The organism is Demequina sp. B12 (assembly GCF_028823635.1).
Taxonomy (GTDB): domain Bacteria; phylum Actinomycetota; class Actinomycetes; order Actinomycetales; family Demequinaceae; genus Demequina.
Map to the genome: position 1 here is coordinate 282,494 of NZ_JAPEHU010000001.1, position 230,686 is coordinate 513,179.

At 64.0% G+C, this 230,686-nt stretch carries 219 protein-coding genes, 7 tRNA genes, 1 other RNA gene and 1 riboswitch (2 of these 228 cut by a window edge); of the genes, 114 read left to right on the top strand and 113 right to left on the bottom strand.

What is annotated here, in order from left to right:
* On the bottom strand, positions 1–847 hold the beginning of the coding sequence (locus tag ON058_RS01400) for a 5'-nucleotidase C-terminal domain-containing protein (RefSeq protein WP_274667241.1). Its footprint begins 1,454 nt before the window's first position; the window shows 847 of its 2,301 coding nt (coding positions 1–847); the start codon lies at positions 845–847; its stop codon lies beyond the left edge, outside the window.
* 175 nt (positions 848–1,022) lie between these two features.
* Between ON058_RS01400 and ON058_RS01405 the strand changes: the two genes are divergently transcribed.
* The 11 genes from ON058_RS01405 to ON058_RS01455 all read left to right on the top strand — a co-directional run bounded on the left by ON058_RS01405 (position 1,023) and on the right by ON058_RS01455 (position 12,846).
* On the top strand, positions 1,023–1,331 hold the full coding sequence (locus ON058_RS01405; protein WP_274667242.1) for a hypothetical protein: 309 nt from the start codon (positions 1,023–1,025) through the stop codon (positions 1,329–1,331).
* Between the two features lie 59 nt (positions 1,332–1,390).
* On the top strand, positions 1,391–2,401 hold the full coding sequence (locus ON058_RS01410; RefSeq protein WP_274667243.1) for a glycosyltransferase family 2 protein: 1,011 nt from the start codon (positions 1,391–1,393) through the stop codon (positions 2,399–2,401).
* Positions 2,402–2,404: 3 nt separating this feature from the next.
* Complete coding sequence (locus tag ON058_RS01415; protein ID WP_274667244.1) at positions 2,405–3,493, top strand: nitroreductase family protein; 1,089 nt, start codon at positions 2,405–2,407, stop codon at positions 3,491–3,493.
* Positions 3,477–4,463 carry a lysylphosphatidylglycerol synthase domain-containing protein gene (locus tag ON058_RS01420; protein WP_274667245.1) on the top strand — a complete coding sequence of 329 codons (987 nt, stop codon included), beginning with the start codon at positions 3,477–3,479 and terminating at the stop codon, positions 4,461–4,463. The genes ON058_RS01415 and ON058_RS01420 overlap by 17 nt, the downstream gene beginning before the upstream one ends.
* Positions 4,464–4,478: 15 nt before the next feature.
* Positions 4,479–5,726: a polysaccharide pyruvyl transferase family protein gene (locus tag ON058_RS01425; protein WP_274667246.1), complete on the top strand. Its 1,248-nt coding sequence runs from the start codon at positions 4,479–4,481 to the stop codon at positions 5,724–5,726.
* A gap of 135 nt (positions 5,727–5,861) precedes the next feature.
* On the top strand, positions 5,862–6,965 hold the full coding sequence (locus ON058_RS01430; RefSeq protein ID WP_274667247.1) for a 2,3-butanediol dehydrogenase: 1,104 nt from the start codon (positions 5,862–5,864) through the stop codon (positions 6,963–6,965).
* Between the two features lie 190 nt (positions 6,966–7,155).
* Positions 7,156–9,618: a glycogen/starch/alpha-glucan phosphorylase gene (locus ON058_RS01435; protein WP_274667248.1), complete on the top strand. Its 2,463-nt coding sequence runs from the start codon at positions 7,156–7,158 to the stop codon at positions 9,616–9,618.
* A 30-nt stretch (positions 9,619–9,648) separates the two neighbouring features.
* Positions 9,649–9,762: riboswitch (TPP riboswitch) on the top strand.
* 150 nt (positions 9,763–9,912) lie between these two features.
* On the top strand, positions 9,913–10,206 hold the full coding sequence (locus tag ON058_RS01440) for a thiamine-binding protein (protein ID WP_274667249.1): 294 nt from the start codon (positions 9,913–9,915) through the stop codon (positions 10,204–10,206).
* Positions 10,203–10,970 carry an ABC transporter permease gene (locus tag ON058_RS01445; RefSeq protein ID WP_274667250.1) on the top strand — a complete coding sequence of 256 codons (768 nt, stop codon included), beginning with the start codon at positions 10,203–10,205 and terminating at the stop codon, positions 10,968–10,970. The genes ON058_RS01440 and ON058_RS01445 overlap by 4 nt, the downstream gene beginning before the upstream one ends.
* A gap of 32 nt (positions 10,971–11,002) precedes the next feature.
* Positions 11,003–12,034, top strand: coding sequence for an ABC transporter substrate-binding protein (locus ON058_RS01450; protein ID WP_274667251.1), 1,032 nt, complete (start codon positions 11,003–11,005; stop codon positions 12,032–12,034).
* Positions 12,031–12,846 carry an ABC transporter ATP-binding protein gene (locus ON058_RS01455; protein ID WP_274667252.1) on the top strand — a complete coding sequence of 272 codons (816 nt, stop codon included), beginning with the start codon at positions 12,031–12,033 and terminating at the stop codon, positions 12,844–12,846. Before ON058_RS01450 ends, ON058_RS01455 begins: the two co-directional genes overlap by 4 nt.
* A 10-nt stretch (positions 12,847–12,856) precedes the next feature.
* Here the strand turns inward: ON058_RS01455 and ON058_RS01460 are convergent, their stop codons facing one another.
* Entirely contained in the window at positions 12,857–13,261 is a 405-nt protein-coding gene (locus ON058_RS01460; protein WP_274667253.1) for an RNA-binding S4 domain-containing protein, read from the bottom strand.
* Between the two features lie 59 nt (positions 13,262–13,320).
* Here ON058_RS01460 and ON058_RS01465 point away from each other — a divergent pair, with 59 nt between their 5' ends.
* The 4 genes from ON058_RS01465 to ON058_RS01480 all read left to right on the top strand — a co-directional run bounded on the left by ON058_RS01465 (position 13,321) and on the right by ON058_RS01480 (position 16,015).
* Positions 13,321–13,953, top strand: a complete 633-nt coding sequence (locus tag ON058_RS01465) for a hypothetical protein (protein ID WP_274667254.1) — start codon at positions 13,321–13,323, stop codon at positions 13,951–13,953.
* A complete protein-coding gene (locus ON058_RS01470; protein ID WP_274667255.1) occupies positions 13,950–14,348 on the top strand; it encodes a YchJ family protein in 399 nt (132 codons plus the stop codon). Before ON058_RS01465 ends, ON058_RS01470 begins: the two co-directional genes overlap by 4 nt.
* A 65-nt stretch (positions 14,349–14,413) precedes the next feature.
* Positions 14,414–15,775, top strand: a complete 1,362-nt coding sequence (locus ON058_RS01475) for an inorganic phosphate transporter (RefSeq protein ID WP_274667256.1) — start codon at positions 14,414–14,416, stop codon at positions 15,773–15,775.
* A gap of 3 nt (positions 15,776–15,778) precedes the next feature.
* The gene (locus ON058_RS01480) at positions 15,779–16,015 is read left to right on the top strand and encodes a hypothetical protein (RefSeq protein WP_274667257.1); all 237 of its coding nucleotides are present in this window, start codon (positions 15,779–15,781) and stop codon (positions 16,013–16,015) included.
* A gap of 315 nt (positions 16,016–16,330) precedes the next feature.
* Here ON058_RS01480 and ON058_RS01485 read toward each other — a convergent pair.
* A tRNA-Leu gene (locus ON058_RS01485) sits at positions 16,331–16,414 on the bottom strand.
* A gap of 48 nt (positions 16,415–16,462) precedes the next feature.
* On the opposite strand from ON058_RS01485, the gene ON058_RS01490 reads away from it, so the two are divergent.
* The 7 genes from ON058_RS01490 (at position 16,463) to pknB (ending at position 25,053) form a co-directional block, all read left to right on the top strand.
* Positions 16,463–17,170, top strand: coding sequence for a DUF3662 and FHA domain-containing protein (locus ON058_RS01490; protein ID WP_274667258.1), 708 nt, complete (start codon positions 16,463–16,465; stop codon positions 17,168–17,170).
* A gap of 3 nt (positions 17,171–17,173) precedes the next feature.
* Complete coding sequence (locus tag ON058_RS01495) at positions 17,174–17,692, top strand: FHA domain-containing protein (RefSeq protein WP_274667259.1); 519 nt, start codon at positions 17,174–17,176, stop codon at positions 17,690–17,692.
* Between the two features lies 1 nt (position 17,693).
* Positions 17,694–19,034: a PP2C family serine/threonine-protein phosphatase gene (locus ON058_RS01500; protein ID WP_274667260.1), complete on the top strand. Its 1,341-nt coding sequence runs from the start codon at positions 17,694–17,696 to the stop codon at positions 19,032–19,034.
* The gene (locus ON058_RS01505) at positions 19,035–20,363 is read left to right on the top strand and encodes an FtsW/RodA/SpoVE family cell cycle protein (protein ID WP_274667261.1); all 1,329 of its coding nucleotides are present in this window, start codon (positions 19,035–19,037) and stop codon (positions 20,361–20,363) included.
* A complete protein-coding gene (locus ON058_RS01510; RefSeq protein ID WP_274667262.1) occupies positions 20,364–21,833 on the top strand; it encodes a penicillin-binding protein 2 in 1,470 nt (489 codons plus the stop codon).
* Positions 21,830–22,771, top strand: a complete 942-nt coding sequence (locus tag ON058_RS01515; protein WP_274667263.1) for a serine/threonine-protein kinase — start codon at positions 21,830–21,832, stop codon at positions 22,769–22,771. The genes ON058_RS01510 and ON058_RS01515 overlap by 4 nt, the downstream gene beginning before the upstream one ends.
* Positions 22,772–22,860: 89 nt before the next feature.
* The gene (gene pknB, locus ON058_RS01520; protein ID WP_274667264.1) at positions 22,861–25,053 is read left to right on the top strand and encodes a Stk1 family PASTA domain-containing Ser/Thr kinase; all 2,193 of its coding nucleotides are present in this window, start codon (positions 22,861–22,863) and stop codon (positions 25,051–25,053) included.
* A 129-nt stretch (positions 25,054–25,182) separates the two neighbouring features.
* Here pknB and ON058_RS01525 read toward each other — a convergent pair whose 3' ends face one another.
* The 11 genes from ON058_RS01525 to ON058_RS01575 form a co-directional block, all read right to left on the bottom strand.
* Positions 25,183–25,878: a hypothetical protein gene (locus ON058_RS01525; RefSeq protein WP_274667265.1), complete on the bottom strand. Its 696-nt coding sequence runs from the start codon at positions 25,876–25,878 to the stop codon at positions 25,183–25,185.
* Positions 25,875–26,558 (bottom strand): hypothetical protein, encoded by a 684-nt coding sequence (locus tag ON058_RS01530; RefSeq protein ID WP_274667266.1) that lies wholly within the window; start codon positions 26,556–26,558, stop codon positions 25,875–25,877. Before ON058_RS01530 ends, ON058_RS01525 begins: the two co-directional genes overlap by 4 nt.
* A gap of 106 nt (positions 26,559–26,664) precedes the next feature.
* Complete coding sequence (locus ON058_RS01535) at positions 26,665–27,567, bottom strand: prenyltransferase (RefSeq protein WP_274667267.1); 903 nt, start codon at positions 27,565–27,567, stop codon at positions 26,665–26,667.
* On the bottom strand, positions 27,564–27,899 hold the full coding sequence (locus tag ON058_RS01540) for a lycopene cyclase domain-containing protein (RefSeq protein ID WP_274667268.1): 336 nt from the start codon (positions 27,897–27,899) through the stop codon (positions 27,564–27,566). The genes ON058_RS01535 and ON058_RS01540 overlap by 4 nt, the downstream gene beginning before the upstream one ends.
* Positions 27,896–28,210, bottom strand: a complete 315-nt coding sequence (locus ON058_RS01545) for a lycopene cyclase domain-containing protein (RefSeq protein WP_274667269.1) — start codon at positions 28,208–28,210, stop codon at positions 27,896–27,898. Before ON058_RS01545 ends, ON058_RS01540 begins: the two co-directional genes overlap by 4 nt.
* 16 nt (positions 28,211–28,226) lie before the next feature.
* A complete protein-coding gene (gene crtI / locus ON058_RS01550; protein WP_274667270.1) occupies positions 28,227–29,837 on the bottom strand; it encodes a phytoene desaturase family protein in 1,611 nt (536 codons plus the stop codon).
* A complete protein-coding gene (locus ON058_RS01555; RefSeq protein ID WP_274667271.1) occupies positions 29,834–30,775 on the bottom strand; it encodes a squalene/phytoene synthase family protein in 942 nt (313 codons plus the stop codon). The genes crtI and ON058_RS01555 overlap by 4 nt, the downstream gene beginning before the upstream one ends.
* Positions 30,772–31,854 (bottom strand): polyprenyl synthetase family protein, encoded by a 1,083-nt coding sequence (locus ON058_RS01560; RefSeq protein ID WP_274667272.1) that lies wholly within the window; start codon positions 31,852–31,854, stop codon positions 30,772–30,774. Before ON058_RS01560 ends, ON058_RS01555 begins: the two co-directional genes overlap by 4 nt.
* A gap of 119 nt (positions 31,855–31,973) precedes the next feature.
* Positions 31,974–32,600 carry an aminodeoxychorismate/anthranilate synthase component II gene (locus ON058_RS01565; protein WP_274667273.1) on the bottom strand — a complete coding sequence of 209 codons (627 nt, stop codon included), beginning with the start codon at positions 32,598–32,600 and terminating at the stop codon, positions 31,974–31,976.
* Positions 32,597–32,764 (bottom strand): hypothetical protein, encoded by a 168-nt coding sequence (locus tag ON058_RS01570; RefSeq protein WP_274667274.1) that lies wholly within the window; start codon positions 32,762–32,764, stop codon positions 32,597–32,599. The genes ON058_RS01565 and ON058_RS01570 overlap by 4 nt, the downstream gene beginning before the upstream one ends.
* Positions 32,761–33,546 carry a class E sortase gene (locus tag ON058_RS01575; protein ID WP_274667275.1) on the bottom strand — a complete coding sequence of 262 codons (786 nt, stop codon included), beginning with the start codon at positions 33,544–33,546 and terminating at the stop codon, positions 32,761–32,763. The genes ON058_RS01570 and ON058_RS01575 overlap by 4 nt, the downstream gene beginning before the upstream one ends.
* 159 nt (positions 33,547–33,705) lie before the next feature.
* Between ON058_RS01575 and ON058_RS01580 the strand changes: the two genes are divergently transcribed.
* Complete coding sequence (locus ON058_RS01580) at positions 33,706–33,951, top strand: cell division protein CrgA (RefSeq protein WP_274667276.1); 246 nt, start codon at positions 33,706–33,708, stop codon at positions 33,949–33,951.
* Between the two features lie 258 nt (positions 33,952–34,209).
* Here the strand turns inward: ON058_RS01580 and ON058_RS01585 are convergent, their stop codons facing one another.
* Together ON058_RS01585 and ON058_RS01590 are read right to left on the bottom strand one after the other, a co-directional pair.
* On the bottom strand, positions 34,210–34,869 hold the full coding sequence (locus tag ON058_RS01585) for a rhomboid family intramembrane serine protease (protein ID WP_274667277.1): 660 nt from the start codon (positions 34,867–34,869) through the stop codon (positions 34,210–34,212).
* A gap of 142 nt (positions 34,870–35,011) precedes the next feature.
* Entirely contained in the window at positions 35,012–35,548 is a 537-nt protein-coding gene (locus tag ON058_RS01590) for a peptidylprolyl isomerase (protein WP_274667278.1), read from the bottom strand.
* 91 nt (positions 35,549–35,639) lie between these two features.
* Here ON058_RS01590 and ON058_RS01595 point away from each other — a divergent pair, with 91 nt between their 5' ends.
* Together ON058_RS01595 and glpK are read left to right on the top strand one after the other, a co-directional pair.
* Positions 35,640–36,482, top strand: a complete 843-nt coding sequence (locus tag ON058_RS01595; protein WP_274667279.1) for a hypothetical protein — start codon at positions 35,640–35,642, stop codon at positions 36,480–36,482.
* A 157-nt stretch (positions 36,483–36,639) separates the two neighbouring features.
* Positions 36,640–38,139, top strand: coding sequence for a glycerol kinase GlpK (gene glpK, locus ON058_RS01600; protein WP_274667280.1), 1,500 nt, complete (start codon positions 36,640–36,642; stop codon positions 38,137–38,139).
* Between the two features lie 178 nt (positions 38,140–38,317).
* Here the strand turns inward: glpK and ON058_RS01605 are convergent, their stop codons facing one another.
* Entirely contained in the window at positions 38,318–38,911 is a 594-nt protein-coding gene (locus ON058_RS01605) for a thymidine kinase (protein WP_274667281.1), read from the bottom strand.
* A 111-nt stretch (positions 38,912–39,022) separates the two neighbouring features.
* Between ON058_RS01605 and ON058_RS01610 the strand changes: the two genes are divergently transcribed.
* Complete coding sequence (locus tag ON058_RS01610; protein WP_274667282.1) at positions 39,023–39,700, top strand: hypothetical protein; 678 nt, start codon at positions 39,023–39,025, stop codon at positions 39,698–39,700.
* A 33-nt stretch (positions 39,701–39,733) separates the two neighbouring features.
* Here the strand turns inward: ON058_RS01610 and ON058_RS01615 are convergent, their stop codons facing one another.
* From ON058_RS01615 to ON058_RS01630, 4 genes are all read right to left on the bottom strand, one after another.
* Positions 39,734–41,785, bottom strand: coding sequence for a choice-of-anchor A family protein (locus ON058_RS01615; RefSeq protein ID WP_274667283.1), 2,052 nt, complete (start codon positions 41,783–41,785; stop codon positions 39,734–39,736).
* 438 nt (positions 41,786–42,223) lie between these two features.
* Positions 42,224–42,296: transfer RNA gene (locus tag ON058_RS01620), tRNA-Ala, on the bottom strand.
* 142 nt (positions 42,297–42,438) lie between these two features.
* Positions 42,439–42,512 (bottom strand) — tRNA-Ile (locus ON058_RS01625).
* Positions 42,513–42,600: 88 nt separating this feature from the next.
* Entirely contained in the window at positions 42,601–43,521 is a 921-nt protein-coding gene (locus tag ON058_RS01630) for a DUF3566 domain-containing protein (RefSeq protein ID WP_274667284.1), read from the bottom strand.
* A gap of 121 nt (positions 43,522–43,642) precedes the next feature.
* Between ON058_RS01630 and ON058_RS01635 the strand changes: the two genes are divergently transcribed.
* Complete coding sequence (locus ON058_RS01635) at positions 43,643–45,991, top strand: phosphatidylglycerol lysyltransferase domain-containing protein (RefSeq protein ID WP_274667285.1); 2,349 nt, start codon at positions 43,643–43,645, stop codon at positions 45,989–45,991.
* Between the two features lie 118 nt (positions 45,992–46,109).
* Here ON058_RS01635 and ON058_RS01640 read toward each other — a convergent pair whose 3' ends face one another.
* Positions 46,110–47,624, bottom strand: coding sequence for a catalase (locus ON058_RS01640; RefSeq protein WP_274667286.1), 1,515 nt, complete (start codon positions 47,622–47,624; stop codon positions 46,110–46,112).
* Positions 47,617–48,099 (bottom strand): Fur family transcriptional regulator, encoded by a 483-nt coding sequence (locus ON058_RS01645; RefSeq protein ID WP_274667287.1) that lies wholly within the window; start codon positions 48,097–48,099, stop codon positions 47,617–47,619. Before ON058_RS01645 ends, ON058_RS01640 begins: the two co-directional genes overlap by 8 nt.
* Positions 48,100–48,280: 181 nt before the next feature.
* On the opposite strand from ON058_RS01645, the gene ON058_RS01650 reads away from it, so the two are divergent.
* Positions 48,281–50,782: an FAD-dependent oxidoreductase gene (locus ON058_RS01650; protein WP_274667288.1), complete on the top strand. Its 2,502-nt coding sequence runs from the start codon at positions 48,281–48,283 to the stop codon at positions 50,780–50,782.
* Positions 50,783–50,817: 35 nt separating this feature from the next.
* On the opposite strand, the gene ON058_RS01655 is transcribed toward ON058_RS01650, so the two are convergent.
* Positions 50,818–51,582 (bottom strand): glycerophosphodiester phosphodiesterase family protein, encoded by a 765-nt coding sequence (locus tag ON058_RS01655; RefSeq protein ID WP_274667289.1) that lies wholly within the window; start codon positions 51,580–51,582, stop codon positions 50,818–50,820.
* A complete protein-coding gene (locus ON058_RS01660; protein ID WP_274667290.1) occupies positions 51,579–52,553 on the bottom strand; it encodes an alpha/beta hydrolase in 975 nt (324 codons plus the stop codon). Before ON058_RS01660 ends, ON058_RS01655 begins: the two co-directional genes overlap by 4 nt.
* Before the next feature lie 93 nt (positions 52,554–52,646).
* Here ON058_RS01660 and ON058_RS01665 point away from each other — a divergent pair, with 93 nt between their 5' ends.
* Positions 52,647–54,026, top strand: coding sequence for an MFS transporter (locus ON058_RS01665; protein WP_274667291.1), 1,380 nt, complete (start codon positions 52,647–52,649; stop codon positions 54,024–54,026).
* Between the two features lie 227 nt (positions 54,027–54,253).
* On the opposite strand, the gene gyrA is transcribed toward ON058_RS01665, so the two are convergent.
* From gyrA to dnaA, 7 genes are all read right to left on the bottom strand, one after another.
* A complete protein-coding gene (gene gyrA, locus ON058_RS01670; protein WP_274667292.1) occupies positions 54,254–56,896 on the bottom strand; it encodes a DNA gyrase subunit A in 2,643 nt (880 codons plus the stop codon).
* Positions 56,886–58,898 (bottom strand): DNA topoisomerase (ATP-hydrolyzing) subunit B, encoded by a 2,013-nt coding sequence (gyrB, locus tag ON058_RS01675; protein WP_274667293.1) that lies wholly within the window; start codon positions 58,896–58,898, stop codon positions 56,886–56,888. The genes gyrA and gyrB overlap by 11 nt, the downstream gene beginning before the upstream one ends.
* Positions 58,899–59,114: 216 nt before the next feature.
* Positions 59,115–60,023, bottom strand: a complete 909-nt coding sequence (locus ON058_RS01680; protein ID WP_274667294.1) for a DUF4190 domain-containing protein — start codon at positions 60,021–60,023, stop codon at positions 59,115–59,117.
* Between the two features lie 236 nt (positions 60,024–60,259).
* The gene (locus ON058_RS01685; protein WP_274667295.1) at positions 60,260–60,826 is read right to left on the bottom strand and encodes a DciA family protein; all 567 of its coding nucleotides are present in this window, start codon (positions 60,824–60,826) and stop codon (positions 60,260–60,262) included.
* Positions 60,819–61,961: a DNA replication/repair protein RecF gene (gene recF, locus ON058_RS01690; protein ID WP_274667296.1), complete on the bottom strand. Its 1,143-nt coding sequence runs from the start codon at positions 61,959–61,961 to the stop codon at positions 60,819–60,821. The genes ON058_RS01685 and recF overlap by 8 nt, the downstream gene beginning before the upstream one ends.
* Positions 61,962–61,965: 4 nt before the next feature.
* Positions 61,966–63,093 carry a DNA polymerase III subunit beta gene (dnaN, locus tag ON058_RS01695; RefSeq protein ID WP_274667297.1) on the bottom strand — a complete coding sequence of 376 codons (1,128 nt, stop codon included), beginning with the start codon at positions 63,091–63,093 and terminating at the stop codon, positions 61,966–61,968.
* Positions 63,094–63,662: 569 nt separating this feature from the next.
* On the bottom strand, positions 63,663–65,063 hold the full coding sequence (gene dnaA, locus ON058_RS01700; RefSeq protein ID WP_274667298.1) for a chromosomal replication initiator protein DnaA: 1,401 nt from the start codon (positions 65,061–65,063) through the stop codon (positions 63,663–63,665).
* A gap of 237 nt (positions 65,064–65,300) precedes the next feature.
* On the opposite strand from dnaA, the gene rpmH reads away from it, so the two are divergent.
* The 9 genes from rpmH (at position 65,301) to ON058_RS01745 (ending at position 71,889) form a co-directional block, all read left to right on the top strand.
* Positions 65,301–65,438, top strand: coding sequence for a 50S ribosomal protein L34 (gene rpmH / locus ON058_RS01705; RefSeq protein WP_061961283.1), 138 nt, complete (start codon positions 65,301–65,303; stop codon positions 65,436–65,438).
* A gap of 1 nt (position 65,439) precedes the next feature.
* Positions 65,440–65,787: a ribonuclease P protein component gene (gene rnpA / locus ON058_RS01710; RefSeq protein WP_274667299.1), complete on the top strand. Its 348-nt coding sequence runs from the start codon at positions 65,440–65,442 to the stop codon at positions 65,785–65,787.
* 32 nt (positions 65,788–65,819) lie between these two features.
* On the top strand, positions 65,820–66,128 hold the full coding sequence (yidD, locus tag ON058_RS01715; protein WP_274667827.1) for a membrane protein insertion efficiency factor YidD: 309 nt from the start codon (positions 65,820–65,822) through the stop codon (positions 66,126–66,128).
* Positions 66,121–67,170 carry a membrane protein insertase YidC gene (yidC, locus tag ON058_RS01720; protein WP_274667300.1) on the top strand — a complete coding sequence of 350 codons (1,050 nt, stop codon included), beginning with the start codon at positions 66,121–66,123 and terminating at the stop codon, positions 67,168–67,170. Before yidD ends, yidC begins: the two co-directional genes overlap by 8 nt.
* Positions 67,163–67,645, top strand: a complete 483-nt coding sequence (locus tag ON058_RS01725) for a R3H domain-containing nucleic acid-binding protein (protein ID WP_274667301.1) — start codon at positions 67,163–67,165, stop codon at positions 67,643–67,645. Before yidC ends, ON058_RS01725 begins: the two co-directional genes overlap by 8 nt.
* Positions 67,646–67,720: 75 nt before the next feature.
* Positions 67,721–68,389 carry a 16S rRNA (guanine(527)-N(7))-methyltransferase RsmG gene (gene rsmG, locus ON058_RS01730; RefSeq protein ID WP_274667302.1) on the top strand — a complete coding sequence of 223 codons (669 nt, stop codon included), beginning with the start codon at positions 67,721–67,723 and terminating at the stop codon, positions 68,387–68,389.
* Between the two features lie 397 nt (positions 68,390–68,786).
* Positions 68,787–68,996, top strand: coding sequence for a hypothetical protein (locus ON058_RS01735; RefSeq protein WP_274667303.1), 210 nt, complete (start codon positions 68,787–68,789; stop codon positions 68,994–68,996).
* Positions 68,997–69,934: 938 nt separating this feature from the next.
* A complete protein-coding gene (locus ON058_RS01740) occupies positions 69,935–70,888 on the top strand; it encodes a ParA family protein (RefSeq protein ID WP_274667304.1) in 954 nt (317 codons plus the stop codon).
* On the top strand, positions 70,885–71,889 hold the full coding sequence (locus ON058_RS01745) for a ParB/RepB/Spo0J family partition protein (protein WP_274667305.1): 1,005 nt from the start codon (positions 70,885–70,887) through the stop codon (positions 71,887–71,889). The genes ON058_RS01740 and ON058_RS01745 overlap by 4 nt, the downstream gene beginning before the upstream one ends.
* A gap of 216 nt (positions 71,890–72,105) precedes the next feature.
* Here ON058_RS01745 and ON058_RS01750 read toward each other — a convergent pair whose 3' ends face one another.
* From ON058_RS01750 to ON058_RS01785, 8 genes are all read right to left on the bottom strand, one after another.
* The gene (locus ON058_RS01750; RefSeq protein ID WP_274667306.1) at positions 72,106–73,038 is read right to left on the bottom strand and encodes a D-alanine--D-alanine ligase; all 933 of its coding nucleotides are present in this window, start codon (positions 73,036–73,038) and stop codon (positions 72,106–72,108) included.
* A gap of 16 nt (positions 73,039–73,054) precedes the next feature.
* A complete protein-coding gene (locus ON058_RS01755) occupies positions 73,055–74,356 on the bottom strand; it encodes a PLP-dependent aminotransferase family protein (RefSeq protein ID WP_274667307.1) in 1,302 nt (433 codons plus the stop codon).
* Between the two features lie 88 nt (positions 74,357–74,444).
* Positions 74,445–74,786, bottom strand: coding sequence for a thioredoxin (gene trxA / locus ON058_RS01760; protein ID WP_274667308.1), 342 nt, complete (start codon positions 74,784–74,786; stop codon positions 74,445–74,447).
* Entirely contained in the window at positions 74,783–75,742 is a 960-nt protein-coding gene (trxB, locus tag ON058_RS01765) for a thioredoxin-disulfide reductase (RefSeq protein ID WP_274667309.1), read from the bottom strand. Before trxB ends, trxA begins: the two co-directional genes overlap by 4 nt.
* 103 nt (positions 75,743–75,845) lie before the next feature.
* A complete protein-coding gene (locus tag ON058_RS01770; protein WP_274667310.1) occupies positions 75,846–77,219 on the bottom strand; it encodes a hypothetical protein in 1,374 nt (457 codons plus the stop codon).
* Between the two features lie 61 nt (positions 77,220–77,280).
* Entirely contained in the window at positions 77,281–78,942 is a 1,662-nt protein-coding gene (murJ, locus tag ON058_RS01775; RefSeq protein ID WP_274667311.1) for a murein biosynthesis integral membrane protein MurJ, read from the bottom strand.
* Positions 78,935–80,914 carry a DUF6049 family protein gene (locus ON058_RS01780; protein WP_274667312.1) on the bottom strand — a complete coding sequence of 660 codons (1,980 nt, stop codon included), beginning with the start codon at positions 80,912–80,914 and terminating at the stop codon, positions 78,935–78,937. The genes murJ and ON058_RS01780 overlap by 8 nt, the downstream gene beginning before the upstream one ends.
* A gap of 26 nt (positions 80,915–80,940) precedes the next feature.
* Entirely contained in the window at positions 80,941–81,426 is a 486-nt protein-coding gene (locus ON058_RS01785) for an NUDIX hydrolase (protein WP_274667828.1), read from the bottom strand.
* 148 nt (positions 81,427–81,574) lie between these two features.
* On the opposite strand from ON058_RS01785, the gene ON058_RS01790 reads away from it, so the two are divergent.
* The 3 genes from ON058_RS01790 (at position 81,575) to ON058_RS01800 (ending at position 84,074) form a co-directional block, all read left to right on the top strand.
* Entirely contained in the window at positions 81,575–83,026 is a 1,452-nt protein-coding gene (locus ON058_RS01790) for a CCA tRNA nucleotidyltransferase (RefSeq protein WP_274667313.1), read from the top strand.
* 58 nt (positions 83,027–83,084) lie between these two features.
* Positions 83,085–83,564 carry a DUF805 domain-containing protein gene (locus ON058_RS01795; protein ID WP_274667314.1) on the top strand — a complete coding sequence of 160 codons (480 nt, stop codon included), beginning with the start codon at positions 83,085–83,087 and terminating at the stop codon, positions 83,562–83,564.
* A gap of 81 nt (positions 83,565–83,645) precedes the next feature.
* A complete protein-coding gene (locus tag ON058_RS01800) occupies positions 83,646–84,074 on the top strand; it encodes a DUF805 domain-containing protein (RefSeq protein ID WP_274667315.1) in 429 nt (142 codons plus the stop codon).
* A 28-nt stretch (positions 84,075–84,102) separates the two neighbouring features.
* Here the strand turns inward: ON058_RS01800 and ON058_RS01805 are convergent, their stop codons facing one another.
* Positions 84,103–85,413 carry an MFS transporter gene (locus tag ON058_RS01805; RefSeq protein WP_274667316.1) on the bottom strand — a complete coding sequence of 437 codons (1,311 nt, stop codon included), beginning with the start codon at positions 85,411–85,413 and terminating at the stop codon, positions 84,103–84,105.
* A 103-nt stretch (positions 85,414–85,516) separates the two neighbouring features.
* Between ON058_RS01805 and ON058_RS01810 the strand changes: the two genes are divergently transcribed.
* Together ON058_RS01810 and ON058_RS01815 are read left to right on the top strand one after the other, a co-directional pair.
* Positions 85,517–85,960, top strand: a complete 444-nt coding sequence (locus ON058_RS01810) for a DUF805 domain-containing protein (RefSeq protein WP_274667317.1) — start codon at positions 85,517–85,519, stop codon at positions 85,958–85,960.
* A gap of 216 nt (positions 85,961–86,176) precedes the next feature.
* Positions 86,177–86,851: an SDR family oxidoreductase gene (locus ON058_RS01815; RefSeq protein WP_274667318.1), complete on the top strand. Its 675-nt coding sequence runs from the start codon at positions 86,177–86,179 to the stop codon at positions 86,849–86,851.
* 268 nt (positions 86,852–87,119) lie between these two features.
* Here ON058_RS01815 and ON058_RS01820 read toward each other — a convergent pair whose 3' ends face one another.
* Positions 87,120–88,211, bottom strand: coding sequence for an inositol-3-phosphate synthase (locus ON058_RS01820; protein ID WP_274667319.1), 1,092 nt, complete (start codon positions 88,209–88,211; stop codon positions 87,120–87,122).
* A gap of 9 nt (positions 88,212–88,220) precedes the next feature.
* The gene (locus ON058_RS01825; RefSeq protein ID WP_274667320.1) at positions 88,221–88,817 is read right to left on the bottom strand and encodes a PadR family transcriptional regulator; all 597 of its coding nucleotides are present in this window, start codon (positions 88,815–88,817) and stop codon (positions 88,221–88,223) included.
* A 227-nt stretch (positions 88,818–89,044) separates the two neighbouring features.
* Here ON058_RS01825 and ON058_RS01830 point away from each other — a divergent pair, with 227 nt between their 5' ends.
* Both ON058_RS01830 and ON058_RS01835 read left to right on the top strand, forming a co-directional pair.
* Positions 89,045–91,447: a transglycosylase domain-containing protein gene (locus ON058_RS01830; protein WP_274667321.1), complete on the top strand. Its 2,403-nt coding sequence runs from the start codon at positions 89,045–89,047 to the stop codon at positions 91,445–91,447.
* A 9-nt stretch (positions 91,448–91,456) separates the two neighbouring features.
* Entirely contained in the window at positions 91,457–91,951 is a 495-nt protein-coding gene (locus tag ON058_RS01835; RefSeq protein ID WP_274667322.1) for a hypothetical protein, read from the top strand.
* Between the two features lie 54 nt (positions 91,952–92,005).
* Here the strand turns inward: ON058_RS01835 and ON058_RS01840 are convergent, their stop codons facing one another.
* A complete protein-coding gene (locus ON058_RS01840) occupies positions 92,006–93,043 on the bottom strand; it encodes a peptidoglycan bridge formation glycyltransferase FemA/FemB family protein (protein ID WP_274667323.1) in 1,038 nt (345 codons plus the stop codon).
* Between the two features lie 89 nt (positions 93,044–93,132).
* Positions 93,133–94,404, bottom strand: a complete 1,272-nt coding sequence (locus ON058_RS01845) for a carboxylate--amine ligase (protein ID WP_274667324.1) — start codon at positions 94,402–94,404, stop codon at positions 93,133–93,135.
* A gap of 229 nt (positions 94,405–94,633) precedes the next feature.
* Here ON058_RS01845 and rpsF point away from each other — a divergent pair, with 229 nt between their 5' ends.
* The 6 genes from rpsF to ON058_RS01875 all read left to right on the top strand — a co-directional run bounded on the left by rpsF (position 94,634) and on the right by ON058_RS01875 (position 99,025).
* Positions 94,634–94,924 carry a 30S ribosomal protein S6 gene (rpsF, locus tag ON058_RS01850; protein WP_274667829.1) on the top strand — a complete coding sequence of 97 codons (291 nt, stop codon included), beginning with the start codon at positions 94,634–94,636 and terminating at the stop codon, positions 94,922–94,924.
* 51 nt (positions 94,925–94,975) lie between these two features.
* Positions 94,976–95,446, top strand: coding sequence for a single-stranded DNA-binding protein (locus tag ON058_RS01855; protein ID WP_274667325.1), 471 nt, complete (start codon positions 94,976–94,978; stop codon positions 95,444–95,446).
* Positions 95,447–95,474: 28 nt separating this feature from the next.
* A complete protein-coding gene (gene rpsR, locus ON058_RS01860; RefSeq protein ID WP_274667326.1) occupies positions 95,475–95,711 on the top strand; it encodes a 30S ribosomal protein S18 in 237 nt (78 codons plus the stop codon).
* A 13-nt stretch (positions 95,712–95,724) separates the two neighbouring features.
* Complete coding sequence (gene rplI, locus ON058_RS01865; protein ID WP_274667327.1) at positions 95,725–96,171, top strand: 50S ribosomal protein L9; 447 nt, start codon at positions 95,725–95,727, stop codon at positions 96,169–96,171.
* 676 nt (positions 96,172–96,847) lie between these two features.
* A complete protein-coding gene (gene dnaB, locus ON058_RS01870; protein WP_274667328.1) occupies positions 96,848–98,215 on the top strand; it encodes a replicative DNA helicase in 1,368 nt (455 codons plus the stop codon).
* A 177-nt stretch (positions 98,216–98,392) separates the two neighbouring features.
* The gene (locus tag ON058_RS01875) at positions 98,393–99,025 is read left to right on the top strand and encodes a redoxin domain-containing protein (RefSeq protein ID WP_274667329.1); all 633 of its coding nucleotides are present in this window, start codon (positions 98,393–98,395) and stop codon (positions 99,023–99,025) included.
* Positions 99,026–99,155: 130 nt separating this feature from the next.
* On the opposite strand, the gene ON058_RS01880 is transcribed toward ON058_RS01875, so the two are convergent.
* The gene (locus tag ON058_RS01880; protein ID WP_274667330.1) at positions 99,156–100,094 is read right to left on the bottom strand and encodes a cytochrome c biogenesis CcdA family protein; all 939 of its coding nucleotides are present in this window, start codon (positions 100,092–100,094) and stop codon (positions 99,156–99,158) included.
* A 341-nt stretch (positions 100,095–100,435) separates the two neighbouring features.
* On the opposite strand from ON058_RS01880, the gene ON058_RS01885 reads away from it, so the two are divergent.
* Positions 100,436–101,746 (top strand): hypothetical protein, encoded by a 1,311-nt coding sequence (locus tag ON058_RS01885; protein WP_274667331.1) that lies wholly within the window; start codon positions 100,436–100,438, stop codon positions 101,744–101,746.
* 81 nt (positions 101,747–101,827) lie between these two features.
* On the opposite strand, the gene dcm is transcribed toward ON058_RS01885, so the two are convergent.
* A complete protein-coding gene (dcm, locus tag ON058_RS01890; protein WP_274667332.1) occupies positions 101,828–103,258 on the bottom strand; it encodes a DNA (cytosine-5-)-methyltransferase in 1,431 nt (476 codons plus the stop codon).
* A gap of 150 nt (positions 103,259–103,408) precedes the next feature.
* On the opposite strand from dcm, the gene ON058_RS01895 reads away from it, so the two are divergent.
* Positions 103,409–104,608 (top strand): hypothetical protein, encoded by a 1,200-nt coding sequence (locus ON058_RS01895; protein WP_274667333.1) that lies wholly within the window; start codon positions 103,409–103,411, stop codon positions 104,606–104,608.
* Between the two features lie 271 nt (positions 104,609–104,879).
* Here ON058_RS01895 and ON058_RS01900 read toward each other — a convergent pair whose 3' ends face one another.
* From ON058_RS01900 to ON058_RS01915, 5 genes are all read right to left on the bottom strand, one after another.
* Positions 104,880–105,068 (bottom strand): YjzC family protein, encoded by a 189-nt coding sequence (locus ON058_RS01900; protein ID WP_274667334.1) that lies wholly within the window; start codon positions 105,066–105,068, stop codon positions 104,880–104,882.
* A gap of 771 nt (positions 105,069–105,839) precedes the next feature.
* Positions 105,840–107,792: a DUF3732 domain-containing protein gene (locus ON058_RS01905; protein ID WP_274667335.1), complete on the bottom strand. Its 1,953-nt coding sequence runs from the start codon at positions 107,790–107,792 to the stop codon at positions 105,840–105,842.
* Positions 107,792–108,283 (bottom strand): three component ABC system middle component, encoded by a 492-nt coding sequence (locus ON058_RS11130; RefSeq protein ID WP_369334895.1) that lies wholly within the window; start codon positions 108,281–108,283, stop codon positions 107,792–107,794. Before ON058_RS11130 ends, ON058_RS01905 begins: the two co-directional genes overlap by 1 nt.
* On the bottom strand, positions 108,280–109,467 hold the full coding sequence (locus tag ON058_RS01910; protein ID WP_274667336.1) for an ABC-three component system protein: 1,188 nt from the start codon (positions 109,465–109,467) through the stop codon (positions 108,280–108,282). The genes ON058_RS11130 and ON058_RS01910 overlap by 4 nt, the downstream gene beginning before the upstream one ends.
* Positions 109,468–109,958: 491 nt before the next feature.
* Positions 109,959–111,806, bottom strand: coding sequence for a zinc-ribbon domain-containing protein (locus ON058_RS01915; RefSeq protein ID WP_274667337.1), 1,848 nt, complete (start codon positions 111,804–111,806; stop codon positions 109,959–109,961).
* A 152-nt stretch (positions 111,807–111,958) separates the two neighbouring features.
* On the opposite strand from ON058_RS01915, the gene ON058_RS01920 reads away from it, so the two are divergent.
* Both ON058_RS01920 and ON058_RS01925 read left to right on the top strand, forming a co-directional pair.
* On the top strand, positions 111,959–112,366 hold the full coding sequence (locus ON058_RS01920; RefSeq protein ID WP_274667338.1) for a hypothetical protein: 408 nt from the start codon (positions 111,959–111,961) through the stop codon (positions 112,364–112,366).
* Positions 112,367–112,463: 97 nt separating this feature from the next.
* Positions 112,464–112,727: a hypothetical protein gene (locus ON058_RS01925; protein WP_274667339.1), complete on the top strand. Its 264-nt coding sequence runs from the start codon at positions 112,464–112,466 to the stop codon at positions 112,725–112,727.
* Positions 112,728–112,834: 107 nt separating this feature from the next.
* On the opposite strand, the gene ON058_RS01930 is transcribed toward ON058_RS01925, so the two are convergent.
* Both ON058_RS01930 and ON058_RS01935 read right to left on the bottom strand, forming a co-directional pair.
* Positions 112,835–115,324 carry a lysylphosphatidylglycerol synthase transmembrane domain-containing protein gene (locus ON058_RS01930; protein ID WP_274667340.1) on the bottom strand — a complete coding sequence of 830 codons (2,490 nt, stop codon included), beginning with the start codon at positions 115,322–115,324 and terminating at the stop codon, positions 112,835–112,837.
* Between the two features lie 30 nt (positions 115,325–115,354).
* Positions 115,355–116,134 (bottom strand): CPBP family intramembrane glutamic endopeptidase, encoded by a 780-nt coding sequence (locus ON058_RS01935; RefSeq protein WP_274667341.1) that lies wholly within the window; start codon positions 116,132–116,134, stop codon positions 115,355–115,357.
* Between the two features lie 788 nt (positions 116,135–116,922).
* Here ON058_RS01935 and ON058_RS01940 point away from each other — a divergent pair.
* Together ON058_RS01940 and ON058_RS01945 are read left to right on the top strand one after the other, a co-directional pair.
* Positions 116,923–117,771, top strand: a complete 849-nt coding sequence (locus tag ON058_RS01940; RefSeq protein ID WP_274667342.1) for a hypothetical protein — start codon at positions 116,923–116,925, stop codon at positions 117,769–117,771.
* A 163-nt stretch (positions 117,772–117,934) separates the two neighbouring features.
* Complete coding sequence (locus ON058_RS01945) at positions 117,935–118,327, top strand: hypothetical protein (protein WP_274667343.1); 393 nt, start codon at positions 117,935–117,937, stop codon at positions 118,325–118,327.
* A 363-nt stretch (positions 118,328–118,690) separates the two neighbouring features.
* On the opposite strand, the gene ON058_RS01950 is transcribed toward ON058_RS01945, so the two are convergent.
* Positions 118,691–118,858, bottom strand: coding sequence for a hypothetical protein (locus ON058_RS01950; RefSeq protein ID WP_274667344.1), 168 nt, complete (start codon positions 118,856–118,858; stop codon positions 118,691–118,693).
* A gap of 582 nt (positions 118,859–119,440) precedes the next feature.
* Between ON058_RS01950 and ON058_RS01955 the strand changes: the two genes are divergently transcribed.
* Positions 119,441–120,001, top strand: coding sequence for an RNA polymerase sigma factor (locus ON058_RS01955; protein WP_274667345.1), 561 nt, complete (start codon positions 119,441–119,443; stop codon positions 119,999–120,001).
* Positions 119,998–120,702, top strand: a complete 705-nt coding sequence (locus ON058_RS01960; protein ID WP_274667346.1) for a hypothetical protein — start codon at positions 119,998–120,000, stop codon at positions 120,700–120,702. The genes ON058_RS01955 and ON058_RS01960 overlap by 4 nt, the downstream gene beginning before the upstream one ends.
* A gap of 92 nt (positions 120,703–120,794) precedes the next feature.
* Here ON058_RS01960 and purB read toward each other — a convergent pair whose 3' ends face one another.
* Positions 120,795–122,222: an adenylosuccinate lyase gene (gene purB, locus ON058_RS01965; protein ID WP_274667347.1), complete on the bottom strand. Its 1,428-nt coding sequence runs from the start codon at positions 122,220–122,222 to the stop codon at positions 120,795–120,797.
* Between the two features lie 103 nt (positions 122,223–122,325).
* Here purB and ON058_RS01970 point away from each other — a divergent pair, with 103 nt between their 5' ends.
* Positions 122,326–122,595, top strand: a complete 270-nt coding sequence (locus ON058_RS01970) for a hypothetical protein (protein ID WP_274667348.1) — start codon at positions 122,326–122,328, stop codon at positions 122,593–122,595.
* Positions 122,592–124,058, top strand: coding sequence for a hypothetical protein (locus tag ON058_RS01975; protein ID WP_274667349.1), 1,467 nt, complete (start codon positions 122,592–122,594; stop codon positions 124,056–124,058). Before ON058_RS01970 ends, ON058_RS01975 begins: the two co-directional genes overlap by 4 nt.
* A 1-nt stretch (position 124,059) precedes the next feature.
* On the opposite strand, the gene ON058_RS01980 is transcribed toward ON058_RS01975, so the two are convergent.
* Positions 124,060–124,443: a phage holin family protein gene (locus ON058_RS01980; protein ID WP_274667350.1), complete on the bottom strand. Its 384-nt coding sequence runs from the start codon at positions 124,441–124,443 to the stop codon at positions 124,060–124,062.
* A 36-nt stretch (positions 124,444–124,479) separates the two neighbouring features.
* Between ON058_RS01980 and hisC the strand changes: the two genes are divergently transcribed.
* The 6 genes from hisC (at position 124,480) to ON058_RS02010 (ending at position 131,074) form a co-directional block, all read left to right on the top strand.
* Positions 124,480–125,556, top strand: coding sequence for a histidinol-phosphate transaminase (gene hisC / locus ON058_RS01985; RefSeq protein ID WP_274667351.1), 1,077 nt, complete (start codon positions 124,480–124,482; stop codon positions 125,554–125,556).
* Between the two features lie 160 nt (positions 125,557–125,716).
* The gene (locus tag ON058_RS01990) at positions 125,717–126,571 is read left to right on the top strand and encodes an ABC transporter permease (protein WP_274667352.1); all 855 of its coding nucleotides are present in this window, start codon (positions 125,717–125,719) and stop codon (positions 126,569–126,571) included.
* Positions 126,558–127,304: an ABC transporter ATP-binding protein gene (locus tag ON058_RS01995; protein ID WP_274667353.1), complete on the top strand. Its 747-nt coding sequence runs from the start codon at positions 126,558–126,560 to the stop codon at positions 127,302–127,304. The genes ON058_RS01990 and ON058_RS01995 overlap by 14 nt, the downstream gene beginning before the upstream one ends.
* A gap of 207 nt (positions 127,305–127,511) precedes the next feature.
* Positions 127,512–128,642 (top strand): pyruvate dehydrogenase (acetyl-transferring) E1 component subunit alpha, encoded by a 1,131-nt coding sequence (gene pdhA, locus ON058_RS02000; RefSeq protein WP_274667354.1) that lies wholly within the window; start codon positions 127,512–127,514, stop codon positions 128,640–128,642.
* A gap of 5 nt (positions 128,643–128,647) precedes the next feature.
* A complete protein-coding gene (locus tag ON058_RS02005) occupies positions 128,648–129,652 on the top strand; it encodes an alpha-ketoacid dehydrogenase subunit beta (RefSeq protein ID WP_274667830.1) in 1,005 nt (334 codons plus the stop codon).
* Between the two features lie 9 nt (positions 129,653–129,661).
* Complete coding sequence (locus tag ON058_RS02010; protein ID WP_274667355.1) at positions 129,662–131,074, top strand: dihydrolipoamide acetyltransferase family protein; 1,413 nt, start codon at positions 129,662–129,664, stop codon at positions 131,072–131,074.
* Between the two features lie 6 nt (positions 131,075–131,080).
* Here ON058_RS02010 and ON058_RS02015 read toward each other — a convergent pair whose 3' ends face one another.
* Positions 131,081–132,199 (bottom strand): winged helix DNA-binding domain-containing protein, encoded by a 1,119-nt coding sequence (locus ON058_RS02015; protein ID WP_274667356.1) that lies wholly within the window; start codon positions 132,197–132,199, stop codon positions 131,081–131,083.
* An 83-nt stretch (positions 132,200–132,282) separates the two neighbouring features.
* Here ON058_RS02015 and ON058_RS02020 point away from each other — a divergent pair, with 83 nt between their 5' ends.
* Both ON058_RS02020 and ON058_RS02025 read left to right on the top strand, forming a co-directional pair.
* Positions 132,283–134,133, top strand: a complete 1,851-nt coding sequence (locus ON058_RS02020) for a cytochrome c oxidase assembly protein (RefSeq protein ID WP_274667357.1) — start codon at positions 132,283–132,285, stop codon at positions 134,131–134,133.
* A 756-nt stretch (positions 134,134–134,889) separates the two neighbouring features.
* A complete protein-coding gene (locus ON058_RS02025) occupies positions 134,890–135,840 on the top strand; it encodes a DUF4190 domain-containing protein (RefSeq protein WP_274667358.1) in 951 nt (316 codons plus the stop codon).
* Here the strand turns inward: ON058_RS02025 and ON058_RS02030 are convergent.
* A complete protein-coding gene (locus tag ON058_RS02030; protein ID WP_274667359.1) occupies positions 135,837–136,721 on the bottom strand; it encodes an NmrA family NAD(P)-binding protein in 885 nt (294 codons plus the stop codon). The two genes, ON058_RS02025 and ON058_RS02030, sit on opposite strands and share 4 nt — an antisense overlap.
* Before the next feature lie 57 nt (positions 136,722–136,778).
* On the opposite strand from ON058_RS02030, the gene ON058_RS02035 reads away from it, so the two are divergent.
* Together ON058_RS02035 and ON058_RS02040 are read left to right on the top strand one after the other, a co-directional pair.
* Positions 136,779–137,315 carry a MarR family winged helix-turn-helix transcriptional regulator gene (locus tag ON058_RS02035; RefSeq protein ID WP_274667360.1) on the top strand — a complete coding sequence of 179 codons (537 nt, stop codon included), beginning with the start codon at positions 136,779–136,781 and terminating at the stop codon, positions 137,313–137,315.
* Complete coding sequence (locus tag ON058_RS02040; RefSeq protein WP_274667361.1) at positions 137,312–137,689, top strand: DoxX family protein; 378 nt, start codon at positions 137,312–137,314, stop codon at positions 137,687–137,689. Before ON058_RS02035 ends, ON058_RS02040 begins: the two co-directional genes overlap by 4 nt.
* 17 nt (positions 137,690–137,706) lie before the next feature.
* On the opposite strand, the gene ON058_RS02045 is transcribed toward ON058_RS02040, so the two are convergent.
* The 4 genes from ON058_RS02045 to ON058_RS02060 form a co-directional block, all read right to left on the bottom strand.
* Positions 137,707–139,077, bottom strand: a complete 1,371-nt coding sequence (locus ON058_RS02045) for a UTP--glucose-1-phosphate uridylyltransferase (protein WP_274667362.1) — start codon at positions 139,075–139,077, stop codon at positions 137,707–137,709.
* Between the two features lie 336 nt (positions 139,078–139,413).
* Positions 139,414–139,487 (bottom strand) — tRNA-Gly (locus ON058_RS02050).
* A 57-nt stretch (positions 139,488–139,544) separates the two neighbouring features.
* Positions 139,545–140,456, bottom strand: a complete 912-nt coding sequence (locus tag ON058_RS02055) for an aldose 1-epimerase (protein ID WP_274667363.1) — start codon at positions 140,454–140,456, stop codon at positions 139,545–139,547.
* A 132-nt stretch (positions 140,457–140,588) separates the two neighbouring features.
* Positions 140,589–141,149 (bottom strand): hypothetical protein, encoded by a 561-nt coding sequence (locus ON058_RS02060; RefSeq protein ID WP_274667364.1) that lies wholly within the window; start codon positions 141,147–141,149, stop codon positions 140,589–140,591.
* A gap of 168 nt (positions 141,150–141,317) precedes the next feature.
* Between ON058_RS02060 and ON058_RS02065 the strand changes: the two genes are divergently transcribed.
* Entirely contained in the window at positions 141,318–141,569 is a 252-nt protein-coding gene (locus ON058_RS02065; protein WP_274667365.1) for a DUF6458 family protein, read from the top strand.
* Positions 141,570–141,654: 85 nt separating this feature from the next.
* On the opposite strand, the gene ON058_RS02070 is transcribed toward ON058_RS02065, so the two are convergent.
* On the bottom strand, positions 141,655–142,983 hold the full coding sequence (locus ON058_RS02070) for an MFS transporter (RefSeq protein WP_274667366.1): 1,329 nt from the start codon (positions 142,981–142,983) through the stop codon (positions 141,655–141,657).
* 94 nt (positions 142,984–143,077) lie between these two features.
* On the opposite strand from ON058_RS02070, the gene ON058_RS02075 reads away from it, so the two are divergent.
* Positions 143,078–143,905, top strand: coding sequence for a hypothetical protein (locus ON058_RS02075; RefSeq protein WP_274667367.1), 828 nt, complete (start codon positions 143,078–143,080; stop codon positions 143,903–143,905).
* 107 nt (positions 143,906–144,012) lie between these two features.
* Entirely contained in the window at positions 144,013–144,324 is a 312-nt protein-coding gene (locus tag ON058_RS02080; protein ID WP_274667368.1) for a DUF4333 domain-containing protein, read from the top strand.
* 10 nt (positions 144,325–144,334) lie between these two features.
* Here ON058_RS02080 and ON058_RS02085 read toward each other — a convergent pair whose 3' ends face one another.
* The 6 genes from ON058_RS02085 to ON058_RS02110 all read right to left on the bottom strand — a co-directional run bounded on the left by ON058_RS02085 (position 144,335) and on the right by ON058_RS02110 (position 148,380).
* Entirely contained in the window at positions 144,335–145,321 is a 987-nt protein-coding gene (locus ON058_RS02085; protein ID WP_274667369.1) for an NAD(P)-dependent alcohol dehydrogenase, read from the bottom strand.
* Positions 145,318–146,337, bottom strand: coding sequence for an NAD(P)-dependent alcohol dehydrogenase (locus ON058_RS02090; protein ID WP_274667370.1), 1,020 nt, complete (start codon positions 146,335–146,337; stop codon positions 145,318–145,320). Before ON058_RS02090 ends, ON058_RS02085 begins: the two co-directional genes overlap by 4 nt.
* Positions 146,334–147,083 carry a DUF4386 domain-containing protein gene (locus ON058_RS02095; RefSeq protein WP_274667371.1) on the bottom strand — a complete coding sequence of 250 codons (750 nt, stop codon included), beginning with the start codon at positions 147,081–147,083 and terminating at the stop codon, positions 146,334–146,336. The genes ON058_RS02090 and ON058_RS02095 overlap by 4 nt, the downstream gene beginning before the upstream one ends.
* Before the next feature lie 111 nt (positions 147,084–147,194).
* Positions 147,195–147,422 carry a helix-turn-helix transcriptional regulator gene (locus tag ON058_RS02100; protein ID WP_274667372.1) on the bottom strand — a complete coding sequence of 76 codons (228 nt, stop codon included), beginning with the start codon at positions 147,420–147,422 and terminating at the stop codon, positions 147,195–147,197.
* Positions 147,422–147,934 (bottom strand): hypothetical protein, encoded by a 513-nt coding sequence (locus tag ON058_RS02105; RefSeq protein ID WP_274667373.1) that lies wholly within the window; start codon positions 147,932–147,934, stop codon positions 147,422–147,424. The genes ON058_RS02100 and ON058_RS02105 overlap by 1 nt, the downstream gene beginning before the upstream one ends.
* Positions 147,931–148,380 (bottom strand): hypothetical protein, encoded by a 450-nt coding sequence (locus ON058_RS02110; protein ID WP_274667374.1) that lies wholly within the window; start codon positions 148,378–148,380, stop codon positions 147,931–147,933. The genes ON058_RS02105 and ON058_RS02110 overlap by 4 nt, the downstream gene beginning before the upstream one ends.
* Positions 148,381–148,695: 315 nt before the next feature.
* On the opposite strand from ON058_RS02110, the gene ON058_RS02115 reads away from it, so the two are divergent.
* Both ON058_RS02115 and ON058_RS02120 read left to right on the top strand, forming a co-directional pair.
* On the top strand, positions 148,696–150,687 hold the full coding sequence (locus tag ON058_RS02115) for a GMC oxidoreductase (RefSeq protein ID WP_274667375.1): 1,992 nt from the start codon (positions 148,696–148,698) through the stop codon (positions 150,685–150,687).
* Positions 150,688–150,753: 66 nt separating this feature from the next.
* Complete coding sequence (locus ON058_RS02120; RefSeq protein WP_274667376.1) at positions 150,754–151,419, top strand: DsbA family protein; 666 nt, start codon at positions 150,754–150,756, stop codon at positions 151,417–151,419.
* 26 nt (positions 151,420–151,445) lie between these two features.
* Here the strand turns inward: ON058_RS02120 and ON058_RS02125 are convergent, their stop codons facing one another.
* On the bottom strand, positions 151,446–152,114 hold the full coding sequence (locus tag ON058_RS02125; RefSeq protein WP_274667377.1) for an ABC transporter ATP-binding protein: 669 nt from the start codon (positions 152,112–152,114) through the stop codon (positions 151,446–151,448).
* Positions 152,111–153,229, bottom strand: a complete 1,119-nt coding sequence (locus ON058_RS02130) for an ABC transporter permease (protein WP_274667378.1) — start codon at positions 153,227–153,229, stop codon at positions 152,111–152,113. The genes ON058_RS02125 and ON058_RS02130 overlap by 4 nt, the downstream gene beginning before the upstream one ends.
* An 80-nt stretch (positions 153,230–153,309) precedes the next feature.
* Here ON058_RS02130 and ON058_RS02135 point away from each other — a divergent pair, with 80 nt between their 5' ends.
* Together ON058_RS02135 and ON058_RS02140 are read left to right on the top strand one after the other, a co-directional pair.
* Positions 153,310–154,461 (top strand): sensor histidine kinase, encoded by a 1,152-nt coding sequence (locus ON058_RS02135; protein ID WP_274667379.1) that lies wholly within the window; start codon positions 153,310–153,312, stop codon positions 154,459–154,461.
* Complete coding sequence (locus ON058_RS02140) at positions 154,458–155,078, top strand: response regulator transcription factor (RefSeq protein WP_274667380.1); 621 nt, start codon at positions 154,458–154,460, stop codon at positions 155,076–155,078. Before ON058_RS02135 ends, ON058_RS02140 begins: the two co-directional genes overlap by 4 nt.
* 14 nt (positions 155,079–155,092) lie before the next feature.
* Here the strand turns inward: ON058_RS02140 and ON058_RS02145 are convergent, their stop codons facing one another.
* From ON058_RS02145 to ON058_RS02155, 3 genes are all read right to left on the bottom strand, one after another.
* Positions 155,093–155,734: a response regulator transcription factor gene (locus ON058_RS02145; RefSeq protein WP_274667381.1), complete on the bottom strand. Its 642-nt coding sequence runs from the start codon at positions 155,732–155,734 to the stop codon at positions 155,093–155,095.
* Positions 155,725–157,023 (bottom strand): sensor histidine kinase, encoded by a 1,299-nt coding sequence (locus tag ON058_RS02150; RefSeq protein WP_274667382.1) that lies wholly within the window; start codon positions 157,021–157,023, stop codon positions 155,725–155,727. Before ON058_RS02150 ends, ON058_RS02145 begins: the two co-directional genes overlap by 10 nt.
* Before the next feature lie 76 nt (positions 157,024–157,099).
* Complete coding sequence (locus tag ON058_RS02155) at positions 157,100–158,878, bottom strand: beta-N-acetylhexosaminidase (protein ID WP_274667383.1); 1,779 nt, start codon at positions 158,876–158,878, stop codon at positions 157,100–157,102.
* 353 nt (positions 158,879–159,231) lie between these two features.
* Between ON058_RS02155 and ON058_RS02160 the strand changes: the two genes are divergently transcribed.
* Both ON058_RS02160 and ON058_RS02165 read left to right on the top strand, forming a co-directional pair.
* Positions 159,232–159,579 (top strand): helix-turn-helix transcriptional regulator, encoded by a 348-nt coding sequence (locus ON058_RS02160; RefSeq protein WP_274667384.1) that lies wholly within the window; start codon positions 159,232–159,234, stop codon positions 159,577–159,579.
* A gap of 49 nt (positions 159,580–159,628) precedes the next feature.
* Positions 159,629–160,639: an SRPBCC family protein gene (locus ON058_RS02165; RefSeq protein WP_274667385.1), complete on the top strand. Its 1,011-nt coding sequence runs from the start codon at positions 159,629–159,631 to the stop codon at positions 160,637–160,639.
* Positions 160,640–160,779: 140 nt separating this feature from the next.
* Here ON058_RS02165 and ON058_RS02170 read toward each other — a convergent pair whose 3' ends face one another.
* Positions 160,780–161,526, bottom strand: coding sequence for a carbonic anhydrase family protein (locus ON058_RS02170; protein WP_274667386.1), 747 nt, complete (start codon positions 161,524–161,526; stop codon positions 160,780–160,782).
* 357 nt (positions 161,527–161,883) lie between these two features.
* On the opposite strand from ON058_RS02170, the gene ON058_RS02175 reads away from it, so the two are divergent.
* The 3 genes from ON058_RS02175 to ON058_RS02185 all read left to right on the top strand — a co-directional run bounded on the left by ON058_RS02175 (position 161,884) and on the right by ON058_RS02185 (position 164,389).
* The gene (locus ON058_RS02175; RefSeq protein WP_274667387.1) at positions 161,884–163,413 is read left to right on the top strand and encodes an ABC-F family ATP-binding cassette domain-containing protein; all 1,530 of its coding nucleotides are present in this window, start codon (positions 161,884–161,886) and stop codon (positions 163,411–163,413) included.
* Between the two features lie 101 nt (positions 163,414–163,514).
* On the top strand, positions 163,515–163,859 hold the full coding sequence (locus ON058_RS02180; RefSeq protein ID WP_274667388.1) for a YciI family protein: 345 nt from the start codon (positions 163,515–163,517) through the stop codon (positions 163,857–163,859).
* Between the two features lie 53 nt (positions 163,860–163,912).
* The gene (locus tag ON058_RS02185) at positions 163,913–164,389 is read left to right on the top strand and encodes a DUF2087 domain-containing protein (RefSeq protein WP_274667389.1); all 477 of its coding nucleotides are present in this window, start codon (positions 163,913–163,915) and stop codon (positions 164,387–164,389) included.
* On the opposite strand, the gene ON058_RS02190 is transcribed toward ON058_RS02185, so the two are convergent.
* Complete coding sequence (locus ON058_RS02190) at positions 164,386–165,822, bottom strand: HAMP domain-containing sensor histidine kinase (RefSeq protein WP_274667390.1); 1,437 nt, start codon at positions 165,820–165,822, stop codon at positions 164,386–164,388. The genes ON058_RS02185 and ON058_RS02190 overlap by 4 nt on opposite strands.
* Complete coding sequence (locus tag ON058_RS02195) at positions 165,819–166,502, bottom strand: response regulator transcription factor (RefSeq protein ID WP_274667391.1); 684 nt, start codon at positions 166,500–166,502, stop codon at positions 165,819–165,821. Before ON058_RS02195 ends, ON058_RS02190 begins: the two co-directional genes overlap by 4 nt.
* Positions 166,503–166,687: 185 nt before the next feature.
* Between ON058_RS02195 and ON058_RS02200 the strand changes: the two genes are divergently transcribed.
* From ON058_RS02200 to ON058_RS02210, 3 genes are read left to right on the top strand one after another with little or no spacing between them, the layout of a single operon-like run.
* Positions 166,688–167,305: a DUF4956 domain-containing protein gene (locus tag ON058_RS02200; protein WP_274667392.1), complete on the top strand. Its 618-nt coding sequence runs from the start codon at positions 166,688–166,690 to the stop codon at positions 167,303–167,305.
* The gene (locus tag ON058_RS02205) at positions 167,302–168,120 is read left to right on the top strand and encodes a polyphosphate polymerase domain-containing protein (RefSeq protein ID WP_274667393.1); all 819 of its coding nucleotides are present in this window, start codon (positions 167,302–167,304) and stop codon (positions 168,118–168,120) included. Before ON058_RS02200 ends, ON058_RS02205 begins: the two co-directional genes overlap by 4 nt.
* Before the next feature lie 15 nt (positions 168,121–168,135).
* Positions 168,136–169,986 (top strand): carbohydrate-binding domain-containing protein, encoded by a 1,851-nt coding sequence (locus ON058_RS02210; RefSeq protein ID WP_274667394.1) that lies wholly within the window; start codon positions 168,136–168,138, stop codon positions 169,984–169,986.
* Positions 169,987–170,079: 93 nt separating this feature from the next.
* On the opposite strand, the gene ON058_RS02215 is transcribed toward ON058_RS02210, so the two are convergent.
* Positions 170,080–170,952: a LysR family transcriptional regulator gene (locus ON058_RS02215; RefSeq protein WP_274667395.1), complete on the bottom strand. Its 873-nt coding sequence runs from the start codon at positions 170,950–170,952 to the stop codon at positions 170,080–170,082.
* 44 nt (positions 170,953–170,996) lie between these two features.
* Here ON058_RS02215 and ON058_RS02220 point away from each other — a divergent pair, with 44 nt between their 5' ends.
* The 5 genes from ON058_RS02220 to ON058_RS02240 all read left to right on the top strand — a co-directional run bounded on the left by ON058_RS02220 (position 170,997) and on the right by ON058_RS02240 (position 175,911).
* The gene (locus tag ON058_RS02220; RefSeq protein WP_274667396.1) at positions 170,997–171,575 is read left to right on the top strand and encodes a dienelactone hydrolase family protein; all 579 of its coding nucleotides are present in this window, start codon (positions 170,997–170,999) and stop codon (positions 171,573–171,575) included.
* An 87-nt stretch (positions 171,576–171,662) separates the two neighbouring features.
* Entirely contained in the window at positions 171,663–172,703 is a 1,041-nt protein-coding gene (locus tag ON058_RS02225) for an aminotransferase class V-fold PLP-dependent enzyme (protein ID WP_274667397.1), read from the top strand.
* Between the two features lie 99 nt (positions 172,704–172,802).
* Positions 172,803–173,489, top strand: coding sequence for a 2-C-methyl-D-erythritol 4-phosphate cytidylyltransferase (locus ON058_RS02230; RefSeq protein ID WP_274667398.1), 687 nt, complete (start codon positions 172,803–172,805; stop codon positions 173,487–173,489).
* The gene (locus ON058_RS02235) at positions 173,482–174,189 is read left to right on the top strand and encodes an SDR family oxidoreductase (protein WP_274667399.1); all 708 of its coding nucleotides are present in this window, start codon (positions 173,482–173,484) and stop codon (positions 174,187–174,189) included. Before ON058_RS02230 ends, ON058_RS02235 begins: the two co-directional genes overlap by 8 nt.
* Positions 174,190–175,911, top strand: coding sequence for a CDP-glycerol glycerophosphotransferase family protein (locus tag ON058_RS02240; RefSeq protein ID WP_274667400.1), 1,722 nt, complete (start codon positions 174,190–174,192; stop codon positions 175,909–175,911).
* Between the two features lie 75 nt (positions 175,912–175,986).
* On the opposite strand, the gene ON058_RS02245 is transcribed toward ON058_RS02240, so the two are convergent.
* Positions 175,987–177,435, bottom strand: a complete 1,449-nt coding sequence (locus ON058_RS02245) for an MFS transporter (RefSeq protein WP_274667401.1) — start codon at positions 177,433–177,435, stop codon at positions 175,987–175,989.
* Between the two features lie 75 nt (positions 177,436–177,510).
* On the opposite strand from ON058_RS02245, the gene ON058_RS02250 reads away from it, so the two are divergent.
* The gene (locus tag ON058_RS02250; RefSeq protein ID WP_274667402.1) at positions 177,511–178,137 is read left to right on the top strand and encodes a TetR/AcrR family transcriptional regulator; all 627 of its coding nucleotides are present in this window, start codon (positions 177,511–177,513) and stop codon (positions 178,135–178,137) included.
* A 30-nt stretch (positions 178,138–178,167) separates the two neighbouring features.
* Here the strand turns inward: ON058_RS02250 and ON058_RS02255 are convergent, their stop codons facing one another.
* The gene (locus tag ON058_RS02255; RefSeq protein ID WP_274667403.1) at positions 178,168–179,619 is read right to left on the bottom strand and encodes a glycosyltransferase family 4 protein; all 1,452 of its coding nucleotides are present in this window, start codon (positions 179,617–179,619) and stop codon (positions 178,168–178,170) included.
* 168 nt (positions 179,620–179,787) lie between these two features.
* Here ON058_RS02255 and ON058_RS02260 point away from each other — a divergent pair, with 168 nt between their 5' ends.
* Genes ON058_RS02260 through ON058_RS02275 form a run of 4 tightly spaced genes read left to right on the top strand, consistent with a single transcriptional unit; the run spans position 179,788 to position 183,854 of the window.
* The gene (locus ON058_RS02260) at positions 179,788–180,396 is read left to right on the top strand and encodes an acyltransferase (RefSeq protein ID WP_274667404.1); all 609 of its coding nucleotides are present in this window, start codon (positions 179,788–179,790) and stop codon (positions 180,394–180,396) included.
* Between the two features lie 32 nt (positions 180,397–180,428).
* Complete coding sequence (locus tag ON058_RS02265) at positions 180,429–181,520, top strand: DegT/DnrJ/EryC1/StrS aminotransferase family protein (RefSeq protein WP_274667405.1); 1,092 nt, start codon at positions 180,429–180,431, stop codon at positions 181,518–181,520.
* The gene (locus tag ON058_RS02270) at positions 181,520–182,506 is read left to right on the top strand and encodes a Gfo/Idh/MocA family protein (RefSeq protein WP_274667406.1); all 987 of its coding nucleotides are present in this window, start codon (positions 181,520–181,522) and stop codon (positions 182,504–182,506) included. Before ON058_RS02265 ends, ON058_RS02270 begins: the two co-directional genes overlap by 1 nt.
* A gap of 55 nt (positions 182,507–182,561) precedes the next feature.
* A complete protein-coding gene (locus ON058_RS02275; RefSeq protein ID WP_274667407.1) occupies positions 182,562–183,854 on the top strand; it encodes a nucleotide sugar dehydrogenase in 1,293 nt (430 codons plus the stop codon).
* A 108-nt stretch (positions 183,855–183,962) separates the two neighbouring features.
* Here ON058_RS02275 and ON058_RS02280 read toward each other — a convergent pair whose 3' ends face one another.
* Together ON058_RS02280 and ON058_RS02285 are read right to left on the bottom strand one after the other, a co-directional pair.
* Positions 183,963–185,003, bottom strand: coding sequence for a lytic polysaccharide monooxygenase (locus tag ON058_RS02280; RefSeq protein WP_274667408.1), 1,041 nt, complete (start codon positions 185,001–185,003; stop codon positions 183,963–183,965).
* Between the two features lie 158 nt (positions 185,004–185,161).
* Positions 185,162–186,529: a hypothetical protein gene (locus ON058_RS02285; RefSeq protein ID WP_274667409.1), complete on the bottom strand. Its 1,368-nt coding sequence runs from the start codon at positions 186,527–186,529 to the stop codon at positions 185,162–185,164.
* 121 nt (positions 186,530–186,650) lie between these two features.
* Between ON058_RS02285 and radA the strand changes: the two genes are divergently transcribed.
* Positions 186,651–188,024, top strand: coding sequence for a DNA repair protein RadA (radA, locus tag ON058_RS02290; RefSeq protein ID WP_274667410.1), 1,374 nt, complete (start codon positions 186,651–186,653; stop codon positions 188,022–188,024).
* Between the two features lie 84 nt (positions 188,025–188,108).
* On the opposite strand, the gene ON058_RS02295 is transcribed toward radA, so the two are convergent.
* Positions 188,109–188,729, bottom strand: a complete 621-nt coding sequence (locus tag ON058_RS02295; protein WP_274667411.1) for a hypothetical protein — start codon at positions 188,727–188,729, stop codon at positions 188,109–188,111.
* A gap of 62 nt (positions 188,730–188,791) precedes the next feature.
* On the opposite strand from ON058_RS02295, the gene ON058_RS02300 reads away from it, so the two are divergent.
* Positions 188,792–189,694: an A/G-specific adenine glycosylase gene (locus ON058_RS02300; protein WP_274667412.1), complete on the top strand. Its 903-nt coding sequence runs from the start codon at positions 188,792–188,794 to the stop codon at positions 189,692–189,694.
* 134 nt (positions 189,695–189,828) lie between these two features.
* On the opposite strand, the gene ON058_RS02305 is transcribed toward ON058_RS02300, so the two are convergent.
* Positions 189,829–190,842, bottom strand: coding sequence for an aldo/keto reductase (locus ON058_RS02305; RefSeq protein WP_274667413.1), 1,014 nt, complete (start codon positions 190,840–190,842; stop codon positions 189,829–189,831).
* A 145-nt stretch (positions 190,843–190,987) separates the two neighbouring features.
* On the opposite strand from ON058_RS02305, the gene ON058_RS02310 reads away from it, so the two are divergent.
* Entirely contained in the window at positions 190,988–191,374 is a 387-nt protein-coding gene (locus ON058_RS02310) for a DoxX family protein (protein ID WP_274667414.1), read from the top strand.
* 253 nt (positions 191,375–191,627) lie between these two features.
* Here the strand turns inward: ON058_RS02310 and ON058_RS02315 are convergent, their stop codons facing one another.
* The 3 genes from ON058_RS02315 to ON058_RS02325 form a co-directional block, all read right to left on the bottom strand.
* Positions 191,628–194,225, bottom strand: a complete 2,598-nt coding sequence (locus ON058_RS02315) for an ATP-dependent Clp protease ATP-binding subunit (protein ID WP_274667415.1) — start codon at positions 194,223–194,225, stop codon at positions 191,628–191,630.
* Positions 194,226–194,400: 175 nt separating this feature from the next.
* The gene (locus ON058_RS02320) at positions 194,401–195,087 is read right to left on the bottom strand and encodes a response regulator transcription factor (protein WP_274667416.1); all 687 of its coding nucleotides are present in this window, start codon (positions 195,085–195,087) and stop codon (positions 194,401–194,403) included.
* Positions 195,084–196,328 carry a sensor histidine kinase gene (locus ON058_RS02325; protein ID WP_274667417.1) on the bottom strand — a complete coding sequence of 415 codons (1,245 nt, stop codon included), beginning with the start codon at positions 196,326–196,328 and terminating at the stop codon, positions 195,084–195,086. Before ON058_RS02325 ends, ON058_RS02320 begins: the two co-directional genes overlap by 4 nt.
* A gap of 187 nt (positions 196,329–196,515) precedes the next feature.
* Between ON058_RS02325 and ON058_RS02330 the strand changes: the two genes are divergently transcribed.
* Positions 196,516–197,463, top strand: coding sequence for a DUF4190 domain-containing protein (locus ON058_RS02330; protein ID WP_274667418.1), 948 nt, complete (start codon positions 196,516–196,518; stop codon positions 197,461–197,463).
* A gap of 54 nt (positions 197,464–197,517) precedes the next feature.
* Here ON058_RS02330 and dtd read toward each other — a convergent pair whose 3' ends face one another.
* The 9 genes from dtd to ON058_RS02375 form a co-directional block, all read right to left on the bottom strand.
* Positions 197,518–197,943, bottom strand: a complete 426-nt coding sequence (gene dtd / locus ON058_RS02335; RefSeq protein ID WP_274667419.1) for a D-aminoacyl-tRNA deacylase — start codon at positions 197,941–197,943, stop codon at positions 197,518–197,520.
* Between the two features lie 5 nt (positions 197,944–197,948).
* Positions 197,949–198,293, bottom strand: coding sequence for a DUF2516 family protein (locus ON058_RS02340; protein WP_274667420.1), 345 nt, complete (start codon positions 198,291–198,293; stop codon positions 197,949–197,951).
* Positions 198,294–198,326: 33 nt separating this feature from the next.
* Positions 198,327–198,758, bottom strand: a complete 432-nt coding sequence (locus ON058_RS02345; RefSeq protein ID WP_274667421.1) for a type II toxin-antitoxin system VapC family toxin — start codon at positions 198,756–198,758, stop codon at positions 198,327–198,329.
* A 3-nt stretch (positions 198,759–198,761) separates the two neighbouring features.
* Positions 198,762–199,022, bottom strand: coding sequence for a type II toxin-antitoxin system Phd/YefM family antitoxin (locus ON058_RS02350; RefSeq protein WP_274667422.1), 261 nt, complete (start codon positions 199,020–199,022; stop codon positions 198,762–198,764).
* A gap of 61 nt (positions 199,023–199,083) precedes the next feature.
* Entirely contained in the window at positions 199,084–200,226 is a 1,143-nt protein-coding gene (locus ON058_RS02355; RefSeq protein ID WP_274667423.1) for a folate-binding protein YgfZ, read from the bottom strand.
* 89 nt (positions 200,227–200,315) lie between these two features.
* Entirely contained in the window at positions 200,316–200,849 is a 534-nt protein-coding gene (locus ON058_RS02360) for an FABP family protein (RefSeq protein WP_274667424.1), read from the bottom strand.
* Between the two features lie 173 nt (positions 200,850–201,022).
* Complete coding sequence (locus tag ON058_RS02365) at positions 201,023–201,484, bottom strand: DUF4395 domain-containing protein (RefSeq protein WP_274667425.1); 462 nt, start codon at positions 201,482–201,484, stop codon at positions 201,023–201,025.
* Between the two features lie 21 nt (positions 201,485–201,505).
* Positions 201,506–201,940: a thioredoxin family protein gene (locus tag ON058_RS02370; protein ID WP_274667426.1), complete on the bottom strand. Its 435-nt coding sequence runs from the start codon at positions 201,938–201,940 to the stop codon at positions 201,506–201,508.
* A gap of 33 nt (positions 201,941–201,973) precedes the next feature.
* The gene (locus ON058_RS02375) at positions 201,974–202,711 is read right to left on the bottom strand and encodes a hypothetical protein (RefSeq protein WP_274667427.1); all 738 of its coding nucleotides are present in this window, start codon (positions 202,709–202,711) and stop codon (positions 201,974–201,976) included.
* 57 nt (positions 202,712–202,768) lie between these two features.
* On the opposite strand from ON058_RS02375, the gene ON058_RS02380 reads away from it, so the two are divergent.
* Positions 202,769–203,491 (top strand): response regulator transcription factor, encoded by a 723-nt coding sequence (locus ON058_RS02380; protein WP_274667428.1) that lies wholly within the window; start codon positions 202,769–202,771, stop codon positions 203,489–203,491.
* A gap of 43 nt (positions 203,492–203,534) precedes the next feature.
* On the top strand, positions 203,535–204,959 hold the full coding sequence (gene nhaA / locus ON058_RS02385; protein ID WP_274667429.1) for a Na+/H+ antiporter NhaA: 1,425 nt from the start codon (positions 203,535–203,537) through the stop codon (positions 204,957–204,959).
* A 14-nt stretch (positions 204,960–204,973) separates the two neighbouring features.
* Here the strand turns inward: nhaA and nth are convergent, their stop codons facing one another.
* Positions 204,974–205,678, bottom strand: a complete 705-nt coding sequence (gene nth, locus ON058_RS02390; RefSeq protein WP_274667430.1) for an endonuclease III — start codon at positions 205,676–205,678, stop codon at positions 204,974–204,976.
* 98 nt (positions 205,679–205,776) lie between these two features.
* On the opposite strand from nth, the gene ON058_RS02395 reads away from it, so the two are divergent.
* Together ON058_RS02395 and ON058_RS02400 are read left to right on the top strand one after the other, a co-directional pair.
* Positions 205,777–206,193 (top strand): hypothetical protein, encoded by a 417-nt coding sequence (locus ON058_RS02395; RefSeq protein ID WP_274667431.1) that lies wholly within the window; start codon positions 205,777–205,779, stop codon positions 206,191–206,193.
* On the top strand, positions 206,186–206,878 hold the full coding sequence (locus tag ON058_RS02400; protein WP_274667432.1) for a Crp/Fnr family transcriptional regulator: 693 nt from the start codon (positions 206,186–206,188) through the stop codon (positions 206,876–206,878). The genes ON058_RS02395 and ON058_RS02400 overlap by 8 nt, the downstream gene beginning before the upstream one ends.
* Here ON058_RS02400 and ON058_RS02405 read toward each other — a convergent pair.
* Positions 206,875–207,348 carry a RidA family protein gene (locus ON058_RS02405; RefSeq protein ID WP_274667433.1) on the bottom strand — a complete coding sequence of 158 codons (474 nt, stop codon included), beginning with the start codon at positions 207,346–207,348 and terminating at the stop codon, positions 206,875–206,877. The genes ON058_RS02400 and ON058_RS02405 overlap by 4 nt on opposite strands.
* Positions 207,345–207,497, bottom strand: a complete 153-nt coding sequence (locus ON058_RS02410; RefSeq protein ID WP_274667434.1) for a DUF4177 domain-containing protein — start codon at positions 207,495–207,497, stop codon at positions 207,345–207,347. The genes ON058_RS02405 and ON058_RS02410 overlap by 4 nt, the downstream gene beginning before the upstream one ends.
* A 76-nt stretch (positions 207,498–207,573) precedes the next feature.
* Here ON058_RS02410 and ON058_RS02415 point away from each other — a divergent pair, with 76 nt between their 5' ends.
* From ON058_RS02415 to ON058_RS02425, 3 genes are all read left to right on the top strand, one after another.
* Positions 207,574–210,240 carry a transglycosylase domain-containing protein gene (locus ON058_RS02415; protein WP_274667435.1) on the top strand — a complete coding sequence of 889 codons (2,667 nt, stop codon included), beginning with the start codon at positions 207,574–207,576 and terminating at the stop codon, positions 210,238–210,240.
* 48 nt (positions 210,241–210,288) lie between these two features.
* Positions 210,289–211,191, top strand: coding sequence for a metallophosphoesterase (locus ON058_RS02420; RefSeq protein WP_274667436.1), 903 nt, complete (start codon positions 210,289–210,291; stop codon positions 211,189–211,191).
* 41 nt (positions 211,192–211,232) lie between these two features.
* Positions 211,233–211,309, top strand: a tRNA-Pro gene (locus ON058_RS02425).
* Between the two features lie 110 nt (positions 211,310–211,419).
* Here ON058_RS02425 and xylB read toward each other — a convergent pair.
* The gene (gene xylB / locus ON058_RS02430) at positions 211,420–212,838 is read right to left on the bottom strand and encodes a xylulokinase (protein ID WP_274667437.1); all 1,419 of its coding nucleotides are present in this window, start codon (positions 212,836–212,838) and stop codon (positions 211,420–211,422) included.
* 4 nt (positions 212,839–212,842) lie between these two features.
* Positions 212,843–214,036: a xylose isomerase gene (gene xylA, locus ON058_RS02435; RefSeq protein WP_274667438.1), complete on the bottom strand. Its 1,194-nt coding sequence runs from the start codon at positions 214,034–214,036 to the stop codon at positions 212,843–212,845.
* 132 nt (positions 214,037–214,168) lie between these two features.
* Between xylA and ON058_RS02440 the strand changes: the two genes are divergently transcribed.
* The 3 genes from ON058_RS02440 (at position 214,169) to ON058_RS02450 (ending at position 217,494) form a co-directional block, all read left to right on the top strand.
* A complete protein-coding gene (locus ON058_RS02440; RefSeq protein ID WP_274667439.1) occupies positions 214,169–215,362 on the top strand; it encodes an ROK family transcriptional regulator in 1,194 nt (397 codons plus the stop codon).
* 72 nt (positions 215,363–215,434) lie between these two features.
* Positions 215,435–215,983 (top strand): hypothetical protein, encoded by a 549-nt coding sequence (locus ON058_RS02445; protein ID WP_274667440.1) that lies wholly within the window; start codon positions 215,435–215,437, stop codon positions 215,981–215,983.
* On the top strand, positions 215,980–217,494 hold the full coding sequence (locus ON058_RS02450; RefSeq protein ID WP_274667441.1) for a hypothetical protein: 1,515 nt from the start codon (positions 215,980–215,982) through the stop codon (positions 217,492–217,494). Before ON058_RS02445 ends, ON058_RS02450 begins: the two co-directional genes overlap by 4 nt.
* Before the next feature lie 77 nt (positions 217,495–217,571).
* On the opposite strand, the gene ON058_RS02455 is transcribed toward ON058_RS02450, so the two are convergent.
* From ON058_RS02455 to ON058_RS02465, 3 genes are all read right to left on the bottom strand, one after another.
* Entirely contained in the window at positions 217,572–218,609 is a 1,038-nt protein-coding gene (locus ON058_RS02455) for an aspartate-semialdehyde dehydrogenase (RefSeq protein WP_274667442.1), read from the bottom strand.
* Positions 218,606–219,877: an aspartate kinase gene (locus tag ON058_RS02460; protein WP_274667443.1), complete on the bottom strand. Its 1,272-nt coding sequence runs from the start codon at positions 219,875–219,877 to the stop codon at positions 218,606–218,608. Before ON058_RS02460 ends, ON058_RS02455 begins: the two co-directional genes overlap by 4 nt.
* Before the next feature lie 117 nt (positions 219,878–219,994).
* Positions 219,995–220,540, bottom strand: a complete 546-nt coding sequence (locus tag ON058_RS02465) for a TetR/AcrR family transcriptional regulator (protein WP_274667444.1) — start codon at positions 220,538–220,540, stop codon at positions 219,995–219,997.
* 189 nt (positions 220,541–220,729) lie between these two features.
* On the opposite strand from ON058_RS02465, the gene ON058_RS02470 reads away from it, so the two are divergent.
* A complete protein-coding gene (locus ON058_RS02470; protein WP_274667445.1) occupies positions 220,730–221,671 on the top strand; it encodes an ABC transporter ATP-binding protein in 942 nt (313 codons plus the stop codon).
* Positions 221,668–222,945, top strand: coding sequence for an ABC transporter permease (locus ON058_RS02475; RefSeq protein WP_274667446.1), 1,278 nt, complete (start codon positions 221,668–221,670; stop codon positions 222,943–222,945). The genes ON058_RS02470 and ON058_RS02475 overlap by 4 nt, the downstream gene beginning before the upstream one ends.
* Before the next feature lie 203 nt (positions 222,946–223,148).
* Here ON058_RS02475 and recR read toward each other — a convergent pair whose 3' ends face one another.
* The 5 genes from recR to ffs all read right to left on the bottom strand — a co-directional run bounded on the left by recR (position 223,149) and on the right by ffs (position 228,371).
* Positions 223,149–223,745: a recombination mediator RecR gene (gene recR / locus ON058_RS02480; RefSeq protein WP_274667447.1), complete on the bottom strand. Its 597-nt coding sequence runs from the start codon at positions 223,743–223,745 to the stop codon at positions 223,149–223,151.
* Positions 223,746–223,839: 94 nt separating this feature from the next.
* On the bottom strand, positions 223,840–224,463 hold the full coding sequence (locus tag ON058_RS02485) for a TetR/AcrR family transcriptional regulator (RefSeq protein ID WP_274667448.1): 624 nt from the start codon (positions 224,461–224,463) through the stop codon (positions 223,840–223,842).
* Between the two features lie 35 nt (positions 224,464–224,498).
* Complete coding sequence (locus tag ON058_RS02490; RefSeq protein WP_274667449.1) at positions 224,499–226,673, bottom strand: DNA polymerase III subunit gamma and tau; 2,175 nt, start codon at positions 226,671–226,673, stop codon at positions 224,499–224,501.
* A 139-nt stretch (positions 226,674–226,812) separates the two neighbouring features.
* Complete coding sequence (gene adhP / locus ON058_RS02495; protein ID WP_274667450.1) at positions 226,813–227,844, bottom strand: alcohol dehydrogenase AdhP; 1,032 nt, start codon at positions 227,842–227,844, stop codon at positions 226,813–226,815.
* Between the two features lie 430 nt (positions 227,845–228,274).
* Positions 228,275–228,371: signal recognition particle sRNA small type (gene ffs, locus ON058_RS02500), an RNA gene on the bottom strand.
* Positions 228,372–228,453: 82 nt separating this feature from the next.
* Between ffs and ON058_RS02505 the strand changes: the two genes are divergently transcribed.
* Positions 228,454–228,543: transfer RNA gene (locus ON058_RS02505), tRNA-Ser, on the top strand.
* Positions 228,544–228,581: 38 nt separating this feature from the next.
* The gene (locus ON058_RS02510) at positions 228,582–229,283 is read left to right on the top strand and encodes a LytR C-terminal domain-containing protein (protein ID WP_274667451.1); all 702 of its coding nucleotides are present in this window, start codon (positions 228,582–228,584) and stop codon (positions 229,281–229,283) included.
* Between the two features lie 156 nt (positions 229,284–229,439).
* On the opposite strand, the gene ON058_RS02515 is transcribed toward ON058_RS02510, so the two are convergent.
* The 3 genes from ON058_RS02515 to ON058_RS02525 all read right to left on the bottom strand — a co-directional run.
* A tRNA-Ser gene (locus ON058_RS02515) sits at positions 229,440–229,527 on the bottom strand.
* Between the two features lie 33 nt (positions 229,528–229,560).
* Complete coding sequence (locus tag ON058_RS02520; protein ID WP_274667452.1) at positions 229,561–230,658, bottom strand: FUSC family protein; 1,098 nt, start codon at positions 230,656–230,658, stop codon at positions 229,561–229,563.
* A protein-coding gene (locus ON058_RS02525) for a nucleoside deaminase (RefSeq protein WP_274667453.1) crosses the window boundary here: on the bottom strand, positions 230,659–230,686 show its end. Its footprint extends 404 nt past the window's final position; 28 of the gene's 432 nt are visible here — the last part of the coding sequence; its start codon lies off the right edge, out of view; it ends in the stop codon at positions 230,659–230,661. It abuts the gene before it with no gap.

Genomic DNA, 230,686 nt, shown 5'->3' on the forward strand with positions numbered 1-230,686 from the left:
GGCGTTCGGTCACAGCGCGGCCCGCCCATTCCGGTACCGGCACTGCGTGGTCGTACGCCTGATGGGTGTGGCCTGAGATGACGGCGTCGATGCTGGGGTCTAGGTCCGCAAGCATCGCACCAAAGTCGTTGCTGGTGTCCACCGCGTCGGCATAGCTCGTGGTGGGAGCGCCCTCGTGAACCAGGAGCACGATCAGTTCGGCACCGCCAGCTTCGAGTTCCGCTGCGGACCGGTTGGCGGCAACGGCCTCGTTTTCGAAGGACAGCCCCTCAATCCCGGAAGGCGTGACAAGCGCGGGAGTTTCGTCGGTGACAGCACCGATGAAGCCGATGTCGACCGCTCCGGCACCGTCGCCGAAGGTCTGGATCCAGGTTTCGGGCAGCGCAGGGTCGCCGTTGAGGAAGCGCACGTTCGCGCCCAGGTACTCCCAGGTCGCCATGGGCATCACCCGGTCGCGCAAGTCCGCGAAGCCACGATCGAACTCGTGATTGCCTACCGCTGACACGTCGAGCCCGGCAGCGCTGAGCGCCGCGACCGTGGGGACGTCATCTGCGATGAACGACTCAAAGGTGGAGGCGCCGATGAGGTCACCGGCGGCCGCAAACACGGAGTTCGGGTATTCGGCTTCCAGAGCGTCGACCGCTCCAGCAAGAGACGCGGCACCGGCATAACCGCTGAACGCATCCGGCAGGATGCGGCCGTGGAAGTCATTGATCCCCAGAATCTGGACCGTGGTTCCGCCCTCTGGCTCCACCACATCGGCCTGTGCTGGCACTGCCACCGCAGTGACGGCCAGCGCGCCGAGTGCGGCAACGGTGCCCACCCCTGCGCGTGTCGATTTCGTCATGTTCTCTCCTTTACATGGGGGTTTGTCTACCCACAGCCGAACCTATGGCCTCCCAGCCGTTCTCGCATCCGGGAACGCTCAACGTTCACTGCCCCCTCATCCGCTGGACACCCAGGGCATATGCAACGATGGGGGTCTAGCCAAGCGGCGTTGTCGAGCAATCACGGAGGTGGGCGTGGAGGACCTGGTCCCCTGGGCAGTTGGACTGTTGACCGGAACCACGGCGGCACGAGTCCACCCCGTGGTGAACCCCGGCTGGGTCCTCGCCACGATCGCCGGTCTGCTTGGCGGCTGGATAGGCGCCCTGTGGTGGGGTCCCGCGTTCACCACCCTGCTCGGGGGCCATGCTCTCGCCGGCGATATTGCTGGCGCGGCCATCGGCGGCATGGTGGGCGCGGCATTGACTGGCCTAGCGCTGACCGTGTGGCGCGTGATGGATGCCCGTCAACGGCGACGCGACAGCGGACCGCTTTCCGTCAAGTAGCGCCAGCCTGACCGCACGTCAGTTCGTGCGGGGAGAACGCTCTCACTACTGTGGTCTCCATGAAGCTCGTCGTCCAAGTGCCCTGCCTCAATGAAGAAGCGACACTGCCCACAGTCCTGGCATCAATCCCGCGAGACATCGACGGGGTCGACGAGATCGAACTGTTGGTCATCGATGACGGCTCCACGGACCGCACCGGGGAAATCGCCCTCGAACACGGCGCCCATGTGCTCCGGCACGCCCGCCCGATGGGTTTGGCGCAATCGTTCAGGGACGGCGTTGACTACGCACTGAGCCGTGGTGCCGACATCGTGGTGAACACGGACGGAGACAACCAGTATCCGCAGGAACGGATCGGGGACCTGGTCGCCCCCATCGTGCGGGGGGAGGCGGAGATCGTGATTGGGGACCGCCAAACCCACAAGATTGAGCATTTCTCTGCGTTCAAGAAGTCGATGCAACGGTTCGGTTCGTGGGTGGTGAACAAGGCCGCTGGGACGGACTTACCTGATGCAGCGTCCGGGTTCCGTGCCTACTCCCGGTACTCGCTGTACAAACTGAACGTCATCACTAAGTTCAGCTACTGCATGGAAACCATCATTCAAGCCGGCAACAAGCGCCTGGCGATCGCTTCCGTCCCCGTGGACACCAACCCCAAGACCCGTGAGAGCCGCCTGTTCAAGAACAGTTTTGAGCACATGCTCAAGTCCGGGCAGGCGATCTTGCGGTCCTACGTGATGTTCCGTCCCTGGACACTGTTTGCGTGGCTCAGCGCTGTGTTCGGAGTCATCGGACTCATTCCGTTCGTGCGCTTCCTCATTTTGCGCCTCATGGGCAACGAGGGCGACCACTATCAGTCGTTGCTCCTGGGCACCATCCTGCTCGTGGGAGCGTTCTTGTCTGTAGCGCTGGGGGTGTTGTCGGACCTCCTGCGCACCAACCGCACGTTGCAGGAGCAAGCAATCGAGCAACTCAACACACAACGGTTCGGCCCCGCGAGCCCGGCCGCGATGCGCGACACTGTGACGGCGCCTCCGACCGTACGTACGTCACCTCAGGGACAGGAATAGCCGATGCTCGGAAAACTCAAGCGGGTAGCGAAGAACGCGCTGGCGAACCCCACGATTCGCAAGACGTACAACGGTGCCAACCGTGCCGTGTTGGAGGTTGCAGGGTCCAGCCGCGTGGGCGCAACGCTGTACTCGATTCCGGGGTTCTTCACGCACAACCGTGAGCAGTATGCAGTGCTGTCCGGACGGCGCGCCTACTACAAGAACTTGGGCCGCCACCGCGCCAACCATGTGGAGCTGCGCCGCAACGTTCACCGTCTCGAAAAGGGCATCTTGATGCAGCCCCGGCGGGACGTCTTCGCCTTGGACTACATCGAGGAAACGGTCGAGTTCTACGAGATCGCGACCCAACGCCCTGCCGGTTTCAGCAACCTGGACGCGGGGGAGATGCAGTGGGCGCATGACGTACTTGCGGAGTACTTCACCATCGTCGACTCCTCCGATGAAACCGTGGCCCACGCAAAGGCGCGGTTCTCCGCAATCCCCCCGTATGGCGCGCCCAGCGATGTTCACCCGTACGCCCAGAAGTCGCTCAAGCGCACCACCATCACCTACGACCAGATGCTCGAGCTAGCGCAGTCGCGTCGGTCGATCCGCTGGTTCGAAGACAAGCCCGTGCCACGCGAGCTGATCGACAAGGCACTGCTGGTGGCCCGGCAGTCGCCTTCCGCATGCAACCGCCTGCCGTACGAGTTCGAGGTCTTTGACAACCCCGAGCAGGTGCAGGAGATCGCAGGCATTCCGTTTGGTGCTGCGGGCTACTCGCACCAGATTCCTACGGTGATCGTCGTCAAGGGTGACTTGTCGAACTACTTCTCTCCCCGCGACCGGCACGTGCCGTACATTGACGCCTCGCTCGCCACCATGGGTTTCATCTACGCGCTAGAAACCCTGGGCCTGTCGAGCTCCGTCATCAACTGGCCGGACTTTGAGCCGCTGGAAGCAAAGATGGCCAAGGCGTTGGACTTGAAGCCTCACCAGCGCGTGATCATGTTGCTCGCGGTGGGATACCCGGACCCAGAAGCACTCGTCGCATACTCGCAGAAGAAAGACATCGCCAACCTGCGCACTTTCCATGGCCTCGAGCGATAGCGACAGTTCGGTCGCACCGCGCCGGCCGCTACGGGTGCGCGTTATCCGTGGCACGGTCGCTACGGCGATCATTGCGACGGTGGCGTGGTTCTTTGGGCGCACGCTCGCGGACAACTGGGAGTCCCTGCAGGCGCAGGACTTGTCCTTGGGGTGGTGGGCCGTCGGCGTCACTGTCACCTTTGTGGCTGCTGTCGCCGTGTCGGGACTGCTGTGGGCGGGGGTGCTTCATGCGCTCACTGGCACCCGCATCGGCCCTGCGGAAGCAGTTCAAGCGCATTATCGTGCTTGGTTGTTGAAGTACATTCCGGGCCAAGTGGGCTTTGTCATGTCCAAGGTGGTGTGGGGGCGGACACGCGGGCTTTCTCGCCTGAAGGTCCTGCTGTCCGTGGTGTACGAGAACGCCTTCTTGTTGTTGGGATCTACGATTCCGACGCTCGCGATTCTGGTGTTCGCCAGGGGTGGAGCCGATGCCGTGTCCACGACCGTGTGGATCGCTGCGGCGGCGATGATTCCACTCGCGGCGGCGATGCATCCCGCGGTGTTGAGCCGAGTCCTTACCGTGCTGGGCAAACGCACGGTGAAGCGCAGTGTGCCGGCCAGCGAACTGTTGTCGACAGGGACTGCGGTGAAGTTCCAACTGGCTTTTCTCACGCCCCGCATCATCAACGGCGTCGGCGTGGTGTGGATCGCGGTGGCGTTGGTGGAGGCGCCCGCAAGTTCCTGGATTCCGTTGGCCGCCGCCTACGCCCTTGCGGGGGCTGTGGGAATCATGGCGGTGTTTGTGCCGTCCGGCTTGGGTGTGCGCGAGTCTGTGTTTGTGCTGTTTGCGGCGCCGTACCTGGGTGCCGATGTCGCGATTGTGGTGGCACTCGTGGCCCGTGTGCTCGCGACGTTCGCGGATGTCATCATTGCTTGTATCTACGGAGTGCTTGCTGCGGGGGCGCGGCGTACCCGGTCAACGCCTGCTTAGGGTGAAGGAGTTCACATGAAGTCTGTTGCGATTATCGGTTCTGCTTTTGCGGGTAACAAGGGTGCTGCCGCCATGTTGGAAAGTGCCGTGACGCACCTGACGCAGCGGCATCCGGACATCTCGATCACGCATTTGAGCATGTACCCGCGTACGGATGACGAACTGAACCCCTACGCCAACGTGCACGTGATGGATGCCTCTCCCCTGCGTCTGGGCGTGCTGATTAACTCGGGAGCGCTGGCGTGGCGGCTGGCCCCGTTCTTGCGCGACACCATCCGCCGGGCCGTCCCGGAGGTGGGGGCCATCGCGGATGCCGACGTACTCCTGGACCAGGGCGGCATCACGTTTGTTGATGGGCGTGAGAAGTACCTGATCTACAACGTGGCTTCGATCCTTCCCGCGCTCAACACCAAGACTCCGGTGGTGAAGTGTGCGCAAGCGTTGGGGCCTTTTGAGAGCCCGGTGAACCGGTGGGCCGCCACCACGTTCTTGCCCAAGATGGCGGCGATCGTGTCGCGTGGCGCCAAGACCCAGGAACATCTGGATGGGTTGGGCTTGGCGAACACCACTGCGGGTGCGGATTTGGCGTTCACGCTGGAGGTCACGGCGGAAGACGTGGAATCAGCCGATGCTGTGGCCGGCACGTTCTTTGACGGCGGCGACGTGGTGGGGGTGTCCCCGTCGCAGGTGTTGCGTGCGGCGGCTGAGGCCCGTGGCGAGGATTACGTGGGGGATGTGGCCGCGCAGATTGACTTCGTCACCGAGGAGCTGGGGCGCCCGGTGTACCTGGTGGCGCATTCGACGCGTTCGCGCGACGACAAGTTGCACAACAACGACCTGCCGGTGTGTCGCGCGATTCTTGCGCGGGTGCGCTCGCCCCACCGTGTGTTCTTCCCTGATGGCGAACTGTCGAGCCAGGTGCTGCGGTCGCTGATTGGGCGCTGCGACCTGTTCGTGGCGTCACGCTTCCACGCGATGGTGTCATCACTGGCGATGGGTGTTCCCACGCTGGTGTTGGGCTGGTCGCATAAGTACCGCGAGGTGCTGGACATGTTCGGCCTGGCGGACTGGGCAACGTCGGCATCGGACCTGGATCAGACTGCCTTTGAGCAGCGTGTTCGCGACCTGGACGGCCAGGCTGACGGCGTACGTGAAGCTATCGCTGCAGCCCTTCCCGGCGTGAAGGCAAAGGCCTTGGGCCAGTTGGATGTCATCGAGTTGGCCGCAGCCTCGTCGCGCCGGAGCGATTATTCCCACAGGTGAGAATTATCACGTTTTACGCACACGCAGTCCTGTGACCGCGCTCAGCCATGCCTAAGGTCCTGGGGTCCCCACCCGTTCCCCAGTGGCTCGGTTCCACCCGAACCGCGCTGCGCGTGCTGAGCAAGGAGGCTCACCATGTCCATGAAGGCTGTTGTGCTGCACGGCAAAGAAGACCTGCGCATCGAGACTGTCGCCATCCCCACCCCCGGCCCCGGCCAGGTCCTCATCCGCAACGGCTATGCCGGTATTTGCGGCTCCGACCTGCACGCCATCTTCGCGCCTGAGGCCCTGGGCCTCAGCGCCACCGAACCGCATTCCGTCACCGGTTCCACCCTTCCCCAGATCCTCGGCCACGAGTTCGCCGGCACCATCGAAGCCGTCGGTGAAGGCGTTGACATCGAGGTCGGCGTGCGCGCCGCGATCTACCCCACCTACGCCTGCGGCGAATGCCCCGCCTGCCGTAAGGGCCGGGAGAACGCCTGTGCACGCATCGGCTTCCATGGCCTCAGCTCCGACGGCGGCGGCATGGCCGAGTTCACCGTGGTGGACGCCTACCGCATTCACCCGCTCCCCGATGGCGTCGACGTCAAGATGGGTGCCCTGGTAGAGCCCATGTCGGTCGCCTGGCACGCCACCACCCGCGGCGAGGTGACCGCAAACTCAACCGCGCTGATCGTGGGCGCCGGCCCCATTGGCATTGGCGTCTACTTCGCCCTCAAGGCGCAGGGCCTGACCCGTGTCCTCGTGTCCGAACCCAGCGCGGAACGCCGGGCACTCCTCACGAACCTGGGCGCCGCCGTCGTTGACCCCGTCAACGAGGACCTCCAGGCACGCGTGGCCGAACTCACCGGTGGCCACGGTGTGGATGTGGCCTTCGATGCCGCGGGCGCACCCGTAGCGTTCCAGTCCACGCTGCCCCTCCTGGCCCCCGCAGGACGCCTGGTCGTGGTCGCCCTCTACGAGCGCACCGTCGACCTTCAACCCAGCCTGCTGGCACTCGGCGAACGCGACATCGTGGGCACCATGGCCTACCTGCCAGAAGACTTCGACGCAGTGATTCAGGCCATGGCCAGTGGCGTCTACGACTTCACCGGCTGGGTCGAAACCATCGGGGTAGACGACATCCACTCGGCTGTCGAGCGCCTGCGCTCGGGAGCCGGCGCAAAGATCCTGGTGAGCGCAGAAGCCTCCCGCGACACCACCACCGCCGCACAGGAGAACCTCGCAACCGTCGGGTAAACACCTGGTAAATGTCAGCATCGGCCCTTCACGTGACACACGTGGGGGGCCGATGCGCGTTGTGGGATATGCGACACGCGCGGGCTTACGCACGTGGGACCCAAGGCCCTGCGGAAGTGGCGTGGCAACGCTAACTTTGTAGGGAACGGACTTGCACCTCAAGTCCCTGAAGTCAACGAGGTCGCCAGCTGTGAACCCCACGTCTGCCATTCCCGCCATTGCCGCCCGCGAACGCTCACCCGAGTCGTTCACTCGCGAGTTCCTCCGTGAACTCACCTTCACCCAAGGTGTGTCACTAGACCGCGCCTCAGCGAACGACAAATACCAGGCACTCGCCCGCACCGTACGGGCCTACTTGACGACCGACTGGCTCGAAACCATCGCGCACGACAAACTCAGCCAAGACAAAGGCGTTGCCTACCTGTCTGCCGAGTACCTCATGGGCCGCCAACTCGACAACAACCTGCTGAGCGCTGACCTCGAGGGGCTCGCCCGCCAGTCGCTCGAAAGCTTGGGGCTGAGTCTTGACGACCTCCGCGACGTCGAAGTGGAGCCCGGACTCGGCAACGGCGGCTTGGGCCGGCTTGCCGCCTGCTTCATTGACTCGATGGCAACCGAAGGCATCCCGTCCATCGGTTACGGCATTCGCTACGAGTACGGCATCTTCAAGCAGACGTTCGAAGACGGCCACCAAGTGGAACACGCCGACAACTGGCTCCGCCTGGGCTCCCCCTGGGAGATGGCGCACCCCGAACTTGAAGTCGAAGTGGGCTTTGGTGGCCACGTCGAGACCGTGACGGACGACGACGGCCGCGAGCGCCGCCGGTGGATTCCCGAATCAAAGGTCGTGGGCCTGCCGTACACCTACATGGTTCCCGGCTACCGCAATCAGCGCGTGAACACGCTCCGGCTCTGGAGCGCCCGCGCCACGCAAGCCTTTGACCTGAAGATCTTTAACTCGGGCGACTTCGAAGACGCCGTGCGGGCGCAGACTCGCGCGGAGACGATCTCCCAAGTCCTGTACCCCGAAGACTCCACCCCCCAGGGCAAGGAGCTACGCCTCCAACAGCAGTACTTCTTTGTGGCGTGCTCGCTGCGCGACTACATCGACAACATCCTTGGCCCCGAGGCTGACGTGTCGGAACTGCCCAACCGGGTCACCTTCCAGCTCAACGACACCCACCCCGTCATTGCGGTGCCAGAACTGATGCGCATCCTGGTCGACGAACGCGGCTGGGAATGGGCCGATGCGTGGGCCCTGACGCAGAAGACCTTCGCCTACACCTGCCACACCCTGCTGCCTGAAGCGCTGGAAGTGTGGCCGGTGGAACTTCTGGGCCGCCTGCTCCCCCGCCACCTCGAGATCATCTACCGGATCAACGACGAGTTCCTGGCGCAGGTCCGTGAACAGTACCCGCACGAACCGTTGCGGGTACGCCACATGTCGATCATTCAGGAAGAGCCCTTCCGTGCCGTCCGCATGGCGTACCTGGCCACCGTGGCCGGGTTCAAGGTCAACGGTGTTGCCGAACTGCATTCGCAGCTGCTTGCGGACAAGGTCCTCGCAGACTTTGCCGACATGTACCCGCAGAAGTTCACCAATGTCACCAACGGTGTGACGCCGCGACGCTTTGTGCGGCTTGCGAATCCGGCCTTGTCTGGCCTCATCACCGAGGCAATCGGTGACGGCTGGGTGGCGGACCTGGACCGGTTGCGTGCACTTGAGCCATTGGCAGACGACCCTGAGTTCCGCCGCCGCTATGCCGAGATTAAGCGCGCCAACCGCGGTCGTTTTGCTGACGTGCTCGCCGCGCGTGACGGCATCCAGATTTCGCCTGACGCGATGGTCGACGCCATGGTGAAGCGTCTGCACGAGTACAAGCGTCAGTCGCTCAAGCTGCTCCACATTGTGTCGCTGTACGAGCAGATCAAGTCTGGGAAGCGGCCGCTGGATTCCGTCACCCCGCGTACCTTTGTCTTTGGCGCAAAAGCGGCGCCCGGATATGTGCGAGCCAAGCAGACCATTGCACTCATCAACCACGTGGGCGCCACCATCAACAACGACCCGTCTCTCGAAGGCCGCCTGAAGATCGCGTTCCCCGCCAACTACAACGTGACCCTGGCAGAGAAACTGATCCCAGCATCGGACCTCTCCGAGCAGATCTCCCTGGCAGGTAAGGAAGCCTCCGGCACGGGCAACATGAAGTTCGCGCTCAACGGTGCCCTCACCATCGGAACCGACGACGGCGCCAACATCGAAATCCGCGAACTGGTGGGCGACGACAACTTCTTCCTGTTCGGCATGACCGAACCAGAAGTCGCCGCGCTACAAACCTCCGGATACGACCCGGAGAAGTACTACGCGGAAGACGACGACCTCCGTGCCGCGTTGGACCTGATCGCCTCCGGCCACTTCACGGACGGCCAGACCGACGGATTCGTGGGCGCCGTGGTCGCCAGCCTCATCGAACGCGACCGCTTCATGGCACTCGCTGACTACCGTTCCTACGTGGACGCTCAACAGCGCGTCGAGGACGCGTACGCAGACCAGGATGGCTGGACCCGCTCCGCGATCCTCAACACGGCCCGCACCGGATTCTTCAGCTCCGACCGCTCCATGCGGGACTACACCCAGCGCATCTGGAAGGCGTAACGCTCTCAGAGTTGTCGCGCTACAGTGGACAACGCCAACGCGGGGAGCTCGGGTCAGCCGAGCTGAGAGGACAGCCGTCATGCGCTGTCGACCCGAGAACTTGACCTGGGTAATGCCAGCGTAAGGACGTGTCATACGGGCACGGCGTTGGGTGAGGTCGCGTACCCGCGTGCCCCTGCCATGACGCCTACCCGCAGGCTGTGGCGTGCGCGGGACCCCTTGGGCAGCCACGTGCTCCACAGCAGTGTCTTCATGCTGTCTGGACCCCAGGTCCTTTGCTCCAAGGAGTCCAGCATGATCGCAGAAATCCAAGTACTACCGCGCCCCATCATCAAGACGGAACAGTGCTTCAAGCACGTGGACGCCGCCATCGCCGCCATCAGCGCCTCCGGCCTCAAGTACGAGGTGGGCGCCATGGGCACCACGATCGAAGGAACCCCGGACCAGATCTGGCCACTCCTGCGCACCGTGCATGAAGCAACCCTGCACTCCGGTGCTGAAGGCTGCATGTCCATCATGAAAGTCTCCGGCGCTGCCGACGACAACGGGCCCAGCGTTCACGACCTCGTGGACAAGCACCGCCCATGACTCGTGGACGCCTACGCGCCACCGCCATCGGCATGGTCACGATGGTGGCGCTGTTGGTGGTGTGGGAGTTCGCCGTCCAGGCCTCGGGCCTTCCCGAGTTTGTGCTGCCCGCCCCTTCCCAGGTGGCAGCAACAGCGGTCGACACTGCGCCACTCCTGGGCGAACACATCGCCACCACCGCTACGGAGGCGGTGTTGGGCCTTGCGGTGGGCGTGTTCGTGGGATGGGCAATGGCGGTGCTGATCGCCACGCTGCCCACGACTGGTCACATCGCGCAACCGATGGTGTTGCTCAGCCAAACCATTCCGACCGTGGTGCTTGCGCCGCTGATGATCCTGTGGACCGGGTATGGGCTCGCATCCAAGGTGATCTTGGTGGCGTTGACGGTGTTCTTCCCCGTGCTGATTTCCGCTGCGGCGGCGATCAGGGAGGTGGATGCCGATCATGCGGACATGGTGGCCGGGCTGGGAGGCACGCGCCGCCATCAGCTGTGGCTCGTACGCCTGCCTGCCTCCATCCCGGGCGCCCTGTCCGGGCTCCGCATTGCCGCCACGTACGCCGTGGGCGCGGCCGTGGTCTCCGAGTACCTAGCCGGAGAGTCCGGCCTGGGCGTCTTCATCCAACGGTCCCGCAAGGCGTACGCCGTCGACCAAATCTTCGTCGGGATCGTCCTCATTGCCGCACTGGCGGGCCTGTTCGTGCTCGTCATCGTGGCGCTACGCCGCGCTGTCACGCCTTGGCAAACCGCGCCCGCGCGCCTCTAACCCGCTTCTTTCAACTGTTTAAGGAACCCCTCATGACTTTCTCTCCCTCCACCCGTCACGCTGCCGTTGCCGTCACCGCGGCATCGGCCCTCACCTTGACGGCCTGCTCCGGGACGGCCGATGCCGACCCCACCTCCGCCGCCGCCCAGGCTTTGACGCCGGTGACAGTGGTGCTGGACTGGACTCCGAACACCAACCATTCCGGCGTGTATGTGGCGCTCGACAAGGGTTGGTATGAGGAGGCCGGCCTGGACGTCACCGTCATTGAGCCGGGCGAAACCGATGGCCTGCAACTCGTAGCGGCCGGGCAGGCTGACTTCGCGTTCTCCCACGCCCAGGGCCTGCTCCCCGCGCGTGCCGCAGGGGCCGATGTCGTGTCCGTCGCCGCCATCATTCACGACAACACCTCGTCATTCTTGTCGCTCGCAGAGGACGGCATCGAACGGCCCAAAGACCTGGAAGGCAAAGTCTTCGGCACCTGGGGCGATGAGCTGGGCATGACGATCATCAACGAACTGGTGGCCTGCGACGGCGGCGATCCGGAGCTGGTGGAGTTCACACCGCTGGCCAGCTCCGACTTCCGTTTGGGTCTCACCCAAGACCAGTACGACGCTGCCTGGGTGTTCGACGCCTGGGACACGATTCGTTTGGGCGAGGTCGACGGTCTGGACGTCAACACCCTGGCATTCCGTGACTGGATGGAGTGCATCCCCAACTGGTACACGCCCATGCTCGCCGCCAACGGTGCCAACATCGCGGACGACCCCGACACCGTCGCCTCGTTCATGGACGTGACGGCCCGTGGGTTCCGCCACTCCATGGAAACTCCGTCAGATGCCTCGGACGCACTGATGGAAGCGGCCCCCGAACTTGAGGAGCCGTTGGTGGTCGCGAGCGCCGAATGGCTCGCCAACCAGTACGCCCCCACGCCCGAACAGTGGGGCGTGCAGCACGGCGACGAGTGGGAGCGTTTCACGACCTGGATGGTGGACAAGGGCCTGTTGGAAGACGCCAGCATGCTCGACGGTGCTTGGACCAACGAGTTCGTGGCCGATGAATCATGACCGGCGAACCCGTTCTTGAGCAGGCACGGAGGGCCGATGCCGGGGAGACGTCCGTAGCGTTGGGCGCCGCTGTCAGTGTGCGGGAGTTCTCGGTGACTTTTGCGGGCACCCAGCGTGGCACCCACCCGGTTCACGTGTTGGATGACGTGACCCTTGAGGTGGCCGACCGCGAGTTCGTTGCGATCCTGGGCCCTTCCGGCTGCGGCAAATCCACGCTGCTGCGTGCCATGGGTTCACTGCTGGATGAGCGCGCCACCACTGAGGGCACTGCGCAGGCACGTGGTGCGACAGCGTGGATGCCTCAGCGTGACTGTCTGTTGCCGTGGCGTCGTGCCATGGCGAACGCCATGGTGGGTGCGATTGCCGCAGGAGTGCCACGCGAGCGGGCCGCCGCTCGCGCTGCAAGGTTGTTTGAGGACTTTGGGCTGGCCGGGTTCGAGACTGCGTGGCCGCATCAACTGTCCGGTGGGATGCGGCAGCGCCTCGCGTTGTTGCGGACCTGCCTGTCGGAACGGCCGGTGCTGCTGTTGGACGAGCCGTTTGGAGCGCTTGATCCCGTGACCAGGCGCCGCATGAACCAGTGGCTTGCCTCCATGGAGTTGACCGACTGGATTGGCGAGGACAGCGAAGAACCACGCGCCGTGGTGCTGGTCACCCACGACGTGGACGAGGCGATTGCCCTGGCAGACCGCATTGTGGTGCTGTCCGGACGCCCTGGGCGCATCGTGTGGGAAGTCACCGCGCAACACCGCGAGGACAAGCCTCACCAGCGCTTCGATCGAGACCAGCTCCTCGCAGCCCTCGATCACTAGCGCTCAGCACCTAGGAGCGGCGGCCGCGCAGCCGGTCCAGTTCGCGCCGTTCCTTCTTGGTGGGACGTCCGGTTCCGCGATCACGCACACCGATCGCAGCCGGGCGTTCCACCTTGGGCGGAGGCGGCGGACTGTGATCCACGTACGCTTGCGCCGCCACGGACGCCCCCACACGTTTCACCAACAACTGCCGTGCCTCAACGATCTTGAGGGCGGCAGGACCATTCGGATGAGGAACCGTCACCTCAACCCGGTCGCCCACCTTCACTGGGGTCGATGGCTTGGCCTTCTCCCCGTTGACGCGCACACGCCCACCCTTGCACGCCGCCGTGGCCTGAGACCGGGTCTTCGCTAACCGCACAGCCCACACCCACGCATCGGCTCTCACGGAGGAGCGTTCAGGAGCGGGTGTCATGGTCTTAGGCTACGCGCGCATCCCACGCAGTCGGCATCAGCAGACGTAGCCTGGAATGCATGCAAACCATCCTGGAAATCATCGGGTGGGTCGGATCACTGTTGATCGTCGCCTCACTCATGCAAGCCCGCGTGTTGCGGTTTAGGTGGATGAACTTCATCGGTGCAGTCATCGCCACCGCATACAACGCGGCCGTGGGGGTCTGGCCGTTCGCCTTCATGAACTTCGCGATCGCCGTGATCGACATCTACTGGCTGCGTCGCCTCTACGCCGAACGCCACGACGACGCCACCTACCAAGCCCTCGCCGTGAGCACAGATGACGCGTTCGTACGCCAACTCTTGGCCACCCACGAGCGCGACATCAGCGAGCATCGGCCCGACTTTGACGCCCTCCCCCTCGACGGCCACACCCGCCGCACCTTCCTGGTGGTCCGTGGCGACGAAGCCGTGGGCGTGGTCGCCATTGCGGATCGCGGTGACGGAGTAGGAGAAGTGGAACTTGACTGGGTGAAGGAACGCTTCCGCGACTTCACCCCAGGAGAGTTCGTCTACCGGGAATCCGGGGTACTGGCCGATGCTGGCTTCAGCCGTCTGGAACTGCCCGTCGCGGACGGTCAAGACGAGGCGTACCTGACGCGCGTGGGCTTCACCCGTGACGGCGGCCAGTGGGTGCGGGAACCCAGCGCATGACCTCTTCCCCCGGTTCCGGTCCCGCATGTCCGTGTGGCTCCGGCGAGACGTACAGCGCCTGCTGCCGCCCCTACCTCCGGCGCGAAGCCGAGGCCCCCACCGCGGAAGCGCTCATGCGGTCCCGGTACACCGCATATGTGCGCCGTGACGCCGCCTACCTCGAGCACACCTGGCACCCGCAGACCTATGTTCCTGTGGGAGACCTCAGATCACCGGTGTGGCGCGGGCTCTCCGTGGGGGCTGTCGAGGACGGAAAACCGGGCGATTCGCATGGAGTTGTGGAATTCACAGCACACTTTGAGGATGACGCCGGCCACGCCGGAAACATGCGGGAGACCAGCAGGTTTGTGTTCGAACAGGGCCGCTGGCTGTACCTCGACGGGGACGTCAGCTAGGCCTCACAGGCCAAATCTTTACCTGACGTGCATGAACCGTTCACTTTTCGGTAAGAATAGATGCCGTGACTGAACCCTTGCTCCTGGTTCTTGTCGTCGCGACTGCGTTGGCATTCGACTTCACCAACGGCTTCCATGACACCGGAAACGCCATGGCTACGTCGATCGCTACGCGGGCACTCAAACCTAAGCAGGCGGTGCTTCTTTCGGCCTCGCTGAACTTGGTGGGTGCCTTCCTGTCGCTGACGGTGGCTGCCACTATTGCTACCGGCATCATCGATGCCAACATCGTGACCCTTGAGGTGGTCCTTGCCGGCCTTGTAGGCGGCATTGTGTGGAACCTCATCACCTGGCTCTTTGGCATACCTTCAAGTAGCTCCCACGCCCTCATCGGTGGTGTGGTCGGTGCCGCCCTCGCGGCCGCGGGCTCTCAAGGTGTGCTGTGGACTGGCCTGACCGCGAAGGTCCTGATTCCCGCTCTGGTGGCGCCCATCGTGGCGATCCTGGTGGGCACCATCGGTACCTGGTTGGTGGCTCGTTTCACGCGCGACGTGGAACAGGAGCAGAACGACAAGATGTTCCGTTGGGGTCAGATCGGCTCCGCTTCGCTTGTGTCGCTCGCCCACGGAACCAACGACGCCCAGAAGTCCATGGGAATCATCCTGCTGGCCCTCATCGCCGCCGGTGCCGTTCCGCAAGACTCCGGAGTGCCGTTCTGGGTCATCCTGTCCTGTGCGCTTGCCATGGCCATCGGTACCTACACCGGTGGATGGCGCGTGATCCGCACGCTCGGTAAGGGCCTGGTGGAGCTGGAATCACGCCAGGGCATGGCCGCAGAGACCTCCTCCGCCGCAGTGATCCTGCTGTCCAGCCACTTCGGCTACTCGCTGTCCACCACCCACGTCGCCACCGGTTCGATCTTGGGTTCGGGTGTGGGCATGAAGGGCGCATCGGTCCGCTGGTCTGTTGCCGGCCGCATGTTCCTTGCCTGGATGATCACCGTGCCCGCCGCCGCACTCGTGGGTGCAGCGTGCCTGTGGCTTGACCTGCTCATCGGCGGCACCGCTGGTTCGTACGTGGTGTTCGGTCTGCTGCTGGTGGTCTCCGGCGGAATCTTCGCTTGGTCCCGCCGCAAGCCCGTCAACCACTCCAACGTGAACGACGACTGGGACCCCGCCGCAGAGTCCGAGTCCTTCGTCGCCGAGTCCGTGGCAAGCCACACCCCCCAGGCCATGACCGTCAAGAAGAAGCGCCTACGCAAGGCCAAGAAGGCGCTCCGCAAGCGCGAACAGGCTGAAGCTGCGGAACTCGCCGCCTATGAGGCGGAGTTGGCTCAGAGCGCCGATGCTGACACCAGTTCCGCTTCCGACGTGGACCCCGACTCGGTGGGGGCACCGGTGGTGTCCAAGCGCAAGGATGAGGAGTAGACCATGAACGAGTTCGTTGAATGGCAGTCCCTCGCCAACGTCGTCATCTTTGGCATCCTGGTGGGCGCTGGCCTGCCGGCCCTGTTCGCTCTGGGAGTCCGCATCATCGCTGGCCCCGGCGCCCGTGACGAGGCTGGCCGGGTCTCCACTGGTCGCCTCATCGCCGGATGGACGTGCTTTGGCGTCACCATCATCGCGATCCTGGGCGCGGTTGCCTACATCGCCGCTGGCGGTCACTAAACCTGCAGCCTGAACCTTCTCGAAGGCCCTGAGCGTCATACTCGGGGCCTTCGTGCTTTCCTGGCGCTGGGCGGCATGCGCTGTGCAAGCCGTCCCAAAGTGACTGACCCAACCGCGCTACGAGCGCGACACGCTGGCGAGCCACGCATCGGCCACCGAATCTCAGTCACTTTGGAACACGCGCGCCATTCAGTCGCAGGTGGGCCGGAGCGAGGCCACACCCAGCAACCAGCACCACGCACCACGCGGCGCCGGCACCCACAGCGCCCCAGAAACGCAGAAGGCCCCCGGTTTCCCGGGGGCCTTCTGATCACGTGCGCGAGGGGGGAGTTGAACCCCCACGCCCTTTCGGGCACACGGACCTGAACCGTGCGCGTCTGCCTATTCCGCCACTCGCGCGTGCCGGGCAACTTTAGCACGACTTGAGGGCACTATACGATTCTCACTATGGGAGTCCTAGATCGCTTCGAGAAAGGCGTGGAGAACGTCGTCCAAGGGGCGTTCGCGCGGACCTTCAAGTCTGGCGTGAAGCCTGTGGAGCTTGCGAGCGCTGTGCGCCGCGAGTGTGACGCACGCGCAGCCGCTGTGGACCGTAGCCGTACGGTCGCACCTAATGAGTACGCCATCTCTTTGTCCCCCACGGACTTCGACACGATCGAACAGTGGGGTGATGAGGCGCTTGCGCGTGAGATTGAGGATTCGGTCCGTGATCATGCGAGCCGTCAGCGTTACTCGTTTGTGGGTGCGGTGAAGGTGGAGTTCACGCAGGATGAGTCACTCAATACGGGCAGGCTTGCGGTGACGAGCCGGTCAACGCGGGGGCCGGTGGCTCCTGCGACGGAGCGGGATCACCGGTCGCGGTATCCGCTGCTGGACATTGATGGCATGCGCTATCACCTGACGGGGGACATGACGGTGATTGGTCGTGGTCAGGAAGCGGACATTGTGGTGGATGACACGGGGGTGTCTCGTCAACATTGTCGGTTCGAAGTGACGGACCACGGCACGATTCTGACTGACCTGGGCTCAACCAATGGCACGATGGTGGAGGACCAGCGCATCAACGAAGTCACGCTGCTTGATGGCAACGCGATTACGGTGGGGCGCACGACCATCATGTACTGGGACGGCGTACCAGCGGACGAGGATGACTAGCCCATGAGCGAACTCTCGATCACTCTCCTCCGTTTTGGCTTCCTGATTCTGTTGTGGGCATTGGTGCTTGCGGCGATTGGGGTGCTGCGCGCGGACCTGTATGGGACGCGGGTGACAACGCGAGGTCGTGGTCGGGAGCGGCGTAAGCCGGATAACCGTGCCAACAAGGTGGCGGCTCCTTCTAGGGCCGCCACTGGCATTCGTACGGGCTCGATTTCGACGTCGTCGGCTGCGGTGGGGCATTTGGCGGTGGTGTCGGGTCCGTTGAAGGGCACCACGATTCCGTTGGGGACGGCGCCGATTCTGATTGGGCGGAGTCCTACGTGCACGTTGGTCATTGATGACGACTACTGCTCCGCTAAGCATTGCCGGATCTTCCCTGAGGACGATGGCTGGAGGATTGAGGACTTGGGTTCCACGAATGGCACCTTCCTAGACAATCAGCGGGTGGGGGATCCGATGCCGTTTAAGCGGGGCGATCAGGTGCGGCTGGGTGCGACGACGCTGGAACTGAGGAGCTGACGTGTTCCTCTCTTTGCACTTTGCGGCCCGGTCTGATGTGGGTTTGGTGCGGTCCAACAACCAGGACAGTGCGTATGCGGGTCCGCATTTGTTGGTGGTGGCTGATGGCATGGGTGGTGCTGCGGGTGGCGATATTGCGTCGTCGATTGCGGTGGGCCGTCTGGCTGCTCTTGATGGTGAGTCGCATGGGCCGGATGAGGCGCTTGATGAGTTGAAGGAAGCGATCGCGGATGCGCATGCGCAGATTGTGCAGCGCGCGGCGAATGATCCGGAGTTGTCGGGGCTTGGCACCACGGTGACGGCGTTGTTGCGTGCGGGGTCGACGTTGTCGATGGCTCACATTGGTGACTCGCGCGGCTATTTGATGCGTGACGGGATTTTGGATCAGGTCACGGCGGATCACACGTTTGTGCAGCACCTCATTGATACGGGCCGGTTGAGTGCGGCCGATGCTGAGCATCACCCCAAGCGGTCCATGTTGCTGCGGGTGTTGGGTGATGTGGATGCTGATGTGCCGGTGGATATTTCGGTGCGGGAGACGCGTCCGGGGGATCGGTGGCTGTTGTGTTCTGATGGGTTGTCGGGTGTGGTGAGCCGCGACACGTTGGAGCACACGTTGGCGGAGGTGTCGGATCCGGGGGATTGCGCCGATGCTTTGGTGTCGTTGGCTTTGGCTGCGGGGGCTCCGGACAATGTGACGTGCATTGTGGCCGATGTGGTGGATATTGATGCGTCGGATGGTGTGGGTCCGTCGACGGCTTCACAGATTGTGGGTTCTGTGGCGCGGGATCGTCACCGTCCTACTGCGGGGGGTAACTCTGCGGCGGGGAAGGCTGCCCGGTTGTCGGCCCGTGAGGAAGTCGAAGAAGACGAGGAGCCTTCTCGAGGTTCGAGCACGTGGTTGAAGGTTCGGCCGTGGATGTTGCCGATCAGTGCGCTGCTGGTAGTGGTCGTGGGTGCGTGGGGTGCGTATCTGTGGACGCAGAAGCAGTATTACGTGGGTTCTGATGGCATTGATGTGGCGATCTATCAGGGCATCCCGCAGGATCTTCCGCTCGTGGATTTGCACACGATGCTGGAGAACACGAACGTGCCGGTCGCGAGTTTGGCGCCGTATCAGCAGCAGCGTGTGGAGAGCACGATTAGGGCGGCCAGCTTAGAGGAGGCTCGCGCCATCGTGGAGGCGCTGGACAGCAGTAACGCGGGGGAGCCCATCACCACTCCGGAGCCGTCGTCCTCTGCCTCCCCTGACGCGTCGGCTGATCCCGACGCATCCGCTGATCCCTCGACGAGCCCCACCACGGGTGCTGACGCTACCGACGCATCGGCTGGGGACGCGTAAGTGGCTACTGTTTCCGAGATCAGCGTGCGCGCTGGGCGCCGCTCTGAACTCGCGCTCATGGGTATGGCGTGGGTCATCATTGTGCTGGCACGCGCGCTGGTGGACTACAACGCGGCTTATCTTGAGCTAGACGCCATCGCGTTCTATGGCCTGGGTGCCGCCGTGTTGATGATTGCCGCGCATTTTGTGCTGGATCGCGTGGCGCCTAACGCTGATCCGGTGATGCTGCCTGCGGTGTTCACGTTGAACGGTGTGGGCATTGCGGAGATTCACCGGATCGACTTGGCGGAGGGCACGGGTTTCGCGACCGCTCAGATCACGTGGGCGGCGTTGGGTGTCGCCACGATGATCGCGGTGCTGCTGCTGTTGCGTGACCACCGCAAGCTTCGCCGGTACACGTACACCGCCGGTGTGGTGGGCCTCATTTTGTACATGCTGCCGTTGGTGCCTGGTTTGGGTATCACCATCAATGGCGCACGCATCTGGATTTCCGCGTTGGGTTATTCGATGCAGCCGGGCGAGTTCGCGAAGATCGCGCTGGTGGTGTTTTTTGCGGGCTACCTGGTGACGAACCGTGACACGTTGGCGTTGGCGGGTCCCAAGTTCTTAGGGCTGCGCTTCCCCCGTCCCCGAGACATGGGACCGCTGTTGCTGGTGTGGGCGGCCGCGATGTTGATCATGGTTTACGAGCGTGACCTGGGCGCATCGTTGCTGTTCTTTGGGATCTTCCTGGGCATGTTGTACGTCGCGACTCAGCGTCTCAGCTGGGTGTTGACCGGTATGGGTTTGTTTGCGGTGGGTGGCACCATGGCGGCGCTCACGATTCCTCACGTGCGGTCTAGGTTCGATGCCTGGTTGCATGCGTTGGATGCGGACACGTATTCGTCGGGCACGTCGGAGCAATTGGTGCGCGGCCTGTTCGGAATGGCATCTGGGGGGCTGTTTGGTACTGGTTTGGGTGAGGGCCGCCCGGATTTGGTGCCGTATGCGGAGTCTGACTTCATCATCGCGTCGTTGGGTGAGGAGTTGGGGCTCACCGGCTTGATGGCGATTTTGACGCTATACCTGATCATTGTGCAGCGTGCGTTCCGCGCCTCGATTGGGGTGCGGGATGGGTTCGGCAAGCTGCTTGCCTCGGGTCTGGGTTTCGCGATGGCGATTCAGGTCTTCATTGTGGTGGGTGGCGTGACGCGGGTGATTCCGTTGACAGGCCTCACAGCGCCGTTCCTCGCGTATGGAGGTTCGTCGTTGCTGGCGAACTGGATTGTGATCGCTTTGTTGTTGCGTGTGTCTGACATGGCCCGACGACCGTCCGAGGAGGTGGCGTAAATGAATGAACCGGTACGCCGCCTGAGCATTGTGGTGTTGACGCTGGTGTTGATGCTGATGATGTCCGCCTCATTCATTCAGGTCATCAATGCGTCTGACCTCAATCAGGATCCGCGTAACGTGCGTACGTTGTACCGCCAGTATGGGAACTTCCGTGGCCCGTTTGTGGTGGATGGTGAGTCGATTGTGTGGTCGGCTCCAGTGGATGATCCGTACAACTACCAGCGCACTTATGCTGACGGTGCTTTGTATGCGCCGGCGACGGGCTTCTACTCGATTGTGTATGGCCGGACTGCGTTGGAGCAGACGGAGAATGAGTTGTTGAACGGGACGGCGGATTCGCTGTTCTGGACGCGGTTGGGCAACTTGTTTGCTGGTGAGCAGCAGCAGGGCGCGTCGATTGAGTTGACGTTGAAGGCGTCGATGCAGCGGGTGGCGACGGAGCAGTTGGGTGATCAGCGTGGCGCCGTGGTGGCGTTGGACCCGCGCACGGGACAGATTTTGGCGATGGTGACGAGCCCGTCGTATGACCCGGCGTTGTTGGCGGGTCACGACACTGCCGAGGTGAACGCGAACTATCAGGAGTTGTTGAACCGCGAGGATGGGCCGCTGATTAACAGGGCCATTGCGGGTGACACCTATCCGCCTGGGTCCACGTTCAAGCTGATTGATGCGGCGGCAGCGTTGGAGGCCGGCTATGACGCGGACACTGAACTTTATGCGCCGCAGGAACTGGATTTGCCGGGCACGTCCAGGACTATCGGGAACTACGGGGGTGCGGCGTGTTCTTCGAATGACTCGATGACGTTGGCCGATGCTCTCCGGATTTCTTGCAACACGGCTTTTGCGGATCTGGGTATGGATTTGCAGTGGTCGGTGGTGCAGCGCAAGGCGGAGGACTTTGGGTGGACGGACGGCATCACGGTGCCGTTGACGGTGACGAAGTCTCGCCTGCCGGAGAACCCGAATGAGGCTCAAACGGCGATGAGCGCATTGGGTCAGTACGACGTTCGTGCGACTCCGTTGCAGATGGCGATGGTTGCTGCAGGCATCGCGAATGATGGCGTGCTGATGAAGCCCTATCTTGTGGACACGGTGCGTGCTTCTGATCTGACGGTGGTGGATGTCACGTCACCGGAGATTTACAAGGAAGCGATGACTCGTTCGGATGCGAACACTCTCACGGAGATGATGGTGGGCGTGGTCGACAACGGTACGGGTACTGCGGCTCGCATCAATGGCGTCGAGGTTGCCGGTAAGACGGGCACGGCTGAAACTGGTCAGGACACGTCCCCTCACGCGTGGTTTGTGTCGTTTGCGCCTGCTGACGATCCGGTGGTGGCCTTGGCGGTGATCGTCGAGAACGGCGGTTCGGTCGGTGACGAGGCCACGGGTGGAGCGGTAGCCGCTCCGATTGCGAAGGCCGTGATGGAGGAAGCGATCCGGCTGGAACGGGAGGGTGACCTGTGAGCATTCATTCGGGCACCACCTTGGGCGGACGCTATGTGTTGCGTTCCCTGCTTGCTGTGGGCGGCATGGGCGAGGTGTGGCGTGGCGAGGACTCGGACTTGGGCCGTCCTGTTGCGGTGAAGGTGTTGAAGCCCGATGCCGCGTCCAATGACACTTTCCTCAAGCGGTTCCGTAATGAGGCCCGCAATGCGGCTGGGCTGGTGCACGACAACATTGCGCAGGTTTTTGACTACGGCGATCAGGACCGCACCGCGTATCTGGTGATGGAACTGGTCGAGGGCGAACCGTTGTCCACAGTCATCGAACGCGAGAAGACTCTTCCCGAGCGCCGCATCGGCACGCTGCTCGCGCAAACCGCGCGCGGCCTGCAGGTGGCTCACGATGCTGGCATCATGCATCGAGATGTGAAGCCCGGGAACCTCATCGTGCGTGAAGGCGACAGGGTCAAGATCACTGACTTTGGGGTGTCCCGCAGCCACGACCAAACCACCCTCACCCAAACCGGAATGGTGATGGGGACCGCCCAGTACCTAGCGCCGGAGATGGCGTTGGGTAAGCCCGCAACCCCGGCATCGGACCTTTACGCGTTGGGAATCATTGCGTACGAATGTGTAGTGGGGAAGCGCCCGTTCACCGCCGCGACAGCGGTGGACATCGCGATTGCTCACGTCAATGAGGACGTGCCACCGCTGCCGGACACCGTCTCCCCCGCAATGGCGGAACTCATCATGGACCTGCTGGAGAAGAACCCCCGCAAGCGTCCCCGCTCGGCTAAGGGTCTCGCGGAACGCATCGAGGCGCTGGACCTGCCTGACGGTGCTGTTCCCATCGTGGTGCCAGCGGACCCCGAACCTACGCGCACCCCGGCGCGCAAGATGCCCCCGAGCATCGCCCCCAAATCGTTTCGACCCCGTCCCGATGTTCCACGAGGACGGTAGCTAGACCATGACCAAAGACAGCCAAATCTACGCAAGTGCAACAATGTCACCCGAGACACGCACATGTGACGTGGAAGACTGAAGGACATATGAACGACCAAGCGAAGATCCTGGGCGGCCGTTACGAGATCGGCGACCTCATCGGACGCGGCGGCATGGCCGAAGTGCACATCGGCTATGACACTCGCCTCGGCCGTACTGTCGCCATCAAGATTCTGCGCGCTGACCTTGCGCGCGACCCGTCCTTCCAGACGCGGTTCCGGCGTGAGGCGCAGGCGGCTGCGGGTCTGAACCACCCCGCGATCGTCGCCGTGTATGACACCGGTGAGGAACACACCACCGGCCCTGATGGGAACCCGCAGGCCGTGCCGTACATCGTCATGGAGTACGTCGAGGGTCACACCGTCCGTGACATCCTTAAGGGCGATGTAGCGGCGCCCATCGACGAGGCCGTGGAGATCGCGTCCGGCGTGCTGACGGCGCTCGACTATGCGCACCACGCTGGGCTGGTCCACCGGGATATCAAGCCTGCGAACGTGATGTTGACTCCCACGGGCGCCGTGAAGGTCATGGACTTTGGTATTGCGCGCGCATTGGCCGATGCTGGCAACACGGTGACGCAAACCCAGGCAGTCGTGGGAACAGCCCAGTACCTGTCGCCTGAGCAGGCGCGCGGCGAGACTGTGGATGCTCGCTCCGATCTGTACTCCACGGGCTGCTTGCTGTTTGAACTGTTGACGGGCCGTCCTCCGTTTATTGGTGACTCCCCCGTCTCAGTGGCTTACCAGCACGTGCGTGAAGAGCCGCCAGCACCGTCGCAGTTCGCGTCCGATGTGCCGCGCCAGCTGGACCAGGTGGTGCTGCGGTCGCTCGCGAAGAACCGTGATGCCCGCTACTCGACGGCGCAGGAGTTCCTGTCCGACTTGCGTGCCGTCTTGGGTGGCGGAACGGTCAGCCCGTCCACGGGTGCAGTTGCGGTCGGTGGCGTCGCTGCCGGAGCCGCAGCAGGCGCTGTTGCGGGAGCGGCTATGGCCGGCGGGATGACGCCGGAAGAGATCGCGGAGCAGCCTACTCAGGCAATGCCCGTGACCCCTGGCCCCGAAACAAACGCGACGGAAGTGATGTCTCCCAGCCAGCAACAGGCGTGGGGTGACGTCATGGGTGGCGGTGCCGCAGGTGGTTCCGTGCCACCACCGCAGACCTCCTCTGTGCCCGTCACGGGTGAGCATGACTTGGTCGATGAGGACGCCGAGCGTAAGCGCAAGATCATTTTGTGGTCGTCGCTTGGTGGCGCTGCACTGTTGGCCATCATCATTGTGCTGTGGATTTTGCTGTCCGGGGGCGAGGAGCCTGCGGAAAGCACCACGGTGTCCGTGCCTAACGTGGTGGGGCTGGAAGAGGCTGAGGCGGTAGCCCAGATCGAGGATCTGGGCTTGGTCGCTGAAGTGACCTACGCCGCGAGCACGGATGTCGAGGCAGGGTTTGTCGTCAGCACGGACCCGGAGCCGAACACTGAACTGGAAATCCCAGCCAGCGGCCAGGCCTTGGCACTTGCTGCGGGGCAGAACCTCGCTGCAACGGAAGCCCCTGCTGAGGCGCCCACGGTCACACTGACCGTGTCCTCCGGCCCCGATGCTCTTGAGGTTCCGTCCGTGCGCGGCAAGACTCAGGAAGCGGCGCGTCTCGCGATCGAGGAAGCTGGCCTGCGGGTCGGTGACGTTCAGACGGTGGACGATCCCGACATGGAGAAGGGCCGCGTTGTCGAGACCGACCCTGCGGAGGGCGAGAGTGTCGCACCCGACACTGCCATCACGCTCTATGTGGCGTCCGGTGAGGTTGAACTGCCGGACCTGGTGGGCATGGATGAGGACCGCGCGCGGGCCGAACTCCAAGGCCTGGGTCTGATCCCGTCGATTACTGACGTGGAGGATGACTCCGTGGATGAGGGCACTGTGCTGTCGCAGAGCCCGAACCCCGGCACGGTGGAGCAGGGCAGCACGGTGGAGCTTGACGTCGCGGTGAAGCCGTCGCTGGTGACGATCCCGGATGTCACGGGACGTAGCCAAGCTGAGGCTGAACGCGAACTGGGCACGCTGGGGTTGAGCTTCAACTACGGCACCCCGCAGTTCTCGAACAACATTCCTGCGGGTGCAGTGATCTCACAGAACCCGAACCCTGGAACACAGGTGGCGCCGGACACGGTTGTGACCTTGGTGTTGTCGCAGGGACCGGATACTGAGCCGGAGCCGGAGCCAGAACCTACGGTGACCGCAACGCCGTAATGGCGAAGTGAAACACACAGGGCCGGTGCCGCGAGCAATCTCGCAGCACCGGCCCTTTCGCTTGTCCCAGCGGTGTGTCACGGTTCGTGGCGGCTTTGTCTCACAGCACGTGAGCGGACGGCCTCAGTCTCATGGGAGGTGGTTCTGTCCAAAGTCACCAGGATGATGGCCGATGCGCTTGTTCGCCTTACGCCCCGTGGGAGCGGCCTGCCAAGAACGCGGCTTAGTCTCATACAACTCGTGACGCTGATTCACCCAACGGGTATACCAATTGTAAAGACGGTTCCGGTCTGGGGGCTTGTTGTTCAAGTTCAAAGCAGTGGGCTGGTACACCCCTTTGTACGCACTAATAATCCCAATGTTGCCCACCTGAAGTGGATCCAATGGCTCATACTGAAGGCCTTGGTCCAGCAAAAACCGCGCGTTCTTGATATCGATCCGACCATTGCTTCTCCAGCAGACCCACTGCAACGTAGGGTCATGCGCAAGATACATGTCAGCCAAATAGATGCCAGTCAACTCCCACAACCGATACAACCGGTCAGGCAACGGCGGATTATGCTTCAACGCCAACTCCTCAGGAGTCGGCCAATACAACCACAACGGACGCCAATCCATGCCGTCATCCTGATCCGACAGCCCAAACTCGATCGACCAGTCACTCAAGTCATTCAGGCTTTGCGCCGACCCATCCAGCTCCGGCCCCCCAGTTCTCGCCATCAGGTCACGCAACTGCTGACGACGCTCAGGAACCGTCGTCAGAAACTGCTCAAACGCAGCATCCGCCGCATCCCACGACTCGTGAAAATCAGGCCTCAACTTCATGGCAGGTGGTTCTGTCCAAAGTCACCAGGATGACGGCCGATGCGCTTGTTCGCACGTCTACCGGTGGGAGCGGCCTGCCAAGAACGTGACTTGGTCTCATACAACTCGTGACGCTGGTTCACCCAACGGCTAAACCAGTCATAGAGCTGGTTGGGATTGGGGTGGGCTAAATCCGGGCGCAACTCCCGTTGGCTGATGGTGCGAATAACTCCGACGTTTCCCAGTGTGAGGGGATCCAACGGCTCGTGCAGAAGGCCTTGGTCGAGGATGAACCGGGCGTTCTTGATATCAATGCGGTGACTGCCGCGCCAGCAGACCCATTGAAGGCTGGGGTCCTGTGCGAGGCACATGTCTGCGAAGTAGATCCCCGTGAGCTCCCAGAGTCGGTAAACCTTGTCTGGCACTGGGATCGTGCGCTTTTGGGCTTGTTCCTCTGGCGTCATGCGGTAAAGCCACAGTGGCCACCAATCCATGCCGTCGTCCTGATCAGACAGCCCAAACTCGATCGACCAGTCGTTGAGCAGTTGCAAACTAGCGGGGGTCCCGTCGAGCTCAGGACCGCCAGTACTAGCCATGAGTTCCCTCAACTGTTCGCGCCGTTCAGGGATAGACGCGATGAACTGATCGAACTTAGCGTCCACCGCATCCCACGACTCATGAAAATCAGGCCTCAACTTCATGGCAGATAGATTACTCAGTCGACTTTCTTCGCCTCTAGGGGACTCAAACAAAGCCTCACGGCGGTCGGACCCACCGACACCAAAGCACAGATGCAGTCTCAGTGCGCTACGCCCAGCCGTTCCAGATCACGATCAGCAGTACGGTGACAACGAATCCCACAGGTTGGTTGAGCCACAGGAATGTCTTCCAGCCGCGGTTTGCGGCCTCGCACGTGTCGTCGGTGACATTCCAGAAGCGTGCGGTGGACGCCACATACGCCAACGGAAGCGCGGCGGCGATGGCACCGGGCCAGGGGAGCGTCAGCAGCACTGCGGACGCGACTACATACAGCGCAACTGCGACCCTCACTGTGGCGCGAGCACCAATGACGGTCGCAACGGAGCCGATCCCTCCGGCACGATCCGCACGGACATCTTGCACGGCGCCAAAGGCGTGGCTCGCCATGCCCCACAGGATGAACGCCACCCACGCGGGCCATACGCTGGCCCCGTCGAGCGGCTGTCCCGTCAACACCAGGGCATACAGCAACGGTCCTGCAAAATGTAGCGCCGAGGTCAACGAGTCAAGGAACGGCTTCTCTTTGAACCGTAGGCCCGGCGCGGAGTAGGCCACCACGCCGAACACCACCAACACCAGGGTCACAGCGGCCCACGCGTCTCCGGCGAACAGCAGCCACACCATGAACGGCACCACGGTGATGACGCACGCGATGAGGATGGCGCGGTGAATGCGAGCCGCTGCAGTGCGGTCCCGCACCACATCGCCCTCGATGCCGCCCTTGCGGGGGTTGGCCAGGTCGGACTCGTAGTCGAACACGTCATTGATGCCGTACATCAGCAGGTTGTAGGGAATCAAGAAAAACAGGGTGCCCACGATGAGTGTCGCGTCCACGTCCCGAGTCACCATCAGGTAGCCCGCAGCAAACGGGTATGCGGTGTTGATCCAGCTCACGGGCCGGGAAGACCGCACTATGGCGGCCAGGGTCGCGGTGGTGCGGGTATCGCTCATGCGTCGGCTCGCTTGGGGTCAGGGCTCTGGTGCGACCGGCGCACGCCGGGGATTCGTGCGGCCAGAATCCACAGTGTGGGCACCACGATGACCGCGCCGATGGCGTAAGCCAGGTCTTCGACCGGGGCGATGGGCATGCGGACGCCCCAGATCAGGTCCTCGTCGTAGCCGACGATCCCGAGCCCCACAATCACGTTGTCGAACACCACGGTCAGGACCACCAGCACCACCAGAGTCCACACCAATGGCCCTAACGCGACCCGTCTCAACACTGGCAGGCACGCCACCACCAGCAACGCCAGCACCACGGCCGACAGGATCACATACGTCATGCGGTCTCCCTACGCCGTGCAAACGCCCGCCACAACAACAAGGTTTGATACGTCAACAACGTCAGGAAGAACACTTCCTCCACAGGAACCTCGGGCGCGATAGTCAGGCCGGACAAATACTCGGTGTCACCAATGAAGAAAATCCCCAACCCCACGCCAATGAAGTCCCACACCAGAAACACCACCACGGAAAGCGCGAGCGTCACCACGGTCCTCACTGGCTCAGCGAACAGCGCCACCCGGTAACGCCAGTCCAGAGTCCCCAATCCGGCCAGGCTCACCACCAGGCCCGCAAGGTACGCCCACTGCATCAGCGCACGCCCGCCATCACACGGTTTCCGTCTGTGCGGCAAGGTCACGTGCCAGCGCGCCCCATGCATCGGTCCTACGCGAACGGGCCAGGTACCCGTGCGGCAGCGGCGTGTTGAGCGGCGATGGCCCTGTGGCACCCAGCAGCCGCTTGGCCACCAACTCTGCAGAGATCAAACAAATCGGCACTCCAATGCCCGGCGCAGTCGACGCCCCCGCGTACAGCAGGTTCGACACCTTGCTTGACACGTTGGACGGGCGGAACATCGCGGACTGCCGCAGGCTGTGTTCCAGGCCCAACGCACCCCCACGCCACGCATTCAGCTCGGTCGCAAAATAATGCGGGTTCAACACCTTCTTGATGGACGTGCGTGCAGGCAGGTCCGGAATCTGCGCCCACTCGCCCACCTGAGTGAGATACCGGCCGATGCTCGCGTCCAGGTTGGCGCGGGAACGGGCCGTGGCACCCAACGACGGGTCGGAGGGGAACGGCACCAGCATCACCAGGTTTTCGTGGCCTGGGGGAGCGGTCGTGGGATCAGTGGCGGTGGTGCGTGACAGGTAGATGGACGCGGGATCAGGAACCGTGAGGTCATCCATGATGGCCGTGAAGTTGGACTCCCAGTCACGCGTAAACAGCAGCGTGTGATGAGCAAGTTCTGGCAGCTCACCTTCCACTCCCGCCATCACCAACAACGCACTCACACCAGGTCGCTTATGCCGCCACGTCCGCTCCGGCCGCGACTGGAACTGTGGCTCCAACAAGGCTGTCTCCGTGTGATGCATGTCTGCCCCAGAGACCACCGCGGCAGCATCCACCACAGTCCCGTCCGCCAGTTCCACACCCGTCGCACGGCCACGGTCCACCCGAATCCGCGTCACCGTTGCCCCGGTACGGATCTCGACGCCCTCATCCTGCGCCACCCGCGCAAGGGCCTCCACGACCGCATACAGGCCGCCCTTGGGATAGCTGACGCCCTCATCCAAATCCAGGTGACTCATGAGGGAGAACAACGCTGGCAACCGTTCCGGTGCGGACCCCAAGAACACCGCGTGGAAGCCCAAGACCTGACGCAAACGCGGATCCGCCACAGACTTCTCAATGGACCCCTGCAACGATTGGGTGAGAAGCCCCGCCAGTTCAGGCAGCCGGCGCACCGTCTGCGCATCCAGCGACCGCGTAGGCCGCTCGAACGTCGTATACAAGAACTTGTCCAATGCCAGCCGGTAACGATCCCCCGCACGCGCCGCATACGCCCGCATTGCCGCGCCATCACCAGGACTCAACGCATCAAACGCAGCCCAGTTGCGCTCCGCATCCACAGTGATGTCAAGAGGATCCCTGTGCCCTTCAAAGAACACCCGGTAACGCGTCTCCAAATCCACCAACTCGAGCTCCTGGGACACATCCCGGCCCAGCAACGCAAAGAAGTGCTCAAACGCCTCACGCATGAGATACCAGGACGGACCCGTATCAAACGTGAACCCGTCAACCTCCAGGCGGCCAGCCCGGCCACCCACCTCATCGTGCCGCTCCAGCAGCGTCACGTGCGCCCCACCGCGCGCCAACAGTGCAGCCGTCGCCAACCCGGCCACACCACCGCCCACGACCACCACGCGTTCAGTCATGACCGCGGCTCCGCTCCGGCCTCGGCCGTCCCAGCAGCGGCATTCCCCGTGCTGGCGTCCGCTGCCTTGGCTCGGGCCCGCTCGTTCCACCAACTCAGGGCCGCATGGCGGGCCTTCACCGGCAGTGGGACACGAACTCGAGTCGCCACCAACTCCTGGGCAGGCGTGGCCTCGATCCTGGCCAACAGGTCCTCAAAGATCGCCACCGTGGTCGCGACCGCGGCACGGGGCCGCTGCGGCAGCTCGGGAAGCGTGACCTTTGCCGCGGCGATGTCCGCCCGGCAGTCCGCAGTCAGCCGCGCCACATCAGCGTCCGTCATCGTGGGCACATCCACATCCGGGAAGTAGGTGCGTCCGCGCTCCTCATAGTCAGAGCCCAGATCGCGCAGGAAGTTCACCTTCTGATACGCCGCACCCAAGCGGCGCGCCCCCGACCGCACATGCTCAGGCACAGGCTGAGGCGCACGGCCAGTGTTCATGAACACCGCTAAGCACATCTCCCCCACCACTTCAGCGGACCCGTGCACGTACTGCGCAAACGATTCCGCGTCATGCTCGGTATCGGTCAGGTCCATACGCATTGACGCAAAGAACGGGTCCACCATGGAACGATCAATGCCCACTGCACGCGCCGTCACACCAAACGCATGCGCAATCACATCCGGGGAAAACCGCCCACTCATGGCCCGGTGCACTTGAGCCTCAAAGCCGGCAAGCACCTCGCCCGCATCCTCGCCGCGGTACGTGTCCACCACTTCATCAGCTACCCGCACCATCGCGTACACCGAGGCAATGTGAACGCGCATCGCTCGGGGCAACAGCTTGGCGCCCATCCCAAAACTGCTGGAATACCGCGCAATCACCTGTGCGGCGGCCGCTTGGGAGGCCTCATCAAACAGTTCAAGCGACGTCTCGTTGTCGTGATGCCTACCACTCATGAGACGCGGCCCTGGAGAGCCGCAATGAACCCCACCAGATATCCACTCAATGGGGCAGGAATGCGTTCCGCAGCAATCCGAGTCGCCTCACGCGCCCGCCGCCTCGACAACCGCAACGCCGCCTCTCGCGCCCCTGTCTGCACCAGCACGTCACGCACCTGGGCGGCACCCGCCTCATCCAACTCGGGGTCACCCAAGTGCCGCTCCAACACCGCGGTCTGTGCGGCATCGGCCCGCTCAAAGCCCAACCGAATCAGTTCGGTGCGCTTGCCTGCACGCAAATCCGTCAGGGTGGACTTGCCCGTCACCTCACTCGTGCCGAACACACCCAGGTCGTCATCAATCAGTTGGAACGACACCCCCAGGGCGAGCCCCAAACGTTCCAAATGCCCCAGCATGGTGGGGTCAGCGCCCGCAAGCGTGGCGCCAGCAAGCAACGGCACCACACACGAATACCAGGCAGTCTTCAACGCGGACACCAGCAGTGGATCCGCCTGCTCCACCGGCGTGAGGTCGCCATACACATCGAGCAGTTCACCAGCAATCGTGGAACGGATCGCCCGCGTGATGAGCTCCATGCACGCCACCCGGTGGTGCGCCGGAAGATTGGACCTCAAGATCAAGTCATATGAACTCGACAGCGCCAAGTCCCCACCCAGCAGCGCTGCCGCCAACACCTGATCGTCAACCTTGTCGGGGCTGTGTCCGGCCGCCCGCAACTCGGCACGGCGCAAGCCAGCGATGTTCGGCTTACCGCGGCGTACCTCGTCGTGGTCAAGGATGTCGTCATGCACCAGCATCGCCGTGTGCAACATCTCCATGGCAGCGGCCACGGGAATCACCGCATCCGGATCATCCCCACCCAAACCCAGGTAGGCCGCAAGAGTCAGCGTGGGACGCAGATTCTTTCCCCCATGAAACTGAGCGCCCAGGTAATCCCACAGTTGGGCGTAGTCGGGGGCGGCCACCGGCATCCCGGTACGAGCCTGATCCACGTGGGCAAGCAACGCCTCGTGCACTGCCGGGACGTGGGACTCGACAGTGGTTCTCAAGGACTCGGCGGTGAGAAGAGCAGACATGATGAACAGTCAAACCTCCGTAAAGTCGGAGATATTCCTCCAGGTCTGACCAGGATATCGGCTTTGCCCGGTCCCAGGCACACGACGCGCCGCACCAGCCGGGCAACTCCCGCCTAAAACTACTTCCGCAGCAGCGGCGACAGGCCCGCCGAACGCGCCTCAGCATCGGGCATTCCACACACCTCAAGCCAGTTCGCCAACAGCCGGTGACCACCCTCCGTGAGTACCGACTCCGGATGGAACTGCACGCCATGCAACGGCAAATCCTTGTGCTTCAACCCCATGATGATCCCGTTGTCCGTCCGAGCCGTGACTTCCAGCTCAGCCGGTACGGTGTCCTGCTCTACCGCAAGCGAGTGATACCTCGTCGCCGTAAACGGAGACGGCAAGCCCACCAGGACCGATGCCCCGTCATGCGTCACGTCAGAGGTTTTGCCATGCATCAGTTCGGGGGCGTGGCTCACCACGCCGCCATACACCTCAGCAAGCGCCTGGTGACCCAAGCAGATACCCAACATGGGGGTGCCGGTGCGTGCGCATTCACGGATCACGTCGTTGGACGCGCCAGCCTCCGCAGGAGTGCCAGGGCCGGGGGACACGAGCACGCCGTCGTAGTCGTCGAGCGGGCCGGCATCGGCCACCGCATCGTTGCGGACCACCGTGGTGTCCGCCCCCATGTGGCGCAAGTAGCCCACGATGGTGTAGACGAACGAGTCGTAGTTGTCGACCACCAAAATCCGCGTCATGTTTCCTCCACGAGCGTGGGGTCCTGGACGTTCAACGACTCCGAGACCCACGGAAAAACCCATTCAAACAGCATCAGCACTACAGCCGCCACCACCAGGAGCACCAGCAGGAGCTTGACCAGCCAAGGTCCAGGAAGTTTGGACCAGATCCATGTGGAGATCACTGCGGCACCTCCAGAAGTTCAGCGGGCACGCCATGGCCGGTGGGTGCCCAGTAGTCCAGTTCGCCGTACACAATCCACCGCTCGGCAACGGAGTACAACGGATGACACGTGGTCAGCGTGATGAAGCGATCCGTCACGCCTGCCTCAAGGTCCCTGGGGGTAGGGGCAATGACGTCGTACTCGTTGGGCTGCACAATCTCCCAGTCGGTCACGCTGTAGACCGCCCAAATGTCCGCGGTCTGAACGATGAGCTTGTCGCCCACCTCAAGGATGTCGACTTGGCGGAACGGCTTGCCGTATGTGGTGCGGTGACCGGCGAGCGCAAAGTTGCCGGCCTCACCTGGCATCGCGGCCTCGGGATAGTGGCCAATCCCGAGCGGATCCAGAACTTCAGGGCGCGACACACCTTCGGAGATGGGCTTCACGTAGTCCTGACCCCACCGCGGCACCATCATGGTCGCGAAGGTCTCCGTGTTCCCGGGGGAGGGCCGCGTGTCGGGGTCACGGTCCGTGACCTTGAGGTCGTCCGGGATGACCTGGATGTTCTCCGTGTCCACCTGCGCTGGGGGTTCTGCCCACTCCAGGCTTTCGACAATGGCTTTCTGCTCACGGTCGCCTTGGACATCCGTGTAGAACAACTGCCACACCACGAACAGGCCCAGCAGCAGGCCGGCCAGAATCAGCAGCTCGCCCAGGATGCCCGTCACTGACCATCGGTGCGCGCGCGTACGTGCGTGCGCGGGAGGGTGGCTGGCCTCGTCGATGTCAGGGGGCGCGGTCATGGTGCCTTAAGCGTACGCGAGGCCCGCCGCAGTGAGTAGGGCCGATGCCGTGGTGACGTAGGTGTACCTGCGCTCCTTCGTGCGGGAGCACCCCCTTGGGTACGCTAGGGGCCAGCAACGCCCGCAGTGCGCGGGCCCCAACGACATCGGAGTACCAGCGTGGCCGTTTCGAAGAAGCGCGACAAGGACGTCTACAAGGCGCCGCGGAACATCGGCAAGCCCGAATCAGAGAACCCCAAGTGGCTGATCCCCACCGCGCTGACTTTGCTCATCACCGGTGTGGTGTGGATTGTCATCTACTACATCACTCGTGGCAACTGGCCGCTGCCGATCAGCGACTGGAACCTCGTGGTGGGCTTCCTTGGCCTGGGTGGCGGCATGGCCATCCTGACGCGCTGGAAGTAGTCGCTTGGCACTGAGTTACACCCATGTAGTTATCCCCTGATGGGGATAACGGTGGGGATAACTACACCGGTGTCATTCACATTTCCCCAGAGTTATCCACATTGGGCCCCGTCTGTGCGGGAGTTGTCCACAGGTCGGGACCGTTCTCCACACCGCAACTGCGGATAAATGTGAAGTGTGGGGCCTGTGTGACAGATGTGACCAGTGTGACAAACACGGTGGTGGGGAACGGTGGATAACCCCTGTGGAAGGTCGGGCCTAGCGCCTGAGGGCAGCCTCGCGCTTGTCCACATTGCGGAACAGCAGCAGCATGATCGCCGCTCCCACCACAGCCCCGCCCAGGTGGCCCTCCCACGAGACTCCGGACAGCAACCCGATCATGGGGCCACCAATAAAGATCGCGGCAATCACCAGAATCTGTGTGACCGGAAGGTTGAGTCGTTTGAGGATGATGCCGTAGGCGGCAATCAGGCCAAAGATCGCGCCGGAGGCGCCACCGTGAACACCGGAGTCCGCCAGCAGCATCACACCTGCAGATGAGCCCAGCAACGAACCGAAGTACAAAAGCAGGAAGTTCATCCGCCCTAGGGCCGGCTCAAGTACCGTGCCCAGCTGCCACAAGGCAAGCATGTTGAAACCCAAGTGAATCCAGCTGAACTGCACGAACCCCGCAGTGATCCAGCGGTACCACTCGTTACCCACGTCCGCGTAAAGCGCACCGAACTCAGCGGTGTACCCCGGCCACAGGCCAAGGTAACCCTCCCAGGCAGGACCAATGAGCATCGGCCCCACAACAAAGAGGGCAATGTTCACTCCCATCAACACGTAGGTGGCGATGGGCGGGCCGGCGGTCATGGTGAAGCCCAGGCGCGACCGGATAGGCCGCGCCTGAGCCTGTGCCTCCTTGAGGCAATCCACACAGAGGACACCCACGGCTGCGGGGCGTTGGCATTCGGGGCACGCCGGCCGTTCGCACCGCTGACACCGCACATAGGCAACGCGGTCAGGGTGACGAGGGCATGTGGGCGCGGATCCTGCCGCGGGTGTCGTCATATGTCAGTTAGGAGATGGTGACGTTGGTGATCATGATGTCCTCGAGGGGACGGTCACGACCATCGGTCGCGGTCGTAGCGATCTTGTCGACAATGGCCTTCGACTCGTCGTCTGCCACCTTGCCGAAGATGGTGTGGCCCTGGTTCAGGTGCGGGGTGGAAGCAACGGTGATGAAGAACTGCGAACCGTTGGTGCCGGCAGGCTTTCCGGTGATGGGGTTGAGGCGCTTGCCTGCGTTTGCCATGGCAAGCAGGTAGGGCTCACCAAAGTTGTTGTTGGGGTGGATTTCGTCGTCAAAGGTGTAGCCGGGGCCGCCGGTGCCGGTGCCGAGCGGGCAGCCACCCTGAACCATGAAGCCTTCGATGACACGGTGGAATACCAGGCCGTTGTAGAAGGGCTCGGTGGACTTCTCGCCTGTGGTGGGGTTGGTCCATTCCTTTTCGCCGGTAGCGAGTCCCACGAAGTTGTTCACGGTTGCGGGGGCGTCGTTGGGCATCAGTTCGATGCGGATATCGCCTGCGGTGGTCTCAAAAGTTGCAATCATGCTCGACATTCTTTCATGGGTGTCGCGCTGTTTCCCAGTAGATGACAAGATGGACAACAGGGAAACCCCTGCAATCGGACGGAGGCTGCACATGGGACGCAAGAAGGAACTTCAGCAGATCAAGGACGTCGACAAGTACCGGGCGCAGGCTCAGGATGCCGCCGCAGCCGCGAAGGTCGCCGCTCAGGAGGCCGCGGTTCACGCCAAGGCCGCCGCCAAACGCGCCCAGGACTGGGCCGGACCTCAGGTGCAGCAGGCCAAAGATTGGGCTGCCCCCCGCGCACAGAAGGCGTATCACGAGGGTGCCCGCAAGGCGAGCCCCTACGTGCGCCGCGCAGGTGCCAAGGCTGGCGAGTGGGCCGATGTTGCTCACGCCGCCATCGTGGGTGCCGCCATTCCCGCAGTGATTAGTGCAGTGGAGAGTGCAGCAGAAGAGCCCAAGAAGTCGCGCGGCGGCGCAGGCAAGTTCATCATCGCGGGTGCGTTGGTGGCGGCCGGAACAGCCGCACTGGTGGTGTGGGCACGCCGCGACCCGGGCCGCGATGAGTGGGCCGGTCAGGATGACGAGTGGGAACTCGACTCCGACCCCGACTTCACACAGCAGTTGCGTGACAACGTCAACAAGGCCGTGGACCAGGTGACCGATGCCGCGAAGAAGGGTGCGGACAAGGCTCAGTCGCTGAGCAAGGACGCGCTCGACAAGGCTGGCCCCACGATCGACAAGGTCAAGGCTCAGGCTGACGAGGCGTTGGCGTCGATCAAGACCACGGCGACCACCGAAGCGGAGAAGGTGCGGTCCTCGGTGGATGACGCTCGCTCCCGTGCCACACACGCGGCAGTCGACGCGATCGATGACGCGGAAGACGTGTGGGAAGACGAAGGCGGCTCGGACGAGTCCGGCGAAACTCCCGCAGAGAAGAAGTCCGCAAAGTAGTGCTGAGGTGTGGTCGCCGGTCCCTGGCGACCACACCCGCATCAGGAGCCCCCGGCTGCTCAAGCAGCCGGGGGCTTTCTTGTCCCAGGTGTAGGTGGAATGAAGAGGCGCGGCACTGACGGCCGCGTCTGACGTAAGACACAGCAAGGAGGCTGCGTTGACCTGCATTGTTGCCGTCGATCAGGGCACCACGAGTACCCGCGCGCTCGTGGTGGGGCGTGATGGTGCGGTACTGGGGTCAGGTCAAGCCGAACACCATCAACACTTTCCCGCACCCGGATGGGTGGAACATGATGCGCTTGAGATCTGGGAGAAGACCCGCCAAGTGGTGGGGGTAGCTCTGGCGCAGGCAAACATCACACGAGACGATGTTGCGGCGGTAGGCATCACCAACCAGCGAGAGACCGTGGTGGCGTGGAATCCAGCAACAGGGGAGCCGTACGCGCGTGCACTGGTGTGGCAGGACACGCGAACACAGCCACTCATTGACGAACTCACAGCACGGTACGGACGTGACACATGGGTGCCGATCACCGGCCTCCCGTTGGACGCCTACTTCTCTGCCTCAAAGATGCGCTGGCTGTTGGACCATGTGGAAGACGGCCAGGGTAAAGCCGAACGCGGCGAACTTTTGTTGGGCACCATGGATTCGTGGCTGGTGTGGAACCTCACCGGCGGCGTCCAGGGCGGGGTGCACATTACCGATGTGACGAACGCTTCACGCACGTTGCTGATGGATCTGCGGTCACGCCAGTGGAGTCCTGAACTCCTGGAGGTTTTCACGATCCCGGAGCGGGCGTTGCCGCAGATTCGGCCGTCTTCCGATGCCTTTGGGGTGGCCGGGGAACACAGTCTGTTGGCCGGAGTGCCGATCGCCGGGGTGCTGGGCGACCAGCAGGCCGCTGCCTTTGGTCAAGCCGCATTCCATGCGGGGGACTCGAAAGCCACGTATGGCACTGGCTCGTTTGTGTTGGCGAACACCGGTCCAGTGCCGGTGAGGTCGAGCCATGGTCTGATCACCACCGTTGCCTACGAACTGGCGGGCCAGTCCCCCGTCTATGCGTTGGAGGGGTCCATCGCGGTGACGGGTGCGTTGATTCAGTGGCTGCGCGACTCGTTGGGAATGTTGACGTCCGCGCAGGAGTCTGGCGTCCTGGCCGCCCAGGTGCCCAACTCCGGTGGCGTCGTGATCGTCCCCGCATTCTCAGGACTTCTGGCTCCTCACTGGCGCGCCGATGCGCGGGGCACCATCACGGGACTCACCCGATTCACCGACCGCCGCCATGTGGCACGTGCTGCGTTGGAGGCCGTCGCGATGCAGACACGTGAGGTTCTGGACGCCATGGCGGCAGACACTGGACACCCGCTGGCATCGTTAAAGGTCGACGGCGGCATGGTCGCCAACGACGTGCTTATGCAGATTCAGGCCGACGCGTTGGGGATCCCCGTAGTACGCCCCCGCATCACGGAGACCACAGCCATGGGTGCGGCATTTGCTGCCGGGCTTGGCGTGGGAGTGTGGTCCGGGCTGGAAGATCTGCAGGGGATGTGGGCTCCCGACCGGTCGTGGCAGCCTGAATCCTCGGAGCAGGAGCGGGCCGATGCCTTGGCTCGGTGGCGTGCCGGTGTAGAGAGGTCGCTGGGTTGGGTGCCGTAACGAACCGTCCGCACTCCCGCGAGATGGCTCCACTCCCGTCAAATGGAGCCATCTTCCTGTTTTAGCTAGCTATAACAGCCAAATGGAGCCATTTGACGGGGAAGGGCGGGACCGGGGAAGGGCGGGGAATGGCGGGACCGAGGAGGGTGCTGGGGGCTAGGAGTTGTAGCGGTGGAGGCTAGGAGTCGTGACGGACCTGGCCCACCTTCGCGATGTAGCACGCGCCACACAGCGACTCATACTCCGCGGCCTGACCGTCGATCGCGACCTGCGCTCCGTGCGACACAAACTCGCCCCCCACAAGACGCGCATTCATCAACGCCTTAGAGCCACACCGGCAGATGGTTTTCAACTCTTCAATGGAGTGCGCCAGTTCCAACAAGCGGGCACTTCCCGGGAACGCTCGCGTCCGAAAATCACTACGCAGGCCATACGCCAACACCGGCACGCGCCGCGTCACGGCAAGCGTGAAAGCCTCATCAACCTGCGCAGGCTCTAAGAACTGGGCCTCATCAATGAAGATCGCATCGGTCTGATCGAGCGGCCGCACCTGTTCCACGAGTTCCTCAAGCGACTGCCCGGACGCGAGAATCGCGTCCACTTCACGTTCGATCCCGATCCGCGACGACACCGCCCGGCCGGCTTTGGTGTCCACGCCCGGCTTCACGATGACGGGAAACTGGCCCCGCTCCTCATAGTTGTAGGCCGCTTGCATGAGCATCGTGGACTTACCCGAGTTCATCGCTCCATAACGGAAGTACAACTTCGCCACCGGTCACTCCTCAACGTCGCCTGGCGTTCCGCACCATAGTTGCGTGCACGCAAGAGTAACCGGCCCACAGCCCCGTGGAACTCTCACCGTCCGGCATGGCACAGTTTGAGTATGAGAGTCGCACGATTCGGCGCCGCGGCAGCGGCCTTCACCGTTGTCCTCGCAGGGTGCGCAGGCACCACTGAGCAGACCGATGCGACCCCCACCCCCGTAGCAACCACGCCCACAGCGTCGCCTACGATTTCCAGCGCACCCGCAGCATCGGCCCTCCCCGACGCTCCCTTCACGGAGCCCGGCGCCACGGTGCCGTTGGGCGACACGATCGTGCTGCCCGTCAGTGCCTCGAACACGGACGGCGAGGCAACGGAACTCAAAGTTCAGATCGCGCTCGACGGGCTCGACACTGCTGCGCTGGACGACATTGCCGACTACCTGTCGCCCGCGGACGTCGAAGGAATGACCGGCTGGTACTACCCCGCATACGTGACGCTCACGCTGACGATGGTGGGGCAAACCGTCCCTGAAGGCTTCGAGATCTCTGACGCGCCGTCGTTCAACGGCGTCACTGCCACTGGGGGCCAAGTGTCGCCGCCGCTCCTGACGGGCACGCCCGAGTCTTGTGCCCCGCTCGACGCCACTGAGCTGACCCAGACCGGCACCACCACCGGATGCGTCACCCTCATGGTCAACGAAGGAACCGAGTTGACTGCGCTGCAGTACCGGGGGAACTTCCACGGCTCGGCCGCGAACTACACCGCGACCCCCGTGACCTGGGAGATCGCTGGCTAGCGTGCGGCGCTAGCCAGCGACCGTCAACCGGGCTTAGGCCTTGCGGCGGGCAAGCACCAACAGCAGAGCACCCAACGCCATCATGGCGGCGGCGATCAGCGCGGACTGCTTGACCTGCTCGTCCACACCGGTGGCAGGAAGGTCACTGTCGGTGCCGCTGAGCGCGCCAGAGTCAGTGCTGTCCCCGTCTGTGCCGCTCGACGACTCGGGGCTAGCCGATGCCTCAGGCGCCGCGCTCTCAGAGGTGTCAGGAGATGCGGACGTGTCAGGAGTCGTCGACGCGCTCGGGCTAGTCGACGGCGAGACGGACGCGGTTTCCGAGGGAGTCGGGGTTGCCGAGGACGAAGCCGATGCACTCGGCGACGATTCCGGGCTGGCGGAGGTCGACGGCGTGGTTGACGGGCTGGAGGAGGGTGAGGCGGAGGTGCTGGGGCTGGTCGATGTGCTGGGCGAAGTGCTCGGCGACGTTGACGTAGACGGGGTAGTCGACGGGGAAGCGGAAGCACTCGGGCTCGTCGATGCGGAAGGCGTGGTCGACGGAGACATCGACGTGCTGGGCGTCGTCGAAGGAGAGGCCGATGCACTGGGGCTGGTCGAGGTCGACGGCGTCGTGGAAGGCGTGGTCGACGGGGAAGCGCTCGTGCTGGGCGTTGTGGACGGAGACGCTGATGCGCTCGGGCTCGTCGAAGTACTGGGGGTGGTGCTTGGAGTGGTGCTGGGCGAAGCCGAGGTCGACGGGGAAGTCGACGGCGAGGCGGAAGCACTCGGCGACGTCGTGGGCTCCTCATCGTTCAACACGCATCCGAGGCGAGCGCTGAATGGATAGTTGTGGAACTCGGATCCTGTGCCGGTGGTGTCACCGGAGTTTCCGTGGACCAGGTGACCCGCGGTGTACATGCGGCCGTTGAATCCTGCGGCGGCCATGGTGAAGGTCGATGCCTCGTTTCCGACCAGCCACGATCCGGGGTACTGCGCACCGCCGGCGACGCTGATGGTGGTCGCGGTGGGGATGTTCCACACCACCTGACGCACCAGATCCGGGGCCGGCGTTGCTCCGCTGGGGTAGAAAACGGTGCCGTTCAACACGAATGAGCCGATGTTGAGGTCCACGGTGTCGCCGCGCAGGTTAATCAGGACCGCGACGTCGCTGGGGAAGCCACTCATGGTGATGCTGTTGACGCTCGCGAGGGCCGCGGTCTGGGACGGATCCACGTCAAAGGTGACGATCTTCGCGTCCGGGTATGCGGCTGGCATGCTCAATGTCGCATCGGATCCGGAGATGGTGAGATCACCGGGTGCAGCTTCGATCGGCAACTCGGAGGTGCCGCCGTCGTAGTACGCGGTGACTGCACCGGCCTGCGCAAGCTCGGAGTAGCACTGCTGGGTGTAGACCGGCAGGGCGTCGAACAGGGAGTCGTAGGCGGCTAGGCGCAGCGTGGCATCTTCGCGGCTGTACAGGTGGTTGGTGTACGCGTTGGCGCCGTTGTCAGCGTCGAGCTGTCCGAGCGCACCATAGGAACCCGCAGGCGGGGTACCCCATCCGGTGGGGTTGCGGAAGTTGTGGGCTCCCACCACGCCGATGTTGCCGAACCGGTCACCATCAGCAGCGATGCCGGCGGCGCCGGCACGCACGGTGGTGGCGGCTGCGGCAACGGTGGCGTCCCCACCGACGAGCAGAAAGTCCTCACCGTCCGCGGGAGTCACGCGCGAACCCACGCCCGCGACACCGATGTCGTATCCGTCGATGTCGCTAGTCCAAGTGGCGTCCCCGCGGACCACCATGAGGCCCTCGGACTCAGCCGCGGCACCTTGCGCGATGAAGGTCTGGCCTACGGCGACGCTCACCATGTTGTCCACACCGGCCCAAGCGCCGTTGTTGGGAACGTTCCAGGAGATGTCGTCGCAGTTTGCCGCCGACGTGCCAGGGTCACAGGCACCCCATCCGCCGGGGAGGAGGCCGTCAGCGCCGGGCAGCGCAGCGGATGCGTCAAGTGTGCCGGAGGCCGCGGTGGCGGCGACTGTCACGGCAGCGGCGGTAACGAAAACACCGGTGAAGACTCGCGGGGCACGTACGAGGGCAGGCATGGGTCAACCTTCAACATTCCAGGGAAAATGAGTGCGCCCGCCAGGATCACCAGCGAGCGCAACTTCCACCGTAAGGCCTGGAAGCATCGTTCTCAGACTCTAGAACGACGATCGTAACGTTTCGTGTGACCAACTGCACGCCACGTTCAGACATATGGGACAAGTTGCCGTGTTGTGCCTGGTACTGGACATGGCTGTCCGGTTGGAACTGGGCGGGTGCAGCCAAGAACGCGTCCACCACGCCCGCGCTGTTGCCGCGTCACCCACTCAGATCCAGAGATCCTCACGCCAGCTCCATCGCCCCGCACGCGCCGCCATTCAGATCCGTACCCCCTGTCGCACACCTGGGACCAGCGTGACGCACGTGGCTGCTGAGCATGCGCATCGGCCCATCCGGACAACAAAAAACCGCCCCCCCGTGAGGGAGGCGGTCAAGAGTGGAGCCTGTGGGAATCGAACCCACGACCTCCTGCTTGCAAAGCAGGCGCTCTACCAATTGAGCTAAGGCCCCGTGTGACTACTGGAGTCACATGCGGTGGTGAACATCATCCCAGATTTCTCGCTTGGTGTCACGCGCCAGCAATCCGTATCCGGCTGCTGCCACCGCCACTAGTGCGACAACTACGATGAATTTTTTCATTCGTTCACCTCTGTGGGCCCAGGAGGACTTGAACCTCCGACCTCTTCGTTATCAGCGAAGCGCTCTAACCGCCTGAGCTATGGGCCCTTTCGCGGCGACTGCCGCGGCGACCAACCATACCCCACCGGTGGCCCGGGTTCCAAACTGACGCTTGGACGGGGGTTGGCGCCTGGTCTTAGTCGTCCGTGAGGGTGACGTAGACGCCGCCCACGATCGAGGAGACGATGTTGTACAGGAACGCGAAGACAGCCGACAGTGCGGTCAGCAACACCACGTTGACAACGGAGATCAGCACGGCTGCGGACATCCACTTGTCGAGGCTGTAGAACTGTTCCAGGTTGAGTTCCTCATTGGACGTGAAGAGGTCCTGAATCCACTGGTCGGCCAACGCGAACGTGCCCATTCCGTTGAGCACGCTCCACAGCACATAGACCGCAATCACGGTCATGATGCCCAGCGCGATCGACAGCAGGAAACCAATCTTCAACGCCGACCACGGGTCCACGCGGGAAACCAACACGCGCGCCTTGCGGGGTCCACCTTCACGGCGGGTCGCGCTCATGTCGTCACCGGACAGCAGATCGTCCTTGGCCTTGACGGCATAGCCCTTCACCTTGCCGAAACCTGCACCGACGGTGGCGGAGAACCCCCCACTCTCGGCAGCGGAACGGACGGGTGCAGTGGGCTGCTCGTCAGTGACGGGCTCAACACCCGAGGGCCGGGTGAGTGGCTGGGTCGTGGGAGACCATGCGGGCGCAGCCTGCTGACCACCGAAACCCTGCTGTCCCCCACCGAAAGCCTGCTGCTGACCGCTCACGGGCTGCGCACCCGACAGTGGCTGCTGACCGCTGACCGGACGCTGCCCGCCGACCGGCTGCTGGCCAGTCGTGGGGCGGAAGGACGATCGTGCGGGAGTCGCGCCAGTCTGAGGCTGCACCGACTGCGCAGATGGCACCGACTGCGACACTGCGCGGGTGGGCGCGGTGGGAGGCGTGGCCGAATAGGGGTTCGGCTGCTCGCCGGTGGAAGCTGCCGGGGCCCCTTGCGGGGTGAAGGTCTGCCCGGTGCCGGGGGCGGTGCGGTCCTCCGCGGTCATGCAATCTCCTCGAGGTTTTTCACGCCCTTGCGCACGCGAATCAGCCCCCAGGGTACTTCAGGCAGCGCTCAGGCTAAAGTGCTTCCCGCTCAGAAGCACTGACCTTCGCTAGTTTGATGCTATGAGCACCACACGCGAAACCCCTCCCCACGAGTCTGCGCTTGCCCGGGTGTGGAGCGCCGCGCGAACGATTCCCGTCACGTTGGCGGTGTGCGTAGTGGTCCTTGTTGCGGGCGTGATCACTGGCGCTTTGTGGCAAACCGCAGAGCAGTCGGGGCTGGTAGATCAGTGGGGTTGGGGGGAGCAAGCGTTCGAGGAGGGACGCTGGTGGACGGTCCTCACAGGCATGTTGATTGCGCCCACGCCGTGGATGTACATCCTGATCATTGCGATTTTTGTGGCGGGTGGCGGCTACCTGGAGAAGCACTTTGGGCCGTGGCGGATGCTGGCGGTCACGGTGGGTACGCATGTGGCGGCAGTGTTGACGGTGGCGGGCTTGTTTTGGGTGTTGCGGGATGCCGGGTTGCCGTGGGTGGATGAACTCAGCGGAGTAGCCGATGTGGGGTTGTCGAACGCAGGTTTTGGTGCGTTGGGTGCAGTGTCCGCGGCGATGCCGTTGCTGTGGCGCCGGAGGGTGCGCTTGATCGGTTCGGTGTACTGCCTGGTGATGATCCTGTGGGCGGCGGAAGTGTGGGACTTCACCCATGCGGCGGCGTTCTTTATTGGCCTCGCGGTGGGCCCGTGGGTGGTGGGCCGCGCGTATGAGCGGTGGTCGATCCAGCTGGGTGCGCAAGAGGTGCGTGACATTGCCGCGGTGATCCTGACGGTCAGCGCGTTGCAGACGATCCTGGTTCATGTGTGGCCTGGTGAGGGCGGGATCTTGGAGTTTGGCCACCCGGAGGTTCCAGCGAGCACATTGCTGGGCGACCTGGGCGTAGCGGTCATCAATCTGACGTTTGCGTATGCCATTCATCGGGGCAGCAGGCTGGCGTGGTGGCTGGTCACGTTGACGTCCAGTGTGGGCTTGCTGGCCGGAGTGGCGGTGTCGATCCTTGAGCCTGGCCCGAATGTCATCTTCTTGACGCTGTTGGAGTTGGTGCTGGTGGTGACGCTCATTGGCGGGCGTCGTCACTTCCAGGTGCGTGGCGCTCGGGGGGTGCGGTCGCGGATCTGGGGTCGTGTCGGTATCGCCGCGGCCGCGACTTTACTGTTCACCACATCGGCCATCCTGACCCTGGATGACAGTTTTGATCGCGAACCCACCGTGGGCGACGCGCTTGCGACGTCATTGATGAGGCTGTTTGGCATCACCGATGAAGGTCTCCTCCCAGAAACCACGGCTTCCCGAGTGTTGCTGGGCGCGGTGAGCCTGTTGTGGTGGGCGGTGATTGCGGTCTCGGTGGCGGGGATTCTGTTGACGTCGCGGCGCCACGAGACCACTCCGGAGGCTCGGGAAGCGTTCATCGCGCTCCAGAATGAGGACGCCCGGATGACCTCCATTGGCTACATGGCACGGTGGCAAGGAATCGATCACTGGGTGAGTGATAGCGCCGATGCTGCCTGGGGTTTCAAGCTGGTAGGTGGCACGGCCGTGGTGCTGGGGGATCCTGCGGGAAGTCTGGACGCCGTGGTCGCCAACGCCGCTAGTTTCGAGGACTACTGCAGGTCTCGCGGCTGGCGAGTCACCTACTTTGCGGCGAGTCCGGAACTCACCGAGGCTCTGGCTGACAAGGGCTGGCGCAGCATCCAGGTCGCGGAAGACACGGTCATCGATCTGCCTGAACTGGAGTTCAAGGGCAAGTCTTGGCAGGACGTGCGGTCTGCGATCAACCGAGCCAAGCGTGAGGGGGTCACGATGCGGTCCTTGCATTGGGCCGATGCTCCCCGCGGGCTTCGTGACCAACTGACGGCCATCGAGGCCCAGTGGGTTGGCGACAAGTCACTTCCGGAGATGGGTTTCACCTTGGGCACGTTGGAGGAAGCCAACGACCCGAACGTGCTCATCAGCATCGCCGTGGACGAGGACGGCACTGTGCACGGCATGACCAGTTGGATGCCGGTCTACCGCGACGGTGCCGTGGCGGGCTGGACCATCGACATCATGAAGCGGCGCCTCGACGACGGTGTCATGAATGGCGTGATGGAGTTCCTGATCGCGGCGAACGCACTCGAGTTCAAGGACGCCGGCTATCAGTTCATTTCGCTGTCGTGCGCGCCGCTCGCCTACTCCGGTGAAGTGGACTCCGCGATTGAAAAGCTGTTGGACACTCTTGCGGAAAAGATGGAGCCCTACTACGGCTTTGCGTCGCTCGAACGTTTCAAGGCCAAGTTCAAGCCCCGTCACGTGCCCATGTCGCTGCTGTACCGCGACGAGGCACAGTTGCCCACCATCGCGCTCGCACTGGGCCGCGCCTATCTCCCGGACGCCACCGCTGCAGACTTCGCCAAGGCGGCGATCACGCGGGACTGATCCGCGCATCGGCCCGTCTGCAGGACCGTTCAACGCAAACGACGGGCCGAGTGATCACCATCGGATCACTCGGCCCGTCGTCGTTGTGGGCGCGGGTTACCGCTCCACGAGAGGTGTCTTAGACGTCTGCGGGAGTGGAGCCCGTGCCAGGCTCGCCGGCCTCGACCGGTGCTTCACCGGTGAGGTTGGCGCGCAGCTGGGCACCCAGGTTTGCGTCCACGTTGGTCCAGTACTGGATGGCGCGTTCGCGGATGTCGTCCGACTTCACAGCACCGACGTGGCCGGTGATCTGCTCCAGAATGTGAGCCTTCTGCTGGTCGTTGAAGACGTCGCGGTACAGCGTTCCCGCCTGACCGAAGTCGTCGTCTTCGGAGTGCAGCGTGGCTGCCGCACGAACCATCGAACCGTCCGACTCCCAGTTGCCTGCGTCCCCTGCACGGGCCGCGTCTGCGTGGGCGCCACCGTGCGAGTTCGGCGCGTACACCGGGGTGTCGGAGGATGCGAACGAGTAACGCATCGAGCCGTCCTTGGCGTACGAGTGGCCGTTGGAGTCCGCGGCGTGGGGGGAGTTGACGGGCAGGTCCGCGTGGTTGGTGCCCACGCGGTAGCGGTGCGCGTCAGCGTAGGAGAAGATGCGCGCCATCAGCATCTTGTCAGGCGACGGGCCGATGCCGGGCACGAAGTTCGACGGGGCGAACGTTGCCTGCTCGATCTGCGCGAAGTAGTTCTCGGGGTTCTTGTTGAGCTCCATGACACCCACATCGATCAGCGGGTAGTCGCCGTGCGGCCACACCTTGGTGAGGTCGAACGGGTTGAAGCGGTAGTCCTTGGCGTCCTCGTAGGGCATGATCTGCACCTTGAGGTCCCAACGCGGGAAGTCGCCCTCGTCGATGTGCTCGTAGAGGTCGCGGATGTGGTGGTCGGCGTCCGAGCCCGCGAGCTGTGCGGCCTCGTCGATCGACAGTCCGTGCACGCCCTGCTGAGACTTGAAGTGGTACTTCACCCAGAAGCGCTCGCCTTCAGCGTTGATCCACTGGTAGGTGTGCGAGCCGTAGCCCTGCATCTCGCGCCACGAGCGGGGCAGGCCACGCTCGCCCATGAGCCAGGTCACCTGGTGGGCGGATTCGGGCTGCAGGGTCCAGAAGTCCCACTGCATGTCGTTGTCGCGCAGGTGGGTGCCGGGCAGGCGCTTCTGCGAACGGATGAAGTCGGGGAACTTGATGCCGTCGCGGATGAAGAACACGGGGGTGTTGTTACCCACGAGGTCGTAGTTGCCCTCGGAGGTGTAGAACTTCAGCGCGAAGCCGCGGGGGTCGCGCCAGGTGTCAGGCGAGCCGTTCTCTCCGGCAACGGAGGAGAAGCGTGCAAGCATCTCGGTCTCAACGCCGGGCTGGAACAGTGCGGCGCGGGTGTAGTTCGCGATGTCGGGGTTCGTCACGGTGAACGTACCGAAGGCGCCGCCACCCTTGGCGTGGACTACACGCTCGGGGACGCGCTCACGGTTGAACTGCGCGAGCTTTTCGACCAGGTAGTGGTCAGTCAACGCAGTGACGCCGTCGTTGCCGACGGTCTGCGAGTGCTGGTCCGAGGCCACGGGGGCGCCGGAGTTGGTCGTGGTGAACTTCTCAGTCACGGGACTCTCCTTGTGGTGAAGCAGGGACGATGGGCGGGTGGGGCGGGGTGGCCGTTTTGCAGGTGGCGCACAGTCCCCAGAACGTGACTTCAGCCTCGGAGAGGTCAAAGCCGTTGGTTGTGCTCGGCGTCAGGCAGGGCGCATGCCCGGTGACGCAATCGACGTCGGAGATCGCACCACAGTGCCGACACACGATGTGGTGGTGGTTGTCGCCTACGCGAAGTTCGTAGAGGCCAGGCTGACCGGCGGGTTCGATACGGCGCGCGATGCCGGCCTGGGTGATGTCATTGAGGACGTTGTAGATGGCCTGTCGTGACGTGGTGGGGAGCGTTTCACTCACGCTGGAGAACACCACGTCTGCACCGGAGTGCGGGGCGTGGGCGAGGGCGGTGACGACCGCGACGCGTGGCTCGGTGACGCGCAGGCCGGCTCCGCGCAGCATGGCGCGCGGGTCGAGTTCCTGGGCTGTTTCCATACGCGTAAGCCTAGGCCCTTCTTTTGACACTGTCAAAACTAGCGGTGCGTGGCGCCCACGCGCAGCCACAACCTGACAACGAGCGGCACCTCGTCAAAAGTTGTGACCTAGGACCTAAGCCCGAACCGCGCTTCCTCACCTACGCTTGAAGCACCCAAATAAATACCCCCGGAGGTATATCGTGAAACTCGTAGTCGTAGGCGGAGTCGCCGCCGGAGCATCCACCGCCGCCCGCGCCCGTAGGCTCGACGAACAAGCCGAGATCGTTGTCTTCGAACGCGGCCACCACGTCTCCTTCGCCAACTGTGGACTGCCCTATCACGTGGGCGAAGTCATCACCGACCGCGACCGCCTCCTCCTCCAAACACCCGAAAGCCTGCGCGAGTCCCTCAACATCGACGTACGCATCGCCACCGAAGTGATCGCGATCGACCGCACCGCGCAAACCCTCACCGTCCGCGAGGTCGACTCAGGCCGGGAATACACCGAGCCCTACGACAAGCTCGCCCTGTGTATGGGTGCGGAGCCCGTCCGGCCACCCCTTCCCGGAATCGACCACCCCGCCGTCGACGTCCTCCGCCGCATCGGCGATATGGACCGCATCAAGTCACGACTCGACTCCGCGCTCGCCGCACAGAAGGCAGGAGCCCGCGGAAAGGTGCGCGCAGTCGTCGTCGGCGCTGGATACATCGGTCTGGAAATGGCAGAGAACCTGCACCACCGTGGCGTCCTCGTCGACGTCGTGGAGGCCGCACCGCAGATCCTTCCCCCCGTTGACTCCGACATCGCCGCCCCCGTCGAACAACACCTCCGCACCCGTGGCATCGGACTCCACCTCAGCACCAAAGCCGCAGCCTTCCACCACCTCAACGACGCCGATGGGGACGAGCGTGTCTCCGTGGAACTCGACTCTGGCGCAACGGTCCCCGCAGACCTCGTGATCCTGGCAGCCGGTGTGCGCCCGGCAGTCAGCCTCGCCCACGACGCCGGCCTGGAACTGGGGCCGCGCGGTGGCATCGCCGTCGACCTGGGGATGCGTACCTCCGACCCGAACATTTGGGCAGCAGGCGACGCCGTCGAAACCCCTCACCCAGTCCTGCCCGGCACGTACCTGGCGCCACTCGCAGGCCCCGCCAACCGGCAAGCACGAGTGGCCGCAGAAAACATCTGCGGACGCTCCACCCAGTACAAGTCCACGCAAGGCACCAGCATCGTCAAGGTGTTCGACATGGTGGCGGGAGGCACCGGCGCCACCACTCGTCAGCTTGAAGAAGCCGGCATCGACCACCGCGTGATCCACGTTCACCCGTCGGGTCACGCCGGCTACTACCCCGGCACCGCCATGATGCACATCAAGGTGCTGTTCAGCCCCACCGACGGCACCCTTCTGGGCGCTCAAGCATGCGGCTTCGACGGTGTGGACAAGCGTCTGGACCTGTTCGCTATGGCGATCCGCGCGGGACTCACGGTGTACGACCTCGAAGAGCAGGAACTCGCCTACGCGCCACCGTTTGGTTCCGCCAAGGACCCCGTCAACATGGCTGGGTTCGTCGCCTCGAACGTCCTGCGCGACGACCTTGCCCTCTGGTACGCGGAGGACTACCCCGCACGTACCGAAGGTGCCCGCATCATCGACGTTCGCACCGCAGATGAGTACGCGATCCACCACATCCCCGGGGCAGAGAACGTGCCGCTCGCTGAGTTCCGTGAAGCCTTCGGGGAGTGGGACAGGACACAACCCATCCGCCTGTACTGCGCTGTGGGCTTCCGGTCTTACCTGGCCCAACGCATCCTCGTCCAGAACGGCTTCACGGATGTCGCCACCCTGTCCGGAGGTTCCACCACCTTCGGTCACGTCCACGACCGTCCGGACAGCACCTACGAAGCGATCCCGCCCATGGAGAACTACGCGGAAAAGATCTCCGTCGCCAGCGCAGTCGCCGCAGCCACCGGCCAAACCACTGACCTGGACTGCACTGGCTTGGCGTGCCCCGGACCCATCATGAAGCTGTCCGGAGCAATGAAGGAAGCGCACCCAGGAGATGAGGTTCGCGTCACCGTTTCCGACCCCGGCTTCGCACTCGATGGTCCTGCGTGGGCCTCCAAGAACGGTCACACCTTGGTGTCGATGGACCCCAAGGGACCCGGATTCGTTGCCACGTTCCGCAAGGGCAACACCGCAGCCGCCCCTGCCGTGGCCACCACGCCTTCTCCGGAGAAGACCTCGATGGTGGTCTTCTCCGGAGACCTTGACAAGGTTCTCGCCTCATTCATCATCGCCAACGGCGCATTGGCCATGGGACAAGATGTCTCGATGTTCTTCACATTCTGGGGACTGAATGCGCTGCGCCGCACCGATCCGCCCAAGCGCGAAAAGAAGGCCATGGAGAAGATGTTCGGCGCGATGATGCCGCGTGGTGCGAACAAGCTGACGCTGTCGCAGATGCACATGGCCGGTGCCGGAACCGCGATGATCAAGCACGTCATGAAGCAGCACGACGTCCAATCACTGCCGGAGTTGATCACCGCAGCCCAAGCAGGCGGTGCCCGCCTGATTGGCTGCACCATGACGATGGACCTGCTGGGCATCGCGCAGTCGGATCTGCTGGATGGTGTGGAACTCGGTGGAGTGGCAACGTTCTTGGGTGAAGCTCAGGAGTCAGGCTCAACCCTGTTCATCTAGCCGATGCTCGCGACCGGTGGGTCTGACGGTTTAAGTCAGGCCCACTGGCCACGTTCAAGCAACACTTCTTTCAACACGTCGGAACGGTCGGACACGATTCCGTCGACACCCATGTCGAGCAGCTTCTCCATGTGGTCGCGCCTGTTGACGGTCCAGATGTAGACCTTCTTGCCCGCAGCGTGAGCCTTTTCGACGTGGTGGGTGAAAATGATCGGCAGGTTGTTTTGGCGCCAAGGAATCTGCAGGGCGTCCACGTCCCCCAAAGTCTTGGAAGCATCGGCCCCCAAGAAGGTTCCCAGCCACCAGGCGATCGCCTCACGTTGGGCAGCCGGCGTCCCCACAGGCTTGCTGAGGAGTTTCAAGGTCTCACGCCGGCGCGTGGCATCAAACGACCCCAAGCACACCCGATCATGAGACTTGGTGCGTTCAATCGCCTTCGCCACAGGGACGATGCCGGAGGTGCCTTTGACGTCGATGTTGACTTTGACATCGGGCCAGGTACCCAGGACGTCCTCGAGCGACGGCACCGGTTCAACTCCACCGATCTTCGCTCGCTTCACCACCGCCCACGGACGCTCCGCGACCGCGCCAGTGAGATCCGTGGTGCGATCCAGAGTGTCGTCATGCAGTGCCACCGCGACGCCATCCGACGTGCCATGGGCATCGGTCTCCACGTAGCGGAAACCCAAGTCCACGGCCGCTTGGAAGGCCTTCATCGAGTTCTCGAGACCCTCGAGGGAGAAGCCTCGATGCGCCAACGCTGCCGGCCGGCCGCCATTGTCGAAGTATGGGTGGCTCATTCCACGACCCTATCCACGAAGTGCCCCACCGCGTCGAGGTAGATGCTGCGTGGAGCGGACGCAGACAACGACACATCGTGAATGGCACCGGGAATCTCCACGACCGCGACATAGGGTCCGATTCCTGGGGCGTACCGACGGATGGCGGCCACGTCGACGACCGTGTCTTGGCTGCCGTGGCGAGGGTTGTCCAACCGGTCCGGTCCCGTCGAGTCGGCATGCGCGACCAGCACCGGCACCTTAATGTCGAGCCCGCCACGGACGCGCCGGCGCGCTGCCGCTGTTCCCGCAAGCCAGCCCGCAGTGGCCCCCACTCCTTGGGGGCTCTTCCAAGCGGTGTTGAACTCCCAACCGCGGTTTACCAGCCCAGTCGTGTAGGGAGAAGGTGCAGGCACCACAACTGCGCGCGGGCGGATCTTCGCAAGCGCAGGAACCGTACGCATCGCGGCCTGTTCCCACGCGCGCAGCGGCAACCCAAAAAGGGGACCGTTCAAGATCAGGCCTGCCAACGCATCGGCTGGTTGGTCGTTGGCCCAGATCGTTGCCGCCAACGCGCCCGTGGAGTGAGCGTGGACGATCAGTGGAAGATCTGCGGCGCCATACCTGGCGTGGGCGTCTGCGTTTGCGGCGCGTGCAGCATCGGCGATGTCTTCCACCAGTTCGCTGATGTGTGCCAGGTGATGCGCTTGGTTGCCTGGCCGCAGCGACCGTCCAGCCCGGCGCATGTCCACGGCATACACGGCGGCGCCGTGGTCCGCGAGGGTGTCGGCAAGGTGCGTAGCGAAAAAGTAGTCGTTGTAGCCGTGGACGATCAACGCCACCGACGTGGGATGGTCTGACGGGCCGATGCGGCGGATCAGGGTGCGTTCCAAGCTTCCGTCACCATGCCCAACGGGTGCGGACATAGGAGCGCCGAGCGATGCCTGCTCGTAGCCCTCAAGAACGTCCGGCCGCCACTCATCCACACTCATACCAGCGAGCCTAGTCCGGATGCGGGTCACGATCCCAGGTTTGTCAGCGCGCCCGTCACCTGCGATTCACCTGGGTCCGACACACTGAGGCTCATGACTTCCCACGACGACGTGCTGCCCTCCGCTGCCGACGCACCGGGGGGCCCGTCCACAGATCCACGCCGGCGCCGTCAAGTGTGGGCGTGGGCGTTGTGGGACTGGGCCACGCAGCCGTTCAACTCCGTCATCATCACGTTCGTCTTCACTGCGCTGTACCTCACCTCGGACTCCTTCATCGATCCGGAGATCGTGGCGCTCGGCGAGTACGCGGAGGCATACAAGTCCGCCAGTGCCGCCTTGGACTCCGGTCTAGGTTGGGGCATCACGGCAGCCGGAATCCTGGTCGCGATTCTGGCGCCAGTACTCGGTCAGCGTGCAGACTCCTCCGGACGTCGCAAGGCCTGGCTCGGTGCCATGACGCTGCTGCTCGTAGGCGCCACCGGCGGTCTGTACTTCGTGGAAGCCGCCCCCACTCACTTCTGGCTGGGGGTAGGACTGATCGCCTTTGGTTCGATCGTGGGGGAGATCGCGGGAGTCAACTACAACGCAATGATCGTCCAAGTCTCGACACCCGCCACCATGGGACGCGTCTCCGGATTGGGGTGGGGTCTGGGATACATGGGTGGAATCTTGGCGCTCGTGTTCGTGGTGCTGCTCGACACCTTCGACTGGTTCGGTATGGACACCTCCAACGGCATGGCCTACCGCCTCATTGCCGTGGGTTGTGCCGTGTGGACCTTGGCGTTCGCCTGGCCATTGTTCGCGTACGTACCGGAAGCTCCCGGAAGCAGCCGCCAATCCGTCAGCCTGTGGCGCGGCTATCAGCGGCTCTTCCACGACCTTCGCGACCTCTGGAATGGCGCGCGCTCCACCCTGTGGTTCCTGCTGGCATCGGCCGTCTACCGCGACGGCCTTGCTGGTGTGTTCACCTTTGGCGCGATCATCGCGGCCAAAGCTTTTGGGTTCAGCGACCAGCAGGTGATCATCTTTGGCATTGCCGCGAACCTCATCGCCGGCGTATCCACGTTCATCGCGGGACGGTTCGATGACCGCTTTGGTCCGCGCGCTGTGATTCTGTTCGCCTTGGGTGTGATCGTGGGTGCCGGTGCCGTAATTGTCGCGTTCCACACCGCAGGCGCCATCGTGTTCTGGATCTGCGGATTGCTGTTGTCCGCGATGGTGGGACCAGCGCAAGCAGCATCGCGTTCGCTCCTGGCCCGCGTGGCGCCCACCGGCCAAGAGTCAGAGATCTTTGGGCTCTATGCGACCACCGGACGTGCGGCATCGTTCCTTGCACCGGCCGCTTGGGCACTGTCGATTTCTCTGTTTGGCGCCACCATTTGGGGCACCGTGGGCGTGATCGCGGTCGTGGCGCTCGGCATGGGCCTGTTGGTGTTGGTACGCACCCCTGCAGACAAGGGCGCGAACGCGTAAGGCCCCCTGCCTGCACCCCCGACACTTTGAACCAAAGGTGGCCTCGACACGCCGATGCGCGGCCTAGGTTGGGGCCTATTGACCGGCGTGTCGCGCTGATTTTGGTTCGTAGTGGGAGGTGGCTGGGTGTCGGCGCATGACAAAGCCCTGGACGCCGATTCCATCTGGAACCGACGGCCAGGGCTCGTCAGATGCCGAATCCCCGCCGTGTATCTACGGCTAGGGGATTAGGCGTTGTTCTCGGGGGCCTTCTCACCCTGAGGGGCGTTCTCACCCTCAGGGTTGTCAGCGCCTTCCGCACCGTCCTCGTCACCGTCGAGCTTGCGCTCCACGTTGCGGGCAATGCCGATGACCTTGTCGTTCTTGCTGGGCTTCGCGAAGATCACACCCATGGTGTTGCGGCCCTTGGCAGGAACCTCGGCAACGTTCGAACGCACCACCTTGCCGGAGGACATGATGACCAACACTTCATCGGTCTCGTCCACGAGCAACGCACCCACCAGGTCACCACGTTCGTCGGTGAGTTTGCCCACCTTCACGCCCAGACCGCCGCGGTGCTTGGCATCCCACGCCGATGCCGCGGTGCGCTTGGCGTAACCAAGTTCCGTCACCACGAACGAGTAGGGGCCATCGGAAACCGTGACCTCGTCACCATCAGCGTCGGTGACGGTGCCGTCTGCATCCGTGCCTTCCGGAACGTCGGCAGGAATCACGTCCATCGACAGCAGGTCATCGTCGTCACGGAACTTCATGCCGCGGTTACCGGAGGCAGCACGTCCCATGGGGCGCAACTCCTCATCGGTGGCGTGGAAACGCACTGACTGGCCCTTGCGGGACACCAGCATCAGGTCGTCTTCCGGAGCAACCAAACGTGCAGAGACCAGTTCGTCCGTGCGCATCTCGCCGTCGTCGCCCTCAACATCCTTGAGGTTGATGGCAATCAGACCGGCCGACCGGTTCGAGTCGTAGTCCGTGAGCTTGGTCTTCTTCACCAGACCGCGCTTGGTGGCGAGCACCAGATAGGGCTTGTCTTCGTAGCTGCGCAGGTCCAGCACCTGAGCAATCTCTTCGCCCGGCTGGAACGCCAGCATGTTCGCGACGTGTTGGCCCTTCGAGTCACGTCCACCTTCGGGAAGTTCGTAACCCTTCGCGCGGTACACGCGACCGTAGTTCGTGAAGAACAGCAGCCAGTGGTGCGTGGTGGTGACAAAGAAGTGCTCCACCATGTCATCGCTGCGCAACGTCGCTCCGCGCACACCCTTACCGCCACGCTTCTGCGCGCGGTACTGGTCTGAGCGGGTGCGCTTGGCATACCCGCCGCGCGTGATCGTGACCACGACCTCTTCTTCAGCAATGAGGTCTTCGATGTCGACGGAACCGTCGAACGGGCTGATCTCCGTGCGGCGCTCATCGCCGTACTTCTTGACGATGTCCGCGAGTTCGTCGGAAATGATGGTGCGCTGACGCTCAGGCGAGGCAAGGATGTCCTTGTAGTCCTCGATCTGCTTCATCAGCTCGCCATACTTACGCTCGATCGCTTCACGCTCCAGAGCGGCAAGGCGACGCAACTGCAGGTTCAGGATCGCGTTGGCTTGAATCTCGTCGACATCCAGCAACTCCATGAGGCCCTCGCGAGCTTCATCAGCGGAGGGGGAGCGGCGAATCAGCGCGATGACGGCGTCGAGCTGGTCGAGAGCCTTGACGTAACCACGCTGAATGTGGGCTTCACGTTCGGCTTCACGCAGCAGGTATGCGGTACGACGCTGGATGACCTCGTTCTGGTGGGTGATCCAGTGGCGAACGAACGCGTCGATGGGCAGCGTGCGGGGCACCCCATCCACGAGCGCCACCATGTTGGCACCAAAGGTTTCCTGCAACTGGGTGTGCTTGTACAGGTTGTTCAGCACAACCTTCGCGACGGCGTCACGCTTCAACACAATGACCAGGCGCTGGCCCGTACGACCGGAGGTCTCATCGCGAATGTCGGCGATGCCGGTGATCTTGCCGTCCTTGACCAGCTCCGCGATCTTGAGCGCCAGGTTGTCCGGGTTGACCTGGTAGGGAAGCTCGGTCACGACCAAGCACTGACGTCCCTGGATTTCTTCGACGTTCACGATGGAACGCATCGTGATCGAACCACGGCCGGTCCGGTATGCCTCTTCGATGCCGCGGCGGCCAAGAATCATGGCGCCGGTGGGGAAGTCGGGGCCCTGAATGCGTTCGATCAGCGCGTTCTGCAGTTCTTCGCGCGTGGCGTCCGGGTTGTCGAGCGACCATTGCACTCCGGCAGCAACCTCACGAAGGTTGTGCGGCGGAATGTTGGTGGCCATACCCACCGCAATACCGGCGGAGCCGTTAACCAGAAGGTTCGGGAACCGTGCCGGGAGCACCACGGGTTCCTGGGTGCGACCGTCGTAGTTGTCCTGGAAATCGACCGTTTCCTTGTCGATGTCGCGGACCATCTCCATGGCGATCTGCGCCATGCGGGACTCGGTGTAACGGTGGGCAGCAGCCGGGTCGTTACCGGGAGAACCAAAGTTGCCCTGGCCGTCAGCGAGTGGGTACCGCAACGACCAGTCTTGGACCATACGTACCAAGGTGTCGTAGACGGCACTGTCACCGTGGGGGTGATAGTTACCCATGACTTCACCGATGATGCGCGTGCACTTGGAGTACGCGCGGTCAGGACGGTAGCCGCCGTCGTACATCGCGTAGATGACACGACGGTGGACGGGCTTCAGACCATCGCGAACGTCGGGGAGTGCACGGCCAACGATGACGGACATCGCGTAGTCCAGGTAGGACTGCTGCATCTCCACATTGAGATCGACCTGGTCGATCTGTCCGTGGTTGTGGACCTCAGATGTCAAGGAACCTCACGTCCTTCGCGTTGCGCTGGATGAAGTTGCGGCGCGACTCGACGTCGTCGCCCATCAGGATGGAGAAAGTCTCGTCCGCAAGTGCGGCATCGTCCATAGTGATCTGGAGCAGGGTGCGGGTCTCGGGGTTCATGGTGGTTTCCCACAGTTCCGAGTAGTCCATCTCGCCCAGACCCTTGTAACGCTGGATGCCGTTGTCCTTGGGGATCTTCTTGCCGGCGGCAAGGCCTTCCTTCAGTTTGGCGTCGCGCTCACGGTCGGTGAAGACATAGTCATGGTCGGCGTTGGTCCACTTGAGCTTGTACAGCGGCGGCTGTGCCAGATAGACGTAGCCGGCTTCGATCAGTGGACGCATGTAGCGGAAGAGCACCGTGAGCAGCAGGGTGCGGATGTGTTGGCCGTCAACGTCAGCATCGGCCATCAGCACGATCTTGTGATAGCGGGACTTCTCCATGTCGAACTCGTCGCCGATTCCGGAACCGAAGGCGGTGAACAGTGCCTGGATCTCGGTGTTGGCGAGGGCCTTGTCGAGGCGGGCGCGTTCCACGTTGAGGACTTTTCCACGCAGGGGCAGGATCGCCTGGGTTGCGGGGTTACGTCCACGCACAGCGGAACCGCCTGCGGAGTCACCCTCCACCAGGAAGATCTCTGAGATTGAGGGGTCTTTGGAGGAGCAGTCGCGCAGTTTTCCGGGCATGCCGCCGGATTCGAGCAGTCCCTTGCGGCGGGTTGCTTCGCGAGCCTTGCGTGCAGCGATACGTGCCTGCGAGGCCTGCATGGCCTTGCGGATGATCTCCTTGGCTTCGTTCGGGTGCGAGTCGAACCAGTCGGTGAGCTGTTCGCCCACAATTTTCTGGACGAACGTTTTGGCCTCGGTGTTGCCCAGTTTGGTCTTGGTCTGGCCCTCGAACTGTGGTTCGCCGAGCTTGACGGAGATCACCGCAGTCAAACCCTCACGGACATCGTCACCGGTGAGGTTGTCATCCTTGTCCTTGAGGATTCCCTTGTCGCGTGCGTAACGGTTCACCAGGGAGGTGAGTGCGGCGCGGAAGCCTTCCTCGTGCGTTCCACCTTCGGTGGTCGAGATGGTGTTGGCGTAGGTGAACACCGACTCGGAGTAGGCCGTGGTCCACTGCATCGCCATTTCTAGCGAGATCTTCTTCTCAGTGTCTTCCGCCTCGAGTGCCACCACCTCTTCGTGAACGCGTTCTGCCTTCTTCGCGTCGTTGAGGTGAGCAACGTAGTCGATGAGTCCACCGTCGTACCGGTAGGTGACGGTACGGGAGGTAGGGGCGTCGTCGTCGCCTTCTGATTCGACGTCGTCCGATGCGGTGACGTGAGCAGGGCGCTCGTCCGTCAGTTGGATGGTGAGTCCCTTGTTCAGGAACGCCATCTGCTGGAAGCGTGCGCGCAGCGTCTCGAAGTCGTAGTCAGTGGTTTCGAAGATTTCGGGGTCTGCCCAGAAGGTCTGCTGGGTTCCGGTGTCGTCGGTGGCGTCGCCCTTTTCCAGGGTTCCTTGTGGCTTTCCACCGTCGGCGAAGGCCTGACGCCATACGTGGCCTTGCCGGCGAACTTCGGTTTCGACCTTGTAGCTCAGTGCGTTCACCACGGAGATACCCACGCCGTGCAGACCGCCGGAGACGGCATAGCCGCCACCGCCGAACTTTCCACCGGCGTGAAGGATTGTCATGACCACCTCAACGGTGGGCTTGCCCTCGGTGGGGTGCATGTCGACGGGGATGCCGCGGCCGTTGTCGGTGACGCGCACGCCGCCGTCTTCGAGCAGCGTGACGGTGATGGTGTCGCAGTATCCGGCGAGCGCTTCGTCGACAGAGTTGTCGACTACTTCGTACACCAGGTGGTGGAGGCCTCGCTCGCCAGTGGAGCCGATGTACATACCGGGTCGCTTACGGACGGCTTCGAGGCCCTCCAGGACGGTGATGTTCTCGGCGCCGTAGGCAGGCTGCGCCTCGGGCGCTTCGTTCTGGGCCACAGATTTCGCCTTTCACGGGACTCACGCGGCCTCAGACGGGACGCGATGTACTCCGTGTGATTCTAGCGCGAAATAGGGGCAATCCGTGGCTCATCAGAGCCTTTTGGGAACAAGTTCTAGACGTGAGTTTCACACCTCACGTCCGCAATGCCGTCGAAACGTACAGCAGGCCCGCCGACTTCAGAAGTCGGCGGGCCTGCTGTCGTGCGGATGTGGCTACTTCGCCGCGACGAACGTGGCGTCGGAGAACCAACCGAACTCGACACCCCACACGCCGTCTTCCTGGACGTCAGTGGGGATCTCAAAGACGATGTTGCCGGTGCCGGTGCCACCCTCGTAGAGGTCGCTGATGTCCGACAACTCGTCGGGAATCACTTCGTATGCCTCTTCGAACGAACGGCCGTCGGCACTGACGAAGAAGACCTCGACGTCGAGCCACGGCGTCACGGGCTCAGCGGAGGCAACGTTTGTCACAGTCACCGGGAGCAGCACGAAGGTAGAACCATCGGCGGCGGCATCGTTGAACTGGTTCTCGCTGGCGACAATGTCGTCAGCTGCCCAGTTTGCTTCACCCAGAGTGATCTCGACCTCATCATTGGTGAGTACCGTACCGGCGGGGAACGGGTTGCTGCGTGTACCTTCACCGTCAGCAGCGGACTCGGTTTCTTCGGTCTCCGTGACCTCTTCGGCTGCGGCGTCGTCAACGACATCTTCAGTCTCGGTGACGGTTTCGCTAGCGCTGTCGTCCAGGGAAGACGCAAACTCTTCGTCGAGTTGTTCATCGAGATCTTCAATGGCGGCGTCCACCGCGGACACGCCAGCAGCAGTGGCGGCGACACCAATGATCATGGCGAGTGCGGACAGCGAAGCACCGACGATCGCCATCACCTTGCCACCTGCGGTGCCCTTAACCGCCTGAACAATGGCGATCACACCAAAGACCAGACCGATCAGACCCAGGAACACCGAGCCCAGGCCCAGGAACGGAATCCACGATCCGAGGATCGCGACAATTCCGATCACGAGCGCGGTGATCGCGAAACCCTTCTTCTGTTCAGGCTGGACCTGACCAGGCGGGGGAACGGGTGCGCCCTGGGGCGCGGGTGGGGTGTACTGCTCTGTCATGTCTTCTCCTCAGCAAGGTGCACCAGTGTGCACAAAAGTCCGTTTCCGCCCCTATTGACCGAAACGTCGCCCCCGAAATGTCCCTTTTACGAGGGACTTTTACCGGACGTTGGCGCTAAGAGGGTAGCGGATGTCGCAGACCTGGCCTAGGCCAGGCTCACCCGCCCCGAAAACCCGTCAGTACCCAGGGTAGCGGATGTCGCAGACCTGGCCTAGGCCAGGCGGTGTGGACTTCATCACCCGTAGGTGTCGCGGGGTCCTCTGCCTTTCACGGTGCGCGGGCCGCGTGTCCAGCTGCGTGAGGAAGGCCCCAAGATGGTGAGTTCCTTGACGATCTCCCGACCGAACTCCTCATTGATGCGATGACGAATCTGACCATTCATGATCTGCAACTGCGTTGCCCACGCCGTCGAGGACGCACGCACGGTCAGTGCACCGTTGTCGAAGGTCAGGGGCTCACACTTGTCCGCGATCTGATCGCCGACCACTTCTCGCCAGCGCCCAATGACCGACGACACTTCGATCTGCTCGCTCCACCCCATGCGACGCAGGAGTGCATTCACCGCCTCGGACATCTGCAGCGGATCACGGCCCTCGGAAAATGGCTGTGAGTCTCGGCGCTTCTGCTCTTGGACTTGCTTTGCGGCACGAGGTCCCGTGCGGTATGCCCCGCGTTGTCGAGCTGAGGCGCGGGCACGCTCCATTGCTTGGCGCGCAAGATCAGCTCCAGATGCTCGGGTTGCGTCGTCCAGCCCTTCGTCAGGGTTATTTTCCAGGGACGATGCTTCAGTTCCGTCATTCATGAGTGTCCCCTGAGGCGACAGAGCCCTTCGTCACGAGGAGAACCTGGCCACGGAGTTCGGTCGGAACATCCTCCGCGACCGCTGCCGTGATGAGAACCTGGCTCGCGTCAGCGAGCCGCTCGGCAAGCGCGGAACGACGCCCAGTATCAAGTTCCGCGAACACGTCGTCGAGGATAAGCACCGGTTCGCCATCGTCACCCGCATCCGGACCGTCATCCGTGGTGAGCAGGGCGTAGACCCCCAGTTTGAGCGCAAGTGCGCAGGACCAGCTCTCACCGTGACTGGCATAGCCCTTTGCAGGCAAGTCACCCAAAGTGATGGTGAGGTCATCGCGGTGAGGTCCAGCCAAGGTCACGCCGCGGTCAATCTCCTTGGAACGCACCTCGGTGAGGCGGGCCAACAATTGGGAAGAAGGATCTGCGGCAGAGCTGTCGCCCTCGGGGTCAAGGTCGTACGAGGATGCATAGGCGATGGAGCACGTGCCACCTTCGGGAGCGACCGCTGCGTAGGCCGCGGTCACATGCGGCGCCAGCCGCTCAAGTGCGGCGAGCCGCGCCGACACAATCCGCCCACCCAGGTCAGCAAGCTTTTCGTCCCAAATGTCGAGCATGGTGAGATCGCCCCGCGCATTCTTCGCGGTCTTCAGCATCGAGGAACGTTGACGCAGCACGCGGTCGTAGTCGCTGAGATCGCCAGCGAGGCGTGGTTGAAGCGCGACGATCAGTTCATCCATAAACGTGCGGCGTCCGGCGGGGTCGCCTTTCACGAGCGCCAGATCTTCAGGAGCGAACGTAACGGTTCTCAGGGTTCCTAAGAGATCACGTGGCTTCGCAGGCGACCGCCCAATGCGTGCAGTGTTCGCTTTACCAGGGATAAGAGTGACTTCGAGCGCGAGTGATCGCCCACCTTTTTCCACTCTGGCGCGCACCACGGAACGTTCCGCGCCTGCGCGAATCAAAGGAGCATCGGCTGCTACCCGGTGTGATGACAGGTGCGACAGGTAACGCACTGCCTCCACCACGTTGGTTTTGCCCTGCCCATTGCGCCCCACAAGCGTGGTCACGCGTGGACCAAACTCGACGTCCGCCTGCTCGTATGAGCGGAAGTCGACCAGGCTCAGATGCGTGACGCGCACAGACCTAGGACGGGATACGGATGGGAACCAGCAGGTAGCGGAACTCGGAGGCAAGGTCGCCGCCGGGCTCCGACAATCCCACGAACTCCACGGGCTTAGTGTCCTGAGTGAAGCCCAAGCGGACGTACTCGCTACCCAGCGCACTCAGACCGTCAAGCAGGTACTGCGGGTTGAATGCGACGGTGATCGGGTCGCCATCCAAGGTGCATTCGAGGGCCTCGGATGCCTGAGCATCGTCGGTCTGACCGGCGTCGAGAGTCACTTCGCCTTCAGCAAAGGCCAAACGCACAGCAGAGTTGCGTTCGGTGACCAGGGCAACACGGCGCGTTGCCTCGATCAGCTCGGTGGTCTTCACTACGGCAGTGACAGGGCTCTCGTCAGGGAACAGGCGGCGCACCTGCGGGTAGTCACCATCCATCAAGAGCGACGTGGTCACCAAACCACCTGCTTCAAAGCCCACCAGGTCAACACCCTGGCCGGAGCTGAGCGCAATGGTGACATCGCCGGCACCCAGAGACTTCGCAGTGTCACTCAAAGTCTTGGCACGTACCAGGGCAACAGCGGACACATCCGACTTCGAGGGCTTCCAAGAGAACTCGCGGAGCGCCAAGCGGTAGCGGTCGGTCGCCAGCAGCGAGATGTTCGAACCTTCGATCTCCATCCGGACGCCAGTCAAGATGGGCAACGTCTCATCACGGGATGCTGCCGACGTGACCTGGCTCACGGCCTGCTGGAACTCCGAGCCGTCAAGCACCCCGGACTGCTCGGGAAGATTGGGCAATGCCGGGTACTGGTCGACGGGCATAGTCGCCAAGGTGAACCTGGACGCGCCGCACTTGACGGAAACCTTGGTGCCATCGAGTGCGAACTCGACCGGCTTGTGGGGGAGTGCGTTCGCAATTTCCTTGAGGAGACGCCCCGACACCAGAACTTCACCAGACTCGTCGACGTCTGCAGGGAACTCCCCGCGGGCCGAAACTTCGTAGTCAAAGCTCGACAAGCGCACGGTGCCCTCGGAATCCGCCTCAATGCGAACTCCTGCCAACACGGGGACGGGTGGGCGAGCCGGGACGGCACGCGAGGTCCAGGCAACAGCATCCGCAAGGACGTCGCGGTCGACGGTGAATTTCATCTCGAACTCCTCAGATTCTGACGCACAGACTACGCCACCACAGAGGTCTGACAAGTGGGCGCGGCGCGTGGCGGCGATTCGTGACGCGGATCGTGATGAAGGTCGGTGTGTGGACAGTGGAATGACAAGAGTGAGTAGTTGTCATAGGGCCCGTGGAATCTGGGGATGAATGACAAAAATCCTGGTAGTTCGCCAAGACTGCCTGTGTGAGACCTGGGGATGAGAATCCCAAAACTTGTAGTCCTGTCGTGGACAGCGGATCTCGACTCACAAGATTCCTGTAGTTCTTCACATCTCCATCCCTGGGGATGCCCGTCTGTATCCACGGCTCTCCACAACTTTTTCCACATGTGTGAAAGAGCGACTTCTCCCCAATCTTGACCCAAATTTGAGGAAGATCGCCGCATCGACGGTGTCCTCGACACCTTCCAGCGCCCCAGCATCGTCCCTCTCAACGCCTCTCAGAGACGGTTTTTGGGGTGTTGTGGCTCCCAGCCCACATGCAACAACGCCCCCAGAGGCCCAAAAACGGGCGTCAGGAGGCGTTGTAAGGCGGATCGAGCGCGTGACTAGCCGCGCTGCTGCTGCTTGATGCGAGCGTGGATCTCGTTGACCTGGTTGTACATCTGGCGGCGTTGAGCGATCTGATCCTCAACCTTCTTCACCGCGTACATGACCGTGGTGTGGTCCTTGCCGCCAAAGTGCTCACCGATCTTGGGCAGCGACAAGTCAGTGAGCTGACGGCACAGATACATCGCGATCTGACGAGCCGTCACATATACGCGCGAGCGGCTGGTGCCGGTGAGCTCTTCCATCGAGATACCGAAGTAGTCCGCGGTGGTGCCAATGATTGACGAGGCCGTGATCTCCGAGTCGTCGTCAGAAATCAGGTCCTTCAACACCACCTGCGCCAAAGACAGATCAACAGGTTGCTTGTTGAGAGCGGCGAACGCAGTCACGCGAATCAGCGCACCTTCAAGCTCACGGATGTTGCTCGTGATGTTGGACGCGATGTACTCAAGAACGTCCGAAGGTGCCTGCACATCGTCCGCGGCGGCCTTCTTACGCAAGATCGCGATACGTGTTTCCAGGTCCGGCGGCTGCACGTCGGTCATCAGACCCCACTCAAAGCGGGTGCGCATGCGTTCCTCGATGCCATCCAAGTTGCGGGGACTGACATCCGAGGTGATGACGACGTGCTTGCCGGCGTTGTGCAACGCGTTGAAGGTGTGAAAGAACTCCTCGAGCGTCTGTTCCTTGCCCTGCAGGAACTGGATGTCGTCAATGAGGAGCACATCGACTTCGCGGTACTGACGCTTGAAACTCAGTGAGCGGTCGTCGCGAATCGAGTTGATGAAGTCGTTGGTGAACTCTTCCGAGTTCACATACCGCACGCGGGTTTGCGGCTTGAGGTGACGCGTGTAGTGACCGATCGCGTGCAGCAAGTGAGTCTTGCCCAAACCCGAGTCCCCGTAGATGAACAGTGGGTTGTAGGTCTTACCAGGTGATTCAGCCACGGCGAGAGCGGCGGCGTGAGCGAACCGGTTGGACGAACCGATCACGAAGGTGTCGAAGGTGTAGCGCGGATTGAGGTGGGGATCCTCGACCTCTGGGGCGGCTGGCTTTGAAGGGGCCGATGTGCGGGGAGCGGGAGAAGCTTCGTCATCGTCCTCATCGGTTGCCATCTGAGGTGGCGTGACGGACGAGTCAACGGTGACCGCAATCCTGACGTCGCGTCCCACAGCTTCTGAGAGAGCCGATGTGAGCGGTTCACGGAGCGTGGACTCCACATAGTTCTTGGTGAAGTCTTCTGCGACGGCCAAGAAGACGTTGTCCTCGACAATCGCCAGAGGTTTGATCAGCCGGATGAACGACTGGTGCTGTGCCGTGACGGCATCGTCGTTGAACATCCGCGTCGTCGTGCGCGACCAGATGGCCTCAATCGAGTCCTTGTCACTTTCCCCGGCCATCGACCCTCCTTCACCTGCGGTTTTCCCCACACTTGTGCACAGGTGGTTGATAGTGTGTCACGCATTTGTTACGCACAGACGGCGTGTCGCTACCAAGGCGACACTTCTGCGTGGTGGAGCCTATCTTGTTCACCGGTTCGGTCCAATGTGGAGCACAAGATTTGACCCGGGGCTCTCGTGCGCGTAACGTTAGTGCGCTGATTTGACCACCACCAAACGAACGTCATGGAGTGACCCGTGAGCAAGCGGACCTACCAGCCGAACAACCGCAAGCGCGCTAAGACGCACGGCTTCCGCCTGCGTATGCGCACCCGTGCCGGCCGATCGATTCTCGCGACGCGCCGCCGCAAGGGCCGCGCGAAGCTGTCGGCGTAAGGTGCTGCCGGCCCACTTCCGCATGTCTTCGGCCGCGGACTTCCAGTCCGTGATGCGCCAAGGCACTAGGAGTGGGCGGCCCACCCTCATCGTCTACCTCAAGCAAACCGGCAATGCGCAGAGCATGGCCGGTTTCGCTGTATCCAGAGCCGTGGGAGGTGCCGTGATACGCAACCGTGTCAAACGACGTTTGCGTGCCATCATGGCTGACCTCCTGCCAACCCTGCCCGACGGCACTGCCGTCGTTATTCGCGCGCTCCCCAAGAGCGCATCGAGTGATTACCAGGCTTTATGTAGGGACGTGAAGGATGCAGTGGCTGCCGCCCAACGCAAGGCGGTGCTTGCGTGACCCTTCGTCGAGCTGTTGATGCTGTCGTGGCTGTGCCACGCTACGTCTTCATCGGGATCATTCGCTTTTATCAGTTGGTGATCTCCCCGCTCACGGGTCCCACGTGCAAGTACTACCCCTCGTGTTCCAGTTATGGCCTCCAGGCGGTCAAGGAACATGGCGCGTTCAAGGGCTTCATACTCGGGGTGTGGCGCGTGCTGCGCTGCAACCCTTGGAGCCACGGTGGCGTAGACGACGTGCCGCGACGGGGTGAACCACTTTTCCGTCGCCGTCCCCAGACTTCCCCTGAGGCAACAGCCTCGCTCGTGCAACCCAAAGGACATCTGAAGACGCATGTTTGACACGATCATGTACCCACTTGAGTGGTGCGTCGCGAACATCATGGTGCTATGGCACTCCCTGTTCACCTGGCTGGGAATGGACTCGGCCTCCGGTGTGGCATGGACGCTGTCGATCGTGGGCCTCGTGGTCACGATCCGTATCCTCCTGATCCCGCTGTTCGTCAAGCAGATCAAGTCGCAGCGAGCGATGCAGTTGCTGGCGCCGGAGATGCGCCAAATCCAAGCCAAGTACAAGGGCAAGAAGGACCAGGCTTCCCGTGAAGCGATGCAGCGCGAAACCATGGCGCTGTACTCCAAGCACAAGACGAACCCGTTCTCGTCCTGTCTGCCCATCCTGATTCAGGCACCGATCTTCTTCGCACTGTTCCGAGTGCTGAACTATCGCATCGAAGGCGTTGAGGATGCTAAGCCCATCGGTTTGCTGACCGAGGCGCTGGCGGTGGAGGCACACGAAGCCACGCTGTTTGGCGCGAAGCTCTCCGACACCCTGATTGGCGAATGGGGATCCGGAAACCCTGCGCCCATCATCGTCTCGATCGTGCTGATCATCATGATGGTGAGCTCGACCTTCCTGACGCAGCACCAGATCACTCGCAAGAACATGCCCGCCTCTGCGCTTGAGGGCCCCATGGCTCAGCAGCAGAAGGTGCTGATGTACGCGCTGCCCTTCATCTTCGTCGTCACCGGTCCGAACTTCCCGGTGGGTGTGTTGATCTACTGGACCACCACCAACATCTGGACGATGGGCCAGCAGTACTACGTCATCAAGCGCAACCCCACCCCGGGCTCGGAGGCCGAAAAGCAGCTCAAAGCGAAGCAGGCTGAGAAGGCTCGCAAGAAGGGCCTCGTGATTGAGGGCAACAGCGAAGACGTGACCCTCAGCGGGGAAGAAGCGAAGCCGACGCGTCAGCGTCAGCAGCCCAAGAAGGGCGGCTCGCGATCACAGCGTAAGAAGGGCAGCGGGCAGAGTGGCCCCAAGAACTCTTCTGCACAAGACCAGAGCTCCCAGGGAGCTGACGAAGCGAAGGACGAAAATGACTGACAAGGACAAGGTTGGCCTCGAGGCAGAGGGCGATATTGCTGCGGACTTCCTTGAGGAACTCCTTGACATCCTCGACATGGATGGCGACATCGACATCTCGGTCGAGGCTGGGCGTGCCAAGGTCGCGGTGGTGTCAGAAGGACCCAACCAAGATCTGAAGCGCTTGGTTGGTCCCGATGGGGAAGTGCTCGATGCACTTCAGGACCTGGCGCGTCTCGCGGTGCAGTCCGACACCGGTCAACTCAGCCGGCTCATGTTGGATGTTGCTGACTTCCGCGCAGGCCGGCGTGAGCGCCTGGCTGAGCAGGCACGCGGTGCAGTTGCTGAAGTCAAGGAAACTGGTGTCAAGGTTTCGATGCCCGCGATGAACGCCTTCGAGCGCAAGGTCGTTCACGACGTTGTTCTCGAGGCTGGTCTGTCGTCGGAGTCTGAAGGCGAAGACCCGCACCGGCACGTGGTGGTGCTACCGGCGTAAGCATGGTGTTTCACGTGAAACGGTGGCCGCTTGAGTGGCTGTTTCACGTGAAACAGAAGTAGAGGAGGAGGGCGCGTGAGTCCCGCGGAAGAAGTTCCTGCCGAGTTGCGAACGTTGGCCAACGACCCCCTGCATGGGTCGGCCGAGGTTGAAGAGTACTTCGGTGATGTCTACCCCCGGGTCCGTGCCTTCGCCGAGCTTCTTGCTGATCAAGGCGTGTTGCGCGGTCTGATCGGTCCACGTGAGTTGACACGCGTGTGGGACCGCCACATCCTGAACTCTGCTGCGGTGGTTCCGTTCCTAGGCGAGGGCACCATCGTCGATGTGGGTTCGGGTGCCGGGTTGCCGGGGATGGTGATTGCGGCAATGCTCCCCGAACGCAATGTGGTGTTGGTTGAACCAATGGAGCGAAGGACTGCGTGGCTCTTCGAATCCGCCGAGCAGTGTGGCATCGACAACGTCACCATTCTGCGCGGTCGTGCAGAAGAGGTACAGGAAAGCGTTGAGGCCGACGTAATCACGGCGCGTGCCGTGGCGTCCGTCGACAAACTGGTCAAGTGGTGTTCTCCGCTGCTGTCGAAGACCGGACACATGGCTCTGCTCAAAGGACGTTCGGCCGCAGACGAACTCGACCGGGCCAAGTACGTACTGCGTCGTGCAGGCTTCGCCGGGGAAGTACACGAGGCCACGACACTGGCGAGCGTGGAGCCCACCACAGTTGTCACCTTGCGCCGGACGGTCTAGCTCACCGCCATCGGCGTCTTTGGAGAACTCCCGAGGTGTGATCCTGGAGTCTGATCCGGTGATGCACAATTGTCAGAACTCAGTGCGCCTACGCGTGCTCGTGTGCCACGTGTCTCGTAGAACCAGAGCTACTTGGTGATGCCCGCGGACTCTACGTGGGTTGCGTTATCCACCACGGTTTCCACAGGCAGTTTGTGCGGGGAATGTCGGTTATGCACCGTAGTTATCCCCAGGCTTCTTCACCGGTTCCACGGCCCTAAGTCAAGCGACATGCCAAGCCTTACACCGGCTGGGAACTCGCCGTTTCACGTGAAACAGACCCCCGCCCGGCCGAGGAACGGCGGCCATCGACGAGCGCCTGGGGAAGTACGGGAGGGGTTCCGATTGATGGACAACGATGGCTGGCCCGTGGAGGAGCCAAGGCACGGACGACTACGACGACGGTCGACTCAGCCATGAACTGGTCAGTGGCGTATGGGTAGCGATTGCGGGTGAACTGGCACCGACCATGAGCGCCTTGTTGGACGGTGGTGACCATACTGTGATCGGGTGGTGCGCAGTAGTGAGCGTGGAGGGGATCTATCTACTCGTGCGTGGCTACTCATAGGGCCTGAGATGGAACACCCTGAGTCAACGTCAACCGTCAGGGAAGGGGCTCTCGTCTTTTGCATCGATGTTGACCCAGGCCGCTCATCGGTCGCTCATTGATGGACTGTGGGATAAGGGGCATGAGGGAAGGACGCCCTATGCAGAGCTTGTGGACGCCGGTTGCTTGTTCTCCTAGTGAACCGCGGCACGCCTTGACCCCGGGCCGAGCGTCTAACCGCTGATGACTCGACTGAGCGCCAGGGTTAGGGCATGAGCCGAGGATGTACCGGCGTGAGATTGTCGCGTTGGATGACGAAGCGAAGCGTCGAGCCCGGCTATTCGGCCCAGGGCAGGCGTATTGGAATCCCCGTTGGTGCTCGCCAGATGCAGAATGTGCCTTTGGCCTGTTGCGCAGTTGAGGTGTCCCGAGGAAGAGGGCTTGGCAAGTTCGAAGGGGCCCATGGTTGAACGGAGAACCCTAGAGGCGTGCAGTGTTTCACGTGAAACGTGGAGCACCAGAGGGCACCACCAGGCGGCACGAGCAAGCCGGGCGAGACCAAGCGATCCGCGCAGGTGACGGATATCCGCACCGCCTAGACCATGGGCCGTTTCACGTGAAACACCACAGCTCAGCGCTGCCATCACCACGAGGCCGCAGTGTCGCGCACGGTCAAGCGACCAAGGGCCAGCCTGCGTGACGCAACGTGTCCACGGATTACCCAGTGAAGCGGGGCCATCAGGAGTCCATGATCTAGGCGCGCTGTGGTTAATCGCACCCGTCGATGATGCGTTTTCCGTGTGCCTCCGGATACCTGAGCGGGTAGAGTCGTACACCTGGAACCACGCTTGTTCACGAGCGTGGTTTTCTCTGGAAATGGACACCGTCGAACGGGAGAATGTGTGAGCGTCCACGATCACGGGTCTGGCCCCGGCTCCTTCGATGGCAGCAATCCACCCATGAGTAGTGCTGTTTCACGTGAAACGCCAGACGCCTACACCGGCTTCGATGATGATGCGGGGAGTCCCTTGGCCAACGAACTGATCGAAACCGAGCGACGCCGGAAGGCACTGGAACAAGCGGAGTTCCCCCTTCCGAGCAAGACCCGTATCTTCGCGGTCTCCAACCAGAAGGGGGGAGTGGGGAAGACCACGACCTCCGTCAACATCGCCGCTGCCCTTGCGCAACGTGGGGCCAATGTCCTCGTGATCGATGCCGACCCGCAGGGAAACGCGTCCACCGCCTTGGGCATCGACCACCGTGAAGGCACGCCGTCAATCTACGATGTACTGCTCAACGACACTCCCATGTCCAAGGTCGCGAAGCGCAGTAGCGAGATTCCTAGCCTGTGGTGCGTTCCCGCAACGATCGATCTTGCTGGTGCAGACATCGAAATGGTGTCCATTGTTCGCCGTGAGTTCCGCCTCTATGACGCGCTCCAAGAACTACTCGCGGGAGCCGGCAAAAACCTCGACTACATCTTCATCGATTGCCCGCCAAGCCTGGGCCTGCTGACCCTCAATGCAATGGTGGTGGCAGAGGAGATTCTGATCCCGATCCAGTGCGAGTACTACGCTTTGGAGGGCCTCACGCAGTTGATCAAGACCGTCGAGATGGTCAAGAAGCACCTGAACAAGGGTCTTGAACTGTCGACGATCGTGCTCACGATGTACGACTCGCGCACCAACTTGGCACGCGAGGTTGCCCAGGAAGTCCGGTCACACTTCGCGGCACAGACGCTGGAAACCACAATCCCGCGCTCAGTCCGTGTCTCGGAAGCACCAAGCTTCGGCCGCACAGTCATTACACACGACCCACACTCGAGCGGTGCTGTCGCGTATCTAGCGGTCGCGAAGGAGATCGCTGAACGCGGAGCACTCACACCCGCACTGCAGGAAAGGGGAGCGCTGTGAGCGCCACCAAACGAGGACTTGGACGAGGCCTAGGAGCACTCATCCCGGAAACACCGGCTCCGGAAGCACCGGCCGTCCCGGAACCCCCAGCACCCGTTGCTGATGTCGCGACCAAGGAACGCCCCCGCGATGTCTTCTTCTCCTCACCGCAGGCTGCCGCGCAAGAGGACCTTCTGCCCGTACCCGGGGCTCGGTTTGCGCACATCAACCCGCACGAGGTGACACCCAATCCACGTCAGCCACGCGCGGTCTTCGATGAGGAAGCACTCGCGGAACTCGTCGGTTCCATTAAGGAAATCGGTGTTCTGCAGCCGATCGTGGTCCGGCAGAAGCCTGCGGGCGGTTACGAACTCATCATGGGTGAACGTCGTCTGCGTGCTTCCAAAGACGCCGGCCTTGAACTCATGCCCGCCATCGTGCGGGACACCGACGATGTCGACATGCTGCGCGATGCACTGGTCGAGAACCTTCACCGCAGCCAGCTCAACCCCCTCGAAGAAGCCGCCGCCTATCAACAGCTTCTCGATGACTTTGGGATCACTCATGAGCAACTCGCGGAGAGAATCTCCCGGTCGCGTCCGCAGATCTCGAACACTCTGAGACTGCTGCGACTTCCCGCAGTGGTGCAGCGTCGAGTGGCAGCCGGCGTCCTCTCGGCCGGCCATGCGCGTGCGCTCTTGGGTCTCGATGACCCAGCGCAGATGGAAAGGCTTGCGCAGCGCATCGTCGCTGAAGGACTTTCTGTGCGGGCAACTGAGGAAGCCGTGGCACTCGGGGTGGATGGTGATGAGCCTCAGAAGAAGGGCACGATTCGCGCAGGTGGTCGCACCCAGGCTCTCGATGACTTGGGCTCGCGTCTGGGTGATCGCTTCGACACTCGCGTGAAGGTTCAGCTTGGAAAGGCCAAGGGACGCATCACGATCGAGTTCGCGACCGTCGATGACCTCAACCGGATCATCCATGAACTCGATCCCAACGATCCAGGCGTCATGGGAGCCTGATTCTGACGAAAACTTCTGCATTCACGATGGGGTGAGTCAGGAGAAAACTCAGGAGAATCGCTCTCACAGAATTTCGGCCCCGCACATGCTATTTACCAGGCATGATGCGGGGCCGTTTTTCGTCATTTTGCCCAAGAAATGAGGTCGCAGGACCAAGAACCGGTCTTGTGGGCGCAGATGAGCGTGAAGACGCTACGCCAGCCCGAAACGCGCCGGCTAGCGGTTCAAGGCAGTCGTGACGATGTCGGTGTAGACCGCCGAAAGGTCCAGGCCAGCAGCCTCGATCGCTTGGGGGAACAATGACGTTTCCGTGAGACCGGGTGCGACGTTGATGTCCAAGACCTGCGGAACCCCGGCGGAGTCGAGGATGATGTCGACGCGCGACAGATCGCGGAGGTGAAGCTCTCGGTGGACGGCGAGCGCTGCTTCTGTCACGACGGTGGTCTGGGCCTCGTCCAAGCGGGCGGGAGCGAAGTACTCCACGCGGCCAGGGTTGTAGCGGGCATCAAAGTCGTAGGGACCTTCGGCCGAGATTTCGACAGGGGGGAGGGCTCGGGCAGACTCGCCGGTGCCCAGGACAGACACAGCGACCTCGATACCTGTCACGGCCTTCTCAATTAACGCGGTCGCGTCGTAGGCAAAGCAGTGCACGAGCGCACGGCTCAACTCTGAGCGCTTGTGAACAAGCGAGACGCCGAGTGCCGAACCTCCGCGAGCGGGCTTCACTGCAAGGGGCAGTCCGAGCTTCGCGACAACAGCATCCATGACCTGTTCCGCCCCCACCTCGCGGAACAGACTTTGAGGAAGCGTCACATAGTCCGGCGTTGCGATGCCTTCGCGGGCACAGACGGCCTTCGCCACAGATTTGACCCACGCGACGCGGGCTTCGCGGGCACGCGTCCCGACGTACGGGACGTCCAGCATCTCAAGGAGACCTTGAAGGGAGCCGTCCTCACCAGACGCGCCATGAAGCATCGGCCACACCACACCGTCGCCCAAGTCGTTGATCGCGGGGATCAAGTCCGAGTCCACGTCATGGATCTTGACCTTGGCGCCTGCATCCTTCAGTGCTTCCTGGACGCGACGTCCCGACCGGATGGACACATCTCGCTCGTGTGACAGTCCGCCAGCGAGTACCAGTACCTTCATTGCGTCTCCCATGGACTCAAGCCAAGTTCGGTGAGGGGAAGTCGACGGCGTCGCCCTCGTCATCGCCGGAGACTCCGAAGATCCGGACGGTCTCCATCTCTGCATCCACCACAGACGCCAGGCGCCTGACACCCTCGCGGATGCGCTCAGGGGTGGGGTAGCAGTAGGACAGACGCATGTGATCGGAGCCCTGACCGTCGGCATAGAACGCGGTTCCGGAGACATACGCGACGCGTGCGGTCACGGCACGCGGAAGCATGGTTTTGGCGTTGAGCCCCTCAGGGAGTTTGACCCACACATAGAAACCGCCGTCGGGTACGTTCCAAGACGCCTCGGGTAGGTGTTCTTCGAGCGAACTGATCATGGCGTCACGCCGCTCCCGGTACTGCACCTGGAACTTCTTGATCTGACCCTGCCAGTCAAAGTGTTCCAAGTAGGCGCGAATGGCGAGTTGCGACGCATTCGATGGGGAAAGGATCGCTGCCTCGGAGGCGAGGACCAGCTTCTCACGTACTGCGTGAGGGGCGACAGCCCAACCCACCCGGTATCCCGGTGCGAAGGTCTTGGAGAAAGACCCCAGGTAGATGACGCCTTCTTCGCTCAGGGAGCGCAATGCCGGCATGGGTTCACTGTCGAACCCCAGCAGGCCGTAAGGGTTGTCCTCGAGGATCAGCACACCGTGGCGACGGCAGATCTCAACTACCTGAGGACGGCGCTCCAGGGACATGGTGACGCCCCCAGGATTGTGGAAGTTCGGCACCGTGTAGAGGAACTTCACCCGCCGGCCAGCAGCCTTCAATTCGGTCAGGACGCGCTCCAGCTCCGCGGGAACCAGGCCGTCGGCGTCCATCGCCACATGCTCAACGTCTGCTTCATGTGCCCGGAACACCCCGAGCGCACCCACATAAGACGGAGCTTCCGCCACCACGACATCGCCCGGATCCAAGAAAATGGTGGATACCAGGTCCAACGCCTGCTGAGAACCGGTGGTGACCACCACATCGTCCGGATGTGCGGCAATCCCTTCCAACGCCATCACGTTCGTGATTTGCTCGCGCAAAGCCTCATCGCCCTGGCCGGAACCGTACTGCAGCGCCACCTCGCCCTGCTCAAGAATGAGGCGCCGGGACATCTCCGACAGTTCATCCAGGGGCAGGCCGCCGATGTACGGCATACCTCCAGCGAGGGACACCACTTCGGGGCGGCTCGCCACCGCAAAGAGAGCACGAATCTCTGACGCACGCATGCGGTGCGCGCGGGCGGCGTACGCATCGAACCAGGGGTCGAGCCGTGTGCCGTGCCGATCAGATGTGCTCATGGAGGTCAGTCTTTCATGTGTTGGAGGGTGAAAACGCGAAAAGCCGAGGCCAACTGGCCCCGGCTTTGTCGCTGAACTGGCAGTCGACTTAGGCGATGGCCTCGTCGAACAGTGCGGCAAGAGTCGGCTTGGGTTTGGCGCCCACGACCGACTTCACTACTTCGCCGCCGTTGAAGAACGTCAGGGTAGGGATGGAGGTCACGCCGTACACCATCGCCACGTTGGGGTGTGCGTCGGTGTCGACCTTCACCACCTTGACGCGCCCGGCGTAGTCAGCCGCAAGCTCATCAAGGACAGGTGCCACGGCCCGGCACGGACCGCACCAGGCTGCCCAGAAATCCACCACCACGGGGATGGGGGAGTCAATGACCTCAGCCTGGAAGGTGTCCTCCGTTGCTGCCACGGGGGCAGCGTGCACAGCGTCCGTCACGCGGAGACCTCAGCGAGTTCAACATCGGCCAGGGTGTCGAGGAAGTGCTGGGCATCCAGGGCAGCAGCGCAACCTGAACCCGCGGCGGTGATGGCCTGGCGGTAGCGGTTGTCGACCAGGTCGCCGCACGCAAACACGCCGTCCACGTTCGTGGCGGTGGTGCGGCCCTGAACCTGGACATAGCCTTCGGCGTCGGTGTCAACCACACCGGTGACAAGCTCGGAGCGCGGAACGTGACCGATGGCAACGAACATTCCGGTGGCAGGAACGGACGACTCGACACCCGTGACGCGGTCCCGAACGTTGACCGCGGTGAGCTTGTCGTCGCCGTCGAGGCCGGTGACCTCAGCGTTCCATACGAACTCGATCTTGGGGTCGTTCTTGGCGCGGTCAGCCATGATCTTGGATGCCCGCAGTTCATCGCGGCGGTGAATGACGGTGACCTTGGACGCGAAGCGGGTGAGGAAGGTTGCTTCCTCCATCGCGGAGTCACCTCCACCGATCACAACCACATCCTGGTCGCGGAAGAAGAAGCCGTCGCACGTGGCGCACCAGGACACGCCCTTGCCGGACAGACGCTTTTCGTCGTCGAGACCCAACTCGCGGTACGCGGAACCGGTGGCGAGAATGACGGCCTTGGCGGAGTATTCCTTGCCCAGACCAGTCTTGACTGTCTTGACAGGGCCCTCGAGCGACAGTTCTGTGGCGTCGTCGAACTGGATGTCCGCGCCAAAGCGCTCTGCCTGACCCTGGAGGGTTTCCATCAGCTCGGGACCCTGGATGCCCTCCACGAATCCCGGGAAGTTCTCCACCTCAGTCGTGTTCATCAGGGCACCACCGGCGGTGACCGAGCCCGCGATCACGAGTGGTTCCAGACCTGCGCGGGCTGCATAGATGGCGGCCGTGTATCCGGCAGGGCCGGATCCCACGATGATCAGGTTGCGAGTTTCGCTCACGGTGATTCCTTCAGTACCGGTTGGGGCCAACGCATGTGCGTCTGCGCTCGGTAACGCATCGTAGACGGGGTTTCTTCCCACGCCAAGATGCCATGGGTGGGTTCTACTCGGACGGTGTGGTCGAAGGACTCGATGACGGATATGACGGTGGCGAGTAGGTGTACGACGGATACGGGTTGGGTGGAGGCGTGACGTCCCCGGTAGTGGCCGGGACGGTGAGCTCTTTGTAGGCGATGATGACGATGATCATCACGACAATGAACATGAGCGCGAGCACCAGTGGGCCAACGTTCAGTGGACCTGACCGTTGTGCGCGGGCGTGGGCGCGGACGTGAGCAGACTGCAGCGCTTCCGAGTGGGGCCACAATCGTTGGAGGGCGCCCGTGGTGGCTTCCACAACGGACGGCTTGGGGCGCGCGTTCTGTGCCGCAACAATGCCATCCCATGCCCGCAGAGGTTCTTCCTTGGGGTCAGGCGGGGGCAGTTCCTCCTGGCGGGGTTCCGGCAGCGGGGAAGCCACGACCCTGGAGCGGGCGTAGTCGTCGTCGGCAAGGAACGCCGCTTCTGCGAGCTTGTCGGGGCTGACGGTGATGTCGTCAGGCGTGATGGGCTCGGGCGGTGACACCACCAGTTCGTCGGCCACATCCTCCAAGGGGGCAACGTCCTGGGAAGTAGCGGCGTCGTCTTCGACAGGGGCCGATGCCGCCGAGGGAGCGCTCGGCGGGGTAGCCACGGATGCGGGTGAGGTCGCGGCTGCGCTGGCTCGCCGCAGTGCGGTCACCTGGGCGGGGCCCATGGCGGTGGCGATCTCGTTGAGGCTGACGGGGGTGTCGTCGGCGAGGACTGCGTGTGCGAGGGATGTTCCTGCGGTGCCCAAGCCTTCGGGGATGTCGCTGGCTTGGGTGTCAGCGATGTCGAGGCCGGTGACCGCTTGGACGTACAAGCGTGACAGGGCCCGAGCATCGGCCGCTTCCGACAGGGCGTCCGGAGTGCTGGCGTCGACTGTCGCGGGACCGTCGACGCCGAGTCCGACGACCATGACGCGCCCAGAGGGCGAAATCACGAGGGAGTCGGGGCTGATCGCTCCGTGGGATACGCCGTGTTTGCGTGCAGTTTCCAGTGCGCGTGCGGCTTCGCCGACGAGGGTCGAAGCTACTGCCGGTGCCAGAGGTTCGCGGCCGAGGAGCTGTGCGGCAGACACGCCCCGGGGGCGTTCTGACACGACGTAGGCGACGGACTCGCCGTTGTCGACGTGACGTCCGGTGGAGACGATGCGTGCGAACCGGGCGTCGCGTACCTGGGCGGCGCGCACGGCGGCCTGACGGACGCGGGAGGCGTCATCTCCACTAATGACGTCCACGGTGACTTTGTGGGCAAGCCGAGTGTCGTCTGCGATCCACCGTTCGACGTGAGTGGGCGCAGGGTCGACTTGCTGCAGCAGCGTGAAACGACGTCCGAGCGTCGTATCTGCTTGCACCGCTGTTACCCCCTAGGAAAGTGTCCGATATCCGACACCATCATATTCTGCGTTCCGCGCGTTACTTTCGTCCTAGTTTGCGCTTGATGGGGGCAAGTGCCTGGTCGAACTCATCCACGCGCAGGATCCGTAGCATCGCGGCGTACACGATGAACATCACCGTGCCTGCGACGACCACCAGGATTCCGGCGACGATGATGGCACCCCAGCCGGTTCCTGCGTGGGCGTCGGGATTGACCCGCAACACCAGCCAGCCCGCCCCACCGGCGACCAATGCTGCAATGAGCGCCCGCACATGGGTGCGCAGCACCGCACGGCCACCGCCGCCGCCCAGACGCTTGCGCAGGCCGCCAGCACGCAGGAGGACACCCGTCCAGTTGGACAGCGCCATGCCCAGGCCCACGCCCACGGTCCACCACTGTGCGCCGGTGAACTCTTTGAACGCGTAGGCGGTGATGACCCAGACAACACCCATGGGGATGTGCATGTAGAAGATCGACTTGGCGTCCTCGAACGCGAAGTACAACCGTTTGATCAGCACCGTGGCGCCAAGGGGAACGAGTCCCAGAAGCATGGCGATCATCACTTGCGACACGGAACTCACGACGGGCGCCGATGCGGAGGGCAGTGCCACGCGAGTGATCAGGGGGGCGAGCACGATCATTGCGACCGTGGCGAAGATCGTGAAGACGCCAGTCACGCGCAGTCCACGGGAGGTTCCGGCGCGCAACGCAGGAATGTCGCCATTCACAGCGTGGCGGGCCATCGCTGTGTACATCGCTGTCACCAATGACACCGTGATCAGCGAGTGGGGAACCAGGTAGAGCGACAAGGCTTGGAAGTACGCAGCGTTTCCGGCAACAGCCGCCCCGCCTTCAGTACCGGCCGATGCTGCAACACGCGTCACCAGCGTCACAGCCACCTGCTCCACGAGCACCGCACCCAGAGACCACTTGGCAATGGTGCCCACCACAGCAAGTTCGCCCTTGGGGCCGCGCCACTGCCACTTCCAGCGGTAACCGCCCTTGATCAAGGGGATGATCAGGATGAGCGCCTGCGCTGCGATGCCGAGGGTCGCGAAGCCTGCCAACAGGGCGATCCTGCCGGGTGTCCACTCGCTGAGCGAGGCAAGATCGGCTGCGTCGGACGGGGCCTGGACGTACTGGCCAAAGATTGCGATGTAAGCGATGAGACCGACGATCGCGACCACGTTGTTCAGCACGGGTGCCCACATGAACGCACCGAACTGTTCGCGTGAGTTGAGGACCTCTCCCAGCAGCGTGTACAGGCAGTAGAAGAACAGTTGCGGGATGCACCAGAAGGAGAACGCGGTCGCCAATGCGACCATCTCTGGCGGCCAGTTGTCGGTGTAGAGCAGGACCCACACTTGAGCGGTGAGGGTGGCCACGACGGTTACGCCAAACGCCAGGACCCCACCAATGGTGACGATGCGGTCCACGGTGCGTTTTCCATCGGGCCGTTGGAAGGCCTTCACCATCTGAGGAACCAGGACGGCGTTCAGCACTCCAGCGGCGAGCACCGCGAACATGACGTTGGGGAGCCGGTTGGCGATGTCGTACGCGTTCGCGGCGAACGCGTTGACGCCAATGGCTGCAACGAGGAGTGCGTTGCGGACCAGGCCGAGCACGCGTGAGGTGCCTGTTCCTGCCGCCATCACCAGGGTGTTGCGGCCGAGCGACTTGCGAGCAGGAGTGTCAGTCATCGGTGCGGTCCTTGGTGGTCTGTTCCGATGTGCTGTTGTCCTCGGGGGTGCCCTCGGCGTCGTCGTGCGCGGCTACCGGCATCTCTGCGGACAATGGCACGTCCGCGGTGCGGGTGTCTTTGCGACCACGGCGGATGGTGCGGATGATGCCTGCGATGAGGAGCAACACCAGGAACACCGTGAAGATCGCGGTCGCGGCGGTGCCCCACTCTGCGCGGACGCGAATGGAAAAGGCTTGGTCTGCGGACAGTCGTTCGCCGTCCTCGCGTTCCAGATGGACGCTCATGTCGACGTTCGCGGAGGACACCGCAGACACGTTGACCAGGGCTTGCCGGGATTCACCCGCGGGCACCTCGATCGAAGGTTTGTCCTCCACGATCAGGTTGGGAGAGTTGGATTCCAGCACCACAGTCACCGTGACGGGCCAGTCCAAAGAGTTGACGACCGTCACGGGAACGTCACCGTCATCGGCCAGCAGGTTGAGGTCCGAACTCGACGCGATGGATACGCCTGCCAGGGTGTCAGCTGTTTCTGCGAGCACCTCTTGGACGCGGAGTTGGCGGCCGTCGGGGCTTTGACGGCCCGATGCCGGCACACCGCTGAGGACCACCGCGCCCCACGTGTCGTAGGCCTCGCGCGGGTTGATGGTGGCTTCCGACAGCACCGAAAGTTCAGGGAGCTGATCTCCCAGCTTCTCTACGGTGGAGGCAGGCAGGTCGGCGTCCTCATCGAGTACGTCCGGGACGGAGATCGTGGTCATGTCGCTGGAGTCCGCCAGCGACTGAACGGTTACCGGGTTGACCCAGGGAAGTTCGAGAAGCCCATTGAGCAGCGCGGCAGTGTCGGGGGTGCGCAGCCACTCATCGCCGGGTGCGACCAGCACGGGATCGCCCGCCTTAGCGGCGAACGCAGTCTCCGCGACCACACGAGCCCACTGGGCCTCAGTCCCAGGACGGAATGTTGCCACCGCGCCTGTGAGGGCTTCGTGGGGAATCAGCACAGGCAGGTCGCCCTCAGAGGTCTCTACCGCCACCACGGACGCGGACCCGGCCTGCTCCCGCAGGTCGCCGATGTTGGAGGTACGGGCATCAGGCAAGATCGCGATCGCACCAGCCTCCGCAGCCATCGAAGCGGTCGTGCCATCAAGCGCAGCGACGGGTGCCACCCACGGCAGATCCATCGAGGCAGCAAGCGACGAGTACGGACGCTGTGTCAACGAGAAGTCAAGAAGACGCGTATCGCCGGCATGGGCCAGTGAGACGAGGTCGGGACTACCCCCAGGGAGCCACACCACTTCCCGTTCATACAGGCCAGCCCCGAACACCATGGAGTCCGTCAGCAAGGTGGGGTCAACAGCAACGGATGCGGACGTGTCGGTGACAGCGTTGAGCGTCTGTGCTACCGCTGTTTGGGTCGAGCTGGCAGTCGCCAGGAGTGCCATGTCCACGGACGGCAGTCGTGCGCCCGTCCACGTCATCGGAAGCGCATCAACCGCAATGTCGCCCTGTTCCGTTTCCACGGTGAGTGTCACACCGTAGACCGCGCTTTCGTCAGGGAGATCCAGGTCCGATGCCGTGGCAGACATCGACACCGACTGGCGTGCAGGAATGGTGTCGCCTTCGACAGCCTCGGAGTCGCTGGCACTGTCCGCGTCCGAACCCTCGTCATCACCGGAGGTGTCCGCAGGTTCAGGCGTACGAGCCACCTCCGTCATATCAAAGGCTGACGTATCGCTCAGGAAGTCGCTCAAGTCTTCAGTCGAATCCAGTGGATCGTCCGTGACGCTCATCACCAGAAAAGCGTCCGTCAACGCAGCACTGGAGCCGTTCTCCACCGTCACCGTCGCCTGCAACGCCGTCCGGGCATCGGCCCGTGCCGAGAACTCACTCACCATGGTGGTGGCGCCGGTCACATCCCGCGGAATCGTCACCGCTGCCGCACCGCTGGCCGCTACCAGCGACAGGGTCGTCACTAAGGCCGCACCCGCGGCTATCCGCCTCACTGCTCCGGACTCAGCAGCGCGATGGCCACCTGAGCCATCTTGCGCTCATTCGGGTAGGCAAGGCGCTGACGTAGGTCGGACACCGGAATCCACTCGGCAACCTCGGCTTCATGGTCCGGATCGTTCTCCGTGGTGATGTCGCCCCCCTTGAACTCAAGCAAATAGTGGTGCACCACCTTGTGAACACGGCGGTCATCGCCAGTGAACCAGTAGTCGATCACACCGATCGGCTGAATGATGTCCGCATCGATACCAGTCTCCTCCGCGACCTCACGGATCGCGGCATCCTCCGGAGTCTCACCAGCCTCGATGTGACCCTTAGGCAGGCACCACTCCAAACGTCCGGCGCGGTTCCGGCGTCCAATGCAGGCGACGAACGCGTGGCCCTCATCAACGCGGACCACGATGCCCCCCGCGGACGTCTCATTCGACACCGGCAGATGCGAGGCCCGGTGTGCTGCACTGTCCTTCCGCTGCCGCATCGACGCACCGCCTGGCGGTGGCGGCGCCGGAATGGGGCGCGGCACGGGTGGACGAGACATGCGCCAACTCTAACGAGCCAGGGGAGGGGCTGGGGGCATCCGCGCGGGACCGCTGCTGTCTGCGCAGCAATCTGGGACCATAGAAGACGTGACTTCCCCCTCCATCCCCTCGTACGACGTCCTGCGCCAGCGCGCGACCGCACTGTGGGACGCCCTACCCGCAGAGATTTTCGACCTGGCACAGCGGTTCGCCGACGCCGGGCACGAGTTCGCGCTTGTGGGCGGACCCGTCCGGGATGCGTTCCTGGGAAGGTCCAGCGCTGACCTGGACTTCGCGACCTCGGCACGGCCCGATGCGACGGAGAAGATCCTCAAGACGTGGACTCGTGCGACATGGGATGTGGGACGCGACTTTGGCACCATTGGGGGCCGCCGCAACGATCTGATGGTGGAAATCACCACGTACCGTGCCGACGAATACGACGGGGTCACCCGCAAGCCCGTGGTCGCGTTCGGGGACAGCCTCGATGGAGACCTGGCACGCCGTGACTTCACCATCAACGCGATGGCGGTGAAGCTTCCGTCCAAGGAGTTCATCGACCTCCACGGCGGCTTGGAAGACCTTGCCGGAGGTCTGCTGCGGACGCCCATCGAACCGGACGTGTCCTTCGCCGACGACCCCCTGCGCATGATGCGTGCAGCACGCTTCGCCTCGCAGTTGGGCTTCGAGATCGAACCCGCCACGTTCTCCGCGATGAACCGTTTCGCCGACCGTCTCAGCATCGTCTCCGCAGAACGGGTGCGCGATGAACTGTGCAAACTCCTTCTGGGAGCCAACCCCCGCATCGGCCTCACTGCGTTGGTTGACGCCGGACTGTCCGCCCACGTCCTTCCTGAACTTCCCGCTTTGCAGTTGGAAGTCGACGAACACCACCACCACAAGGACGTGTACGAACACACGCTCACGGTGCTGGACCAAGCGATCGACCTAGAGACCGACGCCGACGGTCCAGTGCCAGGCCCCGACCTGATCCTCCGGCTCGCCGCGATCATGCACGACATTGGCAAGCCGCCCACCAAGCGTCTCGAACCGGGCGGGGGAGTGAGCTTCCACCACCACGAGGTTGTGGGAGCAAAGATGACGCGCAAGCGCATGAAGGAACTACGGTTCGACAAAGACACCATCAAAGCGGTCTCCCACCTGGTCGAACTCCACCTCCGTTTCCACGGCTACGCCGACGCGCGCTGGTCCGACTCCGCCGTACGGCGCTATGTGACCGATGCGGGCGACCAGTTGGAACGGCTCCACCGCTTGACGCGGGCGGACGTCACCACCCGCAACCGGCGCAAAGCCGACCGCCTCTCCTTCGCCTACGACGACCTCGAGCAGCGCATCGCGGAACTCCGCGAACAAGAGGAAATCGACTCGATCCGGCCGGACCTCGACGGCAACCAAATCATGGAAGCGTTGGGGATTGGGCCCGGACGCGAGATCGGCATGGCGTACAAGTACCTGCTGGAACTCCGCATGGAACACGGACCCCTGGGTGAGGAACGCGCTCTTACCGAGTTGAAAGCCTGGTGGGCTGACCAGCAGTAGAGTGGGCCTGCGCGACCGCACGACGCGCTTCACACAACACTCATATGGGGGGCATGACATGGATCCTTTCCGCGCCATCGGGCGTTGCTTTCGCAACTACGCCAACTTCAACGGACGGGGACGCCGCAGCGAGTTCTGGCCGTTCTACTTCTTTGGGATGATCGCGGGACCGCTCGCTGCGCTGGCGATCGCCCTGCTGGGCGTGTTCCTCGCCACCAACGTTCTGGGAACCGATGTTGACGGCAGCGGTAGCTACACGTCAGACGAACTCAACGGCCCCGTCATGGTGTCCGGCTTTGTGTTGGCCGGGCTCGCCTACGTAGCGCTACTGATCCCCGTGCTCGCCGCGTGGTCGCGACGCCTGCACGACATGGGTCAGACGTCCGGTTGGCTATTCCTGTGCGTGATCGGCTTCTCGATCGTGCCGTTCATCATGGCGTTCTTCCCGTCAGAACCTGTACCGAACCGCTACGGACAGGTCCCAGAAGGAATCCGCCCGCTGGCTGCGCCCGGACAGTTCGCGCCAACCGCGGCGTAAACGGGGATCTTTCGCCTACCAACACCACCCGTCTCACGGAGACGCCGTGGGTATTCACTATCACTTTTACAGGGGGAACACATGGGACCAATCGAAGCGTGCGCCAATGGGTTCAAGAAGATCTTTAGGTTTGGCGGTCGGGCTAGCCGTAGCGAGTTCTGGTGGTTCTACGTTGGCTCGGCGGTCATCGGCATTCTGCTGTACGTCGCCTATCTTGTGATGCTTGGCGCCGTCATTGGGCTTACCGCAACGGACGTCGATGGCAACGGGGTTCTCACGAGCGACGAGATCACAAGCGCTTGGACTGGGCTCACAACCGCCCTGTTCGTGATCCTCGTCTTGGCGTTGAGTCTCGCGTTGATGGCGTCATGGGTGCGTCGCTTGCACGACACCGGCAAGCCTGGGGGATGGCTGATGCTGTCGTTCATTGGGCTGGGGATTGTGCCGTTCATCATGGCGATGTTCCCGTCCGAGCCCCACATCAACGACTACGGCCCAGAGGTGTACTAGACGTCTGCAGGCCCGGAGCTGCGCCTCCTCACGGAGTGGGCGTGGCTGCGGGCACGTCGCGGGCAGTCCGGGGCGACATCGCATAGATCGCGGCGACGCACAGGTACAGGACCACCACTACGCCCATGATGGTGCGCGAGTAGCCGGAGTCGGGGAGCGTGAGCCCGGCCAGGACTGCGGAACCGATGAACGCCACGTTGTACGCCATGTCGTACAACGTGAACGCGCGGCCGCGATACTCGTCGTCGGTGTCACGCTGCACAATGGTGTCCACCGCAATCTTGGCGCCCTGCACGGCGAAGCTCACGATGACCGCGGACAACAGCAAAGCCCACGGAGCATCGGACACCACCAAAATCAACTGGGCCAACGCACCCACTCCCAGGCAGACCAGAATCCAGGTCCGGCGCTCCATCCGTGCCCCCAGCGTGGGCGTGAGGACCGCAGCAAGCCCAAACCCGACCGCGGCAAACGCCACCACGATCGTGAAGGCCCCCAACGCTTGTTCAGGGCGGTCCGGGTCGCCCAGCACGTGGCGGGAAATCAGGATCGACGCGACAAACAGCAGCCCATACAAGAGCCGCTGCGCGGACATCACCCCCAACGCGTGAAACGGTGTGCGGCGCGCATAGAGGTAGCGGACACCGTCGCCCAGTTCACGGCTGAGCGCCTTGATCTGCGCGCCCATATGCAGCCGTTCCAAGGGGTGCTCGGGACCCAAATCTGTGCGGCCAATCAACGTTGCCGACCACGACGCCAAACCGAACGCCACCGCAGAGCTCACCAACGCAGTGAAGGCGAGCCCCACATCGGACGCCCCGGGCGCGACCACCGTGACAATGCCGCCAATCGCCCCGCCGGCCGCAGCAGCGATAGTGCCCAGCGTGGGGAGCACGGAGTTTGCCGGCAAGAGAGCGTCTGCCGGGACGATGCGGGGAAGGCCCGCCGTCATGGCCGCCAGCAGGAAACGGTTGACGGACAACGCCAGCAGCGCGAGCGCGTACAGCGACCACAAGGGCCATGACATCCACAACGCCACACAGATCGCAAGGACCAGGACCAGGCGCACGAGGTTGCCGATCAGCAGGATGCGTTGACGTTGCCAACGGTCAATCAACGGACCCACGAACGGACCCACGATGGTGAAGGGCGCCAGCAGAACCGCGAATCCCGCGGCGATCGCTTCTGGGGTGGAAGCAGTGGTGGGGTCAAAGAAGAACGCTGCGGCGATCCCTACCTGGAACATGCCGTCCCCACCTTGCGACAGCAGTCGCGCATAGGTGAGTCGGCGGAATCCCGGGAGGTGCCAGAGCTGTTTGACGTCGCGCACCAAAGACATGGCGCAAGCCTAGGGGGTGTCGCTGGGACCGGGATCAGTGACGGCGGTGCGCGGCACTACGCTGGCTGTACTTGTACGTGAGTGAAGAGGAGTGGTCCACACCATGAGCTTTGGCGATGCCGTCGCGACGGGCTTCCAGAAGTATGTGGTCTTTGGTGGCCGAGCGAGGCGTAGCGAGTTCTGGTGGTTCTACCTGGCTGTGCAACTGATTTCGTTGCCGTTGTTTGTGACGGGCGGAATCGTGATGGGACAGGCCTTTGCCCCGATCGCTGAGCAGACCCTTCCGGATGGAACGCTCCCTGACGACGTCCAGGGCGATGTCACGTGGTGGCTGTTCTATCTGGGGATCGCCATCATCATCATGGTGGCACTGGTGACGTTCTTCCCGCTGCTGGCTGCCATGGCGCGACGCCTGCACGATGCCGGGTTTAGCGCGCACTGGCTGTGGTTCATTGTGGTGGGCCTGGTGGTGGTGCCGTTGGCGATCTGTGTGTTCCCCGGCAAGCCCGGTGAGAACCGCTACGGTCCGGACCCGCGCCTGGGGTAGCAGTCGGCCCCTTCCGCGCTCCCTTTCCGGCCCGCACCCGCCCGCCATCTTCCGCCCGCACCCACGCCCACGCCCACGCCTTTCCCGTCAAATGGCTCCATTTGGCTGTTATAGGTAGCTAAAACAACGGTTTTGTGCCACCAGGGGCCGGCCGTGCGAGTTTCACGTGACGCGAACGCGCGTGCATCTACGTCCCGGCCGCGGCACAGTGGGCAGATGACTACTTCACAGCGCATTGCCATCGTGGGCGGCCATGGAAAGGTCGCCCGACACCTCATCCCGATCCTCACTGGCCGCGGGCACACCGTGGTGGCGACCGCCCGGAGCGAGGACCACCTCATCGCGTTGGCGCGTCTCGGCGCTCAGCCCGTGCGACTGGACATCGAGAACTCCACGGAGGCGGACTTTGCCGCAGCGTTTGAGAGGTGTGACGCCGTGGTGTTCACGGCCGGTGGCGGACCGGACGGCAACATCGAACGCAAGCGCACCGTGGATTTGGGCGGCTCGCTCAAGTCGATCGCGGGGGCGCAGGCGGCTGGAGTGAAGCGCCTGGTGCAGGTCTCCGCATGGCGTGTGGACGATGCTCCAGATCCGGCCAACGGTGAAGTGTGGGCCGCGTACGTGGCGGCCAAGAGCGAAGCCGATGCTGCGCTGAGGGAGTCCGGCCTGGACTGGACGATCCTGCGCCCGGGCGGGCTCACGGATGATGCTCCCACGGGCCGCATCATCGTGGCGCCTGAGGTTTCACGTGGAACCATCACGCGAGCGGACGTGGCCCACGCCATCGCGGACTGCCTCGACCAGCCCGCCACCATCGGTCACCAGTGGGAACTCATGGAGGGGGAGACCCCTGTCCTGCGTGCGCTTCAGGCGGCGGCGGAGCAGAGCTGAACTGCCGCTGACCGCACCGCTGGGGGCCGCTGAGCCCCAGCATCGTCCCTTCCTGGACCCCACGAAGCCCCCAAGTGGCAAGAAATGCCTGTTTTGGTGAGCTAAAACAACCAAATGGAGCCATTTCGCGCGAAAGGTGAGGGCGGGGAGCGCGGAGCAGGGACAGGTGCAGGGAACGGTGCAGGGAGCTGGTCCAGGAACGACAAAGCCCGGATCGCTACCACACAAGCGATCCGGGCTTTATCCGCGCGTCAATGCGCTCCGGGGACTAGCGCTCCACCTCGCCTGCAATGAATGCCTCGAGCTGGGCGCGGCCCTGCGTGTCCTCCATCTGGACAGGCGGGGACTTCATGAAGTAGGTCGACGCCGACAGGATCGGGCCACCCACGCCGCGGTCCTTGGCAATCTTTGCCGCACGGATCGCGTCGATGATGATTCCGGCTGAGTTGGGGGAGTCCCACACCTCGAGCTTGTACTCCAGGTTCAGGGGAACCTCACCGAAGGCACGGCCTTCCAGGCGGACGTATGCCCACTTGCGGTCGTCGAGCCACGCCACGTAGTCCGAAGGGCCGATGTGGACGTTGCGGTCTTCCTTCTTGCCGGCCAGGGGGCCTTCAAGGTTGGAGGTGACGGCCTGCGTCTTGGAGATCTTCTTGGACTCCAGGCGCTCACGCTCGAGCATGTTCTTGAAGTCCATGTTGCCGCCCACGTTGAGCTGGTAGGTGCGGTCCAGGACCACGCCGCGCTGTTCGAACAGCTTGGCCAGCACGCGGTGGGTGATGGTGGCGCCCACCTGCGACTTGATGTCGTCACCGACGATGGGCAGGCCTGCGTCTTCGAACTTCTTGGCCCATTCGGGGTCGGAAGCGATGAACACGGGCAGCGCGTTGACGAACGCCACGCCGGCGTCGATGGCGCACTGGGCGTAGTACTTGGCGGCCTCTTCGGAGCCCACGGGCAGGTAGCAGACCAGCACGTCAGCTTCGGTGTCCTTGAGGACCTGGACCACGTCTACGGGGGCTTCGTCGGACTCGACGATGGTGTCCCGGTAGTACTTGCCCAGACCGTCGAGGGTCACGCCGCGCTGGACCTGGATGTCGGTCTTGGGGACGTCGCAGATCTTGATGGTGTTGTTCTCGGAGGCTTCGGTGGCCTCAACGAGTTCCTTGCCAACCTTGAGCGAGTCCACGTCGAATGCGGCCACGAACTCGATGTCGGAGACGTGGTAGTCGCCGAACTGGACGTGCATGAGGCCGGGGACGGTCTCGGTGGCGGGGGTGTTCTTGTAGTACTCCACGCCCTGAACAAGCGACGTGGCGCAGTTACCCACGCCCACAATGGCAACGCGAAGTGAAGCCATAATTTCTCCTTAGTTGTTGTCTCCCGCGGAAGCGGTGTGGTTGTCGGTTCCGCGGGTTGCGGAACGTTCGTTCTCGATGAGTTTGTCGAGCCATTCGACCTCACGCTCGACTCGTTCAAGGCCGTGGCGTTGAAGTTCGGCGGTGTAGGCGTCGTGGCGGTCGCGCATGCGTGCGAGGCCTTCGGCAACTTCTTCGAGGCGTTCTGAGAGGCGGGTGCGCCGTCCTTCGAGGATGCGTAGGCGGGTCGCGGAGTCGGTTTTGCCGAAGAGCGCGAAGCGTACGTCGAAGGTGTCGTCTTCCCAGGCCGATGCGCCGGAGGAGGCAAGCTCTGCGGCAAGACGGTCTTTGCCGGCATCGGTGAGCCCGTATGCGATGCGGGAGCGCTTGGAGCCGCCGGGCCGGGTGGCGTCTGCGACGTCGGAGTCGTCTGCGGCGATGAGGCCCGATGCGACCATGCGCTTGAGGCATGGGTACAGCGATCCGTAGCTGAGGGCCCGGAAGGGGCCCAGGGAGCCGCCCAGTCGTTTGCGGATTTGGTAGCCATGCAGGGGCTGCTCGGCGAGCATGCCGAGGATGGCGAGCGACAGGACGTCGGTCTTAGCCATGGCTACTCCTTCCGAGGGCGTGCGGGTGGGCCGATGCGGCACTCACCATAGCAGAGCGTTGTATCGCCACGATACATCGAAGATCACGCCTGTACAGTGGTCGGGAACACCGGTTGGGGGACAAATCCCGTAGTTCGGGCGTTACAGAGGCAACCGCGCCACGCGGGATTGTCCTTGCGCGCGCGCCGACCAATGTAGATGCCAGACGACTTTCTAGGGTGAACACTGTGACCAACAGTTCCAACACTCCACCGCGACGCTCCACGCGCGTGCCTACCGGCGCGCAGCCCACGCGTCCCGCCACGGGCGTCCAGCGTGGCGCATCCGGCAAGCCTGCCAACGGCATCCCGCCGTGGGGTGCCACCGGCGCACAGCCCATCAACCAGTCGGCCACCAAGAACGGTGCGGCGCCTGCTCGCAAGACCGGACCCGCAGGCGGATCCGGCGGTGGCAAGGGAGGCAACGGTAACGGGGGAGACGAGGAAAAGGAGCCCTTGGGTTGGAAGGGCTGGCTCAAGCGCATTGCCCTGTGGCTTCTCATTGCGCTCTTGTCGATCACCATCATCGGCATCGTCGCGCTCATCATCGTGTACTCGCGCATCGAAATCCCCGAACCCGATGACTTTGCGCAGGCACAGTCGTCTGTCTTCTACTACGCGGACGGCGAGACCGAGATGGCGCGCCTGGGAGTTGCCGACCGTGAATCGGTGGAACTGAAGTCCCTCCCCGAGTACGTGCCCCAAGCGTTTGTCGCGGCAGAAGACCGTACGTTCTACACCAACCCGGGTATCAACGTGCTGGGCATGACGAAGGCACTGTGGGACACCATCGTGCTGGACCAGCCCCGCGGTGGATCCTCCATCACCCAGCAGTATGTGGAGCGCTATTACGTGGGTGAGACCACGACCTCGATCCCCGGCAAGATCAAGGAAACGCTGCTCGCCCTCAAGATCGACTCCGAGCAGACCAAGGACGAGGTCCTCGAGAACTACCTCAACACCATCTACTTGGGCCGTGGAGCCTACGGAGTTGAGGCCGCGTCCCGCGAGTTCTTCGACAAGCACGCCGCAGACCTCACCATCGAGGAAGCCGCCATGCTGGCTGCCATCGTTCCCGCGCCCAGCGCGTGGGACCCTGCCGTGGACCCGGAGAAGGCAGAGTCACGTTGGAACTATGTGCTCGACGGCATGGTCGACACCAAGTTCCTGACGCAAACGGAACGTGACGCCATCACCACTTTCCCCGAAACCATTGAGTACTCACGTGAAGACGTGTTCGGTGGAACCCAGGGTTACATCGTTCAGGAAGCCCTCAACGAGGTCGCAGAAGTCTCCGGTATCAGCCGTGAAGAAATCGAATCTCAGGGCTACCGCATCGTCACCACGATCATTCCGGAGCACCAGCAGGCAGCTGAAGACGCTGTCGCGGAGATGCCCGACGACCACGCGGACAACCTGCAAGTGGCCGCAGTAACCGTGGAAGCTGACACCGGCGCGATCACGTCGATGTACGGCGGTTCCGACTACCTGGAACGCCAACGCAACGCCGTCACCCAGGACGTCGCCCAGGCAGGCTCGACGTTCAAGCCCTTCGCGCTCGTCGGTGGACTGGAGCTCGGCATCGGCCTGGATTCCGAGTACCTGGGCAACAACGAGATGGAGTTCGACGGCTTCGAATCTCCCGTGCGTAACTTTGGTGGCTACGACTTTGGCGTGGTCGACCTTGTCGAAGCGACCGAGAAGTCGATCAACACTGCGTATGTGGGGCTTGCGGAAGACATCGGTGCCCAGACCGTCATGGACACCGCGATTCGCGCGGGCCTGCCGGAAGACACCCTGGGACTTGAAGCCAACGCCTCCAACGTCTTGGGTACTGCCTCCCCGCACGCCCTGGACATGGCATCGGCGTACGCCACCTTCGCCACCGGCGGAGTCAGCACTGACCCGTACTTGGTCGCATCTCTCACCGCGCACGACGGCGAAGAGGTCTACGCACACGAGGACACCTCGCGCCGCGTCTTCGAAGAAGACGTCATGGCAGACACCACCTACGCCATGCAGCAAGTCATCGAGTCTGGCTCCGGTGTGACGGCGAAGGAACTTGGCCGTCCGCTGGCTGGCAAGACCGGAACCTCCAACGACAACCGGTCCGCATGGTTCGTTGCATTCTCCCCGCAGATCGTGGGCGCAGTAGCGATGTACCAGGTGGGTGAAGACGGCTCCACAGAACAGATCACGCCCTTTGGCGGCTACAGCGAAATCACCGGATCCACGGTGCCCGCATCGATCTGGACGTGGATGATGGGCCCCATCCTCGAGGACTATCCGATCGAGGAGTTCCCCGAGCGCGCGAACGTTGGTACGGGACACACGATGGAACCCACCACGTCACCCACGCCCACCGAGAGCCCCTCACCGAGCCCCACGCCCACGCCGTCTGAAACCGAGACGACTGAGCCGCCGGAGCCGGAACCCACGGAAACAGAAACGACGGAACCGCCCAAACCACAACCGTCCGAGACCACGGACCCGCCGGACCCGCAACCCTCGGAAACCACGGACCCGCCGGACCCACAACCGTCCTCAGACCCCGCGGTCTCGGGTGAACCCGTCACGCCTGTACTCCCGTAGGGTTCGGGCATGACATATGGAGCCGTTGCGGCGATTGTGGTGATGGCTGCGGTGGCGTGGGGAACTGCGCGTGCCGTGAAGCGTCGCCACACTCGCGCGATCGGCTGGCCGTGGGCACTCATCGGAGTGCTCGCGCTCGGCCCCGTCCTGTACCCGCCCTACACCCCGCTGGGGTCGGTGATCTTCGAGTTTTCGAACGGTTGGTGGGGTCTCGCTACGTGGGTCGCCATTGCTGGCACCTGGCTGTGGGTGACCTTCGTGACCGTGGAACGCCGTGGCTTTGGCGCGCCGGTCGCGCATACCGCCCGCGTGATCCTGGTGTGGTGCGGTCAGGTGTGGATCTGGGTGCTGGTGATTGCCGGGGCCCCAGAGTCCGGGGAAACTCCCGGGTTCTTCGACTCGTGGACCACGGTGGCGCTCTGGGTCAGCGCAGTCGCCGCGGTCGTCTGCCTCGCGATTCTCGCGTTGCGGAAGGTCCCCGCCCCGGAACTGCGTCGCAACTAACGCGCGGCTACGGTCCCGCCGCACAGGCGAGAGCCGTGGCCGCCGTGGTTGCTGCTAGCGGCCCAGTGCCCGCTTGAGCTTCAGGGCCCACACCAATGCCCGGTAACGCAGCGGCTTGACTGGCACATCCCATGCGCCGTCGACCTCGACGATCTCGCCGAACTGTGCCTTGAAGTCGCGTACGCCCATCAACGTGGGTGCACGCTCGGAGCCCACCCCCATGAGGTCGTACTGAGTGACTCCTTCCGCCTTGAGTCGCAGCAGGATCTCCCACTTCAAGCGGATTGCTGCGTTGGTGGCGAACGCCTCCGCGTTGGATCCGCCGTACACGTCGCAGCCAGCGTTGTCGTACACCGTTGAGATGATCCATGACACGGCCCGGCCGGGTTTGCGATCGCCGTCAGGCCCGGTGTCATGACGGCGGGCTACCCACACGCGGGCGTTCTCGCCCAGCGCCTCAATCATGTTGAGGTACACCTCAATGGGGAAGATGCCAAAGCCATCACGCTCCGCCGTTTCCCGGTAAATCTCGTACAGCTCCGCGAAGTCCTCAGCCGAGATGCCCGACTCATCCGTGACCACCATGTCCGTGTCACGCAATGTGCGGCGGACCTTCTTGCGGCCCGTCTTGGAGAAGGACCCCAGGATCGCTTCTTCATCCGGCGTGAGGTCGATCACGACGGTTCGGTCGTACGTGACGGTCTGCAACAGCTCCCGCAGGTCAGAGTCCGCAGTGGCGGCGTGCAGGCGAATGAACGCCGCCCACGGCGCCTCTGCTTTCACATACGCCACGAGCGCACGGCGCACCATCTTTGCCCGCGCTGACGTCTGCTCTGCCACCCAGACGGGACCGTGACGCGCCCACAGGTAGCGGAAGCCGCGGCCCTCGTAGGCAGACAGCGAGATCACAGCGACTGCATCGTCCCCAGCCTTCAGGACCAGCCTGCGCCAATGCGCGCGTCCCTCGACCGCCTCGTCGTACGCATCCCACACGGGGGCTTGTTCGATCGGGACAGGATGGTTGGCACGGCGCGCAAGATCCACAAACTCCTGGTCGCCGATCTCGCTCACAGTCAAAGGCAGGGCAGTCACAGAGGCCAGCCTAGACGGGGGAACTCTCAGACGGCCGATGCGAACGGCCGCGCCGCTTCATCCACGACAGCCGTCGTGGATGGGCGGGGCTACAGGCCGTCAGCCGTGGGCTCCGGGTAGAACTCCTTGTACTTGCGGGCGAGACGCATGTCGAGAAGGCGCACGTAGATACGGCGCTTGAGTGAAGCATCGGCCCCATAACGCAGCGGGTGGGCGATCCCGTGACGTTTGCGAGCATCGTCCACCTTGGCGCGCAGCGCGTCGTCCAGCAGGTACCGCTTCAACAGTCGCCACGGCACCACGGAGTACAGCACTTCCTTGGTGGGCGTCAGCGCGGGCGCGTCGCCAGTCGCGTACTGGGGAAGCAAGTCGCGGGCCAAGACCTCGGCCACATTCACGCCCGCGGCAGTGACGTAGTGGTTGTTCCGGCCGATGCGCGGATTGACCTCGAAGAACACGTTCTCTCCCGTACGGGAGGAGACCTTGTAGTCAAAGTTCGCGAAGCCCGTGTAGCCCGCAGCGTCCAGAAGGCGGCGCGCATCATCAAAGGCCGGCTGATCCACGCCCGTGAGGATCGCAGCAGGAATGCCCAGCGTGCCCGGAGTGTGTTCCTCCAGCAGCACCTGTCCACCCGCCAGCAGCGAGGTTTCACCGCTGGAGTCCCGGTACGCCGTCAGCGACCGCATGTGAGTCTCATCCCCAGGAACAAACTCCTGCACCAAGAACTCGGACGGATAGTTCCGCTCTGCCAAGTGCTCCAGCACCTCACGCAGCTCCGCGGTGGAGTGGAAGTGGTGGATCTTCAACTTGCCGGGGAAATCCACCTCAAACCAGTCAGCGCTCGCCGACGGCTTGCCGATCAGAGGGAACTCCAGGCCCCGGGCCTCGATCTGCTCCACAGCACTGTCTGGGGTCAGCGCGCCCGCCGCCACGGCACTGGCCGTAAAGCCCACATCCAACGTCACCGGCGTACGAATCCCCAGGTCGTCACACAAGGTCTGGAAACCTGTCTTGGAGCTGACCTTGTCAAACGCCTCCAGGCTGCACAGCGGCACATGCCACCGCGGATCCAAGTGCTCCCGCTGCTGAATGATGGCGCGCACCGTCCAGTCAAGGTTCGTGAACAGCACCAGCTCGTGATCCGGATTGTCCGCAGCAATACCGTTCAGACGGTCGCGCAGCGCCACCGGATCCGCCATGTTCGGCTCGTGAATCCACTCGCTCAACGTCGAGTACCGCATAAAGGTGGTCACCACCTTCGACACCACCGCGGTACGCCACCCCAACCCTTCATGAGCGGCACGCAAAAACGCGTACACACCAATGTCGCCACCAAGGCCCACGACCAGAACAGGCTTCACATCTACCTCACGAAATTCAGTCGGCTACCGCTGCGCCGCCAGTCTAGGCGGGTCGCCTGACAGGTTCCCGCTGTGACGGCCCCCACAAGGGCTGGCGTGGGCCACACGGGACAGGTATCCTTTTCCGTGGCTCATTGGGCCGCCACCCGGCAGTCCAAGACGCCAAGCATCAACCCTCCTGCCACGGAACGTCCGTGGCCGCATGAGTCCAAAGGAGGTGGGTTTCACGATGCGTCAGTACGAGATGATGGTCATCCTCGATCCCGAGGTGGACGAGCGTACGGTTCAGCCCTCGCTCGACAAGTACCTGAACGTGGTCACGACCGACAAGGGCACCGTCGACAACGTCGACATCTGGGGCCGCCGTCGCCTGGCCTACCCGATCAAGAAGAAGAACGACGGAATCTACGCGGTCATTAACTTCACCGCAGAGTCCGCCACCGCTAAGGAACTCGAGCGTCAGCTCGGCCTGAACGAGACGATTCTTCGCACCAAGCTGCTGCGTCCCGACGCCAAGTAGCACTGATCCCGACTGCACTAAATACTCAACACGAAACTAAGGGGAACATCCATGGCAGGCGAAACTCCGATCACCGTTGTCGGAAACCTCACCGCTGACCCGGAACTGCGATTCATCCAGTCCGGCGCAGCAGTCGTGAACTTCACCGTGGCATCCACGCCGCGCACCTTCGACCGTCAGTCGAATGAGTGGAAGGACGGCGACACCCTGTTCATGCGTTGCTCGCTTTGGCGCGAAGCCGCAGAAAACGTGGCCGAGTCGCTCACCAAGGGAACCCGCGTCATCGTGACCGGCCGCCTGGTGCAGCGTTCGTTTGAGTCCAACGGGGAAAAGCGCTCGGTAGTCGAGCTCCAGGTCGACGAGGTTGGTCCCTCGCTGCGTTACGCCACCGCCAAGGTGAACCGTACCCAGCGTTCGGGCGGCCCCGGCGGCGGTGGTGGCTTCGGCGGTGGCGCCCCGGCAGGCGGCTCCTCGAACGACCCGTGGGCAACCGCCCCCGCGTCGGACGAGCCTCCGTTCTAAACACTTATCCACTTCAGGAGCATTAACAATGGCTAAGCACGACATCCGCAAGCCGCGGAAGAAGGTGAACCCGCTCAAGGCGGCCAAGGTCGACAAGATCGACTACAAGGACACCGCTCTTCTGCGTAAGTTCATCTCGGACCGTGGCAAGATCCGTTCGCGTCGCGTGACCGGTGTGTCCGTCCAGGAGCAGCGCGAGATCGCGCGCGCGATCAAGGTCGCCCGCGAACTGGCACTGCTTCCCTACGCCGGCTCCGGCCGCTGATAGGGGGTCAGACATGGCAAAGCTCATCCTGACCCACGAGGTCTCTGGCCTCGGCATCGCCGGTGACGTCGTTGACGTCAAGGACGGCTACGCACGCAACTACCTGGTTCCTCGCAAGCTGGCCACCCCGTGGTCCGCTGGTGCCGAGAAGCAGATCGAGGGCATCCGCAAGGCACAGCGTGCCAAGGAAATTGCGTCCGTGGAAGAGGCACAGGCAGCTCGTAACACGCTGCAGTCCTCGCCCGTCAAGGTCACCGCTAAGGCTGGCAAGTCCGGTCGCCTCTTCGGCGCCGTGACCCCCGCCGACATCGCAGCCGCGATCGGTGACTCCGCGAAGGTCGACAAGCGCCGCATCCACATCGGCCAGCCCATCAAGGCGCTGGGCGAGTACCAGGTGGAGGTTTCCCTTCACTCGGAGATCTCCGCAACCGTGACCGTTCAGGTCGTGGCCGCGAAGTAACGCGCTTTACGCTCACGAGGCCCGGTTCCCCTTGCGGGGGGCCGGGCCTTGTTGTGTTCCTGGCGGCCCCAGTGGCGGGTTGGTGGCTGCGTGCGTTCCGTCCTCGGCGCGCTCCCCGCCGGCCCAAAGTGACTGAACTGACCCCGCGGGACCCGCAACACACCGGCGAGTCACGCATCGGCTCCCAAATCTCAGTCAGTTGGGGACACGCGCACCAGGCAATCGCTGCCGACCCCGCAAGGGACTCAACTTCGCCACCCCATACGAGACAACCAACCAAGCCCTGTTGCAATAGCCCATTGAATCCGCCTGCGAAAAGTGACACCAGATAACTGCCAGGAGGCTGGGGATGGCGCAGGCGGCAGCCAGTTGCGACACGCCGATGCGCGACACGCCCGGGAGTTTTCCACTCGGGTTTTCCCCAGGTCAGTTTTCACTATCTACCCTGGTAAAGCAGGCAATGGTGGACAACTGGGGTAGATATCCACACCTGCATCCACAGGCTGTGGGCACGCGTCCACAGCCTGACCCCCCGGTTGTTCACAGGATGTTCACAAGTTGTCCACGGCATCGGCGCATCTCAACTTGTGAAGTAGCGTCCCGCGCCATAACTTGGCGTGTCACACCTGTCAGGGACACTGGGCCTCAAGCCCACATCAGGGAGGTCCACCGCTTTATGTCAGTCGACGAGCTCGAAGCTTCATACGGTCAGGAACCGCCCTCCTATGAGCGGCTCCCTCCGCAGAACCTTGAGGCCGAACAGTCGGTGCTGGGCTCCATGCTGCTGTCCAAGGACGCTATGGCTGACGTCATTGAGATGGTGCGCGCGGATGACTTCTACAAGCCCGCCCACGAACTGATCTTCGACTGCGCCGTCAAGCTCTACAACGGCGGTGACCCGGTGGACGCGCTGACGGTGGGCGCGGAACTACAGCGCACCAACCAGCTGAGTCGCGCCGGGGGAGCGGAGTACCTCCACACGTTGATCTCGGTGGTGCCGTCGGCGGCATCGGCGGGCTACTACGCCAAGCTGGTCCGCGAGCAGTCCATCCTTCGTCGCCTCGTCGAGGCCGGCACGCGCATTGCGGGCATGGGCTACGACGGTGACGGCTCAGAAATTGACGCCGTCGTTGACGGCGCACAAGCGGAGATCTTCAAGGTCACGGAACGTCGCAACACCCAGGACTACCTGTCACTCGGGGACGTCATGGAGCAGACGCTCGAGCAGGTGGATGCCGCGTCGAGCCGTGACGGCGAAATGCTGGGTGTTCCCACCGGCTTCCGGGACCTCGATGAGCTGACAGGTGGCCTCCAGGGCGGTCAGATGATCGTGATCGCGGCACGTCCCGCCGTGGGTAAGTCAACCCTGGGCTTGGACATTGCACGGTCCGCGTCGATTCACCACAACCGGGCGTCCGTCATCTTCTCGCTCGAAATGAGCCGCGAAGAAATCACCAAGCGCATGCTGTCCGCAGAGGCGAGCGTCAAACTGTCCAAGCTGACAAAGGGGCCGATGGGTCCCAATGACTGGGAGCGCCTGGCCCACACTGCCGCGCGGCTCGCCAAGGCACCGCTGTTCATCGACGACTCCCCGAACATGACGCTCATGGAGATTCGTGCCAAGTGTCGCCGCCTCAAGCAGCAGCACAACTTGGGTTTGGTGGTGCTGGACTACCTGCAGCTGATGAGTTCGGGACGCAAGGTGGAGTCGCGCCAGCAAGAGGTGTCCGAGTTCTCGCGTGCGTTGAAGCTTTTGGCGAAGGAGATCGAGGTCCCTGTGATCGCGATCTCGCAGCTGAACCGCGGTTCTGAACAGCGCACGGAGAAGAAGCCGATGCTGTCTGACATGCGTGAGTCCGGCGCCATCGAGCAGGACGCAGACATCGTGATCTTGCTGCACCGTGACGATGTGTATGACCGCGACAACCGTCCGGGCGAGGCGGACTTCATTGTGGCGAAGCACCGTGCCGGCCCCACCGACACGATCGCGGTCGCGTTCAAGAAGGATTACGCCCACTTCACCGACATGGCGCCCGACATGTAGCTCGCACTCGCGTGCGGAACCCATCCGGGTGGGCTGTGACTTCGAATACTGCGCAGGACTCGGCGCGAGCATGCGCTGGGGACGTGACGTACCGTGACCAATGAACCCCGGGAGGCCACCATGGCTGTGACAACAATGCAGGCTCGCACCAGGACAGCGGTGTCGAGGAAGACGCTCATGACTCTTGCTGCGGTGGGCGTCGCAAGTTTCACCTTGACTGCGTGTGCAAGTGACGCGGAGCCGGCGGACGCGATGTCCGGCTCGGAAGATGCGATGGAGTCCACGCACGACTCCATGGAGTCGACCACTGAGGCGACCGCCACCGCGGACGCCATGGAAGACGACGCCATGGACAAGGACGACGACGAGTCCTCCGACGACGCCATGGCCGCCGATGTCCCCACCGAACTGGACTTCACCGCCACGACACTGATGGACGGCGCCGAGTTCGCTGGCGCAGACCTTGCCGGCCAGGACACGATCTTGTGGGCATGGGCATCGTGGTGCCCGATCTGCCAGGGCGAGGCGCCGGATGTGGCGGCTGCGAATGCCGCACTGCCGGACGGTGTCACGCTGTATGGCCTGCCCGGCCAGGCAGATGTGGACTCCTCACAGGGGTTCGTTGACACGTATGGCCTGGGCGACTTCCAGCACATCTTTGATGAGGATGGCTCGCTGTGGTCCGGGTTCGGTGTGAGCTACCAGCCGGCCTTTGTGCTGATCAATGATGACGGCACGATCGAGACCGTGGCCGGATCGCTCGACACGGACGAGATCGTTGCAGCGGCGGAGGATCTGGCTTCGCGTTAAGCCTGCTCCTCGCGCTCACACGCTCAGCGTGCGAAAGTGCCGGAACATTGAGGGGTTCCGGCACTTTTGTGTACGTAGCGGGCTTGAGGGTAGCGGGCCTAGGACAGATGCGGCAGTGGCGGCCGTAGCGTCACAGCTTGTCTTTGATGGAGTCCAGCGTGCTGGCGTCGGCCACGCGGATGGTGGAGGCCGGTGCCGGCGTTTCCCGGGCATCGGCCCGTCCCGTGACGAACGCCCACACGACGGCGGCGAGCGCTACTGCGCCCAAGGCGATCAGTACGGGCGTTCCCCAGGAGGACACGGCCGCGGAGACTGCCTGCTGGGCGGAGATGGTGACTTCCAGGACTGGTTCGAGCGCGTGGACGCCGTAGCGGGGGAGGACCTCGGCGAGGCCGAACACGGCGACGTAGACACCCGCGAGGACCATGAGAACACCGCCCGCACGCATGATGGCAACAGTGTGGCGTCGCAGTCCGGCGGCGAGTCCGGAGCCCAGGAGCGCGGCAAGGATGGAGACCAAGACGACGGCTGTGCCCATGCCGAGTGCGTAGGCCAGGAAGGGGACCACGGCGTTGGCGGGGTTGGTGGCGTTGAGTGCTTGCGTGACGACCACGAGGAACAGGCCGATGGTGCAGCTCAGCGACGCGATGGCGAATGCTGCGCCGTAGCCCACTTGGGACCAGAACGTGGTCCGGGGGGCGCGGCCGTCGAGCCGGAGGCCGGGTCCGCTCATTTCGCCCCGCACAGTCAGGACCACGCCCAGGGCGGCGAGCGCCACACCAATGACGATGGTGACGTAGGACACGTACGGCAGGATCGATGCTTGGAGAGCGAGGTTCACTCCGCCAAAGAGCAGCCCTAGCAGGAGGAACACGGCCAGGAAGCCTGCGCTCATCGCGACGCCGAAGCGGATAGCGCGCCGTAAGGCCGTGGTGCGGGGGACCGATGAGTCCGCGCTACCGGTGACGAGTGCGGTGATGTAGGCGGGTAGGAGCGCGAAGCCGCAGGGATTGAATGCGGCTACTGCGCCTAGGACCAGGGCGTATGCCGCTGCGGCCGTGTCAAGCATGTGTCCTCCTGGTGTGGGATGCCTGCGGTGTTCGGAGCGGATGGGCGTGTGGATGCCTGGTGTGGCCAGGGTACTGCGGGGGCTGCACTGGGGCCGGTGCCGCGGGGCGACGCCGTGGGGCCGATGGTGGGGTCGCCCGGCCGGGCCATCTTGAGAATGAGAATGATTACTATTCTGTGGTACGGTCGTGCCAGCGGCCAGGGTGTGACTGCAGCCCGCCCCGGCCGCCCATCAACGGAGAAGCGACCCGCGCTGAGCGGACCCGCACTCACCCCCACGTGCCGGGCTTGACCACGAGCCCCCAACACTAGGAAGGCAAGTCCTACCAGGGCTTACACATCATGAAACTGAACCACGCCACCGCCGGCTCCGCAGTCGGCATTGCCGCGCTGATCGCGCTCGCCGCCTGTGCTCCCGCTGACAGCGACGCCGAGGCCACTGCAGGCACCACCGCCGACGCCCACGAAGAGCACGCTGACGACCACCACGACGAAAACGCCGGGTCCTCGGCACAGGAAGCCTCCGCACGCACCCCGCGCCTGGTTGCCACCTACGACGGTGGAGTAGTGGTGCTGGACGCCACCACACTGGAAGTGGAAGGCGACATCGCGATCGACGGTTTCAACCGCGTGTCTCCCGCGGGCGACGGTCGCCACGTGGCTGTCTCCACTGAGGGTGGCTGGGCCATCCTGGACGCCGGCACCTGGTCTCAGGAGCACGGCGACCACTACCACTACTACGTGGCGGACCCTGCCCTGACGGATCTGTTCATCGACGCGACCACCCCCGGCCACGTGGTCCCTCACGACGGCCTCACCGCACTGTGGGATGACGGCACCGGCAAGGTCCAGGTTGTTGAGACGTCCGAGTGGACCGACATGGTGGAGCACGAACACCTGCACACCATCCGCGAATGGACGGCAGAAGAAGCGCACCACGGCGTGGCTGCGGTATCCGAAACTGGCGAACTGCTGGTGACGCGCGGAAACGAAGACGAGCGCACCGGCGCAATGCTGCTGGACGCTGAGGACGCGGTCCTGGCCTCGAGTGACGAATGCCCGGGTGTCCACGGCGAGACTGCCTTCACGAACGCTGAAGGCGAAGAGTTCTTCATGGTCGGCTGCCAGGACGGTGCGCTCGCTTTCCACGGCGAGCACGTCCACAAGCTGAGCGTTGACGGAGACTTTGGTCGCATCGGCAACCTGCACGCCTTTGATGGCTCGGATGTGGTCCTGGGTGACTACAAGTCCGACCCTGAGGGCGGCCTGGGTTTGAGCGAAATCTCTATCCTGAACCCGGAAGAGGAAACCATCACCGTGGTCAACCCCTTCGGTGACGCCGATGCCACCTACACCTGGCGTGGAATCCGCCGCGGTTCCGAGGGTGAACTGTTGGTGTTGGGATCCGATGGTGTGCTGCGCACCCTGGACGAGTCCGGTGAGGTGCTGACCGAGACTGCCGTGATTGACGCGTGGGAGGTGCCCGAGGAGTGGCAGACCGCCCACCCGTCCCTCACCATCGTTGATGGCATGGCGTACATCGCAGACCCGGCCACGGAGACGGTCCACATCGTGGACTACGTGACAGGCGAGGTCTGGAAGTCCGTCGAGGTGGGCTTCGCACTGAACGAAGTCACCTCCGTCACCGGATAACTGTTCACCCGCCCAGTTCCACCGCTCTCCTGGTGGGCTGGGCGAGCGTGAGCGCACGGCACCGGCCGTCGTTGAGCTTCCTTACGGGAGCACAGCGGCGGCTGATGCTGTGTCTGGGGTGCGTTGCAAAGCGTCGAGCCGCTCTGCAACCGCCTCCCGCGGTAGGTCGGGGGCGGACGACACCATGGCGTAGATGGCGCGGCCGCGCTCGGTGGCGAGCAACAGGTGCTTGTCGCGTTCGCAGTGCGCTTTGAGGACTTGGTTTACGACACCCACGTTGACGCCGTTGCCCATCTGTTTGTAGGTCAAGGCGTCACGCTGGGTTCCGAAGGAGAAATTGTCGGGTAGCCCTTGGAGCCGCGCCGCTTCGCGCGCGGAGAGTTTCCGCTTGAGTGGTCCGATGATGGGGGTCTGCGTGATGGCGACCAGCGCAGGCAAGTGGGTGGGGCGTTTGACCCTCAGCCCAGACGGCCTGAATGAGATCACGCAGTCCCACATGGACTCAGCGTCCTGGGCCTGCCACTCCAGTTTGCGCCGTGACTCTGGGAACTGGCGAACCCTACGAAGCCACTTGCCCATCTCTTTCGCTCCAAGGAACTCCCGTAAGCCGTCGTACAGGTCAAAGTTCTTCTTGAGAAAGCCAGCCTTCCAGGCTGGGGCGCCATCGAGAAGACGCTCACGCTCAGCTGAAGTCGATACCCAAGCATCGGCCCAGATCGGGTGGCCGGGAAGTCTCCTGATGGGCTCGCCGGTGCGGCGTGATTGATCGGCGCGCCACGCCCGCATGAAGACCACCATCTGCTCCCAGTGATCAACCCATGCGCGCTCATCTAGTGAAATCTCGGTACCGGCCACATTGCGGGAAGCGTCCATGGGTAGATCCTCGACGAGGTTCCATTCACGGTGCATCAGCACGTGTTCGGGGAGCGCAACTGGGGCCGGGTCTGGATCCATGACCATGTGCTCCGGGACCAGAGTCGCCGTGATGAAGACGCGCTCTCTCACCTGCGGTGAGCCGCCAAAGTCTGGTGCGATGAGGTGCGGCGAGAACACCGCGCTCTCCTCCGCGACCTGGTAGCCGGCGTTGCGCAGGTGTTCGATGATGACCTGCCACTCATGCTTGTGGCGGGGGCCAGCGAGGTTGCGCACGTTCTCGAGGCAGATGAGCGTGGGCTTGCGTTCGCGCACGATCTTCTCGATGTTCCAAAAGAGTGTGCCGCGGACCTCATCCATGCCGCGTTGTGCGCCTGACTTGGAGAAGGGCTGGCAGGGAAAACCGCCCGTGATGACGTCATGTGGAGGCACTGTGACGCCAGCGTCGTTGGCGTCCTTGGTGACGTCGCCAAGCGCCGGGTGCTTCCAGTTTTCCTCGTAGACCGCAGCGGCGTGCTTGTCGATCTCCACTGCATACGCATGCTCGGCACCCATTGCTGAAAGCGCTGCCGCGAAGCCACCGACTCCGGCAAAAAGGTCTGCGAAGGTGACGGCACCGGGGGCTTGCTGAGTGGGCATGAAGATAGCTTACGTGCTGGGTCCGACATCGCCTAGTTGGCTCTCCGTGCGGCGATCTGATGACTCCATGTGGGTGTCACTGATGGGCCCTGGGAGGCGTTCCGCCACGGCAAGAACTGGTTCCCAACGGTTGTCTGGTAGGAAAGTGCCATGGGAAGCATTGAGGTCGACCAGATCCTTGTCGACGGGTCGGTGGCCGCGGATGTTGACACCACCCTCAGACCCACGGAGAAGTCCGCGTTGCTGCTGAATGCGCTTCCCGGTGCGGTAGTCGAGCAGTTCAGCGGTACTCGAGTGGTGAGGATCAACGATCAGGTGATCCTCAGCGCCCAAGTGACCCACTTGGGAAACCCCTGGCCGGGGTTCAAGAAGCGCATCCAGATCCCCAACCGCTGGGTCGATGTCTACAGGGCTGCGATCGAGAGTGGCTTAGTTCCTCGCTTCGTGGGCATCTACCACTATCGAGACGTCACGGTCTTTGTCGACTTTGAACCGCACGCCTACGTCCAGAGGAAGGCGAACAACTCTGCGGCTCACGTCGCCACCAATGACCTGCACCAGGCACAGACCGCTGGCGTGTTTTCCCGAGTCGACAGTGCCGGGAACCGACTCACCAGCGTCCGTGCCGATGGCTTTGCTGCGTACATCGAGGGGCGTCTCGCTGACTTCAACCCCCATGTTGAAGTCTTCGATCAGTTCAACAACGAGTTCCTCAGTAGGGCCCGGTTGGACGCACTTCCCGCGGTCCAGGAAATGTATGCCGCCCGCTGGCCGGACACGATGCAGGGGGAGTGGGCTGGCTTCTACCTGGAGTACCGGTTCCAGGAGTTCCTGGCGCGTAGTAAGAACGACAGGTACGTGTCATTCCAGAAGGCCAAACGCCGCGGAGAGCTTGACTACGACCTTGCGTTCCGGGTTGGACAGGAGGTGGCCTTCTACGGTGACCTTAAGGCGTCCGCGACGAGTTCCCGGGAGTCGCCCGGAAACGATGCGGCCGACCTCATCGAGTGCGTGCGTAAGTACGGCCAGTTCTGGTACGTCATCTACGAGCACGAAACGTGGCACAGCAAGGACGAAGACGACTTGCCTGTCATGGAGTGGAACGAGTGGCGCCGATCTGTCGGCCACGTGGGGCGTGGGGAGTTCAACCCAAGGTCCTACTCAACGCGGTTCAAGTCTGCGGTTCGGTTTGTCGGAATGAAGATCCTTGAGGTAAACGAGGCGAACTTCCACGTGGTCCTGGGGGACTTCAACCAGGGACGTCAGCCCGATGGCGCAGACCGTGCGGTCAAGGTCATGATCTCCAAGCGCAACATCGACAACTTCCTGGTGTACTCGCGGAGTATCTAACAAGTCCTGTGTGTTGACTCGCACGGAGGCCAGGATATGTCGTCAGTCAAGACGTGATTTGAGTTGACAGCACCCGAAACCGTCTCACCGCAAGACGCATAGGGGCTCTCGACTGCGCGAGCAGTCGAGAGCCCCTATGTTGAGAAGTGAGTGCGTTAACGCACTCGGAACGGCTTACCGCACCTAGTGCATCGGAAGGCGCCAGAGACCCGCGAAAACGGCCCATACTTAGTGCGACAGTACGGGCACGTCACCACGATTCCGCGGGCCATCAGCGGCGCCCCTTCGTCTTTGTGGCGTCGACCATCTTGAACGTCATGCCCGGTTGCAACGTCGGGGGAAGGGTCTCTCCCTTCACCACGGTGCGCTCCACTCCGGTGTCGCGTCCACGCGGACCGAACATTCCATACTGGCCAGAGGCGGGAGCGCTCTGGCCAGGCTTGAGGGGTTTGTTACTCATAAGGTCTCTTGACCCTTTCTGCTCATGGTGAGCAAGACAACCGCCAATGTGGACATGGCCACACTGGCTGGACTTGGCTCGTCCGCAGGGGGCTAGGATCAAAGACACCTTGAGCCGCTAACTTTTGGTGCCTGCGAGCCCGATCCCCCAGCAAAACCGGAGGGACCGGGCTTGCCGTGCTTCTAAGCCGTCTCGGGCGGAGTTGCCTTCGACATGACCACTATATCTAGTGGTCGCTCGCAGTCGCCACCACAACATGCTGTGTTTCTCCCCAACTTGCTCACAATTTATCCACAGAGTTGTCCACAGGTGCTGCGATCGGCATCTGGTCAGCAATCGTGACGGGCACAGGTTCCGCGTAGCCCCGTTTGCGCAACACGCAGGGCCCCGAGGGATGAGTTCCACGACTTGTAGATTGCTGGACTCTTGTCAGTACTGCTTCAGCGCAGTGCGAGTCGTGAGTACCCCAGTTATGACCTGGCCGACGGGAGCTGTGAGTTCGAGCGTGTGTCCGCGAACACGTGGCTTGTGAGTCCAGTTGAGTCGGGATGCGTCGCGACGGCTCCTTGTCCCCCTTGTCAGTTCCTCTCCTGGGTCGGCACTGTGCTGGGTTGCGTCACGCACGAAGTGTGTGTGGAGCCGTCTCCCACCGCGACGCTACATCTCAGCAAAACCTTGAGAAGCCATCTACGAGCCATTATGGCGGCCGAGAGATCCGAGCCTCTGAGCGCTCACCTGCTTGATTGGCGGTGAGGATTGCGTGTGACGGGCCTACTTGTCGTCGGGGTCGACTGTCGTCGTGGCCTTCTTCGGCTGCGGCCACGACTCCGGGATGAGAACTTCTCCTTCTCGCCAATTGTGTGCGACCGCATCCTGGAACCACGGGTCCTTGTAGTTCGCGTGGTCGATGACGATGAGCTGGAAGGCGTCGCCCTTGTCCGCGGCGTAGCGAGCGAACTGTCTGAACATGTTGCGCACGGTCTCTCGGTCAGGATCAGCCTTGTCGTGCGGCGAGTCCGACTGAAAGTGCGCTTTGCTTGGCTGATCGATCATGAGAAAGCGAGGTACGGGGCGCTGCTGGTCAATGAAGAACTCATGCAGCGCCAGATGGGTGGCAACGTGATAGCCGACCCAGTTCTCGCCGCTCCCGATGTTCTCAAGAGGCAGAGGCCCCGAGCTGGTGTCGACGACAATAGTCAGGTCCTCTACGTCGAGTCGGATCGGATCATCCGCTTGCTCTAGGTTCAGGTCCCGCGCGTATCTTTCGAGCATGACGCTCAGGGCATTCAACCTTGAGAGCAGTTGTTCGCGCACGCTTCCTGAATTGAGTTCGCCCTCAAGTGCCTTCACCGTGGCCGCCTTCGAGGAGCGCTGGTGGACCAGTTCCGCTAGACCCTCGTCATTGAACGCTTTCAAGCGACTTAGGATCGCATCCACTCGCCCGCGTACGAACTCCTGGCTCGCCTCAAGCGACTCGCTACGGTCGACGGTCGCGTTCGTGGTCAGCCACGCGTCGACGATGTTCACTTCGCGTCGCACGTCTTTGATCTTGGCGTCGATGTCGCCGACCGCCTTCTGCGTACGGGGTCGGCGGCTCGATACCTCGTGCAATTCCGTTTTCAAGCGCGTGAGGCGTTCGGACATCTGCGAAACAGTGGGATCGGCACGCTCCAACGGCTGCGCACAAACGGGACATGCGTTGCTGTCTCCGTGGTCTGCGGGCATGAGGCCGAGCACCGCAAGCCTCCCGGCTTGGGCATCCAGAGAACTGTCGTATCCGTCCTCACCGTCCCGCTCGTCCAGGAGCAAGTCTCTGTGCGCGATGAGCGAACGTAGTTCGGTCGACAACTCCAAACGGCGTCCTTCCTTCGCGCGTCGCTCGTCGTGCAGGCTGATGTCCGCGTCCTCGGTGACGACTTTGCGACTCCTGTCGAACCGAATCCTGTTGAGCACAGTGAGTGGATCGGAATCGTCGGTGAGGTCTTCGACCAGTTGAACGGATCGGGCTTCTGCTAGAAGCTCCCGTAACTCTTGCTCCCACCCCTTTCTCTCTTCCTCGGCCGCCCCGATGGAAGCTTCGATTCGCCGCAACTGAGATCGGGCTTCGCGCAGTTGGCTCCTCTTCGCTGCCTGCTGCCCGTCAACTGCTCCGAGGAAGAAGGGCAGGCTGTCTCTGAGGCCTACTTGTATGCCTCGCTCGTTCTGACGGTGGAAGAGGATGCTCTTGCTGTCGATCTCATGCTGTTCCTGAAGTGTGAGCGGGACAGCGTGGCCGAGGGTGATGGCCACGGATGATCGCGTTGACTGCTCGCTCGACTCCAGGCGTACATCTGCGAGGCCCATTCGTGCCCCGAGGTGCGTTCGGAGGCTGGCAGTATCGCTGTTCAGATGTAGATCTGCGTGTAGCGGTGGTTCAAGCGCGGGGCCACCGAACTCCAGCATCGCCCGGCTACTGGTGTGACCTGCCACAGGTGCTTCCCTTGCGGCTATGGCGCGGCTGCCGTCCTGGAACTGGACGAGTAGGGCGTACCAGGAGATCTTCTTGAACGGCGCTGTCTGGGGTATTGAGGACTTCTTCCGCCCGAGACAATAGTCGACGATGCTGATCAGGGCGCTCTTGCCGGTTTTCGAATCCCCAGTCACGATATTCAGTGCGCCGGGGGTGAACCTGACCGACCGCTCTTCACCCTCGTGACTGTAGATGCTTACGCTGATGATCTGCACTAGGGTGACACTCCGAAGATGGTGTAGATGTTCGTGCTCGTGCCTGCACGGCCGAGCATTCTGCCAAGACTGGCGGACGAGCGAAGAATCTCGGCCAACTCTGTATTTGCGCCTACTTTAGTGCCAGTTGGAATGTTGGCCAGGAGGTGTCCATCCGCGATAGCGAGGATCTCCGTACGCAATGCAAATCGCAGTCCCTCGTCGACATGGGGGCGAAAGCGGCGCGTACGGTCTGCGAACGTGACTAGCTCCGCCGGGTGATTCCCCACCCATGACGACAAGTGAGTCTTTGAGACGTGAGCCAACCCTTGGCGGGTCTCGCGGTGGAGAACCAACGGTGGGACGAGGTAGCAGAGCTCCCATGGCATCGCGTGTGAAGTTTCCTGGTGGTATCGAGCCGTGCACCAGGCAATTGCCGCGCCGACCAGGGCAGGGTTGATCATGGTGGCGGTAAGTGAGGGGCGAGTGTCCCACGGAAGGAGTGCTGTCACGCGGACACTCCGAGAAGTTCCTCAAGTTTCGCCTTGAAGTCCGGATGCCAACCGATGTCCCCACGGTCCGCCAGAATGTGGCGGGAGCCATTTGTTAGGAAGTTCTCGGCGAACGTCGCGCGGATTCGTACGACGTTCGCATCATAGAGTGAATTGAACAACGCGCGACCGGCTTGCACCTTGCCAAGTTCAGTGAGCTCGCCGTCGAGTTCGAGTTGGTCGCACATGTTCTCGAACTGGATCTCCCACTCATCAATGAGATCTCGCTCGAATTTCGTAAGGTCTTCTTCAACGAGATCGCCGTCCTGCACCCACTTCGACGTTTGTGAGTATGCCCGGTGGTAGTTGACGATGGCTTTTCTCAGGTTGTTGCCGTGAACTCTGACCCATCCGAGTTGCGCGACGAATGGTCTGCTGCTGAGTCCCTCAATGATCTCGTCTTCGACGTCTGCCAGTGACATATCGAGGGGCAGCGCATCGGCCAGGAACTCATCGCGAAGCGAGTGGATTTGGTTGTAGAGCATGTCTGCGGAGATCGTTTCGACGTCCTCTGCGAGCAGCACCTTGAACGTGATGCGGTGCCACCATCCCATGAGCCGTTCAATCAGCAGGTCGACGTGCTCGTCCCGTACAGCTGTCGCGAGCTCCTCTCTGAGGAGTTGATCTGTCTCGGAAGCATGGGGGGCGTCAGTGACGATAGTGACGCGCTGTAGTACGCCGAGCTGCTCTGCCGACGTAGCGGCCAACCAGGCCTCGCGGCCCTTCTTGGTCTCCTCGGCCGTGAAAGTGTTGGCCAGGCTCGTGAGCAACTCGCTCGCGGCTTGAGGTTCGTGGTGCTCGGTTGTGAGGAGCGAGACTGCGGAGCCTGCGCTGGCGGTCGCTGTGGTGAGAAGAAAGAGCCGCGGCCCCGACGCATCTTTGAGGCTTGGGGTCTCTAGCCACACGCGGAGCGTCTTCCAAAGGTCGGGGCTTCCATCGGTGAGAGTTGAATCGCCTTGGTGGTGCTTCACTTGCTCGGCCGTGTCGAGAGTCCCGTCGGCTCGAAGCAAAGCGACGTCGTCATAGGCCTCAAGCGATACTCGTATCGCCTTGTCTTTCCTGCCAGCGCGGAGCAGTTCGAGTAGTGCCCAGTGCAGTTGGTGGAGGTGCCCGACAGCGGAGGCGGACGCATCAAACTTGCTCACTGAACTCCCCCAGGAATCTGCGCAACACGTCGGCCGCCATTCTGAATGTCACTGCCCCTGCCCAAAATAGCCATTGGGAATGGCGAAGGGATTGGCGCAACGCCGGTGGAGGCGGAACCGGACTGCCGCTGGTTGTTAGTCGCAGGACCTATAGTCGCGTTCGCAAGAGAGAACCCCGCTCTGCTCGACAGGGCGAGGAGCTCTGGAGTGGCAGGTCGGGGTTCGGTGTCTTTGCTGAGACTCATCGGACTCTAGCGGTTCTGCAACGGCGCAGCGAATCGGCGTGAGTCGACTCCGTCGGCCTGTGATCGCACCTCAACGAGAGGAGCACGCTATGGCTTAGCCTTCGAAGGCAGCACTCAGCAAGGCGGGGAAGACGCTTGCGTCGGACTCGTCGAGCAAGGGCGCGAAGTCCAAGGCCGGCTCAACGCTCGGAAAGGGCTGAGCAAGTGGAGGGGACGGCGGCGAGAGCCGCCGTCCCCTCCACGCCGTTAGGCAGCCACGAGAACGCCAGGGTCACTCGGGAGCCGCCTCTCCCCGGGCTTGGCCCGCCGGGCGATGCGCGCCTCCGGCGGGCATGCGGTGCAGCCGCCACCCTGGAGTCGCTCATGAACCGCCATGAGCTGGACGTGGTCTAAGGCGCAACGCCACCACCACCTGCCGCGGCCGGGCACGGTCTCGTTCGCATGGAGCGGGTTGAGGTCCTCGTCCCGCTCCGTGGCGAGTTCGGGAACCTTCGTGGCGATGTCGTTGATGCCGGGTACGAGGAGCCTGCCGTTGCAGACGGGGCAACTCGGCGTCGCGCGGCGGGCCATGTATCCGACCTTTTGCGTGAAGTGGTGGTCGTAGGGGCAGTGCCACGTGGCGCGGAACGTCGCGCCGGCGCTCACGTCGTTCGGTGCCAGCGGGGAGTTGGCGGTGTGGTCCCACCGCGTGACGAGGTCGGGGTGAGTGGTTGCGAGGTCATTGATGCCGGGCGTGAGAGTGCGTCCTTCGCAATAGGGGCAAGACGGGGCTGCAACGAGTCGTGCAGGTGATCGGACCCACGTGTGTCCGGACGGGCAGCGCAAATGGATCCGCACTCCCGTGTGACGGGCGGAGACTTCGTGGGGCTGTCGTTGCTCGACGGTGCCGTCCCAGAGCGCCGCCAGGTGCGGGTGAGTGGTTGCGATGTCCTGTTCACCGGTCACGATGGCGGTGCCAGCGCAATAGGGGCAGCCGGAGTGCTTGCGCGTGCGGGAGTCGGGGGTGGCTGACCAGGCGTGTCCCGCATCGCAGCTCCACCAGAAAGGTGTTCGCGATCCTGGCAGCACGTCACTAGGCGTCGAAGGGCTGTTGCGCCCCCAGTTCCACTGCGCAGCGACCTCAGGATGCGTTGCGGCCAGCGAAGTGATCGAGGCAATGAGCCGTGTCCCCCTGCACACGGCACAGTGGAAGCCGCCGTCTGCCCGGTCGCGGGCGCGGCGCGGATCCGCGAACTGGACATGGCCCTGGGCGCAGGCCAGCACCCAATGTGGCGGTCCTGCCTGCGGTGCTCGACGGGCCACCGCGTACCTGTCTCGCCACCGGGACTCGCTGAGGCGCGAACTGCGGTCGCCGTCGAGCAGCTCCGCAGGTGCGATCGGCCATGCGAACTCTCGGAAACGGAGGTAAGACGCCGATCCGCCGAGCGCGAGCACGGTGTCGAACTTCGTGCCGCACAGAACCCTGCGTTCCTCGGCCTCGGCGTACGTCATGGGGTGCACGCCGGCGAGGTGCTTGTGCTTCCACACAAGTTCGTTGAGCATCGCCGTCGACGGGTCGATGCCGACGTACCGCGCCGGATCCGCAAGGCCGAGGTCTAGCGGAAGCCCCGTTCCGCATCCGATATCCAGTGTTCGCCAGAGCTTGTCTACGAACACCTCGCGGATCAGGTCAGCGGTTGCGGCCTTCTCGTCGTCGGTCATGCCGAAGTCGGAGTCCCACTCGGAAGCGTATGCGTCGTACGGCGACTCGAACCCCGACGCGGTCCGCGGCTGGTTCTGTGCGCCGTAGACATGGTCGGCGCGGCCGCGGTTGATGATGGTGGTTTCGCGCACGTCCTTGTCGAGTGGGAAGTACTTCCAGCCATCGTCGAGCGTGAGGTAGATGTTCGTCGCCTTGTAGAACGTCATCGGCTCGCCGAAGGTGCGGATTGCGCGCGCCGCACGGACGCAGTCCTCTTTGGTGAAACCCGGGGTCTTTTCGGGGACCACGTACTCGTGAGGAGCTCCCTCGGCGTACGTCGTTGCGAACACCCAGTCGAGCTCAGCCGACTTCTCGCGCCACCAGTCCAGATCAGCCTTTGTGATCATCTTCATCTCTCTCTAGTCAGACACGGCCCACGAAGTCCGTGCGTTTCTACTGTCGCAGCGACCACTGACAAGCGACCGGGGGCACCTCGTCGATGGATGCAGGGACCTGACGCCAAGGTCGATCGGCAGGACTCGCGCGCCAGCGTGAGAGTTCCGATATGAGGAAGGACGAACTCGTCGCGGGCCACCTGTATGCCTATCGCCCCAAGGAAGCAAACGATGGCCGGACCTTTCTCAAAGTGAAGCATCTCGGCCCCGCGCGCGCCCGCCAGTGCAGGGTGCGGTACATGGATGGTGAATGGGAAGGCCTTGAGGAATGGGTGCCGACCCGTCAGGTCGCGTGCGCGTGGGGTGAACGCAAAGCGCTCCTGCGTGACGAGGAGCGAGCCGCCCGCCTGGCGGATGTGTCCGCCTCGATCTGGGACCCGGTGACCGAGGAGGCGATCTCGTCGGTGATGACGGCAAGCGGCGAGTACGGCGGCTTCATTCGCCGCTGGGATACAGACGAAGGGTCCGCGGACCGCTATTGGGCGCGCCGGGCTGTCCGGCACGCCACTCGAAAATGATCCCGCCAACTATCGCGACCGGCACGGCCAGCTCCATCTCACATACGCGACGGCGCTGAAGGCGGCCCGGGCCTTCGCCGCAGCGGAGCCTGAACTTGTGGATCTGTACCTCAGGGGCTGGGAAGAGCGACTGCGCGCCGAGGGATTCGATCCTGGCCAGCAGCACGCGCACGAACTCCTTCGCGAGTGGGCACCGAGCTTCGCTTTGGCGCGCTCGTGGTCACAGGAGCCTCGCGGGTTCGCTGCCGAGCACGAGGTCGAGCGCCTTCAGCGACTAGTCAGGGAAGCGATTGGAGCGCTGCGCGCGGCAGGGGAGGATCACGTGGCGTCGCGGATCGAACGCGGTCTCCGGGGGCGGTAGGGCTTCTACTGTCCGACCGGCTCCGTGCAACCTGGCAAATGCCAAACTAGATTGACCAGATTGCCGAACTAGCGTCCATTGCCAACCTAGAGCGCGAACTTACACCCCTACAACTCACCCTTGCGTTGCAGCCAGGTCATGGCGCCCCAGCCCAGGGGGATGCGTAGCCAGTAGGTGATGAAGCGGTAGATGAGGACCACGGAGGTGGCGACTCCGACGGGGACGCCAGCGGAGGTCAGACCTGTTCCGAGTGCGAGTTCCACCGCGCCCAGACCACCGGGGGTGGGGACTACGGCGCCTACGGCGTTGGACAGGAAGTAGACGACTGCGACGTCCATGATGGCGAGGTCTTGGCCGAACGCTTCGAGGGTGCAGTAGAACGCTCCCACGTATGCGGCGGTTTGGAGCAGGTTGCCGGTGAGGCCCAGGGCGAGGCGCCAGGGCTGGCCCAGGATCTGCACTAGGCGCGGCCAGGTTTGGCGGATGGGCGGCATGATCTTGGCGAGTACCCAACGGCGGACCTTGGGGACCAGCATGAATGCCACGACCACGGCAGCGACAACGCCCAGGCCAATGAGCACCGAGGTTGAGGGGAGTGACGCGAGCGTCCCTTCCGAGCCGGTGAACAACGTCAGGATGAGCAGGCCCAGTACGGTCACGATGACGGCGGACACCTGAACCAATGCCACGGTGGCGACACCGAGTGGCGTGGGAACGCGGCGTTTGGTGAGGAGCCGCAGGTTCAGTGCAGCGGGTCCGATGCCGGCCGGTACAGCGACAGCGATGTAGGCCGCGGCTACTTGGGCGAGCATGACGCGCCACGGTGGCAGGTTGACGGGGGAGAACGCCAGGAGCGCCAGCCCGGCACCCACAAAGGTGAGCATGCCCCAGAAGATGGCGCCACCAATCCACCACCAGTTGGCTTCCTGGAGTGCCTCAATGATCTGTTGCGTGTTGAGGCTGGCGATCACCACGGAGCCGGCGACGATCAGCGCTGCGACAGTGAAAATCGTGCGCCACCCGAACCTGGCGATGTTCTGCTCTTGAACCTCGGCATCGGGCACCTGCGCCACGATCTCGCTGCGGAGGTCCTGCATGAGGCTCTTGTTCGCTTTGACGGTGGCGCGGGTGTCGCGGGGCAGCACGATGGACTGCAGCAGGGGTGCAACTTGCTCCACGACGCTTTCACCCAATGCCCTGAAGGCCGATGCCGCGGCGCGTTCCGCTCCCACCAGGGAGCCGAGCGCGACAAGGAGTTGCACGTTGTCGAGGCGTCGCGACAGGGTGGAGGTGGCGACTTCGCCCAGGTCCCAGGATGTGATCCACACGACTGGTGCACCGTAGCCGTCGGAGTCGCTGACGAGGATGGTGTCGGCGCTGAGTTTGCGGTGTGCGATACCCGCATTGTGGGCATGGCCCAGTTGTGCCCAGGTGGCGTCAAGGACTTCGTCGGTGATGTCGTCGACGGGCGTTTCCGACAGGGGCTGTACCGCGGTGGGGCGTTGGTAGACGATCAGCATGGTGTCGCGGGTTTGGCTCATGCCTAGGACGCGTGCGGTGCGGACGCCGGCGGTGCGGGCTGCGTGGGACACCAGTGCGGTGGATTCTGCGGTTTGGCGCAGGCTGACGTCGGTGCGTGCGTCGATGCCGCGGAAGCGGACGGTCTGCCAGAACTTGTTGAGGAAGCCTGCGGCTTGTTGGTCGCCGTCGAGCGCGAGGACCACCAGGTGGTGGCCTTCCACGGTGGTGACGGCGTAGACGCGCCCGGCACGGGTGCGGCCGAGCGCAGCTGACACCGCATCGGCTTCTTCGGGTTCGTAGCCGTCGTTGCGGTCGGCTCGCACGATGCGGCGGGGCTCGAATCCTGCACGGCGGATGCCGTCGGCGAGCGCGCCCCCATAGGCACGGTCGGCGGAGGACCCCAGCAGGTAGCGCAACGTCAGGCCGGTGGCGCGTCCGATGAGCACCACCACGATCGCTGCTGGCAGAGTGACGATGCCGGACACCACGCCCACGGCGCCGGAGATCCACAGCAGCGGCCACGACCAGGCGAGCACGGCGCGCGTGGAACGGAGCCCGGCCGCGGTCAGCATGGCACCCACGGCTGCGAGGTAGGCGGGCAACTGCACCACCATTTCGCCCTCGGCGCCCGGGACGGAGAGGCTGGCCAGGAGCTCTTCCGATCCCCACGCCAGCGTGGTGAACGCGGAAATGACCGTCGCGATGAAGGCGAGCACGCCGCTACCCAAGACTTCAAGGATGCGTCGCGGCTCCCGACGGATCGCAAGATCCGTGATGATCGCAGCCGGAACGACCAGCGTGACGATGCCGGAGAACAAGTTCACGGGTGCGACCAAGAGGCGCTGAAGCACGCGGGCAATGCCCTGCACGTCTTCAGTGAAACCGGCGGTGGTGGCGTTGCCATAGGCGCCCAGCAGCAGCACCACAACGATGCCCACCAGAGTGGCGACAGCCGTCAGCAAGTCAGTAAAACGATGGACGCGCTGCTGGGGCACGTCGAACACCGTCACCCCCTGCAACGGATCTGGCTGTTCCGTTGGCGCAGGCGACTCCTGCGTCTCCTCGGAACCGGCCATGCAGGTGAGTCTAGAAGAACAAGGTCCCGATTAGGCGACACCAAGCGCATCAAGCCACGACTCTGGCACCACTTCCGGCCCAATGAACGACACCGCATCCAGTGTCCAGTGGGCAAAGATCAGCGGCGCCAAACGCCCCGTGCGGTGGTACCAGTACGCGAACACCACGCCCATGACCACGTTGCCCAACGCCATCGGCCACCCTTGATACAGGTGGTACGCGCCGCGCAGGAGAGCCGATGCGGCAATCGCCGTCGGCACTCCCCACCCCAGTTGCTTGAGCCGGGTCAGGAGATACCCCACGGCGATGGTTTCCTCAAGAACCCCGGCCACTGCCGCGGACAAGAGCAGCACCGTCGCCGACCACCAAGCATCCGGCAAACCCGAAGTGTCGATGCGGACCGTCTGGCCCAACGCCCGACTCACCGCATACAGCGCCAGCCCCGGGATGCCAATCGCCGCAGCCAGCCCCAGCCCTGTCGCCACATCACGACCCCAGGTACGAGCCGTACCGGTCAGCCCCAACAACCGCCGCGCACTGTCACCCTGTGCGGACAACAAGTACAGCGCCAACGCCACCGGCATCAACAACCACAGTTGATACGTCACCTGCTGAATGAAGTCGATCACATCAATGCTGGAACGAGACCGGTTCAACGTCGTGGTCTGCTGACCAATGGCGGGCTCCGCCAAGTACCGCTCAATCAACGTCAGTGCCGCGGAGATCGCGTAGTACCCAAGCGACAACCCCAACACGATGAGCACTTCCGCCCGCAGGCGGCGCGTCGTCACAGCATCGGCTTCCTTCACAGACAAAACCCTACGGCCCACCTCGAAACGCACCAGGCCACTTCGCGGCCCTGTGCGCCGCTATTGAAGGGGAGGAACTCATGCCCAGGCTGCGATGGCCGCCACGGGTTGGAAGCAATCTGTGGCGCGTCAAACGATGAGCGTCGAGACGAAAGTAGAACTACTCCGTCTACGTCACGTCCCACGGCGCTTCTTCGAGGACGCTCAGGCCGCGCGACTGGCGAAGTGACATGGCCGACGACGATGAACTGGACATGATCTCTGCCGCAAAACGGAGGTGCTCGGAGCCCCCTTACCTTAGGCGATGTTGACGCCGCTGCAGAATCAAATCTCCGCAGACGCCTATCTGGAATGATTGGAAGGTGGCAACACCGGGTGTGGCCCAGGGGTCTGTTGCCCTGATGGGTGACATGTGGTCTGGCTTGCCTCCTCGGGCACTTTGGCAAGATGTTGCGGTACCCAATGCTCACTCGGGTCAGGCGCGTGAAGATGCCGTGAGGAACCGTAGACCTGGAGTCGTGATTGAGTGGAGTCCGAGGGGCCCGGGAAGTACCTGATTGTGGTGCAGTGGTACTCACTCCGTCGGACACCCGACGCTACCCGTTTATGGCGAGGATTACAGGTCATGCGTGCTCAATCACACCTGTGTGTCGATGTTCTGTGAACATTCGTGACAACGCTTGCGGCGTGACGGGGGCTGGTGTACGAAGGGAGTCAAGAAGTCAATGAGGGGGGCTTCTTACGCGATGGTAACGCTGATGTTCCTGTTCGCTTAAGGAGAAAAGTCAATGAAGATCAAAGTCAAGACGTGGGCCGCAGCGGCTGGGGTGTCGATCCCGCTATTGGTGGCGTCGTCGATCACGGCAGCAGCGGATGATGACACCGGTCACCGAGAGGCCGAAGAGATCGCGCAACTCATCGAGGACGTACGTCCTGACGACGTCGATAACGGCGCTGTTGTTCCTGATGGCACGGGTAGGTTGCGGGGTGTGGAAAACGAGATCTCCATTCCTCATACCGGGGACGGGGCAGTCGTGTTGACAGGGAGTTCAGAGGTTCCGATCTCGGTCAGTTTGCCCGGAAGTGGTGAGTCGGCACGTGTTGCTTCAGACAACACCGTGGTGTTTCCAGCAGATCAGGGGCCCGTGGTCGCCGTTCAAAGCGATGGCAATAGTGCCCGCGTTCACACGGTGTCAGAGTCGAAGAGTGAGTTAGAGGATCTGACATACAGGTTTGATGGCTTGACGCCTGAGGTGAATGACGATGGCTCGGTCACTCTCGTCGCTTCCAGCGAGGATGGTGGCGTCCAGTTCGAGGTCGGTTCAGTCGACGCGCCTTGGGCCGCAGATGCCGACGGCAGCCCGCTAGCGACACGGTATGTAGTAGATGGTGAGGCGCTGCGCCAGGAGGTCACTACCGATAGCACGACTCGGTTCCCAGTGACGGCTGACCCGGCATTCCAAGGCGACTGTGGCATCGTGACTTGCACGATCCGGTTCGATCGGGCGTATACAAAGCGGATTCGCGATTTCGGGGGGTCTGTTGGAGCAATGGTGGGCGTGCTTGTGACGGCTGCGGGATCGATTGGCGGGCCAGTTGGGGTGGCTGTCGCTGGAGCCGCGGGAGCGATTATTTGACTTCGGGCGGGTCAGTTCTCGACGCAAGCCGGGGACTTCTATAGCAACGGCAATTGCTTTGGGATCAAGTTCCCTAAGATCTCGCCGACCTATGGGTGGGGCACGCAAGTGCGCCGATACACCTACAACTGTCGGTAGTCCCAAGCGCCTACTGATGGGAGAGATGATGCACAACTTTGAAGCAAGTCCACGCAACGGCGACCGTTCAGAGTCATGGCGGCGACTTGCCATCGGTGCAGCCGCAGTCGTCATCCCGGCAATGATCGCCGTCCAGATCTACGGCAATAGCGCCGAAACCCGTACTGCGATGCTCGTGGTAATCGCCCTGGGCAGTGCCGCTGGAATGTACGCTGCTGACGTCACGGCATTGTGGGATCGAGTTTTGTGGGCACTGGCGATAGTAGTAGTCGGGCTTGCGGCATTTGTTCCCGGACTTGCCTCAAATGCCCCCCTATCCGCGCAAGCAACTGCCACCATTACGGTAGTGGGTTCGCTGCCGCTGTGGATGGTGCTGTGGAAAGGGCTGTCCCGGTTGGGACATGGCAAGTTGAACTAGGTGAGGGGCGCAGAATCCTTGACTGGATCATGGTCGCTGGCGCGCGTACTTGGAGGCTTTGTGCGGGCGGGGGACCAGCAATGCACACGGGTACACGAGAATCCGACTCCCGAACACCCACCCCGCTCACGCTTTCTTTAGTGTGAGCGGGGTCGTCGGGGCCTGGCTTGGAGCGAGAGGCCGCCGCCGTCCTTGTCGTTCAGACGGCTCGCTTGGCGGATGGCCGATAGAGTGCTTCTGCTCAGCCGCGGCAGTCCGGGGCCCCTACGGGGTTCTATTCGCATAGCAGGGTTTTCCTCTGTGTGCGCATCGGGCGTGCCAGTGATGGCGGAGTGCGCATAGGAGACGGGTGATCGATGGAGGTCACTTTGCCGGGGTGTGCTCCGAGATGTCCCACAGCCGCACCTTGTTCGGCTCCTCTGCGACGGACTCGTGGCGCGCGATGCCGTCGTGGGCGGTTGCCGCGAGGAGTCGCTCGAGCGGCGCAGGACCGGCTGGGCCGACCTTGGTTCCTTGCTTGTCCTCGAGCACCTCGGTGACGAGTTTGTAGCCGAGCCGTGCTCGTCGTGGTCTATCTCCAAGATGACGTCGAGGAAGTGGTCGTCGTTCTGGTCTTGCTAGCTGACGGGATCTTTGAGCCAGTTGGTCTTACCCCTGGGCGATAGTCTCAGCATCCTGCAACCGACCGTGGACCGGCACCCGGTGGGGTATGTTCGGCACGGCCATCTCACGCAGGTGCGGGAAAACCGCCTGTTCGGTAGATCCGCTTGTGACAGGTGTGCGGCTGCACGGCAGAGGACTTCGCTCTGATGCTCGAACAGGACCGACTTGTCGCTTGTCCCCCAGCAACAAACTGCTGGTGAGTACGGATCCTCAAGTTCGGATGTCAAACAAACTCGGACCCGACCTGTGCTCGGCTAGACCTAGTGGATTGCTGGCTACTGACACTCCCGATCCCTGGTCTTCCATTGTGAGGTCCACGTCAGGCGACCCGACTGGCCACCTCCAGGAGACGTCCCCCAACGTTTCCCCCTCCCACCTGCGTTCTATGCGCGACAATGCCGGCTGACATCCGGATCCACAAGACCCGGACTGTCACCAAGGAGAGGTGCCATGGCCAACTGGGAACCCGTACTCGAGCAGGTGATGCGCGAACGGTCCGCGGGACTCCTGGCGTACGCCCGGCTCCTCACCGGAAGCGACACCGAAGCGCAGGACGTGCTTCAAGACGCCCTGGTGAAGAGCTTCTCGAAAGGCCGTTCCTTCGCCAACGCGAACACCGCGGAAGCGTACGTGCGACGTGCCATCCCCACTGTTTTCATCGATGGGTTGCGCAAACGCAAGGCAGCACAACGCGCCCACGACCAAGTCGTGGACGTGGAACCTCACCAGCCTGACCGTGCCGCTGTCCTGGATGTACGCGCCGCCCTCACTCGACTATCCCCACGCGAACGCGCCTGCATGGTGCTGCGGTTTTATGACGACCTCACCGTGCCGGCGATCTCTCAACAGTTGGGAATCGCAGAAGGAACCGTCAAAAGGTACTTGTCAGACGCATCCGCCCGTATGGCGGAAGAGCTCGACACCGTTGCGGACTGGAGTGACGGCCCCACGAGCGCACCAGTACGGGCACGCGCGGCAGCGAAGCCCCCAATCACAGGAGCAGTGCGATGAGTAACCTGCATGACTTGATGAAGGAAGCCGGCAGCGCTCGCGGCGGGGCGGAGTCCTTCTCCTCTTCCTATGGCCGCGCCGTGCACGGCAAGATCCGGCGGCGCCGCGTGGCACGTGCGGCAGGGCTGGGCTCTGCAGCGGCGGTGTCGGCGGGCGCGGTCGCGCTAGGCGTAGGCCAGGTAGCGACGTGGAACGGTGGCGCTGCCGTAGAGAGCGCCAACCCCGGTTCGGGGGCCGATGCTCCTTCCGTGGTCACCACCTCACCGGACGTGGAGGTGTCCACGTCGCCAGACGCGGCGGTGAGCGTGGAACCTGCTGTCACCCCGTCACCTGTGGACGACGCTCCCGTGCCGGGACCGTCGCCGGCGGCCGGTGCCACGGTGGATGCGTTCGTGGGCGAGGACGTCCCCGATGGCACGATCTACGCTGTCCAGCACCACGAGACGGGGGAGACCGTGGCGTGGATGACGCTGGGGGCCGAGCCTGGAACCGCGGTCCTGACACGCGCTGACGGCAGCGAAGCCCTCGTGCATGCCACGTCTGCGGGAACGTTCGTGTTCTTTGACGAGTCCGTGGGCGCTGATGGCGCGTGGATCGAGGTCGATCCTGAGCCGGCAGACGGCGCCCAAAACCAGGTCACCGTCCACTATGGCGACTCTCATCCCGGCGGCGAAGAGTCCGTCGTGGAGCCATTGGGCTAACAACCTGGGCAACGCACAAGGGCCGATGTTCGGGAAAGTCTCCCGAGCATCGGCCCTTGTTTTGCCGTGACCCCGCGGGGCGTCAGCGACGTCTAGACGGACAGGTAGCGCTCCACGAGCTGCTGCGCGAGTCCCACATAGGTGCCGGGCGTGAGTGCCGCCAGACGGTCCTTGGTGTCGGCGGGCAGCTCGAGACCTGCCACAAACTCCCGGATCGCATCCGCATCGATCACATGCCCGCGCGTGAGGTCTTTGAGACGCTCGTACGGGTTCTCCATGCCGGGTACGCCAGCGATCGCAGCAGCACGCATCGCGGACTGAATGGGTTCTGCGAGCACCTCCCACGACGAGTCCAGGTCCGCGGCCAGGGCGTCCTCGTTCACGGACAGTGCCTTGAGGCCGCGACGTACGTTGTCGATCGCGAGCAGCGAGTGACCGAATGCGACACCAATGTTGCGCTGTGACGTGGAGTCGGTGAGGTCACGCTGAAGACGGCTGGTGACCAGCGTCGACGCGAGGGTGTCGAACAGCGCGGCCGAGATTTCCAGGTTTGCTTCCGCGTTTTCGAAGCGAATGGGGTTGATCTTGTGCGGCATGGCGCTGGAACCGATCGCGCCCTTGACCGCGGCCTGCGCAAAGTAGCCGAGCGAAATGTAGGTCCACACGTCCGTGGCGAGGTTGTGCAGGATGCGCCCGTAGCGGGTGACGTCCGCATACAGTTCCGCCTGCCAGTCGTGGCTTTCGATCTGGGTGGTCAGCGGGTTCCACGTGAGGCCCAGCCCCTCGACGAAGGTGCGGGACACCTCGATCCAGTCGGTCTGCGGAACGGCGGCGGTGTGCGCGCCGAACGTGCCGGTGGCGCCGTTGATCTTGCCCAGGTACTCCTGGCCCTTCACGCGCGTGAGCTGACGGTTCAGGCGGTGTGCCAGCACGCCGAGTTCCTTGCCCAGGGTGGTGGGGGTTGCGGTCTGGCCGTGGGTGCGCGACAGCATGGGGACAGCGGCCGATGCGCGTGCCAGTTCGGCGACGTCGCTCACCAGGGCGGTGGCGGCGGGCAGCCAGGCCTGCTCCACTGCGCCCTTGACCATGAGGGCGTAGGACAGGTTGTTGATGTCTTCTGAGGTGCAGGCAAAGTGCACGAGCTCAGCCAGCGGCTCAAGCGAGGTGCCTTCGATGCGGCGCTTGATGTAGTACTCGACGGCCTTGACGTCGTGGACGGTGACCTTCTCGATTTCTGCGTGCTCGGCGATGCCGGCGGCGTCGAAGGTGGCGGGGATGGACCGCAGCAGGTCCGTCTCTTCCGCGGTGAGGGTACGGGCGCCGGGGACGGCGTTGGTGTCGCACAGGTGGATAAACCATTCGACCTCGACGAACAGGCGTGCACGGTTGAGTGCAGGTTCGGAGAGGTGGTCGACCAGCGGTGCGGCGGCGGCGCGGTAGCGGCCGTCCAGTGGCGTCAGGGCCACGGCGGGTTCGATGTCGGCAAGGGAAGCGTACGCGGCAGGGTTCCAGGCAGTCACGACCCTCATTGTTCCATGCACAGGTCAACGTCTCCGGCGGCCTTGTCCACAGATGTGTCATGGGCCGATGTGTGGGTGCCGGGACGTTTCTAGCGTGGCGACCATGACAGCAGACCTGGACGCCACCGCAGGCTCACTCCCGCGCCTCGACCTCCCGCACTACGAAATCACCCGCGCACTCGAAGAGATCGAGGTCGCGAGAACAGAGATCGCTCGCGCCCACACCGCCACATGGGTCTCTGCCGCCGCGGACTCCTACCGCGCCGCGCTGGAATCCCTGACCGCAGACCTCACCGCCTACGAGAACGACGTGCTCGACGCACAGGAGGCTTGCAACGCCGCCCAAACCTTCGCAGACAGGTACGGCCAGTGAGCGGGCAGGAGCACCACACCCCCATCTCCGTCAGCGGTGGGGCCGGTGGCACAGAAGCAGTGACCGAGGACCTCCGCGCCGCTGCGCAGATCTTGGACCGCGCCAGCGCAGCACTGGAATCCAGCGGCGGGTACCTGGTTGATGCCGCCGCGCAACTCGACCACCAGCGGCCCTTAGCAGGGGAGATGGTGGATGGCTGGGTGCAGCGCACGCAACAACTGGTGTGGACCGCGAGGTTCGGCAACGGGCTACGCCGCCCCTTGGCAGGAGCGCTGCGGGAGTGTGGCAGCGATCTGCGCGCCACCGCCACCCACTATGAAGAGGCAGAAGAGCAGGCGCAGCGCGGCATCTCCTGGCTGAGCGCCACCGGCCGCTACGTCCAGGACGCGCTCGGCGTGAGCACGTGGACCTCACGGGTGGGGCTCGGCCTGCTGTGGCGATGGACGCCCCCGGGGATGCTGATGCATCGCAGCGGCAACGACCCGCTGGGTGCTGCGCTCATGCCCAACCGCGGACCAGCCGTGACAGGCATGGTCAACAGGGGAACCACGACCGGAGTGCTCGGCACCGTCGACGAAATCCCCGTGGGGTCCGGGATGTCGCTGTATCAGGGCATCGTCCACAGCCTCGCGGCCGCTGGAGGCGCCCTCGAGAACCTGTTCGGAGAGCCCACCATCGTGGGCGTGGAACGTGTGGAACCTCAGGTGCAGCCGCACCCACCCCTGGACTTCTCCGGCCTCTTTGGGAACCTCAATCAGGCGTGCAACTCAGACGACAGCATCCTGTCGATCGATACGGTGACCCAGGCGGACGGATCCGTGGCGTACATCGTCAACATCCCCGGCACCTCCGACAACGGATTCACCGACGCCGACCCCCGCGACTGGCCCAACAACCTCGCCGGCGCCAGCGGCAGCGATCAAGACGAGGCCGCCCATCTCACCGACTACTCGCTCGCCGTCCTCGCCGCCATGGAAGACGCAGGAATCCCCCCGGACGCCCCCGTCATGCTGACAGGGCACAGCCAAGGCGCCAACGTTGCCTATGCGTTGGCCTCCCACCCCGATGCCCGCAGCAAGTACAACGTGACCCACGTCGCAGTCGCAGGTTCTCCCAGCGGCGACACCCCACGCCATCCCGACGTCGAATACCTGGTGCTGTCCGACGTCTCCGACTTCATCCCAGGAATCGACGGCGACAGCGGAAAGCACGGAGTCAACGAAACCCACGTCTCTGTTGACTCGCGCGGCTCCTCAGACCCCGAGCACGCGGCGGAAGCCACCGGACTGACCTCGGTCCACGCCATGGATCAGTACGCGACCTCGTCAGAAGCGCTCGACGCTTCCGACTCCGCCTCGCTCACGCACTACAAGCACACGGCCAGCCCCTTCATGGGCGGCGTCGCGGTCGAGCGCATGGGATACGACGTTGTCGTCGACGCCGACAGCAACGCCGATCAGTGACCTAGTCCTTGGAACCAGTGATGCCGTTCACGATGCTCGACACAATCGAAATCACAATCGCAGCCAGGAGGGTCAGCCAGAAGCCACCAATCTCCAAGTGAACCTCAGGGATGTACTCCGTCAGCCATGCCGCCACCCACAGGATGAACCAGTTCACCACCAGCATGAACAAGCCCAAGGTCAAGATCGTGATGGGCAACGCAATCACCGTCAGGACGGGCTTCACGATCTGGTTCATGAGCTGCAGCAGCAGACCCACCGCACCAAACACCAGGACGCGCTTCCACCATTCATCCTCGCCTCCCACCACAGCAATCTCGAGGGGGAGCAGGGTGGTGATCCACACCGCAACGGCCATGGCAGCGACTCTCAGGACGAACTTCATGCCTGTGAGTCTTCCACACCTGTCATATTGGTGTGCATGACTCTCCCCGTCGCACGCCCGTCCGTCGCTGCGCTTCCGGCATACGTCCCTGGCGCTCGCGGTCAGGTTGACCGCCTCCCGCCCGTGAAACTGTCGTCCAACGAAAACCCGTTCGGCCCCCTGCCCAGCGTCGTGGAAGCGATCGAGAAGGTCGCGGGAACGGTCAACCGTTATCCCGACATGTTCGCCGTGGAACTCCACGAACGGCTTGCCGAACGATTCTCCGTAGGTGCGGACCAGGTGGCCGTGGGCGGCGGCTCCGTTGCCGTCCTGCAGCACGTCCTGCAGGCGTACACCGGGGCAGGAGACGAGGTCATCTTCCCCTGGCGCAGCTTCGAGGCGTACCCGATTCTGACCCCCATCGCCGGCGCCACCGCCGTGCGCGTGCCGCTCAACGACGACGCCACCCACGACCTTGAGGCCATGGCCGCTGCCGTCACCGACCGCACCAAAATCGTGATCCTATGCTCGCCCAACAACCCCACCGGGCCGTCGATCCACGAAGACCAGTTCGAGGCCTTCATGGCTGCCGTCCCACAACGCGTCCTTGTGGTGCTGGACGAGGCCTACGTGGAGTTTGTGCGAGACACCCAGACCGTCGACGGACTCGAAGCGCTCAAGCGCCACCCCAACCTCGTGCTGACCCGAACCTTCTCCAAGGCCTACGGACTCGCCGGCTCGCGAGTCGGCTTCGCGCTCGGCTCCGCCGCCCTCATTACCCCCGTGCGCGCGTGCGTGACCCCGTTCTCCGTGTCCACCGTGGCCCAAGCATCGGCCCTCGCATCGCTGGACGCGACCGACGAACTCCTCGAACGCGTCGACGCGATCGTCGCCGAACGCCCACGCCTACGCGATGGCCTCCGCGACCTGGGCTGGAACGTGCCCGTCAGCGAAGGCAACTTTGTGTGGCTACCCGCAGGCGAACAGACCGTACGCATCGCCCAAGAACTCGCAGCAGTGGAACCCGCAGTACTGGTGCGCCCCTTCGCCGGTGAAGGCATTCGTGTCACCGTAGGAACCGCGCAGGAGAACGACGCGCTGCTCGCCGCGATCCGCGGCCTATCAGCCCACTAGCAGGCTGTGTTTCCACAACAACAGCTGCTGTGGCAACGATCCCGTTAGCGTGGACCATCGGTGATTAGAATGTGGCTGTGCAACCCAACGCTGTTATCGTGTACGGGTTTGAGTGCCTGCGCGAGGACGTCACCGGCACGCTCGCTGCTCAAGGAGAACTGTGACCGATACTGATCTTGCGCGTCTTGCACGCGAATCGGGCCTAGAACGCGTCGGTGCCCGCCCGCCACTGGGTGAGTACCTCAGCTCTGTATGGAAGCGGCGCGCCTTTATCTACATGATGGCGCGCTACCGCGTTCAGGCCTCCGTCGAAGAGAACCGCCTAGGCCTGGGCTGGATTGTGTTGAAGCCCATCCTCAACGCGCTGATCTATGGACTCATCTTCGGCGTGATCATGCCCAGCGACACCCGCCCCGAAAACTTCATCGCGTTCTTGGTCGCCGGGGTCTTTGTCTTCGAGTACTTCTCGAAGGCGTTCGGGATGGGGTCGCGCGCCATCGTGGGAGATGCCGCGCTAGTGAGGTCGCTGAACTTCCCTCGCATGTTGCTCCCCGTATCGCTCATTACGAGGCACGTCATCGAGATGGTGCCCATGATGCTGGTCCTGGGCATCATCCTGCTGATCGTCGGCGAGCCCATCACGTGGTGGTGGCTGATGTCGATCCCGGTACTGGCCGTCATGACAATGTTCAACCTTGGCGTCGCGCTCGTCGTGGCACGCCTCACCGTTCACCTGCGTGACGTCAGCCAGATCATTCCCATGATCACCCGCCTGTTCTTCTACGCGTCAGGGATCTTCTACTCGCTCGAAGCAGTGATCGACGACCCACGACTGCTCAAACTTGCGCAGCTCAACCCTGTTCACGACTTCATCTCACTCATCCGCGGTTACATGGTGTCGGGCAACCCGATCAACAGTTTCATGTGGACCGTCGCCATCGTCTCCGCGGTAGTGATGCTCGTGTTCGGAATCTGGTTCTTCTGGAAGGCCGAGGAGCGTTATGGCCACGACTGACATCAAGCTCGGCGCACCCACGGTGATCGCCGACGACGTCCACATTCACTACAAGACCTTCGCCTCCGGCAAGGCTGCACAAAACAGCCGCAACCTGATGCGTCGCCAGCGTGGCGTCCGCATTGTTCGCGCAGTCCGGGGCGTGTCCTTTGTGGTTCGCGAGGGCGAAAGCATCGGCGTGATCGGCCACAACGGCTCCGGCAAGTCCACGTTGATGCGCGCCATCGCCGGGCTTCAGTCGCCTGCGCAGGGAACCATCTACGCGTCGTCGCGCCCCGCTCTGCTGGGCGTGAACGCCGCACTGCTGGGCGAACTCTCGGGTGAGAAGAACGTCATCCTTGGTTCGCTCGCACTGGGTCACTCCATGGCGGAAGCCCAAGAAACGTACGAAGAAATCGTCGACTTCTCCGGCTTGGGTGAGTTCATCGACATGCCGATGAAAACGTACTCCTCGGGAATGTCGGCCCGCCTGCGATTCTCGATCGCCGTGTCCCGCGACCACCGCATCTTGCTCGTGGACGAGGCACTTGCGGTGGGCGACAAGGACTTCAAGGCCAAGAGCGAGAAGCGTATCCGTGACCTGCGGGAGCGCGCGGGCACGGTGTTCCTGGTGAGCCACTCCATGAGTTCGATCCGCGATACCTGCAACCGCGTGCTGTGGATTGACCACGGGGAGCTCAAGATGGACGGCGATCCAGATGAGGTTATTGCCGCGTACCAAGCGCACAAGTAGTGCGTTACGCCGTCTTCGCGAGACCGCGAGCACGGTGAGAGTTGAAGGCCGGGACACCATTCGTGTTCCGGCCTTTGGCGTCTCTGCACGGGCTGCGCGGTCACCAAGCCGGGGGTCATGTTGCGAACCTACGGTGGCGTAGCCTACGCTGGCGTAAGTTATCCACGAGGGGGCTACCGCGCCCTCCCCAACCGAGAAGGAGCACGCGTGAGCGCATCGGGCCCCTTGTCGACCGACGGCCTCGTTCAGGTGTTGACCCACACTGGCCAACCCGTCGATCACCCCACCTTTTCTGCCTACGCCGCCCAACTAGGCGCAGAAGAACTGCGCGAGATGTGGCGCGACATGATGCTCGTGCGTGCCTTCGACAACGAAGCCACGAGCCTCCAGCGCCAAGGCGAACTGGGCCTGTGGGTGCAGTCGCTCGGCCAGGAAGCCGCCCAGGTGGGCTCCGGTCGCGCACTCAACGGCAACGACTTCGTCTTCCCGTCCTACCGCGAACACGGCGTCGCCTACACGCGCGGCGTCGACCTCGTGGAGGTGCTGCGCATCTTCCGCGGGCTCCAGCACGGCGCCTGGGACCCCCAAGCTCACAACTTCCACCTCTACACGCTCGTCATCGGTTCGCACGCCCTGCACGCCACCGGCTACGCGATGGCCATGAGCCGCGACGGCATGGTCGGCAACGGAGACGCAGACAAAGACGGCGCGGTCGTCGCCTACTTTGGCGACGGTGCCACCTCCCAAGGTGACGTCAGCGAAGCGCTGACCTTCGCCACCGTCTACGACGCACCCGTGGTGTTCTTCTGCCAAAACAACCAGTACGCCATCTCCGAATCCGTCATCCGCCAAAGCCGTGTGCCCATCGCGGAACGCGCCAGGGGCGTCGGCATGCCCAGCGTGCGGGTCGACGGTAACGACGTCATCGCTTGCTACGCCGTGACGCAGTGGGCACTGGACCACGCCCGCTCCGGCCAAGGCCCCGTGTTTGTCGAAGCGCTCACCTACCGCATGGGTGCGCACACCACCTCCGATGACCCCACCCGCTACCGCGATCGCGCCGAAGAGGACTACTGGTCGGAACGCGACCCAATCGCCCGCCTCGATGCGTACCTGACCGCACGCGGAGAGCTCAGCGACGACTACCGCGAGTCCGTTGCCGCAGAAGCGAAGGCGCTCGGCGAGCGAACCCGCACCACGGTGAGGTCGTGGGAACGCCCCGACCTGCTCACCATGTTTGACGACGTCTACGCACTCCCACACTCCGGTGTGGAAGCAGAACGTGCCTGGTTCGAGCGCTACCAGCGTTCCTTCGACCTGCAGGGGGCAGCGCAGTGACCACGATGACGATGGCAGGGGCCATCAACGCTGGCCTGCGCGCCGCCATGGACCGCGACCCCAAGGTCACGCTCATGGGAGAAGACATCGGCAAGCTCGGAGGCGTGTTCCGTGTCACCGACGGCCTCCACAAAGACTTCGGCGATGACCGTGTCATGGACAGCCCCTTGGCAGAGTCCGGAATCGTTGGCACCGCGATCGGCATGGCGATGCGCGGCTACCGCCCCGTCATCGAGATCCAGTTCGACGGCTTCATCTTCCCCGCCTACGACCAGATCACCACCCAGCTGGCGAAGATGCACTACCGCTCGCGCGGCATGATTCAACTTCCCGTGGTCATCCGCGTGCCGTTCGCCGGTGGAATCGGTGCCGTCGAGCACCACTCCGAGAGTCCCGAAGCGCTGTTCGCCCACACCGCCGGACTTCGCATCGTCTCTCCCGCCACCCCGCAGGACGCCTACGACCTCATCCAGCAGTCGATCGCGTGCCCCGACCCGGTCATGTTCTTTGAGCCCAAGGCCCGCTACTGGGACAAGGGTGAGGTCGACGAGACGCGCGTGGCCGCACAGCTCGACGCCATCAACGGTCACGCCGCGGGCACCGCAGAAATGGGCAGCGCCCGGGTGGCCCGCGAAGGTCAAGATGTGACGCTCGTGGCGTACGGCCCCACGGTCCGCCTGGCGCTCCAAGCGGCAGAAATCGCGGGACAAGACGGCACCAGCGTTGAGGTCATCGACCTGCGCTCCATCTCCCCGATGGACTCCGACTCCGTGGTGAAGTCGGTCAAGCGCACCGGGCGCGCGGTTGTCGTTCACGAGGCACCGACCAACTTTGGTTCCGGCGCAGAACTGTCCGCACGCGTCACCGAGCAGGCGTTCTTCCACCTCCACGCACCCGTACTCCGAGTAGGCGGATTTGCTACGCCCTACCCTGGAGCCAAGTTTGAACACGACTACCTGCCTGACGTTGACCGAGTGCTTGACGCCGTCGACCGTGTGATGCAGCACTAGGAGCCGCAGATGCCTACCTTTGAGCAGTTCAACCTCCCCGACGCGGGTGAAGGCCTCACCGAAGCAGACATCGTCACCTGGCACATTGCCGTGGGCGACACGATCGAAGTGAACCAAGCGATCGTCGAAATCGAGACCGCAAAGTCGCTCGTGGAACTTCCCAGCCCTTTCTCCGGCGTGGTCACCCGGCTGCTGGTGGAGGTCGGCGACACCGTCGAGGTGGGAGCACCCATCCTGGAAGTGGACGTTGACCCCGACGGCCCCGCAGCGCCTGTTGCTGAGGCGGATGCCGGCGCTGCCGACGTGAGTGAGGACCCGGTTGCGGTGACCGCGAGTTCGGTTCCCGAACCGACGGCGATCCCCGTCCCCGCCGCTGCACCCGCCCCGGACGCCCCAGCCGAATCCGCCAGCGGCGCGGTCCTGGTGGGATACGGCGTCAAAGCTGGCTCCGCCAAGCGTCGCCCCCGAGTGTCTGATGCACTCGACCCCGTGGGCGGTGAACAAGACGCTCACGAGTACCCGGTGCTGGCCAAGCCTCCTGTACGCAAGCTCGCCAAGGAACTCGGGGTGGACCTCACCACGGTGACCCCGTCTGGTCCGGGTGGACTGGTGACTCGTGAGGACGTCGAGCTTCACGTGAAGGCCACCGCCGCTCAGACCTTGGCCACCTACCCCGAGGATGAGCAGCCCTGGCTTGAAGCAGGCACCACCGCCACCGATGGTCGTTCGACTCGTGTCGCGGTGAAGTCCGTGCGCAAGCGCACCGCGGAAGCCATGGTGCACAGCGCCTTCTCCGCACCACACGTGACCGAGTTCCTGACGGTGGACGTCACCGAGACCATGAACCTGGTGAAGCGTCTGAAGCAGGACCGCGACTTCGCTGACGTCCGCGTGACCCCGCTGCTGATTGTCGCGAAGGCACTGCTGCTCGCTGTGCGCCGTCACCCTGAGGTCAACGCGTCATGGGATGACGCGGCTCAGGAAATTGTGTACAAGCACTACGTGAACCTGGGGATTGCGGCCTCGACTCCGCGTGGCCTGGTGGTGCCGAACATCAAGGACGCGCACCGACTGCCATTGCATGCGCTCGCGATCGAGCTGCAGGAACTGACCGCTGCCGCCCGCAATGGACGCACCACCCCTGCGGCGATGTCCGACGGCACCATCACGATTACCAACGTGGGTGCCTTGGGGATCGACACCGGAACACCCATTTTGAACCCCGGCGAGGCAGCGATCCTGGCGTTTGGTTCGATCCGCCAGCAGCCCTGGGTTCACGAGGGCGAGATCCAGATCCGTTGGGTCACCCAACTTGCATTGAGTTTCGATCACCGCCTCGTCGACGGCGAGCTGGGCGCCCGCGTCCTTGCCGACGTAGGCCGTGTGATGAATGACCCCTCTCAGGGGTTGGTCTGGGCCTAAGAGCCTTCAGACCCACCGCACCTCAGCCGGCTGCCCCACAAAGGTGCCGTAGGAGGTGAAGGCGCGCTCGGCGGCGCGGCGATCCTGCACGCCGAGCCGCCTGAGGGTGTCTACCTCAACGACGCAGGCCTTTGCCGTGAGGGTCCGCTTCCACGTCGCCACCACCTCTCCTCGATGCACCAGAGTCGCACGGAACACCCCGTTCTTTCCTGGCACGACCTTCTCGAAGTCATCGGGCGTCAAGAAGGCGCTGCGATCGGCGTAGCCCAGCATGTACTCGTCAAACCCTGGTGGGATAGCCCACTCCCACTGTTCGTCGCGGTCCCGTAGCGGGCCTAGGTCCAGTGCCTCTGCAGCCATCACCATGGGTCCCGCCTCGGTAGTGACCTGCGCGATGTCCGCTCCCAAGGCCGCGATGCCCGCACGACAGTCACGCACGCCTAGCCCCGTCCATCGGGCCAGGTCCTTCACGGTCACCGGCCCGTGACTACGCACGAACCGCCGGGCGATCGTCGCAAGCGCCTCTTCCCGGTCAAGCGTGACCTGGTCGGGCGCCCACTCAGACAGCAACGCAAAGGTCTGCTCGCCGTCCACGGACGGGGTAATGCAGGTGACGCCGAGCTGAGCGGCAAACCACAGCAGGTGATAGCCCACCTGACCCGAGACCTCAACCCCTGCCTCCTGGATGACCTGAATGCACTCCGTGCGGGACAGCCGCCCGCTGCGGGACAACGCCGTCTCCAAAGCTTCAACAGCCTGGTGCGCGGACTCCTCCGTCACGCCCAAGTACTCGCGGCGCTTCACCGCTCCCGCCAAGGGCTTGGCGCCCAGCACGTCCAGCATCCATCGGGCGTCCCGGGCCGGCACCAGGTGGATCGTGCCGCGCATCGGCCACGTCCGCAGCGCTTCGCCACTTTCCAAGGCTGCTTCCACGTCTGCGGCCACCACGGCATCGGCCCCTTGCGGAGTGTCGAGGCGCATCCCCAGCGACCACAACGCGCTGCTCAGGTCTTGGGCCTGCATAGCGCCACACCACGTGACGATGCCGTCCACGCTGGACTGTGAGGTGCCGTCAAGAAGCAAGGAGCGCATGCGAAAGGCGCGGATCTGGGCGGTGGAGAGCATGAGGTCACGGTAGCGATGCGGTGTGACACGGCGCGGGCAGCCCTGCGTGCCTTGCTGTCACCGGGTCCGCGTACCCTTGTCGCGTGCCCATCGACACCCTTGTCACCATGACGGGTGCCGTGCGGGATATTGCCTTAGGGGTAACCGCCGGCGCTCTCATCATGATTGCTGCGATCGTTCCCGCGCGCCACGCGGCTGCCGAACGTGCGTCGCTGATCGCGCGTATCGCGGCAGGGATCTGGGCATTGTCTGCTGTGGCCTACGTCTTTGTGTCGTACGCCTACATCCGCAATGACGCAATCCCGCCTGAACGATTCGTCGAAGAAGTGTGGTCCTTCGCGACCACCATCCCGCTGGGCCAGGCCTACTCACAGATGGCTATCGCCGCCTTGCTCGTGTCCGTGATTGCTGGTTTTGTCCGCAAACCTGCAGGCGCCGCATGGACGCTCCTCCCGATCGCATGGGCCCTGGGCTGGCAGGCACAAACCGGTCACGCGGCAGGCGCCACCGACCACCACCTCGCCACCTCCGCAATGTTCCTGCATCTGGCCGGATCAGCCCTATGGATGGGCATGCTGGGAGCACTCGCACTGATGCGCACGCCACTAGGCCTGGACGCGAAAGCCACCGTGATCCGCAGCTCCAAGGTCATGATCTGGGCCGCCGCAGCGCTGGTCGTTTCCGGCGCCGCGAACGCATGGGTGCGCATGGACTCACCCGCAGACTTTGTCACCACCACCTACGGATGGCTACTGACCGCCAAGATCGCCCTGATGGCGCTCGCCGTAGCGCTTGCCGCATGGCATCGCCGAGTCTCGTTGCCCCGGCTTGCTGAGTCCGCGGTGCGCGACCGGTTCTGGCGCATCCTGCTCGTGGACGTCGCCGCCATTGCCGCCGTCATCGTCATCGCAGTGGTGATGTCCGGCACCGCCCCGCCTGTGCCCATTGCCGCGGTCGACGACCCCACCCCCGCCTACTTCCTCACCGGCTACGACCTGCCGCCCGCACCCAGTGCACTGAACTGGATCGTGCTGTGGCGTCTCGAAATCCTCACCGCCTGCGCCGTCGCAGTAGCGGCCATCACTTACCTGCGTTGGGTGCGCCGTCTGCACAAGCGCGGCGACGCGTGGCCCTGGTACCGCACCGCATCGTTCCTCCTGGGTGTCGCCATCATGGCGTGGATCACCCAAGGTGCGCCCACGATCTACGGCATGGTGACGTTCTCCGGGCACATGGTCGAACACATGATGCTGGTGATGATGGCCCCCATCCCGCTCGCACTCGGCGCACCTGTGACGCTGGCATTGCGTGCCCTCACGCCCCGTAAGGACGGCACCCGCGGGCCGCGCGAATGGATCCGAGTCATCGTGGAATCCCGCTGGATCCGGTTCTTCGCGAACCCGATCGTGGCCGCGGCGAACTTCGCAGGCTCGCTTGTGGTGTTCTACTACTCGCCGCTGTTTGAGTTCGCCTTGCGCAACCACGTGGGCCACCTGGGCATGGTGCTCCACTTCACGCTCGTGGGGTACTTCTTTGCGAACGCGCTCGTAGGGATCGACCCCGGGCCCAAACGCCCCGGCTATCCCATGCGCATCGTTTTGCTGTTCGCAACCATGGCGTTCCACGCGTTCTTTGGTGTGTCGCTCGCGGCGTCTGAGGTGTTGCTTGCGCCCACCTGGTTTGGGTTGATGGGCCGCACTTGGGGGCCCGATGCGATCACAGACCAGCAGTACGGCGGCAACATTGCGTGGGGGATTGGTGAGCTCCCGGTGCTGGCGCTCGCGATCGGCGTGATCATTGCGTGGCGGCTGTCAGACGAGAAGGAAGCACGGCGCAAGGACCGGCAGGCCGAGCGCGACGAAGACGCCGAACTCAAGGCTTACAACGCCATGTTGGCGCAGGTGGCCGAACGCGACCGCAGGTCGGAGCAGTAGTTCTTTCCACAGATTTTGTCCACAGGGTTGTGAACAGGACGTGAACATGGGGGAACGGCTGTGGAAAAACCTGCGGAGAAACTCGGGTTGAAAATCTCACCCCGAACTGGGTTGCGCCCACGCCCCGACGCGAGTGCGACTAGTTCCATCGGGTAGCACAGTCCATCGTGGGGCAGGCCTCAGAAGGGCCGGTGCGTGAACACCCGGGCACTGGCGTGCGCAAGGATTGCGGGCGTCATGCCTGGTAAAAGCGTGTGTGCAGACGTTGATGGGGTGGCTATCCGGGCGAACAGGAGAACGGGAGTCCACCGGACGCCGAGGCACTGGATTACCAGGCCAAAGCAACCACTGCGGGTGACGGCGCAGGGACTCGCGGCACCGTTCGTCGGCCGAGAGGTCGTTGTCCACATGGGCATCGAAGCCGCATCGTCAATCGCGGCCATCGCGCCGGGTTATCCCCAGGCTGCGAGAACTCTCGAGCCTAGGCAAGGCCCCCCGGGCCCGAACTCCGGGGGGCCTTCGCCTTGCTCACACCCACTCGCTCGGAGCGGTGCTGCACCCAAGGTAAAGCCCACCTGTGACAACGCCACGGTGCGACACGCATCGGCCCGTCTGCACCGCCGCTTCCCGTCACTGCCGACGCTTTCGGGGATGTCCCAGATGTCCTATCTGCGTGACTAGCCGTCCACCCTCCTGCATGCCTGCCTGGGCTCGGGGTACGTTGGCAGCGTTAAGGGTTCGCGTTGAAGGAGCATCATGATGGACACCCCACCGAGCGCCCAGTCGCCCGACCGCGACCCCTCGCTCCCCACCCGGAGAGAAGTGCGCGAAGCCAACGAAGCCGCAGTGCGCGACGATCTTGGACTCGATGCCGCACCCACGCCCGTGGCGCCTGGAATGCTGACCCCCGGCACTGCCGAATCCGACCCCGAACTGCTCGAGGCCAACGCCGCAGCCAACGCGGCAGCCGGGTCCGCTGACGCGGACGCTGCTAGCCCCCAGGCCGTCCGCACTGAGACTGCCGGCGCCGAAGCCCACACCGTGGTGCTCGACCCGGTGGACGGCACCCAGCCCACCGCCGTCATGGAATCCGTGCCGCCCGTGGTCATCCCCACCGAACGCGACGATGCTCCGGACGCGGCTGTGGAAAACGGACCCGAACCTTCCGGAGTCGCGCACATCAACGACCCCGCCGACGGCCCCGCACCCGATTCCGCCAACTGGATGGGCCTGAGCGCGTTCGTCGCCGGAATCCTGGCACTGTCTCCCATTGCGATCATCCTGGGCCATCTGGGTCTCAGCGCCGCCAAGAAGGGCCGCGCCACCAATGGGTCCTTCGCGCTCGCGGGCGCCGTGCTCGGATGGATCGGGTTGGTGGCCACGGGGATTGGCGTGTGGCTGTACCTGCAGGGCCCGTCGGCCGAGCAGATCGACATCCACGCCAAGCAAGACATCCATGCCGTGGGTGCGGAGGTCGCAACTCAGGTGGTCGCCACCAACGAGTTGCCGCTGCTTGCGGACACGGGTGATGCGTACACCGTGGGCGACGTCACGTTGGAGCAGCACCTCGAGACTTCCCACGACATGTCCCTCACCGGAACCGCACCCGTGGACTGGTGCCTCCAACTCACGTTCGACGACGGCACCGTGCCGGCGTACAGCTATCTCCCCACTGAGGGCGTGGTCGAAGGGACCTGCGCAGGCTAGCCCTGAGGCGTGTGTGCCGGCTTCCATGCGTCCGCATGTGTGCCGGCCCATGTGGTGAAGTCCGTGGGCGCCTCACCCGTGACCGTCATGACGTCTTGGGTTGTCCCCGCGGCTTTCCCCGCGCGGGCGATCGAGTAGATCGCGGTAGTGACGAGCACCATGCCCCACGGCATCGACAGGGTGCGGCGCGCGTGGCGGGCGTACGCGAACACCCCGGGCCGGGTGTAGTGAATGGGCCGGTCCATCACCCGTGTCAGGGTGGCGCACACCTGGGAGTAGGTCAGCGCTTCAGGGCCGGTAGCGGTCCAGGCTTTGCCTGCGTGCGCCTCCGGGTCAAGAAGTGCGGCCGATGCGACGGCGGCAACGTCACTAGCCGCCACAAAACTGGTGGCTCCGGTACCGGCAGGGACGATGAGGCAGTCGCGATCCCGGATGTCACTCACATGGGTGGTGGTGAGGTTCTCCATGAAGAACGACGGGCGGACAAAGGTCCAGTGGAGTCCTGAGTTTCGCAGCCATTGTTCGACCTTGGCGTGCGGGACTACGCGGTTGGATTCTGCGCCTTGGAGGGACAGGAACACGATGTGCGTGACTCCCGCGGCCTTTGCCGCTTCCAGTGCGGGGAACATGTCGCGCTTCATGTTCGACAGGTGGGGTGGGCGCATGAGGAACACGGTGGTGATGCCGGCGAAGGCTTGTGGCCAGGTGGAGGCGTCGGTGAAATCGAGCGACACGGCGCTGACGCGGTCGCCCCAGAGGCGGGACACATCGTGTCCGTCCCGCGATGCGGCGCGGACTGGCGCTCCTGCGGCGAGCAGGTTCTCAGTCACAGCGCGGCCGATGTTTCCGGTGGCTCCGGTCACCAGGACGGTGGGGGTCATGCAGTCTCCAGACACAGGGGTGAGGCAACACGTGGATACTTGTATGATACAAACAATATGACGCAGCCGAATGGGACCACCGACCCCCACCAAGCCCAGGACACCCTGGTCCAGATCGACACCGCGCTCCTGCGCCTGCGACGGTTCCTCTCCAAGCCGGTCGAACGCTCCCACGAACCCGCCGCCGAGCGTGCCGAGCTTCAGGTGGACCTCTCCACCGTCCTCGTCGTCGACGCCGTATCCCGCGCCAACAGTGACGACACCGCCCCCACGGTCACTGCCATCGGCGCCCAGATGGCCGTCACGGCCTCAACCGCGACCCGGCTGATCGACCGTGCCGCCCACGCCGGCATGGTGACCCGCCAGCCCAGCCCCACAGACGCGCGCGCCACCCACATCGTCCTCACCGCGCAAGGCCACCAACTCGACGCCCAAGCACTCCAGTTCCGGCTGGGCCACCTCGCAGCCATCCTCGACGACTGGACCCCGGACGACATCGCGCGGTTCGCCACCGACCTCACCAGGTTCGCCCACCACGCGTCCAGCGACACCCCACCCCGCACCGCACCCACGCCTCACGGAGACCCCACATGAGCATCGCCCTATGGACTGCCCAGATTCTGCTCGCACTCGCCATCGGCGCCGCCGGCTTCACCAAACTCAAAGACTCCCGCGAGGTGTACGCCAACGCGCGGCCACCCATGACCACCTTTGCCGCACACATGCCAACATGGCTGTTCAAAGCGCTCGGCGTGGTGGAGATCGCGGCCGCGATCGGCCTCATCCTGCCCTGGGCAACCGGAATCGCATCCATCCTCACGCCGATCGCCGCCACGGGCGTACTCGTCATCATGGTCCTCGCGTTCGCCGACCATGCCCGGCGCAAAGAAACCCAGGCCTACCCCGTCAACGTCATCCTGGGCGCGATCGCGCTCTTCGTGGCGCTGGGTCGATTCCTCGGTTGGTGAACCGCAGGCGTGTGCCGCTAGGCCAGGTGCGTCCCGTCGGCCACATGCCCGCTACCGGTGAGTGTGACGTCCCCGGTGACCACAACATCGGCCCCAAAGGACCAATCTCCATGCACCGTAAGAGACGCGGCATTGCGTAGCGACGGTGCACCATGCGGGAAGCGCGCATCAAAGTCGGAGATGGTCTTGAAGAACTCAGGGTCCAGGTCGACGATCGGGGCCGCCGCCACGTCCAGGCGTAGCGCCCCGTCCGCATCCAACCGGTAGGCATCCGAGCGAAGTACCAGCAGATCGTTCGTGGTCTTCACCGGCAAGAACCGTTCGCGGCTCACCGCAATCGCGGTCGCACCCTCAAACACCTCGATCGCGGCACCCATCGCAGACTCAATCTGGAACACCTCAGGCGAGGATGCATCCGTGGGGTCCACAGTCTTGCGGTTGCGAATGAGGGGCAGGCCCAGGACGGCACCACGCTCCGTGAGCGCCTTCTTGAGCGCCGCCAAGTCAAACCACAAGTTGTTGGTGTGGAAGTAAGGGTGGCGGTATTCGTCGGTGAAGAAGTGCATCTGATCAGGCGGCGTCTGCGCCGTGTCGCGCAAAATCAGCTGGTTGTCCGCAGAGCGGATCGCGAGGTGCCCGCCCTTCCGGTCCGCGGCCGTCCGCGTACATAGTTCTGCCGCGTATGGCGCACCAGAGGCCGCAAACCACCCGGCGATTCGCGCATCTGGAATGGCGCCCAAGTTGTCCGAGTTCGACGCACTCGCATACCGGAAGCCCGCCTCGAGCAACGCATCCAGCACGCCCGACGCCAGCAGCGCGGTGTAGATGTCGCCGTGGCCCGGAGGGCACCACTCCAGGTCCGGATCCGTGGGCCACTGCACAGGCGTCAGGTCATCCACGCGGAGTTTGGGCTCTTTGTTTTGCAAGAAGTCCAGGGGCAGCCCGTCGACCTCGATGCCGTCGTGGGCGCTGAGGGCCGCGAGGGAGTCGTCGCGGGTGCGAAACGAGTTCATCAGCACCAACGGCAGGGGGGCGCCGGTGGTGGCGCGTGCCCGCTGGACCTGTGCCGCGATGATGTCCAGGAACGACTGGCCGTCCCGCACCGGCAGCAACGACTTGGCCCGGTCCATGCCCATGGACGTGCCAAGGCCGCCATTGAGTTTGATGACCGCGGTCGCGGCGAGCGCGTCATTCGCATCCGTGTCAGGGATGTCGATGTCAGCGAGCTGCGTGGGGTCCAGCAGGGGAGTGATGGTCTCTTCCGGGATCAGGCCGGTCGCGCCCGCCTCAAGCTCGCCGTAGTAGTGGGAGAACACGTCGATCGCGGCTGGGCTCACACCCGCATTGCGCATCTTGTTCTGGGCCTGCCGTAGTCCCTCAGCACTCATGATGACCAGCCTACGGTGCATGCCGGGCCCTGCGCGCTGGCAGTCATCTGGTGCCACATCTAGCCCAAAAGTGACACCAGATGACTGCCAGGATGCAGTTGGTCTGGAGTCGCAACCGAGGCCCGTGCCGTCCCTGACATCTGGCGGCGGGCGGCACGGCGCGCCATGCGTAACTCGCCGGTCCTCGCACCCGGCACGTGTCAGGCACGGCACACGGCACCGATGGCCGGCGGGGGTGCCTTGTGTGAAGGAAACCGTGGGGGCTAGACCGGAGCGCATGCTGGTGTGTTGCGTGCTTCAGGGGGCCTCGGGGCGGCTGTGCCGCGCCTCACCGAATGGAGCGGGTGACGGGAATCGAACCCGCGCTATCAGCTTGGGAAGCTGAAGTTCTACCATTGAACTACACCCGCGCGGCCGCTCAGGAAGCGACGCTCAGCCCATACTAGCGGCCCTGCGCAACGGCGCACTCACGTGAGGTCTGTGGCCGTCATCGCGAACGACGCGGTGCGGGTTTCTCCTGGTTGCAGGAGGAACAGGCCGGTGCCGGGCACGCCGTCTTCGTCGAGGTTGAAGGCGTCGTTGGCGTTGGAGACGGGTTCGAGGGCGAAGAAGTCGCGGCCTGGCGGGATGTACAGCACGGCGTGTTCAAGGAGTGCGTCGGCGGTGATGTCGATGCGTACGGCGCCCGGCCATTCCACGGTGGCGAGGTGGTCGCCGGTGCGCCCGGTGAAGCAGTCGTCGACAAACTCGGTGCCCAGTTCCCGTGCGGTGCGGAAGTCTGCGGCGGCCCGGATGGGGCCTGCTTCGCCTGTGGCCATGCAGTCCACCAGGTCGTAGGCGCGTTCCACGTCCAACTGGAGGTGCGCATCGGCTGATCCAGCGACTGACCGCAGGAAGTACGGGTGGTGACCGAAGCCGGCGGGGAAGGTTTCGTGGGAGGTGTTGGTGAGTGCGTAGGTCCAGCGGAAGGTGTCGCCGTCGAGCGCGTAGGTGAACGCAGCGGTGAATGACCAGGGCCAGTTCACGCCGTAGACGTCGTGGGACATGAACTCGAGTGTGGCGGCGGAGTCGCTGTGGGCCGTGACGTTCCAGGGGTAATCCCAGCCTGCGCCGTGGATGGCGGTGCCGTCGGGCCAGTTGCGGCGCAGTTGGTACTCGCGTCCGTTGAAGCGCAGCAGGCCGTCGCGAATGCGGTTGGACCAGGGCACGAGCGGGTAGGACGCCGTGCGGTTGGGGATCACCGCGTCTGCCGGCGTGGGGCGCAGAAGGTGCTGCCGTTGCCCGCCGATGGTGACCTCTCCGGTGGCGACGGCGCCGCCCAGGCCGGGAAGCAGTCCGATGCGCCAGCGGTCGTTCTCAATAGTCACGGTGGAGGTCATGGTGTCCATTGTGTCGTATCGATTCGATTCGAGTCGGCTGACACGTCGTTAACGTTCACAGAGGCGCGATAGGGGAGCCCCGGTCGCACGCGCGAACCGGGGCTCCGAAGCGGGGGACAGCGGCGACAGGGCCTAGCGGTCCTGAAGCGAGTCCAGTGCGACCATGAGCGACAACACCACACGCTCGTCATAGCGGGTGTCGTACACGGCCACGCGGTACAAGTCCCGCACGCCACCCTTGCGCTTGATGGTCATGGCATCCGACCCGTCCGGGGCGTGGATGGAGAAGTTGTACGGAATGAGGTTGATGAAGCGCCGCGCAATGGCCTTGCCCGTGGAGTCTTCGTTTGCGGTGAGCTGCGGCAGTCCTGGGATTTCGAGGTACCACGTGGAGTTCAGCAGGGACTTGGCAAAGTCCTTGGAAAACGTGCCGATGGGCTGGTGGTTCTCGTCGAACACGTCCACCACGGACTTCACATCCATGACGTTGCGTGCCTTGAAGGAGAACACCCGTTCCGCTTTGGTGTCGTCCTTGTAGAAGACAATCTCTTCCTTGAGCTTCATGCGCTTCTGCTGCGCGAAAGCAATCTGCTCGCCGCCCTCAAAATCCTCGCCAGTGCGGCGGATTTCGTAGCGGTTGACTCCCAGCGTGTAACGCTGCTTGATCGTGTAGAACTCCGGCGTTGCGTTCATAGGGTCACAGTAGCGAGGCAGGGGCGTCCTGGGAATATCTGAGAGCCACGAGCGTGTTAACCCACTCGCAGACGCTATCCAGGGGAACGTCCCCGACCGCTGAGACAGTGACTGAGAAGTTGCGGCCAGTGGCCAGATAGCGCCGTCCCTTTGGGAGGAGCAAGAGCAATGGCAATCGGTTCCGGCATTTTTCTTATCGCAGTCGGTGCGATCCTGACTTTCGCCCTCAACGAGTCAGTCGAAGCAATCAATCTGGGCCTGGTGGGCTGGATCCTGATGGGCGCGGGTGCGCTCGGGATCATCATTTCGCTCGTCGTCAACGGTCAGCGCCGCAACACGACCCACACGGAGGTCAAGGAGCAGCACGTGGACTCGCGCGAGCACATCGACTCGCAGCAGAATCCCCCGGCAGCGCGCTAGCGCTCCGCGCACACTGCACGCGCGAAAGGGCCGGAACTCGCCAGGGTTCCGGCCCTTTCGCGCGCTCAGCGGGAGTAGCCGCGCGCTACGGCTGGCTGGAGATGTCCTCGTCCTGCTGGGCGCGCAGCCTCAGCAGCGCATCGTCCCTGGTGTTCACCTGGCGAGGGTAGGTGACGTCCAGCAAGGGCCGATGCCGGTGATAGGTCACCTCAAGGTTCCAGTACCGCACTACCCACAGGGCTGCGCCGACAGCCACGATGATCGCGGCGATCGCGCCCACCCAGATTGACCAGCGTGGGCCCACCTCTTCGCCGATCCAGCCCACAATCGGTGAACCAATGGGGGTGGACCCCATGAGGACCATGGAGTACAACGCCATGACACGGCCGCGCATGGCAGGGGCGGTGGTGGTTTGAATGAGTGCGTTCGCACTGGTCAGCATGGTCAGTGCGGAGAAGCCCACGGCGACGGATACCACCATGTACAGCTCGTAGGTGGGCATGGCTGCCATGACGGCGCTCGACACACCGAACAGGAACGCCGCGCCCAGGGGCAGCCGCAAGCGGATATGGGTGCGCCGTGCCGCAACCAACGCTCCCGCCAATGAGCCGATCGCTACGACTGAACCCATCAGGCCGTATGCCTCCGGGCCTTTATCGAATGCGACCCGGGCCATCAGCGCGCTGGTCATTTGGAAGTTCAACCCAAAGGCCGCCACCACTGACACCACGATCATCACGACGATCAGCTCTGGCCTGCGCTTGATGTACCGCACGCCCTCCATGACCTGACCGGGCTGGCGTGGCGCCCGCTCCATCACCCACAACTCGCGCACCCGCATCGCGAGCAGCGCCACCACGGTCGCAATGAACGTGAAGCCGTTGATGATGAACACCCAGCCGATGCCGACCCACGCCACCGTCAAGCCCGCCACCGCGGGACCCACCAGGCGTGCGCCATTGAAGGCCGCCGCGTTGAGCCCCACCGCGTTGGCCAGTCCGTCTGGTGGCACCAGGGCTGCCACATAGGTTTGGCGGGCGGGGGTGTCGACCGCACCCACGAGTCCCAACGCGAAAGCGAACCCGTATACGTGCCACAGTTCCGCATTGCCGGTCAGCACCAGGGCTCCCAGGCTTAGGCCCAGCCCGGCTGCGATGACCTGGGTGGTGATGAGGAGTTTGCGTTGATCCACGCGGTCCGCCAGCAGGCCCGCCCACGGCCCCAGGAGCAGGAACGGCAGGAACTGCAGCGCCGTCGTGATGCCGACCGCGATCCCTGAGTCATCTGTCAGGTGGGTCAGTACCAGCCAGTCTTGGGCCACCCGCTGCATCCAGGTGCCCACGTTGGACACCAGTGCGCCAGCGAACCAGAGCCTGTAGTTGAAGTATCCGAGCGACGCGAAGGTCCGGCTCATGGCAGGCCAAAGCAGGACGAAGAGGGCATGCCACTAACTTACGTCGAAATTTCCTGACGAGGCGCAGGGCCGATGCTTGCTAGCCTCTGGCGTCATGACTGACCCCACGACTGGTGCGACGGCGGACGAGGAAGAGTTGAACCGCCGCGCGACGAACGCGCGCTATCGCGTCCACGGTGCGTTGGCGCTGTTCATCTTTGCGATTGGTGGGTGGATCGGCGCGTTCTTCACGGCGATCTTTTACTTCTTCCCCATCGATGACCACTGGCCCGTGTGGCTGGCGATCGTCACGGGCGTGTTGTCCATCGCGTGCCCTCTGGGGGCGTGGTGGGTCATGCGAGGTGCGGTGAGGGACCTCCTCGCGGTGCAACAGGCACGGGAGCTGCCGGGGCTGCGCTCGGTAACGGGCGACCTGCCGCTGTGGGACGTGGCCGCACCGGTGGACGACCTCGTCGAGCACCTGGAGTCGTTAAGCGAAAACGACGTGCCGTACGTGGTCTACGCGGAGAGGTCTGGTCGGGCTGTGAGAATAACGGCGCAGTGGTTGTCCGAGGAGCTGCGGTGGCGGACATTCATGCAGCGAGGCCGTGCGGTGCGGCGGTGGCGCATGGTGGTCACGTTGAATGTCGACCGCGGCACATACACCTTCACGGAGTATCAGGCATCGTCCCAGATCGTCGGAGACCTGGCGCGTGGCACGCTCAGTGGAGTGAAGTCGTGGAGTCGCGGCAAGACCATGGGCGCCGGTCACGTTACGCAGGTGTGGGCTGCCGGTCAGGTGACGTCACCTGAGGGACGTGGCATGCACGGAAGGATTGCGTTGACTCCGGCCGATGCGAAAGTCCCGGTGTTCACGATCTTGCGTGCCTACGGTTGGCGACCTAAGCGAGACACCACGTTTGCTCGTGCCTGGGAGTTCTGACGATAGACCGTGCGCGATCCTTGGCAGCCGTGGGGGTATGTTGTGGGGGCCAAGGCCCGGGGGCCCGCGGCACAGGAAACGCCATCATCGATAGAGGGGGACCAATCATGACTTCTGTACGGACATCGCTCGTAGCGTGCGCGGCGCTCGCCGTGGGGCTCGCGGGCTGCAGCGCGAACGTTACCGTCGCCCCGGAGGACGTCGAGACGACCGTCGAGGACAGTCTCGAGGCGCAGTTCGGCATCCGCCCAGTGATCGATTGCGGTGATGACAACATCGATCTCGTCGTTGACGAGCAGGTGACGTGCCTGTTGAGCACGGAGGATGACCCGACTGAGTTCGATGTCGACGTCGTGTTCACCGAGGTCGACGGTACGGAGTTCTCGCTCGACTACCAGGTTGCCGAAGAGCCCAACTAGATGGCGCCGGTCACGTGGGTGAGACGCTCAACACTAGCTTTCCGCCCACGTGACCTTCTTCGAGGCGAGTGAACGCTTCCCGAGCATCGCCCCACGGATACACCCGTTCAATGACTGGGGTCAACGTGCCGTCCTCGGTCCACGCCATCACCCGCGCCAGGTCCGGACCACAACCGCGCAGCCGAGCGGACACGGGGGCGGTTCGGACGTGTGCGAGTGGCTTTTGCAGCTGAGTGCGAGCCATCGCCCACGCCGGACCCAGCAGTTTCCCGCCGCCCACAGCCCCGGCCGGCGCGTACACGCCATCGTCGTTCAGCAGGTGACGCAACCGCAGCAAAGACTCCGTCGCCACCGTGTCGTAAATCACGTCGAACTTCTCGCCACAATCCCGGACCGATGCCGTGCGATAGTCGATCACACGGTCGGCGCCCAGCCCTTCAAGCATCGGCTGACGCGCACCCGACGCCACGGCCACCACGCGTGCCGCACCCAAGGCCCGGGCTATCTGCACCGCCATGTGGCCTACGCCTCCGGACGCGCCGATCACCAGGACCGATGCGCCCTCCTGGAGCCGTGCGCCCTCAAGGCCGTGCAACGCGGTTAGGGACGTCATGGGCAACGCTGCCGCCTGCGCGGCCGTGAGGGATACCGGGACCTGAGCCGCAGCATCGGCCCTCACCACGGCCTGCTCCGCTAACGCGCCCGCACGCACCATGCCCGCGATCCGGTCGCCCACGGACACGCCGGACACGTTCGCGCCCACCGCGTTCACCACGCCGGTGACGTCCGCGCCCACGACCAGGCCGCCAGGGGAGCGCCACCCGAACGACGGTCGCACAATCCACGGGTCGGCCCGGTAGATGTGCCAGTCATACGGGTTGATGCTGACTGCTTGAACCCAGACACGAACCTCGTCGGGACCTGGCTCCGGCACTGGGGCGTCACCCCATCTCAGCGCGTCCGGCGGGCCATACTGGTCCGCAATCCAGGCCTTCACGGCAGGACCACCACCTTCCCGCGTGCGTGCCCGTCGGCAACGCTTTGCACAGCGGCCGATGCTTCACTCAAGGGCCGTACTGCACCGATCAGTGGGGTCAGGTCGCCGGCGGCGAGGAGCGCACCCAACAGGTCCAAATCCGCGGCCTTGGGTGCGGAGTAGAAACTGCTGATGGGACGGCGCCGCACCTGCCCATGCCACGTGGCCTTCGCCACCCGCATCAGGCCTCCGCCGTCAGCTCCGTCCGTGCCGGCATTCGGCAACAGCATGCCTCCGGGCGCCACCAGCGTCACAAGGTCCGCCATGCGATTGGCGCCCACATTGTCGAAGATCAGGTCGAAGCCCGGTTCGAGCTCCAGCACATCCTCCTGGGCATAGTCGACCGTGCGGTCAGCACCCAAGGCGCGTACAGCATCGGCCGCACCTCCAGACGCCACTCCCGTCACCGTCGCACCCGCGTGTGCTGCCATCTGCACCACAAACGAGCCGATGCCACCGCCAGCCCCAATGACAAGGACACGCTTCCCGGCCAGGGCAGCGGGGTCGTGACGCCCCTGCGGGTAGGGGTCCAGCCCGGCGTGACGCAGCCCGTGTAGTGCAGCAAGTGCAGCCATGACCGATGCTGCGCCAGCCCGGGCCTCCACACCCGCGGGAAGCGCCGCAATCCGGTCCTCCTTCGCCACAGTGAACTCAGCCAACGACCCGCGAGTCTCACCAAAGACCCGGTCGCCCACCTGCCACCGCGTCACCTTGCCGCCCACCGCGACCACGGTGCCCGCAGCATCGGTCCCGCGCACCGGCTGGCGTGGCCGGAACAGGCCTCCCATCAGGCGCAACATTGCCGGTGAGCCCGTCATCATGAAGATGTCAGCAGGGTTCAACGCTGCCGCATCCACGCGCATCAGCACCTCATGCGCGCCCGGCACCGGAACGGGACACTGCGTCACCCGGATCTCATCCGCGGTGCCGTAACGGTGCTGCACCGCCGCTGTCATCTCTGCAGGGATGGTGGTCATTGTGCGCTCCTGACTGCAACCTCCACGCTACGTCCACGGATGCCCACTGTCAGCAGATAGCCGATCATCCACAACTCGCCCACGGTCGCAGGCATCGCAGCCGCCTCGGCCAACCACGACGGTGCCGCAGCCACACCCCAGGCCAACAGGCCAGACACCACGTAGCCCACGCCACCCACGACCAAAATCCAGCCCATCACCACCGGGAAGCGCGCCGTCGTGATCGCCGCCCACCCCATCGGGATCAGCCACAACCCAAAGAACAAGTTCCCCATGCCCCACGACGCCTCGCTGAGCTGAGTGAGCGTGCCCACCACACCCGCAGCATCGGCCCCCGCCACGATCGACGGATCCTGACCCACCGCCGCGGCCGCCCCCATGAACGCCCCCGACGCCATGATCGCCGCCGCATTCATCAACCCGAACGTCGCCACCGCAAACGCCGCCACCGGACGGACCTCCCGCAACAGGCGGTAGAAGCCAATCGCCACCAACGCCTGCGACAGCACCACGCCCATTTCCAGCAGCACCACGGTCGACGCCAACTCCGGACGTTCACTCAAGTTCGCCAGCGTCTCAGCGGCATCGTCGGTAAAGATCTGCGGCCGCAGCACCAGGAAACCCAGCATCCCGGTCACGGCCAGCGACAGATAGGCCAGGCCCGTCCATCGGCCCGCCCGCACCGTATCCGTGGGCGGGCGAGTGTCCGCGGCATGTGCCCTGCTTGTGGTGGCGTTGGTTGTCATGATGTCTCCTTGAATGTTGGTACGGCAGCACCCGTTTTTGGGTGCACTGTTTTTGGGTGCACTGAGTAGAGCCCACCTGCGGTGAGCGTGATTGCAGGGAGAGGAGTCGGCCTAGACCTGTGCTTCCTCGGGATAGTGGAAAACGTCATCGAGCGAGACGCCAAGCGCACGCGCGATCTGGAACGCCATCTCCAGCGAAGGCGAATACTTGCCTTGCTCGATGGCAATGACCGTCTGCCGGGTCACGCCCACACGGCGTGCCAGCTCGGCCTGAGTCATCTCGTCACGCGCAAAACGCAGTTGACGAATGGAGTTCGTGACCAGGGTTGACTTGCCCATCAGAACCCCCGGCGGTAGGCGCGAATCTTCACCACGGCCTCAACAACGCCACTGACCACACCGAAGGCGAAAATGGCGTTCCCAATCCAGAACGCGTCCGCATCGAGCATGGCCAAGGCCAATGCGACCGCCGTGCCGACACCCAAGATGCCCTGGCTCTTGCGGGAGCCGTAGCGTTCAATCTCCTTGTCGCGCTCATCCGAACCCATCTCCACCTGGGGGTCTCGGCCACGTGCCGCAAGCCCCACCGCAGAACCGATCGCCGCGACAATCGAACCCACAATGGTGCCCACGATCTGCGCGCCAATGGCCCACAGCATCGGCACTACCCAGGACACTTCCTCGATGGGTCCTTCGAATGCGCGGGGAACCACCACGGCGGCATAGGTCGTCGCTGCGGCAATGTTGCACACCAAGAACACCCACACGCCGCGCTCTTCCATGGTCATGGTGAGCTTCTCGTCGTCTGCGGGTCCGGTGAAGTCACCGTGACCGTGTGTGGGGGCGTTCATGCCAGTCCCTTTCGGTAGCCGCTCATCACCACGCCTGCTTGGGCGAGTGTGCCCAGCCAGGTGGTGAGGAGCAGAACATTTGCAACCCAGAACACTGGCACATCGAGCGCCAGCATGACCAATGTGGCCAGGACGGCGAGGCCCACGATTGAGGAGTTCGCCTGTTCACCTGCGGCACGGATGCGGTCGTCGCGTTCGTCGGTGACGGTGTGGCCGCGGCTGCGCACACGCAGCGCGATGAAGGTCACGGTGTAGAGGAAACCGCCAGCGCCGATGCAGAGGAGCAGCGGACCCTGCCACGCGACCTCCGCGAGGGGGGCGTCGTCGGTGAGGGCACGCACGGTCACGACGACCAGGTAGGCGGTCATTGCGGCCAGGCCGAGTGCGAGTGCGGCTGCAGTGTGGCGTTCCTCGTAGCTGGCCTCGTAGGTGGCGTCTTTCGCCATGGCGGTTCTCCTGTGACGAGTCTGATGTCAAACTTCTTTGACATCACGAAGGTAAGCCCTGTTTGACTCCGTGTCAAGAGTTCTTTACATCTCTCCTCGTGTCCTCCCGCCCGCTCCTCCCGCCCCTCCCCGTCAAATGGAGCCATCTTCCTGTTTTAGAGCGCCAAAACAACCAAATGGAGCCATTTGGCGGGGAAGAAGGGCCGCCGGACGGGGAAGAAGGGCCGCCGGGCCCAGGGGGGAGCGGGGGTCCAGGCCGGTCATGAACCGATGCGCGTAACAGGGGGGATACCTGAGCGCTCTAGGCTGGGTCGTATGACAGGGGAGGTCAACCTCGCAACGTGGGCGGGGGCGGTGATGCCAGCCGGTGCATGGCCGTCGTCAGAGAACGACGACGTCGTGCGCCGTCTACGTATGGTGCTCGAACACGATCACCCCCAATGGGAAGAACGCCTGGCCGCGCTCGCGAACCGCATGGCACCCCACGACCTGGTGCACCACGCCGACGACCGCGACGTGCGCTGGTTCGCTGGACTCGTGGGCCAAGTAGCCGTCACCCACAAGAGTTCGTGGCGTGCCCTGGGCTGGACCCCGTCCGTGGAGCACATGCCCGAAGGCACCGATATCCCCGATGAGGTCGTGGCCGCAGTCGTGGACCGCCGCGGGCTCCTGGGACGGTACGACGCGATCGTGATCGGCTCCGGCGCAGGCGGCGGTGTTGCCGCCCAAGAGCTGTCCGAAGCAGGCCGCACCGTCCTGGTCGTGGAACGCGGAGGCGCCCCACCCACAGGCGAACTCGCCCGCGATCACCTGCGCTCACCCACCGCACACAGCCGCGTGGGCACCCCTGACCCTGACCTCGTAGGCCCCAGCGATCCCCGGTGGGGAGCGAGCGCCTTTGGCCTGGGAGGTGGAACCCGCGTCTACGGGGCCCAGGCGTGGCGTTTTGCCCCGCAAGACTTCGCGATGGCCAGCACGTACGGCGAGGTGGCGGACTCGGGCCTCGCGGACTGGCCCGTCAGTTACGACGAGATGGAGCCTTACTACGCGCTCGCGGAGTTCGAGTGGGGAGTGAGCGGTGCCCCCGGCCCGCCCGGAACTGAAGGCCACCGGTCCGTGCCGTTCCCGCTGCCGCCTTTGCCGCGAACCAAGCCGGCATCGGCCCTCCTGGCGGGGGCGGAGAAGCTGGGCTGGCGCACGCTCCCTACGCCCATGCTGATCAACTCTGAGCCGTATCGAGGCCGCGCAGCGTGTGTCCGATGCTCGCAGTGCTTGGGTTTCGCCTGCCCGGTGGGCGCGAAGGCCGGGTCGCAGAACACGGCGTTGTGGAGGGCGTCCCGAACGGGGCGGACCAGTTTTGTGTTGAGTGCGCGGGTGGTGGAGTTGGTGACCACCAAGGACGGCACCGTGACGGGCGCGCTAATCCGTGGCGTTGACGATCAGGGGCCGTGGGAGCGGCGCATTGATGCCGACGAGATCGTCATTGCGGCTGGTGCGGTGGAGAGTGCGCGGCTGCTGTTGTCCTCGCGGTCTGCGGCACATCCCCATGGCCTGGGCAATGGTCGCGACCAGGTGGGCCGCTACCTGCAAGGGCAGGCGCAGGTGGGCGCCATCGGGATTTTTGAAGATGCGGTCACGGACCTCTTGGGACCGGGCGCGGGTATCGCCACCGCGGACTTCCGGCACGGAAACGCGGGCCTCACGGGTGGCGGAATCCTCACCAACGACTATGTCCCCACGCCAGCGTCGGCGTTGCGTCAACTCCAGGGTGCGGGACTGCTGCCGTTCGCTGGGCCCGATCTGATGCCACGTTTTGCTCGGCTTCTGCCGCGTCTGCAGCGCATCATGGCTACCGCTCATGAAGTTCCTATGGCCGATGCCAGGGTCACTTTGGACATTCGGGTGAAGGACGAGTGGGGGATTCCCATTCCGCGGTTGCATGGCGATCTGCATGCGGAAGATGTGAAGACTCGTAACTTCCTCTCGGGCAAGGCGGCGCGATGGCTGCATGAGGCGGGCGCGTCTCAGGTGGTGCGCATTGATCCGCGCAGTGGTGCGGGCGGTCCGGTGGTGAGCCGGTTCCAGGCGGGCACTGCACGTATGGGAACGGATGAGGGTTCATCAGTGGTGGACCCGTGGGGCCGGTTGTGGGGGCACGCCAATGTGCGCGTGGTGGACGCTGCCACTCACGTGTCTAATGGTGGTGCAACGCCGGTGTTGACGACGGTCGCGAACGCATACCGAGTGATGGCGGACATGGTGGGTGCGTCCAAGGATGAAGATGGGTTCGACTCCAGCATCTTTTGACGGGTGACATTCGCCACGCCTGAACAGATCAGGAATGGTTGACGTCTCCACTGTGTTGCGTGGGGCGTGACTTCAGAGAGCCTCCCCGCCCAGACCACCGCACCCGCTCCCGTGACCGTTGACGTGTGGGCGGACATCGTGTGCCCGTTTTGCTACATCGGGGAAGCACGCCTTCGCAAGGCAGCTGATCCTGCCGTGGTGATTCACCCCCGAGCCTTCCAACTCAACCCGGACGGTGGCGAACGCGAGTCCGTCATGAGCTACCTGGCACGCAAGTTTGGTTCCACGGAGGAGCAGGTGCGGGAATCTCAGCAGCGCATCGTGGACTTGGCGCGGGCTGAAGGTCTGCCGTTCACGAACGACCGTGTGGTGGGTGACACGATGAACTCGCACCGGCTGGTGTTGGCCGCGCTCGGTGAGGGCGGGCCGGCGCTAGCGCTGGACGTGCGTGAAGCGATCCAGCGCGGCCACTTTGGTGGCACGCTCGACATCACTGACGCCGATGCGCTCGTTGACACCGCCGTGAAGGTGGGCTTGGACGTGGACCTGGCTCGCGCGGCGATCGACAACGACGACCTTGCCCAGTTGGTGCGGGCGGAACACCAGCAGGCCTCGCAAATGGGTGCCACAGGGGTGCCGTTCACTGTGGTGGGAGAGCGCTTTGGCATCCCCGGCATGGTGGAGACGGATCAGTATGCGGAGGTCATTGCGCGCGTGCGTGAAGCCCACTAGCCCTGGCCGTAGATACTCGGCGGTGTTCAGTGCGCGTGATGCGCCTGGCCGTCGATCATTGTCACAACCCGGGAGAACCGTTCCACATGGCGCTGCTCATGCGTCACCAACACGGTGGCGCATGAGCGGTCCGCTGTTTGCTGGGCAATCACATCGATCACCGCATCCCCACGTTGCATATCGAGAGCACTGGTGGGTTCATCCACCAGGAGCACCTGCGGCGCTGCCGCAAGAGCGCGAGCAAGACTGACACGTTGACGTTGGCCCCCAGATAGCGCCTGAGGAAGCCGATGCGCCAAGGCCGCGACACCCACTGCGTCCAGGAGTTCCATGGCATAGGCCACGGGAACCACCGGGCCACCGCTCATCCGGGACACAATGCGTACCTGTTCCACGACGGTGAGAGTGGGGATGAGTTGGGGCTGCTGAAACATGATTCCCACCTGGGTACGGCGAATCCTGTCCACCTCATCGTGAGGGAGGGCTGCCAGATCATCAGAGCCGATGCGCACCGTTCCAGAGTCCGGCTGCGTCAGCCCAGCAGCAACAGATAGCAGGCTGGATTTTCCGGAGCCCGATGCCCCTGTCACTACCGTGACCTGCCCCGGCTCCGCGGTAAAGGACACACGGTCCAGTGCGGTGACCTGCGAGGTGCCGTCGGGATACGTCAGGGTGACGTCGGTCAGTGTGATCATGACAAAGCTCCAAGTGCGTTCAGCGGGTTGACCCTGGTGACAGAGCGGGTGGCAAGTGCCGATCCGGCAAGGGCGAGTAGCGCGACAATGACGGCAGGCAGGGCGATGGTCCACGGGGAGACCACCACCGGAAGGGCGGCGCCAGCCAGCGCAATCCCACCCACTGCCAGCGCAACTCCACCCACAGTGCCGATGGTGACAACGATGGCCGCCTGGCTCATGGCATCTCGCTTGAGCCGCTGCCGCGGGACACCCAGGGCCCGCAAAATAGTGAGTGCGGGAGTTCGCTGCGTGGTCCACACCATGAAGAAGGCTCCGGTGACCACTGCGCTGATGACGACCAACATGCCAATGATGAGTGTCAAGGAGCCCACCTCGCCCTTGAACGACGGCACCGCAAGCATCGACTCCACTGTCGATAGCGCCGCCGTGTCACTGAGATCGCCGATGGTGTTCCACTCGGGAGCGCCCCAGACCAGCAGTGCAGACGGCTCTGCATGCAACATTCCAGAGCTTGCAGCTGCGTCCCGTGGAACGAACACCACAGGCATATGGCCATGGGATGCGTGACCCGCAGGCTCACCCACAGTCCACTCGTGTCCCGCAATCATGACGCGATCGCCTTGGTCCACGCCCAGGTCCTCCATCGCTGCATCGGACAAGCTCACTGTGCCGTCGGTGGGAGTAGCACCCACCCCTGCGGGCAGCGCAAAGACAGCGACCGACTGAGCAGTGCCGCCAGCTGAGGCGGGTACAACCACCACATCGAGTGCCGCAGTGTCCGTCACCCCGTCAGCATTAGCCCAGGTATCGACCTGGGCAGCGGTCAATGCTGACTCGTTGAAGGTGACCTCAACCGATGCGGGACCACTGAGGACCACTCGGTCCCCAGGCAAGTTCGCCACAGCAGATACCGACTCGGCCCCCAGGCCAGCGGTCAGCGCCGAGAGGAACGACACCAGCATCGATACGAGCGCCACAATCCCTGCGAGCAACGCAAATCGCAGTGGTGCCCTGCGGATTTCTGACCAGGCGAGCGCCATGAATGCCTCCAAAGTTTCGGTGACTTCCATGCTGGCAACGGTCCAGAACTGAGGCATCGGCCATGCGGCCACATTTTGCCTCCAAGAGGAGTGACGTTGACGTCCAACTTTCGGTTGATGCGTCACACCGGTAGGCACGTCACAATGACAAGGTGGACACCACATTGCGGCCTGTCGCGGCAACCCTGCGGATAGGGCTGCATGGCATCGTCGCTGCCCTCTGTGGTGTGGTGATCGCCCGCGCGTGGATATCTACACCTCACGTTCCGTGGCCGGCCATCCTTGGGGTGGCACTTGTCGCAGCGATCTATGCGGGTGGAGGCTGGGCGCTGCGGCGCGGCTGGGTGACACAGTGGGCGATAGTGCTCGCGCTCGCATGGCTTGCTGTGCTGGCGGTCAGTGTCGATGCGGCCTATCTCGCGTTCCCCTTTGCTTTGTTGCTCGGAGCCCTGGGCGGATGGGCGCGGCTAGCGATTGGCGCAACAGTGCTCACCACAGGCTCCGTCGCCGCACTGTCGTATGAGTTGGGCTGGAGTGTTCCTGGGGTGGTGGGGCCGCTCACGGGCATTGCCGTGGGGGTTGGGGTGGGCCTGGGGTATCGCACCTTGGTGAATGCCATTGCCGAACGTGATGACCTGGTGGACGATCTCAAAGCAGCCCGTGACGAGACCCAGCGGCATGCTCACGCCTTGGGTGTGATGTCAGAACGAGCGCGCCTTTCGCGTGAACTCCATGACACAGTCTCACAGTCCCTATCGAGTATCCAGATGCTGATCCATGCTGCCCGCCAGGCTGCGAATGAGGGCGACCGGGACCGGTACCTCGACACGGCCCAGGCGGCCGCAGCCGAGTCGGTGAAGGAGACCCGGCGCATTATTGCCGCCTTGGCGCCGGAGGATCTTGAGGACGGGACGCTACGGTCAGCGCTTGAGCGGGTGGCGCATCGGCTAGCAACGTCCACGGGAGCCGATGTCGCTGTCACGGTCTCGGATCAGGTGCAACTCCCGGTGGAAGGGGAAGCGACCCTCTTGCGTATCGCCCAAAGTGCCAGCGCCAACATCGAACAACACGCTCAAGCCAGCCACGTGTGGATTGAGGTGGTGGCTGACGGTGGTGCCGCGGTGTTGACTGTGGCTGATGATGGCATCGGCTTTGATACGGGGTCTGTGCGTAGCGTCGGACGTCAATCCTTCGGGCTCACTGCGATGAGGGAACGGGTCGAGGTGTCGGGTGGGAGTTTGACGGTCTCGAGTGCACCAGGCCAGGGGTCCACCGTGGTGGCACGAGTGGAGTACGGCTCATGATCCGCGTGCTGATCGCTGACGATCATCCCGTGGTGCGTGCCGGTCTAGCGGCAATGGTGGACTCCGTCCCTGACCTTGTGGTGGCCGGTCAGGTGGCGACACCGGGCCACGTGGTGACGGCTGTTGATGAGTTTCGGGTCGATGTGGTGCTGTTGGACTTGTCTTTTGGCAAGGATGGCTCGGGTGTCGAGGCGCTTCACGACCTCAGGAACCACGGCAGCACTGTTCCGGTGTTGATTGTGACGAGTTTCGAATCAGAGCGAGACATCCTTGCGGCCATTGAGGCCGGAGCTGCAGGCTACCTGTTGAAGGATGCGGAACCAGACGCTCTTGTGGCGGGCATCCGGGCTGCCGCTGCAGGCGAAATGGCGTTGGCGCCACGGGTGGCGCAACGGATGGCACAACGGCTGCGATCCCCGCATGAGGCTTTGACCTCGCGAGAGCTTGAGGTGCTGCATTTGGTGGCGAGCGGTGCCTCGAACTCTCAGATCGCGAACACGCTGGTCGTAAGCGAAGCAACCGTAAAATCCCATCTCACCCACGTGTTCACCAAACTTGATGTGAGTTCACGCACGGAGGCGGTGCACCAGGCACGCCAGCGTGGCCTCATGCCATAACGCTTGGTCCTCCGTTAGGCCGTCAGATACGTGATGACGGCTAGCACTCGGCGGTGGTCGTCGGCGGCTGGGGTGAGGCCTAGTTTGGCGAAGATGGAACTCACATGCTTCTCGACGGCTCCCGCACTGACCACGAGCGCGTCCTGGATTCCTGCGTTGGAACGTCCCTCCGCCATGAGCGCCAGCACGTCACGCTCCCGTGGCGTTAACGCACCCAACGGGTCGGGAGCACGCGTCACCAGCCGCGCCGCAAGCTCCGGGTCCAACACCGTGCCGCCGGCAGCAACCGTCACGATGGCACGTTCAAATGCGTCAATGTCCGTGACACGGTCCTTCAGCAGGTAGCCCACGCCACCCGTTCCGCTCGCCAACAACTCTTCCGCATACGCCCGCTCGGTGTGCTGCGACAACAATATGCACGGCAAGCCAGGATGCTGCGCACGCAATGCGACGCATGCGCGCAGACCATCATCGGTGCCATCCGGAGGCATCCGAATGTCAGAAATCACCACATCCACATCCACGGCATCGCGCACCGCGGTCACCAACTCTGTGGCCGTGGGCACGGCGGCGAGGACCTCGTGGCCCAACTCAACGAGCAGGCGCACCAGGCCCTCGCGCAACAACGCCGAGTCTTCAGCGAGGATTACTCGCACGGCACCTCCGCAGTCAGGACGGTCCCACCCTGAGGTCCGTTCGTCACGGTGAGGCTACCGCCAGCACCCGCCAGCCGCTCCTCAAGCCCACGCAACCCCGTACCCTTCGCCAGACTTGCGCCCCCGATCCCGTTGTCCGTCACGGTCAAGGTGACGGCGGCATCGTCCCTAGTAAAGACGGCCGATGCGCGGGTCGCTTGCGAATGCTTCGCGACATTCGCGAGGGCTTCCGAGGCCGCAAAATACAGTGCCGTTTCCGCGTGCGGGTTGATGCGGGTGGTGAGGCCGTAGGTGACGTCGACCGCGACGGGAGAACGTTCGGCCAGCGACCGCACCGCCGCCTCCAGGCCACGCTCGCTCAGCAGCGGGGGAGCGAAACCACGCGTGAGAGCACGCAGCTCCGCAAGGGCCTCAGCGGACTGCTGACGCAGCGTCGCCAACGCAGCACGTGCCGCCTCCGGATCGTTGTCGAGTGCGCGTTCCGCAGCGGCCGCATCCATCTGCAGGCGAATCAAACGCTGCTGCGGGCCATCATGCAAGTCCCGCTCAATGCGCTGAAGGGACGTGGACTCGGCGTGGGCTGCCGCCTGGGAAGCATCCTTCAGTCGCTGCACCTCCGCCCGCAGTGCACGCTTCTGGTTGGTGCCCAGCAACGCCTGCCCAATCATCAGGTGAAGACGCGCCAGACCGGTGAGCACCCAAGGCGCCGTCACCAGGAAAACCAGCCCCACCACACTCATGCCTTGAACAGTGTTGAGCCACTCAAGAATGGCCACATTCGTGGACTCGTTTTCAGGGAGGAAGCGCGCCCAAAGACTGCTCGTGGTGCCACCCACCGCACCCGCAATCCAGGTGATCGTCACCGACCAACTCACCACCGCCAGCGGAAACGTCACGACCCCATGCAACAGATCGCGCCACATCTGCCCGTCACGGAAGTCACTCAAAGCACGCGTCAGCCACGGAGCCGATGCGGGGCGCTCGCGGTAGGTGCCCACCACCTCTCCCTCACCCAAACCGGTGAGGCGGGACCGCTCAAGATTGGCGAAGCCACGCGCCGTCCACAACGTCGCAACACCAAGGGGAAGGCCTACCCAAATGATGAGCGTGCCCGCGGATGTTGCGGCCAGCGTCACCAACACGGTGAACGCAGCAGTGGAGAGGAAAAGCAGGGGAAGCAGATAGCCCAAGTCACGGCTCAGGCGTTGCAGAAGGAACACCCAGTAGGGCCCTTCATGACGGAGATGCGCCACCGGCGCGGCTGAAGTGTTCATGGTTGCAGTAGTCATGCTTCCATCTCAGCCGCGCCGGAGCGCCATCACAGCGGTGTGTTCCTCCGTGTTGAGGTAGGGAAAACCCCCGTGTTTACGTGGCAGGCCAGGCAGCGTTGCCGTCGTCGTCCTCCCGGTAACCACCCGCGCCACCCCAGCCGGCAGCTTCCATCTCGCGGTCCAGGTCACGCACGATCGTCTCGATCGGTCCGCGCTCCTGCCACGGGTGAGGGCCATCGAGCGGGCGGAACTCAATGCCCGCCGCTTCCAACGTGGGCAGGTGACGGCGCAAACGCTCCATGAACTCCGCCGACGCGTCCGTGCCAGGCGCACGGTCCATCGCGGGAGACCACATCACCTCAGCGAACGCCGCAAGGCGTGGCCACGTGGCGTAGTCAATACGGCGCGGGTTGTCCAAGTGCTCCGTCCATACCTGAGCTTGCGCACCCAGGAGGGCACCCTGCTCACCTTCCGCGCTAGGGGCGCGGTCGCCCGGGAACGGGACCACGACATCGGCTTTCGCAATGCTGTCGAGCTCTGGGTGGGCGGCCAGTACCTCCGGCGGAAGCGGGTCAAAGCCCAACACGTCCTCCACGGTGCGCACGAACCCCACGGGGATGGGTTCACGCGGGTCGTCCGAGGCGCGGTGGTCCAGGTACACCACCTGCTCCGGCGCCATGATGGCGTCGTGGCCACTCTTCAAGGCGATCGCACCAGCTTCGATGCCACGCCATGACGTGACAGCGGCGTTGCGGGGAAGGAACTCGGTGAGACCTTCATCCCACACCACGGCACGGCGGCCGTTGCTCTCCAAGTAGTCGGCGAGCTGGCCCAGGAACCACCCGTGCAGGTCGGACACCTTCGCCAGGCCCATGTCCTGTGCGCGCTGCACGATCTCCGGGTTCTCGCGCCAGGCGGTGGTCGGAACTTCATCACCGCCGATGCCGATGAACGTCGAGTCGAAGACCTCCAGCACCTCGTCGAGCACTTTGCGGAAGAACTCCAGGCTTGCCTCCGACGGGTTCAGCACGTCCGCACTGATGCCCCAGGTCGTGCGCACTTCGCCACGCTCGCCCGTGGAGCTGAGCTCCGGGTACGCGGTGATCGCGGCCTGCACGTGCCCGGGGACGTCGATTTCCGGCATCACGGTGATGCCGCGGCTGCGGGCGTGCGCCACAATCTCGCGCAGATCGTCCTTGGTGTAGAAACCGCCGTGGGGACGTTCGTCCAACGTGGGTTCAATCCAGCCGTTGCCCAACTGCGAGCGGTGCCGCCACGCGCCATCCTGGGTGAGGTTGGGGTAGCGGTCGATCTGCATCCGCCAGCCCTGGTCGTCCGTGAGGTGGAAGTGGAACAGGTTGAGGTGGTGGGCGGCCGCGTTGTCGATGAACCGCAGCACCTCATGCTTGGTCACGAAGTGGCGGGACACATCAAGGTGGATGCCACGCCAGCCAAAGCGGGGGTGGTCCTCGATCTCACATGGACCTACCTCGAGGGGCTTGCCGTCGATGGGGTTGCTGCGGAACGCCTGCGGGCCAGCGAGTTGGCGCAGGGTTTGCGCCGCGCTGTGGGCTCCGGCGAGGTCCGCGACGGTGATGGTCACACCGTCAGTCGTGACGGCGAGGCGGTAGCCGCCTGGACGGATCGCGGCATCAAAGTCGAAGGTCACATCGGCGGCGGAAGGCTGTTCATTGGTGACGACCAGCCGGGCGTCGAGTGCGAACGCGCCGGTGAGGTCCCGGGCGAGGGTGCGGGCTGCCGGAGCCAGCGGTTCGGGGGCGGAAACGGTGAGCGCATGGGTGGGTGCCCAGGTGCCATCGTGGGACATTGCCTGCACCGGTGCAGGGATCACATTCACAGTGGATTCAGTCACGTTTCGACTGTACGTCGTGCCTGCTACCAGAATCTATTTTGTTGGGTCTGGGAGCATTTCGGTTTGGTAGCAAGTGGCCGTTTCGAGTCCGGTTCGACGGGCTTCTGGCGGGCCGTGTTGCATCCACTGCACGCGGGCTACGTGCCGCCGCCCCCGCGCCCAGCCGTGCATGCCCGCCGGCGTGCCCGGCCTGCCCGGACCGTTCTATGGCTGGCGCTGTGCCATCCCTGACATCCGTTGCCTCCGGCGCCCGGCGTGTCCGCGGCGACATGCCGCCTGCCGCCGTCCGGTTGTGTCAGGGACGGCTCGCTTCCGCTTGACAGCGCCCCCGCCCCGGCGTAACGTACAACCAAATGGTTGTAGAAATGGAACTCTCCGACAGCGAGGTCGACCGCATCTTCCGGGCCCTCGCCGATTCCACACGCCGCGACATCGTCAGGCGCACGCTCGCAGAAGAAGCGTCCGTCTCCGACCTCGCGGCCGCGTACGACATGTCCTTCGCGGCAGTGCAAAAGCACGTCGCAGTCCTCGAGGGAGCTGGTTTGGTGACCAAGCGGCCCCACGGTCGCGAACGGTACGTCCGCGGCAACCCCCACACCATTCGTCGCGCCCAGCAACTCCTGGACGCTTATGAGCAGATCTGGCGTGCCCGCATTGGCCGCCTTGATGACCTGCTCGCTGAAGACCCCCGTCCATCCTGACCGCGACCGACCCGGCCGCCCAGCCACGCTAAGAGAGAAGGTCCTTGCCATGCCTGTGACTTCTGTAGAGAAAGACCTTGATGCATTGACCATGACGGTCATTGCCGACTTTGCCGCCCCACGTGAACGCGTGTGGGAGGCGTACACCGACCCCCGCCAGATCGAGAAGTTCTGGGGTCCGGTGGAGTGGCCCGCCACCTTCACACGACACGATGTCTATGTGGGCGGCCGGAGTCACTATGTGATGACTAGTCCTGAAGGGGAGCAGTCGGGGGGAGTGTGGGAGTTCCTGGCGGTGGATCCGGGGCGCTCCTTTGAGGTGCGCGATGCGTTCGCCGATGCGGACGGCAACGAGAATGCGCAGATGCCATCCATGCGGATGACGTTCCAGTTTGAGGACACGGAGTCCGGTTCGCGCTTGGTGAGCACCACATACTTTGGTTCGCTTGAGCAGTTGGAGCAGCTCATCGAGATGGGTATGGAGCAGGGCATGCAGTCCGCGATGGGCCAGATCGACGATGTTCTTGCAGACTTGGCGAGCTTCGCTTCCGGTGAGGCACAACTGACGTTGCTGTCCGACACTCAGGTGCGGGTGTCCCGTCTGATCCGGGGAACTGTTCAGCAGGTGTGGGACGCCCACCATAAGAAGGATCTGCTGCAGAAGTGGCTGCTGGGTCCTGATGGGTGGAGCATGCCGGTGTGCGAGATCGCCACGGCGCAGGGGCAAACGTATCGCTACGAGTGGGAGCCTTCGGCTGACCTGCTTGCGGATGCTGCACAGGAGGGGGCCGATGCTGCCTTGCCTCAGCGGTTCGGTTTCACGGGGGAGGTGCTGGAGTTTGAGGCGCCGTACCGTGCGGTGAACACGGAGTCGATGATTGGCATGGATGCGCCGTCGACGCTCAATGAGATGACGCTGACGCCCCGTGGTGATCAGACTCTTCTCACGATTGTGATCACGTATCCGGATCAGCAGATGCGCGACATCATCCTGGAGACGGGCATGGTGGACGGCATGGAGGACTCCTACGCACGTTTGGAGCGTGAGGTGTTGAGCTAGGTTCTCACCCGCAACGCTCACGCACTGAGGCCCCCGGTTGGAGCAAACCGGGGGCCTCAGTGTTTCTTCCCCTGAATGTGGAGGTGCCGACGGCAAGTCAGGGTGGAGCGCACCCCTGGGGCACCTCCCAGGTGCGCGCTTTAGTCGTCGTCTTCTTCGAAGTCGTCAACGTCCGTCAGGATGGTGCGGTCGTTGAGTGGCTGTGCCTCGCGGGTGTTGCCTTCGGGGAACAGTTCTTGGAATGCGGCGATCTGTGAGCGCGACATTTCGATGGGCTCGTCGAGCACGATCCAGTTGACGGGTTCGCTGTAGGGCGAAGTGGTGAGGGAGCCGCTGTAGCGGTAGGACTCGAGGTCGTCGGGGAGGATGTCGTCGATGCGGAGGTTCTCGATGTCGACGCTTTCGTGTGAGGCGGGCAACTGGGAGAACAGTGGGCGTAGTGCACGGTTGCGGTCGTCTTCCTCAACGAACACTCCAATGACGAGCAGGTCGCCGTCGTCTTGCTGGTGGACGAAGTGTCCTTCCATGACGTAGGGCTCGCCGTTGCGGAGGTGTTCGGATTCGGTGTGCCAGTGGAACTGTGCGAGTGGCCACTTTTCGCCGCCCACGGTGACGTAGAGGTCTTCTGCCGGGGTCGCTTTCACGCTTGCTTCGTGGTCGGGTGACCCGTTGTTGTGGACGTGGACGTCTGAGGTGTCGTAGTGGACGCGCAGCCGTGGGAGGTTCTCGACATAGGTGAGGTCTTCATCGCGGATGTCGATGGGGGATTGGCTGTCGCCTGTGGTGGCTTCTTCGCTGGCGGTGGCGGGTGTCGCTGTCAGGGCTGCTGCGGTGAGAAGTGCGGCGGCTCCGGCGACTCCGGTGAAGCGGATGGTGCGTGGGGTCATGATGACTCCTTCAGGTCCAGGCCCGTGTGGGGCTCGGCGAGAGCGGGGCGGCTGCCTCGCTGAGGCCATTGGGCCTCAAGGGGGCTCTCATGGTCAAGAAACTTACGCATATGCCCTTATCCGGACATACGGGTTGCGGTACGCGGTGGCGTGTGTCGTACCCTGATGTGAGACACAGGGCCGAGTCGCTTGGAGCACTCCGTTGAAGATCTAGGTTCGCCAGACGCGTGAAGTCTGGCCATACGCATCTGAGCCGTTGGCAGTCATGCCCCAGACGTTTGCGAGAACCTTGTGTCTTTTCTTTCCTTTTCTTCTTTGACCTTTTCCTGGCCTGATGGTGCCCGTGTCCTAGATGGGGTGTCCGGGTCTGTGGATGGTGGACTGCGTGCGTTGGTGGGTGCCAACGGTGCAGGTAAGTCCACGTTATTGCGGATCCTCGCGGGTGACTTGACCCCCGACTCGGGCACCGTTCATCGGCCGCTGCGCGTCGCGTACGTCCGTCAGGACGTTGCGCTGGATCCCTTGGCGAGGGCCGATGCCGCGATGGGCCTGGCATCTAAGCGTGCGGCTGTGCGCGCGATCGAGTCCGGAGATGTGGACCCGGCGCACTTCGACACGGTGGGCCATGACTGGGATGTCGAGGAGCGCGCGGTGGCGACATTGGCGTCGTTGGGTTTGCCCGACGGCACGCTTGACCGGACTGTTGGCGAGCTGTCCGGCGGTGAGATCACCCGGCTCGCGCTCGCGGCGGCTTTGTGGGAGCGGCCGGAGGTGTTGCTGCTGGACGAGCCCACGAACAACTTGGACGCGGATGCCACGGCATTTGTGTTGGAGGCGTTGGAACGGCGTTCGGGTGCCACGTTGGTGGTGAGCCATGACCGGCGTGTGTTGCGCCGCGTGGCGGCGGTTGGTGAACTGCGGCGGGGCAGCCTGCGCTGGTTCGGCGGAAACATCGAGGCCTACGAAGCAGCGATCGCGTCAGAACGTGAGCGAGCTGAGGCTGAACTTGCGAATGCCAAGACCCAGGTAGCTAAGCAGCATCGCGAACTCCGTGCACATGTGGAGGGTGCGGGGAAGCGGCAGCGCGACGGCGAGCGTCAGGCGCGGCAAGCGGGGGTGCCGAAGATCATGATGGGTGCCATGAAACGCAAGGCGCAGGCCACGCAGGCACGGGTGACGGCGGTCCACGAGGACAGGCTGGGCGAGGCTCAAGGACGGCTCGACGCGGCACGGGCCGCGGCGCGCCAGGCCAAGGAGATCCGGGTGGACCTGCCTCAGACGGCTGTGCCCGCCCGGCGTGACGTCGCCAGTCTTGACTGCCGGATCGCGACGGGCACTCACGTCAGCGCTCTCATCCAAGGTCCCGAGCGCATCGTCCTTAGTGGGCCCAACGGGTCCGGGAAGACCACGCTGCTGCGCACGTTGCTGGGCGAGTGGGAGCCACTGGACGGAAACGTGACCGTGTCCGTTCCCTGCGGGTACTTGCCGCAGCGGTTGGATGTGTTGGATCCGGACCGCAGTGTGGTGGACAACGTGATGGCGCGTGCCGTGGGTGCAGCACCGCATGAGGTGCGTGAGGGGCTGGCGAAGTTCCTGTTCAGGGGCGATGCCGGTCAGGCGATGGCTCGTCAGCTTTCGGGAGGCGAACGGCTCAGGGCGGCGCTCGCGGCGGTGCTGCTCGCGCGTCCCGCGCCTCAACTGCTGATCCTCGACGAGCCCACGAACAACCTTGATTTCGCGTCTCGCACGCACCTTTTGGAGGCGTTGGCTGGGTTTCAGGGTGCGGTCATCGTGGTCAGTCATGATGCGGAGTTCGTGGAGCAACTGCGCCCTACGCGGCGGTGGGTGGTGTCGGGTGAAGGGTTCACTGACCGTGCGTGGGGTTGAAGCGATGGCAGCCGCGGATGGGTCACCGTTGAACGCGACGTGTGACGCGGGAGCGAGCATGATGGAAGGAACCTGCCAGTCACAGCGGAAGGGGAGTGGCCATGCGGTTTCTGATGTTGGTGATGACGGAGCCCATCGACGATCCGTTGCCCGGGGAAGACGACGTGGAACCCTGGGTTCAGCGGCACGATGCTTCGGGGGCGCGCGTGTTTGGGGACCGGTTGGCGCCTGCTCGCCAAGCGAAAACGGTGCGGTTGCGCCAGGCAGGCACGCTCGTAACGGATGGTCCGTTCTCGCAGAAGCATGAGCAGATCGCTGGCCTGGACGTTCTGGAGTGCGACAGCATCGATCAGGCGGTGGAGATTGCGCGCGACCATCCGATGGCGCGGCTAGGGGTCATTGAGGTGCGGCCGTTCTACAACTGGCAGGCGGAACCGAGCTTCTAGCCGTGACCTTGAGTAGGGTCGAACCCACTGGAGTCAACGACATAGGGGGAATAGTGCTGACAGACGATGCCATGCGTGAGGTGTTGAGAAGCCAGCGAATGCTGGTGGGTTTCCTCAGAAATCCCAAGATGCGTGACGTCCTGGTGGATGCACTGAACGGTGGCTCTGACGGCACTGATGCGCGGCTTGCTCCCCTGGGGTGGTGGCGCGAGGACGGCCCTGATCCAGACCGGCTCTCCCACCACTTCGCGGCGCTCACCACCCTGGCCTCCGAGCACGGTCTGTTGGCCTACGGTCCCATCAGTGCCTGGCCTGACAACGACTCGGAGAGGCCGGAACTGGTCCGGACGGTCATTGACAGAGTGTTCGTGGGCGTGAGTCGTGGGTGGCTCACGGAGAGTGAACTGACGGCGCGGATTGGTGTGCTCTTCTTTGACGAGGCTGGGCTGCGTCGATACGCGGTGGATACCGGCTTGCTGGAGCGGGAGACTGACGGTTCGCGCTACTGGCAGGCGGAACCGAGCTCCTAGGTCGCAGGGGTGGCGTGAGGCACCGTGATCGTGATGGTGGTGCCGTCGTCCGCAGTGGACTCCACTGTGAGTGTCCCGTGGTGCGCATCGACAATGGCCGCCGTGATCGCGAGCCCCAGTCCCGCCCCGCCGGTGGCACGGTGACGTGAGGAGTCTCCGCGTACGAACCGTTCCGTAGCTCGGGCGGCGACCTCGGGCGTCATGCCTGCACCGTTGTCGTGCACGATGACCCGAGCGTCGGCGTCGTCGCTGGTGACGGTCACCGTGACGGTGTCGCCGCCGTGGACGGCGGCGTTCGCCACCACGTTCAGCAGGGCTTGGCGGAGCCTGTCGCCGTCGGCGTTCACGGTGGCGGTGCCGCCGCCGAACTCGAAGGTGGTGTCGGGGTAAGCCACGGTCGCATCGGCAACAACGGAGGTGGCGAGGTCGCCCAGGTGGATGTCGCGTTGTTCCAGGTCGGGTTCGGCGTCGTACTTGGCGAGGGTGAGCATGTCTTCGACGAGTCGTCGCATGCGGGCGGCTTCGGCTTCGGTCCGGGCCCACGCATCGTTTTGGGCGTCGCTGTCGGCGAGCGCGCCGCGCTTGTGAAGCTCGGAGTACCCCAGGACTGTGGTGAGGGGGGTGCGCAACTCGTGGGAAGCATCGGCGACAAACTCTCGGAGACGTGTTTCCGACTTTTCGCGTTCGCGTAGCGAGTCGGTGAGGGTGCCGATCATGGCGTTGAGCGACTCGGCCAGCTCGTTTGTTTCGGTGCCGCCTTGGTCCGTGTTGAGGCGTACGTCAAGGTCGCCGTGGGCGATCTGGGTGGAGGCGTCCACCATGCGGCGCATCGGCGTGATTCCTAGCCGGTTCACCCACCACGCCACCAGGCCCAGGGTGCCGATCAGGAGCACAATGCCGATGCCTTCGATGAGGATGAGCCGCTGGGTGGCAGCGGTGACGTCGTCCAAGGGGAGAGCGGTGATGTCCCAACCGCTGCCCGCGGGGCGTGCCAGGACACGGAACTTGGTGCTGCCGTCGGTGGAGTGGGCAGTGAAGTGGGCGGATTCGTCGGTCAGTTTGTGCAGCGGGATGGCGGGGACTTCATCGACGGCACCGTCCACGTTGGGCGCCACCAACACATAGAGGTTGCCGTCGGCGTCGACGTAGCCGCGGGTCGCTTCGGAGAGGCGTTCGTCGTCTTGGAACTGTTGGAAACGGTCAGGCAACTGTTGGATGGGTTGGTCGTAGAAGCTCGGTCCCGCGTAGGAGTCCAACCGGTCGTCCATTTGCGACAGGAGGAACTGTTGCGTGGTGAGGGACACGATGATCGCGACCACGATGGAGATGGCGCCCACTGCGGCCAGGCCGAGTCCGAGCCTGTCGCGAAGTGACAACGTGCGCCGATGCGCGGTGGGGGGTGCCGCATCGGGCTGGGGGGACGTGTCGGTCACGGTGCCCTCAAGGTGTAGCCGGCGCCACGGACAGTGTGAATGAGTTTGGGGTCGGTGGCGTCGATTTTGCGGCGCAGATAGCCGATGTATGTTTCCACGACGGAGGCGTCGTCGTCAGCGGCGTATCCCCACACGTTTTCGAGCAGCTGGCCGCGTGACAGGACGCGGCCCACGTTGCGCATCAGGTACATGAGCAGCCGGTACTCGGTGGGGGACAGGGCGATCTCGTTGCCGCCACGCGTCACCCGGTGGGACACGTCGTCGAGCATGAGGTCCGCAACTTCGTAGGCGGACGCGGAGGACGGTTCACGTTCAAAGCGGCGGGACACCGCTTCGACGCGGGCCACCAGTTCGTCCAGGTTGAAAGGCTTGTCGAGGTAGTCGTCGCCGCCAATGCGCAGGCCCTCGACCTTGTCTTCCGAACTGTCGCGGGCCGTCAGGAAGATGACGGGGGTCCGGTCACCCGAGTCCCGCAGGCGCCGGCACATCGCGAAGCCGTCAACGTTCGGCATCATCACGTCGAGCACGATGAGGTCGGGCCGGTGCTCCTTGACCGCGCGCAAGCCTTCAGCGCCGTCGACAGCCTGCACCACGTCGTAGCCCTCGTACTTCAAGGCGGCGACAAGCATGGTGCGGAGGTTGTCCTCGTCGTCCACTACCAGGATGCGTCGTTCGGTCATGCCCTTAAGTCTTGCACTCGACCCTGGGAGAACGCTGGGACTACGCCGCAAGCCCCACAGCAATCCCAGGAGGTTGTGTCTGCGTTCCCAGCCCATTCCCAGGTAGCGCCGGTGTGATGGAGTCATGCCCCGGCCCACTGGAGCAGCATCCGCACATCCTCGGGCCCTGACTCAAAGGTGACAACGTGTCCATCTACACCCTCATTGCTGCTGACCTCCTCGCCATTACGTTCCTGGTGTTCGGCTTGTACTTTCCGCGTCACCGTCGCCGCGACATGATCGTGGCGTTCCTCGCGATCAACGTGGGCGTCATGGGAGTGACGTACGCGATGGCTACCGCGGACGTCTCCTTGGGCTTTGGTCTGGGAATCTTCGCGGTCCTGTCGATCATCCGCTTGCGGTCCACGGAGATGGATCACTCGGAGATCGCGTATTACTTCACCGCGATCGCCTTGGGTTTGCTGGGCGGCTTCCCAGGAATCAACGGCACCGTCGGTCTCACCCTGATGGTGATCCTGCTGTTGGCCATGACCATCGGAGACAGCCCCCGACTCCTGGGCCGTGCCCGCACCCAGCAGGTGGTCCTGGACCGCGCCGTCAGCACGGAAGCTGAAGCGGCGGAACTCTTGGATGACCTCTTGAACGCAGACATTCAGCGCGTCGTGATTCGCAAGACGGACCTGGTGCAGCAGACCACCGTGTGCGACGTTCGCTACAACGTCCGCGCCACCGCGGACCTGCCCACTGCCGCCAGCACCACTGCCCCCGAGCGTATGCCCGCTACTGCCGGACGTGCCTCATGACTACCGCTGTCAGCCCGGTCGTAGCATCGGCCCTTCCATGGGCAGAGGACCTGGACCCGGTCACCCTCGACGAACTCAACGCCACCGCCGCACTTCAGCAGCGCGTGGACCGCAAGTACATCGTGGATCTGGATCTGTGGGAGACGGTGCTCGCCTCGCTCGATGCCGCTCCACGCGTCCTGGAGATTGGTGGCAAGCGCATCTTCTCCTATGTGTCGACGTACTACGACACCCCGGACTGGGACACGTACCGCGATGCAGCCCACCGCCGTCCCAGCCGCTACAAGGTCCGCACCCGCACCTACGTTGACACTGCCACCGCCGCTATTGAGGTGAAGCTGCGCTCCCGTACGGGAGACACCGTGAAGCATCGTGAGTTCTTGACCACGCCCATGCCCGGCGCGGACAACCTCACGGATCAAGCGCTCGCTTTTGTGCAGGGCTTCCCCAGCATCGGCGCACACGCAGGGTCGTTGTCCGCAGCGCTCACCACCCGCTACCAGCGCACCACGCTCTTGACGGCCGATGCTCGCGTCACCGTGGACTCCGCGGTCCAGGGGGTTGCAGCGGACGGGCGTGTGGCGAGCTTTGGTGACCGTCTGATTGTGGAGACCAAGTCCACTTCTCGTGCAGGAGTCGTGGACCGGGCCTTGTGGCACCACCACGTGAGGCCCGCGAAGGTCTCGAAGTACTGCACCACGTTGGCAGCGCTCCACCCGGACCTGCCTCATAACCGTTGGTCTCGCACCCTCCGCGGCCACGTCTCTGTTGTTCCGCCAGTGCCTGCCTCCGCGGCAGTCCCCGCTGGTCAGTAGATAAGGATCCCCGCCATGAAACACCATGTTTTCGCCAAGACCTCCGCCGTCGTTGCCGGCACCGCGCTGCTCCTGACGGGCTGCTCGCTGTCCAGCGGCGACGTCGAAACCACCACGGAAGCAACCGCGACCACTGGTGGCTCCGCGGATGACTCCACGTCCACCGACACCGCCACGACGACCGCTTCGGACACCACGGACGAGGCCATCGCGATTGGTGACCGTGTCGAAGCTACCTATGCGGACCTGGAGATTGAGGAAGTCGACCTCGACTACTCGACTGCTGGCGCGACCACCATCACGCTGGCCGATGGCGCCTCGACCGTGGACGGTTCGGGCGCCACGGTTGACGGCGACACCGTCACCATCACGGAGTCCGGCACCTACGTCCTGTCTGGTGAACTGTCCGCGGGCCAAGTCGTGGTGAACGGCGACAAGGCGGACGTGGTGTTGGTCCTCGATGGGGTCGACATCACTGCGGCCGACGTCAGCGGTATCAACGTTGTTGACGCTGACTGGGTGGTCCTGGCGCTCGCGGCTGGCTCGACGAATGTGGTGTCAGATGCGGCCGATGCCGTGGATGCGGATGACGCGGAAACGAATGCCGCGATCTATTCCACAGCGGACCTGTGGATCACCGGTGAGGGGTCGCTGCAGGTGAACGGCGTGGCTGCGGATGGCATCACCTCGAAGGACACCCTGGTGGTGAACTCGGGAGATCTCACCGTGACCGCTACGGACGATGGCCTTCGCGGCAAGGACCACCTGGTGGTGCTGGGAGGCGTTATCGAGGTTGACGCAGGCGGCGACGGTCTCAAGGCCGACAACGTGAGCGACTCCGATGACACGAGCTATCCCGTGGGTGTCGTCTGGATCTCCGATGGCACGTTGAATGTGACGTCTGGTGTGGACGCGATTGACGCAGAGAACCAGGTGACGATCGAGAACGGCACGTTGAGCCTCGCGGCAGGTGATGACGGCATCACCACCAACGGCATCATGCGGGTCACCGACGGCACCATCGACGTCACGACCTCTGTTGAAGGCTTCGAGGCCGCGATCATGTACCTCGACGGCGGCACCGGCAGCATCGTGTCCAGCGACGACGGCTTCAACGCCACTGATGGCTCAACGAGCAGCGGCAACGACATGGGCGGCGGCATGGGTGGGGACACCGGCGGTCCCGGCGGTGAGCGCGGCGAGCGTTCCAGCCGGCCCGGGGAAGACACCACTGACGGTGCGTCCGCTTCCACCACGCCCGATGCGGCGGACACCAGCACAACGGTGACCACCGCCGCGTACTCCTCATCGGACGCGTCCGAAGCGACCGTGGAGCAGACCGCAGGCGGTATGGGAGGCATGGACGCGGCTACCGAGGGTGTCATCATCGAAATCTCGGGAGGAACCTGGAGCATCGATGCCGCAGGTGACGGCGTGGACTCCAACGGCGATGTGCTGATGACCGATGGCGTGGTGGTGGTCGCTGGTCCCACTAACTCTGGCAATGGGGCGGTGGACTACAACGGTTCGTTCCAGATGGATGGCGGCACGTTCGTGGCATCCGGTTCCGCGGGTATGGCGCAGGCGCCTGACTCTGGTTCCCAGGCAGTGATCGGGGTGTCGTTTGGCCAGACCATCACCGCCGGAACCCCCATCGCCGTGCTCGACGAGGACGGCACCTTGGTCGCGGCATACACCTCGACGAAGGACTCCCAAACTCTGGTGATTTCGAGCCCGGACCTGACCTCCGGCGACTCGTACACCGTGACCTTTGGCGGCACCGTGACGGGTACTGCCACCGCCGGTCTCGTGACCGACGGTTCCATTTCCGGCAGTGAGACTGCTGGAACTGTAACGGCGAGCTAGGACTCTCACCTTTCTCGCGTCGAACTCGCCCCCATCCGGCACCGCCTCTCGCCGGATGGGGGCGTTCGTCGTGGTGCGGTGGGTGAGTGCAGGTTAGGGGGCGAGCAGGTCGGCGAAGGTTTGTGCGGCGGCCGAGGCTTCCCGGGGGAGCGCGAGGAAGGCTTTGCGGTAGGACGAGGGCGATGTGGGAATGGTGACGATTCCCGGGACATCGGGGGAGGCGGCAAGCGCCATGCGGGGCAGGATCGAGACGCCAAGCCCTTCGGCGACGAGGCGCTGCACCGTGACGTAGTCCTCGGTCTGGAACGCGATCGACGGCGTGAACCCACCCATGGCCGCCAATGCTTGCAAATGGGCGCGGCATCGTTGGCATCCGGAGATCCACGTGTCCTGTGCGAGCGAGCCGATGTCCACCGTGGTTCGCCGTGCCTGGTCGTGTGTGACCGGTAAGACAGCCAGGTACTCGTCGTGATCGAGCCACCGCACCGGAACATCGTCAGGCTCGGGAGTGGCGTCGTCGGCAAAACCAATGACCAAGTCCACCGTGCCGGCCTGCAACATCGCCAGGGCATCGTCCGTTTCCGTCTCCACGAGGCCCACTTCCACGCCGGGATAGCGGCGCGCAAACTGTGCCAGGGGAGACGGCAAAGCGACCGCACAGAATGATGTGAAAGCTGCGATGCGTAGACGCCCGCCGGACAAGTCGGCATGTTGGGCGAGCGCCCGTTCCGCACTCGCCAGCGACTCCGCGATCGAGTCCGCATGGAGCAGCAGTGACTCGCCCGCAGGTGTGAGCCGAGTGACGCGGCCCACGCGGGTCGTCAACGCGACGCCTGCGCGACGTTCGAGCGCCTTGAGGTGATGGGCCACGGTGGGTTCGGACAGCTGGAGTTCGCGGGCCGCCGCAGCCTTCGACCCATGGCGCGCCACTTCACGAAGAATGAGAAGTCGCTCCACATCGATCATTCAGCCATCATGGCACTGGCACGCGACATCAAGGAGGAACGTCCATGGCAACAGTGATCTTGCTGCATTCTGCACTCGGAAAGACCCGTCACGTGCAGGACTGGGCAGACATCCTCACCCAAGACGACCATGACGTACGAGCGCCAGACCTCTACGGCGGCGTGACCTTCACCGACCTCGACCAGGGCGTGGCGCACGCAGACTCCCTCGGTGGCCCGCTGGCACTCGCTGAGCGCGCCCGTGCCGCAGCTGCGGACGTCGAAGAGCCTCTCGTGTATGCCGGCTTCTCCTTGGGTGCCGCTGTCGCTCAGGCGTGTGCGCTCGCGGACGAACGCGCCGTAGGGCTGGTGATGATGCATGGCGGCCTCAACCCTGCGTGGCTCAACGTGGAAGTTTGGCCGGCGCGGCTCGCAGCCCAACTGCATTGGTCAGACCGTGAGCCGTGGGCCGAGCCGGAAGAGAATGCTGCGCTGATGGCGCTGGCAGGGGAGGCGTGCGAGGAGTTCCGCTACGAGGCCACGGGCCACTTGTTTGGCTTCCAGGGCTGGCCGGATTATGACTCGGAAGAATCCCACCGCATGTACGAGCGGGTCGCGGACTTCATGGGCGCCTGCGACATCTGAGCCTCCTTCAAGACCTCAATAATGTCGAGGTCTACATGCCAACAGTCCGGTCTTGTGGGGGTCCGTGTTCCTACGGACCATAGAGGCATGCTCAACGCACGCATCGCCTCCGCCTTTGAGAACTCCCGCGGATACCTCGACACCGCCAGTTACGGCCTGCCCTCCCGAGCCACCGCGGCCGCTCTTGTGAACGCAGCAACTCAATGGCACCGTGCCGATCTGGACCCCGCAAGCATCGACGCACCCGTGGACCGCATGCGTGCCGCCTACGCCGCCATCGTGGGCTCCGAGTCCTCACACGTCACGATCGCCGGCTCCACCTCACAAGTCATGGGCATGGTCGCAGCCTCCCTCCCGGAAGGCGCCCACGTCCTTGTCGCCCACGAGGACTTCACGTCCGTGGTGTGGCCCTTCGCGACGGACCCGCGCCTCACTGTCCACCCCGTCCCCCTGGCACAACTCATTGACCACCTGCGCCCCGGCATCGACCTGGTGGCCGTCTCCGCCGCACAGTCCCGCAACGGCGCCGTCGTCGATCTCGACGCGTTGGCCACCCAAGCATCGGCGCTCGGTATCAAGACCGTGGTGGACGCTAGCCAAGCTGCAGGATGGCTCCCGCTGGACGCACACCGTTTCGACGTGGTGGTCGCCTCCGGCTACAAGTGGCTCACCACACCACGCGGTCTCACCTTTGCCGCCGTACGCCCGGAAGCCACCTGGGTGCGTCCCGTGTACGCCTCCTGGTACGGAGCCGATGCGCCGTGGGACCACCTCTACGGCGTTGAGCCCGCGCTGAGTGCCCACGCCCGCAGGCTGGACTCGTCCCCGCCCTGGTTGCTCGCCGAGGCAGGCGCGACAGCCCTCGAACTCATGGCGTCGCACCCCATCCACGACGCATACGCCCACACCACTGGGCTTGCCGACGAGTTCCGTGCGCGCCTCGGACTCGCGCCCGCAGGTAGCGCGATCGTCTCGATCGCCGCAGAACCCGCTGACCTGGCCGCCGCCGGCATCCGTGCCTCACACCGTGCCGGCCGGGTCAGAGTCGGGTTCCACATCTACAACTCCGCGGCGGACATGGAACGGGCCGCAGCCGTGCTGTCGCCACTACAACTCGTAGCCGCGTAGGCTTACCTGCTATCCACAGCACGGCCAGGCGCACCACCGCCCCGTGATGCCTCCCGCATTACACTGTGGACTCACTAGACCCGACACATCGGAGCAACTGTGATCTCCCTACTCCTGCTCAACGGAGGCATTGGCGCCCGCGCCAAGACTGCCGGTCCCAAGCAGTTCGTCAAGATCAATGGCGTCCCCATCCTCGTGTACTCGCTCAAGGAAGCGGACGAGGTTGAGGCCATCACGGAAATCGTGGTGAATTACCCCGCTGGCCACCTCGACACCGTGGAACAGCTGGTGCGCGACTACGCGATCGCCACCCCCGTGAAGTTCGTCGAAGCCGGCACGACCCGCCAGGAGTCCGTCGCCAAGCTGCTCGACGCCGCGGACAACGACACCGTGATGATTCACGAGTCGGCACGTCCCTTGGTCACTGCCCAGGACTTCGCTGCACTTGCCAACTCGGAGCACGCCAACGTGGGCTTCATGCGTGAAATCTCGTTCACCGTCGCCCCCGTGGACCCCGACACCCAGCGCGTCACCGGTTCGCTCGAGCGTGCCCGCCTGCGTAATGTTCAGCTCCCGCAGAAGTTTGCTGCCGCGGACCTGCGCAAGGGCCACGAGTTCGCGATCGCGGAAGGCCGCACCTTTACCGAAGACGCCACCATGTGTGCGGACGCCGGTATCGACGTGTTCTTCATCGAAGGCGACGAAAGCAACCTGAAGGTCACCACGCCCGGTGACGTGCGTCTCGCGACGCACCTGTTCCGCACGCGAGGTGAAGACGATGAGTAAAACTGCACTGGTGACCGGTGCCTCCAAGGGCATCGGCCTCGAGACGGTGCGCCGTCTCGCTACTTCCGACCTGAACATCACGACCATCGTGCTGATGGCACGTGCATCGCAGGACTACGACGACAACTTCGCTGAACTGCAAAAAGACATCCCCGAAGGTGTCACGCTGGTCCGCGAAACAGTGGACGTGGGCGACCGCGACGTGCTGATCGAAGCCATCCACCGCGTGTATGCGCAGGTGGGTCGCATCCACTACCTGATCAACAACGCTGGCTACACCAACCCGGTCGCGATCCACCAGGTCGAGTTCGACGACTTCGAACGCACCATGGCCGTCAACGTGTACGCGCCGTTCACCCTGGTGCAGGAGCTGCTGCACCTGGGCAACAAGTTCAAGGTCATCGTCAACATCGCCTCCACCGCCGGCATCAACGGCCGCGCCGGATGGTTGACCTACAGCGCCTCCAAGGCCGCTGTGATCAACATGTCCGAGGTCATGCGCGACGAACTCAAGATCTACGGCACCCGCGTGGTCTGCTTGTCACCGGGACGCACCGCCACCGCGTTGCGCCGCGTGCTTGCGCCCGAAGAGGACCCCACGACGATCATGCAGCCGCAGCACGTGGCCAAGGTCATCGAGACGATGCTCGGGTCCACCGGCCAGTACATCGACCAGCAGAACGTCATCGTTCGCCAGTAGATGCGACGGCTCTCTGCATTCCAGGGCTTGGTGAAGCCCTGGCGTTTGGTTGCGCTCGCACTCGCGATCCTCACGGTCGCTGCGGCGGCGGCCGATGTGTCCTGGACCTGGGCGGCAGCACTCGCCCTGTGTGCAGCGCTCATTGGTATGCCGCTGACGCGACCCGTGGGGCCGCGCATGCGGTCGCGTCTGTCGTCTGACAGTCCGCTTGCCCGTTTGGCTGCCGCGTCCCACCTGGGAGCGGCCGCTACCTGGCTGGTCCTTGGTGCCTTGGGTGTTGCTGCGATTCGCGATGGCGAGCGTGACCTGTTGGCCGGCGCGGTCGTGATCGTGGGCGCACTCGCTACTGCAGCGACATCTGTGGCGACCCGTCCGGCAACGCGTGGAGACCTCCGTCTCAGCACCACCGCGAAGGCTTCAGCGAAGTCTCTGCCGTGGGCGTTGGCTTCACTGTCACTGTCCAAGACTGCCGCGATTGCAGCACTTGCGCTGTGGCCGGGCGTGCTGGCAAGGAGCCTTGCTGCAGCATCGGCCCTCCTGCTGATCGTGGGGGGAGTGCTGGTGGCTCAACGGCTCGCGGGCCGGGCCTCCCAGCGCGACCGTGTCTTGGCTGACATTGGCACGCTCGACATCGACTTCTGCATCTATCAGTCCGGTCCGGCGGGTTCGTCGTACCAGCTCAAGATGTGGTTGCCGTGGCTCGAGGCAAGCGGACTGAACTACGTGGTGATCGCACGCGAGGAACCGCTGTTCACGGAACTGTCGGAGATCGTCGACAAGCCCGTGATCTATGCAGGCTCGCTCCGGGCGGTTGACGACGTCCTTGCCCACAGCGGCGGCACGGTCGTCTACGTCAACAACGCGGCCACGAACACCCACGCGGTGCGCCGGTACCAGCTCAACCACATTCAGATCCTGCACGGAGACTCGGAGAAGGCTTCGAGCCGTAACCCCATGTCCGCCATGTATGACGAACTGTGGGTGGCCGGCCAGGCTGCGGTTGACCGGTACGCCGACTTTGGGGTGATGATCCCGGAGGAGAAGTTCCGCATTGTGGGACGGCCTCAGGTGGCTGGCATTGAAGGGCCCCGCGACGGTAGCGAACCGTTCACGGCGCTCTACGCACCCACGTGGAATGGGTTCTTTGGCGACGCGGACTATTCGTCCTTGCGGTTCGGGACGCAGATTGTGCAGGCGTTGCTGGATGAGGGCTGCACGGTGTTGTTCCGTGAGCACCCGTATTCGGCGAAGTCGGCGGAACTGCGCGAGTACATCGCCCAGATCCAGGCGTTGCTGGAAGCGGACCGTGCGAGCACTGGTCGCCAGCATCGTTGGGGTCCGGAACTGTTCGCGGAACTCGACTTGGTGGGCTCATTCAATGCCTCTGACGTGGCCGTGACGGATATCTCCGCCGTGCCGAACGACTACCTCTTCAGTGGGAAGCCGTTGGCGATGATGGAGATGCAGCCGGACATCATGATCGAGATGGAGGGCCGTCCCTCGCTCGCGTCTGCGGTGTATCGCGCCAACCCAGAAACCGACATTCCTTCGTGGATTGCGGAGTTGGTGGCGGATCGCACGCTGGCGGAGGCCCGTGTGGAGGCTCGGAAGTACTACTTGGGCGATCTGCCCCGTGACGGCTATGACGGTGTCTTTGTGACGGCGTTGCAGGAGTCGGTCCGGGAGCATGCCTTCAAGGGTGAACTCGACACCGAGGTGTAACGAGTCCCTGACGTGAAGGACCCCTGGACGGTAGCCATGTGGCTACCGTCCAGGGGTCCTTTGCTGTGCAGCGAGCTATCCGACTAGGGCGCCCGCGGGGGACGGAGTGCGCGGCGCCGATGCGTCACCCGGCTGGGGCGAGCGAGGTGTGCGCTCGTGCGCGGGCAGTAGCGCTCCGATGGCGGTGGCGCCCACCAGCACTGCGGCGCCCACGAACACGGCGATGCGGGCAGAGTCCGTGTAGCCGTCGGGAGTGAAGTCGCCGCCGGTGCCGGTAAACACGGCGGTGAGGACTGCGATTCCGAGTGCCACACCAATCTCACGGACCGTGGAGTTCGTGCCGGAGGCCTTGGCGTGGTCAGCCTCGCGCATGTGGGCGAGCACCGCCGTCGCTGACGGCGCGAACACCATTCCCATGCCAACGCCACACAGAACGAATGCAGGGACGAAGGTGCCGTACGCGACGGCGGGGTCCATGACGGCGGCGATCCAGGCGAGTCCGAGTGCTTGGGCCGCGAGTCCGACCACGATGAACGCGCGGGTGCCGATGCGTGGGGTCAGGATGCCGGTGATAGGAGCCACGATCAGGGGAGCCATGGTCCACGGCATGGTCATGAGACCGGCTTCCAGGGGCGAGTGGCCTTGGACTACCTGCAGGAACTGGATCAGGATGAAGATCGCGCCGAACATGCCCAGACTGAAGGTGAGTCCCACGGCGTTGGCGACGGAGAAGGAGCGGTCGCGGAACAGTCCGAGGGGGAGCAGGGGTGCCGATGTGCGGGCCTCCCACGCGAGGAAGGCCAGCAGCAGGAGGGTGCCGCCAATGAGGCCGGCGAGGACTTGGGTGCTGGTCCAGCCAGCTTCGTTTCCGCGAATGATTCCAAAGACCAGGGCGAAGACGCCGGCCATGCCCAGGATGAGTCCGGGGATGTCGAGGCGGACGCGGTCTCCGCGGGACTCACGCAACGCGTAGCGGACGAGCGGGATCGCGACGAGTCCGACGGGGACGTTGAGCCAGAAGATGGCGTGCCAGGTCAGGCCCTCGACGACTGCGCCGCCGATGATGGGGCCGAGCGCCACTCCGAGCCCGGAGATTCCTCCCCACACGCCAATCGCGAGGGGGCGTTTCGCGGCCGGGACGTTGGACGCGAGGATGGCAAGTGAGAGCGGCAGCAGTGCTGCTGCGCCGACGCCCTGGATGGCGCGTGCGGCAATGAGTTGCGCGGGGGTGTCGGCGAGCGCGCACGCGATGGATGCGAGTGTGAAGAGGGCGATGCCACTCATGAACACGCGGCGGCGTCCCAGGCGGTCGCCCAGGGCCACGGCCATGAGGATGAACGACGCGAAGCTGAGCGAGTACGCGTTGATGAACCACTGAAGCTCTTCGATGGAGGCGTTGAGGTCTTGCGCAAGCGCTGGAAGGGCGTTGGTGACGACGAGGTTGTCGAGCATTGCCATGAACATAGGCAGGGATGCTGCAGCGATGACGAGGGCGAGGGGTGCCCTGCGGTCCGGGATGGCCATAAGTTGTCCTCTCTCGATGTAATCAACTGATTACTACATATGAGGAACTTAGTTATCGGTTGATAACATGTCAACATGTCCGCCGAAGAAACTAGCCGCCTCAGCGCCCCCGAGCGCCGCGAACAAATCCTCGCGGCAGCCGCCATCGTGTTCGGCGAACGCGGCTACGCAGGAGGCACCACCGACGCCATCGCCCGCCAAGCCGGCGTATCCCAGGCCTACGTGGTGCGCATGTTTGGCAGCAAAGAAAAACTCTTCCGAGCATCGGCCCTACGCGCCGCAGACAAAGTCGGCCACGCCTTCCGCGACACCATCGCCACCTTCAACGGAGATGAAGACGCAGAGCAGAAGACCCTAGCCCTCGCCGCCGCCTACACCTCGCTCGTCGCCGACCGCGGCATCCTGCTGACGCTGCTTCACCTGTTCGCACTCGGCCACGACGACACCCTCGGCCCACTCGCCCGCGAATGCTTCCTCGACACCTACCGCATCGCCCGCGACGAGGCCGGCCTCACCCCAGAAGAAGCCAACGCCTTCTTTGCCCGCGGCATGCTCACCACCGTCATGCTCGCCATGCGTCTACCGGACGACGCCGCAAACCCCTACGCCTCCGAACTCATGTCCTGCACCTTCGGAGAACTCACCACCGACCTCATCACGCTGTCACAAGGGCAAGTCCCCATCGACACCAGCGGTCGTTAGCGTCTGCGGCGCGCACCGCCGGCAGCTGCCCTAGGCAGCCGTGAGCGCGTCGTACAAGTCCAGGAACTGCTGCGCCTGGCGAGCCCACGTAAAGATCTCGTTCAGCTCCGGATGAGCGGCCAAGTGTGCGCGCGCCTCATCGGCATGCGCGATCAGCTCGGATGCTTCGCGGGCGAACGACTCCCGATCCCCTGCGACATGCACAGCACCGATGCCGTACTGGGTCACCAGGTCAGCTTGAGCAGGCGTATCGCTCGTCAGAATCGGCAGGCGTGCGTGGATGTACTCACAGAACTTGTTCGTGATCGCCACGTCATGATTGGGAGTGCGTTGCAGCGGGCTCACGCCAATAGTGGCATCGCTCAAGAAAGGGCTCACATGCCGCGCATTGACGAACGGCAACTGATGAACCCTGTCCTCCACACCCAGGTCGCGAGCGAGCGCCAGGTAGCGGGGCATCGTCCTGTTGGTGGGCTGTGTCAAGACTGCGAGATGTACGCCGGGCATCTCCGGAAGCGCCTCAATGGCGGTATCGACGCCCCTCATCAGGTTGACGTTCCCTGAGTACGCCATGATCGGAGCATCGCCGACATCCAGGGTCTCGCGCACGGTCACAAATCCGGCAGGAGGCTCTTCAGGCTCCGTCACATTCATCACGACCTGCGGACGCTCGGCCAACCCAAAGTCCGCCACAAGGTAGTCCGCGAGCCGCTCAGAAACAGTGATCACCTTGTCGACATCGCCCATGAGCGCGTTCTCCATCGCGATCAAACCAGCGCGATACCGGGCAGGGAGATGCGTCTGTCCCTTGACGTACTCGTGCGCGTCGTAGACCAACGTCACCTTGCGCCCCTGAGCCCGTGCCCGTTGAGCAGCCCGCACCGCCACACCCAGGAGGTGCACGTCATGAGCGTGGATGATGTCGGGCTCAAATGCGTCAATACGTGGCCCCAGGTACTCCTCGGCCCCGTCGTACACGGTGAACTCACTCTCGCCGTCGAAGTTCGGGTCAGCGACGAAAGGCATCACCTCGGCCATCTTCAGGCCTGGGTCATCAATGCCGGCATTGTCTGCCCGCAGCCACGGCTTCGACCACGCGCCTGCGACCCGAACCCAGGCGCCCGCGAGGCGCACGTGGGCTGTGCGCACGAGTTTCTGAGCACCGCTGGCACGGCGAGCCCGCCGCTGCCAGCTGTGGAGTTGCGTCGAGGCCGATTCCAACTGCCACGGGTAGGAGTAGCGCCACCTCAGCACTACCCGGTGCGGCGCCTCGTCCCACTTGGGGATCCGGGGAGACACGTCTGCGTCACGTCCGTGGATGTCGAGGTCCACACCGTTGTAGTGCTCGACGCGTGCTGGCTTCGTAGTGTCCGAGCCGAAGCCCCGCACTTCGTGGCCGGCCCCCACAGCCGAATCGATGTACTTCAGCACACGAGCATCAACGAGAATGTTGTTCCCCGCAATGTAGGCAATACGCGCCAACGTTCCGTCTCCGCATCCAAATCGTGAAGGGTCACTGTCACGGCACCAACCGCCGCACAAGGTGAGGCCAACGTACCGGAGTGAAGGAACTAGAGTAGGCGCTAACACTTGCAATGTCCCAGATGTCCGCATACGGACCGGGAACCCATAGGAGGGCACAGAGTTTTCATGACTGTTCGGATTGTTGACTCTGCAGATGTTTCTGACCGCGCCACTATCGGCGACGGCTCATCGGTCTGGCACCTCGCCCAAGTACGTGAAGACGTCGTGATGGGCGACAACTGCATCGTGGGCCGCGGCGCCTACATCGGTACCGGTGTCACCATGGGAAACGGCTGCAAAGTCCAGAACTATGCGCTCGTCTATGAGCCCGCGAAGCTCGGCGACGGGGTGTTTATTGGCCCCGCCGTCGTCCTGACCAACGACCACTTCCCGCGGGCTGTTAACGCAGACCTCACCCCCAAATCTGCTCACGACTGGGAGCCAGTCGGTGTCACGATTGAGGAAGGGGCCTCAATCGGGGCCCGGGCAGTGTGCGTGGCACCCGTCACGATTGGCGCGTGGGCAACAGTCGCCGCAGGAGCAGTCGTCACCAAAGACGTGCCTCCCTATGCACTTGTGGCAGGCGTTCCCGCCCGACGCATCCGGTGGGTAGGCCGCGCAGGTGTGCCCCTCGAATCTGTGGGGGATAGCCTGTGGAAATGCCCCCACACTGGTGACACATACGTGGAGTCCGGAGATAAACTTTCACCACAAGCGTCCCCCCACGACAACTAGGAGCGCGGTGCGCCCGCGCCGGAGGACCCCCTATGACACAAACGAACATTCCAGCGGCTAAGCCCATCGTCGGTGACGAAGAGCGCGAGGCCGTTGATCGCGTCATGCGCTCCGGCATGATTGCCCAAGGCCCAGAGGTCGCGACATTCGAAGCAGAGTTCGCGCAGGAGCTCGTGGGCGGGCGCCAGTGTGTGGCCGTTTCCTCAGGAACAGCAGGCCTCCACCTTGGCCTCATTGCTGCAGGCGTGGGACCAGGCGACGAAGTGATCGTCCCGTCGTTCACGTTTGCCGCGACCGCTAACTCTGTTGCTCTGACCGGCGCTACTCCCGTCTTCGCTGACATTGAGCCGGACTTCTTCTGCTTGGACCCTGTCGCTGTCGAAGCCGCGATTACCGAGCGCACCAAAGCGATCATGCCCGTACACCTGTACGGTCACCCCGCGAACATGACGGCACTTCGGGCCATCGCCGACAAGCACGGCATCGCACTGTACGAAGACGCCGCCCAGGCGCACGGCGCCACCTGGGATGGCGCGCCGGTGGGATCGTTCGGCGACTTTGCCATGTTCAGCCTGTACCCCACCAAGAACATGACCTCCGGCGAGGGCGGCATGGTGTCGTGCGCCACCGACGAGATCGCGCGCATGGTGAAGCTGCTGCGCAACCAGGGCATGGAACGCCGGTATGAGAACGAAGTCGTGGGATTCAACTCCCGCATGACGGACATCCACGCCGCCATTGGTCGCGTGCAGTTGACCAAGCTGCCTGGATGGACAGCAGACCGTCAGCGCAACGCCGCCTTCCTCAGCGCCAACATCGAGGGTGTGACCGTGCCCAAGGTTGCGGACAACGCGACGCACGTCTACCACCAGTACACGATTCGCGTCGAAGGCGACCGCGATGGGTTTGCGAAGGCACTCCTCGACGACCACGGCGTCGGATCCGGCGTGTACTACCCGATTCCGAACCACGAACTCCCGTCCTTTGGCCTCGAACTCGACTTGCCTCAGACCCGCAGCGCTTGCAATGAGGCGCTGTCGTTGCCCGTTCACCCTTCTCTCGATCAGGAAGACCTGGACCGCATCGTCGAAGCAGTCAACACCGTCGCAAAGGCAGGTGCGTAATGGCGAACTTGCGTGTAGGACTTGCCGGAGTCGGCATGATGGGCCGTCACCACGCGCGTGTGCTGCGTGGCCTCGACGGCATTGACCTGGTCGGTATCGCCGATGCGGCCGGAGACGCCCACGGGGTCGCCGCTGGTTTGCCCGTCCACGAGTCCTTCGACGGACTCCTCGAGATGGGTCTCGACTATGTCATGATCGCGGTCCCCACTCACCTTCACGAGGACTTTGCGCTGAAGGCTGCCGCGGCAGGCGTTCACGCCATGGTGGAGAAGCCCCTCGCTCCCTCGCCGGAGTCAGCAGAGCGCGTCACGGCCGCATTCAAGGACGCCGGACTCGTCGGCGCCGTGGGTCACATCGAGCGCTACAACCCCGCCCTGCAGCAGTTGCGTGCACGTCTCGCTCAGGGTGACCTGGGTGAGATGTACCAGGTCGTCACCCGTCGCCAGGGCCCGTTCCCTGCTCGAATCGCGGACGTGGGCGTCGTGAAGGACCTCGCTACCCACGACATCGATCTGACCGCGTGGGTCACCCAGTCCGAGTTTGCCACCGTAGCCGCCCAAGCGGGATTCCGTTCCGGTCGCGAGCACGAAGACCTGATCGCCATCACGGGGCGCCTCGCCAACGACGCTGTGACCAGTCACCTGGTGAACTGGTTGTCGCCCATCAAGGAACGCCTGTCCGTGGTGACTGGTGAACGGGGCGCGTTCGTCGCGGACACCCTCACGGCAGACCTGTACTTCTACGCCAACGGCACCGTGCAGACCGAATGGGATGCCCTCGCTGGATTCCGCGGCGTGTCCGAGGGTGACATGGTGCGTTTCTCCTTCGCCAAGCCGGAGCCGCTCAAGACTGAGCACGAGGCCTTCCGCGACGCAGTGCTGGGCAAGGATGCAGACATCGTCACGATGGAACAGGGTCTCGCGACCGTCCGTGTGGCCGATGCTGTGCTTGAGTCCGCGCGCTCCCGCCAGACCGTAACTCTTTGACATTCCAACTGACACACGTGGACGCATGCTGCGCCACGATGGTGAGGAGCCATTCATGAAGATTGCCGTCATTGCGATGGGCAAGATTGGACTGCCGTTGGCAGTGCAGTTCGCATCGAAGGGCCACGAGGTCATCGGTGTCGACGTCAACGAGGCCGTCGTTGACTCCGTCAACAAGGGCATCGAGCCCTTCCCCGGCGAGGCAGAACTGCAAGACCGCCTCAGCGAACTCGTCCCCGCGGGCAAGCTCCGTGCCACGACCGACTACTCCGACGCCGTGCCCGGCGCGGATGCCGTCGTCATCGTGGTGCCGTTGTTCGTCAACGACGAGACCTGGCAGCCCGACTTTGGCTGGATGGACGCCGCCACCCGCTCTCTGGCGGAGAACCTCACCCCCGGCACGCTCGTCTCGTACGAGACCACGCTGCCGGTGGGGACCACGCGTAACCGCTGGGTGCCGCTCATTGAGGAAGTGTCCGGACTCAAGGAAGGCGTGGACTTCCACGCCGTGTTCTCCCCTGAGCGAGTGCTCACGGGCCGGGTTTTCCGCGACCTGCGGGCCTACCCCAAGCTCATCGGTGGACTGTCCGAAGCCGGTGCCGCGCAGGCCCGTGAGTTCTACGAGGCCGTGCTGGACTTCGACGAGCGTCCCGACCTAGACCAGCCGAACGGTGTCTGGGATCTGGGCTCCGCGGAAGCGTCAGAACTGGCGAAGCTCGCGGAAACCACCTATCGCGATGTCAACATTGGCCTCGCCAACCAGTTCGCGCGCTTCGCCGACCGCAACGGCATCGACGTGTACAAGGTCATTGACGCGTCAAACTCGCAGCCATACAGCCACATTCACCGCCCCGGTATCGCGGTGGGCGGGCACTGCATTCCCGTGTACCCCCGCCTGTACCTGTTTAACGACCCGGACGCGACCGTCGTGCGCTCGGCGCGCGAAGCGAATGCCGCTATGCCGAGCTACGCCGTTGACCTCGCTGCCGCCGCCCTGGGCGGATCTGTTGCCAACAAGACCGTTGCAGTCCTGGGCGCTTCCTACCGTGGCGGCGTCAAGGAGACCGCATTCTCCGGCGTGTTCGCGACCGTTGCTGCGCTGCAAGAGCGCGGTGCCACCGTGGTCGTTCACGATCCGATGTACACCGATGACGAACTCGCAGGGTTCGGTTGGACGCCGTACACCATCGGCGAACCGGTGGATGCTGCCGTGATCCAGGCAGACCACGCCGAGTACGCGGACCTGACGCCAGCACAGCTCCCTGGAATTGTGGCCCTTGTCGATGGCCGCAATGTCACTGACGCTGGCGCGTGGACCTCGATCACCCGGATCGTGATCGGCGCGTAACGCTACGCCCACAAGGGCACACAAGAGGCGGGGGGGGGGGGGGGGGAGGGCGGGGTCCCGGAGCATAGGCTCCGGGGCCGCCTCTTTCTCGTGCAGGAGGGGAAGTGACTAGCAGGTCACGATCTCCCACGGACCCCACGGCTCCGCAGCCGAAGGAGCCTGGTTCTGGTTCCACCAGCGGGCCTTCCACAGCTGGTTGTCATACGTCACCAGGTCGCCGCCGATGTACACCTCACCCGCAACGTAGGCAGGCGCATCGCACACCGGAGTGGTGGTCGACGTAGGAGTAGGGCTGGGGGTCGACGTGGCCGTTGCCGTCGGGGTAGGCGTTGATGTCGCCGTTCCCGTAGGCGTGGGCGTCGGTGACGACGAACCGCATGCTCCCTGGTCTACCCAGGGACCCCACTGCTCGCCAGGCGTTTCGCCCTGAGTCCACCACTTGGCTGACCACTCAGTGCCGTTGTACGACACCACATCGCCACCGTTGTACTGCGTGTCCGCGTTCCAAGCCGCTGCACACTCGCCGGGGGTGGTGGGAGTGGGCGTCGGAGTTGGTGTGGACGTGTCGGTGGGGGTCGGGGTGGGCGTCGAGGTCGAGCCCCCGACCGTGATGTCAACACAGTTGTAGAACGCCATGGGCGTATCAGCAACATTCCAGCGAGCCAGAATGGTGTGATCGCCCTGCGGCAGCCCGGTCAGCGTGTGCTGAATGTTGGACGGTGGCTGCTGGCCACCCTGGTCATATGTGGCCCACAGTTGGCCGTCAACGAAGTACTCCCACGTGCTGGTGGCGTGCGCGGCAGTGAGCTTCCACTGCAACGTGACGGAGTTGCTGACGTTGGTGCGGGGCCATGGCAGCGACTCGTCGTCAAGGACGTCGAAGCCAGAGCCGCCCGAGCACAGCATGGAGCCCTTGGGGGCTTCCACGGACTGTGGCTCGTAGGAGATTCCGCCACAGCTGAAGGACGTGGTGCCATCGGCACAGTGATCCTGTCGGCTCGGTGGGTTGGTGATCCAGCCATGCGCAGAGGCAGGCGTGGAGGTCAGGGCAGGGACGGCAAGGACGGCCAAGAAAGCCGCAATGATTGCTGATACCGCAATCCTTGCTCCGCGCCCGTGCAGCCGACCGGAAATGGTCGTTGTGTGCATCGAACACTCCATGGTTGAGGGGACGGCATGCACACCCCCTAGGGGGCTACTGCTGACACTGGCGCCAGCGTGCATCCCACCTTGAGGCTAGGAAGTCTTCGCAAACCGCACAATTGTGGCTTTCACCTACGTGATCCCCGCCACTACCTGGAGAGTTCTCAGAAACCGAAGTTTTCGTAGAAAGTCTCCACCGCATCGGCCGGTCCCGACAAGACGAACACCGCGGTGCCGTTGCGCCACACCTTGCCCGGGTTGTCGCCTGCGATGGTGACGCTGTCGCCGACCGTGGCGCCGCCGACCTCCACGGGCTGCGGGTCGGTGCCGCCCTCGCTCAACGCGGTGAACTGCTCGGTTGCGGCTTCGGCGTTGTAATGCTGGATGGCGCGGACCGTGATGTCGTTCGTGCCGTCCGAGTAGACCAGGTCGTTGACCTCAGCCGCGCGCACGTCCAGGCCAGCATCCGTGGTGGGCACCGGCGTGGCTGCAGTCATGGCGTATGTCCCCACGATCGCTGGCATCGCGGCAAGGAAGTCGCTGGGCTCCTCCAGGGTGATGGGATCCACGGTCGCTTGCGCCGGCGCCTCCACCAGAACCTCCGGCGCCAGTTCCACGTCGTCCTGGGCGAAGAACAGGACATAGGCGCCGTACCCGATCCCACCGAGGCACAACAACCCCACCACGATCAAGAACGCTGCACTCGTGTACCAGGGCGACTTATCGTCACCCGCGGTGTCACGTGGCTCCTCAGGGGAACCGCCGTCGGTGCTGTCGCCCGGCAGTACCGGCGGGACATATGCGGGGGTGCCATCAGAGAAATCTGGAATCCCCGCATCGGCTGCACTATCTGCCGAAGGAACGCTAGGGGATGACGGCTGGCTCGCCGGTGACTCCACACTCGCCGCGCTCGGGGCCGATGCGGGCGACGCCATCGACGCGGGGGTGCCGGGTGAACTCGGCGTGCCCGTTGACACGGGGGAGTAGGGGACTGCGCCCGGCTCCGCAGAAGGGGCCGATGCTGGCGTGGATCCGCTTGCGGCCTCTGGTGGCGTGCGGTTGGACCATTGCGACGCCGAGTCAGGCGCGTCGATGCGAGGGTCGCCTGCGACCCAGGCTGGAGCGACTGAGCTGGGGCCGTCTTCCGGCTCAAAAGTGGTCTGCTGCGCCCCCGTCACGACCGGAACACCGGCCAACGGTGTGGGCGCCCCCGATGCCGACAACGAGGCCGAGCGCACGGCGGAATCGCCCAACTCTTGGATGGCGTCGGCGGAGCCCGCATAAGGAGATGAATCTCGGGGCTGCCACGGGTTGGTGCCGGCTTCGGGCATGATCTCTGCGCCGTCGGGTTGTGGCACGGGAGCGATGATTTCCCCGTCCTCGCCCTCAATCGACTGCGGAACAATCGGCACGGAGCCGGTGACCGGCATCGACGGCTTCGACGGTGCCACCGCCTCGCGTGCATCGTTCGCGGGGTCCCACGGTGATGCTGCCGACGGGCTCTTACGGTCCTGCTCGTGCTCCTGCGCCATGACGCCCAGACTACGACTCTCACTGCCGCCAGGCCCGGTAGACCGCCCCGAATGGGGACAACCCGCGACCAAAACGGGACAAAACGGGGCGATGTCACAGCCCACCGCTAGCGTGGTGGCCATGCCAGCCGCGAAGAACGCCACCAAACCTGCCTACCGGTGCACCGAGTGTGGATGGACCGCCGTCAAGTGGGTGGGACGCTGCGGCGAATGCCAGTCCTGGGGGACAGTGGAAGAAGTGGGCGTCGCGCCGGCGGGGCCCGCCACCAAGGCCACGATCGCCACCACGCCCGCCACCCCCATCAACGAGGTTTCGGCGACCGCATCCGCACGCCGCGGGACCGGGGTGCCAGAGTTTGACCGCGTCCTGGGCGGTGGGCTCGTTCCTGGTGCCGTGATCCTGCTCGCAGGAGAGCCCGGCGTCGGCAAGTCCACCCTGCTGCTGGACGTAGCCGCGCGCGCCGCGCGGGAGCAGCAACGCGTGCTTTACGCCACCGGGGAAGAGTCCGCCGGGCAAGTGCGCTTGCGCGCCGAACGGATCGACGCGCTCGAACCCGGCTTGATGCTCGCCGCGGAAACCGACCTCGGCGCAGTCCTGGCACACATCGACCAGGTCGAACCCCAGCTGCTGATCGTGGACTCCATCCAGACCATCGCCTCCGCCCAAGTCGACGGAGCCCCCGGCGGTGTCAGCCAAGTGCGGGAAGTTGCCTCCGCCCTCATCCAAGCCGCCAAGACCCGTGGATTCGCGATGGTCATCGTGGGCCACGTGACCAAGGATGGCTCGGTCGCGGGACCACGCATTGTGGAACACCTCGTGGACGTCGTCTGCCAGTTCGAAGGCGAACAGCATTCGCAGCTGCGGCTCCTGCGCGCGATCAAAAACCGCTTCGGCTCTGTTGACGAGGTGGGGTGCTTCCAACTCCACGACACCGGCATCGAAGGCGTGGCTGACCCCTCCGGACTATTCCTGTCCCGTGAAGGAACCCAAGTCCCAGGCACCTGCGCCACCATCACCATCGACGGCAAACGACCCCTTCCAGCCGAAATCCAAGCCCTCGTCGCCCCCAGCGCACTGAGCAACCCACGGCGCGCCACCTCCGGCATTGACTCCGCCCGGGTGTCGATGATCCTGGCCGTGCTGCATCGCCGCGTAGGACTCGCGGTGGCCGCAGACGACGTCTACGTCTCCACGATTGGCGGCGCCCGCGTGACCGAACCCGGAGCAGACGTCGCACTCGCACTAGCGCTCGCATCGGCCCGCGCCGACGCTCCCGTGAAACCCGGCTTCGCGGCGGTGGGGGAAGTCGCGCTGTCAGGAGCCGTCCGCCCCGTGAACGCCATGGCGCAACGCGTTGCGGAAGCAGCCCGCCTGGGCTTCACCGACGTGATCGTTCCAGAAAGCGCCGGGAAAACGGATAACCCGCCAGGCGTGCGCGTCCACCGCGTGACTAGCCTGCGAGAGGCCGTTCACGTGGCCCTGCCACGAGACTGACACGACGCGAACTGTGGCGACGCGAGACGACTCGACACGAACTGACGCGACGCGGCTGAAGCGGCGCGGCTGAAGCGGCGCGGCTTACTCCACCATGGAGAAGGACACGACTTCAGCGGGGATTCCGCCAATGGAAACCGCAGCCTGATAGGTGCCCGGTTTCACCTCGCCGCGTTCCTCCGAGCAGTCCTCTGTCCGCCACGTCCCAGGCCAGGTCACTTGCAGCGCCTCTTTGCCCTCGGGCTGCAACACCCACGTCTTGGACTCAAAGCCCGGATCCTGAGGACACCACACCGTCGAGTAGTACTGGTCCGCACCGGAACTAATCGCAAGTTCCGTGCCTTCCGAGTCCGTCGACAACGTGCACGCCGTAATCCCTGTGTGCTCGATCGAGAGGTCGAACGCCGGCATCGTCCCAATGGTGGGGGATGCAGGAGATGCCACTGCCGTAATTGTGACGTCGTCTGCCGTACACGGCTGAGACGGATCGTTCAGCGCAGCCGCGTCCGCCGAACTCGTGGCATCAGGCGACACCGACTCCTCAGGCTCCGCACCGGTCCCCGCGCCGTCCTCAGAACTCAATGCCGAGGACACAATGAACCACAACGCCGCGATGACGACGGCCGCCGCGACAAGGACAAGCACGCGGCGAACCCAATACACCTGAGGCGGCTGGTCGCCAACCGGGTGTCTGAGGGATCCCATTTGTCCTCCTTGATCGTTCTCAGCAAAACCGTAACCCCGGCACCTCCTGGGACAATGAAGCCATGCCGCCCACGTCCCCAACCCGCGAAACGGCACACACGCCAGACCACCGCGTCACCACCGTGATCGACTGGTTCCACCGGGAGGCACGCGACCTGCCCTGGCGCGAGGCCGACCGCACGCCCTGGGGAGTCCTGGTCTCCGAAGTGATGCTCCAGCAAACCCCGGTAGTGCGGGTCTTGCCGGTGTGGCGCGAGTGGATGGAACGGTGGCCCACCCCGCGCGACCTCGCACACGCCACACAGGCCGATGCGGTGCGAGCCTGGGGGCGACTTGGCTACCCTCGCCGAGCCAAACGCCTATGGGAGTGCGCGCTGGTTCTCGTCGAACGGCACAACGGCCATGTCCCCTCAAGCCGCGAAGACCTGCTCGCCCTCCCCGGCATCGGCGACTACACCGCAGGTGCCGTCCGTGCCTTCGCATTCGGGGAGCGCGACATCGTGCTCGACACCAACATCCGCCGTGTCATCGGCCGTGCCTGGCGTGCCGAACCCCTGCCCGCCGCTCACCAAACCCGTGCGGAACGGGAACTCGCCGACTCGCTGGTGCCGGCATCGGCCCCCGCGTCTGTTGCGTGGAACGCAGGCTCCATGGAACTTGGAGCCCTGGTGTGCACTGCACGCGCGCCCAAGTGTGCCGAGTGCCCGCTGCGCCACGACTGCGCTTGGATAGCAGCAGGGTCGCCAGGGCTTGATGATGCGCCCCGTCGGACTCAAGCGTGGCACGGCACAGATCGGCAAGTCCGGGGCCGCATCATGGCGCTCCTGCGGGAGTCCCGCGGCCCACTTGCGCTCGACGAGCACTGCGCGCTCGACGATGTCGATGCGGACCAGCGCCACCGCGCTCTCACTGGGCTGGTCGCGGACGGTCTCATCACGAAGGCCGCCGACGGCTACTCCCTCTAGCCGGAGAACCCCTGCCCCCTATCCGCCAAATGGCTCCATTTGGTTGTTTTAGCGAGCTGTAGCAGCCATTTTGTGCCACTAGGAGCGCAGAAGTTCGGTTGGCAAGGGCCGATGCTGTGGCTGGCTGGCGCTGTTTAAGCGTGTTGCGTACCGTGCACTGCGAACGGTTCAACCGCCTCAATCTCAGTGGCGGTGAGCGCAGGGAAGTCGAGCGACGCCACCGTGTCCCGCAGCTGCTTCGCCGAGGAGGCTCCTACGAGCGCGGACGTCACGCGGTCGCCGCGCAGCACCCACTGAACCGCCAGTTGCGCCAACGTCTGACCGCGCTCCTGCGCGATCGCGTTCAACGCTTGCGCACGCTCCACATACGTGGGGGAAAGCTGCTTGGACTGCAAAAAGTGCGAGTGCGTGACGCGGGAACCCTCCGGAATGCCATTCAGGTAGCGGTCCGTCAGCAAGCCCTGCGCAAGCGGGGAGAACACGATCGACCCCAGACCCTCGGCCTCCAATGTGTCCAGCAGCCCCTTCTCGGGTGTGCGCTCAAACATCGAGTACGGGAACTGGTTGATGAGGATGGGCGTGCCGAGCTCGCGGGCAATGCGGGCCGCCTCACGGGTCTGTTCAGGACCGTAGTTGGAGATTCCGGCGTACAGTGCACGCCCGGAGCGGATCGCAGTGTCGAGCGCCCCGATGGTTTCCTCGAGGGGCGTCTCCGGGTCGAAGCGGTGGGAGTAGAAGATGTCGACGTAGTCCACCTGCATGCGCTTCAACGACTGGTCGAGAGACGCGAGCATGTACTTGCGCGAACCCCACTCGCCATACGGGCCGGGCCACATGTCGTAGCCGGCTTTCGTGGAGATCAGAATCTCGTCGCGATATGGCGCAAGGTCCTGCTGGAAGATGCGGCCAAAGTTCTCCTCCGCGGAGCCAGGCGGGGGACCGTAGTTGTTCGCAAGGTCGTAGTGGGTGACGCCCAGGTCGAACGCGGTGCGGATGGTCTCCCGCATGGTGTCAGCATTGTTGGCCCCGCCAAAGTTGTGCCACAACCCCAAGCTCACCCCAGGGAGCTTGAGACCGGACTTGCCGGTACGGCGGTACTGCATGGTGGCGTAGCGGTCGTCGGCGGCGACGTGGGGCGTGTGCGTCATGTAGATGAGCCTACGTCGGGACGATGCGTCCGGTCGAATCGTTTTGGTTGGGTGCTTGACCTGCGCGTGAGGGCCTTTGTCCCGTGCAAGTGGACGCTCCTGCAATAGTGTGGCGTCAGTACTGGTTGATCTGAGGAGGACCACCATGGATGCAGCGCTGTGGGTCGCTGTCATTGCTCTCGCCGCGGTCTTTGTGCCGTCTGGTGCGGTGCACGCGTTCAAGGGAAAGAAGGGCACCTTGGCCGCGGGCCAGGAATGGGCCGAGGACTTCGAAGACAAGCATGTGCGCCTCATCGGCGCAGCGGAGATTGTGGGCTCGCTCGCGGTCTTGGTGTTCCCGATGGTGAGTTTCATCCCGTGGATTGTCCCGGTGGCTGCCGCGGGACTGATGGTGATTGGTGGAGGCGCTGCTTTCATTCACATTCGTCGTGGCGACCCGCTCGCGAATGTCACGGTTCCTGCGCTGCTCATGGTGATCGCGCTGATTGTGTTCGTGGGACGGATCGGCGAGTTCTCGTTCGGCGGCAACTAGGGGGCACTCCGCCCGGCCCCGCCGCCTAACCCTGCCCTCCGGCCCCGCCGGCCCCGCGTCAAATGGCTCCATTTCGCTGTTTTAGCTAGCCAAAACAACCAAATGGAGCCATTTGACGGGGAAGGGGTGAGCAAGAAGGCGGGGACGGGGTGGGGGAGCGCGTGAGGTGCGGCGCTGCCGGGGAAAGTGAGCGGGATGCAGAAAGGCCCGGCCCCCTGACGGGGACCGGGCCTTTCTTTGCGTCTAGCGGGGTTTACTCCTTGGCTGCTGCCTGTGCGTCGCCGCCGTTGTCGGAGGAGCCGCCCTCGCGAGGAACATCGGCCCCTTCAGCGTCGCCGCCACCTACGCGAACTTCACGCTCTTCCGCGGGAATGACAGGCTCGCCCAAGAGGTCGTCACGGTCGATGCCTTCGAACGTGAACTCACCCAGGATGCCTTCGCCCTGAGCGTCAACACGCACCAACTGGCCCGAGGTGACCTCGCCGAACAAGATCTTCTCCGACAGCGGGTCCTCGATCTCACGCTGCAACGCGCGGCGCAACGGACGCGCACCCAGGACCGGGTCGTAACCCTTCTCCGCCAGCAGGTTCTTGGCGGCATCGGTCAGTTCGATAGCCATGTCCTTGTCGCGCATACGCTCGTCCAGTCGCGCGACCATCAGGTCCACGATCTCCACGATCTCGTCCTGCGTGAGCTGCGGGAAGACCACAACGTTGTCGACACGGTTCAGGAACTCAGGCTTGAAGTGTTCCTTCAGCTTGCCGTTGACCAGCTTCACCATCTCGTCGTAGGTGTGGCCGGTTTCCTGCATCACCGAGAAGCCCGTGGCCTGGCGGCGCGAGATCGCGTCTGCACCCAGGTTGGTGGTCATGATGATGATGGTGTTCTTGAAGTTGACTTCGCGGCCCTGGGCATCGGTCAGCTTGCCGTCTTCCAGAATCTGGAGCAGCGAGTTGAAGATGTCCGGGTGAGCCTTCTCGACCTCATCGAACAGCACGACGGAGAACGGCTTGCGGCGCACCTTCTCGGTGAGCTGGCCGCCCTCTTCGAAGCCCACGTAGCCGGGAGGGGCACCGAACAGGCGAGCAACGGTGTGCTTCTCGCCGTATTCGGACATGTCGAGCGAGATCAGTGCGTCTTCATCACCGAACAGGAACTCGGCGAGGGTCTTGGCGAGCTCTGTCTTACCCACACCGGTGGGTCCGGCGAAGATGAACGAGCCACCAGGACGCTTGGGGTCCTTCAGGCCTGCACGGGTACGGCGGATCGACTGGGCGAGGACCTTGATGGCCTGTTCCTGACCGATGACGCGCTTGTGCAGTTCGGATTCCATCTGCAGCAGACGCGAGGACTCGTCGGAGGACACGCGGGTCACCGGCACGCCGGTGGACATCGCGAGAACTTCAGCGATCAGTTCCTCATCGACCACGGCGGCAACGTCGAGGTCGCCTGACTTCCAGGCCTCTTCCTTCTGCGTGCGCTCCTCCGACAGTCGGCGTTCCACGTCGCGGAGGTTCGCGGCCTTCTCGAACTGCTGTTCGTCGATGGCCGATTCCTTCTCGCGGCGGACCTCGGCGATCTTCTCGTCCAGGTCGCGCAGCTCCGGGGGCGACGTCATGCGGCGAATGCGCAGGCGAGCACCGGCCTCATCGATCAGGTCGATGGCCTTGTCTGGGAGGAAGCGGTCGGAGATGTAGCGGTCTGCCATCTGTGCGGCAGCCACGATCGCTTCATCCGTGATGGTGACGCGGTGGAAGGCTTCGTAGCGGTCGCGCAGACCCTTGAGGATCTCGATGGCGTGGCTGAGTTCGGGCTCGGGAACCTGGATGGGCTGGAAGCGGCGTTCCAGCGCGGGGTCCTTCTCGACGTGCTTGCGGTACTCGTCAAGGGTGGTGGCACCGATGGTCTGCAGTTCGCCGCGGGCCAGCATGGGCTTCAGGATCGATGCTGCGTCGATGGCACCTTCTGCGGCACCGGCACCCACAAGGGTGTGGATTTCGTCGATGAACAGGATGATGTCGCCGCGGGTGCGGATCTCCTTGAGGACCTTCTTGAGGCGCTCTTCGAAGTCACCGCGGTAGCGCGAACCTGCCACCAGCGAACCCAAGTCAAGCGTGTAGAGGTGCTTGTCCTTGAGGGTTTCGGGCACGTCGCCGCGGACGATCGCCTGGGCGAGGCCTTCCACAACGGCGGTCTTACCGACGCCGGGTTCACCGATGAGGACGGGGTTGTTCTTGGTGCGGCGGCTCAGGACCTGCATGACGCGTTCCTGAATCATTTCGCGTCCCACGACGGGGTCAAGCTTGCCTTCGCGTGCGGCCTGCGTGTAGTTGCGGCCGAACTGGTCGAGCACGGTGGAGCCGGCGGGGGTGCCTTCTGCGGGGCCGCCACCAGCGGTCGCGGGCTCTTTGCCTTCGTAGCCGCTGAGCAGCTGGATGACCTGCTGGCGGACGGAGCCGAGGTCCGCGCCGAGCTTGTCGAGCACCTTGGCGGCCACGCCTTCACCTTCGCGGATGAGGCCCAGCAGGATGTGCTCGGTGCCGATGTAGTTGTGGCCCAGCTGCAGCGCTTCGCGCAGCGATAGTTCCAGAACCTTCTTGGCGCGCGGCGTGAAGGGGATGTGGCCGGAGGGAGCGTGCGAGCCCTCGCCGATGATCTCCTGGACCTGCTCGCGCACGCCGTTGAGGGAGATGTCCATGGACTCCAGTGCCTTGGCAGCTACCCCCTCGCCTTCGCGCACCAGGCCGAGCAGGATGTGCTCCGTGCCAATGTAGTTGTGGTTGAGCATGCGCGCTTCTTCTTGCGCGAGCACCACGACGCGACGGGCTCGATCGGTGAACCGTTCGAACATGGCTTCCTCCTTACAACGGGCCGGCCGATGCGCGGGGTCGCCACATCTGACCGGGTTCTGCTGTCCAGGCTAACCAGGGGGAGGGTGGGTTTATTGCCGTGTTCGCCAGGGGCGTGAACGCATCCCCAGCAAGCACAGTCGGGCCGATGCGTGGGTGGAGGGTGCCGACGGGGCGTCAGTTGTCGCGGGTGAGGCCTGCGCGTTCCACGAGAACGGCGATCTCTTCACGGCTACGGCGCAGTGTTTTGGTCTTGATGGATTCCACTTGGCTTTTGATGGTGGATTCGGAGACGTAGAGCTGGTGGGCGATGGCTGCCCGGGGTGCGCCGGTGGCGATGAGGACGGCCACTTCGCGTTCTCGGGGTGAGAGGGTGGCGACCAGCTCTTGGGCTTCGCGCTGGGCGGCAGTTTCTTGGGTGTGGGTGAGTTTGGCGAAGAGGGCGGGCTGGCAGTGGGGTGAGACAAAACCGGCGCCGATGGTGACGTGGCGGATGGCGCGTTCGAGGTCTTCGCCTGCGTACTCCTTGGGAACGAACCCGACGGCTCCTGCGCCCAACATGTCGAACAGCACTTCGTCGTGGTCCATGGCGGTGAGGGCGATGACGCGGGCGGGATTGCCTCGCTCTTTCAGGGCCCTGGTGGCGTCGATCCCGGTCATGACAGGCATGCTGACGTCCATCAGCACAATGTGGGGCTTCATGGACGTGGCGAGGTCCACGGCGGCTGCGCCGTCAGCAGCTTCGCCCACGATGCTGACGTGTGGTGCGCCGTCGAGAACGAGCCGCACTTGTTGGCGGACCATGGGGTCGTCGTCAACGATGATGACGGTGGTGAGTTCCGGGCCGCTGGCGTCCTGGGTCATGCGCCCACCGTAGAGGAGGGGCCGGACATTCCTTCGCTGGTGGTGTCCGCGGTGGACCAGGGCAGGGTGACGTCCACGATGAACTCGCCTTCGTGGCGCCCGATCCAGGCTTCACCGGACAGGGCTTTGACGCGTTCCCTAATCCCGACAACGCCGGCGCCTGCGCCTTCCGCGTCTGTGATGGCAGGGCCGAGCGCGTTGGTGACCCGGAGTCGCACGCCAAACTGTGGGGACGCTTCGAGGTAGAGCGAGATAGGTGAGGCGGGGGCGTGCTTGACGGCGTTGGTGAGTGCTTCTTGTGTGAGCCGGAACACCGCAGCGTCGAGCACTGCTGGTGCGGTCTCCATGCCTTCCAACATGACCACGGCGTCGATGGATGTTCCCGCCGTGCGTGTGGAGGAGATGAGTTCGTTGACTCCGCGCATGGATTGGCGGGGTGCTGGGGGAGTGGTGGGGCTGGTGCGGAGGTCTTGGACGAGTCCGCGCAGATCGGTCAATGCGGCGCGGGATTGTGATTGGAGTTGCCGGGCAAGTTCTTGTGCTTGCGGGTCCCCGCGGTCAACGGCGCGTTCGACGTTTCCGCCCATCATGGACAGCAGGGCGAGCCGGTTGGTGAGGCCGTCGTGAATCTCGCGGGCGATCTCATTGCGTTCGGCCTGGCGTGCCAGTTCGTCGCCCAACTGTGCGGCGAGGTTGTGCCCTTCTGCGGCCTGCTGGGATGCGGCCGATGCTGCCTTGCGTGAGGACACGATCGCGACGGTGCCGAAGCACACTCCTAGCGACACCAGCGCGGTGATCCCTGAAACGGTGATGGCTGGCGCCGGTTCCAGTTCGAACAAGCCGGAACCATAGTCGGTGAGTGCTTCGCGAACCCAGAACAGGGTCACGACGCCGGTGGCACCTCCGCCAATCCACCACAGGGCTGGACGCCGTGCGTGGAGGAGTAGCTGGTAGACGCCAAAGAGGAACAGCAGGTATTCGATGCCGAAGAGCGCGAGGACGAAGCCAGCGATGGTGGTGACCCAGGGGACCTGGCGGCGGAAGAACACGGTGACCCATGCGCCTAACGCGAGAAGCCACAGCAGCGCCCCCGCATCACTGACGCTGTCGCCATCTTGTGCGGCAGGAACGTTCGTCAGTGCCACCGCTGTGAAAAAGACCGCGCCTACATACAGGGCCGTGTCCCGGAGCCGTTGCGGCGCACGGCTGGGAGGCCTCACGCTCTCAGGGTTCCCGCTCATGAAGCCACCTTAGAGGCGTGGGGTGACACCGGCATCGGCCTTCCTGGGACACGTTCACGTCCATATGGCCACCCGACCTTGACCACAAGGCCGATGCGCCCACCCCGCCGCCGTCGAGAAAGTGAGTCATGCCCGTTCGGGCCGCACCTTCCCACCGGGTTGGTACGCACCATCATTGGAGAAAAGCATGACTCAGAACGACACCCCACCCGTCCCGCCCGCCGGAGCCCCGCAACCCGCGGCGACACCCCCGGCGGAGGCGGCAGGCGAGCAGAAGAACACCGTGGGCCTTGTGGCGCTCATCCTGTCGATCGTGGGCTTCATCTTTGCCTGCGTCCCAGGTGCGCTCATCGTGGGCTGGTTGTTGCTTCCGGCCGGATTCATCACCGGAATCGTCGCTATCACCCGTAAGGGTCAGAAGAAAGGCACCGGCATTGCTGCGATCGCCGTGTCGGTGGTCGGCACGATTGTGGGCGCGATCGTGTTCATGACGGTCGTCGCGGGAGCCGTCTCTGACGCCTTCGACGAGGCCGCCGACGAACTTACCGGTGGTGAGGTGACCGTCGCGGAGCCCACCACTGACGCGCAGGACGCCGATGCTGAGGACACCGCCGCAGACGCCGCAGACACAGACGACACCGCGGCAGACGCCAGCACAAGTGACGACGATGTGGCCGCTGACGAGGACGCTGCTGTCGAAGCAGACACCCCCACCGGCACCCGCGACAACCCACTGGCCTTCGGTGCCGTGATCGAGAACAACGACTGGAGCATCAGCTTCACCGGGTTCAACGCGGACGCCAACGCTGAGGTCGCGGCAGGAAACATGTTCAACGACGAGCCCGAGCCGGGCACGCAGTGGATCATCGTCGAAGCGACCGCCACGTACACCGGCTCTGACTCGTCGAGCACGCTGGGCCTGGGCTTCGACTACGTGGGCGCTGACGGCGCGGTCGCAGACTTCGCGTTCGCCTCGGGCCTCGAACCCGACTTTGACCGGTTCGCTGAGCTGTACGAGGGCGGCACTGAGGAAGGCAAGATCGCGTTCATGGTGCCTGACACGCTCGACGGTCTCTTGCGCATCACGCCCGGCTTGTTCGCCGACGACGTGTTCTTCGAGCTCCCGGCCGAGTAACGCGGGCGTGGCTTCCGCCGCACCTCGTCCCGCTGGGGGCGCGGTGCGGCGAGCCTATGCCTCGACCAGGATGGTGATGGGGCCGTCGTTCACGAGCTCCACATCCATATGCGCACCGAACACCCCGGTACCGACCTCGAGGCCGCGTTCACGCAATGCAGCAACGACAGCCTCAACCAACGGCTCCGCCACAGGCCCAGGCGCGGCACCGTTCCACGATGGGCGGCGGCCTTTGCGGACGTCGGCATACAGAGTGAACTGGGACACCACAATGACGGGGGCGTTCACATCCGTGACAGATTTTTCGTCGTCAAGGATGCGCAGTTCGGCAATCTTCCGTGCCACAGTCGCGACCTGGTCCGGACCGTCCTCATGGGTGACGCCCACCAGGGCCACGATCCCTTGACGATCAAACGCCGCCGTGACCGCGCCGTCAACGGTGACGGACGCACGCGATGCGCGCTGGAGAACCGCCCGCACGCGTGTTACCAGCCGCCCTGCGAACGGTTGCCGTGGCCACCAATGTTGCGGCCGCCAAACTGCTGCAACTTGGGGCGGACGTCCACGAAGTACACGATCACCGCAACAATCGCCGCGATCCCCATGATTCCGCCAATGCCGCCCCCGGTGCCCAGCGGCCACGGCAGCGCCAGGAACGCCACCACCGACGCGGCACCCAGGATCAGGAGCCACAGGGTCTTGTTCAGTTTGCCCGCGGCCTGGAACGTGGAATCGGGGTACTTGATGGCATCAATGAGCCCCCACAGTGCGCCCGCAAAGGCTGCGACGGAGAGGGCAAAGACGATGAGATGCTGCAGCGTGCCGAACATGATTCCCTTGGCGTGACTGGTGGGGTGAAGGACTCAGGCCAGTGTAGGGGGCAGGACCGTGAGCCCTTCGGCACGTGCTGCGGCGGCCACTGAACGGTCCCACGCGGCGACCACGGGGGCCACCTCCGCGAACATCAGCGCGCTCGCCAGATGGATAGCGTCTCCTGCACGGAGCGGGCGACGGTCGGTGAGGTCTCCCGCCAGATCCGCGATCTGTGCGGTCACTTCCACCTTGGTGAGGGAGGGCCACAACTCATCCCAGCGGGCACGAGCCTGCGCGGCGGGTGCCGCATCAAGCCGGCCAATGCGTTCCGCCGCGCCCAACACGGATCGCACCTCGGCGTCCGCGATGCGCGAGGTGACCACAGCATCGGCCCGGCTCCAGAGCCCCACAGCAAGGGGCGAGCCGGTTTCCAGGACACACAGCTTGACGAGGGCTGAGGTGTCGAAATAGACGAGCGCCACGCGTTACCTCCGGAGCCGGCTGAGCAGGCTGGAGAGGGCGTCTTTGGCGGCTTCCGCTTCCGGCAGGCGGGGCACCGCGCGCGATTCAGCGGGCGGGGTGATGAGGCCGTCTGCTTCGAGCTTGTCGAGCAGCGAAGCGGACTCCACTGCACACAGACGTGCGACCGGCACCCCACGTTCGGTGATGATGACGTCTTCACCCGCCTTGGCGGCGTCGAGGGCTTTGCTCAGTTCCTTACGCAGTTGCGTCACGGTGAGTTCCACGTTGTCCACGTTAACCCCCGCGTCATCTCAGATGTCTGCAGGCGCGCTGGTAGTCCTGCTCCTAGGAGGGAAGGTCGCCGCCGTCTGCTGCGCAGCCCTTGCCCATCAGCAGGCCTTTCATCGTGGGGCCAGGCTTGGGGGGACGGTCTGCGGAGAAGCCGTCCGCGTTCACGATGAGTTCCTGGGAGGCACTCAGGGGGCCGCCGTCGGAGGGGACGGTCAGCACTGCTGACGGATCCACGGAGCGCTTCAAGACGGCGAGCGCAATAGGGCCGTACTCGTGGTGGCGGGCCACCGACGTGATGCGTCCCGCGGGTTTGTCGTCTTCTCCGATAGTGACGACCGCGCCCAGGTCTGGCACCGCATGCGCGGAACCGTCGAGGTGCAGCATGGTGAGCCTGCGCGGAGGCCGCCCCACGTTGTGGACCTTCGCCACCGTTTCCTGACCGCGGTAGCAGCCCTTGTGAAGGTGGACGCTGGTGCGTAGCCAGTCCAGTTCGTGAGGAAGGGTCGTGTCGTCGACTTCGGTGATGGCTCGCGGCCTGTGTGCGGCGATGCGTTCCGCCTCTGACGCCCAGGTTCCGGCGAGGGTCCAGCCGGAGGCAAGACGGGCGTCGACCTCAGCTTCCAGAGTCGTGCGCGGCACCAGCACGAGTCGCCATGCACGGTCAGCGCCAGCGTGAGCGGCGGATGGGTCGGCCGCATAGGTAGTGCCACCCACCGAGATGCCGGGCCAGGGATCCACCCAGGTCACGGGCTCTCCGTCCGTTGCCGGGTTGGCGACCGCTTCGCCCAGCGCGGCCCACTGCTCAGTGACGTCCGCGACTTCCACACGCAGCATGAACCGCATGCGGTCCAAGAATGTCGCCAGCGCGGGTGCGGTCTCGGAAATGAGCCACGCGGTCTCGCCGTCGTCCACAATGCCGGCGACGTGCTCGATCCGCCCCTGAGGCGACAAGATCATCAGTTCACTGGACTCGCCTGGGGCAAGGCCAGCAACCTGTTGGGTGGTGAGCGAGTCAAGCCAGCTCAGGCGGTCCGGACCCGTCACCGAGATGATTCCCAGATGCGACTGGTCCACGACCGCACGGCCTGCTTCGAGCGCTCGCTGTTCAGCGGTGGGGTCGCCGTAATGCCACGCCACACCGGCATCGGGCCCTGCGGCTTCGACGGCTCCGTGGCGGGAAAGCAAGGGGGAAGTCATAGCGGGGGAACGCCTCCAGGGGGTCAGAGATTCCACTGCAGCGCCGATGCACGGGCCAGAAGCGACGTGAGGTCAGCGGGGGGAGGGGGTTAGTCTTCGACGCGGGCGAGGCGTGCGCTCATGTAGGACTGGAGGTCGTGGCCGAATGCGGCGAGGTCCCAGGCCCACATCAGTTCACCTTCAACCAGGCCGTACATGCGAGTGCCGCCGCGGACCTCGGGTCCGGACTCGGTGGCGGCCGCGAACCGGGTGGCCATGTCGATACGGCCGTTCCCGACTGCTCCCATGTAGCAGGTCAGGACGCCGGAGGCTTCGGTGAGGACGATTTCGAGCGGGTGCTGGAAGTCCTGGAGTTCGATGCCTTCGGGGGTTTGCGGGGCCACTCGCCAGAAGCCGGACTCGACGGACCAGACCTGGCCTGCTCCGCCATCGTCATTCTTCAGCGACGTGGTGCAGGTGTACGTCAGGTAGGGGCCGCCATCGTGATCGAACACGATGTCCTGGACGATCTCCGCTTGGGGGATGCCGGGATAGTCAATCTCGCCGAACCCACGCCAACGACCGACCAGCCATGCCAGCGGGTAGATCTCTGGGGCAAGGTCGTCAGGAATGACAAAACTCAACGGCGTGGACTCCTCAATAGACGCCAACCCACGATGGCGGTAACCCAGGCGGCTCCGCCAAAGGCCAGCACAGCGAGGGCCGTGAAGACAGCTTCCAATGCAGTCATAGTGCGTCCGACTCTACTACGCCCGGGACTCATGTCCTAAGGCACGCGGAAGTGGGGCGCGGAAGGTTACGCGGCCCGGGTGGTGGCGCGCTTGAAGGCCAGGTAAAGCTCGCATCCCATGCAGAAGTTGAACACTGCGTTGAGGAACGATGCGATGACCACCATGGCAATGAAGAAGTAGAAGCCGCCCCCTCCACCGATGAGTCCCAGGATGAGCGCAGCGGCGGACATGCCGAGCCCCATCTGCTGGGCAAAGCGCGGCGGGCGGAACGACTCGGTCTCGGTGGGTGCGTCCAGACGTGGGCGCACAAGTCGCGTGAACAGGAATGACTGCACCGTTGCTTGCGGACCGATGAAGGCACCAGGCAGGAACAGCACCACCAGAACTGCGGTGGCAATCAGACCCACGGCGGTGTTGCCTGCGAGCACAGCGATCAGCGCGAACAGCAAGGTGACGGCGGCACCGAAGCGCACGCCACGAGGATCAACCTGGCGGTCCTGGGCTGTGGGGGGAACAGATGCGGTCATGGGGAACTCCTGAAGCAGGGGCTAGATGGTGTACTCGGTGCCTTCGCTGTGCACTTGGGCGAGCGCTTCGCGGGCTTGTTCGTGGGTGGGTGCGCCGTCCATACGGGCCACGATGACCCCGTCTCCGTCGAGCACCACGGTGGTGGGGGTTCGCATGACGGACAGTTCACGGGCCAGGTCGAGTTTCACTGAGGCGTCGACTTCGACGTGCGTGACGTGCGGCTGTTCCGCTGCGACGGTTTGGAGTACTCGCGCCGTGCCTGGGCACTTGGCGCACATGGGGGTGGAGAACTGGACGAACGTCGCGTAGTAGCCGCGCTGGCCGCCAATCTGCTCACTGGTGAGGGCATCGGCCCGCTGTGGTGCCTTGACGGCGCCTTGGCGACGTTGCCACCACCAGTAGCCCAGGCTCGACAACGCGAGCAGCGCTACTACGGCAATGATCCTGATCGTCATGACACCCTCTTTGCGTCCTTCATGCCTGCAGGTTTATGCACCCACGAGCAAGACGCCGCCCACGTAGACCAAGACGCCTGACGCTAGAACAGGGGTAACACCCGAAGCTATTCCCGCCCACGCATCGGCCGGGCGCGGTTCACGGCGCGACAACTCGTTCATCACGACCACCGAGGCGCCAGCGACCAGGCCCACCAGCGTGCCGGCGTACCAGGGAAGGGAGGTGAAAACAAAGGCCAGCCCAGAACCCGTAGCGCCGCCCATGATGAGGGCCAGGATTCCGTTGACATTGCCGTTGCTGGTGAGGACCGATGCGACGGCCGCGACAGCGAGGGAGGCGGCGGCAGCGACAACGAGGTCCTCTGCGCCGGCCGTGCGGTTGGCGGCCACCCACGCGGCGCCGGTCGCGGCGATGGCGCCACCCGCGGCGGTCGCGGCAACACCCGTCACTGCGCGCCCACGCGGGCTGGCGAAGAACACCTCGGTGAGCAAAGCGGCGATCGCAATCGCAGCCAGGGCGACGGCCATGTATCGCAGGAACGGTTCAGTGCGACCGATGACGACAGCGCCCAAAGCGCCCAAAGCACCACCAAAGATGACGAGGCTACTCACTCGATGGTTCGCCACGCGCAACAAACGCGGCCAACCGACCGCCATGAAGGCCATGATGAGAGCGACTCCAAGCGCGAGCCAGCGAGTGCCGTACAAGCCGGCCCCAGCCACGACGGCTGCGGCGACAGCGGTGATCGACGCACGTGTCGTGGGATTCATGAACGTTAGTGTCTCATCTGTTCCTGCCGGTACAGTGATGGCGAACGGAGGGCGCGCATGGCAGACCTACTGGTGCTCACCCCGTCACCGGACGGGGCGACTGATGTCTTGCCTGCGCTCGCGCTCCTGCCGCATCGCGTGAGAGCGCTCCCACCGGACCCGAGTGCCATGCTCGATGCGTTCGACGCAGACGTGCTGATCGTTGACGGTCGCCACGACCTGGCTCAGGCACGTTCCAACTGCAAACTGGTGCAAGTCACCGGTGTCACCGCGCCCATGTTGCTGGTGTTGCGCGAAGGTGGACTGTCCATCGTGAACGCTGACTGGGGCGCCGATGACGTCGTGCTGGCCGATGCCGTCCCCGCCGAGGTGGAAGCCCGCATTCGCCTCCTGATGGGCCGCGCCAACCAAGAGGATCCGCTGGAAAAGGCCGTCGAGTTCTCCTCCGGAGACCTCACCGTGGACGTGGGCGGCTACACCGCGCGCCTCAAAGGCAAGCCACTGGACCTCACCTACAAAGAGTTCGAGCTGCTGAAATATCTGATGCAGCATCCTGGCCGTGTGTACACCCGCGACCAACTCCTCCAAGAAGTGTGGGGATTCGACTACTACGGCGGTACCAGGACAGTTGACGTCCACGTCCGCCGCCTGCGCGCCAAGCTGGGCGCAGAACACGAGCAACTCATCGGCACGGTGCGCAACGTCGGCTACCGCTTTGACCCTCCGCAACCCAAAACTTCTCAGTCCTCCGATTCCCCGGCTGACCGCAGCGCTCGATAGACTTTCCCCCGTTCCCCGACCCCACGAGTGAACGGACGGCTTCATGGCCTCTAGCGGAAATGCCCGCCTCTTCTCCCGGCTGACCCCCTCCACAGAACGCACCCTTGCCGATGTCCTGCGCACGGAACGTGCCGGTGGAATCCTGCTGTTGATCGGCACGGTCGTCGCTCTGGTGTGGGCCAACTCCGCTTGGGCAGACTCCTACGCAGCACTGCGTGACTTCGAGTTCGGCCCTGAGTCGCTGCACCTCCACCTGTCGATGGGGGACTGGGCCAAGGATGGCCTCCTTGCGATCTTCTTCTTCGTCGTGGGACTTGAACTCAAGCGCGAGATCGTCGTAGGAGAACTACGCAAGCCCTCCACCGCGATCGTTCCCATCGTTGCCGCGGTGGGCGGCATGGTGGTTCCCGCCGTGCTGTACGTCATCGTCAACCTGCAGGCCAATGGCTCCATGGACGGCTGGGCCGTGCCCACCGCCACGGACATTGCGTTCGCTGTGGCAGTACTCGCCGTGGTGGGCCGATGGCTTCCCAACGCACTGCGCGCCTTCCTCCTGACGCTCGCCGTCGTCGACGACCTGCTCGCCATCATCATCATCGCGGTGTTCTTCACCGACGAAGTCCACTTCCAGTGGCTGCTGGCCTCCGCAGCGTGTGTCGCCGTGTTCGGCTACCTGGCACGCAAGGGCATCACCAAGTGGTGGATCCTCATCCCGCTCGGCGTTGCCGCCTGGGCCTTCATGCACGCCTCTGGCGTCCACGCCACCATCGCAGGTGTGGCGCTCGGCCTCGTGGTCCCCGCCATCGCTCGCAAGGGAGAGTCCCACAGCTACGCCGAACACTGGGAGCACTTGTGGCGGCCCGTCTCTGCCGGTGTGGCAGTGCCGATCTTCGCCCTGTTCGCGGCCGGTGTGGCCATCAACAGCGACACCATCTCCACCGCCATCAGCGACCCCGTCGCACAGGGCGTGGTCGCCGGTCTGGTGATCGGAAAGCCGCTCGGCATCTTCCTCGCCACATTCTTGGTCGCCACCTTCACGAAAGCCAGCCTGGATCGCGGATTGTCCTGGTGGGACGTCCTCGGGATGGGCTTCCTGGCCGGAATCGGCTTCACCGTGTCGCTCCTGATCGGCGAACTCGCCTTCGCCGGCGAGCGCGTCGAAGAGGTGAAGATGTCCGTGCTGTTTGCCTCGCTGATGTCTGCCCTGCTGGGCGTCATCCTGCTGGTGTGGCGTGACCGCTACTACAAGAAGCTGTACGACCTTCGCTCCACGCCGCTCACCTCCGAGCAAGCGCAAGCCATCGCCAAGAAGCACGGCGTCAAGGCCGCAGCGTTGGACGAGGCCGAACGCACCCGCCGACTCACCGAGTACAGCGAAGGAAAAGCCGACCTCGAAGCCGAGGCCGCCGACTCCGCCGGAACCTCAGAAGGCGACGCCACTTCAGGCGAGGCGCACCCCACCAAGTAGTCGCCGCATCGGCCCTAGGACGCAGGCTTGACCTTCGCTCCTGGGGCCGATGCGCACATCGGCGCAATCTCGCATGCGCCGCATTCAGGCTTGCGAGCTTTGCAGCGGCGTCGCCCGTGGAAAATCACCCGGTGCGACCACAGCGTCCACTCACGGCGCTCGATCAGCGCCATCAGTTCGCGCTCCACCACCACTGGGTCCTCATTCACCGTCAGCCCCAAGCGGCGTGCCAGCCGGCCCATATGCGTGTCGACAGTGATGCCCGGAACACCAAACGCGTTTCCCAGCACCACATTCGCGGTCTTGCGCCCCACGCCCCGGAGCGTCACCAGGTCCTTCAACTTTCCGGGCACCTCACCGCCGTAGTGCTCGACCAAGTCACGGGACAAACCCAGCAGCGACTCCGCCTTCGCACGGTAGAAACCCGTGGGCTTAATGAGTGCCTCCAGACGGTCACGGTCAGCACCAGCCATCGCCGGCGCATCCGGAAACGCTGCGAACAACCCAGGGGTCACCTGATTTACACGCACGTCTGTGCACTGCGCGCTCAACACTGTCGCGACCAGCAACTGGAACGGCGTCTCGTAGTCGAGTTCGCAGTGCGCGTCGGGGTATACCTCGGCTAATGCACGGTTCACGGCGCGTGCACGGCGCACCAGCGCCACCGGGGGTGTCTCCATTGCGGCAGTAGCAACGGTGAGCGGGGTCCGAGAAGCCATGGCAGACACCCTAAGCGACCCTCAAGAACTGTGGGCAGAGGACCGATAAGTTCTACGTCGGAGCGTGCGGCTCCGACAGTCCAACCATGGAGGTGCAAGTGACAGCGTCCGACGCCGTGATCGCTCAACTGCGCCACAGTCGCCAAGAGATGCGGCGAGAACTGGCTCGAGTGCGCTGGTGGCGTCGCCTCGTCACGGCGCGCAAAGAGCTCGAGATCGCGCTCCTGGCCGATGCCGAGGAGATGGGCTGCCTGGGGCTCGCCGACGCGTGGGAAGCGCTCGCGGCTGACGCTCCCACCACATCGGAGCTCTCTCAAGCGGTCTGGCCCCAACCACAAGGTGCGACACCCTCCAGCGTGGAGGCCCTCACATCACTCGATACGAGGCTAGAGTCATATGAAACACGAGTGGCAGAGAACCTGGAGACGGTGACAGCACAAATGGTCAAGGCACTAGGAGAGCAGCACCGCGAAGGTGCTCAGGGCCCGCACGCCCGGGGATATCTCCATGGCTGACGCATCGCGTGAAGAGCAGCTGCTGCGTTCGTCACCCCTGTTGGGTGGCATGGACGTGGCAAGCGCCCGAGCACTGATTGAACGGATGTCCCGCCAGGAACTCACCCGTGGGGAAGTGCTGTTCAACGAAGCCGACGAAGGCGCCGCGATGTTCATCGTCGTGAAGGGCAAGGTCAAACTTGCACGCACGGCGCGTGACGGTCGCGAGAACCTTCTGGGTCTCCTGGGTGTAGGCGACATGCTCGGCGAACTTTCCGTGTTCGACCCCGGTCCGCGAGTGTCGCGTGCGCACGCCGTTGAAGACACCGTCGTGTACGAACTTGCGAAGGTCGACCTCGACGAGTGGCTCGCTGAGCACCTCGCGATGTCGCCGCATCTGCTCAGGGCGTTGGCGCAACGCATTCGTCGCCTGTCGAACTCCATGGCAGACCTGGTCTTCTCCGACGTCCCCGGCCGAGTCGCGAAGGCAATCCTGGACTTGGGACACCGCTTTGGACGCATGGAGCGCGGACACGTGACGGTCCGTCACGGACTGACGCAGGAAGAACTCGCGCAGCTGGTGGGCGCCTCCCGCGAGACGGTCAACAAGGCCCTCGCCGACTTTGCGTCCCGCGGGTGGATCGACGTCCACATTGGTGCCGTCGACGTGTACGAGCCCGAGAGGTTGCGGGCCCGGTCCCGCTAAGCGGAGCGCAACTGCGCCACGAGTTCAATCTCGACAGGAGCTCCCAGCGGCAACGACGCGACACCGACAGCGGACCGAGCGTGACGGCCCTGCTCACCAAACACATCGGCCAAAATCCCACTGGCACCGTTAATCACGGCAGGCTGCGCGGTAAATCCGGGTGCGGAAGCCACGAAACCGGTGATCTTGAGGATGCCGCTGATGGAGTCCAGCCCGCCGGCGGCCTGCGCCGCAGCCGCCAACGCGTTCAGCACGGAAGCGCGCGCACACTCGAGCGCACGCTCCGGACTGACATCGCCGGAGCGTTGGCCCACCACGCCCACGGCAAGCAGTTCGCCGTCGACCAGCGGCAGTTGGCCCGAGGTGTACACCAGATCACCGTGGATCTTGGCGGGTACATAAGTGCCAACCGGAGTCGCCACCTCGGGAAGAGTTATCCCCAGTTGGGCAAGGCGGGCCGATGCGCTCACGGCTTGGGTCGCTTAAGGTAGGCCACGAGACCACCGGTGGGGCCGGTGACAACCTGGACAAGTTCCCAACCGTCATCACCCCACTGATCGAGGATCTGCTTGGTTACGTGGTCGATGAGCGGCACTGTCGCGTATTCCCACTTTGTCATAGGACGAGGGTAACGTGGAGCGCCGGAAACGTTCAGGGACTCCAGTGCGTTAAGTGGGTCAACGTAAGGTTGGTGTATGGGTTTCTTCACTTCTGATCACGCGCGCCGTGATGGCCGTGTGACCGCGGTGCAGCTTGTTAGCGCCCTGATGATGTTCATTGCTTTCTCCATCATCGGCGGATTCCTCCTGGCAGGTGTGGCACTTCCTGCCGCAACGGTGGTCAACTCCGCAGCTCAAGGCACCTCAGAACTGTTCGAAGAACTCCCCACGGAACTGCAGGACGTCAGCCTTCCCCAGCAGTCCAACATCTACGCACGTGATGGCAAGACCCTGCTCGCCACGTTCTACGACCAGAACCGTGTCGTGGTTCCGCTTGAAGAGATTTCCCCGTGGATGCAGATGGCGATCGTGGCCGTCGAGGACAAGCGTTTCTGGGAACACCACGGCGTCGACGGTGAAGGTCTCCTGGCGGCAGTGAAGACCAACCTGACCAGCGACTCCTCGCCCGGCGCGTCCACGTTGACCCAGCAGTTGGTGAAGAACACCCTGCGAACCGCTGCAGAGAACGCTGACGATGAAGAAGCGATGGACGCGGCGACTGAAGTGTCGATGTCGCGCAAGATCCGCGAATGGCGTCTGGCTCTCGCGCTTGAAGAGAACCTCAACACCTCACTTGGATCCACCTGTGACGCTACCGACCCCGCAGTGAACTGTGGGAAGGAAGAGATCCTCCAGCAGTACCTCAACATTGCGCAGTTTGGCCCCAACATCTACGGCGTTGAAGCGGCCGCGCAGTACTACTTCTCCAAGCCCGCGGCGGAACTCAACGCCGTCGAGGCCGCGACCATCGCGGGTATCACCCAGAACCCCAGCAAGTGGGACCCCACCCGCACCTTCATCTCTGACGAAGGCGAAGAGGTCGACAACTACGAGAACTCAGAAGTCCGCCGCGACACCGTGCTGGGCGTGATGCTTGAACAGGAAATGATCACGCAGGCCGAGTTCGACGAGTACGAAGCCGTACCTGTCGGTGAAACGCTCGACGTGAAGCGTCCCCTGCTGTCCTGCGCGGCATCGCAGGATGCGCCCTTCTTCTGCGACTACGTCACCAAGGTGATTTCGAAGGACGAGGTCTTCAACTCTGACGGCCTCAACGGCCGCGACCTGCTCCTCAAGGGTGGACTCGACATCGTCACCACCTTGGACATCACCAAGCAGAAGATCGCGAACGAAGAACTCTTGAACTCGCTGCCCATGGACGATGAGCACGGCCTCGCCATGGCCATGGTCGCGCTCGACCCCTCCACGGGACAGATTCTGTCGATGGCGCAAAACCGCATCTTCGACCCCACAGCGGAGTCAGAGAACTCGACATCCATCAACTACGCGGCCGACCGCGAAATGGGTGGCTCCAAGGGATTCTCCCCAGGTTCGACCTTTAAGACCGTGATCCTCGCCAACTGGCTTGAGACTGGGCACTCGCTTAAGCAGTACGTGTCCGGTAGCCAGCAGGAGTGGACCAGTGAAAACTGGGCAACCACCTGTGAAGGACCCGTTCTGGTGGGTCAGAAGTGGAAGCCAGGCAACGTGGGTTCCGACAACCAAGGTCAGATGACCGTGTTGAAGGCAACCGCAGACTCCATTAACACCGCCTACGCCGCGATGGCCAGCCAACTGGACCTGTGCGATGTCCGCGACACCGCGGAGGCGCTTGGCTTCGAGCGTGCTGACGGCGCGGACTTCGAGCTTGTGCCGTCGTCCGTGCTGGGTGTGCAGAACGCTTCTCCGCTCACCATGGCCGAGGTCTACCAGACCTTCGCCAACGACGGCATCCACTGCGAACCGCTCGCGATCCTGTCCATCACGGATGCCGAAGGCAACGACATTGCCGTTCCGCAGGAAGACTGCCGTCAGGCAATCTCCAAGGAAGTCGCGGACGGCGTCACCTACGCCATGGAAGGCGTGATGACGGAGAGCTCGGGCCAGTACTTCCCGCTGGACGGAGGGCGACCCTCCGCCGGCAAGACCGGAACTGCAAACGACAACACCCACACATGGTTCGCCGGCTTCACGCCGCAGCTCGTGTCGGTGTTCTGGCTCGGAAACCCGGACGAAGACGTCAAGCAGCAGTTCATGACGATCAACGGCCGCTGGCACAACTTTGTCTACGGCTCCACGATCGCCGGACCCACCTGGTCCAACTACATGAGCCGTGCTTTGGAAGGCGAGGAGTTCCTCGACTTCGACGAGCCCACAGACGAGATCCTCAACGGTGTTCCCGTGCGAGTCCCGACCGTCACCGGATCCACCGAGTGGTGGGCACGTCAGCAGGCCAGCAAGGATGGCTTCCTGCTGAAGGTCAGTGACTCTGTGGTCTACGCCCCTGGAGTCGAAGCAGGCACGGTCATGACTCAGACCCCGGCTGCGGGAACGATGATGACGCCTGGCACCACCATCACCATTCAGCTCGCCACGGACTCGCTACCTGGCTGGTGGACCAACTGGCCTGACGGCTGGAACAAGAACCAGGCACCTGACGACTACTGGGGCACCACCTGGCCGCCCGCTGAGTTCGAGTCGAACCCGCCGAATGGCTGGGTTGACGAGGAAGACCTCGAAGAACAGTGTCAGGACCCGTCCGACTGGTGGAACGAAGCCACGAACGAGCCCTGCCCACTCCCCACTGACGGCGACGGCAATGGTGGCGGCAACGGCGGTGGTCGAGGCAACAACGACGACTAACGCCACGGCAGTGATCGTCACACCCCTCAGAACAGGAGCTCAGTCGTCGTGAATCGTGTTGTTGGTGCGGTAGGCCTCGTTGCCGCCGCAGGCCTGGCTTGGGGCTTGGCGGAAGCCCAGTCCTTCGTGGTGCGGCAGGTTTCTGCACCCGTGTTGGCCCCAGGGTCGCGCCCGGTACGGATCCTGCATGTGTCCGACCTTCACCTCACTCCGGGGCAACGCCGCAAGGTGGAGTGGGTGCGGTCACTCGCATCGTTCAAGCCGGACCTCGTCATCAACACCGGAGACAACCTGGCACACCTGGACGCGGTCCCCACGGCGCTCGATGCACTGGAGCCGCTGCTGGACTTCCCGGGAGTGTTCGTCCACGGTTCGAACGACTACTACGCGCCACGCCCCAAGAACCCCTTCACCTACTTCGCTTCGCCTACGAAGGTGCGCGGAGACGAAGCCGAGCACGATGTTGACGCACTCACCGCTGGCATGGCTGACCGCGGCTGGCTCAACCTCAACAACTCGCGCGGCACGCTGACGGTGATGGGCACAGAAATCTCCTTCGTGGGCCTGGACGATCCACACCTGGAGCGAGACGCGCTCCCCACTCCCGGTGGTGCGCGGGGCGACCTACGCATCGGCGTGGTTCATGCTCCTTACCTGCGTGCCCTGGGTGCGCTGCACGGCGATGGTGCGGAAGTCCTGATTGCTGGACACACCCACGGCGGCCAGGTGTGCGTGCCGTTCATGGGGGCACTGGTCACGAACTGTGACCTCGACACGTCCCGCGCGTCCGGCCTCCACGGATGGCCCGGCCCGCGTCCGGATGCTGCTGGCGGTGAAGACTCGGCTTGGCTGCATGTCTCGGCCGGCGTGGGGACCTCGCCCTACGCGCCTGTGCGTTTCGCGTGCCGCCCTGAGGCCACCGTGTTGACGTTGCTGCCACGCGACGGTTAGGAGCCACGCCGCGCATCGGGTATTCTGGCACGGCTTGATTTCGGGGTGTGGCGCAGCTTGGTAGCGCGCGTCGTTCGGGACGACGAGGTCGCAGGTTCAAATCCTGTCACCCCGACCACAAGTACGAAGGGCCTGTCCATCTGGACAGGCCCTTCGTCGTTCCCGGGGTGCTGCGCCCCGGCAGACACTGAGGGTCACTTCCGGCAAGAATGTGACACCAGGTGCCTGCTACCGCGCGGTGGAGCTGTACTGGGCGCGGATGTGGGGCCGGGTGTCGATAGGCGGCGATGCGGCGACGCGAACCGTCCAGGCAGGTCGTTGCCCGGTGAGAGCCCATGCGGCCTGGACGGCGGCGCCAAGGGCCACGTACTCGGCTGGTGCGGGGACATGCACCGCGGTGTCGAAGACTTGTGCGGCGATCGTTTGAACAGCCGGGTTTTGTGCGGCGCCGCCAATGAGTAGGAGCCGGTGCGGGGTGAGGCCTTGCGCACGGATCCGGTCCAAGCCGTCGGCAAGTCCGCACAGCATGCCTTCGATTGCGGCGCGAGCCACGTTCTCACGAGTGGTGGAGGCGAGGGTGAGTCCGGCGAGCGTGGCGGTGGCGTGGGGAAGGTTGGGCGTGCGTTCACCCTCGAAGTACGGCACTAGGACGGCGCCACCGGCTCCGGGGTCGGCCTTGAGTGCGAGTTCTCCAAGGTCGTCGTGGCTGACGCCGAGCAGACGTGCGAATGAGTCCAGCACACGTGCCGCGTTGAGGGTTGCTACCAAGGGCAGGAATGCACCTGAGGCATCCGCAAACCCGGCGACGGCTCCGCTCGCGTCGCGTGCCGGTTCGCCCGACACACCAAACACCGTTCCGGACGTACCGATCGACACCACCACATCACCGTGGTCGGCGCCCAAGCCCAGCGCAGCACCCGCGTTATCGCCGGCGCCAGGCCCCACCAGCACATCGGCCGCCTGCGCGTCGAGTCCGGCCGCTCCCTGTCCTGCCGCCTCTCCGGGTTGCAGGACACGCGGGAGGATCACATCGTGCCCGAGCGCCGCGACCAGGAGGTCCCGGTCGTACTCACCGGTGGCGGGGTTCCAATACCCCGTGCCGGAGGCGTCGGACCGGTCAGTGGTGAGCGCCGTCAGGTCGGCGCCCAACGGAGACTCGTCTTGCGGCCCGTAGCCCCGCAACCGCCACGTCAACCAATCGTGGGGGAGGGCAACCGCCGCCACACGCCCTGCATTGTCGGGCTCGTGGTCTCTCAGCCAGCGCAGTTTGGTGGACGTGAACGATGCGACAGGGACCAGCCCGGTGCGGTTCACCAGGTCGGTGGCACCGAACTCGGCGATGAGCGCCTCGGCTGCGCCCGCGGACCGGGTGTCGTTCCACAGCAGCGCGTCACGCACCACCCGGCCCTGGGCGTCCAAAGCGACCATGCCGTGCTGCTGACCAGCAACTGACACAGCGGCCACGTCCCGCAGCCCGCCGGCATCGGCCATTGCCTCCTTCAGGGCGAGCCACCATGCGGTGGGATCGACTGAGGTACCGTCCGGGTGGGCGGCGCGGCCCTCCCGGACGACGGCTCCGGTCTCGAGGTTGCGCACGACCACCTTGCAACTTTGCGTCGAGGAATCGACGCCTGCGACCAGGGTCATGTGACTAGCCTCGCGCACCCATCAGGTGTTCGGAGGCCAGTTGCTGCAGTCGGACGAACCCAAAGCCCTTGCCGCCAAAGTAGGCGTCGGGGTTGAAGTCTTCGTATGCGGTGCGGTCAGCGAGCAAGTCGTCGTAAGTCTCGCCTGTTGCGAGGGTGGGCTTGCCGAGTTCGTACACACGGGCCGCTTCAAGAGCCTCTTGCACTTCTGGGTCCGCCCGGAACGCGGCGGCGCGCTCCTTGAGGAGCAGGTACATGCGCATGTTGGCGCGAACCGACTCCCACACGCCCGTGCTGTCCTCCGTACGGGAAGGCTTGTAGTCGAAGTGGCGGGGGCCGTCGTAGGTGGGGCCGCCGTTGGGGCCTCCGTGCTCCAGGAGGTCCACCAGAGAGAACGCGTTGTGGAGGTCGCCGTGGCCGAACACCAGGTCCTGGTCGTACTTGATGCCGCGCTGGCCGTTGAGGTCGATGTGGAAAAGCTTGTCGTGATAGAGCGCCTGGGCGATGCCGGCGGTGAAGTTCAGTCCGGCCATCTGCTCGTGGCCAGTCTCCGGGTTGAGTCCCACCAGTTCGGGGCGCTCAAGGGAGTTGATGAAGGCGAGCGCGTGGCCCACGGTGGGCAGCAGAATGTCCCCGCGGGGCTCGTTGGGCTTGGGTTCAATCGCGAACTTGATGTCGTAGCCCTTGTCGGTCACGTAGTCGCCTAGCAGGTTGACTGCTTCGCGGTAGCGCTCGAGCGCGGCGTTGACGTCCTTCGCGGAGTCATACTCTGCGCCTTCGCGTCCGCCCCACATGACGAAGGTGGTGGCACCTAGCTCTGCGGCGAGGTCGATGTTGCGCAGGACCTTCCGCAGCGCGAAACGGCGCACGTCGCGGTCGTTGGAGGTGAAACCGCCGTCCTTGAAGACGGGGTGCGTGAAGAGGTTGGTCGTCACCATCTCCACCACGATTCCGGTGTCGTCACAGGCTCCCTTGAGGTCGGAGATGGCGCGGTCACGGACCGCGTCGGTGGCGCCGAACGGGAAGATGTCGTCGTCGTGGAAGGTGATGCCCCACGCGCCTTCTTCGGCGAGGCCGTGGATGACTTCGACGGTGTCGAGACGGGGCCGGGTGGGGCCGCCGAAGGGGTCTTGCGCTTCCCAGCCGAGGGTCCACAGTCCGAAGGAGAACTTGTCGGCGGGGGTGGGGGTGAGTGTCATGGTGCTCCTCGCATCATCTTCGATAACGTTATCGAAAGTATGCCGTGACTTGGTTGTGAATCGCAACTTTTGTAGGTTAGGCGATACTTCTATGGGAGTGGAGGGGTGCACACCCCACAACAAGGAGGCTCGATGGACTCGCGAGACTACGGACGACCGCTGACCCCAGGTCGCGGCAGCCGCAATGAATCTACGCGTCAACACAACCTTTCGTTGTTGCTGTCGTTGGTTCACCACCATCCGCAAATCTCACGCGCAGAACTCACCCGCATGACGGGACTGAACCGTTCCACCATCGGCGCGCTCGTGGCAGACCTGGTGGACGCACGCCTCGTCGTCGAGGTCGCAGCCCTCTCCGGCAACGTGGGCCGCCCCAGCCCCCGCGTCACCGCGCACCCCGGCATCGCAGCGGTCGCGGTCAACCCCGATGTCGACGCGATCATCGTCGGTCTCGTGGGCATGGGAGGTGTGGTGCTCGACCGCAAGCGCATCCCGCTCCCCGAGCTACCCAGCCCCGAACAGACCGTCCAAATCGCAGCAGACGCCACCCGCGACCTCCTGGCAGCCCATCCCGAGATCATCCGTATCGCAGGCGCTGGCGCGGCCGTCCCGGGACTCGCACGGCCCCTCGACGGCGTGATCACCCGGTCGCCGCACCTGAACTGGTACGAAATCCCCTACGCAGAGATGCTGGAGGACGCCCTCCAAACCCCCGCGTACATCGACAACGACGCCAACGTCGGCCTCCTTGCGGAAGCGGTGTTCGGTGCAGGACGCAACCTGTCCACGTACTTCTACATGAACGGCTCCGCATCCGGCATCGGCGGCGCGATCATCGCTGGCGGCACGGTGCTGCGTGGCGCTGACGGCTACGCAGGTGAGCTCGGCCACACCGTCGTGGACTCCAACGGCCCCCTGTGCCACTGCGGACGCCACGGCTGCCTCGAAACGGAAGTCCAATACGCCCGGCTCAAGGACGCCGCAGCACCACACGAACTCGTGTTCGGTGACCTCGCCAACTCGCTGGCAGACATTGACAACGGCGCGGTAGCGGAAGAGATCGACCGCCAGGTCGAACTACTTGCCGGCGCAATCGCCTCTCACATGTCCGTGTTCAACCCCGAGGCCGTCATTCTGGGTGGCTTCCTGGGTGGCCTGTTCGAACGCCGCGGCGAAGAACTCCGTCAGCGCGTCAAGGACTTGGCCTTTGCGCCGCTCGCGGACGAACTAGTCCTCGAGCGCGACTCCATCGGAGAAGACCTGCTGCTCGTCGGCGCCGCTGAGTTGGCGTTCGCGCCCCTGCTGGACAACCCGCTGGGCGGCTAGTTGCGGTCAGGTTGGTGCGGTTCCGGCCAGTCGCGTCACGAGTGAAAGTTCGTAGTCCCTACAATCGTGGCCATGGCTCGCCGATCCCGCCCGCAGCTGGCCGCACCGGTGCTCCGTGCCGCATTGGGGATTGCGCTCGTGGCTACGATCGCGTGGTCCGCTATGTGGCTGGCTCCTACCGATGCGACCTACCCGCCGCGGTACAAGGCGATGGGGCGTGCAGACACGGCAGACATCCTTGACGCTGCCGTGAAGTCGGGAGCGCAACTGTACGAGGCGTATTCCTTGTCGCAAGCGGTAGGCCAGGTGGCGCCGGACGCCACCCTCGTCTTCCCGGACGGTGGCCGCTACGAGCGCACGTGGACTGGGATGAGACTGAGCGGATACGGAAAGGCTGCGGACGTCGCCAGTTCCACCGTCCCCGCTATCGAGCTCTGGGGCCGTGTCGCCTTCAACGGCGATGAAGAAACCTACTCCGCACCAGGTCTGTGGGACATTGTGCTCGACCCAGACGGAGATCACAGCGTGTTGGTACACGTCATGCCAGCCAACCTCGACGACCCGCAACTCGTCATCGAGGCCACGCTTATCGATGCTTCCCTGGACGGAGTTGCCGAGTGATCGCCGAGTTGGCAGTTGTCACCTTCCTCTTTGCCGCAGGTACCTGCGTGGCCCTGGGCTCTGGCACCCGTGGTGCCCTCCAAGGCGTCGTGGCACTCATCAGTCAGGCCGTGCTTCTGCCGGGTGTGGGATGGCTACTGGTCGTCGCTCACCTGCCTGTGACCGTTGTGACGCTGGGCCTAGCCGTGGGTGCGGTCGCTGTTGTCGCATGCGCCTGGCACTACCGGCGCCGCACTCACCGTGGCGGTCCGCGGCTCCCGCTCGCCTGGCCGTGGCTCGCGGCTGCGTATGTGCTCACCCTCGCGACGACCGTCGTGGTGCGCGAACTGCTGCTGTACAAGTGGTCGACGGACTCGCTCGCGTACCTCAACATCACCGCACTGTTCAACGGCGGCACCTACACGGACACGATCTATCCGTTGTTCCTTGAGGAACGCCTGGTGGGCGTGGCTTTGATGCACACGCCGGGAGCCCTCACGGGGGAGTGGTTCTTCCACGCGGCGACTCCGCTCACGTTCCTTGCCGTGGCCGCGATGGGGGCTTGGGGCTTGTGGCGCATCCTCGGTGCGCGGATACGTCCGGCGGTTGCCCTGGCCGCGGCGGCAGTGTTCGTTCTCGCGTTGGTGGCCACCAACCGGCTTATCTTCACGGCGTTCTACATCAACGGGCACGCCACGGTCGCCCTTGCTTTCATCGTCCTGTGCGCGGGTGCGTGGGTGCTTGCGGAAGGCCGTGCAGGCAGCGAACTTGTTCCCGTGATGGTCCTTGCCGGTGTCGCGGCTGTAGTGACCAGGCCAGACTCAATCGTCGCGCTCGCCGTGGTGCTGGCGGCCGTCGCGACCCAGGCGGAGATCCCCCGCCGCCTACGCGCTTTCCTTGCGGGAAGCATCGGCGTGAGTGCCGTGGTGTGGCAAACCTACGTGGTCGTGTTGTGGGCCGTTCACGGCCCAGAGATGTCGGTGCCCGCGGTGGTATCGCTGCTGCTCGCCGTGGGAGTTGTGGTGTTGGCAGGTGTTGCGCTGCTGCAATGGCCTTCCCGATATCAAGTCTGGCTGCTCGCTGTCGCGGAGGTGGCGTTGTGGGCGCTGTTGGCCGTCGCGGCAGCGAGGACGACCGGCATCGTGAAGGTCAGTGTGCTCGCGACCTGGGACAACATCATGCACAACGAGGGCGGCTGGTTCCCCATGCTTCCACTGCTTCCACTCATCGTGGGCTGTGCGGTGTTGTTGCTCCGCCGCACCACGACTCGGCCGCTGCGTTTCGCGGTCACGACCTTTGTGCCGGTGATGCTGATCCTGGCGGTCGCGCGTGACGGTGCATACCGTGTGGGTGCCGGCGACTCGCTGAATCGCGCGTGGGCCCACATCGTTCCCACGGCTGTTGTGCTGGCCATTGCGCTCATTGCGCTCGGTACTGCTCGGTTCGTGAGGACCTCGCGCCTCCTCCACGACATGGACGACGGAGCGCAGAAGCCTGGTGGTGCAGCTTCATCCCGCAACACACATACGTAAGCGGAGACGCGCATCGGCCCTCACCTCCCGCTCAACTGAGCAGGTAGTGAGGGCCGATGCGCGTGTGAAGTGAGTTTCTAGCCGGCGATCTTCGCGGCGACCAGTTCTGCGACCTGGATGGCGTTCAGCGCGGCACCCTTACGGAGGTTGTCGCCCACAATAAACAGTGCGAGGCCGCGGTCATCGTCGACGCCCTTGTCGGCCCGGATGCGGCCCACGAACGTGCCATCCTTGCCTGCGCCCTTGAGAGGGGTGGGAACCTCTTCAACGTCCACGCCAGCAGCCTCTGCGAGGATCTCGTATGCGCGGGCAGGAGTCAGCGGACGCGCGAACTCTGCGTTGACCGACAACGAGTGGCCGGAGAACACGGGGACACGGACGCACGTGCCGGAAACCCGCAGGTCGGGCAGGCCCAGAATCTTGCGGGACTCGTCGACGAGCTTGCGCTCCTCCACGGTCTCGTTTGAGTCGTCCTCGACGTAACCGCCGGCCAAGGGCAGGGCGTTGAAGGCGATGGGCTCGGTGTACACACCGGGCTCGGGGAAGTCCACGGCGTAACCGTCGCGAGCAAGCTCCTCGGCACCATCGATGACGGCGCGGGCCTGCGTGGCGAGTTCCTCGACGCCAGCAACACCGGAGCCGGACACTGCCTGGTAGGTCGACACGATGAGACGGACCAAGCCCGCTTCCTCGTGCAGCGCCTTCAAGGTAGGCATCGCGGCCATGGTGGTGCAGTTGGGGTTCGCGACAATGCCCTTGGGGATGTCGTTCAGCGCCTCAGGGTTGACCTCCGACACCACGAGCGGAACCTCGGGGTCCGAACGCCAGGCGCTCGAGTTGTCCACCACAATGGCGCCCGCGGCAGCGAACTGGGGGGCGTATTCCTTGGAAGGACCGCCACCAGCGGAGAAGATCGCAATGTCGATCCCGGCGTAGTCACCCGAGGCGATGTCCTCAACAGTGATCTCTTTGCCCAGGTGCTCCAACTGCTTTCCAGCGGAACGCGCGGACGCAAAGAAACGCACGTTCGCGTCGGGGAAACGCTGGCCCACGAGCTCGCGCATGACGGTGCCCACCATGCCGGTGGCGCCTACTACTGCAACGGTCAGAGTCATCGTCCGGAACCTCCGTACACCACGGCTTCGCCGTCGTTCGAGTCAAGGTCAAAGGCGCTGTGCACGGCACGCACGGCCTCGTCGAGCTTTTCGGCGCGAGTCACCACCGAGATACGGATATCAGAGGTGCTGATCATCTCGATGTTGATGCTCGCGTCACGCAGCGCGGAGAAGAACTTGGCGCTCACACCGGAGTTCGAACGCATCCCTGCGCCCACGAGCGAGATCTTGCCGATCGCATCGTCCGTGGTCAGTTCGGCGTAGCCGATCGCTTCACGGTCAGCTTCGATCGCCGCCATGGCGCGCGGCACCGAGTCAGCGGGGAGCGTGAAGGAGATGTCCGTCACGCCAGTGACCGTCGCGGATACGTTCTGAACGATCATGTCGATATTCACGTCCGAGGTCGCGACGGCCTCAAACAGGCGGGCTGCGGAACCGGGCACGTCCGGAACACCGATGACCGTGATCTTGGCCTCGGAGCGGTCGTGCGCGACGCCGGCAATGATCGGGTCTTCCATCTCTTCTCCTTCAGCAGTGTCGCCCACGACCCAGGTCCCTTCAAGACCGGAGAACGAGGAACGCACGTGGATCGGCACATCAAAGCGGCGTGCGTACTCGACGCAGCGCGGCATCAGGACCTTGGCGCCGGAAGCGGCAAGGTCAAGCATCTCCTCGTAGGAGACGCGGTCAAGCTTGCGGGCAGACGGGACGATGCGGGGGTCCGCACTGAAAACGCCGTCCACGTCCGTATAGATTTCGCAGACGTCCGCGTCCAACGCTGCGGCGAGCGCCACGGCAGTGGTGTCGGAACCGCCGCGGCCGAGCGTGGTGACGTCCTGGGTTTCTGGGTGGAGCCCCTGGAAACCTGCGACGATCGCCACGTCACCGTCGGAAACAGCCTTCTGCAGGCGTCCCGGTGCCACGTCGATGATGCGGGCGCGGCCGTGATGTTCGGTGGTGATGACACCCGCTTGGGGGCCGGTGAACGCCTGGGCGCCCACGCCGAGTTCACGGATGGCCATGGCCAGCAGAGCCATCGAGATGCGCTCGCCGGCAGTGAGAAGAATGTCCATCTCACGGGGTGCCGGGTCTGTTGTGACGGCGTTCGCCAGGTCAATGAGTTCGTCCGTTGTGTCGCCCATGGCAGACACAGCGACGACAACATCATTGCCGGCGCGCTTGGTCTCGACGATGCGACGGGCTACGCGCTGGATCGCTTCAGCGTCCGACACGGAGGACCCGCCGTACTTCTGCACCACGAGCGGCATGGTTAGGCTCCGTAAAGTTCAAGGATGATACGCCCGGCCTCGGACGCGCGCCCCATTCTAGTGAAAACGCGCGTGTGAGCCTATTCGGGTCCGTCGTGGTTGACGCGGGGGTGGCCGTTAGGGCTTGGCGTTCGCCACCCAGCGGGTCAGGTGGGCGACTTCCCGCTCCAAAGGAGTGGCCGTAGCGAGGGCCGATGCGAGGGCCGCGCCCCCTTCAACACCAGCGAGAAGGTGCTGGGCGCGGGCGGTCGCAGCCGACGAGGCGAACCCTAGGTCCTCAAACTGCTGTGCGATCCACTCCAGGGCTTGCTCGTGGGCGGAACTGAAGCCCACGCGAGCCGCTGTCGCGAGCACCGTGCCGTGGTCAAGGATCGCGTCGGACTCGTCCACATAGCTCGTGAGGAATGCGGTCAACGCTGCCCGCGCATCGGCGCTGGTGTCCGCGTGCTCCGCGGCCTGCGCCGCCAACGCCTCACGGATGCCATCAGCGATGCCAGCCGCGACATCGTCCTTGGTCTTGAAGTAGTAGTAGACGCTGCCCGAAGGCACCCCCGCCTCCGCAGCAATGTCCGCAATCGTGGTGGCATCGAGGCCCTGCGTGCGCGCCAACCGGATCGCTGCGGCGGTGAGACGTTCTCGCTTGTCAGAAGCGCTGCGTGGCATGAGATCTCCCTCGGCGGCCATCGTCGGCCCACTAGTCGGTTCACTCACTATGACACTCCGGTATGACACCCCCACCCCCGACACACCCAAAGATCAGGGAACCACCTCATATGCACCGCAAGCACACCCTGCCAGGGTGGACATGCTGGCACGCAGGGGGCGAGCCAGCATCACCAGACAAGGAGCACCATGACCGCAACAGCACAGGCCCCAGCGCCCGTGCGTGAGGCAATCGTCGCCAACGGAGTCGCACGAAGCTTCGGCTCAGTACGGGCCGTTCAGGACGCGACGCTCACCGTTCCCGCCGGATCCGTCACCGCCCTCATCGGGCCCAACGGCTGCGGGAAGACCACCCTCATGCTCATGCTGTCCGGCTTACTACGCCCGGACACCGGAACCATCACCGTGGCAGGCCACAACCCCAGCACCGACGCTGCAGCAGTGCGCGCCGCCATCGGCTGGATGCCAGACCAACTCGGATCCTGGGACAACCTCACCTGCCTCCAGACCCTCACCCTCATGGGAGAGGCCTACCGCATCCCGCGCGCCACCGCCCGCGAACGCGGCCTGGACCTCCTGGAACGCGTCCATCTCATCGAGTTCGCCAACCGTCCCGCACGCGTACTGTCGCGCGGCCAAAAGCAACGACTCTCACTGGCCCGCGCACTCGTCCACGACCCTCAAGTCCTGCTACTCGACGAACCCGCCAACGGACTGGACCCCCGCTCCCGCATCGAACTGCGCACCCTGGTCCGCGAGTTCGCCGCAGAAGGCCGCGCCGTCCTGGTCTCCAGCCACGTCCTCGCGGAACTCGACGAAATGGTCGACGACGCCATCTTCATGTCCCAAGGCCGCACCCTCGGCGACGACGCCGCCGCCATGGTGGCCGACGCCAAAACCCGGTACCTCGTCCACGCCCTCGACCCCGCCGCACTCCAGGCAGCGCTCACCGGCGCCGACGTACCGTTCGAAGCCGCCGGGGAAGGCGTCATCATGCGGTTCGTCGACGAACAACGCGCCGCAGAAGCACTCACCTGGCTCGTCCAACAAGGCGTCCGCATCCACCGGTTCGGACCAGCTGGCTCCGCACTGGAACAGACCTACATGGCGATGAACGAGGAGCGGCGATGACGACCCCCACCACCACCCACACCCCACCGCCGCCCGAAGCCTCCGCATCGGCCCCCACCGCCGTCACGCCGCCACCACAATCCGGCAACCCCTGGCGGCCCACCTTCCACGGGGTCAGCCTCATGACGCGCATCGAACTGCGCCGGCGCCGCCCCACCACCAAGGGCTACGTCTTCTACGGCATCCTGTTCGGCCTGGTGATCGCGATCTGTGTCGCGGCGGCCGTGTTCGCCCCAGCCCAGTTGTCCTCCACCAACTTCGAGATCGTCCTCATCATGGTGTTGGGCGTGGGCATGCTGATCGCACCATCGCTTTCGGCGACCTCGATCAACGGAGACTCCAGCGAAGGCGTGCTCGCGCCACTGCAGATGAGCCACCTCACCGCAGGAGACATCGCCGTCGGCAAGCTGCTGGCATCCTGGACCGTCTCCGTCATCGCGCTCGTTGCAGTGTCTCCGTTCCTGATCTACACGTTCGTGTCGTCGGGCTGGACTGTCCTCGAGATGCTGACCACCGTGGGCGCCATCCTGTTGGTCGTCATGGCCTTCACCGCGGTAGGCCTCGCCTGGTCCTCGATTGCAGCGCGCGCCGTCGCCTCCGTCGCCTTGGCACACCTCACCACCGGGTTCTTCCTCATCGGCACGCTCATCGTGTTCGGCGTCGCGGGCCTCCTGGTGACGGAAGAGTCGTCGCAGCGCGACCACTACATCGACTGGAACGCGCTCAGCCCCGAGGCGGAATCCGCACTCGACAACGCCTACATGACCGGCGACTACACCAACCTCAACATCGACGACTACAGCTGCCTCGAGTCCGAATGGGCCTATACCGTGACCCACACCGAACGCGTGTCATGGATTGTGCTGATGAACCCGGCCGTCATGATCATCGAGACCGCCCCCATCGTGGACCCCGAAACCTGGGAAGAAGACGGACGCGCCGCGCCAGGCGCATTCGCCATGCTGCACAGCGCGCTGTCCGAGGCCCGGATGGGGCCCGACAACGACATCAATCAGTACCAGGCCTACGACGAATGCGCCGAGCTCGCCACCATGATCGACAACAACGTCGCCTCGGACGAGGATTTGGAAGCACAGTGGGAGGCACAAAACTCCGCCTGGGAGCAGCGCCAACAGGAGCTCGCGAACCTTGAACGTGCACCCTGGATTGGACTGGGCGTCTCCGGAGCCCTCCTCGTGGGGTCCATGTGGATCGTGATCCGCAGGCTCCGCGTGCCGTACAAGACGCTACGCACGGGAACCCGAGTCGCGTAACGCGCTGCCCTCTCGCCTCGTATAGCGGGTGGGGTTGCGGCCCCGGGCTCCGTCGGTTTGACACATATGTGTGTCAGATGAGGAGCCTGGGGCCGATGCGACAGCCACATCCTGCGCGCAGGCCTCAACCGTCACATGGTTGTGTCAAAGCGACTGGGCTGGGGGAGCCTGGGGCCGATGCGTCTGGGGCGGGGATGGCCGGGTTAGGACACCTGGCGGCGGCCCTCAAACGCACGGCCCAACGTCACTTCATCCGCGTACTCCAGGTCGCCACCCACCGGCAGACCCGACGCGAGCCGCGATACGGTCACTCCCATCGGCACCAGCATCCGCGTCAGATAGGTCGCGGTCGCCTCACCCTCAATGTTCGGGTCCGTCGCGATAATCACTTCTTGGATGGTGCCGTCACCCAGGCGCGTCAACAGTTCACGAATCCGGAGGTCATCCGGGCCCACACCGGACATCGGATCGATTGCTCCGCCGAGCACGTGATAGCGGCCCCGGTACTCACGTGTGCGCTCAATGACCACCACGTCTTTGGGCTCTTCCACCACGCACAACACGTCGTCGAGGCGGCGGGGATCGGCGCAAATCCGGCACTGTTCCGACTCTGCGACATTGCCGCACGTGTCACAGAACCGGACCTTCTCTTTCACCGTGGTGATCGCATCGGCCAGACGCTTCACATCGGCAGCGTCCGCAGCAAGGAGGTGGAAAGCGATGCGTTGGGCGCTCTTGGGGCCTACACCGGGAAGGTAGCCAAGCTCGTCGATCAGGTCCTGCACTGCGCCGTCATACATGGGGACAAGCGTAGGCGTGAGGTGAGACAGTTGCGGCCAGACGCGCACAGTGGGGCGCCGTGAGAGGGGCCGATGCGTGGGGCTGGTGGGCGGTCTAGCGCGGTTCCAGGATGCGCACGTATGCGTCGAACAAGGCCGAGACGTCCGTGTCGTACAACCGGTATGCCAACCCAAAGCCGTCCGTGATGGACAGGATCTGCTGAGCAAGGATCTCCGGTGGCAGGTCCGTGCGGCACCATCCGCGTTCTTGCAGGGTGCGCGGCAGGATCGCGAGTTCATGAAGCCACTCGCCGTAGAGTTCCCGTAGGGGTTCCACGAACTCGGGCTTGTCGCTGTTCTCGTTCACAAACTCGGCGATGAGCAGTGTCCATACGCCGCCATTGGGGTCGGTTCGGTCGAACTCTTGTGACGTGGTGATGAGTGCGCTGGGCAGGTCCGTCACGGCATCGGAGTCCAGCACCTCCCACCAGCGGCCGCGGATCTCTTTGCGGTGGCGCAGGACCTCAAGGAAGAACTGTTCCTTGGAGTCGAAGTGAAAGTAGAAGGCGCCCCGCGTGTAGCCGGAGTCACGCACGATGTCTTCGATGGTGGTGCGCCCGTAGCCCCGAATGCGGAACCGTTCGAAGCCCAGCCCCAGCAGGTCGGAGCGGGTCTTGGCGCGGCGCAACTCGAACTTGGTGGGTGGTTTTTCGCCACCAGATTCATGTGCGCCAGACATGAACGCTAATTTACCAGCCGGTCAGAACGGGCCTTCTAGGCATCCTCGACGATGGTGCCGCCGAGCATCTTCGCGACCACGTCTGCGCCTGAGAGCTGCGCGTCGGGTGCGCGTTCGTCGTCCTCGGAGATGATTTCTTCTTCCGGGTATTCGGAGTCGTCGTAGGGCGGCTCCTCCGGCTCGGGGGCGGATCCGCCAAAGGAGCTCGCGCTCGGTGCGCTGGCGCTCGGCGCGGGCGTGGATGGAGCCGCGGCAACAGCCGCAGCAGCCGCGGCGTAGCCTGCCGACGGTGCTGCCGCGGGAGCGCTCGATGGTGTGGGGCGTGGAGTAGGGGCTGCGACCGGGCCGGTCGTGGCTTCCACACGCACCTGGAGGCCCAGGGTTTCGCGGACCGCGAGGGCAACGTTCTCAGCGTGCTGAGAGCCGCCGAACCGGCCCGCGAGCGCAGAGTTGTCGAAGGCGAGCATCAGTACGCCGTTGTCGACGGACGCTACTTGGGCGCTTTGCGACACCATCGACCAGGTCACGCGGCGGCGCTCAAGAGTTCCGAGCACTTCGCTCCACCTGCGGCGCAGCAGTTCGGCATCGTCGGCGCCACCGGCAACCGCGTTTGCTTGCTGGCCTGCCGCAGGTGCAGGAGCCGATGCAGGAGCCGATGCGGGTGCGGCAGGTGCTGCTGCCGCCGGTGCCGAGGGGGCTGCGGGTGCTGATGGGGCGGCCGACACGGGCGGCTCAACAGGCGGTGAAGCGGGCTGTGAAGGCGGCGGCGATGCGACCGGAGCGCTTGCGGGGGCGTCGTCCTCGGGGTCGTCCCAGGGTGCCGGGGGCCGGGTGTCTGCCGCGGGGGCTGATGCAGCAGCCGGTGCGGCTGGAGCCGGAGCCGGTGCTGGGCTTGAGGGCGCTGCGGTCGAGGGGGCAGCGCCTGACGGTGCTGTACCGGCTGGCGCGGCATCGGGCTTGGGCCGGGCTGCAGCGACCGCAGCCTTGGCGCGTTCGGCGGGGGACAGGCCGTCTTGCGGCGCAGCACTCGCGGCGCCACTCGCGTGAGTCGCGGGTGCGCTCGCGGATGTTGCTGCTGCAGGGGCGGCATACGCGGTGGAAGCGGGGGCCGCGTCCGCTGCCAAGAGGCGAGCGCACAGCAACTCAAGATGCAGGCGCGGAGACGTTGCTCCCACCATGGACGTCAAAGCCTCATTGATGAGGTCGCCCGCACGGGATCCGCGGGCCAAACCCAGACGACGGCTCTGGTCCTGCATGCGCTCCAGCTGGTCCTCAGGAACCTCCCCCAGCGCACCCGCGCCAGCGGAACCGGCCGCAGCCAACACCAGCAAGTCCCGGACTCGCTCCAGCAAGTCCTCAACAAATCGGCGAGGCTCATGACCCGTCGAGATGACACGGTTCACCACGTTGAACAGTGACCCGCCATCGCTTGCTGCCAACGCATCAATGGCGTCGTCGAGCAGCGTTGCATCCGTGAAGCCCAGCAAGGCGATCGCGCGCTCATACGTCACACCCGTGTCGTCAGAACCAGCGATCAACTGGTCCAAGACGGACAACGTGTCACGAACAGAACCGCTACCGGCGCGCACCACCAGCGGCAGCACACCCGCGGCGACCTTGACTCCCTCTGCCTGGCACAAGGTCTCCAAGTACTCGGTCAGCACACTGGGCGGAACCAGCCGGAACGGATAGTGGTGCGTACGGGACCGAATGGTGCCAATGACCTTGTCTGGCTCCGTGGTCGCAAAGATAAACCGCACGTGAGGCGGCGGCTCCTCCACCAGTTTCAGGAGGGCATTGAAGCCCTGAGTGGTGACCATGTGAGCCTCATCCAGGATGAAGATCTTGTAGCGGTCGCGTGCAGGAGCAAATGCCGCCCGCTCTCGCAGTTCACGAGCGTCGTCAACACCGTTGTGCGACGCCGCGTCAATCTCCACCACGTCGACCGAGCCCGAGCCGCCACGCGCCAACTCCACACACGACTCACACGTGCCGCACGGAGTGTCTGTAGGCCCCTCCGCGCAGTTGAGGCAGCGCGCCAAGATGCGTGCAGAGGTGGTCTTGCCACACCCGCGCGGCCCTGAGAACAAGTACGCATGGTTGACCTTGTCGGCGCGTAGCGCCTGCATCAGCGGGGTAGTGACATGCTCCTGGCCCACCACGTCAGCGAACGCGTCCGGGCGGTAGCGGCGGTACAAGGCTTGGCTCACGGGACTGAGCCTAACTGTCCCCGGTGACACACGCATCGGCCCTCCACATCCCCCAGTCCACCTGCACCCTGGGTCTACACGCACGAAGGCCGCGCCAGGAGGGAGAGCCTGGCGCGGCCTTCGTGAGAGAAAGCAGGATTTATGCCATGTCCATGACAATCCGGCCGTCGATCTTGCCAGCGTGCATGCGGGCAAAGATGTCGTTGATGTTGTCCAGTGGTTCCACCGCATAGGTCGGGGAGACCTTGCCGCGAGCGAAGAAGTCAATGGCCTCTTCCATGTCGCGGCGCGTACCCACGATCGATCCGCGTACGGTCCAGCCGTTCAACACCACAGAGAAAATGTCCAGCGGGAACTGCTCCGGAGGCAAGCCCACGAGCGACACGGTGCCACCGCGACGCAACGAGCTCACTGCCTGAGGGAATGCCTTGCCGTTGACGGCCGTGACCAGCGCACCGTGCACGCCGCCCCCGGTCGCTGCCTGGATCTCGGCAGCAGCATCGGCAGTCGTGGCAGCGTTGATCGCCACCTCCGCACCGTGCTTCTTAGCGAGAGCCAACTTGGCATCGTCCACATCCACTGCCACCACACGACGGCCCATCGCCACCGCGTACTGCACTGCAATGTGACCCAAACCGCCGATGCCGGAGATCAGGACCCAGTCGCCAGGCTTGGTGTCGGTCTGCTTGAGGCCCTTGTACACCGTGACGCCAGCGCACAGGATGGGTGCGGCCGCCGCAAGGTCCACGCCGTCAGGAAGGATGGGGCAGTAGCGCGCATCGACGAGCATGTACTGACCGAACGAGCCGTCCACGGCGTAGCCGCCGTTCTTCTGCTGCAGGCACAGGGTTTCCCAGCCCGACTCGCAGAACTCGCATTCGCCGCACGCGCTCCACAGCCAAGCGTTGCCGACGGTGTCGCCCACACTGACACGAGTAACGCGGTCGCCTACAGCGACAACTTCGCCCACACCTTCGTGGCCGGGAATGAATGGGGGAGTGGGCTTGACCGGCCAGTCGCCTTCAGCGGCGTGGAGGTCGGTGTGGCACACACCCGAGTACTTCACCTTGACGAGGGCCTCGAAGGGTCCGGGACTGGGAAGTTCCACCTCAGAGACGTCGAGCGGAGCGTCGAAGCTCCGTACTACTGCGGCACGGAAAGTGTCGACCATGATTTTTCCCTTCGTTTTTATGTCGTCTCCGGGGACAACAATTCCAACGTACGCCTGGGATTTGGGCTCTGCACGGGGAAGAACGTCCCTAGTGGGGTGAGACCTCCGTCACACTCCGGGCTGTAGTCGTCACTGGGGCGGCAGGTGGTCGCTTTTGGGTGGTTCTGGTCGGTTTGGCACACGGCTGGGACGGATGGGGCCGATGTGGCGGGTGGGGGGTCGTTTCGCGTCGGTTTGGCACACGGCTGGGACGGATGGGGCCGATGTTGCAGGTGGGGATGCACGTGAGCCACACGGTTCACAGCAGCAACAGGTGTGTGTCAAACCGACTGGGCGCAGGCGCGCGGGGCGCGGGGCGCAGGGCTGCGGCGGGACGATGCGCGAGGAGGGCTACAGATTCAGAGCGCGCGCGAGGGAATGCCAGTGGGCATAGAAGGACCCCCCACGCACCCGACAGAGCCCGCTTACCCTTGCTGCATTCCTGCCCTGGGGGAGTTGGGCGAGGTATCGCCACGTGGGGGGTCAGCGTCAAGTGTAGCGGCCTTGGCCACAGGGCAAAATCTGCCCGGTTAGGAGTTCTGCCAATGCTCGGGTAACATTTCTGCGCCTGGAGGATTCGCATAGTGGCCTAGTGCGCACGCTTGGAAAGCGTGTTGGGTGTTAAAGCCCTCAGGGGTTCGAATCCCCTATCCTCCGCCAAGACGTCCCAGACGCATCCTGCCCCAGGAGTGGAATACGTGACTGACGCACACCAGCCCCACGCGACAACGCGCGGCTCGGTGACGCGTCGCCGCCGCCGTGAACGCCAGCTCGTGGTCTTCGGTGTGCTGATCATTGTGCTGACAGCCCTGACCATTGCTTCGCTTGCGATCTACAACGGCAATGCCTCGGGCCCCTTCAAGGCCGCGATTCACACCCCTGCTGGCGAGTTCGAAGCCGACACCACTTTGGTGTGCCCGCCCAGCAACACCACGCCACTTCCCGCAGAGGAAGTCGTCGTGCGAGTCGACAATGCCACTGACGCCCAAGGCCTCGCGGGAACCACCGCAACAGCCTTGGAAAGCCGCGGATTCGTGGTCAGCGGCGCGCAGAACTGGTCGCGTTCGTACGACGGCAACGTGGAGATCCTGTTCGGCAGCCAGGGCGTTGTCCACGCGTACACGCTCGCGCTGCAGTTCGACAACGTGGAACTCACGCTGGACAGCCGCTCCGACATCACTCTGGATCTGATCCTGGGTGCTGAGTATGTCGAGACGCCTGGTCTGCGTTCCGCGCTGGCCCCTGAGCTTGACCCGGACGTTGCGCTTGCCGCAGGCGAGGCCTGCCTGCCCGTGGATGTCGTCGAACCCCAGCTTGCGCCCGGCGACTTGCCTGCGAACCCGCTGGCCACCGCAAGCCCCGAGCCTTCCGCCGAGCCCTCCGAAGGTGGCGACGAGTAACACGCTCGCTTCCCCCGGCTCCCGCACCTCCCATGCTGGCAGTACTTGAGTGCCACATGTGGGCCCAAAGTGACGCCAGATGACTGCCAGGACGCAGCGCCTCAAGAAACACGAAAGCCCGGCTCCTCTACAGGAGCCGGGCTTGTCGCTTCAGCGCGGTGACGGTGGGATTTGAACCCACGGTACGGGGTTACCGTACACAGCATTTCGAGTGCTGCACCTTCGGCCGCTCGGACACGTCACCGCGGAAAAGATTACCGGCTGTTCAGCCTGAAACCTAATCGGCGGAGTGAGGCGGTCCTAGTCGGTGAGTGTCGTCGGGGGCTGCTGCGGGATGGATGAGCGCGGTGGCGACTGCGAGGCTTGCGCCAAGGAAGGTGTCGACGAGTCGTTCGCTGGTGATGGCGGAGTCACCGAACGTTCCGGAGCCTGCGCTGACAATGACGAGTGCCATGGGAGTGACGGCGGTGACCGCGATGGCGTAGTGGCGGGTGATGGTGGCTTCGGTGATGAACTGGAGTGCGCCCAGCGTGAGGGCGAGTAGGACGGGTGCGGGGTCCAGGTGCACGATGCCCAAGTACACGCCCACTCCTAGGACGGTGCCGACGGTGCGGTGAAGTCCGCGCGTCACGGCTAGGCCGCGGCCGGGGACGACGCCCACCACCACGACTCCTGCGGCGACGGCCCAGTAGGCGCGGTCGGCGTCGAGCCACACCATGCTGACGACGGTCGCGACTACGGTGACGATGACGGTGCGGGTGAGGAGTTCTTTGGCGCCTGCGTCCCAGGTGGGCCGGGCGAGCAGGACGGAGAGGGGGCGGGGGGTGATCTGCCAGTGTTGGCGACGGATGAGCGGTGCGAGCGAGGCGAGCACGGCCCAGGCGCAGCCTGCGGCGACGGTGCCGATGAGGGTGGCCGGTGCCATGCCGCCTTCGACGGCGTGTCCGGACAGTCCGTAGACGAGGATGGGGAACAGCGGGCCGGGCGGGCCTAGGCGGTAGCCGTGGACTGCGACAGCGATGAGGACGGTGACGGCGATCAGTCCCGCGGCGAAGGCGGCGGGGTAGGGGCCGAGCAGTGCGCCGCAGGCGCTCGTAGCGACCAGCACGAGCCCCGCGATGGGGCGCAGTCGGAGGCGTTCCAAACGGGGCAATGCAGCAAAGTAGGGAACGGTGAAGGCGCCTGTGGCGGCGATCAGGCCCAGGTCCAGACGGTCGAATGCGATGCCCACCAGCACGGGGAGGGTCATGACGATGGCGGCTTGCAGCGCGATGGGCCAGCGTGGCTGTTGCGCGGGAGTCACGGTGCCCAGGCTGATGACGGCGCGTTTCACGCCTCCGCGCCAGGCTTTGCGCCGTGAAGGGTCCTCGGCCATTTAGCGTCGTGCCTCGAAGAAGTCGCGG

Bases quoted from the DNA above. Each gene is read 5' to 3' on its own strand.
- ON058_RS01410 (WP_274667243.1), top strand. From the start codon at position 1,391: ATGAAGCTCGTCGTCCAAGTGCCCTGCCTCAATGAAGAAGCGACACTG.
- ON058_RS01415 (WP_274667244.1), top strand. From the start codon at position 2,405: ATGCTCGGAAAACTCAAGCGGGTAGCGAAGAACGCGCTGGCGAACCCC.
- ON058_RS01420 (WP_274667245.1), top strand. From the start codon at position 3,477: ATGGCCTCGAGCGATAGCGACAGTTCGGTCGCACCGCGCCGGCCGCTA.
- ON058_RS01425 (WP_274667246.1), top strand. From the start codon at position 4,479: ATGAAGTCTGTTGCGATTATCGGTTCTGCTTTTGCGGGTAACAAGGGT.
- ON058_RS01430 (WP_274667247.1), top strand. From the start codon at position 5,862: ATGTCCATGAAGGCTGTTGTGCTGCACGGCAAAGAAGACCTGCGCATC.
- ON058_RS01440 (WP_274667249.1), top strand. From the start codon at position 9,913: ATGATCGCAGAAATCCAAGTACTACCGCGCCCCATCATCAAGACGGAA.
- ON058_RS01445 (WP_274667250.1), top strand. From the start codon at position 10,203: ATGACTCGTGGACGCCTACGCGCCACCGCCATCGGCATGGTCACGATG.
- ON058_RS01450 (WP_274667251.1), top strand. From the start codon at position 11,003: ATGACTTTCTCTCCCTCCACCCGTCACGCTGCCGTTGCCGTCACCGCG.
- ON058_RS01455 (WP_274667252.1), top strand. From the start codon at position 12,031: ATGACCGGCGAACCCGTTCTTGAGCAGGCACGGAGGGCCGATGCCGGG.
- ON058_RS01460 (WP_274667253.1), bottom strand. From the start codon at position 13,261: ATGACACCCGCTCCTGAACGCTCCTCCGTGAGAGCCGATGCGTGGGTG.
- ON058_RS01465 (WP_274667254.1), top strand. From the start codon at position 13,321: ATGCAAACCATCCTGGAAATCATCGGGTGGGTCGGATCACTGTTGATC.
- ON058_RS01470 (WP_274667255.1), top strand. From the start codon at position 13,950: ATGACCTCTTCCCCCGGTTCCGGTCCCGCATGTCCGTGTGGCTCCGGC.
- ON058_RS01480 (WP_274667257.1), top strand. From the start codon at position 15,779: ATGAACGAGTTCGTTGAATGGCAGTCCCTCGCCAACGTCGTCATCTTT.
- ON058_RS01490 (WP_274667258.1), top strand. From the start codon at position 16,463: ATGGGAGTCCTAGATCGCTTCGAGAAAGGCGTGGAGAACGTCGTCCAA.
- ON058_RS01495 (WP_274667259.1), top strand. From the start codon at position 17,174: ATGAGCGAACTCTCGATCACTCTCCTCCGTTTTGGCTTCCTGATTCTG.
- ON058_RS01510 (WP_274667262.1), top strand. From the start codon at position 20,364: ATGAATGAACCGGTACGCCGCCTGAGCATTGTGGTGTTGACGCTGGTG.
- pknB (WP_274667264.1), top strand. From the start codon at position 22,861: ATGAACGACCAAGCGAAGATCCTGGGCGGCCGTTACGAGATCGGCGAC.
- ON058_RS01525 (WP_274667265.1), bottom strand. From the start codon at position 25,878: ATGAAGTTGAGGCCTGATTTTCACGAGTCGTGGGATGCGGCGGATGCT.
- ON058_RS01530 (WP_274667266.1), bottom strand. From the start codon at position 26,558: ATGAAGTTGAGGCCTGATTTTCATGAGTCGTGGGATGCGGTGGACGCT.
- ON058_RS01535 (WP_274667267.1), bottom strand. From the start codon at position 27,567: ATGAGCGATACCCGCACCACCGCGACCCTGGCCGCCATAGTGCGGTCT.
- ON058_RS01540 (WP_274667268.1), bottom strand. From the start codon at position 27,899: ATGACGTATGTGATCCTGTCGGCCGTGGTGCTGGCGTTGCTGGTGGTG.
- ON058_RS01545 (WP_274667269.1), bottom strand. From the start codon at position 28,210: ATGCAGTGGGCGTACCTTGCGGGCCTGGTGGTGAGCCTGGCCGGATTG.
- crtI (WP_274667270.1), bottom strand. From the start codon at position 29,837: ATGACTGAACGCGTGGTGGTCGTGGGCGGTGGTGTGGCCGGGTTGGCG.
- ON058_RS01555 (WP_274667271.1), bottom strand. From the start codon at position 30,775: ATGAGTGGTAGGCATCACGACAACGAGACGTCGCTTGAACTGTTTGAT.
- ON058_RS01560 (WP_274667272.1), bottom strand. From the start codon at position 31,854: ATGTCTGCTCTTCTCACCGCCGAGTCCTTGAGAACCACTGTCGAGTCC.
- ON058_RS01565 (WP_274667273.1), bottom strand. From the start codon at position 32,600: ATGACGCGGATTTTGGTGGTCGACAACTACGACTCGTTCGTCTACACC.
- ON058_RS01575 (WP_274667275.1), bottom strand. From the start codon at position 33,546: ATGACCGCGCCCCCTGACATCGACGAGGCCAGCCACCCTCCCGCGCAC.
- ON058_RS01590 (WP_274667278.1), bottom strand. From the start codon at position 35,548: ATGATTGCAACTTTTGAGACCACCGCAGGCGATATCCGCATCGAACTG.
- ON058_RS01595 (WP_274667279.1), top strand. From the start codon at position 35,640: ATGGGACGCAAGAAGGAACTTCAGCAGATCAAGGACGTCGACAAGTAC.
- ON058_RS01610 (WP_274667282.1), top strand. From the start codon at position 39,023: ATGAGAGTCGCACGATTCGGCGCCGCGGCAGCGGCCTTCACCGTTGTC.
- ON058_RS01615 (WP_274667283.1), bottom strand. From the start codon at position 41,785: ATGCCTGCCCTCGTACGTGCCCCGCGAGTCTTCACCGGTGTTTTCGTT.
- ON058_RS01630 (WP_274667284.1), bottom strand. From the start codon at position 43,521: ATGACCGCGGAGGACCGCACCGCCCCCGGCACCGGGCAGACCTTCACC.
- ON058_RS01635 (WP_274667285.1), top strand. From the start codon at position 43,643: ATGAGCACCACACGCGAAACCCCTCCCCACGAGTCTGCGCTTGCCCGG.
- ON058_RS01645 (WP_274667287.1), bottom strand. From the start codon at position 48,099: ATGGAAACAGCCCAGGAACTCGACCCGCGCGCCATGCTGCGCGGAGCC.
- ON058_RS01655 (WP_274667289.1), bottom strand. From the start codon at position 51,582: ATGAGCCACCCATACTTCGACAATGGCGGCCGGCCGGCAGCGTTGGCG.
- ON058_RS01660 (WP_274667290.1), bottom strand. From the start codon at position 52,553: ATGAGTGTGGATGAGTGGCGGCCGGACGTTCTTGAGGGCTACGAGCAG.
- ON058_RS01665 (WP_274667291.1), top strand. From the start codon at position 52,647: ATGACTTCCCACGACGACGTGCTGCCCTCCGCTGCCGACGCACCGGGG.
- ON058_RS01680 (WP_274667294.1), bottom strand. From the start codon at position 60,023: ATGACAGAGCAGTACACCCCACCCGCGCCCCAGGGCGCACCCGTTCCC.
- ON058_RS01685 (WP_274667295.1), bottom strand. From the start codon at position 60,826: ATGAATGACGGAACTGAAGCATCGTCCCTGGAAAATAACCCTGACGAA.
- dnaN (WP_274667297.1), bottom strand. From the start codon at position 63,093: ATGAAATTCACCGTCGACCGCGACGTCCTTGCGGATGCTGTTGCCTGG.
- dnaA (WP_274667298.1), bottom strand. From the start codon at position 65,063: ATGGCCGGGGAAAGTGACAAGGACTCGATTGAGGCCATCTGGTCGCGC.
- yidC (WP_274667300.1), top strand. From the start codon at position 66,121: ATGTTTGACACGATCATGTACCCACTTGAGTGGTGCGTCGCGAACATC.
- ON058_RS01725 (WP_274667301.1), top strand. From the start codon at position 67,163: ATGACTGACAAGGACAAGGTTGGCCTCGAGGCAGAGGGCGATATTGCT.
- ON058_RS01735 (WP_274667303.1), top strand. From the start codon at position 68,787: ATGGCTGGCCCGTGGAGGAGCCAAGGCACGGACGACTACGACGACGGT.
- ON058_RS01740 (WP_274667304.1), top strand. From the start codon at position 69,935: ATGAGTAGTGCTGTTTCACGTGAAACGCCAGACGCCTACACCGGCTTC.
- ON058_RS01750 (WP_274667306.1), bottom strand. From the start codon at position 73,038: ATGAAGGTACTGGTACTCGCTGGCGGACTGTCACACGAGCGAGATGTG.
- ON058_RS01755 (WP_274667307.1), bottom strand. From the start codon at position 74,356: ATGAGCACATCTGATCGGCACGGCACACGGCTCGACCCCTGGTTCGAT.
- murJ (WP_274667311.1), bottom strand. From the start codon at position 78,942: ATGACTGACACTCCTGCTCGCAAGTCGCTCGGCCGCAACACCCTGGTG.
- ON058_RS01785 (WP_274667828.1), bottom strand. From the start codon at position 81,426: ATGCGGCAGCGGAAGGACAGTGCAGCACACCGGGCCTCGCATCTGCCG.
- ON058_RS01795 (WP_274667314.1), top strand. From the start codon at position 83,085: ATGGATCCTTTCCGCGCCATCGGGCGTTGCTTTCGCAACTACGCCAAC.
- ON058_RS01800 (WP_274667315.1), top strand. From the start codon at position 83,646: ATGGGACCAATCGAAGCGTGCGCCAATGGGTTCAAGAAGATCTTTAGG.
- ON058_RS01805 (WP_274667316.1), bottom strand. From the start codon at position 85,413: ATGTCTTTGGTGCGCGACGTCAAACAGCTCTGGCACCTCCCGGGATTC.
- ON058_RS01810 (WP_274667317.1), top strand. From the start codon at position 85,517: ATGAGCTTTGGCGATGCCGTCGCGACGGGCTTCCAGAAGTATGTGGTC.
- ON058_RS01815 (WP_274667318.1), top strand. From the start codon at position 86,177: ATGACTACTTCACAGCGCATTGCCATCGTGGGCGGCCATGGAAAGGTC.
- ON058_RS01820 (WP_274667319.1), bottom strand. From the start codon at position 88,211: ATGGCTTCACTTCGCGTTGCCATTGTGGGCGTGGGTAACTGCGCCACG.
- ON058_RS01825 (WP_274667320.1), bottom strand. From the start codon at position 88,817: ATGGCTAAGACCGACGTCCTGTCGCTCGCCATCCTCGGCATGCTCGCC.
- ON058_RS01835 (WP_274667322.1), top strand. From the start codon at position 91,457: ATGACATATGGAGCCGTTGCGGCGATTGTGGTGATGGCTGCGGTGGCG.
- rpsF (WP_274667829.1), top strand. From the start codon at position 94,634: ATGCGTCAGTACGAGATGATGGTCATCCTCGATCCCGAGGTGGACGAG.
- ON058_RS01855 (WP_274667325.1), top strand. From the start codon at position 94,976: ATGGCAGGCGAAACTCCGATCACCGTTGTCGGAAACCTCACCGCTGAC.
- rpsR (WP_274667326.1), top strand. From the start codon at position 95,475: ATGGCTAAGCACGACATCCGCAAGCCGCGGAAGAAGGTGAACCCGCTC.
- rplI (WP_274667327.1), top strand. From the start codon at position 95,725: ATGGCAAAGCTCATCCTGACCCACGAGGTCTCTGGCCTCGGCATCGCC.
- dnaB (WP_274667328.1), top strand. From the start codon at position 96,848: ATGTCAGTCGACGAGCTCGAAGCTTCATACGGTCAGGAACCGCCCTCC.
- ON058_RS01875 (WP_274667329.1), top strand. From the start codon at position 98,393: ATGACTCTTGCTGCGGTGGGCGTCGCAAGTTTCACCTTGACTGCGTGT.
- ON058_RS01880 (WP_274667330.1), bottom strand. From the start codon at position 100,094: ATGCTTGACACGGCCGCAGCGGCATACGCCCTGGTCCTAGGCGCAGTA.
- ON058_RS01885 (WP_274667331.1), top strand. From the start codon at position 100,436: ATGAAACTGAACCACGCCACCGCCGGCTCCGCAGTCGGCATTGCCGCG.
- dcm (WP_274667332.1), bottom strand. From the start codon at position 103,258: ATGCCCACTCAGCAAGCCCCCGGTGCCGTCACCTTCGCAGACCTTTTT.
- ON058_RS01895 (WP_274667333.1), top strand. From the start codon at position 103,409: ATGGGAAGCATTGAGGTCGACCAGATCCTTGTCGACGGGTCGGTGGCC.
- ON058_RS01900 (WP_274667334.1), bottom strand. From the start codon at position 105,068: ATGAGTAACAAACCCCTCAAGCCTGGCCAGAGCGCTCCCGCCTCTGGC.
- ON058_RS01915 (WP_274667337.1), bottom strand. From the start codon at position 111,806: ATGAAGATGATCACAAAGGCTGATCTGGACTGGTGGCGCGAGAAGTCG.
- ON058_RS01920 (WP_274667338.1), top strand. From the start codon at position 111,959: ATGAGGAAGGACGAACTCGTCGCGGGCCACCTGTATGCCTATCGCCCC.
- ON058_RS01930 (WP_274667340.1), bottom strand. From the start codon at position 115,324: ATGGCCGGTTCCGAGGAGACGCAGGAGTCGCCTGCGCCAACGGAACAG.
- ON058_RS01940 (WP_274667342.1), top strand. From the start codon at position 116,923: ATGAAGATCAAAGTCAAGACGTGGGCCGCAGCGGCTGGGGTGTCGATC.
- ON058_RS01945 (WP_274667343.1), top strand. From the start codon at position 117,935: ATGATGCACAACTTTGAAGCAAGTCCACGCAACGGCGACCGTTCAGAG.
- ON058_RS01955 (WP_274667345.1), top strand. From the start codon at position 119,441: ATGGCCAACTGGGAACCCGTACTCGAGCAGGTGATGCGCGAACGGTCC.
- ON058_RS01960 (WP_274667346.1), top strand. From the start codon at position 119,998: ATGAGTAACCTGCATGACTTGATGAAGGAAGCCGGCAGCGCTCGCGGC.
- ON058_RS01970 (WP_274667348.1), top strand. From the start codon at position 122,326: ATGACAGCAGACCTGGACGCCACCGCAGGCTCACTCCCGCGCCTCGAC.
- ON058_RS01980 (WP_274667350.1), bottom strand. From the start codon at position 124,443: ATGAAGTTCGTCCTGAGAGTCGCTGCCATGGCCGTTGCGGTGTGGATC.
- hisC (WP_274667351.1), top strand. From the start codon at position 124,480: ATGACTCTCCCCGTCGCACGCCCGTCCGTCGCTGCGCTTCCGGCATAC.
- ON058_RS01995 (WP_274667353.1), top strand. From the start codon at position 126,558: ATGGCCACGACTGACATCAAGCTCGGCGCACCCACGGTGATCGCCGAC.
- ON058_RS02005 (WP_274667830.1), top strand. From the start codon at position 128,648: ATGACGATGGCAGGGGCCATCAACGCTGGCCTGCGCGCCGCCATGGAC.
- ON058_RS02010 (WP_274667355.1), top strand. From the start codon at position 129,662: ATGCCTACCTTTGAGCAGTTCAACCTCCCCGACGCGGGTGAAGGCCTC.
- ON058_RS02015 (WP_274667356.1), bottom strand. From the start codon at position 132,199: ATGCTCTCCACCGCCCAGATCCGCGCCTTTCGCATGCGCTCCTTGCTT.
- ON058_RS02025 (WP_274667358.1), top strand. From the start codon at position 134,890: ATGATGGACACCCCACCGAGCGCCCAGTCGCCCGACCGCGACCCCTCG.
- ON058_RS02030 (WP_274667359.1), bottom strand. From the start codon at position 136,721: ATGACCCCCACCGTCCTGGTGACCGGAGCCACCGGAAACATCGGCCGC.
- ON058_RS02035 (WP_274667360.1), top strand. From the start codon at position 136,779: ATGACGCAGCCGAATGGGACCACCGACCCCCACCAAGCCCAGGACACC.
- ON058_RS02040 (WP_274667361.1), top strand. From the start codon at position 137,312: ATGAGCATCGCCCTATGGACTGCCCAGATTCTGCTCGCACTCGCCATC.
- ON058_RS02045 (WP_274667362.1), bottom strand. From the start codon at position 139,077: ATGAGTGCTGAGGGACTACGGCAGGCCCAGAACAAGATGCGCAATGCG.
- ON058_RS02055 (WP_274667363.1), bottom strand. From the start codon at position 140,456: ATGACCTCCACCGTGACTATTGAGAACGACCGCTGGCGCATCGGACTG.
- ON058_RS02060 (WP_274667364.1), bottom strand. From the start codon at position 141,149: ATGAACGCAACGCCGGAGTTCTACACGATCAAGCAGCGTTACACGCTG.
- ON058_RS02065 (WP_274667365.1), top strand. From the start codon at position 141,318: ATGGCAATCGGTTCCGGCATTTTTCTTATCGCAGTCGGTGCGATCCTG.
- ON058_RS02070 (WP_274667366.1), bottom strand. From the start codon at position 142,983: ATGAGCCGGACCTTCGCGTCGCTCGGATACTTCAACTACAGGCTCTGG.
- ON058_RS02075 (WP_274667367.1), top strand. From the start codon at position 143,078: ATGACTGACCCCACGACTGGTGCGACGGCGGACGAGGAAGAGTTGAAC.
- ON058_RS02080 (WP_274667368.1), top strand. From the start codon at position 144,013: ATGACTTCTGTACGGACATCGCTCGTAGCGTGCGCGGCGCTCGCCGTG.
- ON058_RS02090 (WP_274667370.1), bottom strand. From the start codon at position 146,337: ATGACCACCATCCCTGCAGAGATGACAGCGGCGGTGCAGCACCGTTAC.
- ON058_RS02095 (WP_274667371.1), bottom strand. From the start codon at position 147,083: ATGACAACCAACGCCACCACAAGCAGGGCACATGCCGCGGACACTCGC.
- ON058_RS02100 (WP_274667372.1), bottom strand. From the start codon at position 147,422: ATGGGCAAGTCAACCCTGGTCACGAACTCCATTCGTCAACTGCGTTTT.
- ON058_RS02105 (WP_274667373.1), bottom strand. From the start codon at position 147,934: ATGAACGCCCCCACACACGGTCACGGTGACTTCACCGGACCCGCAGAC.
- ON058_RS02110 (WP_274667374.1), bottom strand. From the start codon at position 148,380: ATGGCGAAAGACGCCACCTACGAGGCCAGCTACGAGGAACGCCACACT.
- ON058_RS02115 (WP_274667375.1), top strand. From the start codon at position 148,696: ATGACAGGGGAGGTCAACCTCGCAACGTGGGCGGGGGCGGTGATGCCA.
- ON058_RS02125 (WP_274667377.1), bottom strand. From the start codon at position 152,114: ATGATCACACTGACCGACGTCACCCTGACGTATCCCGACGGCACCTCG.
- ON058_RS02140 (WP_274667380.1), top strand. From the start codon at position 154,458: ATGATCCGCGTGCTGATCGCTGACGATCATCCCGTGGTGCGTGCCGGT.
- ON058_RS02150 (WP_274667382.1), bottom strand. From the start codon at position 157,023: ATGACTACTGCAACCATGAACACTTCAGCCGCGCCGGTGGCGCATCTC.
- ON058_RS02160 (WP_274667384.1), top strand. From the start codon at position 159,232: ATGGTTGTAGAAATGGAACTCTCCGACAGCGAGGTCGACCGCATCTTC.
- ON058_RS02165 (WP_274667385.1), top strand. From the start codon at position 159,629: ATGCCTGTGACTTCTGTAGAGAAAGACCTTGATGCATTGACCATGACG.
- ON058_RS02170 (WP_274667386.1), bottom strand. From the start codon at position 161,526: ATGACCCCACGCACCATCCGCTTCACCGGAGTCGCCGGAGCCGCCGCA.
- ON058_RS02180 (WP_274667388.1), top strand. From the start codon at position 163,515: ATGCGGTTTCTGATGTTGGTGATGACGGAGCCCATCGACGATCCGTTG.
- ON058_RS02195 (WP_274667391.1), bottom strand. From the start codon at position 166,502: ATGACCGAACGACGCATCCTGGTAGTGGACGACGAGGACAACCTCCGC.
- ON058_RS02205 (WP_274667393.1), top strand. From the start codon at position 167,302: ATGACTACCGCTGTCAGCCCGGTCGTAGCATCGGCCCTTCCATGGGCA.
- ON058_RS02210 (WP_274667394.1), top strand. From the start codon at position 168,136: ATGAAACACCATGTTTTCGCCAAGACCTCCGCCGTCGTTGCCGGCACC.
- ON058_RS02215 (WP_274667395.1), bottom strand. From the start codon at position 170,952: ATGATCGATGTGGAGCGACTTCTCATTCTTCGTGAAGTGGCGCGCCAT.
- ON058_RS02220 (WP_274667396.1), top strand. From the start codon at position 170,997: ATGGCAACAGTGATCTTGCTGCATTCTGCACTCGGAAAGACCCGTCAC.
- ON058_RS02225 (WP_274667397.1), top strand. From the start codon at position 171,663: ATGCTCAACGCACGCATCGCCTCCGCCTTTGAGAACTCCCGCGGATAC.
- ON058_RS02235 (WP_274667399.1), top strand. From the start codon at position 173,482: ATGAGTAAAACTGCACTGGTGACCGGTGCCTCCAAGGGCATCGGCCTC.
- ON058_RS02240 (WP_274667400.1), top strand. From the start codon at position 174,190: ATGCGACGGCTCTCTGCATTCCAGGGCTTGGTGAAGCCCTGGCGTTTG.
- ON058_RS02245 (WP_274667401.1), bottom strand. From the start codon at position 177,435: ATGGCCATCCCGGACCGCAGGGCACCCCTCGCCCTCGTCATCGCTGCA.
- ON058_RS02250 (WP_274667402.1), top strand. From the start codon at position 177,511: ATGTCCGCCGAAGAAACTAGCCGCCTCAGCGCCCCCGAGCGCCGCGAA.
- ON058_RS02260 (WP_274667404.1), top strand. From the start codon at position 179,788: ATGACTGTTCGGATTGTTGACTCTGCAGATGTTTCTGACCGCGCCACT.
- ON058_RS02265 (WP_274667405.1), top strand. From the start codon at position 180,429: ATGACACAAACGAACATTCCAGCGGCTAAGCCCATCGTCGGTGACGAA.
- ON058_RS02270 (WP_274667406.1), top strand. From the start codon at position 181,520: ATGGCGAACTTGCGTGTAGGACTTGCCGGAGTCGGCATGATGGGCCGT.
- ON058_RS02275 (WP_274667407.1), top strand. From the start codon at position 182,562: ATGAAGATTGCCGTCATTGCGATGGGCAAGATTGGACTGCCGTTGGCA.
- ON058_RS02280 (WP_274667408.1), bottom strand. From the start codon at position 185,003: ATGCACACAACGACCATTTCCGGTCGGCTGCACGGGCGCGGAGCAAGG.
- ON058_RS02285 (WP_274667409.1), bottom strand. From the start codon at position 186,529: ATGGCGCAGGAGCACGAGCAGGACCGTAAGAGCCCGTCGGCAGCATCA.
- radA (WP_274667410.1), top strand. From the start codon at position 186,651: ATGCCAGCCGCGAAGAACGCCACCAAACCTGCCTACCGGTGCACCGAG.
- ON058_RS02295 (WP_274667411.1), bottom strand. From the start codon at position 188,729: ATGGGATCCCTCAGACACCCGGTTGGCGACCAGCCGCCTCAGGTGTAT.
- ON058_RS02300 (WP_274667412.1), top strand. From the start codon at position 188,792: ATGCCGCCCACGTCCCCAACCCGCGAAACGGCACACACGCCAGACCAC.
- ON058_RS02305 (WP_274667413.1), bottom strand. From the start codon at position 190,842: ATGACGCACACGCCCCACGTCGCCGCCGACGACCGCTACGCCACCATG.
- ON058_RS02310 (WP_274667414.1), top strand. From the start codon at position 190,988: ATGGATGCAGCGCTGTGGGTCGCTGTCATTGCTCTCGCCGCGGTCTTT.
- ON058_RS02315 (WP_274667415.1), bottom strand. From the start codon at position 194,225: ATGTTCGAACGGTTCACCGATCGAGCCCGTCGCGTCGTGGTGCTCGCG.
- ON058_RS02320 (WP_274667416.1), bottom strand. From the start codon at position 195,087: ATGACCCAGGACGCCAGCGGCCCGGAACTCACCACCGTCATCATCGTT.
- ON058_RS02325 (WP_274667417.1), bottom strand. From the start codon at position 196,328: ATGAGCGGGAACCCTGAGAGCGTGAGGCCTCCCAGCCGTGCGCCGCAA.
- ON058_RS02330 (WP_274667418.1), top strand. From the start codon at position 196,516: ATGACTCAGAACGACACCCCACCCGTCCCGCCCGCCGGAGCCCCGCAA.
- ON058_RS02340 (WP_274667420.1), bottom strand. From the start codon at position 198,293: ATGTTCGGCACGCTGCAGCATCTCATCGTCTTTGCCCTCTCCGTCGCA.
- ON058_RS02355 (WP_274667423.1), bottom strand. From the start codon at position 200,226: ATGACTTCCCCCTTGCTTTCCCGCCACGGAGCCGTCGAAGCCGCAGGG.
- ON058_RS02365 (WP_274667425.1), bottom strand. From the start codon at position 201,484: ATGACCGCATCTGTTCCCCCCACAGCCCAGGACCGCCAGGTTGATCCT.
- ON058_RS02370 (WP_274667426.1), bottom strand. From the start codon at position 201,940: ATGACGATCAGGATCATTGCCGTAGTAGCGCTGCTCGCGTTGTCGAGC.
- ON058_RS02375 (WP_274667427.1), bottom strand. From the start codon at position 202,711: ATGAATCCCACGACACGTGCGTCGATCACCGCTGTCGCCGCAGCCGTC.
- ON058_RS02380 (WP_274667428.1), top strand. From the start codon at position 202,769: ATGGCAGACCTACTGGTGCTCACCCCGTCACCGGACGGGGCGACTGAT.
- nhaA (WP_274667429.1), top strand. From the start codon at position 203,535: ATGGCCTCTAGCGGAAATGCCCGCCTCTTCTCCCGGCTGACCCCCTCC.
- nth (WP_274667430.1), bottom strand. From the start codon at position 205,678: ATGGCTTCTCGGACCCCGCTCACCGTTGCTACTGCCGCAATGGAGACA.
- ON058_RS02400 (WP_274667432.1), top strand. From the start codon at position 206,186: ATGGCTGACGCATCGCGTGAAGAGCAGCTGCTGCGTTCGTCACCCCTG.
- ON058_RS02410 (WP_274667434.1), bottom strand. From the start codon at position 207,497: ATGACAAAGTGGGAATACGCGACAGTGCCGCTCATCGACCACGTAACC.
- ON058_RS02415 (WP_274667435.1), top strand. From the start codon at position 207,574: ATGGGTTTCTTCACTTCTGATCACGCGCGCCGTGATGGCCGTGTGACC.
- xylB (WP_274667437.1), bottom strand. From the start codon at position 212,838: ATGACCCTGGTCGCAGGCGTCGATTCCTCGACGCAAAGTTGCAAGGTG.
- xylA (WP_274667438.1), bottom strand. From the start codon at position 214,036: ATGACACTCACCCCCACCCCCGCCGACAAGTTCTCCTTCGGACTGTGG.
- ON058_RS02440 (WP_274667439.1), top strand. From the start codon at position 214,169: ATGGACTCGCGAGACTACGGACGACCGCTGACCCCAGGTCGCGGCAGC.
- ON058_RS02445 (WP_274667440.1), top strand. From the start codon at position 215,435: ATGGCTCGCCGATCCCGCCCGCAGCTGGCCGCACCGGTGCTCCGTGCC.
- ON058_RS02455 (WP_274667442.1), bottom strand. From the start codon at position 218,609: ATGACTCTGACCGTTGCAGTAGTAGGCGCCACCGGCATGGTGGGCACC.
- ON058_RS02460 (WP_274667443.1), bottom strand. From the start codon at position 219,877: ATGCCGCTCGTGGTGCAGAAGTACGGCGGGTCCTCCGTGTCGGACGCT.
- ON058_RS02465 (WP_274667444.1), bottom strand. From the start codon at position 220,540: ATGCCACGCAGCGCTTCTGACAAGCGAGAACGTCTCACCGCCGCAGCG.
- ON058_RS02470 (WP_274667445.1), top strand. From the start codon at position 220,730: ATGACCGCAACAGCACAGGCCCCAGCGCCCGTGCGTGAGGCAATCGTC.
- ON058_RS02475 (WP_274667446.1), top strand. From the start codon at position 221,668: ATGACGACCCCCACCACCACCCACACCCCACCGCCGCCCGAAGCCTCC.
- recR (WP_274667447.1), bottom strand. From the start codon at position 223,745: ATGTATGACGGCGCAGTGCAGGACCTGATCGACGAGCTTGGCTACCTT.
- ON058_RS02485 (WP_274667448.1), bottom strand. From the start codon at position 224,463: ATGTCTGGCGCACATGAATCTGGTGGCGAAAAACCACCCACCAAGTTC.
- adhP (WP_274667450.1), bottom strand. From the start codon at position 227,844: ATGGTCGACACTTTCCGTGCCGCAGTAGTACGGAGCTTCGACGCTCCG.
- ON058_RS02520 (WP_274667452.1), bottom strand. From the start codon at position 230,658: ATGGCCGAGGACCCTTCACGGCGCAAAGCCTGGCGCGGAGGCGTGAAA.